The sequence below is a fragment of the Brenneria uluponensis genome, from assembly GCF_032395385.1.
Taxonomy (GTDB): Bacteria; Pseudomonadota; Gammaproteobacteria; order Enterobacterales; family Enterobacteriaceae; genus Prodigiosinella; species Prodigiosinella aquatilis.
Map to the genome: position 1 here is coordinate 1,783,442 of NZ_CP135917.1, position 230,686 is coordinate 2,014,127.

Annotated in this window: 196 protein-coding genes, 3 tRNA genes, 7 pseudogenes and 1 riboswitch (1 of these 207 only partly in view); of the genes and pseudogenes, 113 read left to right on the forward strand and 93 right to left on the reverse strand. The window is 47.9% G+C overall.

Annotation, left to right across the window (positions count from 1 at the left end):
• A protein-coding gene (locus RS889_RS08215) for a TonB-dependent siderophore receptor (RefSeq protein ID WP_315710193.1) crosses the window boundary here: on the reverse strand, positions 1-1,867 show its 5' portion. 350 nt of this gene lie to the left of the window's left edge; the window shows 1,867 of its 2,217 coding nt (coding positions 1-1,867); its start codon is at positions 1,865-1,867; the stop codon falls past the left edge of the window.
• Between the two features lie 315 nt (positions 1,868-2,182).
• On the opposite strand from RS889_RS08215, the gene fes reads away from it, so the two are divergent.
• From fes to RS889_RS08230, 3 genes are read left to right on the forward strand one after another with little or no spacing between them, the layout of a single operon-like run.
• On the forward strand, positions 2,183-3,484 hold the full coding sequence (gene fes, locus RS889_RS08220) for an enterochelin esterase (protein ID WP_315710195.1): 1,302 nt from the start codon (positions 2,183-2,185) through the stop codon (positions 3,482-3,484).
• A 29-nt stretch (positions 3,485-3,513) separates the two neighbouring features.
• Positions 3,514-3,741: an MbtH family protein gene (locus RS889_RS08225; RefSeq protein ID WP_315710196.1), complete on the forward strand. Its 228-nt coding sequence runs from the start codon at positions 3,514-3,516 to the stop codon at positions 3,739-3,741.
• Positions 3,742-3,800: 59 nt separating this feature from the next.
• Positions 3,801-12,374, forward strand: coding sequence for a non-ribosomal peptide synthetase (locus RS889_RS08230; protein WP_315710197.1), 8,574 nt, complete (start codon positions 3,801-3,803; stop codon positions 12,372-12,374).
• 133 nt (positions 12,375-12,507) lie between these two features.
• Here RS889_RS08230 and RS889_RS08235 read toward each other — a convergent pair whose 3' ends face one another.
• From RS889_RS08235 to fepD, 3 genes are read right to left on the reverse strand one after another with little or no spacing between them, the layout of a single operon-like run.
• Positions 12,508-13,320 carry an ABC transporter ATP-binding protein gene (locus RS889_RS08235; protein WP_315710198.1) on the reverse strand — a complete coding sequence of 271 codons (813 nt, stop codon included), beginning with the start codon at positions 13,318-13,320 and terminating at the stop codon, positions 12,508-12,510.
• A gap of 24 nt (positions 13,321-13,344) precedes the next feature.
• Positions 13,345-14,379 carry an iron-enterobactin ABC transporter permease gene (gene fepG / locus RS889_RS08240; RefSeq protein WP_315710199.1) on the reverse strand — a complete coding sequence of 345 codons (1,035 nt, stop codon included), beginning with the start codon at positions 14,377-14,379 and terminating at the stop codon, positions 13,345-13,347.
• Between the two features lie 11 nt (positions 14,380-14,390).
• On the reverse strand, positions 14,391-15,398 hold the full coding sequence (fepD, locus tag RS889_RS08245; RefSeq protein ID WP_315710954.1) for a Fe(3+)-siderophore ABC transporter permease: 1,008 nt from the start codon (positions 15,396-15,398) through the stop codon (positions 14,391-14,393).
• 221 nt (positions 15,399-15,619) lie between these two features.
• Here fepD and entS point away from each other — a divergent pair, with 221 nt between their 5' ends.
• On the forward strand, positions 15,620-16,897 hold the full coding sequence (gene entS / locus RS889_RS08250; protein ID WP_315710200.1) for an enterobactin transporter EntS: 1,278 nt from the start codon (positions 15,620-15,622) through the stop codon (positions 16,895-16,897).
• 83 nt (positions 16,898-16,980) lie between these two features.
• Here the strand turns inward: entS and fepB are convergent, their stop codons facing one another.
• Positions 16,981-18,009: a Fe2+-enterobactin ABC transporter substrate-binding protein gene (gene fepB, locus RS889_RS08255; RefSeq protein ID WP_315710201.1), complete on the reverse strand. Its 1,029-nt coding sequence runs from the start codon at positions 18,007-18,009 to the stop codon at positions 16,981-16,983.
• Between the two features lie 30 nt (positions 18,010-18,039).
• Positions 18,040-19,512: an AMP nucleosidase gene (locus RS889_RS08260; RefSeq protein WP_021016556.1), complete on the reverse strand. Its 1,473-nt coding sequence runs from the start codon at positions 19,510-19,512 to the stop codon at positions 18,040-18,042.
• Between the two features lie 517 nt (positions 19,513-20,029).
• Here RS889_RS08260 and licT point away from each other — a divergent pair.
• The 3 genes from licT to RS889_RS08275 all read left to right on the forward strand — a co-directional run bounded on the left by licT (position 20,030) and on the right by RS889_RS08275 (position 24,548).
• Positions 20,030-20,986 (forward strand): BglG family transcription antiterminator LicT, encoded by a 957-nt coding sequence (licT, locus tag RS889_RS08265; protein ID WP_315710203.1) that lies wholly within the window; start codon positions 20,030-20,032, stop codon positions 20,984-20,986.
• Positions 20,987-21,153: 167 nt separating this feature from the next.
• Positions 21,154-23,049, forward strand: a complete 1,896-nt coding sequence (locus RS889_RS08270; protein ID WP_315710205.1) for a beta-glucoside-specific PTS transporter subunit IIABC — start codon at positions 21,154-21,156, stop codon at positions 23,047-23,049.
• A gap of 26 nt (positions 23,050-23,075) precedes the next feature.
• Positions 23,076-24,548, forward strand: a complete 1,473-nt coding sequence (locus RS889_RS08275; RefSeq protein WP_315710207.1) for a glycoside hydrolase family 1 protein — start codon at positions 23,076-23,078, stop codon at positions 24,546-24,548.
• A 157-nt stretch (positions 24,549-24,705) separates the two neighbouring features.
• Here RS889_RS08275 and RS889_RS08280 read toward each other — a convergent pair whose 3' ends face one another.
• The 4 genes from RS889_RS08280 to RS889_RS08295 form a co-directional block, all read right to left on the reverse strand.
• Complete coding sequence (locus RS889_RS08280) at positions 24,706-25,572, reverse strand: DMT family transporter (RefSeq protein WP_315710208.1); 867 nt, start codon at positions 25,570-25,572, stop codon at positions 24,706-24,708.
• A 38-nt stretch (positions 25,573-25,610) separates the two neighbouring features.
• Positions 25,611-25,838, reverse strand: a complete 228-nt coding sequence (locus RS889_RS08285) for a 2OG-Fe(II) oxygenase family protein (protein WP_315710955.1) — start codon at positions 25,836-25,838, stop codon at positions 25,611-25,613.
• Positions 25,829-26,296 carry a GNAT family N-acetyltransferase gene (locus RS889_RS08290; RefSeq protein WP_315710209.1) on the reverse strand — a complete coding sequence of 156 codons (468 nt, stop codon included), beginning with the start codon at positions 26,294-26,296 and terminating at the stop codon, positions 25,829-25,831. Before RS889_RS08290 ends, RS889_RS08285 begins: the two co-directional genes overlap by 10 nt.
• A 240-nt stretch (positions 26,297-26,536) precedes the next feature.
• On the reverse strand, positions 26,537-27,328 hold the full coding sequence (locus RS889_RS08295) for a sulfite exporter TauE/SafE family protein (protein ID WP_021016550.1): 792 nt from the start codon (positions 27,326-27,328) through the stop codon (positions 26,537-26,539).
• A 129-nt stretch (positions 27,329-27,457) separates the two neighbouring features.
• Here RS889_RS08295 and RS889_RS08300 point away from each other — a divergent pair, with 129 nt between their 5' ends.
• The 4 genes from RS889_RS08300 to ada all read left to right on the forward strand — a co-directional run bounded on the left by RS889_RS08300 (position 27,458) and on the right by ada (position 32,012).
• On the forward strand, positions 27,458-28,483 hold the full coding sequence (locus RS889_RS08300; protein WP_315710871.1) for an IS630 family transposase: 1,026 nt from the start codon (positions 27,458-27,460) through the stop codon (positions 28,481-28,483).
• A 49-nt stretch (positions 28,484-28,532) separates the two neighbouring features.
• Entirely contained in the window at positions 28,533-29,918 is a 1,386-nt protein-coding gene (locus RS889_RS08305; protein WP_021016549.1) for an aminotransferase-like domain-containing protein, read from the forward strand.
• Positions 29,919-30,085: 167 nt separating this feature from the next.
• Positions 30,086-30,697: a DNA-3-methyladenine glycosylase family protein gene (locus RS889_RS08310; RefSeq protein WP_315710212.1), complete on the forward strand. Its 612-nt coding sequence runs from the start codon at positions 30,086-30,088 to the stop codon at positions 30,695-30,697.
• A gap of 223 nt (positions 30,698-30,920) precedes the next feature.
• Entirely contained in the window at positions 30,921-32,012 is a 1,092-nt protein-coding gene (gene ada / locus RS889_RS08315) for a bifunctional DNA-binding transcriptional regulator/O6-methylguanine-DNA methyltransferase Ada (protein ID WP_315710213.1), read from the forward strand.
• 98 nt (positions 32,013-32,110) lie between these two features.
• Here the strand turns inward: ada and RS889_RS08320 are convergent.
• Positions 32,111-32,907 (reverse strand): annotated as a pseudogene (locus tag RS889_RS08320) (IS5 family transposase).
• 130 nt (positions 32,908-33,037) lie between these two features.
• On the opposite strand from RS889_RS08320, the gene RS889_RS08325 reads away from it, so the two are divergent.
• Positions 33,038-33,190, forward strand: coding sequence for a GGDEF domain-containing protein (locus RS889_RS08325; RefSeq protein ID WP_315710214.1), 153 nt, complete (start codon positions 33,038-33,040; stop codon positions 33,188-33,190).
• Positions 33,191-33,426: 236 nt separating this feature from the next.
• Here the strand turns inward: RS889_RS08325 and RS889_RS08330 are convergent, their stop codons facing one another.
• Positions 33,427-34,533, reverse strand: coding sequence for an ABC transporter ATP-binding protein (locus tag RS889_RS08330; protein WP_315710216.1), 1,107 nt, complete (start codon positions 34,531-34,533; stop codon positions 33,427-33,429).
• Positions 34,534-34,889: 356 nt separating this feature from the next.
• Here RS889_RS08330 and RS889_RS08335 point away from each other — a divergent pair, with 356 nt between their 5' ends.
• From RS889_RS08335 to RS889_RS08360, 6 genes are all read left to right on the forward strand, one after another.
• Positions 34,890-36,125: an extracellular solute-binding protein gene (locus RS889_RS08335; RefSeq protein ID WP_315710217.1), complete on the forward strand. Its 1,236-nt coding sequence runs from the start codon at positions 34,890-34,892 to the stop codon at positions 36,123-36,125.
• A 60-nt stretch (positions 36,126-36,185) separates the two neighbouring features.
• Positions 36,186-37,493 carry a carbohydrate ABC transporter permease gene (locus RS889_RS08340; protein ID WP_021016542.1) on the forward strand — a complete coding sequence of 436 codons (1,308 nt, stop codon included), beginning with the start codon at positions 36,186-36,188 and terminating at the stop codon, positions 37,491-37,493.
• A gap of 10 nt (positions 37,494-37,503) precedes the next feature.
• Positions 37,504-38,355, forward strand: a complete 852-nt coding sequence (locus RS889_RS08345; RefSeq protein WP_021016541.1) for a sugar ABC transporter permease — start codon at positions 37,504-37,506, stop codon at positions 38,353-38,355.
• A gap of 4 nt (positions 38,356-38,359) precedes the next feature.
• Positions 38,360-39,562 carry a glycoside hydrolase family 53 protein gene (locus RS889_RS08350; protein WP_315710218.1) on the forward strand — a complete coding sequence of 401 codons (1,203 nt, stop codon included), beginning with the start codon at positions 38,360-38,362 and terminating at the stop codon, positions 39,560-39,562.
• A 144-nt stretch (positions 39,563-39,706) separates the two neighbouring features.
• Positions 39,707-41,767: a beta-galactosidase gene (locus RS889_RS08355; protein WP_315710219.1), complete on the forward strand. Its 2,061-nt coding sequence runs from the start codon at positions 39,707-39,709 to the stop codon at positions 41,765-41,767.
• Between the two features lie 72 nt (positions 41,768-41,839).
• The gene (locus RS889_RS08360; protein WP_315710220.1) at positions 41,840-42,154 is read left to right on the forward strand and encodes a PTS sugar transporter subunit IIB; all 315 of its coding nucleotides are present in this window, start codon (positions 41,840-41,842) and stop codon (positions 42,152-42,154) included.
• A gap of 182 nt (positions 42,155-42,336) precedes the next feature.
• Here the strand turns inward: RS889_RS08360 and RS889_RS08365 are convergent, their stop codons facing one another.
• Positions 42,337-43,587, reverse strand: coding sequence for a maltoporin (locus RS889_RS08365; RefSeq protein ID WP_315710221.1), 1,251 nt, complete (start codon positions 43,585-43,587; stop codon positions 42,337-42,339).
• A gap of 263 nt (positions 43,588-43,850) precedes the next feature.
• Between RS889_RS08365 and RS889_RS08370 the strand changes: the two genes are divergently transcribed.
• Complete coding sequence (locus tag RS889_RS08370) at positions 43,851-44,933, forward strand: LacI family DNA-binding transcriptional regulator (protein WP_315710222.1); 1,083 nt, start codon at positions 43,851-43,853, stop codon at positions 44,931-44,933.
• Between the two features lie 324 nt (positions 44,934-45,257).
• Positions 45,258-53,855 (forward strand): glycoside hydrolase family 94 protein, encoded by an 8,598-nt coding sequence (locus tag RS889_RS08375; protein ID WP_315710223.1) that lies wholly within the window; start codon positions 45,258-45,260, stop codon positions 53,853-53,855.
• Between the two features lie 158 nt (positions 53,856-54,013).
• On the opposite strand, the gene eno is transcribed toward RS889_RS08375, so the two are convergent.
• From eno to RS889_RS08400, 5 genes are all read right to left on the reverse strand, one after another.
• Positions 54,014-55,300: a phosphopyruvate hydratase gene (eno, locus tag RS889_RS08380; protein ID WP_315710224.1), complete on the reverse strand. Its 1,287-nt coding sequence runs from the start codon at positions 55,298-55,300 to the stop codon at positions 54,014-54,016.
• A 12-nt stretch (positions 55,301-55,312) separates the two neighbouring features.
• On the reverse strand, positions 55,313-55,738 hold the full coding sequence (locus tag RS889_RS08385; protein ID WP_315710225.1) for an adenine nucleotide alpha hydrolase family protein: 426 nt from the start codon (positions 55,736-55,738) through the stop codon (positions 55,313-55,315).
• Between the two features lie 286 nt (positions 55,739-56,024).
• Positions 56,025-56,094, reverse strand: a riboswitch (Fluoride riboswitch).
• A gap of 154 nt (positions 56,095-56,248) precedes the next feature.
• Entirely contained in the window at positions 56,249-56,944 is a 696-nt protein-coding gene (locus RS889_RS08390) for a LutC/YkgG family protein (RefSeq protein ID WP_315710226.1), read from the reverse strand.
• On the reverse strand, positions 56,944-58,365 hold the full coding sequence (locus tag RS889_RS08395; RefSeq protein WP_021016530.1) for a LutB/LldF family L-lactate oxidation iron-sulfur protein: 1,422 nt from the start codon (positions 58,363-58,365) through the stop codon (positions 56,944-56,946). Before RS889_RS08395 ends, RS889_RS08390 begins: the two co-directional genes overlap by 1 nt.
• A 9-nt stretch (positions 58,366-58,374) precedes the next feature.
• A complete protein-coding gene (locus RS889_RS08400) occupies positions 58,375-59,094 on the reverse strand; it encodes a (Fe-S)-binding protein (RefSeq protein ID WP_315710228.1) in 720 nt (239 codons plus the stop codon).
• A gap of 410 nt (positions 59,095-59,504) precedes the next feature.
• Here RS889_RS08400 and RS889_RS08405 point away from each other — a divergent pair, with 410 nt between their 5' ends.
• Positions 59,505-60,314: a helix-turn-helix domain-containing protein gene (locus RS889_RS08405; protein WP_315710229.1), complete on the forward strand. Its 810-nt coding sequence runs from the start codon at positions 59,505-59,507 to the stop codon at positions 60,312-60,314.
• Here RS889_RS08405 and RS889_RS23780 read toward each other — a convergent pair.
• The 11 genes from RS889_RS23780 to RS889_RS08455 all read right to left on the reverse strand — a co-directional run bounded on the left by RS889_RS23780 (position 60,265) and on the right by RS889_RS08455 (position 68,181).
• The gene (locus RS889_RS23780; RefSeq protein ID WP_425475120.1) at positions 60,265-60,534 is read right to left on the reverse strand and encodes an ATP-binding protein; all 270 of its coding nucleotides are present in this window, start codon (positions 60,532-60,534) and stop codon (positions 60,265-60,267) included. The two genes, RS889_RS08405 and RS889_RS23780, sit on opposite strands and share 50 nt — an antisense overlap.
• 334 nt (positions 60,535-60,868) lie before the next feature.
• The gene (locus RS889_RS08410; RefSeq protein WP_315710230.1) at positions 60,869-61,573 is read right to left on the reverse strand and encodes a peroxiredoxin; all 705 of its coding nucleotides are present in this window, start codon (positions 61,571-61,573) and stop codon (positions 60,869-60,871) included.
• A 36-nt stretch (positions 61,574-61,609) separates the two neighbouring features.
• A complete protein-coding gene (locus tag RS889_RS08415) occupies positions 61,610-62,089 on the reverse strand; it encodes a Dps family protein (protein WP_290179704.1) in 480 nt (159 codons plus the stop codon).
• 224 nt (positions 62,090-62,313) lie between these two features.
• Positions 62,314-62,544 carry a disulfide bond formation protein B gene (locus tag RS889_RS08420; protein ID WP_315710231.1) on the reverse strand — a complete coding sequence of 77 codons (231 nt, stop codon included), beginning with the start codon at positions 62,542-62,544 and terminating at the stop codon, positions 62,314-62,316.
• Complete coding sequence (locus tag RS889_RS08425) at positions 62,541-63,419, reverse strand: MBL fold metallo-hydrolase (RefSeq protein ID WP_315710232.1); 879 nt, start codon at positions 63,417-63,419, stop codon at positions 62,541-62,543. Before RS889_RS08425 ends, RS889_RS08420 begins: the two co-directional genes overlap by 4 nt.
• On the reverse strand, positions 63,409-63,834 hold the full coding sequence (locus RS889_RS08430) for a PaaI family thioesterase (RefSeq protein ID WP_315710233.1): 426 nt from the start codon (positions 63,832-63,834) through the stop codon (positions 63,409-63,411). The genes RS889_RS08425 and RS889_RS08430 overlap by 11 nt, the downstream gene beginning before the upstream one ends.
• Positions 63,835-63,928: 94 nt before the next feature.
• Positions 63,929-64,270 (reverse strand): carboxymuconolactone decarboxylase family protein, encoded by a 342-nt coding sequence (locus tag RS889_RS08435; protein ID WP_315710234.1) that lies wholly within the window; start codon positions 64,268-64,270, stop codon positions 63,929-63,931.
• Positions 64,271-64,299: 29 nt separating this feature from the next.
• Complete coding sequence (locus RS889_RS08440; RefSeq protein ID WP_315710235.1) at positions 64,300-66,009, reverse strand: FAD-dependent oxidoreductase; 1,710 nt, start codon at positions 66,007-66,009, stop codon at positions 64,300-64,302.
• A gap of 35 nt (positions 66,010-66,044) precedes the next feature.
• Positions 66,045-67,028 (reverse strand): SLAC1 anion channel family protein, encoded by a 984-nt coding sequence (locus tag RS889_RS08445; protein ID WP_315710236.1) that lies wholly within the window; start codon positions 67,026-67,028, stop codon positions 66,045-66,047.
• A gap of 345 nt (positions 67,029-67,373) precedes the next feature.
• Complete coding sequence (locus RS889_RS08450) at positions 67,374-67,886, reverse strand: NifB/NifX family molybdenum-iron cluster-binding protein (RefSeq protein WP_315710238.1); 513 nt, start codon at positions 67,884-67,886, stop codon at positions 67,374-67,376.
• Positions 67,861-68,181, reverse strand: a complete 321-nt coding sequence (locus tag RS889_RS08455) for a DUF134 domain-containing protein (protein WP_315710239.1) — start codon at positions 68,179-68,181, stop codon at positions 67,861-67,863. Before RS889_RS08455 ends, RS889_RS08450 begins: the two co-directional genes overlap by 26 nt.
• A gap of 223 nt (positions 68,182-68,404) precedes the next feature.
• Here RS889_RS08455 and nrdG point away from each other — a divergent pair.
• The 4 genes and pseudogenes from nrdG to RS889_RS08475 all read left to right on the forward strand — a co-directional run bounded on the left by nrdG (position 68,405) and on the right by RS889_RS08475 (position 72,626).
• Positions 68,405-68,889, forward strand: a pseudogene (nrdG, locus tag RS889_RS08460) (anaerobic ribonucleoside-triphosphate reductase-activating protein).
• Between the two features lie 924 nt (positions 68,890-69,813).
• The gene (locus RS889_RS08465) at positions 69,814-70,170 is read left to right on the forward strand and encodes an Aca2/YdiL-like domain-containing protein (RefSeq protein ID WP_021016527.1); all 357 of its coding nucleotides are present in this window, start codon (positions 69,814-69,816) and stop codon (positions 70,168-70,170) included.
• 12 nt (positions 70,171-70,182) lie between these two features.
• Positions 70,183-70,761, forward strand: a complete 579-nt coding sequence (gene aroL, locus RS889_RS08470) for a shikimate kinase AroL (protein WP_037381862.1) — start codon at positions 70,183-70,185, stop codon at positions 70,759-70,761.
• Between the two features lie 653 nt (positions 70,762-71,414).
• Positions 71,415-72,626, forward strand: coding sequence for an MFS transporter (locus RS889_RS08475; RefSeq protein ID WP_315710240.1), 1,212 nt, complete (start codon positions 71,415-71,417; stop codon positions 72,624-72,626).
• A gap of 42 nt (positions 72,627-72,668) precedes the next feature.
• Here RS889_RS08475 and RS889_RS08480 read toward each other — a convergent pair whose 3' ends face one another.
• Positions 72,669-73,565, reverse strand: a complete 897-nt coding sequence (locus RS889_RS08480) for a LysR family transcriptional regulator (protein ID WP_315710241.1) — start codon at positions 73,563-73,565, stop codon at positions 72,669-72,671.
• A 744-nt stretch (positions 73,566-74,309) separates the two neighbouring features.
• Between RS889_RS08480 and RS889_RS08485 the strand changes: the two genes are divergently transcribed.
• From RS889_RS08485 to RS889_RS08505, 5 genes are all read left to right on the forward strand, one after another.
• Entirely contained in the window at positions 74,310-75,578 is a 1,269-nt protein-coding gene (locus tag RS889_RS08485) for an MFS transporter (protein WP_021016523.1), read from the forward strand.
• Between the two features lie 74 nt (positions 75,579-75,652).
• Positions 75,653-76,519 (forward strand): quinate/shikimate dehydrogenase, encoded by an 867-nt coding sequence (ydiB, locus tag RS889_RS08490; RefSeq protein ID WP_021016522.1) that lies wholly within the window; start codon positions 75,653-75,655, stop codon positions 76,517-76,519.
• A 158-nt stretch (positions 76,520-76,677) separates the two neighbouring features.
• On the forward strand, positions 76,678-77,436 hold the full coding sequence (gene aroD / locus RS889_RS08495; protein WP_315710244.1) for a type I 3-dehydroquinate dehydratase: 759 nt from the start codon (positions 76,678-76,680) through the stop codon (positions 77,434-77,436).
• A 386-nt stretch (positions 77,437-77,822) separates the two neighbouring features.
• Positions 77,823-79,418: an acyl CoA:acetate/3-ketoacid CoA transferase gene (locus RS889_RS08500; protein ID WP_021016520.1), complete on the forward strand. Its 1,596-nt coding sequence runs from the start codon at positions 77,823-77,825 to the stop codon at positions 79,416-79,418.
• A gap of 14 nt (positions 79,419-79,432) precedes the next feature.
• Positions 79,433-80,584 carry an acyl-CoA dehydrogenase gene (locus tag RS889_RS08505; protein WP_021016519.1) on the forward strand — a complete coding sequence of 384 codons (1,152 nt, stop codon included), beginning with the start codon at positions 79,433-79,435 and terminating at the stop codon, positions 80,582-80,584.
• A 277-nt stretch (positions 80,585-80,861) separates the two neighbouring features.
• Here RS889_RS08505 and RS889_RS08510 read toward each other — a convergent pair whose 3' ends face one another.
• Entirely contained in the window at positions 80,862-81,773 is a 912-nt protein-coding gene (locus tag RS889_RS08510; protein WP_021016518.1) for an AraC family transcriptional regulator, read from the reverse strand.
• Between the two features lie 900 nt (positions 81,774-82,673).
• Here RS889_RS08510 and RS889_RS08515 point away from each other — a divergent pair.
• The 5 genes from RS889_RS08515 to fadK all read left to right on the forward strand — a co-directional run bounded on the left by RS889_RS08515 (position 82,674) and on the right by fadK (position 88,028).
• Positions 82,674-83,438: an electron transfer flavoprotein gene (locus RS889_RS08515; protein WP_315710246.1), complete on the forward strand. Its 765-nt coding sequence runs from the start codon at positions 82,674-82,676 to the stop codon at positions 83,436-83,438.
• A gap of 22 nt (positions 83,439-83,460) precedes the next feature.
• Positions 83,461-84,414, forward strand: a complete 954-nt coding sequence (locus RS889_RS08520; protein WP_315710247.1) for an electron transfer flavoprotein subunit alpha — start codon at positions 83,461-83,463, stop codon at positions 84,412-84,414.
• 109 nt (positions 84,415-84,523) lie between these two features.
• A complete protein-coding gene (locus tag RS889_RS08525; RefSeq protein ID WP_315710248.1) occupies positions 84,524-85,813 on the forward strand; it encodes an FAD-dependent oxidoreductase in 1,290 nt (429 codons plus the stop codon).
• The gene (locus tag RS889_RS08530; RefSeq protein WP_021016513.1) at positions 85,810-86,103 is read left to right on the forward strand and encodes a ferredoxin family protein; all 294 of its coding nucleotides are present in this window, start codon (positions 85,810-85,812) and stop codon (positions 86,101-86,103) included. Before RS889_RS08525 ends, RS889_RS08530 begins: the two co-directional genes overlap by 4 nt.
• Before the next feature lie 233 nt (positions 86,104-86,336).
• Positions 86,337-88,028 (forward strand): medium-chain fatty-acid--CoA ligase, encoded by a 1,692-nt coding sequence (fadK, locus tag RS889_RS08535; RefSeq protein ID WP_315710249.1) that lies wholly within the window; start codon positions 86,337-86,339, stop codon positions 88,026-88,028.
• Positions 88,029-88,136: 108 nt separating this feature from the next.
• Here fadK and RS889_RS08540 read toward each other — a convergent pair whose 3' ends face one another.
• The 3 genes from RS889_RS08540 to RS889_RS08550 form a co-directional block, all read right to left on the reverse strand.
• Complete coding sequence (locus RS889_RS08540; protein WP_315710250.1) at positions 88,137-89,123, reverse strand: helix-turn-helix domain-containing protein; 987 nt, start codon at positions 89,121-89,123, stop codon at positions 88,137-88,139.
• Positions 89,124-89,270: 147 nt separating this feature from the next.
• Entirely contained in the window at positions 89,271-90,572 is a 1,302-nt protein-coding gene (locus RS889_RS08545; protein ID WP_021016510.1) for an MFS transporter, read from the reverse strand.
• A gap of 85 nt (positions 90,573-90,657) precedes the next feature.
• Complete coding sequence (locus RS889_RS08550) at positions 90,658-91,824, reverse strand: acyl-CoA dehydrogenase family protein (protein WP_021016509.1); 1,167 nt, start codon at positions 91,822-91,824, stop codon at positions 90,658-90,660.
• Positions 91,825-92,422: 598 nt separating this feature from the next.
• Here RS889_RS08550 and RS889_RS08555 point away from each other — a divergent pair.
• The 9 genes from RS889_RS08555 (at position 92,423) to RS889_RS08595 (ending at position 102,192) form a co-directional block, all read left to right on the forward strand.
• Positions 92,423-93,571 (forward strand): acyl-CoA dehydrogenase, encoded by a 1,149-nt coding sequence (locus tag RS889_RS08555; RefSeq protein WP_315710252.1) that lies wholly within the window; start codon positions 92,423-92,425, stop codon positions 93,569-93,571.
• 86 nt (positions 93,572-93,657) lie between these two features.
• Positions 93,658-94,209, forward strand: coding sequence for a desulfoferrodoxin family protein (locus RS889_RS08560; RefSeq protein WP_315710253.1), 552 nt, complete (start codon positions 93,658-93,660; stop codon positions 94,207-94,209).
• A 258-nt stretch (positions 94,210-94,467) separates the two neighbouring features.
• A complete protein-coding gene (locus RS889_RS08565; RefSeq protein WP_021016506.1) occupies positions 94,468-95,334 on the forward strand; it encodes a LysR substrate-binding domain-containing protein in 867 nt (288 codons plus the stop codon).
• Between the two features lie 149 nt (positions 95,335-95,483).
• Complete coding sequence (locus tag RS889_RS08570; protein WP_315710254.1) at positions 95,484-96,368, forward strand: carbohydrate ABC transporter permease; 885 nt, start codon at positions 95,484-95,486, stop codon at positions 96,366-96,368.
• Positions 96,369-96,378: 10 nt separating this feature from the next.
• A complete protein-coding gene (locus RS889_RS08575; protein ID WP_315710255.1) occupies positions 96,379-97,338 on the forward strand; it encodes a carbohydrate ABC transporter permease in 960 nt (319 codons plus the stop codon).
• 48 nt (positions 97,339-97,386) lie between these two features.
• Positions 97,387-98,628, forward strand: a complete 1,242-nt coding sequence (locus RS889_RS08580) for an extracellular solute-binding protein (protein WP_315710256.1) — start codon at positions 97,387-97,389, stop codon at positions 98,626-98,628.
• Between the two features lie 96 nt (positions 98,629-98,724).
• Complete coding sequence (locus tag RS889_RS08585; protein WP_315710258.1) at positions 98,725-100,215, forward strand: CehA/McbA family metallohydrolase; 1,491 nt, start codon at positions 98,725-98,727, stop codon at positions 100,213-100,215.
• Positions 100,205-100,927: an HAD family hydrolase gene (locus tag RS889_RS08590; RefSeq protein WP_315710260.1), complete on the forward strand. Its 723-nt coding sequence runs from the start codon at positions 100,205-100,207 to the stop codon at positions 100,925-100,927. The genes RS889_RS08585 and RS889_RS08590 overlap by 11 nt, the downstream gene beginning before the upstream one ends.
• Positions 100,928-101,058: 131 nt before the next feature.
• Positions 101,059-102,192 carry an ABC transporter ATP-binding protein gene (locus RS889_RS08595; protein WP_315710261.1) on the forward strand — a complete coding sequence of 378 codons (1,134 nt, stop codon included), beginning with the start codon at positions 101,059-101,061 and terminating at the stop codon, positions 102,190-102,192.
• Between the two features lie 302 nt (positions 102,193-102,494).
• Here the strand turns inward: RS889_RS08595 and RS889_RS08600 are convergent, their stop codons facing one another.
• Complete coding sequence (locus RS889_RS08600; RefSeq protein ID WP_315710263.1) at positions 102,495-102,824, reverse strand: hypothetical protein; 330 nt, start codon at positions 102,822-102,824, stop codon at positions 102,495-102,497.
• A gap of 189 nt (positions 102,825-103,013) precedes the next feature.
• Between RS889_RS08600 and eitA the strand changes: the two genes are divergently transcribed.
• The 3 genes from eitA to eitC are packed head-to-tail and all read left to right on the forward strand — an operon-like array spanning position 103,014 to position 105,810.
• Entirely contained in the window at positions 103,014-104,015 is a 1,002-nt protein-coding gene (gene eitA, locus RS889_RS08605; protein ID WP_315710264.1) for a siderophore ABC transporter substrate-binding protein EitA, read from the forward strand.
• A 17-nt stretch (positions 104,016-104,032) separates the two neighbouring features.
• Positions 104,033-105,049, forward strand: a complete 1,017-nt coding sequence (locus RS889_RS08610; protein ID WP_315710265.1) for a FecCD family ABC transporter permease — start codon at positions 104,033-104,035, stop codon at positions 105,047-105,049.
• Complete coding sequence (gene eitC, locus RS889_RS08615; RefSeq protein ID WP_021014704.1) at positions 105,049-105,810, forward strand: siderophore ABC transporter ATP-binding protein EitC; 762 nt, start codon at positions 105,049-105,051, stop codon at positions 105,808-105,810. Before RS889_RS08610 ends, eitC begins: the two co-directional genes overlap by 1 nt.
• A gap of 367 nt (positions 105,811-106,177) precedes the next feature.
• On the opposite strand, the pseudogene RS889_RS08620 reads toward eitC, so the two are convergent.
• Positions 106,178-106,663 (reverse strand): annotated as a pseudogene (locus RS889_RS08620) (transposase); the annotation flags it as partial.
• Between RS889_RS08620 and RS889_RS08625 the strand changes: the two are divergent.
• Genes RS889_RS08625 through tnpC form a run of 6 tightly spaced genes read left to right on the forward strand, consistent with a single transcriptional unit; the run spans position 106,655 to position 110,161 of the window.
• Positions 106,655-106,849, forward strand: coding sequence for a hypothetical protein (locus tag RS889_RS08625; protein ID WP_315710267.1), 195 nt, complete (start codon positions 106,655-106,657; stop codon positions 106,847-106,849). The pseudogene RS889_RS08620 and the gene RS889_RS08625 overlap by 9 nt on opposite strands.
• Positions 106,850-106,902: 53 nt before the next feature.
• Positions 106,903-107,583, forward strand: coding sequence for an HAD-IA family hydrolase (locus RS889_RS08630; protein WP_315710269.1), 681 nt, complete (start codon positions 106,903-106,905; stop codon positions 107,581-107,583).
• Positions 107,580-107,804: a hypothetical protein gene (locus RS889_RS08635; RefSeq protein ID WP_315710270.1), complete on the forward strand. Its 225-nt coding sequence runs from the start codon at positions 107,580-107,582 to the stop codon at positions 107,802-107,804. Before RS889_RS08630 ends, RS889_RS08635 begins: the two co-directional genes overlap by 4 nt.
• Before the next feature lie 48 nt (positions 107,805-107,852).
• A complete protein-coding gene (tnpA, locus tag RS889_RS08640) occupies positions 107,853-108,161 on the forward strand; it encodes an IS66 family insertion sequence element accessory protein TnpA (RefSeq protein ID WP_290180506.1) in 309 nt (102 codons plus the stop codon).
• Complete coding sequence (gene tnpB / locus RS889_RS08645) at positions 108,161-108,529, forward strand: IS66 family insertion sequence element accessory protein TnpB (protein WP_290180505.1); 369 nt, start codon at positions 108,161-108,163, stop codon at positions 108,527-108,529. Before tnpA (RS889_RS08640) ends, tnpB begins: the two co-directional genes overlap by 1 nt.
• A 45-nt stretch (positions 108,530-108,574) precedes the next feature.
• Positions 108,575-110,161 (forward strand): IS66 family transposase, encoded by a 1,587-nt coding sequence (gene tnpC / locus RS889_RS08650; RefSeq protein WP_315710272.1) that lies wholly within the window; start codon positions 108,575-108,577, stop codon positions 110,159-110,161.
• Positions 110,162-110,188: 27 nt separating this feature from the next.
• Here the strand turns inward: tnpC and RS889_RS08655 are convergent.
• The 21 genes and pseudogenes from RS889_RS08655 to RS889_RS08755 all read right to left on the reverse strand — a co-directional run.
• A pseudogene (locus RS889_RS08655) lies at positions 110,189-110,985 on the reverse strand (IS3-like element ISVch4 family transposase); the annotation flags it as partial.
• Positions 110,986-111,027: 42 nt separating this feature from the next.
• Complete coding sequence (locus RS889_RS08660) at positions 111,028-111,462, reverse strand: hypothetical protein (protein WP_315710273.1); 435 nt, start codon at positions 111,460-111,462, stop codon at positions 111,028-111,030.
• A gap of 182 nt (positions 111,463-111,644) precedes the next feature.
• Positions 111,645-112,568: an MFS transporter gene (locus RS889_RS08665; protein WP_315710274.1), complete on the reverse strand. Its 924-nt coding sequence runs from the start codon at positions 112,566-112,568 to the stop codon at positions 111,645-111,647.
• Positions 112,569-112,808: 240 nt separating this feature from the next.
• On the reverse strand, positions 112,809-114,068 hold the full coding sequence (locus RS889_RS08670) for an MFS transporter (RefSeq protein WP_315710275.1): 1,260 nt from the start codon (positions 114,066-114,068) through the stop codon (positions 112,809-112,811).
• A gap of 42 nt (positions 114,069-114,110) precedes the next feature.
• Positions 114,111-115,403: an ATP-grasp domain-containing protein gene (locus RS889_RS08675; protein ID WP_315710276.1), complete on the reverse strand. Its 1,293-nt coding sequence runs from the start codon at positions 115,401-115,403 to the stop codon at positions 114,111-114,113.
• Between the two features lie 30 nt (positions 115,404-115,433).
• Positions 115,434-116,060: a CDP-alcohol phosphatidyltransferase family protein gene (locus RS889_RS08680; protein ID WP_315710277.1), complete on the reverse strand. Its 627-nt coding sequence runs from the start codon at positions 116,058-116,060 to the stop codon at positions 115,434-115,436.
• Complete coding sequence (locus RS889_RS08685; protein WP_315710279.1) at positions 116,060-117,346, reverse strand: pyridoxal phosphate-dependent aminotransferase; 1,287 nt, start codon at positions 117,344-117,346, stop codon at positions 116,060-116,062. The genes RS889_RS08680 and RS889_RS08685 overlap by 1 nt, the downstream gene beginning before the upstream one ends.
• Complete coding sequence (locus RS889_RS08690) at positions 117,343-118,083, reverse strand: phosphocholine cytidylyltransferase family protein (RefSeq protein WP_315710280.1); 741 nt, start codon at positions 118,081-118,083, stop codon at positions 117,343-117,345. The genes RS889_RS08685 and RS889_RS08690 overlap by 4 nt, the downstream gene beginning before the upstream one ends.
• Before the next feature lie 47 nt (positions 118,084-118,130).
• On the reverse strand, positions 118,131-119,471 hold the full coding sequence (locus tag RS889_RS08695) for a hypothetical protein (protein WP_315710282.1): 1,341 nt from the start codon (positions 119,469-119,471) through the stop codon (positions 118,131-118,133).
• Positions 119,464-120,687, reverse strand: a complete 1,224-nt coding sequence (locus tag RS889_RS08700; protein ID WP_315710283.1) for a pyridoxal phosphate-dependent aminotransferase — start codon at positions 120,685-120,687, stop codon at positions 119,464-119,466. The genes RS889_RS08695 and RS889_RS08700 overlap by 8 nt, the downstream gene beginning before the upstream one ends.
• Positions 120,688-120,697: 10 nt before the next feature.
• Positions 120,698-121,618, reverse strand: a complete 921-nt coding sequence (locus RS889_RS08705) for a hypothetical protein (protein ID WP_315710284.1) — start codon at positions 121,616-121,618, stop codon at positions 120,698-120,700.
• A 1-nt stretch (position 121,619) separates the two neighbouring features.
• Complete coding sequence (locus tag RS889_RS08710) at positions 121,620-122,639, reverse strand: GNAT family N-acetyltransferase (RefSeq protein WP_315710285.1); 1,020 nt, start codon at positions 122,637-122,639, stop codon at positions 121,620-121,622.
• On the reverse strand, positions 122,636-123,775 hold the full coding sequence (locus RS889_RS08715; RefSeq protein WP_315710286.1) for a 2-aminoethylphosphonate--pyruvate transaminase: 1,140 nt from the start codon (positions 123,773-123,775) through the stop codon (positions 122,636-122,638). Before RS889_RS08715 ends, RS889_RS08710 begins: the two co-directional genes overlap by 4 nt.
• Before the next feature lie 12 nt (positions 123,776-123,787).
• Complete coding sequence (locus RS889_RS08720; protein ID WP_315710287.1) at positions 123,788-124,624, reverse strand: phytanoyl-CoA dioxygenase family protein; 837 nt, start codon at positions 124,622-124,624, stop codon at positions 123,788-123,790.
• Positions 124,625-124,680: 56 nt separating this feature from the next.
• Entirely contained in the window at positions 124,681-125,904 is a 1,224-nt protein-coding gene (locus RS889_RS08725; RefSeq protein ID WP_315710289.1) for a pyridoxal phosphate-dependent aminotransferase, read from the reverse strand.
• A complete protein-coding gene (aepY, locus tag RS889_RS08730; RefSeq protein WP_315710290.1) occupies positions 125,901-127,100 on the reverse strand; it encodes a phosphonopyruvate decarboxylase in 1,200 nt (399 codons plus the stop codon). Before aepY ends, RS889_RS08725 begins: the two co-directional genes overlap by 4 nt.
• A 47-nt stretch (positions 127,101-127,147) precedes the next feature.
• A complete protein-coding gene (gene aepX, locus RS889_RS08735; RefSeq protein ID WP_315710292.1) occupies positions 127,148-128,017 on the reverse strand; it encodes a phosphoenolpyruvate mutase in 870 nt (289 codons plus the stop codon).
• Between the two features lie 224 nt (positions 128,018-128,241).
• Positions 128,242-129,291 carry an iron-containing redox enzyme family protein gene (locus RS889_RS08740; protein ID WP_315710293.1) on the reverse strand — a complete coding sequence of 350 codons (1,050 nt, stop codon included), beginning with the start codon at positions 129,289-129,291 and terminating at the stop codon, positions 128,242-128,244.
• A 327-nt stretch (positions 129,292-129,618) separates the two neighbouring features.
• Positions 129,619-130,194, reverse strand: coding sequence for a TetR/AcrR family transcriptional regulator (locus RS889_RS08745; protein ID WP_315710295.1), 576 nt, complete (start codon positions 130,192-130,194; stop codon positions 129,619-129,621).
• Between the two features lie 272 nt (positions 130,195-130,466).
• Positions 130,467-132,002 (reverse strand): IS3 family transposase, encoded by a 1,536-nt coding sequence (locus RS889_RS08750; RefSeq protein WP_315710297.1) that lies wholly within the window; start codon positions 132,000-132,002, stop codon positions 130,467-130,469.
• A 40-nt stretch (positions 132,003-132,042) separates the two neighbouring features.
• Positions 132,043-132,287: pseudogene (locus RS889_RS08755) on the reverse strand (IS110 family transposase); the annotation flags it as partial.
• Positions 132,288-132,389: 102 nt separating this feature from the next.
• Here RS889_RS08755 and istA (RS889_RS08760) point away from each other — a divergent pair.
• Entirely contained in the window at positions 132,390-133,562 is a 1,173-nt protein-coding gene (istA, locus tag RS889_RS08760; protein WP_315707433.1) for an IS21 family transposase, read from the forward strand.
• Entirely contained in the window at positions 133,562-134,359 is a 798-nt protein-coding gene (gene istB / locus RS889_RS08765) for an IS21-like element helper ATPase IstB (protein ID WP_315707434.1), read from the forward strand. Before istA (RS889_RS08760) ends, istB (RS889_RS08765) begins: the two co-directional genes overlap by 1 nt.
• A 305-nt stretch (positions 134,360-134,664) precedes the next feature.
• Here istB (RS889_RS08765) and RS889_RS08770 read toward each other — a convergent pair whose 3' ends face one another.
• The 3 genes from RS889_RS08770 to mtfA form a co-directional block, all read right to left on the reverse strand.
• On the reverse strand, positions 134,665-135,933 hold the full coding sequence (locus RS889_RS08770) for a tyrosine-type recombinase/integrase (RefSeq protein ID WP_315710299.1): 1,269 nt from the start codon (positions 135,931-135,933) through the stop codon (positions 134,665-134,667).
• 161 nt (positions 135,934-136,094) lie between these two features.
• Positions 136,095-136,170, reverse strand: a tRNA-Asn gene (locus RS889_RS08775).
• Between the two features lie 148 nt (positions 136,171-136,318).
• The gene (mtfA, locus tag RS889_RS08780; RefSeq protein ID WP_021016499.1) at positions 136,319-137,077 is read right to left on the reverse strand and encodes a DgsA anti-repressor MtfA; all 759 of its coding nucleotides are present in this window, start codon (positions 137,075-137,077) and stop codon (positions 136,319-136,321) included.
• A gap of 93 nt (positions 137,078-137,170) precedes the next feature.
• Here mtfA and RS889_RS08785 point away from each other — a divergent pair.
• Positions 137,171-137,260: transfer RNA gene (locus RS889_RS08785), tRNA-Ser, on the forward strand.
• 917 nt (positions 137,261-138,177) lie between these two features.
• Here RS889_RS08785 and RS889_RS08790 read toward each other — a convergent pair.
• From RS889_RS08790 to moeA, 6 genes are all read right to left on the reverse strand, one after another.
• Positions 138,178-139,653, reverse strand: coding sequence for a sensor domain-containing diguanylate cyclase (locus RS889_RS08790; protein WP_315710301.1), 1,476 nt, complete (start codon positions 139,651-139,653; stop codon positions 138,178-138,180).
• A gap of 349 nt (positions 139,654-140,002) precedes the next feature.
• On the reverse strand, positions 140,003-140,557 hold the full coding sequence (locus RS889_RS08795; RefSeq protein WP_315710302.1) for a flavodoxin family protein: 555 nt from the start codon (positions 140,555-140,557) through the stop codon (positions 140,003-140,005).
• Positions 140,558-140,788: 231 nt separating this feature from the next.
• Positions 140,789-141,388, reverse strand: a complete 600-nt coding sequence (locus RS889_RS08800) for a nitroreductase family protein (protein WP_021016496.1) — start codon at positions 141,386-141,388, stop codon at positions 140,789-140,791.
• A 175-nt stretch (positions 141,389-141,563) separates the two neighbouring features.
• Positions 141,564-141,959 carry an acyl-CoA thioesterase gene (locus RS889_RS08805; protein WP_021016495.1) on the reverse strand — a complete coding sequence of 132 codons (396 nt, stop codon included), beginning with the start codon at positions 141,957-141,959 and terminating at the stop codon, positions 141,564-141,566.
• 95 nt (positions 141,960-142,054) lie between these two features.
• Entirely contained in the window at positions 142,055-142,807 is a 753-nt protein-coding gene (moeB, locus tag RS889_RS08810) for a molybdopterin-synthase adenylyltransferase MoeB (RefSeq protein ID WP_315710305.1), read from the reverse strand.
• The gene (gene moeA / locus RS889_RS08815; RefSeq protein WP_315710307.1) at positions 142,807-144,042 is read right to left on the reverse strand and encodes a molybdopterin molybdotransferase MoeA; all 1,236 of its coding nucleotides are present in this window, start codon (positions 144,040-144,042) and stop codon (positions 142,807-142,809) included. Before moeA ends, moeB begins: the two co-directional genes overlap by 1 nt.
• 137 nt (positions 144,043-144,179) lie before the next feature.
• On the opposite strand from moeA, the pseudogene RS889_RS08820 reads away from it, so the two are divergent.
• Positions 144,180-144,474: pseudogene (locus RS889_RS08820) on the forward strand (glutathione ABC transporter permease GsiD); the annotation flags it as partial.
• A gap of 47 nt (positions 144,475-144,521) precedes the next feature.
• Here the strand turns inward: RS889_RS08820 and RS889_RS08825 are convergent.
• The 6 genes from RS889_RS08825 to bioA form a co-directional block, all read right to left on the reverse strand.
• Entirely contained in the window at positions 144,522-146,219 is a 1,698-nt protein-coding gene (locus RS889_RS08825) for an NAD-dependent malic enzyme (protein WP_021016491.1), read from the reverse strand.
• Positions 146,220-146,389: 170 nt separating this feature from the next.
• Positions 146,390-147,277 (reverse strand): cytidine deaminase, encoded by an 888-nt coding sequence (gene cdd / locus RS889_RS08830; RefSeq protein ID WP_021016490.1) that lies wholly within the window; start codon positions 147,275-147,277, stop codon positions 146,390-146,392.
• Between the two features lie 195 nt (positions 147,278-147,472).
• Complete coding sequence (locus RS889_RS08835) at positions 147,473-148,168, reverse strand: CidB/LrgB family autolysis modulator (protein WP_021016489.1); 696 nt, start codon at positions 148,166-148,168, stop codon at positions 147,473-147,475.
• Positions 148,168-148,563 carry a CidA/LrgA family protein gene (locus RS889_RS08840; RefSeq protein WP_021016488.1) on the reverse strand — a complete coding sequence of 132 codons (396 nt, stop codon included), beginning with the start codon at positions 148,561-148,563 and terminating at the stop codon, positions 148,168-148,170. Before RS889_RS08840 ends, RS889_RS08835 begins: the two co-directional genes overlap by 1 nt.
• A 173-nt stretch (positions 148,564-148,736) precedes the next feature.
• Positions 148,737-150,716 carry a glycoside hydrolase family 3 protein gene (locus RS889_RS08845; RefSeq protein ID WP_315710309.1) on the reverse strand — a complete coding sequence of 660 codons (1,980 nt, stop codon included), beginning with the start codon at positions 150,714-150,716 and terminating at the stop codon, positions 148,737-148,739.
• 611 nt (positions 150,717-151,327) lie between these two features.
• Complete coding sequence (gene bioA, locus RS889_RS08850; RefSeq protein ID WP_315710956.1) at positions 151,328-152,626, reverse strand: adenosylmethionine--8-amino-7-oxononanoate transaminase; 1,299 nt, start codon at positions 152,624-152,626, stop codon at positions 151,328-151,330.
• Between the two features lie 91 nt (positions 152,627-152,717).
• Between bioA and bioB the strand changes: the two genes are divergently transcribed.
• Genes bioB through bioD form a run of 4 tightly spaced genes read left to right on the forward strand, consistent with a single transcriptional unit; the run spans position 152,718 to position 156,334 of the window.
• Positions 152,718-153,755: a biotin synthase BioB gene (bioB, locus tag RS889_RS08855; RefSeq protein ID WP_315710957.1), complete on the forward strand. Its 1,038-nt coding sequence runs from the start codon at positions 152,718-152,720 to the stop codon at positions 153,753-153,755.
• Entirely contained in the window at positions 153,756-154,904 is a 1,149-nt protein-coding gene (bioF, locus tag RS889_RS08860) for an 8-amino-7-oxononanoate synthase (RefSeq protein WP_021016484.1), read from the forward strand.
• On the forward strand, positions 154,891-155,661 hold the full coding sequence (bioC, locus tag RS889_RS08865; RefSeq protein ID WP_021016483.1) for a malonyl-ACP O-methyltransferase BioC: 771 nt from the start codon (positions 154,891-154,893) through the stop codon (positions 155,659-155,661). The genes bioF and bioC overlap by 14 nt, the downstream gene beginning before the upstream one ends.
• Complete coding sequence (bioD, locus tag RS889_RS08870; RefSeq protein ID WP_315710311.1) at positions 155,654-156,334, forward strand: dethiobiotin synthase; 681 nt, start codon at positions 155,654-155,656, stop codon at positions 156,332-156,334. Before bioC ends, bioD begins: the two co-directional genes overlap by 8 nt.
• Positions 156,335-157,495: 1,161 nt before the next feature.
• Here bioD and RS889_RS08875 read toward each other — a convergent pair.
• Entirely contained in the window at positions 157,496-157,864 is a 369-nt protein-coding gene (locus tag RS889_RS08875) for a cytochrome b562 (RefSeq protein WP_021016469.1), read from the reverse strand.
• Positions 157,865-158,434: 570 nt separating this feature from the next.
• Entirely contained in the window at positions 158,435-159,865 is a 1,431-nt protein-coding gene (locus RS889_RS08880; RefSeq protein ID WP_315710314.1) for an EmmdR/YeeO family multidrug/toxin efflux MATE transporter, read from the reverse strand.
• Positions 159,866-160,397: 532 nt separating this feature from the next.
• Between RS889_RS08880 and dsrB the strand changes: the two genes are divergently transcribed.
• Positions 160,398-160,604: a protein DsrB gene (dsrB, locus tag RS889_RS08885; RefSeq protein WP_315710315.1), complete on the forward strand. Its 207-nt coding sequence runs from the start codon at positions 160,398-160,400 to the stop codon at positions 160,602-160,604.
• A gap of 53 nt (positions 160,605-160,657) precedes the next feature.
• Here the strand turns inward: dsrB and RS889_RS08890 are convergent, their stop codons facing one another.
• Positions 160,658-162,385, reverse strand: a complete 1,728-nt coding sequence (locus tag RS889_RS08890) for a methyl-accepting chemotaxis protein (protein ID WP_315710316.1) — start codon at positions 162,383-162,385, stop codon at positions 160,658-160,660.
• A 1,328-nt stretch (positions 162,386-163,713) separates the two neighbouring features.
• Between RS889_RS08890 and flhD the strand changes: the two genes are divergently transcribed.
• The 14 genes from flhD to RS889_RS08960 all read left to right on the forward strand — a co-directional run bounded on the left by flhD (position 163,714) and on the right by RS889_RS08960 (position 178,555).
• Positions 163,714-164,064: a flagellar transcriptional regulator FlhD gene (gene flhD, locus RS889_RS08895; RefSeq protein WP_021016465.1), complete on the forward strand. Its 351-nt coding sequence runs from the start codon at positions 163,714-163,716 to the stop codon at positions 164,062-164,064.
• 5 nt (positions 164,065-164,069) lie between these two features.
• Positions 164,070-164,648 (forward strand): flagellar transcriptional regulator FlhC, encoded by a 579-nt coding sequence (flhC, locus tag RS889_RS08900; protein ID WP_315710319.1) that lies wholly within the window; start codon positions 164,070-164,072, stop codon positions 164,646-164,648.
• A 127-nt stretch (positions 164,649-164,775) separates the two neighbouring features.
• Positions 164,776-165,663 (forward strand): flagellar motor stator protein MotA, encoded by an 888-nt coding sequence (gene motA / locus RS889_RS08905; RefSeq protein ID WP_315710321.1) that lies wholly within the window; start codon positions 164,776-164,778, stop codon positions 165,661-165,663.
• Entirely contained in the window at positions 165,660-166,760 is a 1,101-nt protein-coding gene (motB, locus tag RS889_RS08910; RefSeq protein ID WP_021016462.1) for a flagellar motor protein MotB, read from the forward strand. The genes motA and motB overlap by 4 nt, the downstream gene beginning before the upstream one ends.
• A gap of 11 nt (positions 166,761-166,771) precedes the next feature.
• Positions 166,772-168,805 carry a chemotaxis protein CheA gene (gene cheA / locus RS889_RS08915; protein ID WP_315710958.1) on the forward strand — a complete coding sequence of 678 codons (2,034 nt, stop codon included), beginning with the start codon at positions 166,772-166,774 and terminating at the stop codon, positions 168,803-168,805.
• A gap of 36 nt (positions 168,806-168,841) precedes the next feature.
• The gene (cheW, locus tag RS889_RS08920; protein WP_021016460.1) at positions 168,842-169,339 is read left to right on the forward strand and encodes a chemotaxis protein CheW; all 498 of its coding nucleotides are present in this window, start codon (positions 168,842-168,844) and stop codon (positions 169,337-169,339) included.
• A 137-nt stretch (positions 169,340-169,476) separates the two neighbouring features.
• Entirely contained in the window at positions 169,477-171,165 is a 1,689-nt protein-coding gene (locus tag RS889_RS08925; protein WP_315710323.1) for a methyl-accepting chemotaxis protein, read from the forward strand.
• 521 nt (positions 171,166-171,686) lie between these two features.
• Entirely contained in the window at positions 171,687-172,559 is an 873-nt protein-coding gene (cheR, locus tag RS889_RS08930) for a protein-glutamate O-methyltransferase CheR (protein ID WP_315710325.1), read from the forward strand.
• A complete protein-coding gene (locus tag RS889_RS08935) occupies positions 172,559-173,611 on the forward strand; it encodes a protein-glutamate methylesterase/protein-glutamine glutaminase (RefSeq protein WP_021016457.1) in 1,053 nt (350 codons plus the stop codon). The genes cheR and RS889_RS08935 overlap by 1 nt, the downstream gene beginning before the upstream one ends.
• 34 nt (positions 173,612-173,645) lie before the next feature.
• Positions 173,646-174,035 (forward strand): chemotaxis response regulator CheY, encoded by a 390-nt coding sequence (cheY, locus tag RS889_RS08940; RefSeq protein WP_021016456.1) that lies wholly within the window; start codon positions 173,646-173,648, stop codon positions 174,033-174,035.
• Between the two features lie 9 nt (positions 174,036-174,044).
• Positions 174,045-174,689 (forward strand): protein phosphatase CheZ, encoded by a 645-nt coding sequence (gene cheZ / locus RS889_RS08945; protein ID WP_315710326.1) that lies wholly within the window; start codon positions 174,045-174,047, stop codon positions 174,687-174,689.
• A 227-nt stretch (positions 174,690-174,916) separates the two neighbouring features.
• A complete protein-coding gene (gene flhB / locus RS889_RS08950; RefSeq protein WP_315710328.1) occupies positions 174,917-176,068 on the forward strand; it encodes a flagellar biosynthesis protein FlhB in 1,152 nt (383 codons plus the stop codon).
• The gene (gene flhA / locus RS889_RS08955; protein WP_315710329.1) at positions 176,061-178,151 is read left to right on the forward strand and encodes a flagellar biosynthesis protein FlhA; all 2,091 of its coding nucleotides are present in this window, start codon (positions 176,061-176,063) and stop codon (positions 178,149-178,151) included. Before flhB ends, flhA begins: the two co-directional genes overlap by 8 nt.
• Before the next feature lie 89 nt (positions 178,152-178,240).
• Complete coding sequence (locus tag RS889_RS08960) at positions 178,241-178,555, forward strand: flagellar protein FlhE (RefSeq protein ID WP_315710331.1); 315 nt, start codon at positions 178,241-178,243, stop codon at positions 178,553-178,555.
• 24 nt (positions 178,556-178,579) lie between these two features.
• On the opposite strand, the gene RS889_RS08965 is transcribed toward RS889_RS08960, so the two are convergent.
• From RS889_RS08965 to flgA, 3 genes are all read right to left on the reverse strand, one after another.
• Complete coding sequence (locus tag RS889_RS08965) at positions 178,580-179,026, reverse strand: flagella synthesis protein FlgN (protein WP_315710333.1); 447 nt, start codon at positions 179,024-179,026, stop codon at positions 178,580-178,582.
• Between the two features lie 19 nt (positions 179,027-179,045).
• Positions 179,046-179,339 (reverse strand): flagellar biosynthesis anti-sigma factor FlgM, encoded by a 294-nt coding sequence (gene flgM, locus RS889_RS08970; RefSeq protein WP_315710335.1) that lies wholly within the window; start codon positions 179,337-179,339, stop codon positions 179,046-179,048.
• Positions 179,340-179,421: 82 nt separating this feature from the next.
• Complete coding sequence (flgA, locus tag RS889_RS08975) at positions 179,422-180,087, reverse strand: flagellar basal body P-ring formation chaperone FlgA (RefSeq protein WP_315710336.1); 666 nt, start codon at positions 180,085-180,087, stop codon at positions 179,422-179,424.
• 222 nt (positions 180,088-180,309) lie between these two features.
• Between flgA and flgB the strand changes: the two genes are divergently transcribed.
• The 14 genes from flgB (at position 180,310) to fliT (ending at position 193,046) form a co-directional block, all read left to right on the forward strand.
• Complete coding sequence (gene flgB / locus RS889_RS08980; protein ID WP_315710338.1) at positions 180,310-180,723, forward strand: flagellar basal body rod protein FlgB; 414 nt, start codon at positions 180,310-180,312, stop codon at positions 180,721-180,723.
• Positions 180,724-180,728: 5 nt separating this feature from the next.
• Positions 180,729-181,133, forward strand: coding sequence for a flagellar basal body rod protein FlgC (gene flgC / locus RS889_RS08985; protein ID WP_315710339.1), 405 nt, complete (start codon positions 180,729-180,731; stop codon positions 181,131-181,133).
• A gap of 18 nt (positions 181,134-181,151) precedes the next feature.
• The gene (gene flgD / locus RS889_RS08990) at positions 181,152-181,820 is read left to right on the forward strand and encodes a flagellar hook assembly protein FlgD (RefSeq protein WP_315710340.1); all 669 of its coding nucleotides are present in this window, start codon (positions 181,152-181,154) and stop codon (positions 181,818-181,820) included.
• Positions 181,821-181,899: 79 nt separating this feature from the next.
• Entirely contained in the window at positions 181,900-183,102 is a 1,203-nt protein-coding gene (gene flgE, locus RS889_RS08995; RefSeq protein WP_315710341.1) for a flagellar hook protein FlgE, read from the forward strand.
• Between the two features lie 21 nt (positions 183,103-183,123).
• Entirely contained in the window at positions 183,124-183,879 is a 756-nt protein-coding gene (locus RS889_RS09000; protein ID WP_315710343.1) for a flagellar basal body rod protein FlgF, read from the forward strand.
• A 23-nt stretch (positions 183,880-183,902) separates the two neighbouring features.
• Complete coding sequence (gene flgG / locus RS889_RS09005; protein ID WP_315710344.1) at positions 183,903-184,685, forward strand: flagellar basal-body rod protein FlgG; 783 nt, start codon at positions 183,903-183,905, stop codon at positions 184,683-184,685.
• Positions 184,686-184,786: 101 nt separating this feature from the next.
• Positions 184,787-185,458 carry a flagellar basal body L-ring protein FlgH gene (locus RS889_RS09010; RefSeq protein ID WP_315710959.1) on the forward strand — a complete coding sequence of 224 codons (672 nt, stop codon included), beginning with the start codon at positions 184,787-184,789 and terminating at the stop codon, positions 185,456-185,458.
• Between the two features lie 10 nt (positions 185,459-185,468).
• A complete protein-coding gene (locus RS889_RS09015; RefSeq protein ID WP_315710345.1) occupies positions 185,469-186,578 on the forward strand; it encodes a flagellar basal body P-ring protein FlgI in 1,110 nt (369 codons plus the stop codon).
• A 2-nt stretch (positions 186,579-186,580) separates the two neighbouring features.
• Positions 186,581-187,543: a flagellar assembly peptidoglycan hydrolase FlgJ gene (flgJ, locus tag RS889_RS09020; RefSeq protein ID WP_315710347.1), complete on the forward strand. Its 963-nt coding sequence runs from the start codon at positions 186,581-186,583 to the stop codon at positions 187,541-187,543.
• A gap of 96 nt (positions 187,544-187,639) precedes the next feature.
• Positions 187,640-189,295, forward strand: a complete 1,656-nt coding sequence (gene flgK, locus RS889_RS09025; RefSeq protein ID WP_315710349.1) for a flagellar hook-associated protein FlgK — start codon at positions 187,640-187,642, stop codon at positions 189,293-189,295.
• A 64-nt stretch (positions 189,296-189,359) separates the two neighbouring features.
• A complete protein-coding gene (gene flgL / locus RS889_RS09030) occupies positions 189,360-190,331 on the forward strand; it encodes a flagellar hook-associated protein FlgL (RefSeq protein WP_315710351.1) in 972 nt (323 codons plus the stop codon).
• A 312-nt stretch (positions 190,332-190,643) separates the two neighbouring features.
• Positions 190,644-192,116, forward strand: coding sequence for a flagellar filament capping protein FliD (gene fliD, locus RS889_RS09035; protein ID WP_315710353.1), 1,473 nt, complete (start codon positions 190,644-190,646; stop codon positions 192,114-192,116).
• Positions 192,117-192,126: 10 nt separating this feature from the next.
• Positions 192,127-192,537: a flagellar export chaperone FliS gene (gene fliS, locus RS889_RS09040; protein WP_425475121.1), complete on the forward strand. Its 411-nt coding sequence runs from the start codon at positions 192,127-192,129 to the stop codon at positions 192,535-192,537.
• 128 nt (positions 192,538-192,665) lie between these two features.
• Positions 192,666-193,046, forward strand: a complete 381-nt coding sequence (gene fliT / locus RS889_RS09045; protein WP_315710354.1) for a flagellar protein FliT — start codon at positions 192,666-192,668, stop codon at positions 193,044-193,046.
• A 346-nt stretch (positions 193,047-193,392) separates the two neighbouring features.
• Here fliT and fliE read toward each other — a convergent pair whose 3' ends face one another.
• Positions 193,393-193,707, reverse strand: coding sequence for a flagellar hook-basal body complex protein FliE (gene fliE / locus RS889_RS09050; protein ID WP_315710355.1), 315 nt, complete (start codon positions 193,705-193,707; stop codon positions 193,393-193,395).
• Positions 193,708-193,950: 243 nt separating this feature from the next.
• Here fliE and fliF point away from each other — a divergent pair, with 243 nt between their 5' ends.
• From fliF to RS889_RS09130, 16 genes are all read left to right on the forward strand, one after another.
• Entirely contained in the window at positions 193,951-195,666 is a 1,716-nt protein-coding gene (gene fliF / locus RS889_RS09055; protein ID WP_315710357.1) for a flagellar basal-body MS-ring/collar protein FliF, read from the forward strand.
• A complete protein-coding gene (gene fliG, locus RS889_RS09060; protein WP_315710359.1) occupies positions 195,663-196,655 on the forward strand; it encodes a flagellar motor switch protein FliG in 993 nt (330 codons plus the stop codon). Before fliF ends, fliG begins: the two co-directional genes overlap by 4 nt.
• Complete coding sequence (gene fliH / locus RS889_RS09065; RefSeq protein ID WP_315710361.1) at positions 196,648-197,346, forward strand: flagellar assembly protein FliH; 699 nt, start codon at positions 196,648-196,650, stop codon at positions 197,344-197,346. Before fliG ends, fliH begins: the two co-directional genes overlap by 8 nt.
• Positions 197,346-198,710: a flagellar protein export ATPase FliI gene (gene fliI, locus RS889_RS09070; protein ID WP_315710363.1), complete on the forward strand. Its 1,365-nt coding sequence runs from the start codon at positions 197,346-197,348 to the stop codon at positions 198,708-198,710. Before fliH ends, fliI begins: the two co-directional genes overlap by 1 nt.
• A 166-nt stretch (positions 198,711-198,876) precedes the next feature.
• Entirely contained in the window at positions 198,877-199,323 is a 447-nt protein-coding gene (gene fliJ / locus RS889_RS09075) for a flagellar export protein FliJ (protein ID WP_315710365.1), read from the forward strand.
• Entirely contained in the window at positions 199,320-200,828 is a 1,509-nt protein-coding gene (locus RS889_RS09080) for a flagellar hook-length control protein FliK (protein WP_315710366.1), read from the forward strand. The genes fliJ and RS889_RS09080 overlap by 4 nt, the downstream gene beginning before the upstream one ends.
• 137 nt (positions 200,829-200,965) lie before the next feature.
• Positions 200,966-201,445 (forward strand): flagellar basal body-associated protein FliL, encoded by a 480-nt coding sequence (gene fliL, locus RS889_RS09085; RefSeq protein WP_315710368.1) that lies wholly within the window; start codon positions 200,966-200,968, stop codon positions 201,443-201,445.
• A 5-nt stretch (positions 201,446-201,450) separates the two neighbouring features.
• Positions 201,451-202,464, forward strand: a complete 1,014-nt coding sequence (gene fliM / locus RS889_RS09090; RefSeq protein ID WP_315710369.1) for a flagellar motor switch protein FliM — start codon at positions 201,451-201,453, stop codon at positions 202,462-202,464.
• Complete coding sequence (fliN, locus tag RS889_RS09095; RefSeq protein ID WP_315710371.1) at positions 202,457-202,864, forward strand: flagellar motor switch protein FliN; 408 nt, start codon at positions 202,457-202,459, stop codon at positions 202,862-202,864. Before fliM ends, fliN begins: the two co-directional genes overlap by 8 nt.
• A gap of 3 nt (positions 202,865-202,867) precedes the next feature.
• Positions 202,868-203,290, forward strand: a complete 423-nt coding sequence (gene fliO / locus RS889_RS09100) for a flagellar biosynthetic protein FliO (protein WP_425475145.1) — start codon at positions 202,868-202,870, stop codon at positions 203,288-203,290.
• Positions 203,291-203,313: 23 nt separating this feature from the next.
• Positions 203,314-204,051, forward strand: coding sequence for a flagellar type III secretion system pore protein FliP (gene fliP / locus RS889_RS09105; protein WP_315710961.1), 738 nt, complete (start codon positions 203,314-203,316; stop codon positions 204,049-204,051).
• Positions 204,052-204,080: 29 nt separating this feature from the next.
• Positions 204,081-204,350 (forward strand): flagellar biosynthesis protein FliQ, encoded by a 270-nt coding sequence (fliQ, locus tag RS889_RS09110; protein WP_315710374.1) that lies wholly within the window; start codon positions 204,081-204,083, stop codon positions 204,348-204,350.
• Position 204,351: 1 nt separating this feature from the next.
• Positions 204,352-205,134, forward strand: coding sequence for a flagellar biosynthetic protein FliR (gene fliR, locus RS889_RS09115; RefSeq protein ID WP_315710375.1), 783 nt, complete (start codon positions 204,352-204,354; stop codon positions 205,132-205,134).
• Positions 205,135-205,578: 444 nt separating this feature from the next.
• Positions 205,579-206,691 carry a FliC/FljB family flagellin gene (locus tag RS889_RS09120; RefSeq protein WP_315710376.1) on the forward strand — a complete coding sequence of 371 codons (1,113 nt, stop codon included), beginning with the start codon at positions 205,579-205,581 and terminating at the stop codon, positions 206,689-206,691.
• Between the two features lie 188 nt (positions 206,692-206,879).
• Entirely contained in the window at positions 206,880-207,338 is a 459-nt protein-coding gene (gene tnpA, locus RS889_RS09125) for an IS200/IS605 family transposase (protein ID WP_021017615.1), read from the forward strand.
• A gap of 312 nt (positions 207,339-207,650) precedes the next feature.
• Positions 207,651-211,199 carry a glycosyltransferase gene (locus tag RS889_RS09130; protein ID WP_315710377.1) on the forward strand — a complete coding sequence of 1,183 codons (3,549 nt, stop codon included), beginning with the start codon at positions 207,651-207,653 and terminating at the stop codon, positions 211,197-211,199.
• Between the two features lie 107 nt (positions 211,200-211,306).
• Here RS889_RS09130 and RS889_RS09135 read toward each other — a convergent pair whose 3' ends face one another.
• From RS889_RS09135 to RS889_RS09165, 7 genes are all read right to left on the reverse strand, one after another.
• Complete coding sequence (locus RS889_RS09135; RefSeq protein ID WP_315710378.1) at positions 211,307-212,089, reverse strand: cephalosporin hydroxylase family protein; 783 nt, start codon at positions 212,087-212,089, stop codon at positions 211,307-211,309.
• A 181-nt stretch (positions 212,090-212,270) separates the two neighbouring features.
• Complete coding sequence (locus tag RS889_RS09140) at positions 212,271-213,095, reverse strand: NAD-dependent epimerase/dehydratase family protein (protein WP_315710380.1); 825 nt, start codon at positions 213,093-213,095, stop codon at positions 212,271-212,273.
• Between the two features lie 58 nt (positions 213,096-213,153).
• The gene (gene rfbC / locus RS889_RS09145; protein WP_315710382.1) at positions 213,154-213,699 is read right to left on the reverse strand and encodes a dTDP-4-dehydrorhamnose 3,5-epimerase; all 546 of its coding nucleotides are present in this window, start codon (positions 213,697-213,699) and stop codon (positions 213,154-213,156) included.
• Positions 213,696-214,931: a methyltransferase domain-containing protein gene (locus RS889_RS09150; protein ID WP_315710383.1), complete on the reverse strand. Its 1,236-nt coding sequence runs from the start codon at positions 214,929-214,931 to the stop codon at positions 213,696-213,698. The genes rfbC and RS889_RS09150 overlap by 4 nt, the downstream gene beginning before the upstream one ends.
• Positions 214,921-215,988 (reverse strand): CDP-glucose 4,6-dehydratase, encoded by a 1,068-nt coding sequence (gene rfbG, locus RS889_RS09155; protein WP_315710962.1) that lies wholly within the window; start codon positions 215,986-215,988, stop codon positions 214,921-214,923. The genes RS889_RS09150 and rfbG overlap by 11 nt, the downstream gene beginning before the upstream one ends.
• Positions 215,979-216,752 (reverse strand): glucose-1-phosphate cytidylyltransferase, encoded by a 774-nt coding sequence (rfbF, locus tag RS889_RS09160; RefSeq protein WP_315710384.1) that lies wholly within the window; start codon positions 216,750-216,752, stop codon positions 215,979-215,981. The genes rfbG and rfbF overlap by 10 nt, the downstream gene beginning before the upstream one ends.
• An 80-nt stretch (positions 216,753-216,832) precedes the next feature.
• On the reverse strand, positions 216,833-217,639 hold the full coding sequence (locus RS889_RS09165) for a hypothetical protein (protein WP_315710385.1): 807 nt from the start codon (positions 217,637-217,639) through the stop codon (positions 216,833-216,835).
• Positions 217,640-218,455: 816 nt separating this feature from the next.
• Here RS889_RS09165 and RS889_RS09170 point away from each other — a divergent pair.
• The 4 genes from RS889_RS09170 (at position 218,456) to RS889_RS09185 (ending at position 221,410) form a co-directional block, all read left to right on the forward strand.
• Positions 218,456-219,178, forward strand: coding sequence for an RNA polymerase sigma factor FliA (locus RS889_RS09170; RefSeq protein WP_315710386.1), 723 nt, complete (start codon positions 218,456-218,458; stop codon positions 219,176-219,178).
• Positions 219,179-219,229: 51 nt separating this feature from the next.
• Positions 219,230-219,742 carry a flagella biosynthesis regulatory protein FliZ gene (gene fliZ / locus RS889_RS09175; protein ID WP_021016410.1) on the forward strand — a complete coding sequence of 171 codons (513 nt, stop codon included), beginning with the start codon at positions 219,230-219,232 and terminating at the stop codon, positions 219,740-219,742.
• Between the two features lie 525 nt (positions 219,743-220,267).
• Complete coding sequence (phoH, locus tag RS889_RS09180; protein WP_021016408.1) at positions 220,268-221,056, forward strand: phosphate starvation-inducible protein PhoH; 789 nt, start codon at positions 220,268-220,270, stop codon at positions 221,054-221,056.
• Positions 221,057-221,317: 261 nt separating this feature from the next.
• A complete protein-coding gene (locus RS889_RS09185) occupies positions 221,318-221,410 on the forward strand; it encodes a VOC family protein (protein ID WP_315710388.1) in 93 nt (30 codons plus the stop codon).
• Between the two features lie 120 nt (positions 221,411-221,530).
• Here the strand turns inward: RS889_RS09185 and istB (RS889_RS09190) are convergent, their stop codons facing one another.
• The 3 genes from istB (RS889_RS09190) to RS889_RS09200 all read right to left on the reverse strand — a co-directional run bounded on the left by istB (RS889_RS09190) (position 221,531) and on the right by RS889_RS09200 (position 224,213).
• Positions 221,531-222,328, reverse strand: a complete 798-nt coding sequence (istB, locus tag RS889_RS09190) for an IS21-like element helper ATPase IstB (RefSeq protein WP_315707434.1) — start codon at positions 222,326-222,328, stop codon at positions 221,531-221,533.
• Positions 222,328-223,500, reverse strand: a complete 1,173-nt coding sequence (gene istA, locus RS889_RS09195) for an IS21 family transposase (RefSeq protein WP_315707433.1) — start codon at positions 223,498-223,500, stop codon at positions 222,328-222,330. Before istA (RS889_RS09195) ends, istB (RS889_RS09190) begins: the two co-directional genes overlap by 1 nt.
• A gap of 104 nt (positions 223,501-223,604) precedes the next feature.
• A complete protein-coding gene (locus RS889_RS09200) occupies positions 223,605-224,213 on the reverse strand; it encodes a TetR/AcrR family transcriptional regulator (protein WP_315710389.1) in 609 nt (202 codons plus the stop codon).
• 105 nt (positions 224,214-224,318) lie between these two features.
• Between RS889_RS09200 and RS889_RS09205 the strand changes: the two genes are divergently transcribed.
• Both RS889_RS09205 and RS889_RS09210 read left to right on the forward strand, forming a co-directional pair.
• Positions 224,319-225,284 (forward strand): alpha/beta hydrolase, encoded by a 966-nt coding sequence (locus tag RS889_RS09205; protein WP_315710391.1) that lies wholly within the window; start codon positions 224,319-224,321, stop codon positions 225,282-225,284.
• Between the two features lie 36 nt (positions 225,285-225,320).
• Entirely contained in the window at positions 225,321-226,082 is a 762-nt protein-coding gene (locus RS889_RS09210) for an SDR family oxidoreductase (protein ID WP_315710392.1), read from the forward strand.
• A gap of 436 nt (positions 226,083-226,518) precedes the next feature.
• Here the strand turns inward: RS889_RS09210 and RS889_RS09215 are convergent.
• Positions 226,519-226,608 (reverse strand) — tRNA-Ser (locus tag RS889_RS09215).
• Between the two features lie 186 nt (positions 226,609-226,794).
• A complete protein-coding gene (locus RS889_RS09220) occupies positions 226,795-227,433 on the reverse strand; it encodes an RpiB/LacA/LacB family sugar-phosphate isomerase (RefSeq protein WP_290179359.1) in 639 nt (212 codons plus the stop codon).
• Positions 227,434-227,700: 267 nt separating this feature from the next.
• On the opposite strand from RS889_RS09220, the gene RS889_RS09225 reads away from it, so the two are divergent.
• On the forward strand, positions 227,701-227,829 hold the full coding sequence (locus RS889_RS09225; protein WP_315710395.1) for a hypothetical protein: 129 nt from the start codon (positions 227,701-227,703) through the stop codon (positions 227,827-227,829).
• 317 nt (positions 227,830-228,146) lie between these two features.
• Here the strand turns inward: RS889_RS09225 and fabA are convergent, their stop codons facing one another.
• On the reverse strand, positions 228,147-228,665 hold the full coding sequence (gene fabA / locus RS889_RS09230) for a bifunctional 3-hydroxydecanoyl-ACP dehydratase/trans-2-decenoyl-ACP isomerase (RefSeq protein WP_021016402.1): 519 nt from the start codon (positions 228,663-228,665) through the stop codon (positions 228,147-228,149).
• A 67-nt stretch (positions 228,666-228,732) separates the two neighbouring features.
• Positions 228,733-230,485: pseudogene (locus RS889_RS09235) on the reverse strand (AAA family ATPase).
• Between the last annotated feature and the right edge of the window lie 201 nt (positions 230,486-230,686).

Below are 230,686 nucleotides of genomic sequence, written 5' to 3' on the forward strand. Positions count from 1 at the left end.
GGTTGGCGGTGTTGCTCTCCTTGGTGACCGCATCAGTATAGGTATATGCCGCCATCAGGCTGATTTCCGGCGTCAGTTGCGCATGTACCTCGGTTTCCACCCCTTTGGATTTTACTTTGCCGATTTGTTCGTTATAACCAAGCACGCTGTTGTAAGAGGTAATGTTTTTCTGGGTGATATCAAACAGTGATACGGTCAGTAGTGTGTTACTGCCTTTGGGCTGGAATTTCACTCCGACCTCTTTTTGTTCGCCGGTCGTGGGCTTGAATGGATCGGAGCCAGGGGCGCCATTATCCAGGTTGGGCTCAAACGAAGTGCTGTAACTGATATAAGGAGAAATGCCGTTGTCAAAGGCATACAGCAGGCCGGTACGACCGGTAAACTTATGGTCATTCTGCTGGGTTGTGCTGTCAGTTGTGCGATCCAGTGTGCGGACTTCACTCCAGTCATGACGACCAGACAGCAGCAGATTCCAGCGGTTCCATTCCAACTGATCTTGCAGGTAGACCCCGACTTGAGTCAGTTTTTTCTTGGTGCTGGTCATGAGGTTCAATGCACTGTCATCCACAATGGCAGACCCGCCATAAACAGGATTAGCCCAGTCAAAATCATACTGACTGCCCCCCAATCGCCAGTACTTATAGTCACGATTTTGCCATTTATAGTCGAGACCACCAACAGCGGTATGTTTGACTTCACCGGTATCAAACTTTGCTTTTAGCTGGTTATCCGCGCCGAATTCATCGACCTCAGTCTCTTCCCGTTGCTGACGTCGGGATAGTATCGTGCTGGTTTCTGAACCCCCGGTGGTGTAAACGAGATACTTATATTTTTCATTCAACTGGCTGTATCTGACGTTTTGTTGGAAGGAGAATACGTCATTAAAGGAGTGATCGAAGATATACCCTATTGAGGTTTGTTCCCGCTTTGACTGGTTATAGTTCGGATCACTGACATTCAGATCATAAGGTACCGTGCCGGTACTGTTTCCCAAGACTGTGCCGTAGGCTGGCAGAAAGTTACGGAATCCAGCCTTCGGGTCATCCTGGTAGCTGGTCAGCAGTGTAAAACTGGTATCGGCGTTTGGTAGCCAGGTAATCGCTGGCGCAATCGCTACCCGTTGTTGTTTGGAGTCCTTGACGAATTCATGCTTGGTGCTGGCGATACCGTTCAAACGGTAAAGCAGCGTTTTATCGTCATTTAACGCGCCGCCAAAATCAAACGCCGCCTCGCCCAGATGCTGGTTCCCTGTGCTGAACTGTATTTTGTGGATCTCTTCAGCCGTCGGGCGTTTGCTGGTCATGTTGATCATCCCACCGGGATTTACCTGTCCGTAAAGGACTGACGCCGGACCATGCACTAACTCGACACGTTCCAGCAACCAGGGATCAATTTTACCCAGTGCGGCGCCCTGGCCGCTCAGACCATAACTCAGGCCATCAAGAAATTTGGCGGTATAGCGGAAGCCACGGGAGATAACTTCATCATTGCGGTTGGAAGAACCCCGATAGTTGGTGACGACACCGCTGGAGTAGTTAAAGGCGTCTGCTACCGAGGAAACCGCCTGTGCGTCCATCTGGTCACGGGTTACCACGCTGATGGCCTGTGGTGTTTTCACCAGTGGGGTATTGGTCTTGGTGCCTGAGGCGCTCTCTTTGGCCACGATCCCTTGCAGTGGTGCGGTAACACTTTCTGTAGTGTCAGCGCTGACAACAATGGTGTCGCTGGTGTTTGCTGTATTAGCTGCTACCGCAGCATGCGCCAGCGGCGTCATGAGCAGAGCAGACGCCAAAACAAGCGGCATGCTGCGATTATCGGTGTGCAAAAACATCATATTTTCTAATGGTTTTTTTGTCGTTTTAAACATGTAGTGATCCCTTCAGAAGACGGCATTGTTTTAAATACATCAGCTGTTTTGAACCATGTCGGTTATGGCATGTGCCGAAAATCCACGTTAATCACCTCACGCGATTAGCGTGTGGTATGAATTTTCAGATTGGTAGCCCGTAAACCACGTTGGTTTCTCACTCTCATGAAAAGAGAGGTCGTCATCTTATTGCAAATGTAAATAATTCTCAATATTATTTGTTTTTGTGTGTCTGACTATGTGTTTTTATATAAATCATTAGTTTTGTTAACTAAGTGTAAGCAAATTGAAGAGGCCATAACCTGGGAGGTTTACATGTCAGAAACGCAGTCGTCGGGTTGCGCAGCAGAACTCATTTCATCGCCGACGGCGGGGGTGGAAAACTGGTGGCGTGGTATCGCCAGTATGGGTACGCCGTTAGTGGAATCATTGGATGGGAAACGAGTGCGAGTGACGTTCTTTTGGCGCGATCCTGCCGGAGATGAACGGCAGTCCGCCATTCAGCAGGTTTACATTGATGTCAACGGTGTTACTGACCACCACAGTTTTCAGCCGCAAAGTTTGCAGCGTCTGGCCGGAACGGATGTCTGGTATTGGTCACTGGATATTGAAAATGATTGGCGCGGAAGTTACAGCTTGATTCCGATTACCGGGAAGCAATTGCCGCCGGCGTTTAGCGGTGATCATCAACAACGTTGCCAGCAACAACGCGAGTGGTGGTGCTCATTGTTTCCGCATGCCATTGCCGATCCGCTTAATCCACTACAACCACATCTCACCCATTGGGGCGAGTCTCTTTCTGCGGCTCATATGCCGTATGCCCCGCCTCAACAGGCATGGCTGGCATTGGATCAGGGGCAAGCAACCGCGCCGGACCGTCGGCGGTTGCAGATTTTTCAATGGGAAAGCCTACAACTGCGTAATCAGCGACGTATCTGGCTGTATAGCACGGGTGATACTGAACTACTGGCGCAGCGCCCACTGGTTATTGTGTTGGATGGACAGAACTGGGCCGAGGAAATACCACTGTACTCCGCACTGGAGGTAGAAACGGCCAATGGCCAGTTACCGCCAGCAGTTTGGTTATTCATTGATGTGATTGACATGGATTGTCGTGAGCGGGAGCTGACGTGCAACGCAAATTTCTGGCAGGCCGTTCAGACCGAGCTGCTGCCGTTAGCGGCACAGCACACCTCTTTTAGCGATGATCCGCAGCGAACCGTGGTAGCCGGCCAAAGTTATGGTGGCCTGGCGGCGCTGTATGCCGGTTTGCACTGGCCACACCGATTTGGTCGGGTGCTGACCCAATCCGGTTCGTTCTGGTGGCCGAATCTGAAGTTCATCACCCAGTTTAACGCGTGCGACAGTCATGAACCCGGTTGGCTGGTGGAACAGGTACGACAAGGTGTCGGCGCGCAAACGCCACTGACCATCTTTCAGGAAGCGGGTGATCGTGAACAAGATATTGATTTTGTCAATCAGCAGATGAACCAGGCTCTGGTCGCCGCCGGACATCGGGTGAATTACCGCGTCTACGCCGGTGGTCATGATGCGCTCTGCTGGCGCGGTGGCCTGATTGATGGCACTCGCTGGTTGCTGGCTGATGTGGCCGGATAGGAATGAAACCAACAGATGAGGTGATATGAATGCATCAGGAACAGCAAAACCCGTTTGATGATGAAAGCTTGGTCTTTTCAGTGCTGATGAATGAACGTCGGCAATACAGCCTGTGGCCGGTATTCGCGGCATTACCCACGGGGTGGGAAAGGATATTCGGACCACAATCGCGAGCGTCTTGTATTGAGTACATCGAAAATCACTGGCTCGACATGCGACCGGCTGACCTGAAAACCATATCGGTGACTGAACGCTGAAAGCGTGAATCATCAGCCGGTATTGCGATATTTCCCCGTTGCGAAGTAAGGAAAACAACGTGTCTGAAACAATGTTAACGCCTGATGTTCAGGCGGAATATCTGGAACTGCCCCTGATTGCCGCCCAGCCTGGCATCTGGATTGCTGATCAAATCGCTAGCCAACGTAATACGTTTACTGTGGCGCATGCTGTTGAATTGTGCGGGAGTCTGGATCGTCGCTGTCTTGATGCCGCCATTCGTCAGGGATTGGCGGAGGCGGATACGGTTCATGCCTGTTTTTATCTGGACGATGAGGGTACGCCGTTACAGCGCATTCCCCGACGATGGACGCCGCAGCAGGTTATCGCCCCGGAATGGCTGGACGTGAGTCAAGAGGCGGAAGGCGAGGCTACCGCACGTGCGCTGATGGCTGACGACCTCGCCGCTGAACTGTCGGCTGATGGGCAGCGTCCGTTATATCGTCAGGTCGTGATACGCGTTTCAGACTATCCCGAACGCTGGTTTTGGTATCAGCGCTTCCATCATCTGCAATTGGATGGTTTCGCTTTTGATGCGCTGACCCGACGTATTGTGGATATCTATAATGCGCTGTGTCGCGGACGACAACCCGCCGACACGCCATTTGTCCCATTCGTGCGGGTGGTAGAGGAATATCAGCACTGGCAGAACACACCGGCTTATCAATGCGCCGCTGCATTCTGGCAGCAACATGCCAGTGACTTACCCACGCCAGTCTCGCTGGCGACAGAAGTATGCGATCCGGTACCTGAAGGAACCCGCACGCTACATCAACATTTATCAGTCGATGCGTCACTGTTTGATGCACTGAAATGCGATACGCGGTTACAGCAGGTACAGCCGGCAGAGATCGTGATGGCGGCGTTATATGTCTACCTCTACCGAATGAGCGGGGAATCACGTTTGTCGGTGGGTTTCCCATTTATGCGGCGTATGGGTTCGGAGGCGTTATGCGCCACGGGCCCAGTGGTTAACGTATTGCCGCTGCAACTGACTCTGCAACCGGATATGACGCTGATCGACGTTACACTGGCATTGGTGCGTGAGATCAAGACGGTACGTCTCCATCAACGTTATGAGGCGGAACAACTGCGGCGTGACCTTGGCCTGGTGGGCAGCAGCCAAGAATTGTATGGCCCGGTTATCAATTTCAAGATCTATAACACTGAACTGCGGCTGAATGGGGTACCTGCCGTCACTCATACATTAGCGATGGGGCCGATCGACGATCTGGAATTTGAGCTCGGTTTCCATGACGGCACACTTCATCTGGAGCTGGTGGCCAATCCGACACGTTATGATCGGCAGACGCTGCAATGGCATGCCGAGCGTATCGATTACCTGCTGCATCAATTGGTGCAGCAACCACAACAGGCGATTGGTCTACTGCCATTGATCAACGACGCTGAGCGACAGCGTGTTGCTGGTTGGGGCAGCGGTCCACTCCTGAGTATGCCTTCCGGCGTGGAATCCGTACTGGATATGTTTTTACAGCAGGTAGTAAAACAGCCGGATGCGGTAGCGTTGATCTGTGGCGATGAGCGGCTCAGCTACCAGGAGTTGTCGGCCAGAGTGATGCGGCTGGCGAGGGTATTGATAGATCAGGGCGTGGGATCTGAAGATGTGGTGGCGATCGGTATTCCTCGCTCGGTGGATTCTCTGGTGGCTATTTTCGGTGTACTGGCCAGCGGTGCCGCCTATATGCCGTTGGATCTGGATTATCCACGAGAACGTCTGATGCTGATGTGCGAGGATGCCAGACCGGTGCTGCTGCTGACGTATCGAGCGGTTGCGCCGCAACTGCCGGAACTGTCGCAGAGGTTATATCTGGATGATGCTGTGGTACGGGCTGCATGTGATGCCATGTCGCCGTTACCGGTGAGCAATGCCGAACGTCGTGAAACTCTGCGCAGCGAACATCTGGCCTACATGATCTATACCTCTGGTTCAACCGGACGGCCGAAAGGGGTGATGAGCACTCACGGTGGGTTGCTAAATCTGCTGCTTTCCCATGCCACCTTGCTGTTTGGTCCGGCGATTGAAAAATTTTCTCGGCAACACGGTCGTCGTATGCGCGCCGGTCATAGCGCGTCATTCTCGTTTGACTCGTCATGGGAACCGCTGTTTTGCCTGATGCTGGGCAGTGAACTGTGTATTTTCGATGAAGAGTTACGTCGTGATGCCTGGGCGCTGGTGCAGCACATGAAGCAGATGCCCATCGATTTACTGGATATCACACCCTCATTCTTATCACAGTTGATCGACAGCGGTTTGCTGGAACCTGACAATCACCAACCGGCCTTCATCATGATTGGCGGCGAAGCGGCCACACCACGGCTGTGGCAACTTATGCAGCAGCATCCGGAGATCGATATTCACAACTACTACGGGCCGTCGGAATATACCATCGACACATTGGGGGCCAGCATTCGGGTGGCGGATCAACCGGTAATCGGTCGACCGGTCGCCAATACTGAGGTCTGGTTGCTGGATCATCGTTTACAGCCGGTACCACCGGGTGTGGCGGGAGAGCTATACATCGCCGGCGCGGGGATCGCGCGGGGTTATCTGCGTCGTCCGGATCTGACGGCAGCTCGCTTTGTGGCCAATCCGTTCCGCTGCGGCGAGGTAATGTACCGTACCGGTGATCTGATGCGCTGGCGTAGCGATGGTCAGTTGGCATTTATCGGGCGGGTGGATCACCAGATTAAAGTTCGTGGTTTCCGGGTTGAGCTGGGCGAAGTGGAAAATGCGCTGGTTGCGCTACCGCAGGTCAGTACCGCGGTAGTTATTGCGGAATCGATAGGCGTCACACATCGATTGATTGGTTATTGCTCGGTGCCGGATGATGCTTTGCGCGCAACGGCGGATATTTCCGGCGGTCTGCTGGCGCAACTGGCGACGCAATTACCCGAGTATATGCTGCCGTCCGTACTGGTGGTGATGGAGACGTTACCGCTGACCGTCAACGGGAAAATCGACCGTCAGGCGTTGCCTCGGCCACAGCCGGTTGCTCTGACGCAGGGGCGTGAGGCGAAAAATGAGCAGGAAGCCCTGCTTTGCCAGTCGATTGCCGCGTTGCTGGGGCTGGAACGTATGGGAGCCGATGATGATTTCTTCGCCTTGGGCGGCGACAGTATTTCCGCTATGGGGTTGGGAACGTTATTGCGTCGGGCCGGCTGGCAGTTACGTCCACGGGAAATCTTTGCTCAACGAACTCCGGCACGGATGGTATTGGCGATGCAGCCGGTTGATGCGGGGAATACCCTGCCGTCGGTGCTGCAACAGGGCGCCATTGACGGACTGCCGATTTTGCACTGGTTTGCGCAACAACAGGGAGTCGATTGTTGTTTCGCACACGGTGTATTTTTACAGGTGCCGGCCGGGTTACAGCTAACGCATGTCGAGCAGGCGCTGGCCGCACTGACTACAGCGCATCCGGCATTAGCGGCGTTTACTCGCGACAATCGGCTGATTGTTGGTGAAACACCCCCGATTGAGGTCACGGCACGTGGTTGTGTATGGACAGTAACCGATGATCTGGCCTCCAGCGCGGAACTGGCGTTTGAAGCAGTCATCGAACAACTGGATTCTGCCGCCGGTCGGATGGTTCAGGCGGCGCTGCTGCAAGACGAACACCAGTCTTGCGGGTTGGTGCTGGTGATCCATCATCTGGTGGTGGATGGCGTGTCGTGGCGGGTACTGTTGCCCGAATTACAACAGGCATCAAATGCCGCAATGGCCGGGCAGGCTATCACGCTGGCGGCGGAAGAGTACTCCCTGCATGATTGGTCAGCCTATCTACAGGCGGATATGCCACGGCGGCGAGCTGAACTGCCATTCTGGCAGTCGATGCTGCAAGACGCGGTGCCGAGGCTGGGACACCGGGAGCTGGATCGTGAATACGATTGTCAGCACACACAGTGTGAAAAACGTCTTTTGCTGGGAACGGCGCAAACTGCGGCGTTGCTGGGGGTGCTGCCTCGCTACTATCGGGCCAGTGTCGAAGAAGTGCTGCTGTGTACATTGAGCATGGCATGCGCTCGGCGATATACAGTTTCCCAACTGCGTTTCACGCTGGAATCTCATGGGCGTATCGACGCCGGGCATGGTGTGGATCTGGCGCGTACGGTCGGCTGGCTGACGGCAGAATATCCGGTGCAGATTGGCTGGTCCACCGTGGGTGATGATCTGCCCTGGCAGGCTATCCGGGCGGTAAAGCGTGTTCTGCGGGCGGTGCCGGATCGCGGTATTGGCTACGGCGTGCTGCGTTATCTGGATACCGACAACGAAAATGTGCTGGCTACACTGGAGCGACAGTATGCGCCGGAAATCCTCTTCAACTACCTGGGGCGCTTTGCTGCCGGGGAGGGCGAATGGACGCCCCAGCGCACGCCACACCATTTCCGTGATGCGTTCGCGGTGGCGCAAGACCGTCAGATGCGTCTGGGCCATGCGCTGGAAGTGAATATTTTTGTTGATGAGCACCCGGAAGATTCCCGTCTGGCGATTAACTGGGGGTGGGCCGAGAGCATATTTACCGAACACGATATTGATGAACTGCATCGGGAAATGGCTCAGGCGGTGAATACGCTGCTGGCGTTCGCTCAACAGGATCCCCTGCGGGCGGCTGACACACTGGTTGCTGCGGACGTTGCTCTGCCGAGAGTAACGGACGACGATCTAGCCCAATTGACACGAACGTATGGACCATTGGCTGATGTGTTGCCAGTTCTGCCGCTACAACTCGGATTACTGTTTCATGCCCAGGTGTCTGAAACGGCGGGGAGTTATAATTCGCTAACCCGTCTGTCATTAAGCGGCTCGCTTCCGGCGGCGCATCTCAGTCGTGCGCTGGAAGCGGTGGTGCGCCATCACCCTCAGTTGGCGGCCCGTTTCGATACTGAACAGACGTTGACACCGTTACAGTTATTACCGTTACTGCGTGATGACACGGCTTACTGGTCGTTAGATGTGCAGTCGTTGCCGGCACTGGACACACAGAACGAGGCGGCAGCGTTGCTGGCGCTGGAAAAAGCGGAGCTGGCACGGGATCTGTTTCATCAACCGGGCGCCATGCTTCATGCACTGCTGGTTCAGCATGCCGATGAACCACGTTATACGCTGTTTCTTACCGCCCACCATCTGGTGGTGGATGGATGGTCGACACCGGTATTGTTGCGCGATCTGTTCACCGTATTACACCATGGCGAAGCCGCGCTGGATGCGCATTGTGTCAGCTATTCTGACGTTATTCGTCGACTGGTGGCACGAGATCGCGCCATTTCCCGTCAGCACTGGCAGAGCGTTTTGCAAGGTGTCCGTCCGACCCTGCTGTTTGGCGAGTCGGCGCCTACCAGTGAGGTCAGTGAACTGGAACTGTTGCTGGAACCCGCGCTCGAACAGGGGTTGGTAAGTTGTTGCCGGCAGCATGGGCTAACGCTCAATACCTTGATGCAGGGTATCTGGGGTGTGTTATTGAGTGCCTACAGCGGATTTGATGATGTCATTTTCGGCTCTCCGGTGTCGGGGCGCTTCGGTCAGATCGACGGTCTGGAGCAGCATGTCGGGTTATTCAGTAATACGCTGCCGGTACGAGTGCGACTGGATGTGCAACAATCGCTATTAAGCCAGCTATCCGGTTTGCAGGCTCAGCAAATTCAACTGATTGAGCATGATGATCTGGGTCTGGGAGAGATTCAGCAATTGGCTGGCAGCGGTACACTTTTTGATACCCTGTTGGTGGTGGAAAACTACCCTGATCATGGTGTACCCGGTGAAGGCGCGATGGGGGTACGTTGTGACGGTATCCACAACCGTGGTTACACCCATTATCCGTTGACTCTGCTGGTATTACCCGGCGAACGTTTGCGTCTGCTAATGGAGTATCGGGCGAACGTACCGCAGCCCCATCGTTTGGCGCAGCGCTTGTTGATGTTGCTGGAGCAACTGATTAGACGACCAGAAGTGCCGCTTAACGAATGGGCGCTACAGACTTCGGACGAGCAAGCGCTGCTGGCTACCATCAATCAGACCGATCATTCCGTTCCCGCAGGAACCCTGCATCAGGCTGTGGCCGCACAGGCGTACCGCACACCGGAACGTGTGGCGTTGGTAGACGGAGAACATCAACTGACTTACCGTCAGATGCGGATACAAACCCGTTTGCTGTCGGAACGATTGATGAGCGCCGGGGTGCGGCCGGGAGACATCGTGGCGGTGGCGTTGCCGCGTTCAGTACGGCTCAGTTTGGCGCTGATGGCGATTCTGGAAGCGGGTGCCGCCTGGTTGCCGCTGGATACGGGCTACCCTGATGATCGCCTGTCGTTAATGGTGAATGACGCTCAACCCCGGCTGATTATTACCGAAAGTCACTTACAGTCGCGTTTTGCGCCACTCGTCATGACACTGCTGTTGGATCAGCTGGCGGCGGAGGTGGATCCGCAGCCGGTATCATCAGTGGTGGCGGTGGACCCGCGACAGGCCGCTTATGTGATTTATACCTCCGGTTCAACCGGGCGTCCCAAAGGTGTGGTGGTTAGCCATCAGGCGATCGTTAATCGTTTGTGGTGGATGCAGGATTGTTACGCGCTCACTGACGATGATGTGGTATTGCAGAAAACGCCATGCAGCTTTGACGTATCGGTGTGGGAATTCTTCTGGCCGTTGATGACCGGCGCACGTCTGGTCATGGCGCCGCCGGAAGCGCATCGCGATCCGGATGCGCTGCTGCAACTGATTGCCGATTATGCCGTCACTACCCTGCATTTTGTGCCGTCAATGCTGGCCGCCTGGGTCGGCGCGCTGGAAATGCGCCAGCGTCGGGACGTTGGATGCGATAGCTTGAGGCGCGTATTTTGTAGCGGTGAAGCGCTGTCGCGAGATCTGGCAGAAAGTTATCAAGCGCTGGTTGCCGCGCCGTTGCATAACCTGTATGGCCCGACGGAAGCAGCCGTAGACGTTACATATCAGCCTGCGTCGGGTGACGCGCTGGCACGGTGTTATGCGCCAGGCGTTCCGATCGGGAAACCAGTATGGAATACCCGGTTATATATACTGGATCGCTATCTGCGCCCGGTTCCTGTTGGTGTCGCGGGTGATCTCTATCTGTGTGGTGTGCAACTGGCGGAAGGCTATTGGCGACGTCCAGATCTGACGGCGAGCCGTTTTATCGCCGATCCTTTTGCGTCAGGCGAACGGATGTATCGCACGGGTGATATCGCCCGCTGGCTGGATGACGGCGCGGTGGAATATCTTGGTCGTAGTGACGATCAGCTAAAAATCCGTGGACAACGCATCGAGCTGGGTGAAATCGAGCAGCAACTGCTGGCACAGTCCGGTATCGCACAGGTGGTGGTGTGCGCCCGGGAACTGGGGGAACACGGAAATCGCTTGCGTGGCGCGGATGCCCGCCAACTGATGGCATGGGTGATCCCGCAGGAAGGAATATCTCTGGATACTGATGCATTACATCAGGCGCTGGCGCGGCAATTACCTGCCCACATGCTGCCGGTCAGCTATGTGCAAATGGACAATTTCCCACTCAGCGCCAATGGCAAGCTGGATCGCAACGCGTTGCCAGCACCAGCCGCGCCACAGAATAGCGGACGTTTACCCAAATCGGACGGCGAACGTTTACTGGCGACGCTATTTGCCGATGTACTGGAACGCGAAACGGTCTTTGCTGATGACGATTTCTTCGCTTTGGGCGGTCATTCATTGTTGGCGATGCGTCTGGCGGCGGACATCCGTCGTCGTCTGAACCGGTCGTTATCCGTCGGGCAGATCATGGTGGCACGTAGCGTTGAAAATATCGCTGCACTGTTGGACGGCACGACGGATGCCGATTCAGCGGAAAACCGGGGGATGGGTGACATTCTGCCATTGCGCGCCGGTCGGGGACCGACACTATTCTGTCTGCATCCGGCATCGGGCTTTGCCTGGCAATATACGGGACTGCTGCGTTATCTGAGCGGACGTTATCCGCTGGTCGGCTTACAGTCGCCACGACCACAGGGTGGGATTGCCGATTGTGATTCGCTGGAGGAGATGTGCGAACGCTATCTGGCCACCATTCGTCACATTCAGCCACAGGGGCCGTATTTCCTGTTGGGGTATTCGCTGGGCGGTACGCTCGCTCACGGCATCGCCGCACGTTTAACGCAGGTTGGTGAACGGGTGGCTTTTCTGGGATTGCTGGATACCTATCCGGTGGAAGGGCAGGACTGGAGCGGGCCGAGTGAAGAGGAAGCGCGTCACGAAGTGGCGCGTGAACAGACAGCGTTTATGGCGGCGGCGGAAGAGGAAACCGATCCACAACTGCGCGCTGAAAAGGCTGCCATGTTCAACAGCATCGTGGCGAATTATAAGGATGCAGTGCGTCTGCTTTCGCAGGCCGCCACTCCGGATTATCACGGTGAAGCGACCCTGTTTGTGGCGACGCACACGCTACCTGCGGGAATGGATATTCAGTCAACCTGGGCACCGTATGTGAGCTCTCTGGCACTATATCCGCAGCCTTGTGAGCATGCTGATATCCTCTCCCCGGCATCGCTGGAGCGTCTGGGGCCGTTGCTGAATCGGTTGTTGGCGGAATATTCGGAACTGGCATAGTGGTGCTGACAATGGCCGGGTCGCGGGGGAACTCGTTTCCCGGCCATGTTTATAGCCAGCGTTAAACCGCTTTCTCGGGCCGTGGTGAGCGTTGTTCCGTGGTAACCCTCCAGCAAGAAAAACGGGAAGGTTTTCAGTCTGGCTGACTGCCGGGCGCGAAGTGATAGCGCCCGCATGGAACGATAAGCGGTGTGTGAGATACCGGGTCGTCAATGATGATACAGGACATGCCAAACACCTCCTTGACCAACTCCGCGTTAATGATATCGGTCGGTTTACCTTGGGCGATTACGCGTCCGGCATGCATTACGATCAGATGATCGGCATAACGACAGGCCTGATTTAGATCATGCAGTACGGCGATCAGTGTGCGGCCATGCTGTTGATTCAGCTCGCGGAACAAGTCCAACAAGTCAATCTGGTGTGTGATATCCAGCCAGGTCGTTGGTTCATCCAGCAGTAACAGCGGTGTCTGCTGCGCCAGTACCATGGCGACCCACACCCGCTGGCGTTGCCCACCGGATAATTCATCCACGTTGCGCTCGGCCAGCGCACTCACATTTGTCGCTATCATCGCTTGTTCGACCGCTTCCCTATCGGCTTGACTCCATTGACGAAGCAGACTCTGATGCGGATACCGACCACGAGCGACCAGATCAGTCACGGTAATGTTGTCTGGAACGATAGTGTGTTGCGGTAATAAACCAAGCTGACGTGCCAGAGCTTTGGTGGGGATCTGATGAATATTTTTCCCATCCAGCAACACTTCCCCCGCCTGTGGTTTTAGCAGTCGGCACAGTGCACGCAGCAGGGTCGATTTACCGCAAGCGTTGGGACCGATGATGACGCTGAACAGATTTTGTGGAATGGTCACGCTCAGGTCATTCGCAATGATTTTATTGTCATACCCAAGTGTCAGGTTTGAAGCGTGCAAGAGAGGTGGCATTGATGTTCTACTCTTCAGTGACGGTTAATGGCGTGATTCACGAATCAGCAGCCAGATCAGATAAATACCACCGATGCTGACGGTGACAGCCCCAACGGGTAGCTGCATATGGGTAAAAGTATGCTGGGCCACAATATCCGCGCTCAGTAGCAAAATGGCGCCAATCATAGCCGCCGAGGATAGGGGGATCGAACTGGCGCAGGTCAAGCGGCGTGCAATCTGTGGTGAGGCAAGTGCAATAAACGAAATGGGCCCGGCGGTGGCGGTCACTACGGCAGTCAGAATAATGCCAGACAACATCAGGCACAGGCGACTGGCTTCGGCATTGACACCCAGCGCACGTGCGCTGTCATCACCCATTTCCAGTAGTTGAAGGCGTTTAGCCATCAGCAATGCCGCGATGGTTGCCAGCGGTACCAACAGTAGTGCGGGCTGGCTTTTAGTCCAGGTGACGCCATTCAGTGTCCCTGCGCCCCATAGTGCGGCGGTCATTGCATGTTCCAACGAGCTGGTAATGATCAGCCAGGTGTTGAACGCGGTCAGAATGGCACCGATGGCAATGCCGACAATAATGAGTCGAAAACCGACGATGCCATCGCGCCAGGCCAGCAAATAAACCAGTACCGCCGTAATCATGCCGCCCAGTACCGCGCCGCCAGCGATTTGATAGTAGCTGCCATTGAGCAGGATAATGGTCGTCAGTGCGCCGGTATAGGCACCGGTGCTAAAGCCGACCACATCAGGACTTCCCAGCGGGTTACGAATGATCGACTGAAAAATGCCGCCACTGATGCCCAACCCTGCGCCTAACAGCAGCGCTATCACGGCGCGCGGTGCCCGCCACTGAGTAATCACGGTGATGATTCCAGGCTCACCCTGACCGGCGAAGGCTTGCCAGACCTGTAGAGGCGACAGTTGCAACGTGCCGTAGCTGATAGCCACTGTCAGCAGCAGCAGGCTTAACAGAATCAGCAGGCTGTTAATTAATAAAACACGTTTGGATAGGCGTCCGCAGATTATGTCCCGGGGCGTGCTGAAATACAGCGCTTTAGCAATCATGTCGTGTCTCCTCAGGCTTTACGCCGCCGTACCAGCCAGATCAGCACGGGAGCACCAATAAAGGCAGTAATGATTGAAACCCGCAGCTCCCCCGGCACCAACAGACGACCAACAATATCGGCGCTCAGCAGCAGGATAGGGGCGAACAGGAATGAGTAGAGCAGGATCCAGCGCTGATCCGGCCCAGCCCACCAGCGTGCGATATGGGGAATCATCAGCCCGACAAATCCGATAGGGCCGACCAACGCAGTGGCTGAACCACACAACAACATGATGGCGATGATGGAAACCAGCCGCACCAGAATCACCTGGATGCCTAATGCGGCGGCGAGATCTTCACCCATGCCGAGGGTGTTTAGTGACCGGGCCGCTATCAGTGCCAGTATGCTGCCGAGCAAAATGGCGGGAGTGACCAGCGCGATGTTGTGCATGGAGCGGATATCCAGCGTGCCAGCCTCCCATAAGCGGAGTTGATCAAACGCCTCGGGATTGAGCAGAGAAATAGATGATGTAATGCCCATCAATACGGCACTTAGCGCCACGCCGGCCAGTGTCAAACGTACCGGGTTGACACGACCTCCACTCAGCGTCCCGATAACCCACACCACCAGACTGGTGACAAACACGCCAGCCCAGGCAAAACCCAGCCATGACCCCATGCTGTTAATGCCAAACACGGTAATACCGATCACAATGGCAAAACTGGCCCCGGCATTCACACCGAGAATACCGGGATCGGCCAGCGGGTTGCGGGTCAGCGCCTGAATCACGGCGCCAGCGCCACCCAGCGCTATCCCGACGATAATACCGGCAAGAGTGCGAGGTAGCCGAGCAGCAAGAATAATCGTGCTGTCTGCGTTGGTTATCTGACCCGTCAGACTTGACCAGACCACATCCAGTGGAATGGATTTGGCACCCAGTATCAGGCTGGCGGCCACCACAACGACAATAATCAGTAAACACATCCCCACGCCATACTGGCGTCGCGTATGAACACGACAATATGAACGGGGGGGCATCGCGACAGCGTCATGATGAATCTGATGAAGTGGTATTCCCAATGACATTCTCTCTTCTATATAAATCTATATGATTATTATTATCATTAATGTTATTGATAAGCTATGGTAGCATGAGTTCTTCATCAAATACATTGACATAAACCTTGTATTGAGCTGCCTGTCCGTCTCTGACAGAGGGTATGGTCAATGAATAACCTTCAACCTTCGTTTAGGTAATCATGGCTAAATCGTCCATTCTGCTTGATTTCAGCTTGCTGAAAAACAATGCGCCATTTCGCGCGATCTTTGTCGCCCGTATGTTGTCAGTATTTGCACTGGGTATGCTGGCAGTCGGCGTACCGGTACAAATTCAGTCCATGACCGGGTCAACGCTACAGGTTGGTATGGCGGTGGCGCTGGATGGCGTGGGTATGTTTATCGGTCTGATGCTGGGTGGCGTGCTGGCCGATCGTTTTGATCGCCGCAAGCTGATTCTGTTTGCGCGTGGTACTTGTGGGCTGGGGTTTGTGGCTCTGAGCATGAATGCTTTTTCTGATTCACCGTCATTGTTGGCGCTCTATGTGCTGGCCGCCTGGGATGGTTTCTTTGGTGCGTTGGGTATGACGGCGCTAATGGCGGTTATTCCGCTGCTGGTCGGTCGTGAAAACCTCGCTGCCGCAGGGGCGCTGAGTATGCTGACGGTGCGTCTTGGCGCCATTCTCTCCCCGGCGCTGGGCGGAGTGATTATCGTTGCAGGTGGCGTGGGCTGGAATTTCGCCATTGCCGCAATAGGAACGTTGGCCACATTGATTCCGTTGGTGCGTTTACCGCCCTTGCAACCGGGAGCACGTGAGCCGGAGCATCCGCTACGGGCGCTGGTCAGTGGCGTGCAGTTTGTCTGTACTAATAAAGTGGTCGGTTGTGTGGTGCTAATTGGCATGCTGGTGAGCATTGTGGGCGCCATGCGTATCCTTTTCCCGGTACTGGCCAATGACGTTTACCACGCCGGCCCTTCTGCGGTTGGCCTGATGTATTCCGCTGTCCCGCTGGGGGCGATGCTGGGAGCCTTTACCAGCGGTTGGGTATCGCATGTGACGCGGCCGGGCTGGATACTACTGGGTAGTGCTACAGGCGCTTTTTTGGCGGTGACGTCGCTGGGGCTGGTTGGGCATATCCTTCCCGCATTAATGGCACTGGTCTGCTATGGCTATCTGAATGCCATCGCTTCTCTGCTGCAATTTACGCTGATACAGAGCCACACGCCGGATCACTTGCTGGGGCGGGTGAACAGTCTGGGTACCGCGCAGGATGTAAGCGGGGATTCTCTGGGAGCATTGGGACTGGGGATGATGGGACGGTTACTCACTCCGGCACTGAGTATCTTGTCATTTGGTGCCGCCGCTGCTCTGATCGGGGGATTGCTGGCCATCTGCGTACGTCCGTTACGTCACTGTACCTTCAGTAGTGCACAAGAGAATGAACCAGAGGAACAAGCCGGTGAGGTACCAGCCCGTTAATCCTGGAGTGGCAAAAAGAGCAATAAACACAGGTTCTATCTGATGCCTGCCGTGAGTCGACCGGCATCACTCGCTGCGTGCGGTTATGGTTTTTTGAAATGCTGTTCAATGTGATTGAGCATATCGCTGGCACTATAGTAATCCAGGCGGAACGTATCCAGCCCCATTGCCCATACCCGATGCTGCGCTACTGACTCCAGATGGTTGAGAAATGGGTTGGCATTTAGCTTGCTGACCGTGCTGTCATCGGCGGCAAAAAGCAGCAGACTTTTGCCGTTCAGACTGTCGGCCGTGTTTTCACCGGATATTTGCACGATATCCTGGCGTTTCCCCTGTTTGGTTTCGGTTTTTATGCCAGCGGGCAGAGTACTCAGCGTGAAGCCCAGTTCTGTCAGTAACTGGCCTTGTGCGGAAGCCGCCGTCCAGAGGTTTATACCGCGGCCATCCTCATAATACACCAGTGCGGAAACTGGCTGTGGTGGCAGGGTAATCATCCTTTTTACCGTCTGAACCCGTTGTTCAAACCGGGTAATAATACGCAGGGCATCGGCATCATGGCCGGTGGCCTCACCCAATTGTTGCGCCAGTTGCTGCCAGCTTTTATTGCCATAATCAATGACTAATGTCGGGGCAATCGCCGACAGTTGTTTATACAGTTTTAACGCGGAATCACCGCCGGTGGCTGCAATCACAATCAGATCTGGCGCAGCCGCGGCAATGGCTTCTGCGTTCGGCTCGGTAATGTAAAGCGGTTTCACGCCACGGGCAGTGGCTTCCTTGCTCCATTGAGTAAAGAATCCCTGGCTGTCGGAAACGGCGGTATTGGGACTGGTTGCGCCGGAAGCGATCAGCGGCGCGTTAATCGCCAGCAGCGTACCGCTGATCGTCACACTGGTTGATACGATGCGCTGTGGCGGATGCTGTAATGTCAACGGCCCTTTAAGGGTTTCAATAGTCCGGGGCCAACCGACCTGATGCATTTGCGCTGTTGCATGAGGTGGAGGAGGGGGCAATGCCTCTTTATCGTCGCAGCCACTCAACAGGACGCTTGCCAGAATACTGACAATAATTGCCTGTATCCAGTGTATCGTCGTCGGTACTTTGCGTTGCATGTCGTTTTTATTCCCTTTTAAATCAATTTATTAACGAAATGGCGGCTCATTGAAGGTACGCAGTTTGCGTGAATGCAGGCGATCACCTTCTGCCCGAAGCAGTTCAATGGCGCAGATGCCAATCTGTAGATGTTCTGAAATCGCGCCTTCATAGAAACGGTTGGCCTGGCCAGGCAGTTTGATTTCACCATGCAGTGGTTTGTCGGAAACGCACAGTAGTGTGCCATACGGTACCCGGAAACGATAACCTTGGGCGGCAATTGTGGCACTTTCCATATCGACGGCGACAGCGCGGCTTAGGTTGAAACGCAGGGCAGAGGCTGAATATCGCAGTTCCCAGTTGCGATCATCGGTGGTGACAACCGTACCGGTGCGCAGCCGTTGCTTCACTTCTTCACCGGGCATACCGCTGACGGTTTTGGTGGCGTCATACAGTGCGCGCTGTACTTCGGCAATGCTCGGAATCGGAATATCCGGCGGCAGTACTGAATCCAGTACATGGTCGTCACGCAGATAGGCGTGGGCCAGAACGTAGTCGCCGATGGTCTGGCTTTCGCGCAGGCCGCCACAATGGCCGATCATCAGCCAGGCATGTGGACGCAGTACCGCGAGGTGATCGCAGATGGTCTTGGCGTTGGATGGGCCGACGCCAATATTGATCAGTGTGATTCCCCTGCCTCCGGGTGCGATCAGGTGGTAGCCCGGCATTTGATGATTTTTCCAGGTGAGGTCGGAAACGACCTGTTCCGGGTGGGTGACGTCAGGGGTGATATATGACCCGCCAGCACAGGAAAGCGCTTCATATGGGCTGTTCGGATCGGCAATTTGCTCACAACTCCAACGAACAAACTCATCGACATAGCGGGTGTAATTGGTAAAAAGGACGAAGGGCTGGAAATGTTCCGCCGGAGTTCCGGTGTAATGCCGTAGCCGGGCCAGCGAGAAATCGGCTCGTAGCGCGTCGAAGTGCGATAGTGGAAAGCGCGTGATGGTCTGCGTGGTGGTTTGAAATATTCCGTCGGCGGTTTCATCGCCGATTTGCGCCAGCTCGGTGGTTGGAAAATGCTGCGCAATTCCGGCACTCATCGACCGGTTAAGGACCAGATTCGAGCCGTCAATCACATAAGGGAAGGGGATTTCCTGTTGTGACGGACCGACATCAATAATGGCCGAATACTCTCCTGCCAGTATGGTGAGCTGGTCTGCCAGATAACGGCGGAACAACGCGGGTCGGGTGATGGTAGTAGTGTAGTGACCGGGATGAGTAAAACGACCATAGGCCCGGGTTTTGGAGTGGTTGGTGGAAGTGCCGTCCCAACTGATACGTAGCTCAGGATAAACGAATAACCCGTTGGCGCGCGCCTTCACGTCAGGCAATGTATTATCCTTGATGAAATCGCTGATGGCGTCGCGCAAGGCGCAAACCGCGCTGTTGTACAACGCTTCCAGTTTATCAAGCGCCTGTTCGACGGTGAGGGTTGTGCCGGATTCGTTGCTATGCATGCTTATTCCTTTCTGCTCCCGATTTTTCACCGGATAGTAACACTACTGCGGTTAATTTAGCGTTTTGTCAGAGGTGAGATCAATTTATCTTTTTGATTTTATTTGGATAAATAAAATTAATCGATAGGGATAGTATAAGCCAAATAACCGTTCTGGGTCACAGCCGATGTCGTTTGTGTTTTGCTGGTATTTGTATGTGTGGAAATAGCGCTATATGGGTTGATTAAACTGAATATTTGAATTTGCATGGCGTATTTGGATTTGCATGATAGTTCCCTGCTAATGTCTTGATACTGGTCTGCTTAAGGCACTATCTACCAATATGAACATCCTACCAATACGAACATCCTATCAATACGAACATCTTGAGTTATTTCATGGTAATTATTAGTATAAATCACCAATAAGCATCATCTAAATCCGAGGGCCAACTCGAAAAAATCTTATTATTAAACCAATTTACAAAACCACCGGCAGTTTGAGACTCGTATCACAATAATAGTGTGAATATATATAAATGTGCTTGACCATTGCTCAGATTAAATATATAACTTGCATCAAGAAATGGATTGTTACTGTTACAAAACAGGCAAAACCTAAAAGAAGACTCTTTCTTTTAAGTTTTGCCTTTTTTTTGGGCCAAATTATGAAAATCAATAAAGTGCTAAACAACAACGTAGTGATCTCATTTGATGATAATGGCAAAGAGTGCATTGTTACTGGGAAAGGCGTTGGTTTTCATAAAAAACCTGAAGATATCATTGATGCTAATTGTATCAAAAAAATATTTCGCCTTGATGATGAACAAGATATAACGTTGAATGATGGATACTTTAACGGTGTATCTGATGAATTATTTAATATAGTTATTGATATAGTTAAACAAGCGAATAATCGGTTAGATAGGAAGCTGCATAAAAGTGTTTATGCAGCTTTAATTGACCACCTTAATTTTGCATTAGAAAGAGCCAAACAGGGCATATTTGTTAAAAGCATGCTCCTTTGGGATATCAAACATTTATATAAAGACGAATTCAACATAGGGTTGGCAGCAGTTCAAAATATTAAAAACAACATGGCAATTGAATTACCAGAGGACGAAGCTGCATTCATTGCACTGCATTTATTGGGGGCGCAAAAAAATGGCGAAGTTCCAGATATTAAAAACATAGCAAAAATAATTCAAGATATTTTAAATATTGTTAAATATCATTTTAAAATTGAATATGATGAAGAGTCTATAAATTTTCAAAGATTTGTTACACATCTGAAGTATTTCGCACATCGATTAATTAATGGTTCTTATGTTGCAGGTGAAAATGGCTCATTGTACGATGTGGTAATAACAGAATATAACCTGGCATATGAATGTGCAAAAAAAATTAATAAATGCATCACATACGAATATAACCGTTCTTTAACTGATGATGAAATGATGTTTCTCACAATACATATAGAACGAGTGAGAAACTAGTTGTATAGGTTTGTGACTGGCTAATGATTAACAATTTTTATTGTAACATCGTTTAATGTTTTAAAAATACGCGAAAAAAATCACACCCCATAAGTGTATGTGTACATATGTATACGACTATTTTATGGATATATTAATGTTAGAGTAAAACTAAATTGGGCATATTTATGAGTGACTTTAACGTGCTCTCAAAGAAAATTGTTGAGCTTGTTGGTGGAAAAAATAACGTATTATCGTTAACCCATTGTATTACCCGCTTAAGATTTTCACTAAAGGACGCTAAAAAGTTCAACAAGAAGGCGTTGGATAATTTAGATGGTGTTATTCTGGCTATTGAAAGTAATGGTCAATACCAAGTGGTAATTGGTGATCATGTTAGCTCTGTATATAAAATTATTACTACTGATTTAGGCGTTCATGGTAACGCACCGATATCTGAAGAAGATGCGAGTTCAGCTACTGAAGCAAAAGGTCATTTTCTGGCACGCCTGTTTAACACAATGTCATCAATTTTTGTTCCTGTCGTTCCAGCATTGACTGGCGCAGGCATGTTAAAAGCGTTGTTAGTTATTCTTACTACTTATCACTTCCTGGCAATTGATAGTAGTTCATATAAAATACTCGCAGCTGCAAGTAATAGCGTATTTTATTTCTTGCCAATAATGCTGGCTTTTTCAAGTGCTAAAACATTTAATGCACATCCATTTGTTGCCGCAGGCATTGTTGGAGCACTACTTGAACCAAATTTTACCAAATTGTTAGTAAATCAAGGAGATGTTACTTATTTCTTGGGAATTCCGGTTGTCTTGATGAAATATATGTCTACCGTAATTCCTGCCATTTTGTCTATTTGGGTCTATTCACATCTGGAACGATTGATGAAACGGTTTGTACACCACAGTATTGAGATGGTTATAATTCCAATGTTTGGTTTACTGATCATGGTTCCGCTTATTGCTATTGCGATTGGGCCTCTCGGTGTATTTTTGGGCAATGGTATTGCTAACTCAATTGCTTTTCTGACAGCTCGTAGTGGTTTGTTGACCGGTGCTATTATTGGTGGCGGTTGGACATTATTGGTCATGTTTGGTCTGCACTGGGGGATCGTCCCTGCCATGCTGAATAACATCGCCTTACATGGTTTTGACACCATCAAACCTGCTACGGCGACCGCTACATTCTCACAAGCTGGTGCTGCGTTTGGTGTTTTTCTGAAAAGTAAGAACAAAAAAACCAAAACATTTGCACTATCTACAATGGTGCCAGCTTTGCTTGCTGGGGTTACTGAGCCAATCGTATACGGTATTTCAGTTAAATATAAACGTCCAATGATTGCAGCCCTTATTTCAGCAACAGTCGCTGGGGCATTTGTCGGTGCAATGCATACAACAGTAATGGCATATGTGTTCCCATCATTGCTGACACTCCCTGCCTTTATGACATCAACATTTTTGTTCTACACGATTGGTATTTTCAGTGCGTTCATTATGAGTGCTGGGCTGACTTATCTCCTCGGATTTGAAGAACACATTGAAGATGATGGATTTGAGGAAAAAGCTGATGAAGACATGCTGGTTACCTCTCCAAACGGTCAATCTTTACCAGCGACATTGCTAGCTGCTCCACTGAAAGGTGACATCATCGCTTTAACTGATGTGAAAGACCCTGTGTTTGCCAGTGAATCGATTGGTAAAGGTACCGCTATCGTACCGACAGAGGGGAAAGTTTACGCCCCGCTAAACGGTGTTGTGACCAAATTATTTCAAACTAAACATGCGATAGGTATTACATCTGACAACGGCATTGAAGTACTGATCCATGTTGGTATCAACACAGTCAAATTGAACGGTGAACTTTTTGAAGCCCATATTAAGCAGGGCGACCGGATTAACACGGGGGATCTACTAATTACTTTTGACCTCGGTGAACTGAAGGCACGTGGTTTCGACGTAACAACATCAGTAATTATTGCTAATACAGAAGAGTGCGACCAGATCATGGCCACTAACCGTCAGCATGTAGATCAAACTAGTACATTGATGACCGTATCCTTGAGCGTATAGAAATAGTTTTTTAGGGGGTAACTAAGATGTTTGAGAAAAAAATTGAAGGGTATCCAGACGGTTTTCTGTGGGGGGGCGCTGTAGCAGCGAATCAAGTCGAAGGTGCCTGGAATGTCGGTGGTAAAGGATTATCAACAGCTGATATGACCATCAACAAAAAGAATTTAAAACCTGAAGAGTATGAAAAGCACTATACAATCACTGAAGAGCAGATCAGTGAAGCAATGGCTGCTACTGATGCAACCAACTATCCAAAACGTCGTGGCATAGACTTCTATCATCATTATAAAGAAGACATCGCACTATTTGCTGAAATGAATTTTAAAGTATTGCGTGTATCTATCGCATGGACGCGTATTTTCCCTAAAGGCGATGAAGATACGCCAAACGAGGAAGGTTTGAAGTTCTACGATGATCTGTTTGATGAGTTGGTTAAAAATGGCATAGAACCGTTGGTGACATTATCTCATTACGAAATGCCAATGCATCTGGTAAATAACTACGCTGGTTGGAAAGATCGAAAGACCGTAGGCTTCTTTGTGAAATTTGCGGTCACCGTCTTTGAGCGCTATCAGCGTAAAGTAAGATATTGGCTAACGTTTAATGAAATTGATAGCATTATCCGCCATCCTTTTACAACCAGCGGTATTGTTCCTTGCCGTTATTCTGCTGATGAAATTGAGCATGTAATTTACCAATCCCTTCACCATCAATTTGTTGCCAGTGCTTTAGCTGTTAAACATTGTCATCAAATCCGCCCTGATGCAAAAATTGGTTGCATGTTGACTCGTCTATTAACATATCCAGAAAGTTGCGCACCAGAAGATGTATTACTGGCCCAACAAGAAAACCAATTAAACTATTTCTTCACTGATGTACAGATCCGAGGCCATTATCCTAAGTTCATGCAACGTCGTTTTGAAAAAAAAGGTATCAAGATTGATATGCAGCAGGGTGATGAAGAAATATTGCAGCAACACACTGTGGATTTTTTATCATTCAGTTATTACATGTCCCTCGTAACCAGTATCAATGCAGATAAAATGGATAAGGTGGGTGGAAATATTGCAGGTGGCGTTAAGAATCCTTATCTGCAAACCACAGAATGGGATTGGCAGATCGATCCGATTGGCTTACGAATTGCGATGAATGACATGTATGATCGTTATCAAATCCCATTATTTGTAGTCGAAAATGGTATGGGGGCTGTGGATAAAATTGATGAAAATAATCAGATTAACGATGATTATCGTATCGAATTCTTTAAATCTCATTTAACACAGATGAAGGAAGCGATTAAAGATGGTGTTGAGGTGATGGGATATACTTCCTGGGGTCCTATTGATTTAATTAGTGCATCAACATCAGAAATGGCAAAACGCTACGGTTTCATCTATGTTGATCAAGACAATGACGGTAACGGTACACTGGCGCGTTATCGCAAGAAAAGCTTCTACTGGTATCAACATGTGATTGAAACTAACGGTTCTGAACTTTAAACGAATAGTTACGATTAGACGCAGATCTGAACGTAACCGATCGGTTATCTTTCTCTTGCTTGGCTAAAGAAAATCCATCGCTGAGTTCGAATTCATGAAAGACGGCGATGGATGAACGATAATCAAATGAATTAAAAAAACCACAAGACGAAATTTTTCATCTTGCTTCTCTCAGTTTCATTATGAAGGGTTTTAAAAAATTAACTAAGACTGCACTTGTTAAAATTAAAATGAAGCCTACAATTTGTCGGATTGATGGTATCTCATTTAAAAATGATGAGGCTATTATTACCGTAATTACAGGGGACAACAAAGTAGCATAGCTTGCATACTCAGCACTTTCATTTTGAATGAGATAAAACCATATGTAATAAGCTACAGCATTACCCACAATACCTAAATAAAGCACCGACATTAAACAACGAGGGTCAACAAATGCTTTTGATATTGGTTGCAGTAACTCACCGCTCTGAAAAAAAGGATATGTTGCACATACCAATATAGTCGACATCAGCATCTGCCAGAACAGCCTGGCTTTAAATGGGATAGCCGAGACTATCTTTTGCGATATGACTGCCCCAACCGCCCAGAAAATTGCACTACATAATATTACCGCTTCACCCAACCCAAACTTCACTTCCTTCAAAATGAACATTATTCCCGACAGGCATAAAACAAGAGAGAAAAGAGATATGATGTTTACCTTACCAGATATCGCCATAAGAATAAGTGAAGTAAAGCAGGGCATTGTATAAACAAGGATGGTTGCATTAGTCACTGATATATAGTGTAAAGCGATACTATTTAAGGTTGGGACAAGAAAGACATTTGGAACAGCAATTATGAATATTCTTATAAATGCTGACCTATCGATCATTTTAAAACTTGAAATAATGGTTTTATTAAAAAAAATGAAAATAACCAAACATGACATAAGTGAACCTGCAACCCTAAATGCATAAGGTCCTATTATATCAATGGCGATTTTAGAAACGGGAAAAGACGTTCCCCAGATCAAAGCCATAAAAAATGTTAACCACAAGCTCCTTATAGCCATCTAATCTATGCCTTTCCGTATCTTGCTATCACAGACATTCTTTTGTTTTTCTGGTTGACATTAATCATCGACACTAAATGAGGAATCTGAGTCTGAGATGTATCAAACAAAAAAAGTTCACCAAATGTTGGAGTAAGCATATCTATAACTTTCTTTCTGTTGTGATCGAGGATGTGAGTAAGGCCACCATAATTATGATCCCAATCTTCAGTTATATTAAGAGCTATGCCAATACATCGATTTTAAGTTGATACATAATAAAATCGCTGCCCGAGCCTGTATATTTATCGTAGAAACTCCTACCGCGATAATTATAGTTTTGTGTCAACCATCTAAGTACCGGCCAATTGCGCTCCTCAGAGATTTCTTTTAGTTTCTCAAAAATTTTATCCGCTATTCCCAAACCTCTAAATTTCGGGTTAATAAAAAGATCATCTAAAAATCCGATGTCTTTACCTGAAAGACTGCGAGGGCAAGCTCTAAAATGTGCCAATCCAACATGGCAACCCTCTGAGGTTACTGCTAATAACCCCTCTAATGGATGTGAAGGATCTAATAACCATTGCCATACGGTTTCCTTAATCTCCGAGGACACTGATACTTTGTAAAAATCAGCATATCCTTGGAACAGCTCAAACCAAGCCTTCTTATCACTAGAATCAAGACCTCTTACCGTTATTCCGGAATCCATTTATAAACCTCACTTAGATTTTCATGTTGGGACTATGCATCATAGGGAAATACACCTTATAGTATAGGATAGATTTGTATCTAAATACATATACATTAATACTAATGTGTGAACTGGATTTGTCGTGAACAAGAAAAAGTGGCCACAGTTTTAGTATCATTCTTTCCATTGGTTTTTCCAAACCCTGATGAAGTTCCTGTATCTAATGCAACTTTCCGAGTATTCATGACTTCACCTCACTTAATATAAATACTTAACGCATAAACTTATAAACAGACAAAGTATGGAGAAAATCAATACAGACTTAACTAAATTGCCCCCCTTTTTTACGGCCATATTGCTGCCAACATGATTGCCAAATACGTTACTAATAACAAGTGGCAGCGCCAGTGTGTAAATAATTTTCCCGGCAATAACAAATGCAACTAAAGCACCCGCATTCGAGGCCAGATTAAATATTTTAGTATTGGCTGATGCCTGAATAAGATTTAACTTTAACAGGTAATGAAAGGCGATGATGAACATGCTGCCGGCGCCAGGGCCAAAGAAACCATCATAAAACCCAACAACAAAACAGGTGATTGATGTTTTAATATAGAATTGTACATTTTGTTCTACCTTTTTATCACCGATAATGTTTTTGTCTTTTGGTATAAGGAATAATATAATTCCTGCGGGAATCAGTAGTAAAAGCAGTTTAGCTACCCACTTTGGGTCTATCAGCAATATGCTATGAGCTCCAGCGTATGCACCAATAAGTGAAAATGGAATACCAATGCCAATGACACCCCAAACCATTTTATGGTCTTTTAAAAAGTTTCTAATTGCAGCTAATGTTCCAAAAGTGCTGACTATTTTTTCTTGCCCAAGAGCCACTTGAGGTGGCATGCCCACAAGTAGAAAACCAGGCACAAGAAATAAACCACCACCGCCGGCAATGCTGTCTACAAACCCGGCGCAGAATGCAATAAGGCATAGTAGTAGTAATGCAAAATACCCGTATTCTTGCCAAAATAGGCCTAATAATTCCATTATATTTTCCCCACTCAAGTCGTGGGACTCAATTTAATTGTTCCTGTATGATGTTTGTATACACAGTTCTATACCCCTGATCATTGAAGATGCTTGATTTTCAGGCAACAGAAGATCATGCTGTTCACCATGAAAATATTCATCACTGACCAACAAAAAGCTGAACTTGAGCGCCTTCACGATTCCAGTCGTGATAAACGTGTTTGCGATCGTATTAAAGCCATTCTTCTGGCTTCCGAAGGCTGGAGTTCGGCCATGATCGCTCAGGCTTTGCGGCTGCATCAGACAACCGTTGACCATCATATCAGCGAGTTTCTGAATAAAGGGAAACTGAAACCCGAGAATGGCGGTTCAGACAGTAAACTCAGTGCTGAAAAAACAGCCTCTTTAATCAGCCAGTTATCTGATAACGTATTTCATCAGACCCGTGATATTGTCGCGTTTGTCGCCCGGACATGGAACATCGTTTTCAGCGTTCCGGGAATGAATAAGTGGCTGCACCGTAACGGCTTTACCTACAAAAAACCGTCAGGTGTTCCCCATAAATTTAGTGAAGAGAAACAAAAACAATTCATTGAATATTATGAGGAACTGAAAGCAACTGCGGGTGATGAACCGGTTCTTTTTATTGATGCTGTCCATCCTACTCAGGCCACTAAAATCAGTTATGGCTGGATACGCAAAGGCCAGAGAAAAGCGGTAAAAACAACGGGAAGTCGTACACGGCTGAACATCATGGGGGCGCTGAATCTGAAGGCCCCGGAACACCCGCTAATCTGCGAATATAAAACGATTAATGAATACAATGTATCTCGTTTTTTCAATGAGATACGTAAGGTTTATCCTGATTATGGCCAGAAAGTTCATGTTATTCTGGATGGTGCAGGTTATCACCGTTCACAGTTAGTGAAAGAGTGGGCGGAGGTGGTAAATATAAAACTTCATTATCTCCCGCCGTACAGTCCGAACCTGAATCCGATAGAACGAATGTGGAAATTAATGAACGAACATGCCCGGAATAATCGCTACTTCAGCAGTAGCAGGGAGTTCAGGGATGCAATATCTGAATTTTTCAGCGATACGCTACCGGACATGGCGGGTTCTCTGACGTCCCGAATTAATGACCGTTTTCAGGTACTGAAATCTGCATCTTGAGGTTTATTGGGTATATAGAACATTTTCTATAACAGTTCATCGAGCTAACATGAAAGAACTACCCCAGTATGTAAAAATAGCGCAGTTTTTATGTACACCCATTGATAGTGGAACCTTAAAACCGGGAGATAAGCTCCCGTCAATAAGACAAATAGCGCGAGAGCATAAAGTAAGTACGATGACTGCATTACAGGCGATCCGCTTACTTGAAACGAAAGGAAAAATTACTGCTTACCCTCGATCAGGCTATTTTGTCGCAGAAATATTACTTACTGAAAATAAAGAAAAAATTGATTTTTTACCCCTAACGACAGACGAAGATCTCCATCTGTCATTAGTGGGAACCCCTTGTCGGATCAGGTTGGATCTCGCCAATGCCTCAACTGAGCTATATCCGACGGATAAACTAAGCATCATCATGCGGCAGTTGATCTATAAAACACCTGCGTTGCTCGGTGCGCCAGTAAATGGAATGGGATATGAACCCCTCAGGCACCAGATAGCACGCAAAGCATTAGATTATGGTTGTGCTCTTGATATCGATGAAATCATTGTAACCAATGGTTGTATTGAAGCGCTTTCACTGGCGATCAGGGCGACAACTAAACCAGGCGATACCGTTGTCGTCGAGTCACCAACCTATTTCGTTATACTGCAAATGCTACAGAAACTCGGGCGGACTGTTATAGAAATACCAACGACAGAAAGTGGTTTAGATCTAGAACAGTTAGAGAAAGCTATCAATATGCTCAATATTAGAGCAATTATTACCATCCCAAATGCAAATAACCCGATGGGAAGTACGCCGGATGAGCATGCTAAAAAACGCTTGGTTACTCTGGCTGAAAATAATGACATCATCATTATTGAAGACGATATATACGGTGATCTTTGCTACGCTAATAATCGTCCCAAGCCTCTACGTGCTATAAGTAGCAATGTGATCTTGTGTAGTGGGTTTTCCAAAACATTGTCACCAGGCTTTAGGATTGGTTGGGTTGCGGCAGGAAGACATACATCAACATTGTCAGCCATAAAATATACCACAACCATGGGGACAGCCATCTATCCTCAAGCCACCATTGCTGAGTTTCTAAGGTCGGGTAGTTACGATATTCATATAAAAAAATTACGAAAAGCGTTGTCTGTTCAAATAAAACATATACGAGATACTATCACTCAGTATTTCCCTCCAGGTACCACAGTCACTGATCCCAAAGGGGGATTTGTACTATGGGTCACGCTTCCTGAACATACAATAAACACCCGTGAATTATTGAAAAGGGCACGGTTAGAAGGTATCGGAATAGCGCCCGGGGCCATTTTTGCATCGGATAATCGTTTCGATCATGCATTTAGATTGAATGCGGGTTTTGGCTGGAATACGGAAGTGAAAAACGCAATTATCACGTTAGCCGAACTGGTTTGTAATTAAATAGCTTCTGTCGATAGCGGCAGAAGCTATATTGCCGAATAAATTACTCATTGTATCTGGCGAGTATTACTTATAACGAATAGATGATATAAATAAAAATTTTTAATGAGACAATTGACGATGTAGCCGGTATGTATATTCACTGGGTATAGACATCAGGAGTGTTCATGACTTTTTTTATTTATGGTGATACCGAAACTGACTGGTTAAGCAAGCGTGATAAACGAATGGCGGAGGCTATCGCGCGGTTCGGTGTTATTCGCCGTCCGTCCATGCCGGATTTATTCAGCGCACTGGTGACCTATATTGTTGAACAACAGATATCAGTTGCGGCTGCCAGAACGGTGAATCAGCGATTATTAACATTGTGCGATGGCGCATTAACCCCTGAAAGCGTGTACAACCTCAGCCCGGAGGATATTCAGGCATGTGGTATGACCATGAAAAAAGCCCATTACATTCTGGGGGTAGCGCAATCTGCTGTCAGCGGGGCAGTGGATCTGTCGGCGGTTCAGCATATGGATGATCAGGCGGTGATAAAAACCCTGACCACGCTGAACGGTGTCGGAGTCTGGACTGTCGAAATGCTATTGATTTTTTCGCTGCGCCGGCCTGATGTGTTGAGCTGGGGGGATCTGGCCATTCAGCGAGGCATGATGCGACTTTATCATCATAAAAAACTGTCCCGGGAGCAATTTGAGCGTTATCGGCGTCGCTACTCCCCCTACGGAACCACTGCGTCGCTCTATCTGTGGGAAATGGCGAAAGAGATACCATAAGAAAACATGGCGGCACGGTAAAACGTTTTCAATAATAAGTGTCGGAATGACGCGCCATCATTCGGCGTTATCGTGGGTAAAATTAAAAAGCAAATAACGGAGTTTATTGTCGTTAGGTGACGGGCATAATCGTCACTATGCGGCCTGATCCGGTTCGTCATTGGCTGGCGATTATGACGATGGCTCCGGTAAATCGGGTATTGATTGTGCACAGGAGAATAGAATGATGAGTGATAACGCATCGTCGCCCGAACTTTGGGAAACGGATGACGCCCGTTGGCAGGCGGTGGTTGAGCGAAACAGTGCGGCCGACGGCAGTTTCGTGTTCGGTGTCACGACGACCGGCGTATATTGTTCGCCATCCGGTGCGGCCCGACTGCCAAAACGCGAAAACGTGGTGTTTTTTGATTCAGATGCCGCGGCAGAAAAGGCTGGTTTTCGCCCTAGCCGACGGTATAAGAGGGGGCAGCCGCCGCTAGATGCCGTTCATGCCGCTAAAATAACCCAGGCGTGTCGCTATATAGCGCAGACCGACGGTGCGGTAAAACTGGCCGACATAGCGACGCATGTCGGTATGAGTGCGTTTCATTTTCATCGATTATTCAAAGCGGTCACCGGTTTGACGCCCAGGGCTTTCGCCAGTGCGCATCGAGGCCAGCGTTTGCGTGAAGCATTGGGTAAAACCGGCCGTGTGACGGACGCGATTTTTGATGCGGGGTTTAACACCACTAGTCGATGCTATGAGCAATCCGACGCCATACTGGGCATGTCGCCCAAAACCTGGCAGTCAGGCGGCAAAGGGATGCGTATCTGGTTTGCGGTCGGCGTCTGTTCATTGGGAGATATACTAGTCGCGCAGAGCGAAAAGGGGATTTGCGCCATTCTGTTGGGTGACGAGGCCGAAACGCTGGTTTGTGACTTGCAAGATCAGTTTCCACAGGCCGAATTGATCGGTGGCGATGATGATTTCGAGCAGGTTATCGCCCAGGTGGTGGGGTTTATTGAAGCGCCGGGACGTAATCTGGCTTTGCCGCTGGATATTCGTGGTACCGCTTTTCAATTACGAGTCTGGCAGGCGCTGAAGGATATTCCGCCGGGGACCACCGTGAGTTATAGCGACATCGCCCAGCGCATTGGTTCACCTAAAGCCGTGCGGGCTGTCGCCAGCGCCTGTGCCAACAACCGACTGGCGGTGGCGATCCCATGTCATCGCGTGGTAAGGCGTGATGGTGCTCTGGCGGGATATCGCTGGGGGGTGGAGCGCAAACGCGCGCTGTTGGATAAAGAAGCCCGCGAATTTGTATTATTGCGCTGATGGCCCTGTTTCAGTGCTGTTTGTTCGGCTGGAAGAGGCCTGAATTGAGCTGTTGATTTGCGGCATCAAATTCAAGGTTATTCGCTAGGGCGTGTCCTTTAACTTAACAACCACTTCAAAAATAACCTGATCGCCCTCAGTTTTAGCATACTCAGGTAGTTTCTGGCTGTTTTTTCCGAGCGGGTGGCAATACGACGATTTTCTTTGAGTATCGCAAAGCAACGCTCCACGACATTGCGTTTTTTGTACAGGCGCGTGTCGAGGGGCCGACGTCCGTCCTGACTGGCCTTCTCGTTCGATTTAAACGGAACAACCGCTTTTATTCCTTTTATTTTCAAATAAATGCGAAGATTATTGCCTGAATAGCCCTTATCCGCCAGTACCGCTTTCGGGCGCGATTTCAGGTGCCCGCGTTTTCGGATAATCCCGACTCGGTTAAGCAACGTTTCCGCATACCGGCTTTCGTGGGCTTGTCCGCCGCTCAGGCAAAAACTCAGCGGTAATCCTGTGCCATCTGTCGCCAGATGGATTTTGGTGCCAAAGCCGCCGCGAGAGCGACCCAGCCCATGGTCCTCAAGTTCATCGGGATGTTTTTTTTCGCACCAGCGGCCGCTTTCAGGGCGCGAACGTTACTGCCATCCAGCGCGATAACATCCCAGTCAATCAGCGCTTTCTCATCCAGAATTTGGAGTGATTTATTGAAAATGCTGTTAATTATTCCGGCTTTAGACCACCGGTTGAAGCGGTTGTAGATGGTTTTCCATTGACCATAACGCTCAGGTAAATCTCGCCAGGGCGCGCCAGAGCAAAGAACCCAAAATATGCCATTCATGACATGTCTGTGCGCAAAGTAAGGGCGTCCGCCTCTGGAAGAGCCTCATTCAGGTGGCAGCATGAGAGAAATCAGCGCCTATGCTTCATCGGGAAAATCGTAACGCGCCAAATTAAAGAACTTTTTGTGGTGAAATCATGTCCCTGATTGTACAAAAAATAGTTACGGGACACAGCCTGGCAAGGCACACTCGGTGCTGAAGGTTATTCATGATTTGAACATTCCACACGTGTCATCCGATGTCAGTGATCGGGTATCAGTAAGTATCGGTGTCGCCAGTATTATCCCTTCCGCCACGAATAGCGGCGAAATGCTTATCCAGCAGGCTGATGCCGCACTGTACTAGTCCAAGCAGAATGGTCGTGCAAGAGTAACGGTATTTACAGAGATACATTCAGCATAGTCTGATTAACGTCGGCAACCGGTACGTTGCACCGGTAACCGTGCGGATAAAATGCGTGCAACGGCCTGGAGTAGAGCCCTCATTCTTGAATGGCGCACTCTATGCCAGTTCACCGTGTTAGCGAGCCGGGCTGAGTGAAGCACTGACGTCAGGCATTGGCTAAGTGGTAGTCCGGATTTTTATTGTTGGTTAACCTGAATATCGGCGCTGATTCGCTCGCCTAACGCATCAAATACCAGGCACTGCCTGGAATCGAAACCCAACTGCAATTTTTGATAGGGCGTAAATTGGGCATCCCCTGGCAGCAGTATTTTGAAGCCATCATGACCGTGACACTGACCGAACAGATAGGTGTTGTTGCCCAGTCGTTCCACCACCTCACAGTGAAACTCCAGTTGTAACGGTATTGTGCCTGCTGTGGACAGGTGCTCCGGACGGATACCGAGCGTCACGTTCATGTTGGGCTCTACCTGTTGAGTCCGTATCGCGAGGGTGAGGGTTTTACCGTATTCAATGGCCACGGTGAGCTTCTCGGGTTTCCAGTTCACCACCGTTGCCGGTAGAAAATTCATTTTTGGTGAACCGATAAACCCGGCGACAAATCGATTGTCAGGGTTGTAATACAGGTCCATCGGTGACCCCATTTGTATTACCCGCCCATCGTTCATCACCACAATTTTATCCGCCAGCGTCATCGCTTCAATTTGATCGTGGGTAACATATACCATGGTGGTTTTCAGTTCCTGGTGCAGTTTGGCGATATGCAGACGCATATCAACCCGCAGCTCGGCATCCAGATTGGAGAGTGGTTCATCAAACATGAACACGTTGGGATTACGTACGATGGCGCGACCAATCGCGGTGCGCTGTCGCTGGCCGCCAGAGAGTTGTTTGGGCTTTCTGTCCAGCAAATGGGAGAGTTGCAGTGTCTTGGCAACCATCTCTACCTGATGGCGGATCTCTGCCTTTGGTGTACCGTTGACTTTCAGACCGTATCCCATGTTTTCGGCGACCGTCATATGCGGATACAACGCATAGGACTGAAACACCATTGCCACGCCACGGTGAGCAGGGGCGACATCGTTAACGCATTCATCGCCAATCAGTACCTCTCCTTCGCTAATCTCCTCCAGACCGGCAATCATGCGCAGTAACGTGGATTTGCCGCAGCCCGAAGGACCAACAAATACCGCAAATTCCCCTCCTTTAATATCAAGATTGATATTGTGCAGCGTCACCGTTTTGCCAAAACGTTTGGTGACATTTCTCAGTCTTATGCTGGACATCGGTTGATCCTCGGAACGTTATCAATAAATGAGTCGTGTTAGAGAATGAATTACTCTCTTTATGTGATACGTATAACAAAGTTTAATTAATAACTATAACGGCTAAAAAGTCTTTAAAAGACTATAACTTGGCTAGATTTTAAGCCATATCATCGCGTTTCATTTATGCAATCATGATCACACATTGATGATAATTATATAGATTTAACAGTGATCTAAGCATAGCGTATAACCACTGAGGGAACGAGTGAGCTCTGTTTAGTCATGTTGTGGGATAGATCATTCATGTATCGATTGAATATCAAAATATGAACATGAATTAAAAAAATGTAATACCTTCACAAAAGAGGTGAGTGATGAAAATCAAAAAAATAACCGCTCTGCTCCTGACCGCACTGGTGGCGGGCCAATATTCCACTTTCGCCGCTGCCGCGGCAAGCCGGCAACTGACGGTGTGGGAGGACATAAAGAAATCTGTTGGCATAAAACAGGCCGTTAGTGATTTCGAAAAACAGTACAACGTGAAAGTCAATGTGCAGGAAATACCTTATGCACAACAGATTGAGAAGCTGCGTCTGGATGGCCCGGCAGGCATTGGTCCTGATGTGCTGGTGATCCCTAACGATCAGCTCGGTTCTGCGGTCGTGCAAGGATTGCTCTCGCCACTGACGGTCGACAACGCGGAAGTCGCCGCTTTCACGCCGTCGTCCATTCATGCCTTCACCATGAACAACCGGCTGTACGGTATTCCCAAGGCAGTAGAGACATTGGTGCTGATCTACAACAAGGATCTGTTGCCCAAGCCGTTGGCTACGCTGGATGACTATTACCGCTTCTCCAAAAAACAGCGGGCGGAAAATCGATACGGTTTGCTGGCGAAATTCGATCAGCTTTATTACAGCTGGGGAGTCATGGCGTCGATGGGCGGCTACATCTTTGGCAAAGACAGCAAAGGTGGATTGAATACTCTAGATATCGGTCTCAACACCCCTGGCAGCGTGGCGGCGGTCAACAGCCTGAAAAAATTCTACACCGACGGGCTATTCCCCAGAGGGATCATTGGTGACAGTGGTCTTAATGCCATTGATTCCCTGTTTACCGAGAAAAAGGTGGCGGCGGTGATCAATGGGCCATGGGCCTTTCAGCCTTACGCTGACGCCGGTATCAATTATGGTGTTGCGCCGCTACCGAAACTGGCCAATGGCCAGTCGATGAACTCTTTTCTGGGGGTGAAAGGTTACGTGGTGTCCACCTGGAGCAAGGATAAGGTGCTGGCACAGCAATTTATTACGTTTATCAATCAGCCTGAGTATGTGAAAACCCGTTATCAACTGACCAAAGAGATCCCACCACTGGTCGCAATGATTAATGACCCGTTGATTAAAAATGATCAGCGAGCCAGCGCCGTCGCTATTCAGGCCAGTTTGGCGACTGCCATGCCCAGCGTGCCCGAAATGCAGGAAGTCTGGGGCCCGGCTAACGCTGCGCTGCAATTGAGCATGACCGGCAAACAGGCACCTCAGGCCGCGCTGGACGATGCGGTGAAGCAAATCAAGATGCAAATTGAGGCGATGAAAGCCAGCAATCAGTAACTCCGGCCTCCGCTTATCCTGAACGGGAGGACGGCTCCCGTCATAAAGAAGGAACAGTTTGTGATTATCACTCCCAGTGAAAAGTTAACCGTTGTTAAGGGGCGGTGTCGCCATGCGGCGGTCGCATTGCTGTTTGCCCTAGTCCCCGGTTTTGGCCAGTTCTATCACCGGCAGTGGGCGAAAGGGCTCATTTTCCTGGTTCTGCTTAGCAGCTTTATCGGTGTGTTTCATGACTTTCTCATGGAAGGTGTGTGGGGTCTGTATACGCTTGGCGAGCAAGTACCACGTGATAACTCCATTTTTCTGTTGGCGAAGGGCATTATCAGCCTGTTGATCATCGCGTTCGGGTTGGCAGTTTACGCCCTGTCACTACGTGATGCCTGGGTCAATGGGCAGAAACGGGATGAGGGGTTGGCGCTTAATAGTGTGCGGCAGCAATATCAGATATTGCTGAGTGAAGGTTTCCCGTACCTGATGATCACGCCGGGGTTTATTCTGCTGGTTTTTGTGGTGATCTTTCCCATTCTGTTTGGTTTTTCAATTGCCTTTACCAATTACAATCTGTATCACACCCCGCCAGCAAAGCTGGTGGATTGGGTCGGTCTCAGGAACTTCGTCAACATTTTTACCTTGTCTATCTGGCGGTCCACCTTTCTGGATGTGTTGCAGTGGACAGTGGTCTGGACGCTGCTGGCTACCACGCTACAGTGCAGTGTGGGTGTGTTGCTGGCCATTTTGGTCAATCAAAAGGATTTGCGATTTAAGCCCTTGATCCGCACCATTTTTATCCTGCCGTGGGCGGTGCCGGGTTTCGTCACTATTCTGGTATTTGCCGGCATGTTCAATGACTCTTTCGGTGTCATCAATAATGCCATTCTGGCGTTTTTCGGTATTGCCCCCAAAGCCTGGCTGACCGATCCGTTCTGGACTAAAACCGCACTGATCATGATGCAAACCTGGCTTGGTTTCCCGTTTGTGTTCGCCATGACCACCGGCGTGTTACAGGCCATTCCAGAAGATTTGTATGAAGCGGCGACTATGGATGGCGCGAGTGTCTGGACCAAATTAAAAACCATTACACTGCCGTTGGTACTCTACTCCATTGCACCGATCATCATTACGCAATACACCTTCAACTTTAACAATTTCAACATCATCTACCTGTTTAACAATGGCGGCCCGGCGGTAGTCGGTTCCAACGCCGGAGGCACGGATATCCTGGTCTCCTGGATCTACAAACTGACCATGTCCTCTTCGCAGTATGCCATTGCCGCCACTATCACCATTCTGCTGTCCATTTTTGTGGTCGGTTTGGCGTTGTGGCAATTCCGTGCCACCCGTTCATTCAAAAATGATGATATGGCCTAAGGGGATAACCATGGCAACGTCGAAGAGCATAAAAAAAGAGAAGTGGGTGCGGCTGTCCCTGTCCTGGCTGCTGATTCTGCTGGTGTCGGTGATTATCATCTACCCGCTGGTGTGGACCATCGGGGCATCATTGAATGCTGGCAACAGCCTGCTGAGCAGTTCTATCATCCCGGAAAATCTCTCGTTTCAGCACTATGCCGACCTGTTCAACGGCCAGGTTAGTTACCTGACATGGTATTGGAACTCGATGGAGATCAGCGTGCTGACCATGATATTGACGCTGATCAGTGTCAGCTTTACCGCCTACGCGTTTTCCCGTTTTCGCTTCAAGGGCCGGCAAAACGGCCTGATGCTGTTTTTGTTGTTGCAAATGATTCCACAGTTTTCCGCGTTGATTGCCATTTTTGTCCTGTCACAGTTACTGGGGTTGATCAACAGCCACCTGGCATTGGTGCTGATTTATGTGGCCGGCATGATCCCGATGAACACCTATTTGATGAAAGGCTATCTGGATGCTATCCCGAGGGATCTGGATGAGTCGGCGCGCATGGACGGTGCCGGTAATTTCCGTATTTTTGTGGAGATCATCATGCCACTTTCCAAACCGATTATCGCCGTAGTGGCGCTGTTTTCCTTCACCGGTCCGTTAGGAGACTTCATTCTTTCCAGCACCATCTTGCGGACACCGGATCAATATACCTTGCCGATCGGTCTGTACAACCTGGTGTCCGAGAAGATGGGGGCCAGTTACACCACCTATGCGGCGGGCGCGGTACTGATCGCCGTACCGGTCGCTATTTTATACCTGGCCTTGCAAAAATATTTTGTATCCGGCCTGACCTCTGGCAGTACCAAAGGATAATGTCATGAATACAAGCACGTTGGCGTTTTTAGGGTTTTGTCTCGCTTTAGCCCCCGCGGCCCCGGTAGTGGCGGCTGATCCGATAGTGATCACCCCGCTGCGCCATGAGCCCACCGGGTTTATTAAAGGCGTGGATATTTCCACATTGGCTGATGTCGAGCAGCATGGCGGCAAGTTCTATGATGAGCATCACGTCCGGCAGGACCCACTGGTCATTCTCCGACACAACGGCGTGAATTACGTCCGTCTGCGCCTGTGGGTCGATCCGAAGGACAGCGCTGGTAACCCGTATGGCGGGGGTAACAATGATCTCGCCACCACACTGGCGCTGGCAAAGCGCGCCAAGGCGCAGGGGATGAAGTTGTTACTGGATTTTCATTACAGCGATTTCTGGACCGATCCCGGTAAACAGTACAAGCCCAAGGCCTGGCAGGGGATGGGATATGAACAATTGAAAACGGCGATTCATGACTATACCCGCGACACCATTGCCACGTTCAAACAGCAGGGAGTGCTGCCGGATATGGTGCAAATCGGCAATGAGATTAACGGCGGCATATTGTGGCCGGAAGGCAAAAGCTGGGGACAGGGTGGTGGTGAATTTGATCGTTTGGCTGGACTGTTGAACGCCGCGATAAGTGGTCTGCGGGAAAATCTGACCTCGCCATCACAGGTGAAAATCATGCTGCATCTGGCAGAGGGAACCAAGAATGACACCTTCCGCTGGTGGTTCGATGAAATCACCCGACGTAATGTACCGTTCGATGTCATCGGCCTGTCAATGTACACCTACTGGAATGGTCCGATCAGTGCGCTGAAAGCCAATATGGATGATATCAGCAAGCGCTACGGTAAGGACGTGATTGTGGTGGAAGCCGCTTATGGTTACACCCTGGCAAATTGCGATGATGCCGAAAACAGTTTTACCGCCAAAGAGGCAAAGGCCGGTGGCTATCCGGCAACGGTTCAAGGGCAGAGCGATTTCATTCACGATTTAATGCAAAGTATCATTGATGTGCCCGATGGTCGCGGTAAAGGGATGTTTTATTGGGAACCCACCTGGATTGCGGTGCCGGGTGCCGGGTGGGCAACGCCAGCGGGCATGAAATATATCCATGATAAATGGAAAGAGGGAAATGCCAGGGAGAATCAAGCCTTGTTTGATTGCCAGGGAAACGTCCTGCCTTCCGTCAAGGTATTTAATTGATTTTTCACAACATCGTTATACCCGTCATTTTTCACGTTACAGGTGTGGTGTCGACCTTGGAAATTCCTGCGGTCGGCACCTTTCTGCAACTCGAAACCTATTGGTAAATACAGAAATTCAGTGGTCAATATTCAAGAGGTTGTAATGAATAAATTTCCTCCTTTAAGCGCAAAGGTTGCTGGCTTATTGCACGGAGCAGACTATAACCCGGAGCAATGGATTAATTATCCGGGGGTAATTGAACAAGATATTCAAATGATGAAGCAGGCGAATTGTAATGTCATGTCGGTGGGTATTTTCAGTTGGTCAATGCTGGAACCGGAAGAGGGAAAATATCAATTCGACTGGCTGGATGATGTGCTGGATAAATTGAATGCCGCCGGTATTCGGGTCTTTTTGGCCACGCCCAGTGGCGCCAGACCGGCGTGGATGTCTCAGAAATATCCTGAAGTGCTGCGCGTGGGGCGTGACCGGGTACAGGCATTGCATGGTGGTCGGCATAATCATTGCCCATCGTCACCGATTTATCGCCGCAAGGTCAATGCTATCAACCACCAGCTGGCACATCGCTATGCGTACCATCCAGCGGTGATTGGCTGGCATATTTCCAATGAATATAGTGGCGAATGCCATTGCAGCCGTTGTCAGGATAATTTTCGTCGCTGGTTACAGCTGCGATATCAGACGCTGAACAAGTTGAACGAAGCCTGGTGGAGCACGTTCTGGAGTCATACTTATAGCGACTGGTCACAGATTGAATCACCGGCACCACAGGGTGAGGTGTCCATCCACGGTTTAAATCTGGACTGGCGGCGTTTTTGTAGTACGCAGGCTACCGATTTCTGTGCACAGGAAATCGTCCCGCTGAAAGCGGTGAACCCGAATCTGCCCGCCACCACTAATTTTATGGAGTATTTCTACGATTACGATTACTGGCAGTTGGCACAGGTGATTGATTTTATCTCCTGGGACAGCTACCCGCAGTGGCATAGCCAGCCGGATGAAACGGAACTGGCTTGCTACACGGCCATGTACCACGATCTGATGCGTACGCTGAAGCAGGGAAAACCGTTTGTGCTGATGGAATCGAGTCCGAGCGTCACCAACTGGCAACCGACCAGCAAGCTGAAGAGACCCGGTATGCATATTCTTTCTTCATTGCAGGCGGTGGCGCACGGTGCGGATTCTATCCAGTACTTCCAGTGGCGGAAAAGTCGTGGTTCGGTGGAAAAATTTCACGGTGCGGTGATTGATCATTCTGGTCGCCTTGATACCCGGGTCGGACAGGAAGTCAGTGAGCTGGGTCGCCTGTTGGGTGTCATGGCTCCGGTGGCGGGTAGCCGGATTGACGCACGGGTGGCTATCATCTTTGACTGGGAAAGCCGTTGGGCAATGAATGATGCACAAGGGCCGCGCAACCATGGACTGTATTATGAGAAGACTGTGGCGGAGCATTATCGCCCCTTCTGGGAACAGGGCATCTCCGTGGATATCATTAACGCCGATTGTGATCTTAGTGGTTACCAACTGGTGATTGCCCCCATGCTGTACATGGTACGTGACGGGTTCGCCAAAAACGCCGAAGACTTTGTCAGGCAGGGAGGGCAGTTTGTTACTACTTACTGGAGTGGGATCGTCAATGAGACCGACCTGTGTCATCTTGGCGGTTTCCCCGGTCCTTTGCGTCCGCTGTTGGGTATCTGGGCAGAGGAGATCGATTGTCTGAAAGAGGGTGAAACCAATAGCGTTAATAGCACACCTGGCAATACGTTAGGGCTGGAAGGGGCCTGGTCGGCGCGCCACCTGTGTGAATTGCTTCATCTTGAGGGGGCGACGGCGCTGGCGACTTACGGCAGTGATTTTTATGCCGGGCGTCCCGCTGTGACGGTCAACCGGTTCGGCGCGGGGGAGGCCTGGTATGTGGCCTCACGCAATGATGCGGCATTCCAGCGCGATTTCTTTGGCGCACTGGCTACAAAGCTCAATCTGCCTCGTGCACTGGAAACCGTGCTACCTTATAGTGTTACGGCACAGCGACGAACTGATGGCGAGTGTGAGTTCGTTATTGTGCAGAATTTCAGTGATGAGATGAAAACGTTATCCTTGCCGGCGGGTTATGTAGATATGGCAAATGGAAAGGCGTTGTCGGGCATGATCACTTTACTGCCATGGGGTTACCGTATTTTATCCCGTTATCTGGCATAGGTTGATCTTTATGGATTGCGCCCGTTCTATTGATCGGGCGTTTTTGTTTTTGCATGATATGAGGAAATAAGAATGGTAAATTTGAAATCTTTTATCAACTATTTTTCCCACCCTAAAAAAATGGTGGAAAATAGTGATATTGACAACCAGTATCTGGAAAAGTTAATACAAAACTTCGGTGGAAGAGAGAACATAAAATATGTAGATGCCTGTATTACGCGGCTGCGTGTTACCGTTAATGACCTGTCTATGGTGGATTCTAGCGGGTTGCAGAAATCAGGGGCATTAGGCGTGATTATTATTGGTCAGGAGGTTCATGCCGTATTTGGTACGCAATCGGATAATCTACGTCAATTACTTGAAACGCGTTTTTCTATTAATGATTAAGAATAAAAAATATTGATAACCACTTGAAGTGGTTATCAATAAATGAATCTAGGCTCGTTATCCTGAAGTCTATTTTTTATAGATAAAACACATTGCCAGCAATAGCAAAACTCAATTGCTGAGGGAAGTAATGTACAATTAATTTCAGTATGGAACGTTGCGGTTTATTCTATTTTTTTTTATTACCACCATGCTTCCACCTGTACACCAAAATTCCAGGTGTTGCTGGCCGTGCCATCCTGAAATGATTTCCCCTGCTCAGAATCATTCAGGTACGAGGCATAGATGCGTAATTCCGGACGTGACATGAACGCCGGTCCATCCGCTAACCCCAGTGCAATGGTGTATTTCTCGCCACCCTGTTTGTACTGACTGCCATCTTTGTGGTCATCTTTCTGGTAGAAGACGCCGACTTCGCCAATAGCGCGGACATAATCGGTGAATTGATACTGTGCACGGCCAACCAGCGAGATCAACCGGCTTTTATCGATTTGGGCGCTGATATTGTTTGCCGAGCCATAGGTCAATACGTGGTTGAGCGAAAATTTATCGGTAATCGGGATCAGACCGGTATTGATCACCCGGTAGCCCGTGGCATCATCAGTATTGTTCCAAACGTCATACCAGCCGCCGCCCTGAGACACCATATTCTGCGCCAGACCTTTGGTGGCATACTGCAACACGATCTTGTCATAGCCACCCAGCATGTCCTGACTGATTTCACTGGTGAGCATCACGCCATTCTTGGCGTCGTACAGGCCACCATACTCTTTCTGTTTTTTGGTTGGATTAGGCATGGCGTAATCAATACCAAATTCTGTCCAGGCGCCAGACCAGGGTTTCCAACCGGCATAGCGCAGGTCGAGATAGTTGATGTTGAGGTCGTTATCGTTATTTACCCGGTAGTCCACATCATTGCCATCACCCCGGATCCAGGCCACTGAAACCGCGCCAGGACCAAAGGACAAATTTTCCACGCCCGCGCCCGCGCCTGAGATATTCCAGTATTTAGTATCAATGATGTGCAGATCGTGGCGTTGGTAATAGCGTTTGCCGCCCCAGATCACTGCATTTGGATCGCCAGGGATCAGACCTTTGATCTGTAAATTAAGCTGGCGGAGCCCGAACTGAGCGTTATCGCCAATAGTGGTTTCATTGTCAGTGGCACCGTTAGACACCATGCTGACCATACTGTCCACATAGAAACTGACATCATTTTTTTTGTAAACCTCACTGCCCAGCTCAACTTCGCCATAAGTGTCGGATTCATTTCCCAGACGACCTACCTTGTTTTTTTGCCACTCCTCCAGGCTGCCATTACGCGAGACACCCACACCCGATCGCAAATAGCCGTGAAAATCAATGGCAAACAGAGAAGGGGAAGTGAGTGTCACTGCAATAGCGACGGATAGGGTACGAAACGTCGTATTCATGTATGCCTCTTTTATTTGTAATACGTTCACATATGAGAGGCTATGAAAGGACTAATTTATATAACAAGCAATTCTCTTATCAATTTATTGTGATTTAATGCAAATAAAACAGCGTTATTTGTAATAGGAAGTGAACTTGATCACTTGTTCTAATATGTGAACGAATAACTTTTATGGTGACTTTTTGACGTATTATAACGATAACTATGTTGGTGACGGAGTGCCTGTTACAATTAAGACATCACTATTGCAGGGAGCGAACCATGAAGTCGAAAAGTAGTACGTTAGAGGATGTCGCTCGTCATGCCGGCGTATCTTATCAGACGGTTTCCCGGGTACTGAACAAGTCTGCCAATGTGTCAGAATCAACGCGCCGCAAGGTTGAACAGTCTATTGAGCTATTAAGGTATGTGCCGAATCGTCTGGCACAACAACTGGTAGGCAAACGCAGCCGGACGTTGGGGCTGGTGACGATTTCACTGGCATTACATGCGCCTTCCCAGGTGGCGGCAGCGGTAAAACGTTACGCGAATACCGAAGGATACCTGGTATTGATTTCAATGATTGATGAGAACGTCAATCATGCTATCCAGGACTCCATCAACGAGCTTAAGTCCCAACTGGTGGATAAAGTTATTATCAACGTCCCACTGGAAACGGCGGCGGCGGAGAAAATCGCTGCGGACAATGACGATATCATCTGTCTGTTTCTGGATGTTGACCCGTATAGCTCGGTGTTCAACGTCTCCTTCAATCCAGCAGATGGCACCCGCGCCAGCGTGAAGTATCTCTATGAGTTGGGGCACCGTGATATCGCGCTGTTGGCTGGTCCCCAGCACTCTATTTCAGCCAATCTGCGGCTGAAAAACTGGCAGGAGGCGCTGCATGATTACGGACTGAATCCCGTTACGGTGTTGCATGGTAACTGGGATGCGCAAAGTGGTTATGCGGGGGCGCTACAAATGATGCGGGAAACACCGCACTTCTCGGCGGTGCTGGTAGGTAATGATCAGATGTCACTTGGTGTATTGAGTGCTTTCCACCAAAATCAATTGTCCATTCCCGGAGAGAAATCAGTAATTGGTTATGATAATACCTATGAAAGCGCGTTCTTTTATCCGGCATTAACCACCGTATCGCTGGATCTGGACTTGCAAGGCAAAGAAGCGGTGAGACGAGTGCTTGGGGTCAATGAGGATGACGCACAGCGTTCGTCGTCGATCCTGCCGGCAAAACTGGTGATACGTAATTCGACCGGGCCGCAGGTTCATGATGACAATAACTTGCAGCAGATTGCAGATGAATTGCGAACGCTCGCTCAGAAGATAAGCCAGATGGGTGTTTGAGTGCCGGACGATGATACCTGCCAAAATCATGCCTGGAAGGGATTCCAGGTTGAGTCAGATAGCGCCCTGCGTTGATAGCGATGGCGTTTTGTAACCTACCTGCTCCGACAGAATATTCAATGGTCGGACATTTTATCTACTATACTTAAATTCGCTTTACTTTTAGTCACCTCCGCTCATGACGTGAGCGAATTCGAGCGGATGTTCGCACTCACATAACTTTATTAAAACACTGATACTCCTGTACCCATAAGGGTTGTCAGCTTTTTGACGTTACTTTCAATACCGCCTGTGTGGATTTTGCACTCAGGTTAAAAGGCGATTATGAAAATATTCTCTCGATCACGGTTTAATTCGTGTGAATCCTCGTCGCCCTGGAATGATACTCTACCGGTAAGAGGCGAGTTATTTGGCCCGGAACGTTTGGAACAAAAAGGGCGCACATTGGCTACCGTTCAGACGGTGACGTGTTCACCGCCTTTTGTTCCGCCGTTACGCCATCGACTGAATGATAATGCTAAAGTGCTCTTGGCCGCCTATCGCGCCAATGCCGCCGAACTGGAAAAAGGCCGACGTGTGGTGCCGGCAGCCGAGTGGTTATTGGATAACTATCATCTGGTCGCTGAGCAGATTCGTGAAGTCCGCGAAGATCTTCCCCCACATTATTACCGACAACTGCCTAAGTTATCTCAGGGGCCGTTTGTCGGTTATCCCCGGGTACTCGGTCTGGTGTGGGCCTTCGTCGCTCACACGGATAGTTATATTGATCCAGAAGCATTACGCCGTTTCATCATGGCATATCAAGAAGTGCAGCCCTTGACGATCGGGGAACTGTGGGCTGTTGCCATTACCCTGCGTATTGTGTTGATAGAAAATCTACGCCGCCTGGCTGACCAAATGACCGCAGGGCGTCTGGCTCGAGCCGAAGCGGAATCCGTCGCGAATAATCTTTTGCGTGCCGGGGATGGGCAAGCTGCATTGGCTAATGAAATTGCCCGTTACAACAAGGCACCTTTGTCTGATACGTTTGCGGCTCAGTTGGTGAAACGCTTACGCGATCTGGATCCCCGAACTACACCGGCACTGGGATGGCTGGAATACCGACTGAGCCAGCAGGGAAGTTCGATGGATGAAGTCGTGCAATCCACCCAGCAACGCCTTGGCGCATCCAACGTCACTGTGCGTAATATTATCACCAGCATGCGGCTGATTTCCGACATGGATTGGGCGACATTTTTTGAAAGTGTCAGTCTGGTTGATGTGTGTCTACGGGAAGATAGTGCATTCGATGAGATGGATTTTACCACCCGCAATCTATACCGCAGTGCAATTGAGCATCTTGGGCGTCGGGCACCGTGCACGGAATTGGATATTGCGAAAGAAGCCTTACTGATGGCGCAAGGTGACCCTGATTTATCGCCTTACGATGATCTCAGTGCCCGAAAACGTGATCCAGGTTATTACCTGATTGCAGAAGGGCGACCACAACTGGAAGCGGCTATCGGTTTTCGGCCTGGAACAGCACTGTGTTTTAATCGGTTTACCCGGCGTATTGGTATGACCGGCTATCTGGGATCAATCGGATTTTTTACTGCACTGTTATTCGCGGGGCTAGGGGCCATATTGTCATCCCCCGAGGTTTCAGCCGTCTGGCTGATATTGATCGGCCTCATCTGCCTGATTCCATTTTCTGAAGTTGCAATAGCCTGGGTTAACCGCCTGATTACCGCGTTATGCGGTGCCTCGCCATTGGCTGGGTTGGAGCTATTGTATGGTGTGCCAACGCGTTACCGGACCATGATAGTGATACCGACGTTGTTGTCCAATGAACAGGATATCCTGCAACAGATAGCGCAACTCGAAGTTCATTATCTGTCCAGTGGACAGGGCGATATGACGTTTGCCTTGCTGACGGATGGTATTGATGCCGATACGGAAATCATCGAAAGAGATCACGCGCTGTTAAGCCTGGCATCACGTACCATCCAGCAGCTTAATGATCGCTATGAACCGGGGCCTGCCGGCAGGCGTTTTTTATTGCTGCATCGTAAAAGACTGTTCAACGCCAGTGAAAATGTGTGGATGGGCTGGGAGCGTAAGCGGGGGAAATTGCACGAACTTAACCGTTTATTGCGTGGTGCTACGGATACCACTTTTATACCGGTTGAGCAACAACCTGTCTGGGTCCCGCCGGATGTCCGCTATGTGATTACGCTGGATGCGGATACGCTTTTACCCCGAGATACGGCATTAAAACTGATTGGCAAAATGGCGCACCCGCTTAACCAGCCATGCTGGGATGCCAGCGGTCAGCATATTGTCGCCGGTTATGCCATTTTGCAACCCCGTATTACGCCATCGCTGCCCGCAGGACATGAGGGGTCACGGTATCAGCGTATTTTCACCGCGCCGGGTGGCATTAATCCTTATGAAGCCGCAGTATCTGATGTCTATCAGGATTTATTCGGTAATGGTTCCTATACCGGAAAGGGAATCTATGACGTGGATGCTTTTGAACGGGCATTAGAGGGACGCATTCCTGAAAACACGTTATTGAGCCATGATCTGTTTGAGGGCAGTTATGCCCGTTCGGGACTGGCATCGGATGTTGAACTGATCGAAACTTTTCCCTCCCGCTATGACGTTGTTGTCGAGCGGCAACACCGCTGGACGCGTGGTGACTGGCAACTCTTACCGTGGATCCTGGGGCTGGCGCATACCGCTACAGGCAAGACGGCGTCGTTATCCGCAGTAGGACGCTGGAAGATGGTTGATAACCTACGGCGTTCGCTTTTAGCCCCCAGTTTGTTATTGATGATGTTTCTTTTTAATGTCTTGCCGTTGGCGCTGGCGTGGAAAGGTTTCCTCGTGGTGCTGTTGGTACTGGCATTCTCGGCTTATCTGCCGATTTTCTGGGATATTATTTCCCGCTTCTGGTGGGGACTGACACGCCAGAAGTCATTGCAGCAGAGTCATCCCCTCGAACATCTGTTGAGTGACCTCAAACTGGCATTCATGCAGGTCTTCCTTTTGCTGGCGTTTCTTCTCGATAATAGCTGGCGAGTGCTTGATGCTCTCTCTCGTACCCTGGTGCGTTTGACTATCACCCGCAAGCATTTGCTGGAGTGGACGACCGCGGCAGAATCCGGACGGCGTCCTCGTCTGACGCTGGTGGGTTTTTATGTTTACATGGCTGGCGGTTTGTTGCTTGGCGTGATTGTGGTGGGTGGCGCGCTGGTGATGTCACCCTGGAACTGGCCACTTTGGCTTCCGCTGGTATTGCTATGGTTAGCTGCACCCATGTTGGCATTATGGGCCAGCGAAGAGCGTGCTATCACACGGGAGGAAAACATTAGCGAGGCGGATAAACAGGCGTTGAGATTGATCGCCCGGCGTACCTGGCGTTTTTTCGAAACCTTTGTCACTGAGCATGAACATGACCTGCCACCGGATAATTTTCAGGAGCGTCCAAAACCGGTTATTGCTCACCGTACCTCGCCCACCAATATTGGTCTGTATTTACTCTCCACGGTGTCAGCGCGAGATTTTGGCTGGATTGGCATAGAGAATGTGCTTGATCGTCTGGAAGCGACGTTCACCACTCTGGATCAGTTACAGCGTTTTAATGGCCATTTTCTTAACTGGTATGACACGCAGACGCTCCAGACATTATTACCGGCTTATGTCTCTTCGGTGGATAGTGGCAATCTGGCTGGTGATCTGATCGCATTGGCGAATGCCTGTGAGTTATGGCAGGAAGCGAGCTGGGAACAGGATGTTCGTGAGCCATTAGCCGACCATCTCCAACTGATTCGTGATGCGCTGTCTCGGCATCAGGAGACTCAGAATGAGCCTTTGCTACTCCAGTCGTTAGACAACATTGAGAATTTACTGAACAGTGATCTTGCCCCTGAACGTCTGTTATCGGCATCTCTTCGGCAGTTGGAACCGTTGTTGCAGCGCACTTATGCGTTGTTACCGCGAACTGATGATGGTGTTATCGTCGACCCCATTTTCTGGATGAATGCCGCGCGATCGATGTTAGTTGAGCAGGAGAGGGAACGGGCCTGCTCTGGTGCTCTGCGCGAGATGCTGGTTGAGCGGTTGCAGAACCTGGCTTCCCGGGCACGGACGATGGCGATGGAAATGGACTTTAAGTTTCTTGTTGACCCGGAGCGTAAGCTGCTGTCGATTGGCTATTTAATGTCGGAAAATCGCCTTGATGTCAGTTGCTATGATCTACTGGCTTCCGAGGCGCGATTAGCCAGTCTGTTTGCTATCGCCAAAGGCGATGTCGGCACTCGACACTGGTTTCGTCTGGGACGGGGCGCCACGCGTATCGGCCGTAGCTCGGCACTGATGTCATGGTCGGGTTCGATGTTCGAGTACCTGATGCCATCGTTGTTGATGCGTGCGCCATTCGGGAGTTTGCTGGAACAGACGACCCGTCTGATTGTGGCGCAGCAGCAAACTTATGGCCGAAGCCTATCACTTCCCTGGGGCATTTCTGAATCGGCCTATAATGCGCGTGATATCGATTTCATCTATCAATACACTAATTTCGGTGTTCCTGGCCTGGGGTTGAAACGGGGACTGGCGGATAATCTGGTGGTGGCGCCGTATGCGACCGGGTTGGCAACCATGATCGATCCGCTTGCCGCCTGCCGAAACTATGAGCGCTTGGCGGCGTTGGGGGCTTCTGGCCGCTATGGATTTTATGAGGCAATGGATTTTACACCTTCGCGCTTGCCAGATAATGAAAAGGTGGCCATTGTTTACAGCTTCATGGCACACCATCAGGGGATGACACTGGTGGCGATCGCCAACACGTTGCATGATGGCAATATGCGCTGCCGTTTTCATCGTGAACCGATGATTCAGTCCTGTAACCTGCTGTTACAGGAAAGCCGGCCAGTGCACGTCGCTATTGCTGAGCCGCTGCCAGACGATGTGAAAGACAGCCGGAGTGAAAGCACTAATGAAGCGGCCATATTGCGGCGTTTTTCCGCTATACCCGCAGGGGCGCCTGTAACACATTTACTTTCCAATGGCCGCTATTCCGTGATGCTCACCACAACCGGATCCGGTTATAGTCACTGTCGTGGGTTAGCGGTTACACGCTGGCGGGAAGATCCGACCCGGGATAACTGGGGGAGTTTTATTCTGTTACGTGATATGCGCAGTGGAAGAATCTGGACTGCGGCTGACGAACATCCGTTAATGGAACCGACGGGAAATCTGCCACCCCCTTCTAACATCATCAATAGTGCAATTGGCGAACCCCCCCATCGTCACGATGTTATTTTCGGGGAAGATCATGCCTCCTTTATCCGTTATGAACGCACATTGACCACTACGATGGATATATTGGTTTCGTGTGAAAGCGATGGTGAAGTACGCCGTATTACCCTGACGAACAGTGGCCGGCGGCAGCGTGACATTGAACTGACGTCCTATGCGGAAATCGTGCTGGCTCCGTCCAGCGCCGATAATGCCCATACAGCCTTTTCCCGTTTATTTATACAAACAGAGTATCTGGATGAATTTTCTGCATTAATTGCTACCCGTCGGCCAAGAAGCCAGGATGAGCATCCGGTCTGGGCTGCACATTTTATGGTGCTGGAAGGGACGGGTGGCAGCGAAATACAGTATGAATCCGACCGTGCGCGGTTTATCGGCCGGGGGAAATCAGTCATGACCGCCGATGCTATTTCAGGCCATAAGGCGTTGTCGAATACCACAGGCACGGTACTTGATCCCATATTTTCACTGCGTCAGCAGGTGACGGTTCCCGCCGGTAAAACGGTTCGTCTGGCGTTCTGGACCGTTATCGCTACCTCGCGTGAAGAACTGATTGATGTGATCGATAAGCATCATGATCGTAGTGCGTTTGAACGTGATAAAACCTTTGCCTGGACACAGGCTCAGGTGCAATTGCGTCATCTTGGTGTGAAGGCGGAAGAAGCGGCGGATTTTCAACGTTTGGCGGCCCCGGTACTTTATGCCGATCCGCGTTTTCGGGCCCCGGTTGAATCGATAGTCCGTGGTGCGGGAGCACAATCGGGTCTTTGGCCGATGTCGATTTCGGGTGATTTGCCCATTGTGCTGCTACGTATTGATGATATTGATGATATCGCCCAGGTTCATCAACTGCTGAGGGCGCATGAATATTGGCGTATGAAGTTGCTGAATGTGGATCTGGTCATCGTTAATGAGCGCGCATCGTCTTATATACAGGATCTACAGATGGCTATCGAAACAGCGATTCACAGTAGCCAGTCCAGACCGCGTTTGGGCGGGGCACAGACCCGGGGATCCGTATTTGCCCTGCGTGCGGACTTAATGTCGCAAGAGTCGAGGGCCTTGCTGTTATCGGTAGCGAGAATATCGTTGGTTGCCCGTCGAGGGGCAATTTCCCATCAACTTGACTTAATCCCGTATGCACCCCCCCGGCGTCGTCTGCCACGCATGTTAAAGCTGAGTGTGCCAGACAAGATGCCGCTGACGGAGGAACTCGAGTTTTTTAACGGTATTGGCGGGTTTGCCCGACAGGGGCGTGAATATGTCACGGTTCTTGAGGCTGAGCTGACAACCCCTGCGCCGTGGGTGAATATTATTGCCAACCCAACGTTTGGTTTTCAGGTGTCGGAAGTGGGTAGTGGTTACACCTGGGCGGAAAACAGCCGTGAAAATCAGCTGACGCCCTGGGGTAATGATGCGGTGTCTGATCCCGGTGGAGAAGTGCTGTACGTACATGATGATGTCAGCGGTGTACTATGGACGCCAACAGCATGGCCGATTAATGATGGTGGGTGCTACGTCGCCCGGCACGGGCTGGGTTATAGCAAGTTTGCTCATAATGCCAATGGCATTGAGCTGGAATTATTACAGTATGTCCCACTGGTTGATCCGATAAAAATATCTCGTCTGAAAGTACATAACACCTCAACGCAAGTGCGCTATCTGACTATTACTGCCTATGCCGAATGGGTGTTGGGTGGTTTACGTAGCGCCAGTGCGCCTTATCTACTCAGTCATGTAGATACACAGACGGGCGCGATGCTGGTGAGTAATCTCTGGTCCGGCAGTTTTCCAGGACGCATCGGTTTTGCTGATTTAGCGGGTCAGCAGTCATCATTGACCGCCGACAGAACCGAATTTATCGGTCGTAATGGACAAATGAGGTTGCCAGCGGCACTGATGGAAAACCGTCAGTTATCAGGGAATGTAGCGGCCGGAGTTGACCCCTGTAGTGTGTTGCAGACACAGATCCATCTGGCTCCTGGAGAGCAGACCGAGATAGTCTGGTGTATCGGTCAAGGGACCTCAGTTGAACAGGCCAGAGACCTGATTGAGAAATATCGGAAAATCGATCTGGATCAGGTGCTGAATGAGGTTGAAGCGCATTGGGAGGCAATAACTGGTGCGATACAGGTTAAAACACCAGACAGAGCAATGGACATTATGCTCAATGGCTGGTTGCTCTATCAGACGTTGTCATGTCGTATTCAGGCCCGTTGCGGGTTTTATCAGGCCAGTGGCGCATATGGTTTCCGCGACCAGTTACAGGATGGCATGGCATTGACCTTCTCCTACCATCAGGAGACGCGGCAACACCTGTTGCGGGCGGCTGGACGACAGTTTGTCGAAGGTGATTTTCAGCATTGGTGGCTGCCACATAGCGGTGCCGGGGTAAGAACCCATATTTCTGATGATCGTGTCTGGCTGGCTTTTGCCACCGCAACGTATGTGCAGGTCAGTCAGGATTACAGTGTTCTGGCCGAGTCCATCTGCTTTCTGGATGGGCCGCCGGTTGCCCCGGATGAGCATGATATCTTCTTCCAACCCATGCCGTGCGCTGAGTCAGCGTCTCTGTTTGAGCACTGTGCTCGAGGGTTGGATCAGTGCCTGTCGTTAACCGGAAATCATGGTTTACCGCTGATGGGGAGCGGGGATTGGAACGATGGCATGAATCGTGTCGGGGAAGGCGGGAAAGGCGAAAGTGTCTGGCTGGGATGGCTGCTCATCCGCACAATAGAAATCTTTGCCCCACTGGCCGATGCTTCGGAAGCAGAGCGCGTCTCACGCTGGCGTGAGCATGCCGAGTCGGTGCGGCAGGCTATTGAGCGTACAGCATGGGACGGCGCCTGGTATCGCCGGGCAACGTTTGATGATGGCACCTGGCTTGGCAGTCATAGCAATGATGAGTGTGTCATTGATTCGATAGTGCAGTCATGGGCGGTACTTTCCGGTGCCGCCATCCCTGAGCGCGCGGCGTTGGCCATGGCCTCAATGGAGGACTACCTGATTCGGCGAAAAGAGGGACTGGCTTTGCTGTTCACGCCACCGTTTGATCACACTATGCATGATCCTGGTTACATCAAAGGCTACCCACCCGGTCTTCGCGAAAATGGCGGGCAATACACCCATGCCGCGCTGTGGGCGGTGCTGGCTTTTGCCCAGATGGGGGAAGGTGATAAAGCCGCAGAACTGTTTGCATTGCTTAACCCAATCAACCACGCTTCAACGCCGGAACAGGTTTCCCGATACCGGGTTGAACCTTATGTCATCGCTGCTGATGTTTATTCCGTTGCCCCCCATACCGGGCGTGGTGGCTGGACCTGGTACACCGGCTCGGCAGGGTGGATGTACCGGGCGGGTATCGAGGGCATTCTTGGCATTCATCGTGAAGGTGATCGGTTGATTCTTTGCCCTTGTATTCCATCACACTGGCCAGGTTTTGAGGCAACCGTCACGCTGGGGGATGCTCACTATACTATTCGTGTTGTGAATGATTCGCACCGGTGCCGAGGGATTGCACAGGCAACACTGGATGATGTGGCTATCCCAGTTGAGGCAGAGGAAGGATCAGTACAGGTAACTGTGGTGTCAGGGGAGCATCAGATACTACTCACGCTGTGAGCGGGATCGGGATTTGAACAGCAGGAAAGTGGTTTAAACGGTTTATCCATTATCGGCAGAAGGTTGGCGAGTAATTAAGCGTCCATATAACATGTCCATAGCGGACGATGTTCAGTGGCGGCTACTATTGTTTGCGCCTTCTGCCGATAAACAGTGGGTTAGTACGTCACGAAGGCTGATTTACCTGCATAGACTGCCGCACTGCCAAGTTCATCTTCAATTCGCATTAACTGATTGTATTTTTCTATACGTTCACCACGACATGGTGCCCCGGTTTTAAGATGGCCAGCCATCAAACCGACCGTCATATCAGCAATAAAGGAATCCACGGTTTCGCCACTACGGTGCGATATAAATGTCCCCCAACCATGTTGATGGCACAGGTGAACCGCATCGATGGTTTCACTCAATGAGCCAATCTGGTTCAGTTTTATCAACGCTGCATTGGCTAACTGTTCATCTATCCCACGCTGTATGTATTTTACGTTGGTAACAAACAGGTCATCGCCGACCAATTCCACCTGGTGTCCAATCGTGTCATTAAGGTATTTCCACCCGTCCCAATCATCTTCTGCAAGGCCATCTTCAAGCAGAATGATGGGGAAGTTTTTAATCAGCCCCTGATAATAATCTGTCATTTCCTGGGATGTTAAGGCGACATTTTCGGTGCGGAGATGATATTTACCCTCTTTACAGAATTCGCTTGATGCCGGGTCCATACATATTCCGATATCATCCCCAGGACGATATCCGGCTTGCTCGATTGCCTGGACAATCAGTTCCAGCGGCTGTCGATTGGATGAAACGATAGGCGCAAATCCGCCTTCATCGCCAACACCGGCACTCAACCCCTTACTGATGAGAATTTGTCTTAAGGTTTGATAAACTTCGCTACCCCAGCGCATGGCTTCACGGAAAGTAGGCGCGCCTACTGGCGCAATCATATACTCCTGGAAATCTGCGCCCTGACCCCGGGCGTGAACGCCGCCATTGATAATATTCATACAGGGTACAGGTAATAAATTGGCGCTCATTCCCCCGATATAACGGTAAAGTGGCATGTTATAGACTGACGCCGTTAAACGAGCCACGGCCAGCGAAACACCCAGAATGGCATTGGCACCCAGTTTGCTTTTATTTTCTGTGCCATCAAGCGCAATCATTTTATTATCAATTGCTTTTTGATCCCGTATGTCCTGGCCAATAAGCATGTCGCTTATTTCATGGGTGATGCTGTTTACCGCATTCTTGACGCCTTTCCCGCCAAACCGGTTTTTGTCTCCATCGCGTCTCTCTATGGCTTCTCTCTCGCCAGTGCTCGCGCCTGATGGTACGGATGCTCTGGCAAAAGCGCCACAGGGAGTATATATCTCTACTTCAACGGTCGGGTTGCCTCGGGAATCCAGAATCTCTCTGGCCAGGATTTTTTCAATTTTGAAGCTCATAATGACTCCTAATTAAGTATTAATATGTTTTATAAGCACATCAACATCAAGGTGATTGATAAATTCAAGGGAACGGGAACTGATAATTCCCAAAAATCGATTAGTATGACCCGCGATGACAAGATCTATATTTTTTTCATGGATAAGTTTTTCAACATCATCGAATCTGCGTAATGTGACGAGTACGACCGTATCGACATTTTCAGGAACAGCCGTAACGACTTTACTAAACATTGACTTGGCTTCTATTACTTCTCTTGATTGCACACCCTCCGTACGAGAGTCAGAAATATAATTCATGGCAAGGTAATTGAAACTAATATGTCCAAGTGTGATTTTCATATTGCCATTATCTGAAATCTTTGCCGCGTGCCTTAATAAAATGGCGCCGTCTATCTCATCATGGATTAAAACCAATGCGTGTTTATAGATGTTCATGGCAGTCTCTCTTGTTGCTGACGTTATTGAGTGAATCCCGGAAGACGGTTTTTTCCCGGCTCATTGACGCTGACAGACAGGTAGTATCGGGACCAATAAGTTTTACCTCCATGAGCGGAGGAATATGAAATGTCACAGGCTCTTGGCCAGGCGCAGCCAATTATGTCGGTATCAGAATTTTTATAATCAGTCATGTAACACATAATCTCCCCTGAAATAGTGCAGAAGAGAAACAGATGTCGAGGAAAACAGCCTGACATACGATACTCCTCCTTGATTAAGGAAACGTAAGCCAGGCGTCATCAGCTATATTCTATAGCGGTTGGGGAAGGTAGTACGCCATTACCTTGTATAGATATGAATATAGACCACACATTATATCTTCACAACCGACAGACTGTATGGAAGTGTTACGTATTGACTCAGGGTGATCACTGTTTTGGCGATCACCCGAAGTCACTGGCCACACGAGCAAAGCGCCTTCATTTGCGCGGTGTGCCGTCGCCCGTATCAGCAATCTTCTATGATCAAATAAGCGGCATTGACCGGACCATGCACCCCGACCACTTTGATCAGCTCAATATCTGCCGTGGAGCTGGGCCCACTGATGAGATTGATGCAAGAAGGCATACGCTCACCTTGCTGCGCCATCTGATGCAGGCGCTGTGCCAATTGGGCGACGCGTGGCAGGATAGTGCTCTTGCGCAGCACAAAGATCGAGGACTCGGGTAGTAAACTGATCGCACAGCCTTGCTCCGCTGTCGAGAACAGTACTACACCACCCGACTCAGTCAGGCCGTACTCGGCGTAGACCACACCAATTTTGGCTTGTTCGGCCTGGCGGATAGGCGCATTACTGTCGATTGATGACCAGACTGCCGCCTGACATTCACGCTGTAGCCATGGGGTAATGCCCAGAGCGACCAGCCGGGAATCACCACTTACGATCACCGGAGCATGTCCATATCGGTCACACAGTTGTAATGCCGCCTGCGCTGCATCCGCTTCAGACGTCAGTTCACAGTGCGTCAGCATGACATTGGAGGCAATGTCGATAAACGCCTCATATCGCTGTTGGATGCTCAGTTCCGTTAGCCGTGTGCGGGCATAATTGTTCATCAGCGTTGGGAGCGGTTCTGGTGTATGACGAACGTCGCGCCCAAGTTGTTGAGCGATCCCGGCCAGAAATGCATCACGGTTTTCCATTATTTATTCCCCTGCGCCTGATGTTTTTTGAACCAGCTGCGAAAGCTTTCACCGTCGGCTTCCGGTAGATCCCGTGCTTCGGTCCACTCTCCGATGGCACCGATGTCGATCGGCGCTTTACCGCCTTTAATGAACCAGCTTGCCGCACGTGCGCCAGCAACCATACCGACTTTCCACAGCGCTGGATGACTATTGACGTAAGTGAACATTTTGGTCGCTCTCTGCTCGGCCCTGGATGTCATGCCACTTTCCGCCATGATGCGCCGGTGTTTGAGGATCAGTTTTGAGAGCGGAATCCGCACCGGACATACCGAGTCGCAGGCGGTACACAATGAGCAGGCGTAAGGCAGATCTTTGAAATCCTGATAGCCACCTAACAGTGGAGAAAGCACAGCGCCAATTGGTCCGGGATAGATCGATCCGTAACCATGACCGCCGATATGGCGGTAGGCCGGACAAGTATTCATACAGGCCCCGCAGCGAATACAGCGCAAAATATCGCGAAACGATGAACCGAGTACCTGTGAGCGACCGTTGTCGACAATCACCAAGTGAAACGCTTCCGGACCATCAACATGGTTCGCCTGGCGTGGACCGGTCAGCCAGGTGTTATAGCCGGTTAAACGCGCCCCTACCGCGCTGCGTGCCAGCAAAGTGATCAGTACGTCCACTTCTTCAAACGTTGGTGCGATACGCTCCATGCCCATCACCGCGATATGGGTTTTGGGCAAGGTGGTGCACAATCTGGCGTTACCCTCATTGCTGACCAGGCAAACCGAGCCGGTTTCCGCCACGGCAAAGTTACAACCGGTGATACCAACCTCGGCGCTGAGAAAATCCTGGCGAATTTTCTGGCGGATAAACAGGGTCATTGCCTCTGGCGTTTCCGGGCCGTCATAGCCGAGTTTTTCATGCAACACCTGGCGAATCTGATAACGATCCTTATGGATGGCGGGCACTACCACATGTGAAGGCGGATCCTGGTCCAACTGTAAAATATACTCGCCAAGGTCGGTTTCAATGACGTTGATGCCGGCTTCCTGCAATACGTGGTTGATACCGATCTCTTCGGTAACCATTGATTTGGATTTCACCACCTTGCTGGCATTTTTAGATTGAACAACCTGTAGGATGTACTGGGTGGCCTCTTCTTTGGTTTTTGCGAAGCAGACATGGCCCCCGTTGGCGATGACCTGTTCCGATAATTGGTAGAGATAGGCATCCAGATTACTGAGCACATGGTCGCGGATTTGCCCGGCATAGTCACGCCACGCTTCCCAATGACCCAATTCATCCACCATTTTCTGTCGATTGGTGCCGATACGCTCCTGCGCGTTGGCGACGGCCTTGCGCATGATAGGGTCTTCAATCTGGATACGGATGCGATCCTTGAATTTTACGTCGCTGGTTTTCAGATACATATCAATTCCTTATCGACTCATCAGTGCTTCGGAGATGTGCATCACTTTGACGGGATGACCTTCGCGCTGTATGCGCCCACCAATGTTGATCAGGCAACTCACGTCGGCGCTAATCAGATAATCCGGTTGAACGGCCATCATATGGCTGACCTTCTCTTTGACCATTTCGCCGGAGATCTCCGCCATTTTGACCGAAAAAGTGCCACCGAATCCGCAACAGGTTTCCTGGCCTTGAAACGGTAACAGTTCCAGGCCTCTGATATGGCTAAGCAGTGTGAGCGGCTCTTCGCGAACGCCCATTTTACGGAACAGGCTACAGGAGGGGTGATAGACCGCTTTGCCGGGTAACCGGGCGCCCACATCGGTTACCCCCAGATGATTGACAATAAATGACGTGAGATCGTGCATACGGTTGGCGACAGCTTCGGCGCGGCGCATCCACTCGGGTTCCGCCGTCAGATAGGTAGAATAGCTCTTGATGGCGTAGGTACAGGAACCCGCTGGCGAAATAATCGGATCGTTGTTTTCTTCCAGCGCGGCAATGAGATTTTTCATCCCGGGAATAGAATCCTGGATGTAGCCGCTGTTGATGGAGGGTTGTCCGCAGCATCCCTGTTTTTCCGGAAAGTTGACTGTACAGCCAAGCTGTTCCAGCAGTAGCACGGAATCGCGTGCCATACGTGATTTGAGCGCATCACCGATGCAGGTGACGAAAAAATTAATGTTCACGACAATTCTCCTGTTGCACTAGCGGATTAAAATACCTGGCTGGAATTGACGTTTGTCCAGGTTGTCTATTGCCATCCGGATTCTGTTTTTAACGCTTTGCGGCATTGTTATCGGTATTGCTATTTTGCATGCATAGACGCTTCATCTGTTTCTGCCATCATAAAGTCAGCGATGACATAGAAACGTCTGATCTCCCCAGATGTAATTAATGGGTTGGTAAATTGGGATCGGATAGTTCAAAAAAACGATGCCATCCCAATAACCATTATTAAAAACACTATGTGAATTTAAGGGCAGATATCCCGTTTACTCATTGCGACAAGATGCTGAACTCAGCATGATTATCACTCAAAATATGATGTCTTATGTTATTATATAACGCCGTTATCTATCGATTAGAGGACAACTTTATGCCGTATCATTACACCGGGCTGGCAAAGAAGCCATATGAGCTGTATTTACCGGTTTCTGTCCCTGAAGAAGTGAGTGACTTGCCGCGTCCGGTCTATTTTCGAACCTACCCGCTGAAAAAAAAGATATATATCGTGCGACATCAACATGCGTTTATTGAGTTTCTCTATGCGCGTGAAGGCAGTATGCGGGTGGAGATTGATGGCAAAACGCTTATTGTGCCGGTATTCCATGGCATATGGATTCCCGCCAATACGCCGCACCGTATATGGGCTATGAGTGATGTGCTACTCGAGTGTTTATATCTTGAACCTGATTTCATCAATATTAACAACAGTTACTGTAACGTAGTGATAATCAGTCATTTTGTTAGGGAATTCATTCATTACGCCACGGAAAACACTCCCGTTCTTTATGATGAAGATCAGCACGATGGCATGCTGGTAACGGTATTGGTTAATCTTCTTTTACAACTGCCGGATGCCGGGTTTTCGTTATCCTGGCCACGTTCCCCTACATTTATGCATGTCTGTAGAGAGATACAGGCAAATCCGGGTATGGCTCATAGCATTGAAGAGTGGGCAGAGAAAACCAGTATGTCGATACGCACTTTTTCGCGTCGTTTTAAAAAAGAAACGGGTATTTCATTCAGCGAGTGGAAAAAGAAAATGAGGTTATTGGAATCCGTCATCATACTGAAAAATAATCGCAGTGTTACCCAGGTGGCCCTGGATCTTGGTTACTCCGGCATTGCGTCTTTTACCTTCGCTTTTCGCCAGATGTTTGGCGTTCCTCCGACACGTTACTAACATTTGCAATCCAATACTCATATCGGCGGAAGGGGATCTCCTCAAGGTAAGCGCCTCCTTGGCGTAATCGAGCCGCTTGTAGTAATCGGTCAATCCACCTTGTATCACGTGAGCTGATTTCTACATCCAGCAACAGTCCTAAACGCTCCTCGAACATCAACTGACTCATTTGTGGTTGTTCTAGCTGCAATGCCAAGGCTCTTGCCATGCCATTCAGCATGTGGCAGCTCTCCTGTTGACTTATAGTATTTGTCAATACTGATCGAATTGCGACCCACCATGCCAAAGTAATCCATCCTGCCAAGGTGAGGAGTGGTTGTTAATTAAAGATAGGTTCCCAAAATTCAACCCGAGTAATGCCGTCATTTTTGAATACGGACAATGGCTTCGAACTCAATTATAAGTACTCGAACAACATGCTTGCCAGCCAACTGATTATTTATTGATAACTTGCTATCTCGCTTCCTACTGGTTACAGAGCCACTATCTATAGATGGTGGCTCAGCAATATTGAACTCAAAGTAAAAGCTGGAGTTTTATTTTAACATCAATAATCAACTCAGTATCTCTTCGATAGTGATGTAATCACCTACTCGGCCTGTCATTTGCTCGGCATCAGTATTTACCGGCAGAGTCTTTTTCCCTGGCCGCCAACCAGCAGGGCAAACTTCCCCTGTCTTGGTTGCATATTGCCAAGCCTCAACCTGTCGTAAAAATTCATTCACATTTCGACCGACTGAATCTGCTTGTACTTCTTGTGCCACACAGATGCCATCCGGATTAAACAGGAATCGACCTCGTAGAGCTACTCCTTCTTCCTCCACTAAGACACCGAACATTTCGCTCACCGCCTTGGTGGTATCGGCGCCAATGGTTAATTGCAATCCAGCCAGCAGGGGTTCTGTTTCGACAAATCGTTTATGCGAAAACTTCGAGTCGACAGAGATTGCCAAAATCTCAACTCCGAGCTTTTGAAATTCATCGTATTTAGCATTCATAGCCGCAATTTCTGTCGGACAAACAAACGTAAAATCTGCCGGATAAAAACAGATCACCGCCCATTTGCCTTTATAGGCATCGCTTGATACTGAAATAAAATGCCCTGATTTTGCATCATATGCCTCCAGGGTAAATGAAGGCATTTCTTGTCGAACCATGCTTGAACTCATAGGCTTCTTCTCCGATTGTTCATATTGATGAGAAATAGTTAATTCTTTCTTTAAGGGTTTTCTGGCTTTTATTCCGGTATCACAGCTCATTCTGCTTTCCTCGTAAATGTGAACACCAGTGAACAATCACTCAAGCAAGCTACGTAGCATCCAGGCCGTTTTCTCGTGTAATTGGATCCGCTGTGTCAACAAATCAGCAGTCGCCTCATCATTGGCGGCATCGACTATAGGAAATAAGGAACGAGCTGTTTTAACAACAGCTTCCTGGCCCATGACAAGATTTGCAATCATGACCGTGGCCGCAGGAACATCATGATCTTCCGGCATCACCGTCAAGCGTGAAAATTCATGGTATGTCCCTGGAGCAAAACAACCCAATGAACGAATTCGTTCCGCGATTTGATCTACCGCCAGAGCTAATTCGTTGTATTGATTTTCAAACATTAAGTGCAAGCTATTAAACATTGGCCCGGTAACATTCCAATGGTAGTAGTGCGTTTTAATATACAAGGTATAACTGTCTGCCAAGAGCCGAGACAATCCTTCGGCAATATCCAACCGGGCTGACTCAGAAATACCAATATCAATTACTTGTTTACTCATCATTGCTCTCCATACATTAGTGATTGCGAATTTACAATATAGCGTATGCTACATTGCATAAACATACAACAGGTAAACAGGATCGCGCCCAGATCAATAGTTATATTGTATCTAATTGATAATTAAGTATTTTAATTCATGCTGATTCGTGAGTTCACGCGGCGCGGCCGACAGGATTCATTAATTTGCACGACCCAACACGATGGCTTCCGCAGCAGCAAGAGAGCCTAGGTCGATAACCTGTTAGTAGCCGTTTTGCAGCAGCGCCTGACGCGCGGCCTCAGCCCGACGGCTATCAGTCCCATGGTGGTAATTCGCTCATAAATGCACATCACACAAGGTGATAATCCCAGCCCATGTTGAAACACCATGGCGCTTAGTTCTAGAAATAGAGCGGAGACCAGCAACAACTTCCAGGATGAACGCTGCTGGGAGATCCCTTGCAGATAGGCAATCATAATGACAACGCCTCTTGGGTCGTGACTGGCAGAACCTTAATATTGTAACGGGCGCCAACATGGAGCAATTTCACATCCACATCGGGTAATTGCCGTTGCAGGCGCTCGATCACGGCATCGCCGGTACAGTGTCCCGGCCGCAGGAAATCGAGCTGGCATCGCCGCAAAAAATCCAGGGTATGTGCCAAACGCGGCTCATCGGCATGCAACAGATGCAAGCCACCAACGACCCCAGCCACTTTGTTAACTCCGGTCTGTCGACGGATATGGGCGATGGTATTGATGAGCCCTGAGTGGCAACATCCCAACACGATGACCAAACCGCGCGGCGTATTTAGCCACAAAGCCAGATCATCCTCGATATTATCTAGTGCGAATCCCTCGGCATCAAGAAAGAAGGGCCCACCGACATCCTCAAAGGTATCCTGGCGCGGGATCTCACCACTGGTGCCCCAATAGGGCGTCAGCATTTGCGCGGTGAGACACCAAAGGCGCATCTGGGGTGGAAGATCCCATAACTGAGTCACAACCGGGGTCGGCATACCAATACTGCGCACCGGCTTGTGGGAATGACGACTATAGCGCGGCAAAATGACACTTGGGTGGGCCAACACCGGACATTGAACACCCAACCGCCAGAGTGCGCTTAAGCCACCGGAATGATCATAGTGTCCATGACTGAGCACCACCCATTGGCAATCATTTAATCGGATATCAAGCTTATCGGCGTTGTGGATCAGTGTTTCACCCGAACCGGTATCAAACAGCAAGTCCAGCTCGGCCGAATGCATCCAAACTGCAAAGCCATGTTCGGTCTGCAACTCATTTTGAGCATGATTATCGCAAAGCACAGTGATCTGGACTTCAGTAGCCATGAGCCATACTCCCTGCGGTTGGCGCGATAAACTTGGCAGAAGCGCGTGCTAGGCGTTGATCTGTGGCAATGTTCTGTCCGGCAATATGCGGTCCAGACACTAGCCAAGCTTCGAGCTGATAGATGCCTCGGCGCTGGCCGAGTAGCCTAGCGCAGACTGTGAGGGCCTGACTCACACGGATTGGTGCCATGAATCGAACCGTCAACTCGGCCGTCAGCGCCGTTATTCCCTGCATGAATAAGCAGTGGGTCATGGCCGCATCGAGTAAGGTGCTGGTCATGCCGCCATGCAAAAGTCCCGTATAGCCTTGATGTTGTGAACTCACCATAAAGGGCGCACTGACGGATCCATCCAGATGTTGCGAGAAAACGAGCTCTAACGAATCAGGATTGTTTTCACGCGAGCCACAAACCATGCAGTGGGCATGACTCTGTCTAACCTCATGGTAACTATTCATTGATCCCTACTTAGCGGCAGGTGGAAAATTACCTGCCGCATCGGGTCATCGATTAACTGGCCAGCTCTTCTACTGCTGCCAGCGCCTGAGTGCCATAAATCACCGCAGGACCTCCACCCATCAGGATGGCAACATCGATGGTCTCAACCAGTTCCTGCTTGCTCGCTCCCGCCTTAAGCGCCGCTGCCACATGGGCCGCGATGCACCCATCACAACGGACAGCAACCGCAATTGCCGTTGCCATCAGCTCCTTTTGTTTAATGCTGAGTTCACCCTCGTACATTGCCGCCTTATGCAAAGCTAGAAATGCATTCATGGTATTTGGACTGGCCTTGTGGTAAGCCGATCCGAATTGATGTTGTTCCTGATTAATCTCTGTGTAGTTCTTAGCCATAAAATACCTCGACTAGTTGTTGGTGCTTATCAAAATGTATCGGTAACCATCTGGTAAGTCTTATAACCCCCGGTCAGATTGCGAGCCTGAAAACCATTTTGTACCAACATGCGATAAGCAACATGTCCGCGCAAACCGACTTGGCAAGCCACCAAAATTTCTTTATCGACGGGTAGCGTATATAAGCGATCCCGCAACTCATCGAGTGGAATGTTCAACGCATTAGGAAAGGAGCCTGACGCTTCCAGCTCTGGCGGATTGCGAACATCCAGCACAACGTGATCAGCAGTTCCCAGCAATAGTTCTTCTGTGTGACAAATAGCCTCATCACCATTCATCACATTACTGGCGACCATGCCCGCCTGATTCACCACATCTCGCGCCGAGCCAAAAGGTGGCGCATACGTCAGTTCCAGATCGGCCAACTGCTGAACGGTCATCCGAGCGCGTTGCGCAACAGCTAAAACATCAATTCGTTTGTCGATACCATCCAAACCAGCTGCCTGTGCACCCAGGATCTGACCATCCATTGGATCAAACAGTAATTTCAAGGTTACCGGGTGAGCTCCGGGGTAGTAACTGGCATGGCTAGCGGTATGTACATAAATCTTTTCATAGGCCATATTCAGTCGCTTGAGTGTTTTTTCATTCAAGCCTGTACTGCCAATTGCCATGTCAAACACTTTGCAGATCGCGGTGCCTTGTGTCCGGTGATAATGCGCGTGACGACCGAGCATATTATCGGCCGCAATACGTCCTTGCCGATTGGCAGGACCAGCCAACGGCACCAGCGCCGCGTCGCCGGTAACGAAGTTCTCCGTTTCCACAACATCGCCAACCGCATAAATATCTGGTTCAGACGTTTGCATAGCGCTGTTAACCTTGATGCCGCCCAGAACACCTAATTCCAAGCCAGCTTGAGCAGCCAACGTTGTTTCCGGTTTTACCCCAATGGCCAAGATCACCATTCCGGTCTGCAACATATCGCCGGAACTCAGAATCAGATCCAGGTTATGGCTATGTGTGACGGTTTTGTCATACACTGCGGTCGCTTCAGGCTCGGCCGGATAAAAATCAGCAGTAGAAATGGCGGACAAACCCGTCTTAAGGCGCAAATCGATGCCTTTTTCACATATATGGCGGTGTAACATATTGGCCATTTCACGATCAACAGGAGCCATTACCTGATCAGAGAGCTCCAATAAGGTTACTTTGATCCCTCGATGGTGCAGTGCTTCAACCATCTCCAACCCAATAAAACCACCCCCGACAACAGTGGCATGTTTAGGTTTTTCTGCGGCTAGTGCGACAAGGATTTTATCCATATCCGGTATATTGCGCAGACTGTATATATGATGACTATTAATGCCAGGTATTGGCGGTTTGATAGGTGATGCGCCAGGGCTTAATAACAACTTATCATAAGATTCCTGATAGGTTTCCCCCGTCAACATATGCCGAGCGGTTATCGTTTTATTTTGGGCATCAATGTTTATAACTTCATTAAACACACGGACATCGACATTGAATCTGTTTTTGAAACTATCAGGCGTTTGCAGTAACAAGGCATCCCGCGACACTATTTCACCACTGATATGGTATGGCAAACCACAGTTGGCAAAGGATACAAATTCCCCACGCTCAAGAACTATGATTTCCGCATCTTCCGCAACTCGTCGCGCCCGTGCAGCGGCTGAAGCTCCACCGGCGACCCCACCGACAATTACAATCTTCGTCATATGTAATTCCTTACTGTATTTCAATTAACGAGCTCTTATTCCGGTTGGCACAATTCAGCAGCAAACACCGCTTTTACTGTTCGAACCACCAACCAAGTCAATAAAATAGTCAACAGACATAACAGCACGGCCGATATGGCTTGAAAAAACAGATGTGATGTCAGATGAGCCATCCTCATGGAGGCAATAGTTAATGCTGCTAGCGGAAAAGAATATGCCCATGAAGAGATAAAAAAAGGCACTTTAATGAATCTGGATATGTTCATCGCCAGTAATAGGCCAAGGAAAAGTGCAATGTAATAAATAACCCGTGCAAAAACATCGAGCTCACCAACTAGACTTATATAGGAGATAAATCCGACTGATGGTGGTGCCAATAGAATAAATAACATAGGCGTCATTCGAGCGGGCAATGGCTCATGAAAGAACAGTCGATACATGATGATCGTCAATAATACGATCCAAAAAATGATCCCGATGCTAAAGCAAAACCAGCTCAACTCGGTATAGCCCAGCTGACTACCGGTAATAGGAATAATAATGTTGCCCACCACAGGGATAAACCAGCTTGGATTCGCATGTGATAGTGTGTAGTGAGTGTGGTGGATCCAACTGCTCATCACATACAAGGTGAGAGCGATTTGCAAGGCAACCCCCATCATCCACAAATAGGTTGCAACTATGGTTTCCTGTTGCCAAACGACCGAAAGCAACAACAGGCTAATAGAAAATGCAGGGAAAAAATTTATGCGAACCGGGTGGCGAATTTCCTCAAGAACAGCCTCCGGATAATGCCATGCCTTAATAGTATAAATGATAGATATTACCACCATGCCAACGGATGTGACATAAGCCAAAATAAGCCATATTACAGAATTATGGAAAAATAAGCTGTCCGCGCCTTTCCATGCCAATGTGAAACCAGATAATCCCATAATCACAGAAAAAAACGATATTGGGAAAAAGGTAATTCTGGACACATCCGAACCTGACTCGGTTAATGTTTCGTTTGGATTCATTTTTTAGTCACCACTATTAGGTAGGTGATTTAAAACCACTGCATTAGTCATCGCTACTGCAATTGGTTTATCACCAAAAAAATTCGCCATCACGCCCATGCAAATACACTGAAGCATATGGATGCTCAGGAATTACATATAAAACATTCATCCCAGAAACAGCAGGGGAATCATGGAAAAAGCTAATATTAAGAGCCGAACCATTATCCACGTTATAAAAACCTGACTGTATATCTACTCAATATACAGTCAAATACACTTGTTTGTTGCCAACACATCGGTGAGACAATACAGCCAATACTCGTGTTTTAATGTGGTTCGTTACTCGGGTTCAGCGGTATTAGCTCAGGAATGACAGCAGCGTCCATGACCTCGGCCTTGATTCTGCCCCTGACGGCAGTGTGATTTTGCCTGGTGATGTTGCTCATTCGACTGGCAACAATGTCCCGCAGGCTCACTTCCTTCATGATTGCAGCCGCAACCGCCTGACTTCTTCTTTGTCTCGTGATTCAAGGATTGGCGTCCTTGGCTCGCTTGATTGAGTTGTATTAGGCCACTGGTGACCGGATCACCCAGCTCACTAGCCAAACGACGCCCACAATTGGTCTGGTAAACCGCAAACTGCCGGGCTAACAACTTACCCAACATCTGTTCGCCAATATTGCGAACGACGACTTGGTTAACCCGTTGTTCCGCCAACAGGTCGACCATTTTCTGTTTTCCTGCACAATTGGCGGCCAGTGCAGGGTTATCAACGCGATTTATTTCAACTCCTCGCTCATCCAGAAACACCAGGCAATTAGCTTTGGTGAAATGGCTTGCGACCCGATCATCATTCATTGGAATTGCAGTGATCATTTTTTGTATCTCCTTCGTCCTCAAGGTGCATCATGAGCGCCTTGCCCTGGGTCAAACAGTCTACAACCTTGAAACGAGCTGCTTTCAGGACATTGGCGAGTGTCTGCCGGGAAACCCCCATTTCTACCGCCGCTTCCTGCTGCTGCATGCCGAGTAAATCGACCAAACGCAATGCTTCAAACTCATCATCTTTCAAGCGCACCTGCTCCAGTTGGCTCATGGGCCGAGCATTAGGCTTGAAGCAACTATCCGATGGGCGGCCACAGATGTTGCGTGGGATCTTGGGTCTAGCCATGGGGGCTCCTTGTTAGCATATGCTATATATACACTTTGAATATGGCATATGCAATATTTGATTGCGATAATGATGAAATCTGCCTAACCTGTTACAGACACAGTTGCATCAACTAGTGAGAAAAAATAACTATATTTTTCATGTGGTTGTAAATTCATAGCAGAAGGTCGTTCATGATCCGACGATAAACTCAGGGCTATCATAATGAAATTTGAGGAAATATATGCACTACCACCAATACTATCCCATCGACGTGGTCAATGGACTTGGAACGCGTTGCTCATCGTTTGTTTCGGGCTGCGAACATCAGTGTAAAGGTTGTTACAACCAATCAACATGGTGGTTGGACTCGGGGCATCTTTTTACCCAGGAAATGAGCGATCGAATCATTTCTGATCTCAACGATACCAATGTGCGAAGAAGAAGGCTTAACCTCTCAGGTGGAGACCTGCTTCACCCGGCTAATATTGCCGAGATACTTACGCTGGTGACCCGAGTAAGAAATGAATGTCTCGGAAAAGATATCTGGTGTTGGACCGGCCACAGCCTGGGTGAATTGACAGTGAATCAACTTGCCGTAGTTGATGTCTTGATTGATGGAAAATTCGTTGCCGAAATTGGGACCCTAGTTTGGTCTGGCGAGGAAGTAGCAACCAAGTAATTCATGAATTTGATCGCTCGGGCGCATGGTGGCAACAAGGCTCCTGACCCCTTTCGATCCTCGTCAGTCCAAAAGAGCTACGAAAGGCTAAAAGAATAAAACGCGCACAATACCAAGATTGGGTGAGATAAGAGGAATGTAGAAAAAATCGTTCTTGAGATCGCTTCAGGCGCTGGACAACCTGCTTGCGTGTTTACTGCGTAGTTGCGTTATGGGCGTACCCAGCCCTATAACCTTATGCACATAACCTCAATCAGCATTTACTCGCTACGAGTAATCCCACTACTCCGACTCAGTTTCGAATCCATGCCACTGCCGATAAATCTCATCTTGGGGGTTCTCAGCACACCGCCAACAGCAAAAGATCCAGTGGTACTTAACACACTGGTTAGGTTAATGCGATTGAGTGGTCAAATAAGAGCGATTACCCACAAATGCCGTTCCGTTTTAAACGGATGGCCAGATGGGCATCGATTGTAGTGTCGAAAGGGGGGAGATTCCCTGACTTCCTCTGCATAAAAATCTCTCTTGGCTAAACAGATATTTTAGCCGTATACGTTAATAAGTATGGAGGGCGGTGGCGCAAAAGCATCGGACTGGACATTGTGATTGTTTCCGAGGCGTTTCTGCTACAACATCATTCTCTTCAATATTAACACTTTTATTCTGTCTGTCTCCTCAGTATAAATTAATGTGCCTTACCAATTAGGGCGTAAAATGCCTAATCAAATAACAAATGCACTCGATTTCTACTACTAATTTTATATGATTATCGGCTTGTAACTTTGAAATAATATAAAACAAACATAATGACTACATTTATAAAGCCGGAAGATATTTATTTTTCAGTGAAGATATTTTGTCTGTTCTTTTTTTTATTCAATAAAAATGTGATATTGATCATACTCCATGGCTGTGTGAAAGTGATATTTAATTACAGATCAATCCTGAAAATTTAGGAGTAATACACTATGAATCATCTGGAGCTACAGGCAATGCGCCAGCTTTTTCTGTTGAGTGTAGAGGAAGCTGCGCTCCATATTGCTGGAGATGGGAACACCGAGCAATGGTTAATGTGGGAAAGAGGGGAAAAGGAAATTCCTCCCTCGGTTATTGAAAAACTATCTCACCTTAATAAGGAAAGAAAAGAGAGGATTAACGCTATCATTAAAAAAATAAACAATCGAATTGGTAATAACACCATGCGATCCTTTATCGATTTTGATGCGTTTCTTTCGGTTTATACGGATGGTGACTTTTTAGAATGGAAGGTGTATCAATCCGTCGCCAATGAGCTTTATTCCCGCGATCTGGAACGATTGTGTTGAAGGGATAGATAAATGATAAATACGATCATACTTGTGGGACCCCGCGCGTCAGGAAAAACGACAGTAGGAAAGATGCTTGCAAGATGTTTGAAGCTTAGCTTTGTTGACACGGATGAAATGGTACAGAGAAAAACCCATAAAACGATTGCACAGATTGTCGATGAACAGGGCTGGGATGCCTTCCGTATGATCGAAAGCCAAATATTAAAGGAAGTTGCCATTTCCGGTTATATCGTCGCTACTGGTGGGGGAATGGTGATTTCAGAGATGAACCGTAATTATATAAAAAATAAAGGTATTGTGTTTTACCTTTCAACATCGGTCGAGATGGTGATCAGGCGTCTCGAATCCAATCCGGCGGTAAACCAGCGTCCTTCGCTGACGGGGCTATCCATTACCGATGAGATTTCCGATGTGATCAGAATACGTGATCCGCTTTATCATGATGCGGCCCATTATGTGATTAATGCCAACGAAGAAAAAGAACAGGTTGTCGAGGCGATTAAGTCTATATACCGTGCATTGCTGAATGACGCTGCCAACGATGTCTCTCGTCTTTTTCCCATTGAGAGGGCTACTCATTCAGAATAACATCTATAGCGTTCTCATTGACTCATAATATTCGACAAGGGAAAACAGGACGTTGGGTAAATTCTGTTTCTGGTAATGTACACTCTATTTTTAGGGTATTTCAAAAATAGAGTATACATGTTGCATTTATGTCCTGATTTATGTGAATGAAAATGGTTTTTTTATTTTATTTATGTCACTTGGCTCACAATATTATGTATCATCGGTTTCTCTATAGAAATAATCTATGGGTTTTTAATAAAAATTAATTATTTATTGTGCTAAATAGTTGGTAATGTAAAAGGTATCGAAATATTTTATTCTGGAGTCTACTTGTGGCCATTTAAAACCCTGTTTTTTGTCTTCACTCTGTCAGATATTTTACCGTGAGGTGCGGGGAAGATGAATAGTCACACCTGTTTTTTACCGCTTACTTTATTCGTTGGAATAACACTAAAAAATCGTATTGTCATACTTTCGATAAGCAGGATTTTGGGCTGTAAGGTTTTTTGAAAGACGGGAATCATTTATAAATTTTCAGGCTCTGCACTGAGAACCCAGGAGAGAAACAAGATTATCGCTCATTCAATGGACTACGCATTTTTAGCATCCGGGCAGGGAAGATAATACCGGTCATTGCATCAAAAACATCCTTTTCTGAACCAAAGGCCTGTATGAAAAATCGCTATATACCGACTGCGTTCGGGTTATATCTTAACTACCTGGTGCATGGGATGGGTGTCATATTGATGAGCCTGAATATGCAGCACCTGGAGCAACAGTGGCAAACTGATGCAGCTGGCGTGTCGATCGTCATTTCGTCATTAGGGATAGGTCGGCTAAGTTTGCTGTTGTTCGCCGGTTCGCTTTCAGACCGATTCGGTCGTAAGCCTTTTGTCTACCTGGGAATCATTTTCTATCTGGTGTTCTTTCTGGGTATCCTTGGTACGAAGAGTATCGCCGTCGCATACTGCTTTGGCCTTATGGCAGGCATGGCAAACAGTTTTCTTGATTCCGGCACCTATCCGACATTGATGGAAGCGTTTCCCAACAGTCCTGGCACAGCTAATATCCTCATCAAAGCATTCGTTTCCTGCGGACAATTTCTGTTACCGATGGTGATTAGCGTATTGGTTTGGGCTAATCTCTGGTTCGGCTGGTCGTTCCTGACTGCTGCTGGCATCATGTTGCTAAACGCGGTATGTCTGTTCCGGCACCCTTTTCCCCCTTTTCGGCCTACACCTAAAGTAGATAAAAAACCGAACACGTCAGCGCAAAAGCGCACTAACGGTTGCACCTGTTCTAAACTGGATCTCGTTAGTTTCATTGTTTATGGATACATTTCCATGGCCACCTTCTATCTGGTCAGCCAGTGGTTGGCACAGTATGGACAGTTTGTGGCGGGTATGCCCTATGAGATGTCGATCAAATTGCTGAGTCTTTATACCGTAGGTTCCCTGTCGGGTGTTTTTATTACCGCTAGTCTGGCGAAGAAAGTCACCAATTCCAGTATGGTGTTGATGCTCTGTACGTTTGTCTCATTCATCACACTGTTGTTTGTGTGTCTACACCCGACCGTTGCGACAGTGTTCGTGTTTGCCTTTGTGATTGGTTTTTCTGCTGCGGGAGGCGTCTTGCAATTGGGGTTAACGATCATGGCGCTCCGTTTTCCCCATGCAAAAGGGAAGGCTACTGCTATTTATTACAGTGCGGGCAGCTTGGCTACTTTCACTGTCCCCTTGATTACCGCCTGGCTGTCGCAAATCAGTATCGCCAGTATCATGTGGTTCGATGTCGGCCTCGCCGCTGTTGGTTTCCTGACAGCACTGTTTATTGGTTATCGTGACATGGAAGCGCGCATCAACATGAATCAGATAGAGATTTAACGCCTGGCTGACAGGGAACAACACAGCGGGATATTTGCATTCCTACTGTATCGACTGACAGGAACTTAATATGAACTGCTTAAAGGATTCCGCCGCCGGCGATAGTATTCTGTCCTTGTGCGTCGCCAGATAGACATAACGGGTCTGTCCAGGATCCCGAATGCGCATAACATGCACATTGGAGTGAGCCAGTGTGCTGATGCGCGGCATGATGGCGATACCATAATTAATGCCAACCAAGCCCACCATTGCCATGTCCTCTTCTACATAGCAGGCAATTTCAGGGATCAGTTTTTTCTGCATGAATATTTTATCGATGAATTGGCGCAAGCCGCTTTTCTGCGAAAAGAAAATAAACGGATAGGAGATAGCTTCCTCCAGCTCGATTTCGCTGTCATGGCGCTGTGCCAGCGGGTGATCGCGGGCGGTAACCAACACCAGTTCCTGGCTGATTAACGGAGTAAATTCCACATCCGTTTCATCCTCAATATGGGAACAAAGCGCCATATCGAATTTGTCTTCCTTGAGTTCCTTTACAATAGACAGGGTTGTTCCTTGAAAAAAGGAAAAACGCTTATTTTTATTATCTGGAATGTGAATAAAACGATCTATTAGCTGTGGCACCACTGTTTCGCCCATAGTGTAAATAAAGGCCAGATTGATGACGCCATCGTTGGCGCCACACATTTTCTGCAATGCAATGCGGCCTTTTTCCAGTTCAAGAAGCGCATTGTCTACATAGGGCAGAAAGGTTTTCCCGCATTGTGTTATACGAACATTTCGGCCGCATTTTTCAAACAGAGTTACACCCAGCTCTTTTTCCAGCTCGGAAATAGCGTGGCTCAATGAAGGTTGTGTAATATACAGACTTGATGCCGCTTCCGTATAATGTTGTCTTTCCGCCAGTCTTTTGAAATAGTGCAATTGTTTTAAATTCATTCTACATCTCATGAAGTTAGTGAAGCGTGTATTTTTGTGGCCTGACAATATCAACATACTGCAAGCGAGAGGAAGATGTCGCTGATTAAATCACATTATGTCGTGTGGGCCTACTTACATGGAGTCAATGAGTATCGCAGTAAAAACCGTACTATCTTGTCTCGGTGTGCAAAATTATTATGGTGTGATGCAATATAACATGTCCTCTTGTCACTTTATGCCGGGAGAAAACGTAGCTAAGTTGTTAATTGATAATTGTCATAAACATGAAAAAGACAAATATCGTCTACTATCGGGTATCACGGTTAGTTAAAAGATATCGTCTGATGCTTATTCATTCACATTAAAAATGTTATTTTTTTTCCTGATTAGCCTCTTTTACAAAAAAACTTATGTTATTTACTCGGGAACAAAAAATAATTTTGATCCATCTCTCAGTATTTATTTATTATGTTGGTGTATCTCGTGATGGTATTTTATCTGCATAATGTGCTTTTTTTGTAAAATAACAAACAAATCCTCAACAAAGATCGACACTCCCTTCCTTGATTGCGTGCAATAAAGTTGACAACAAAAACCTTATATTACGTATTAATTGTTTCCTTTATTTTATACATTAACTATGAATATTAATTTGGTAAAATTTTATAAAATATATGAAGCCAGGGTAAATAAAGAACAAAAATGTGAAGTAAGACATCAGGAAATGAGTAATAAAAACATTAACTATAAACGGAGAAAAGAATGAGCCAGAATAAGGCCTTCAATGCGCCATTTTTATTAGCTGTCATAGGTATATATCTGAGCTATTTTCTTCATGGCGTCAGTGTCATTACCTTGGCACAGAATATGACCCCTTTGGCCACAAAGTTTGGCACCGATAATGCCGGTATTGCCTACCTGATTTCAGGTATAGGATTGGGTCGACTGATCAGTATCCTATTCTTCGGCGTAATATCTGACAAGTTTGGTAGACGTTTCGTGATCCTGCTGGGTGTCATCTTATATATCGTGTTCTTCTTCGGTATTCCCGCCAGCCCTAACTTGATCGTTGCATTTATTCTGGCCGTCTGTGTCGGTGTAGCGAATGCGGCATTGGATACCGGTGCATACCCGGCATTAATGGAATGTTACCCCAAAACATCCGGTTCTGCGGTCATTCTGATCAAAGCTATGGTCTCTTTCGGTCAGATGTTCTATCCGTTATTAGTCGGTTATTTACTGGTGAATCATATTTGGTATGGCTACGGTATCATCATCCCAGGTATTCTATTTATCTTTGTCACGTTACTACTGCTTAAGAGTAAGTTCCCCAGCCAGCTGGTTGACGCCAATATTACCAAAGACTTGCCACAGATGAACCAAAAGCCGCTGGCATGGCTTGAAGGGGTCGCCTCAATTGTGTTTGGTGTCGCCATATTCTCAACGTTTTATGTGATTGTTGTCTGGATGCCCAAATATGCAATGGCCTATGCGGGTATGGCAGAAGCTGACGCATTGAAAACAATCTCTTACTACAGTATAGGCTCGTTAGTGTGCGTGTTCGTTTTTGCCTTGCTGTTAAAAAGAATGGTCCGTCCCGTTTGGGCTAATGTGTTCAATTCTGGATTAGCCGTAGCGGCCGGTATCGTGATCTATCTGTATCCATCATCGCTCGTCTGTAATGTTGGTTCCTTCATCATTGGTTTCTCCGCCGCCGGTGGATTGCTGCAACTCGGCGTTTCCGTCATGTCCGAATTCTTCCCGAAAAGTAAGGCCAGGGTGACTAGCCTCTATATGTTGATGGGCGGGTTGTCAAACTTCCTTATTCCACTGATTACCGGATATTTATCAGAAATCGGATTGAATTACATTATATTACTGGATGTCGCATTCGCTATATTAGCCTTTATCACCGCGATAATTGTTTTTGTTCGTTACTATAAAATATTCAATATACCAGCTAATGATGTGCGGTTGGGAGAGCGCTTTTTTATAATAAGAAAAGAAGACGGAAAACCACTGCATTTATAAATAACGCATTGTATGAGAAATACGTTTTTAATGAACTTTGCGTTAAATTGAGAGAATAAATTAAGGAGTTTCTAATGGATGTAACTGCAAAATATGAACTGATTGGATTAATGGCTTACCCCATCAGACACAGTTTATCACCTGAAATGCAGAATAAAGCACTGGAAAAGGTTGGCTTACCTTATACCTATATGGCTTTCGAAGTTGACAATACGTGTTTTGGTAAAGCAATCGAAGGGCTGAAGGCGTTAAAAATGCGTGGTACCGGTGTTTCCATGCCGAATAAGCAACTGGCTTGTGAGTATGTGAATGAGTTAACCCCAGCCGCCAAACTGGTGGGCGCCATCAATACCATTGTGAACGATGATGGTTATCTTACCGGCTATAACACCGACGGTACCGGGCATATCCGGGCTATCAAAGAAAGCGGCTTTGATATTAAAGGTAAGAAAATGGTGTTGGTCGGCGCTGGCGGCGCATCTACGGCTATCGGCGCCCAGGCCGCAATCGAAGGAATTAAGGAAATCATGTTGTTTAACCGCAAGGATGAGTTCTATGAAAAAGCGGTTGCCTTTGCAAAACGGGTGAATGACAACACTGATTGTACTATTACGGTTCATGATCTGGCTGACCAGAAAGCGTTTGCCGATGCCATTGCCAGCGCGGATATTTTGACCAATGGTACGAAATTGGGTATGAAACCGCTGGAAAATGAATGTATCGTCAGTGACAAATCGATGTTGCGTCCAGACTTGCTGGTTTCCGAGTGCGTTTACAACCCGCATATCACCAAGCTATTGCAAATGGCAATGGATGCTGGCTGTAAAACGGTCGATGGCTATGGAATGTTATTATGGCAAGGCGCAGAACAGTTTAAACTTTGGACGGGGAAAGATTTTCCGTTGGAATATATTAAAAAGGCCATGGGGTTTAACGCATAGTAATCCGGTTTGGATTATTTTATGTTGCCAGTCGCTACAGTATGGCACCTGAACGGAACGGATCACTACTCGTCCAGGTTGCCAGCAACATTATCTGGGCGTTGTTCGTGTTCACACTGGCTGATGTCCACCATAACGCATTAATGTAAGGGAAAAGAATGAAAACCGTAACCGTGAAAAATCTGGTAATAGGTGAAGGTGCGCCGAAAATCATTGTGTCATTAATGGGAAAAAATGTGCCACTGGTTGAGTCGGAAGCGCAATATTACAAAGATTTTGGCTTTGATATCCTGGAATGGCGTATCGATCATTTTGATGATGTGAAACATATCGATAGCGTTATCGATGCCGCCCGTAAACTCCGGAGTATTATTCACGACAAACCGATCCTCTTTACCTTCCGTACCGCAAAAGAAGGGGGTGAAAAAAGCATCGCGCCCGATGAATACATTTCCCTGAATAAAGCGGTTATTGATAGCGGGCTGGTGGATATGATTGACCTGGAGCTGTTTACCGGCGATCAACTGGTGAGTGCCACAATAGAACATGCTCACGCCAAAGGGGTGAAAGTCATTATGTCCAACCATGACTTTCATAAAACGCCGCCTAAAGACGAAATTATCAAGCGTTTGTGCAAAATGCAGACGTTGGGAGCGGACATTCCCAAAATCGCCCTGATGCCACAGAACAAGACCGATGTGGTGACGTTGCTGTCAGCCACACTGGAAATGAGTGAAAAATATGCGGATCGCCCCATTATTACGATGTCTATGTCGCAATCCGGTATCATTTCTCGCCTATCGGGTGAAGTATTTGGGTCAGCAGCAACATTCGGAGCATTGAAAAAAGCATCTGCTCCTGGGCAGATAGCAATTAAAGAATTAAGAACGGTTTTAAATATATTACATCAGTCATAAAACAATCTGTGGTTGACTATTTATTCAAGAACCTTCGTGGTTCTTGGATAGATATATATTGGCACTCAGTCTGTAGGTGTATTAATGTCCTGCAATAGATGGTTTATTGGGCGTATAAAATAATCATTTAAGTAAGTGATAGGCACTTTTATGGCATTTTTCGTGGCTATATATACCCAAAATAATTCGAGTTGCAGGAAGGCGGCAAGAGAGTGAATCCCGATGAGCTTATTCAGATAAGTGATTCGGGTGAACGAGCGCAGCCAACACACCAGCAACTTGAAGTATGACGGGTATAGATTATCTCGGTTATTTAAGCTGTAGTGAAGTGTCTTATATTTTTAGGTGATTGAGAAAAATAAACTCGATCATGATTAGGAGTACCTATGAAACTGGAAAAACCGAAAAGAATTAATGGTAGAGTCCCGGTGTTGTCTGCGGAAGACGCTGTGAAATATATTCCGGATGAAGCCACACTTTGTGTCTTGGGGGCTGGTGGCGGCATTCTTGAAGCCACAACATTAATTACGGCTTTATCTGAACGTTATAAAAATACACAATCGCCTCGAAATCTTTCTTTAATCAGTCCAACGGGTTTGGGTGACCGGGCAGAAAAAGGAATTAGCCCACTGGCCCAGGAAGGTTTGGTGAGATGGGCGCTTTGCGGCCATTGGGGGCAATCGCCACGTATTTCCGAGTTGGCCGAACAAAACAAGATTATCGCCTATAACTACCCGCAAGGTGTTTTGACGCAGACTATCCGGGCTTCAGCCGCCCATCAACCCGGTGTTTTGAGCGATATCGGTATCGGTACGTTTGTTGACCCACGACAGCAAGGTGGGAAGCTCAATGAAGTGACCAAAGAAGATTTGATCAAACTGATTGAAATCGACAATCAGGAGTATCTCTTCTATAAGGCCATCGCACCTAATGTTGCCTTTATCCGCGCCACGACATGTGATAGCGAAGGTTATGCCTCATTTGAAGATGAAGTGATGTATCTGGACGCGTTAGTGATCGCGCAAGCCGTGCATAACAATGGCGGTATTGTGATGATGCAAGTGCAGAAGATGGTCAAGAAAGCGACGCTTCATCCCAAATCAGTCAGGATCCCTGGCTACCTTGTCGATATCGTGGTTGTCGATTCGGCTCAGACGCAGCTTTATGGCGGTGCGCCCGTTAATCGGTTTATTTCTGGTGATTTTGTGCTTGACGACAGTACCAGAATGGATATTCCACTGAATCAGCGCAAACTGGTTGCACGGCGTGCGTTGTTTGAAATGCGCAAAGGGGCCGTGGGAAACGTAGGCGTTGGTATTGCTGACGGCATTGGTCTGGTTGCTAGAGAGGAGGGCTGTGCTGATGACTTCGTATTGACGGTAGAAACCGGCCCTATTGGCGGCATTACCACTCAGGGGGTCGCTTTCGGCGCTAATGTTAATACCCGCGCTATTCTGGATATGACCTCCCAGTTTGACTTCTATCATGGTGGTGGACTGGATGTTTGTTATTTAAGTTTTGCTGAAATAGACCAGCACGGTAATGTCGGTGTTCATAAATTTAATGGGAAAATTATGGGCACGGGCGGGTTTATTGATATCAGTGCGACGTCGAAGAAAATTATATTCTGCGGAACATTGACGGCGGGTAGCTTAAAAACAGAAGTTAGTGAAGGAAAACTAAAAATTGTTCAGGAAGGGAAAGTCAAAAAATTTATAAAAGAGATACCGGAAATAACATTCAGTGGAAAAATAGCACTGGAACGTGGGCTGGATGTTCGCTATATCACTGAACGCGCGGTATTTACGTTAAAAGAAGATGGATTACATTTGATTGAAATTGCGCCCGGTGTTGATCTGGAAAAAGATATTCTATCTCAAATGGACTTCAAGCCAATCATATCCAGTGACTTGAAACTGATGGATGAAAGAATGTTTTATGACAAAGTCATGGGATTTGTTTTACCTGAAGTAGATAAATAATAGGAGTACAGAATATGGACTTTGGTTTAACCGAAGAGCAAGAGTTGCTGTTGGCAAGTATTCGGGAACTTATTACCAATAATTTCCCTGAAGAATATTTCAGAACATGCGACCAAACGGGAACTTATCCCAAAGAATTCATGAAGGCGTTATCTGACAATGGTATTTCTCTATTAGGTGTGCCAGAGGAATATAATGGTATTCCGGCTGATTATGTGACACAGATGCTTGCGTTGATGGAAGTCTCAAAATGTGGTGCTCCCGCATTTTTGATCACCAACGGGCAATGTATTCACAGTATGAGAAGGTTCGGTTCGCCAGAACAGTTGCGGAAAACGGCGGAAAGCACATTGGCCACCGGCGACCCGGCTTATGCGCTGGCACTCACTGAACCCGGCGCCGGGTCAGACAACAATAGCGCGACAACAGCCTACACTCGCAAGAACGGCAAAGTGTATTTGAATGGTCAGAAGACTTTTATTACCGGGGCCAAAGAATACCCTTACATGTTGGTGCTGGCGCGGGATCCTGAACCAAAAGATCCGAAAAAAGCGTTCACGCTCTGGTGGGTGGAATCGAACAGTCCAGGCATCAAAATCAACCCGTTGCATAAAATTGGCTGGCATATGCTGAGCACCTGTGAAGTCTATCTGGATAATGTCGAGGTTGATGAAAGCGACATGGTCGGTGAAGAGGGCATGGGTTTTCTGAATGTGATGTATAACTTTGAAATGGAACGTCTTATCAATGCTGCTCGCAGTACCGGTTTTGCCGAGTGTGCATTTGAAGATGCGGCCAAATATGCCAACCAGCGCATTCAGTTTGGCAAACCTATCGGCCATAACCAGATGATTCAGGAAAAACTGGCTTTAATGGCGATAAAAATCGAAAACATGCGCAACATGGTATTGAAAGTGGCATGGCAAGCCGATATGCATCAATCATTACGAACCAGTGCCGCACTCTGTAAATTGTATTGTGCGCGTACCGCGCTTGAAGTGATTGATGACGCAATTCAGATCATGGGTGGATTGGGTTATACGGATGATGCCCGCGTTTCCCGCTTCTGGCGCGATGTTCGTTGTGAACGAATTGGCGGTGGGACTGATGAAATCATGATCTATATTGCCGGGCGCCAGATTCTGAAAGATTATCAGAATAAGTAGTCGTATTTGGCCATCCCCGTTCATCCCCGATGGGGTGAACGGGTTCAACTTACTGAGAAATTCAGGCGTTTTACTATTAATAGCTTCCCCAGTTTCCCTTTCGCAGAGAAAGGTCGGGGGTGATATTAGCACTAGAATATCTATCACTATACCCGTCATACTTCAAGTTGCAGGTGTATTGGCTGCGTTCGTTCACCCGAATCACTTACCTGAGTAAGCTCCTCGGGATTCACTCTCTTTCCGCCTTCCTGCAACTCGAATTATGTGGGGTATAAACTTAAATTAACACTTCTGGGCGTTCGCCAAACTCTGTTATATATTCCAGCCCATTGAGATCGTTTTTGAACTGTTTTCTGTATTCAGAAGGAGAACAACCCACATGCCGAATAAATAATTTTGTGAAGTGATCGACATTCTCATATCCGACCCTGAAAGAAATTTCATTCAGGCATAACTCTGTGTTAGTTAACGAAAACTTTGCTTCCGTGATTCGGCGTTTAATAACATAGTTTATTGGTGATATATGGTACTCTTTGGTGAATTCATGGCAGATATAGCTGACGCTGGCACGGAATTTTTTTGCGAGTTGATCTAAGGTGATTTTTTCTCTGTAATTGTTGTTTAAATAAACCAGGATATCTTTTACCAATACATCTTTTATTATATGTCCTGAGTCAGTTCGATACGCACTCTTGAAGTTCTCATAAAACATGACGGTGAGAACATAACCAAATGCATCATAGACGGGTGATGAGAGACCATTCATTTGCTGAGGTAATAACATACTGATTTCATGGAAAATATTTTTTATAACATTTTTATTTTTTGCTATTGAAACAATAGGACATGAGTTTGGCTGCATTATCCTATTTTCCTCAAGACCAGTAATCTTGAAATCATAAACTGCACAGGTATAGGTCGTTGCGGGTAATGTGGCATCAGAAGCCACGGAGTGCAAACAACCGCGTTCGATGACAATAATGTCGCCCTCCTGAGCAACATAATTCGATGAATCAATCGTCAGGTTGACAAGCCCTTTTTTTACATAGATCAGTTCGGTTTCCACTTCATGCACATGATGACCGGATTCCCAGTTGGGATCGTCGCTAATAACATATCGAGAGAGTTTAGGTGTCAGTCCATTTTCGAATATGGCATTCGTTTTATTGTCAAACCAGCGTTGATACATGACTACCTCCACATTGAACCGTAAGGTCTAAGACAACCATTGAGTGGCACGACATACCCCATGCTTCACGTCGCAGAAGCGTTGGCTGCCCAGTCGCTTACTTACTATGCTATCGCTTGAGGATTGGCCCGGCTGTTGTCTTTCTGTAACTCGAATTATTTAGGATATATATAGTAAGCGAAGATAGTTATAACATGAACCTGGCGCACGAAAACAAGATTGTTTGTATGTCATGCAAGATAGTACGCCGGTCCAGACGTACTATAAAACATGCCACTGTTACAGAAATTAATCAATTTACTGGTTCTGACCTACACATTGAGCTAATCAATAATATACATGTTTGCCACATTGAATTTACAATATGAACGTAATTTCATTTTTAACTGAATTTAATAATGTTTTTTTTAAAAGAAATAATCATATTTATGATGTGCGTCACATCTTGTTTTTTCATCTCTTTTTGCGCATTAGTCTCATGTTTAATATCTGCCTTATTTTATACACCAATTCATTACGTGGGATAAAAACAAATAGCTACCGGGTTGAGTTAGATAACACTTTTTTTGCAAGATAGTTGGTAACTAAAACATATTATCATGTCGTTTTTTCTTCGGAGCAGTATCAATATATCACCATGAATTTTGTCTACTTCCTTGAGATAAATGATTTTTATCTAATAAACGGTCATTAGGGAAGTAAAGAAACTTACTTCATATATTAAGTGGATATATATTTTTAACCGGAGAAAAATATGAATCAACAAAAAGTATCTCCTTTTCCTTTATTGCCAGCGATTGGCATCTCTCTGAATTGTTGTATTAGCCTGTTGCGTCATCATTCAGGTATGCAAACCTTCACCATTAATTCAAATATCTGTTATTGCCGATAGGAGATACCATGAAAATTATAACCTGCTTCAAGCTGGTACCCGAAGAGCAAGACATTGTGGTTACCGCAGAGCGGACGCTCAATTTTGATCGCGCTGATGCCAAAATCAGTCAGTTTGACCTGAATGCCATCGAAGCGGCCACCCAACTGGCTGGCACTGATGGTCAGGTAATGGCGCTCAGTGTGGGCGGCAAGTTTCTGGAAAATACCAAGGTGCGTAAAGACGTATTGTCACGCGGTCCACATGCGCTTTACCTGGTTCAGGATGCATATCTGGAGCACTCGCTCCCTAAAGATACCGCCGCGGCGTTGGCTGCCGCCGCCAGTAAAATCGACTTCGATCTCATACTGTTTGGCGAAGGTTCAGGCGATCTATATGCCCAACAGGTCGGCTTGCTCGTCGGTGAAATGTTGCAACTTCCCACTGTTAATGCCGTCAGCAATATTCAGGTGGTTGATAACCATATTCTGGTTGAACGTACCCTGGAAGATGAAGTGGAAATTCTGGAACTACCGCTTCCGGCGGTGCTCTGTGTTACTTCAGATATTAATGTTCCCAAAATCCCGTCGATGAAAGCTATCCTCGGCGCCGGGAAAAAACCGGTAACGCAGTGGAAGGCCGCCGATATTGGCTGGACGCCAACGCCGCCTTTTACCGAACTGACTCATATCCATGTGCCACCGCAGGCAGAGCGTAAACACATCATCATTGAAAGTGATGCGCCAGAAGCGATTAGCGAATTGGCGGAACATCTGAAAAAAGTGCTGAACTAACCCGGGATGGAGAAAAATCATCATGAGTAAATTAACCAATGTATGGGTGTTCAGCGACAATATCGATCGCTACGCCGAATTGTTGGCTGGCGCACGCCAGTGGGGTGAGCATGTCAACGTACTGGTACAGGATGCTGATACTGTGCCTGGCATTAAGTCGCTGGGTGCGGATATGCTTTATGTGCTGGGGGAAAAGTCCGCTCAGCAGCGTATAGAAAACTATGCTGAAACCGTGGCTTCTATTGTGGAGAAACCAGCCGCTCAGTCTCGTCCCGTTACACTGATTCTGCTATCCGCGACGAAACGTGGTAAAGCGTTGGCCGCCAGATTGAGTATCTTGCTTGATGCGGCAGTGGTTAACGACGTTACGTCATTAACGGTCAGCGATGAAGGCACCTGTGTCGAACACCGTATGTACGGGGGGCTGGCATTCGGTAGCGAAAAAATCAACACACCGATCGCCATTATCACTCTGGCGCCCGGTGTAATGGAACCTATCACGGCTAATCCTTCCCATGACTGTCCCGTCTATCAGGCCGCTTATGTCACGCCACGTCAGGAAATCTTGTGTAAAGAGCGTCGTGCCAAATCTTTGAGCAGTGTCGACTTGAGTAAAGCCAAACGTGTCGTTGGTGTGGGCCGTGGCCTGGTCTCTCAGGATGACCTGCGCATGGTACAGGAACTGGCGACGGCGATCGGGGCGGAAGTCGGTTGTTCCCGTCCGATCGCGGAAGGTGAACACTGGATGGAACGTGAACGTTACATCGGCGTGTCCGGGGTGCTGCTGAAGTCCGATCTCTATCTGATGCTGGGTATTTCCGGCCAGATTCAGCATATGGTTGGGGGCAACGGCGCTAAAACCATCGTCGCCATCAATAAAGACAAGAACGCGCCTATTTTCAAATATGCCGACTATGGCCTGGTTGGGGACATCTATAAAGTGGTTCCCGCCCTTATTGAGCACTTGACCCGTTAATGACACAAATCCCGCCACGTTATATCGAATTGATTACGGATTGCAGGAAGTGAAGACGTCTGCAACGTAGAAGATGACGGATATCGCGGCGGGATAGGGAGCCGAAATAATGTCGGAAGAAAAATTTGATGCCATCGTGGTCGGCGCTGGCGTAGCCGGTTGTGTGGCGGGTTATGTCATGGCGAAAGCCGGGCTGGATGTTTTGGTCATTGAGCGTGGCAACACCGCGGGTAGTAAAAATATGACCGGCGGGCGTCTGTATGCACACAGTCTGGAAAAAATCATGCCGGGCTTTGCGCAAGAAGCGCCTGTCGAGCGCAAAGTCACCAAAGAGAAGATCTCGTTTCTCACCGATGAAAGCGCCGTCACATTGGATTTCCATAGCGAGCAACCGGATATACCACCGAAAGCCTCTTACACCGTACTGCGTAACCTGTTCGACCCCTGGCTGATGGAAAAAGCGGAAGAGGCCGGTGTGCAGTTCATCCCTGGTGTCCGGGTCGATTCGCTGCTCAGGGACGGTAATCGGGTGATCGGTGTACAGGCCGGTGAGGAGTCGCTGGAATCCAACATCGTTATTCTGGCCGACGGCGTTAACTCGCTTCTTGGCCGATCGATTGGAATGGTGCCGGCATCAGCGCCTCATCACTATGCCGTCGGCGTTAAAGAACTGATATCCCTGTCGCCATCCCTGATAGAAGACCGTTTTAACCTTCCTGCTGGCGAGGGGGCTGCCTGGCTATTCGCTGGTTCGCCGTCTAACGGTCTGATGGGCGGCGGATTCCTTTATACCAATCGGGATTCTGTCTCGCTGGGACTGGTCTGCGGGTTGGGCGACATGGCGCATGCTACCAAAAGCGTACCGCAGATGCTGGAGGATTTTAAACAGCATCCCGCTATTCGTCCGCTTATTCAGGGCGGAACCATGCTGGAATATTCTGCGCACATGGTGCCGGAAGGTGGTCTGGAGATGGTGCCGCAGCTGGTAGATGACGGCGTCATGATTGTCGGGGATGCCGCGGGACTCTGCCTGAATCTGGGTTACACCGTGCGGGGTATGGATTTGGCTATCGCTTCAGCGGAAGCCGCTGCCCTGACCGCTATCGACGCGAAACACCATCAGGACTTTTCCGCCAACCAATTGATGAGTTACCGGAAAACACTGGAGCAAAGTTTTGTGCTACAGGATATGCACCGCTATCGCAAGGTGCCGGCGATGATGGAAAATCCGCGCATGTTTACTCAATATCCGCGGATGATCGCCGACATCATGACCGATATGTTCATTATTGATGGCAGCCCCAGCCAACCCGTGCGATCGAAAATATTGCGCCGGGCCAAGCAGGTCGGGCTGATGAATCTGCTGAAGGATGGCATCAAGGGGGCGAGTGCACTATGAGCAGTGAAAATACGGTAAATGTGGACGTGAAACTGGGGGTCAACAAGTTCCGGGTGGACGAAAGCAACCCGCATATTGTCCTGGTCGATGATCCGGATAGGGAGCAATTCCGCAAGTTGCTTAATGCTTGCCCGGCAGGTCTCTACAAGCAGGACAGCGAAGGCAATATTCACTTTGACTATGCGGGATGTCTGGAATGCGGCACTTGTCGAGTGCTGTGCGGCGATACGATCCTCAAGAAATGGGAATATCCGCAGGGCACCTTTGGCATTGAGTTCCGTTTCGGCTAATTCTCTCCGCCGGAAAGCGGGCGTCCCTCGATAAAGAGGATAGGTATTGTCCGCCGTATCGTCGATTGTCGATATGGCGCAGTGCCACGTTGTGCCTTCACGTAAATGCGGGATACAGAGTGAAATCCAGGCGTGAGACATTTTCTGGGAACCGCCGGTATTTCTCTCCCGATCATTGGGGTGAGCGCATGGCATTACGCGGTGGAAGGACTGTTTATAACTGAGTAAAATCAATGACTGTCACAATAAAATTCAACGCTGCACGCAGGGAATTATATCGACAACAAGGTTACTGGGGAGACGCCTCACTCGCCGACTACTGGCATCAGGCGGTGAAAGCGGCTCCCGAAAAAAACGCCGTTATTGATAATCAGGGAGCCTCATATACTTATGCCGAACTGGATCGCGCGGCAGGATGTCTGGCTACTTATCTGCTGGCCTGCGGCATTCAGCCAGGAGACCGGGTTGCCTTTCAACTCCCCGGCTGGTGTGAATTCACGCTGATTTACCTGGCCTGTCTGAAAACCGGTGCTGTTTCGGTTCCCCTGTTGCCTGCTTACCGTGAGACGGAACTCATCTGGACGCTCAATAAGAGCCAGGCCCGCGTATTGTTCGTACCGACGAAATTCAAGAATACCTGTCCGATGGAGATGATTACGCCTCTTCGTCGCCAACTCCCGTATCTAGAACAGGTGGTGGTGGTTGATAAACTTGCTCCCGCTCTCTCGGCTACGTCGCTCAGTCAGGTGTTGCAAGACTATCCACCGCTGGAATATCCGATCAAGGTGCATGGCGATCAGCTGGCCGCGGTGTTGTTTACTTCCGGTACGGAAGGGGTTCCCAAGGGCGTTATGCTTACTCATAACAATATCCTGGCCAGCGAACGCGCCTATTGCGCAACATTGAATCTGAGTTGGCTGGATACGATATTGATGCCCGCGCCGCTGGCCCATGCCACCGGCTTTTTGCACGGCGTTACCGCGCCGTTTCTCATCGGCGCCCGCAGTGTGCTGCTGGATATTTTTAACCCGGTGCATTGCCTCACTTTACTGGTACAGGAAAAATGTACTTGCGTCATGGGAGCAACCCCGTTTGTCTATGACTTGTTGTGCACAGTACAACAACAGCATTGTGACCTGTCTTCACTGCGTTTCTTTCTGTGCGGCGGTACCACTATCCCGAAAAAAATCACCCGCGATTGTCTACAGGTTGGCATCAAATTGCTGAGCGTCTACGGCGCGACGGAAAGCTCGCCCCATGCTGTCGTTAAGCTCGACGATCCGCTGTCCCGCGTGATCAATACTGATGGTATCGCCGCTCCCGGTGTCGAAATCAAAGTCGTCAGTAAAGATCGCTCGCTGGTTCCTCGTGGTGAAGAAGGTGAGGAAGCCTCCCGCGGCCCCAATGTCTTCATGGGATATCTGGATGAACCCGAACTGACTGCTCGAGCGCTGGATGATGACGGTTGGTACTACAGCGGTGACCTCTGTCGAATGGATGAGGAGGGGTACATCAAAATCACTGGCCGGAAGAAAGATATCATTGTCCGTGGTGGTGAGAATATCAGCAGCCGTGAAGTGGAGGAGATTCTGCTGGAACATCCATACGTGCGCGAGGCGGGCATCGTCGCGATGCCGGACGAACGTTTGGGCGAGCGTTCTTGTGCGTATGTGGTGTTGAAAGAACCTTCCCACAAGTTAACGTTGGAGGACGTCATCGCCTTCTTCGGCCGTAAGCGCGTCGCCAAGTATAAATATCCTGAATATCTGGTCGTGGTGGATAATCTTCCCCGCACTGCATCAGGGAAAATCAAGAAATATTTGCTGCGACAAGATATTATCCAGCGCCTCGGGTTGACGCCTGCAACATCTGGCGAGCCAGCGACGGCAAGTTCGATGACGCCGGGTTCCTTGCTGTCCCTATGAAATGGGTTGATGGGTAGCTGTTCGATATGGTCTGACGTCATTTATCTCCGACGCCGATATACTGGCGCCGGAGAATATTCTGCGAAAACTGGCGTACTGACTTCCTCATTACACAAGCGCTATCGGTTGTGATCCTTCTACGTCAGCAAAGCCGCTTTTAAGACCATCGGTGGCCGAGACATCGGAGATGGTCTCTGATAAAACAATCTGCCGCACGGCCAACTCACGAAATTGTGTGGGACTGACACCTACATGTTTGTGAAAGAAACGTGTGAAATAGGCTTCATCATTGAACCCCAGAGCCGCTGCCAGTTGCTTGATGGTTTTGGCGGTATAGACCAGTTCACGCTGGGCTTCCTGAATCACGCGCATGTTAATCACATCCAGACTCGACATACCGAGCGTCACACGACACAAACGTGAAAGGTGACCCGGCGACATGCTCATCTTGCAAGCGTAGTCATTGACCGATAGCCGTTGACGAAACTGATGATCGACCAACTGCAAAAACTTGTTAATCTGCGTCGTTTTGCGCGAGCAAACTTCATACTCCTGTGGTTCGACAACCTGCCCGCTAATCCGGGCCAGATGCAGAAACAACGACGTCAACAACGACACCCCCATGGCGATCTGATTGATGTTCGGAATACGCAGTTCGCGCAGCATGGCCTGGTAATAATCCTCTACAACATCACGGTTATCCTGTGCCTGCGCCAGTGAAATGATGCACGGAGTCGCAATCAGTTTCATGACATTGGGCGCCAGCAGGCTTACCACCGATTCCAGCGGTTTTTGGGATGCCGTAATCGTCAACCCCTCGGAATCCGGGGTATATTCAAGGCCGTGGATGGTCTGTGCCGGCACCAGAATGAGGCACGGCGCATGAGCGTTGAAACGGGTATAATTCAACAGGACGTCAACGTCCCCTTGCTGGATAAGTAGCAATTGCAGTAAGGATTCGTGTACGTGGGGAGACACTTTCCAATCCAATGTTCTGGAACGGAAAGACAGACGTTCCACATTGAAGAAATTCTCCCAGCTCAATTCAAATTGTTCGCCATAAAGCGCATAAGCAGGAATGGTGGTAGTCATCATGATTCCCTTTTTGTTCCGGCTTTAAAACGGATACCCGGTTATATATTGACAGCTAGCCGATTGGCCTGTTGGGCTCGTCCGCTGTGAAGCCTTTCTCGCGAGCGAAGACATTATTGATAAGTATGGCCTTATTTAGACGAAAACCATCTAACCTGCCTGATGCAATGAGTGTGTATGTCTGCTCTTGCCGGTAATAGGCTGAATGCGCGCCATCCACATGAACAGTGCGCCGACAATGGCGATGGTAGCGCCGAGATAGAGGGCATATTCATATTGTCCGGTCAGGTCGATGATCAGACCGGAAAACACCGGGGCGAGAATGCCGGCGGTGGTGCCGAACACACCGTTAAGCCCTACCAGCATTCCTGTGTTCTTCTGGGAAAAAACCATCGGTATTGAGAAGTGTGCCCCCATGGTAAAGCACAGGAAAAAGTTGGATGCCGAGATTAGCGCCGCCGCATTCCACAGACTGTTGGCGCGGGTACCGAGGATCAGAAACATCCCGGCCAGTAGCAGCCCGGCGATGGGGGTCAGCTTCCTGCCGGCATTCTGTCCCAGTCGCCGGACGGCGCCGTCTGTCACAATCCCGCCCAGCGGATAGGCGATAATGGCCACCAGATACGGCAGCATTGACAAGATGGCGCTCTGTTTCAGGTTGATGCCGCGGCCCATGGCGAAGTAGGTAGGCAGCCAGGTCATGAACAGAAAAAACAGGTAGTTGGTACAGAAATAGCCCAGCGAGCAACACCAGACCGAGGGGGTGGAGAAGATGTCCCGTTTGGTCAGCGGTATTTCCGTATTCCCTGATGCATTGGCGTCAGGTTTCTGCCCCGCTACGATATAGGCCAGTTCAGCCGGACTGACACGAGGATCTTCCTGAGGACGGTTTTTCCCTAGTCGCTGCCATAATAGACACCAGACAACACCCGGTACGGCTAACAGATAGAACACGTGTTGCCACCCCCAGGTCTGGATAATCCAGGCAGCGATAATCATCGCCGCCGCAATGCCGGCAGGGCAGCCAACCTGCAATAAGCCGGTGCCTTTGCCGGATTCGCTTTTTGGCACCCAGTTCGACAAAAGTGAAAAGTTGGCCGGCACCAGTACGCCTTGCCCGATGCCCACCAGAATGCGTAATGCCATCATGGAACCGAGCGTGGTGCCCAACGGCGTCAGAAAAGTGAATACCGCCCACCACAGCGTACCGATCATCAACACAATGCCACCGCCGAGACGATCGGACAACATGCCCGATGGTAGCATGGTAATGGCATAACCGATAAAGAAGGCGGTGGAAACCCAGCCAAATTCGGTGGCGCTCCAACCGAACTGTTGCATCAGAATCGGGCCGCACATGGACATGCTGCTTCTGGCCACAAACATGACGAAATAATCGATAATCAGCAAAGTGACAATGCACCAGCGTCGAGACCCTATTGATGTGCTCATGATGACTCCCACATGGATCAAAAATGGCCGCCCGTCGTTTGTTACGGTGCGGCCATGAGGTTTTTCGTTATCGTTCACGGACGCATCATTTGATCACGCCGCGGCTCTCAATCAGTGGGCGGGCGATGGTCAGCCGCTGTACAGTACGCGGGCCCTCTTCGAACCACAGCGCACGGGCATCCCGATACATTCTTTCTACCGGCCCGTAGGGGTTGTCTTCGAAATAACCGATACCACCAAAGATTTCCAGACAGCTATCGGAGACGGTACGCACGGTATCGATGCCGTGCAGTTTGCACATGGCGGAGACCATTTCAATGTCTTCGCCGCGATCGAATTTCTGAGCACAGTCACGTAGCATGACGCGCAGTGCATGTACCTGAGTTCCCATATCCGCCAGCGTTTGCTGAATGGCCTGACGGGCAATCAGCGCTTTGCCAAAGGTGACACGGTCTCTGGCGCGGGTGATCGCCAGTTCCAGAAAGCGTTGGGACATACCCAGACAGGTCACGGCGATCATGGCGCGGGAGTGGGCCAGCGCGTTCATGAAGATATCCAGTCCGTCGCCCTCCTTGCCCATGATGTTGTGCGCTGGGACTTCACAGTTTTCAAAGCGCAAATAGGCATGACCGGCACCGCGGCAACCCATCATGTGGGGCATCGGATCGATGTAGTAGCCAGGGGTGCTGGTTTCCACAAAGAAGGCGGTCAGGCCGCCTTTCTTGCGCTTGTTCTCATCAGTGACGGCGATGACATAGGACGCATCGGAGATATCGGTGTGGGAGATCAGGGTTTTGGTTCCGTTAAGAATATATTTGTCGCCTTTACGCACCGCAGTAGTCCGGATATCCGCACCCGATCCGCATCCGGCTTCGGTCAGCGCAAAGTTGATATAGGCGTCTTTATTGGCCAGTTTTGGCAGCCACTTTGCCCGCAGATCCTCGGCGCCATGATCGTAGAGGATGCGCCAGTTTAGCCCGTTGGCATGATGCAGATTCATGCGCATTCCGCCTGGTCCGCGACAAAATTCTTCCATGACAGAAAAAAACTGCTCACAGTTGAGACCCATGCCGCCGTATTCCTCGGGAATGGCTAACCGGAATAAATCGTTTTTCCGACAGATATCATAATAGGCATCGGGAAAAACATTGGTTCTTTCCACTTCCAGTTGCAATTCTTCAAGATCGTTTTCTGTTACTCGCCGAATTCTTTCCTTTAACTCTGCCAGCGTACGTTCTGATAATATTGCCATATGCTTGCCTCTACGCATTATCAATTAATTCTCAACATAAGAACAAATAAGCCAGTGGATCAGGTAAATTATTCATGTTGTATAATGTAAAACGCCACTTCTCCCGGCTTCATTATTTCCTTTCGTTTCATGTTGAGTATAAGCACAGCATATTAACTCAAACCATTGACATTTAGATCATAATATAGGACAAATCGAACATGTGTGATTATATTGTTATATATCAATACATTGATTGGTCATTCTGTTGGTGTGGTTGTTATTTATTCTCTTTATTGAGATTGTGTCGTCGTTTTTACGCTGATAGCGCTGTTACTTAAAATGGCTATTTGTAGTAAATGAAATAAAAATTAAAATCTTTCTTTTTAAATGAGGAAATAAGAAATAATGTTCGTTTTGTCCTGGTGATTATCAAAATTGTCTATCCACTATTATTTCTGGGAGTTTTATTCTGTTGCTGGTCAATAGATTTATTCTTCCTGTTATATTGCCATGAATAATTTCACGCCCGGGACAATAAATAGGGGGTAATAAAAAATGCCTTGCAGAAGGTACTGTCATTGATGGATTTCCGGACCAGACATCAACAGGAGTCATTATGGATTTTGCTCTAACCGAAGAACAGGAATTGCTGCTCACCAGCGTTCGGGAACTTATCAGCCGTGATTTCCCCGAAACGTATTTCAAGGCATGCGATGAGCAGCGTCGATTCCCGCGAGAGTTTTTCACGGCACTGGCGGACAGCGGCATCAGTTTGTTGGGCATTCCTGAAGAATTAGGCGGTGTACCAGCGGATATGCAAACGCAGATGCTGGTGCTGGAAGAAATTGCCCGCATGGGCGCGCCTGCTTACATCATGACGGAAGGGCAATGTATCCACAATATGCGGTGTTTCGGCAACGCCGAACAACTGGCTAAAACGGCACAAGCCGGTTTGACCGGGATTCCAGCCTATTCTCTGGCCTTTACCGAGCCGCAAGCCGGGTCGGACAATAACCGCATTGCCACCCTCTACACCCGTAAAAATGGCAAGGTGTACCTCAATGGGCAAAAGACTTTTATCACTGGCGCTAAAGATCTTCCCTACATGCTGGTGTTGGCGCGCAACCCGGAACCGCAAGACCCTAAACGTTGCTTTACGTTGTGGTGGTTAGATCCGAACTCCCCCGGCGTCAAGCGCAATGACCTGCATAAAGTCGGCTGGCATATGATCAGCAATTGCGAAGTGTTCCTCGATAACGTGGAAGTGTCGGAAGAGGATATGGTCGGCCGTGAGGGTTGGGGGTTTATCCACATGATGGAAAACTTCGAAATCGAACGGTTGGTGATAGCCGCTCATTCGTTAGGGGTGGCGGAATGCGCCTTCGAAGACGCGGCCCGCTATGCCAATCAGCGTGTTCAGTTTGAAAAGACTATCGGCCAGTTCCAGATGATTCAACTCAAACTGACCCAAATGGCCATCAAAATCCAGAATATGAAAAACTTCGTCTACCGCGTGGCCTGGGAGTGTGATAACGGTTTGCCGATGCGTTTGTCGGCGCCGATGTGCAAGGTCTATTGCGCCCAGTCCGCCTGTGAAGTGGTGGATGACGCCATGCAAATCCTGGGCGGTCTCGGCTACACCGATGACAGCCGGATTTCCCGTTTCTGGCGTGATGTCCGGGTTAACCGTATTGGCGGCGGCACTGATGAGATTATGGTTTATATCTCCGCACGCCAGATCCTCAAACAATACGAGGACAAATAACAGGCGGTGCGGCAGACAACCAGGACGCTAATTGATAATGGTCATTATCACCCTGATCCCCATTTTCTGTCTGACAGGAGGTACTAATGATATCGCCTTCCCCGGCATGGAAAACCACGAAGACCGCACAACGCAGTACCCGGATCAGGAATAGCACCAAACCGGGGTTTATCGTACCAGAACCGATCTTCTATCGTTGTGGGCAGTGTCGGCGACTGGTCGTACAGACAACCCTGTCGGAAGCGGTTACGCCAGTCTCCTGTTGTGGTACACCCATGTCGCAGTTGGTGGCGCAGGAGGCGGATTCGTCGTTGGCCGGTATTCACCGTATCACCATGGTTGTATCCGGCGGCTTCGACTCCAACGCCTTGTCTGTCACGGTAGGTGAACCGCCTCACCCGATGGAAACCGGACATTATCTTGAATGGATTTACCTCTATACCTTTCAGGGAGGACAAATCAAATTCATGTTGCCCGGCGATCTGCCGTCAGCACTATTTTCGCTGGCGGAAAAGGATGCCTATGTCTATTGCGACCGCGCTGTCTGTAAGGGCAAGCGCTGCAAGTTCAATTGTAAGCGCGGTTTTTGCGCTTTTTGTTACTGTAGTCAGCATGGATTATGGCGCAGTGCTTTTTAGGCCATGTCCGTTTTAGGCCATGTCCGCATATAGATGAAAGAGGACTACATGCAATACTGATACTGGTTATTCAGTTGTGAAGACTGATATATATGGCTGTGACTGTTCTTTCAGAACCGCGGATACCCAATTTGTCATGAAAGGGTGTTTATATATTTGCCTGGATTTACAGGATATTGTTTTATCCATCTTACTTTCTGCTGGTAATCAGAGTGTCAGTGCGCTGAATTATCCTGCTTTTTTATAAGGGGAAAAAACATGTTACCGTCATTACGCGCGTTGGTGGCTTTTGAGACGGTCGCGAAATTGGGTTCTATTGGCGCGGCGGCCAGAGAGCTGCATGTCACCCAGGCCGCCGTGAGCCAGCAGTTGAAAAGCCTGGAGGATTATCTCGACTGCGCCCTGTTTGAGCGTAGCCAGCGAGGTGTGGTATTGACGGCGGTGGCCCAGCAATACCTGCCGGTGGTGACTGGCTCCTTGCAGCACTTGCGACTACAGACGGAAGTGCTGTTTGGTAAGCAACAACCTGATGTTTTGCGCGTTAAAGCCAATCATTCCATTGGTCATAACTGGCTGATCCCCAACCTTAACGATTTTATTACCAAGTTCCCGTTTATCCGTCTGGATCTCACCCTGGTGGATTGGCCGTCCCGTGAACCTTGTACTGATGCCGACGTGGAAATTACCAACGGTTTTATCGAAACTGAACATACCCGTGCTGAGCGGTTGTTTCAGGAGTCATGGCTGATGGTGTGCTCGCCTTGCTTTAAAGCCCTGCATGCCGAAGCGTTATCAAAAGGCGACTTGTCTTCATTACCGGCCATTCAGGTTAAAGGCTATGAAGAGAGCTGGATGCAATGGTTGGCACATAACAAGATGGTGCCTGTCGCCCCCAATATTCAGTTGGAATTAAGTAACTCTCTGCATGCCCTGGAAGCGGTAAAGCAGGGGATTGGGATACTACTGGTGCGTTCGCTTGTCGCGGCGCGAGATTTGCAGGCCGGGTATGTGGTTGAAGCGTTACCGGGTTCGATGCCTTCAGAGTCCGGTCATTATCTGATCACGGCCAACAAGCGGGATGCCAAAGTGAACTTTTTCTGTGACTGGTTACATCAGCAAAATTAGTCAACTCCCCCTATAGTTTCTGATCCTCACACCATTATCCCCCAATAAAATCTTATGACTGGTATTGGAAAATATAACGTCACGGCAAACAAGTCTGTCATAGAGGCTGCATAGGATATGCCCAACACATAACAACAGCAGCGCGTCCCATGAAGATAAATTTTCAATCATTGACGGTGAAGATCAGGGTGCTGATATTTATCGCGCCTTTGATGGTGCCGCTGCTGACTTTCTGGCTGATTCCTTTTGGCTGGAGTGTCTATATCAGTTTTACCGATTGGGACTATATCTCGCCTCATTATCATTACGTTGGTTTTGATAATTATCAGTACATGCTGGAAGACAGCGGCTTTCATCAGGCGTTGCTTAATACCTTCTGGTTCGCGCTGGGCGTGGTCATTCCAACCGTGGTCCTCGGATTGATGTTTGCCCTGTTGTTGCATAAGAAATTTGCCGGCAGTCAGTTTTACCGGGCCGTCATTTTCTCGCCGTGGATCACGCCAACCGTGGCGGTTTCAATTGTGTGGTCTTGGGTGTTCGAAACCAAGAACGGTCTGGCCAACCTGCTACTCACCAGGATGCACATTACCCCGATTCCCTGGCTGGAAAACGGCAATAGCGCGATGGTGGCGGTTATTATTGTGACCGTTTGGCAGGCCATTGGCTGGACCATGCTGTTTTATATCAGCGCGCTGAACAAGATCCCCGTATCGCTCTATGAAGCCTCATTAATTGATGGTTGCAGCCCGATGACGCGTTTTTTCAAAATCACGCTACCACTGATTTCTCCCACCACTTTTTTTCTGGTGATCGTCAATATGATCACGGCGATACAAGCGTTTGACCAGTTTCAGATCCTGACTCAGGGCGGGCCAAGTGGCACCACCCGAACCTTGCTTTATCTGTTCTATCAGCAGGCATTCGAGCAATACAACATGGGACCAGCTGCGGCAACGTCACTGATTATTCTGCTGATAACGGGTGTGCTCACCCTCCTTAATACCTTGATGGGTAAACGTTGGGTGTACTACTAAAGGCGGCGTTATGACAATGCAATCAATTGATCTTTCAGTTGGAAATAACCAGGGCTCAGCCAGAGTCATGTCAGGGGAAATCAGGGAAATTTCATCCGATACCGCATTCGTTGACCGCGAAAAAATCACGGTGCGTCGCAAGATTTTTCCAACGGCGACCATCGCCAGACATGTTTTCCTGGTTTTTTCCGGCCTGATTATGTTGTTCCCGTTCATCTGGATGTTATCGGGGTCGATGAAGTCCAATAGTGAGATTTTCAGCAATCCGTTGAACATTATTCCCAGGCATTTCCGTTGGGAAAATTTTGTGACAACCTTCCAGTTGGCGCCTTTTGGTCAATACATTTTCAACAGTTTTACTGTGGCATTTTTCACAACGCTGATGGTTATCATTAATTCGTCGATGTTTGCCTACGCCATCACGCAGTTGCGTTTTCGTAGTCGAACGTTGCTTTATTTGGTGGTTATGGGCTGCTACATGCTGCCCGGTGCCGTGACCTATATCCCGTCTTACATCATCCTGGCCAAAATGGGGCTGCTGGACAGTCATACCGGACTGATTTTTTCCAGCGCCGCCAGTGTGTTTGGCGTGTTCTACCTGCGCCAGGTGTTTTTGAAAATCCACCCGTCGCTGGTGGAAGCCGCCCGCATTGATGGCGCCGGTGAGTTGAAAATTCTTTGGGCAATCGTTTTGCCACAGTGCAAGGCCGCCATCGCGACGCTGTCCTTGATCACCTTTATCACGGAATACAATAGCTACATGTGGCCGAGCCTGGTTATCACCACTCAGGGTCGGCATCTAATCGCGGTAGGAATACGTCAGTTCTTTATTGCGCAAGGTAACTATGGCCTTAACTGGTCGCAGATTATGGCGGCCAGCACTATTGCTGTGGTGCCTTTGTTGGTTCTTTTCATGGTATGTCAAAAAACGATTTTATCCGGCATTGCCGATAACGGTGTTAAAGAGTGAATGGATATGAAACTGAAAAAACTCGCAATAATATGTACAAGTTTTGCTATGGGTTCGCTGGTTGTTGCCGGAAATGCGTCCGCTCAAACCGAGGTCGACTTCTGGTACTCAGGTGGCACCAAGCCTCAGCAGATGATGACCAAACTGATTGACGAATTTAACAGTCGTCAGCATGACTATGTCATCAAAGGCGCGTTGCAGGGTAATTACGCCGAGACTTTCCAGAAGTTACAGGCGGGCATGGCGTCTAAAACAGCGCCGGAATTTGCCCTGTTGGCGGCGGATCAAGCTGAATCCATGGCACACCGGGGACTGGTTCGTGATCTTCGCCCGTATATGGATAACGCCTTCCATTTTGATGATTTTATCAGTGCTTTCCGTCAGCAAGTGACCTACCCGGACGGTACTGTCTATGGCTTGCCAGCTTACGGTACCACACAAATTTTCTACTACAACAAGGCGAAGCTGGCTGAGTACGGCTTCACGCCAGCCGATTTGGCAACCTGGCAAGGTGTGGCCAAAGTGGCGGCCAAAGTCACCAAGAAAGACGCCAGCGGCAATACTGTCTATTACGGTTGGGAGCCGATGTGGGGCAAGGACAACATGATCGATGCCGCGCTTTCCAACGGGGGCAAGATCATTAGTGATGACGGCAAAACCGTACTGATCGACTCTCCACAGTGGGTCACGGTGTGGGAGAGCTTCCGCACATGGCTGCATAAAGACAATATCATGCGTATCCACCACGGTGGTCAGGGTTGGGAATACTGGTACAAAACCATTGATGATGTGATGAAAAACCAGGCGCTCGGTTATACGGGTTCTTCTGGCGATCAGGGCGATCTGGATTTCACCAGGCTTGCCGCGACGACTCAGCCTGGCTGGGGCAATCATCCGGCGGCACCTCAGGCGGGAGCATTGGTTTTTGTGATGCCAAAAGGGACTGATGAGAAGGCCGCCAAGGGCGCTTTTGAATTTATGAAATTTTACACCAATGCGGAAAATACCGCGCGCTGGTCGATGTTTACCGGTTATATCCCGGTGCGGAACAGCGCGAAGGACGTAGCGGAGTATCAGGCATATACCAAAAAGAACCCACAGGCGCTGATCCCGTTGAAGCAGGCGACGACAGCCAGCAAAGACTTCCTTGATCCGACAAATGGCCAGATTGGTGATGCGTTAGCGATTGCGGCTGATCAAGTCGAAATCGAAAATATCCCCGCTGAGAAAGCGCTGAAACAAGCTGCTAAACGTGCTCAGCGTGCACTGGATCGCGTTAACCACCCTTAATCTGGGAAATAGCCGGTGGTGATGGCTGGGCTATTACCAACATCACCGCCTGCTATGACCGGTTGTCCGGATTTCCCTACCGAGAAAGAGGTAACTATGTTGACGTTTTCCGGTGAGCTGGCTTTCGGTCATCAGCTTGAAACGTTTGACGTGCCAGCAGGCACAGTGAGTCTGTCCTTGTCAGGAACCACGATCAAACAGGGCTTCCTGTATGCCTATCTCTATGATGCCCGGCTACAACTAAGAGCCAGTATGCTCTGGCAGAAGCTGGAGAAGACCGTGGTGATTGGCTGCGAAAGTGCTTCCCTGGGCGGCATTGCGGGTGAGATCCCGGCCGGCCGGTGGGAACTGCATATCTACAACCTCAAAGGGGAAGAACGTAGGTATAAACCGATGCAATATCGGGTTGACGTGACAACCAGTGAAATAGCCGATGATGAAAATATCGGCATTCATGTGCCGACGGTAACCAGCCTCAACGCGGATAATCATATTGTGTTTGACTACCACGCGATAAAGAACCCGGCATCCGGTTGGTACCGCGGTGATATGCACGCCCACACGGTGCTTTCTGATGGGCATAACCGGCTGGAGGCGGCGGTAGATATTATGGCGCGTCAGCAGTTGGATTTTATCTTCCTGACTGAACACAACATTTGTCATCCAGCGTTACCTGACGGCGGGCGTACGTTGGTGCTGCCAGGGATAGAGATCACTACTGATAAAGGTCATTTCAATGTTCACGGACCGGCAATAGGTCTGGCGATGCGTGATGCTGATTTTTCCAGTGAGGGGTTGATCCGCCAAGGGGTGGCAATCGCTAAGGGCGCGGAGCCGCACGGCAAGCCGACCGGGTGGGGCGGCGGCACTATCAGTATCAACCATCCGATGATGAAACCCTGGCACTGGCATTATGCAGACATGCCGCTGGCGCAAGTCAATACCCTGGAAATCTGCTGTGACCCAACCTGGTCGACATCACCCGCATCCACTGAAGCGGCGCTTGAAGTATTGAGCGCCATATGGAACAGCGGCCAGAAGATCTATGCCGTGGGGGGCAGTGATGCCCATCTTGAGCCCCAAGAGCGTAACCCACAGGCAACTGAGCCATCTATTTACGGAGATCCTTCCACTTTCGTCTTTTCCCAGGGATTAAGCGGTGCGGGGATCCTCACCGGGCTGCGTCAAGGCCATGTCTATGTCGAACGGCGGTGTGGTCTTGGGGTCAGTATTAACCAAGGGCGTGTCCTGCCGGGCCAGGATGTGGGTGATAGTGAGCTGAATTACCATCTGAGCGTTGCTGACCACAGTGCGAGTTATTATGCCGAGTGTGTGGCCGATGGAAAGGTGATTGCGCGGGAGCAGATTACACCCAAAGGCATTGATGTTGATGTTGATATGCAGCATCACCAGTGGGTGAGAATTGATATTCGGCGTGGCAATCTTGCCACCTTGCCAGCGGATGCGCGTGGCGAGTTCGAAGGCGTCGTTAACCCGGTATTTAATGGACAGCATGTACGCTTTGCTCAACCGCAGGTTAACACCTGGGGAGAGTTGATGGAGACAATGGGAAAAAATGGAAATTAAAGGCGTATTGTTCGACAAAGATGGCACGTTACTGGAGTTCCATCAAATGTGGCTCAAGGTTTCGCAGGGTGTAGTCGAGGTGTTGTTAGAACGTTATCCAAATCAGTCTGTGATCAGTACAGAGTGCCTGCTGAGCGCGATTGGTGTATCGGGTGAGCGGGTTGACAATAGTGGTTTGCTGGCCTCAAACCCGGTTGAAGATATCGCCTTGGCCTGGTTTGAGATACTCATACCGGATTGTTCGCCAACACGCTTTATCGATGAAGTTAAAACGTTATTTAATCAACAGGTTGAGAAAAACTCGGCATTAATTCAGGCCTTGCCGGGCATCGAAACTGTGCTTATCGCACTGAAACAAAATGGGTTCAAGCTGGGGATTGCGACGGCTGACACCAAGGCCGCAACACTGTACTCCCTGGAACAGGCTAATTTGCTTGGTCTGTTTGATTTTATTGGTTACTCCGATGGGGACATTGCCCCAAAGCCGGCTCCGGCGTTGATGGAAGCCTTCTGTCGCCAGTGTGGACTGACTGCCGGGCAGGTGGTGATGCTGGGGGACACCGTGTCTGACATGAAATTTGGCCGTAATGCCGGGGCGATAAGTGTTGGTGTGTTAACCGGGACGGCAACAAAAGCTGAGCTGGAGCCACATGCCAGACTGGTACTGGCGTCGGTTGCCGATTTTAATCCCGGTTTACTGGACATGGCATAAGTCAGTGTGTGAAGCCCCTTGGCGAAACATAGCGTGTTCCCAGCATCACCACGCTGAACTTGCCGCTGATGAGCGCATCAGCGGCGTGTAATTAAACCGGCGAATAGCCACCGTCACAATGGGAATGCACCATGGCAGAAGTCGTACTTCGCAATGTAGAGAAAATTTACCCGAACGGATTCAACGCGGTGAAAGGTATCAGTCTGACTATTAACGAGGGCGAATTCATCGTATTCGTCGGCCCTTCAGGCTGTGCAAAATCGACAACATTGCGCATGATTGCCGGTCTGGAAGAGGTAACCAGCGGCGACATTCTGATTGGTGACAAACGGGTCAATGATTTGCCGCCCAAAGATCGTGGTATTGCCATGGTATTCCAGAATTATGCCCTTTACCCGCATATGTCGGCTTATGAAAATATGGCCTTTGGCCTAAAGCAACAGAAGCTGGATCGCAGTGAAATCGACGGTCGAATCAGGGCGGCCGCTGAAACGCTTGAAATTACGCACCTGCTGAATAACAAGCCAGGGGAAATGTCGGGTGGTCAGCGCCAGCGTGTTGCGCTTGGTCGGGCCATGGTGCGCAAGCCCGAGGTATTTTTGTTTGATGAGCCTTTATCAAATCTGGATGCCAAATTACGGGTATCAACCCGCGTCAGTATTGCTCAGTTGCACAACAACCTGAAAGCCGAAGGACAGACTGCCACCATGATCTATGTGACCCACGATCAGGTGGAAGCAATGACGCTTGGCGATCGTATCTGCGTGCTCGATCATGGGCAGATAATCCAGGTCGATACACCCATGAATCTTTACCAGTATCCCGTTAATAAATTTGTGGCGGGTTTTATCGGTTCGCCAGCGATGAACTTGATTAAAGCAACCGTTGAAGTCGAAGGAACGATAACCTACATCGTGCTTGAGAATGGCACCCGATTGTCACTGCCGGCGGATAAAGCAGCAAGAGTGCAGAATAAGGTTGGCCTACCGGTGTGGTGTGGGTTGCGCCCTGAGCATATTACTGTTGCAGATGATATATCTCTTGATCACCAGAGACAGAATATCGACATACAAACCATCAATGTGGTGGAATCAATGGGGAACGAACTCTATCTGTACTTTAACATTGGTAACGACAATCTGGTGGCACGAATTCCATTTGAACCTCAGCGCATGATTATGCGCGGGGAATCAAAACCGCTCTATTTTGATCTATCCCACTGTCATCTGTTTGATATTGATACAGAGCAGTCTTTGCTATGGTAATAACCAGGCCGAAACCGTCAGTGGGCTTAACCATCTTTTCTGATGACCAGGCATCTTTTATTTTGATCTCAGCATGTGGTATATCGGCCCCTCTATTACACTTCTCCGTGGCGGCGTAATATTCGGTAAAATGTCGACTTACTGGCAAGATAAATACCTTTATCCGCCAGATGTGACACGATTTGCGAGGGAGTCAGTCGTTACCGACGGCTTCTCCGTAATAGCCCCGAGTTTTTGCAGCATCGGTATTGCCTCCACCAGTGCTTTTTCTTTACGGTGCAGCTCTTTTCCCTGTTGCTAATTCATTTCTGACGTTGCTTCAAGAGGGCATTATCTTCCGGAGCCGGGACCTGTAAAAAGGCTTGTTTCCACTGCACAATCTGTTCAGGGTAAAGGCCTTTTCCCCGGTATTCAGCGAGTTTCGTCTCACTGAGTGTGGCGGTTTCGACAATGGCGGCGAAGCGAGCCTCCGCCGACCATTGTTCTCTGTTTTTTGTGTTACCCGGCACCGGTTTCCCCTCTGCTTTAACCTGATCACGCCAGATATATAGAGTAGTAGCTTCGGATATTCCTTCTATCTGCGCAATGCGGCGACGGTCACGTTGTAAGGGGCGATAATTTTGCCAGCACATTGGCTTTACACTCTGGGAACATACGTTTTATCTGTCACGCCGTGCCCTCAGCGTTCATTTTCAAAGGGAGTGATAACTATGCTGATACTTAAGGTCGGCTAGACCGTAAATTTTTATCGCATAATAAATAATTTTCATTATCATTACGCTTTCGTATTTAAAATTCATTCTGTTGAAGAGTCGTGTTTAATGAAAAAAGTCATCTGCGTGTTAGGAATGGTGTTCGCCTCGGTCAGTTCTGCTTTGGCCACTACGTATCCTCTGACAATTGAGAATTGTGGATATAAAGAGACGTTTACCAAAGCCCCTGAACGCGTTGTCGCACTGGGACAAAATACCGTCGAAATTCTGCTGCTATTAGGGTTGCAGGATAAGTTGGTCGCCAGCGCGTTTTGGCCGACTAAAGTTCTGCCGCAACTCGCTGAACAGAATAAAAAAATCAAAACGCTGACGGTGGAAATACCGACACTTGAATCTATTCTTGCCCAAAACCCTGATTTTGTTCCCGCACAACTGCCTTTGCTGCTCGGCCCAGAAAGTAAAGTCGCCAAGCGTGAAGATCTCGCCACCGTTGGCGTAAATAGCTACATGTCTCCTGGTATGTGTGCAACCAAAAAAGACATTGGCGATATGTACGGTAGCCGCCAAAAACTGTGGAACATGACATTTCTTTATAAAGAGATTGAAGATTTCGCCAAAATCTTCAATGTAGAAGATCGCGGCCGGGCGTTAATTGCCGATTTTAAAAAACGCGAAGCAAATCTTCGCCAGGAGTTCGGAAAAAACAAAAAAGACCTTTCGTTTGTTTTTTGGTTCTCCAGCGCTTCTCCCTCCTCTGACGCCTATGTTGGCGGCAAGAACAGTGCTTCCGGTTTTATTGCCAATGTGTTAGGCGGCCATAACGCCATCACCTCAGAGACAGAGTGGCCAACCGTCGGTTGGGAGAGCGTCATTGCCGCGAATCCCGACGTGATTGTCGTTTCAAGCCTTGACCGTAATCGCTGGGCACTCGATAACGCGGAAGAAAAAATTAAATTCCTCAAAACCGATCCTGCTGTCAGCCAGCTAGATGCGGTGAAAAAAGGTCACATAGTCGTGATGGACGGTCAGGCGATGAACCCAACTATTCGCACGATCTATGGTGCTGAACAAGTCGGCGAACAGCTCAGAAGTCTGGGACTAAATAAATGACCTCTGTGGCACAGCCGATGAGACAGACGTTCCTGCTAGGCACGTCGAGTGTTCTTTCAGTAGCGCTGTTATTCCTGGTGATCGCGATTGGCGTCAGTGTGGGTGAGTTGTCTATCCCGCTGCGAAGCGTGTTCTACGCCATAAGCAATAAACTCGGACTGACAGAGGTGCCCCTTAGTCGCATTTACGAAAGTGTAATTTGGGACTTTCGCCTGAGCCGTGCTCTTGTTGCGGCCTGCTGCGGTGCCGGGTTGGCGATTTGCGGTGCGGTACTGCAAAGCCTGCTGAAAAATGCACTGGCAGAACCTTATGTGCTCGGTGTTTCTGCCGGCGCTTCAACTGGTGCGGTTTCAGTGGTCGTATTGGGCATCGGAACTGGTGCTGTGTCGCTCTCTGCTGGAGCATTTGCGGGGGCATTTTCTGCCTTTGTATTTGTCGCCTTTTTGACCAATGGCGCGCGCGGCGGTAATGAACGCACCATTCTGGCGGGTGTTGCTGCGTCTCAGCTCTTCAACGCTATTACCGCTTACACCATTAGCACATCCGCTAGCGCGCAGCAGGCGCGTGACGTGATGTTCTGGTTATTGGGCAGTTTCAGCGGCGTGAGATGGCCTGAATTTCAACTTGTTTTGGTCGTCGTGCTGGTAGGGCTTGCAGTGTGTCTTTACTATGCTCGAGCGTTGGATGCTTTTACTTTTGGCGATGATGCGGCCGCCTCTCTGGGTATCTCCGTTCCCTGGGTTCGCCTGATCCTGTTCACCATCACTGCGTTGATCACTGCCACTATCGTCAGCATGGCCGGTTCTATTGGCTTTGTGGGTTTGGTCGTTCCGCATGCCATGCGCTTCTTCTTTGGGCCGTTGCATCGCACGTTGCTTATCGCCAGCGCACTGGCAGGCGCCATCTTGATGGTATTGGCCGATATAGCTTCGCGCTTATTGATCGCCCCGCAAAGTCTCCCGGTCGGCGTGGTCACTGCACTGGTTGGCGTGCCGTTCTTTGCTGTTATTATCTACCGCTCAAGGAATAAGTGATGAGTATCACCGCTGAAAATATTACCTGGACGGTGGGTAAAAAGACGATCGTCAACAATGTCTCGCTGAGCGTTTCGCGTGGAGAAACCGTCGGGCTGATTGGTCCTAACGGCTGTGGTAAGTCATCACTTCTGCGGATCCTCGCTGGATTACGACGCCCCCACTCAGGTACTGTCACGCTGGACGGGCAAAACATCGCTCGGATTGCCAAAAAACAGTTGGCGCGCCGGGTGGCGTTTGTTGAGCAGCACGGCATGACGGAAGCAAATATGCGCGTTGTCGATGTGGTGAAACTGGGGAGAATTCCCCATCATTCCCCATTTTCTAACTGGAGCCCGCAAGATGACGATACTGTCACCGCCGCGCTCCAGCGCGTGGATATGCTTAGCAAAAGCGAACAGGGGTGGCTGAGTTTATCGGGTGGCGAGCGCCAGCGCGTTCACATTGCACGGGCTATTGCACAATCGCCGACGGAAATCCTCCTTGATGAGCCGACCAACCATCTGGATATCCATCATCAGATACAGTTGATGAAACTCGTCAGCGAACTGCCAGTGACCAGCATTGTGGCGATTCATGACCTTAACCATGCCTCCATGTTCTGCGACGCGTTGATTGTGATGCAACAGGGCCAGATTGTCGCTGCGGGTAGCCCGCAGGTGATCCTCACTGAGTCACTGCTTTGGGATGTGTTCGGGGTAGAGACAAAGATCGAAATATCTCCATTCCACGGAAAAAAACATATCTACTACATCGCTTAAGACCACACTAGCATACCGTTTCCCATCCTGCGGTCAGTTATTCAGCCCTGGCCGCTTGTTTTATTGGGTAGCCAATTTTTTAATATTGGTTTTCACGCCGTTGTGCCGGGTATTAAATGTATTTACATTGATATAAGAAGGGGGGAAATCACCATCCATGTACTTCTCTAAACTCGCTCCTTACAACCTTCATGATGTCCAGACTACCCTCGGTAGAAAAACTCTCTGCTGACCAGTGCCGATGACTGATATCATGGCGGCTTGCAGAGGTGAAGAAGATTATATACCACGGTTTATCAGCGAACAGGCCCCAGAATTAAATACAAGTCTCCAGCATATGCGCTGAGGGATCCCCACAAAACCAGCGCTAATAAACCAACACCATACTTCGGTAGGTTTTGGCGAGATGATTAAGAACAGCGTGCAATGTTGTTTGTTTTAATGTCAGCGGAGAGTGTCGCAAGACATTCTCCGCTAATGTCAGGTAAGAGATGACCCGTTGTGATTTTACGCTGTTGGCCTGATATCTCAGATATAACCCTTTATTTTCAGCGTTATAGCCCAACAGCCACAGTACTGCTGTGGCCAGCGTCGTCAGCAGACTCAGGACCAGCAGGCGCCCGGACGTACCACGGTGACAACCACGCAGACCAAAGCCAAAGCGTTCGCTTTTCTCGTCACGAAAGTTCTGCTCAATCTGCATTCTGCGGCTGTAAAGTTTCATCACTTCACGCAGCTTAAATTCGTCTGTGCTGCTGAAAATAAGCCAGGGCTCTTGCTCTTTGGCTGCTGAACGCCCGTCATGTTCCTGAGACTTACGCTCAATACGGCAGCGGGAGCGGCGATGTTTTCTGTGTCAACGCCAAGATTTATAGCCGCTTTGGGGGTGCTGTTGGCCCGACGAGACAACGTGTATCAAGCCGCGAGAGCAGCGAACCCTAAACGTTGGTCACGGCAAACACGAAACTGGCAACGGCAGGATAGTGTCACGCTAAATCCAGAAGGGGACAAACAGGCCGTCTACATTAACCTGGGGTGACAACTTCTTTGACACTTACCGAAACTCTTCACCTATGCATAGGAATCCCTGCAATGACGCCAAACTTACCCACTAACCTACGACCTCACCAACCCGCAGCGCCAGTCGAGCTGGTGCTGTTCGATCTGCTGACCGCTTTGCTTGACTCGTGGACGCTGTGGAATTCAGTAGCTGGTTCCGATCACATGGGGAAAACATGGCGCATGGCGTATCTGAAAGCTACTTATAGCCGCGGCAGTTATCGGCCCTATGAAAAGTTGGTCGAAGCAGCAGCGATTGAAGTCGGGCTTGGTAGCGAGGCGGCAGCAAACCTGGAAGCACGCTGGAGCGAGTTACAGCCATGGGCCGAGGCCAGTATGGTATTGGCGGCACTCAAGCCGCGCTATAAGTTGGGCATCGTGACCAACTGCTCGGAGAGACTGGGCCGTATCGCCGCAGACCTGGTGGGGGTGCCATTTGATGTTGTCATCACATCGGAAAAAGCGGGGTTCTACAAACCGAACCCAGCACCTTATCGCATGGCGCTGGAAATGCTAAGCATCGCACCAGCCAATGCAGTGTTCGTAGCCGGTTCCGCTTATGACCTGTTTGGCACCGCGAAGGTAGGGTTGCCGACTATATGGCACAACCGCATTGGTCTGACGGCACCTGAGGGTGCCCCAGCGCCTCTGATCATAAGACCAACATTAGACCGCTTGGCGGCAGACTTGTCGGATATTTCGGCAGGAACATGAAGGAAGACGCCTGGCGGCTTTCGATGTTGGGAACTGAAGCCTGCATGCACTCACCACTGGATGTGATAGGCGGACGGATTACCGCCACCTATTTCGCGATCGATAACCTCAGTAATCCAGATAACACCCGGCTGAAAGCGGATTCCCGAGCGCAGGCGCTGGCGTATTTCACTAGCCACTACAAAGTAAGCGCCCTTAAATCGGCATCTTTTTTTCAGTGATTAACTGCGCCACACTGCCGCTGTCTACCATAAATGCAGGGCGCAATCATGACATCTCAACAGCGGGCCGACTATTGGCGCGAACAGATCACCACCTGGCAAGCATCCGGTCTTTCTGGCCAGGTTTTCTGCCAGCAACAGCAGCTGACATACCACCAGTTTGTTTACTGGCGGCAAAAATATTGTACCGATAACCCGACTCAAGCGCGGGCCCCAGGGTTTGCCAAAGTCACCGCCGACATCACCCACGTCGACACCCCAACCGAGCTGACACTCTCATTGCCCAATGGCCTGGTGATCACCGGTCTTAATGACCGCAATGTTTCCCTGCTGGGCGCTATTCTCAGGCAACTCTGATGCGTAACCGTGACTTACGCCCGGCGCTGGCGATGCCACAGATTTTTCTTTATCGCGCACCCATCGATTTCCGCAAGCAGGTCAACGGGCTGGCGGCGCTGATAGAACAGGAATTGGGACACGATCCTTTTACCGGGGCGCTGTATGCTTTTACTAACCGCCAGCGCAATAAAATCAAATGTCTGATGTGGGAAGACAATGGTTTTGTCCTTTATTACAAGGCGCTGGCAGAGGAGAAGTTCAAATGGCCCAGTCTGGCCGATGACCTGTTACCCCTGACCGGGGAGCAGATTAACTGGCTGCTTGATGGTTACGATATCAGTCTACTCAATGGGCATAAAAAACTGCATTATGATGGCGTTAATTAGTCGAAACAGGAAGCATCAGGTGGCTGTTTTTGTTATAATTTAACCATGAAAACGCCCACTTTCCCGCCAGCCGAAAACCCAGACAACCGCAGTTTATCTGCGGTTGAATTGCTGGCGCAGGTCGAGAAACTTCAGCAGCAGCTTCAACATCGCGAATGTTATATTTCCCTACTCGAAGAACTGCTCCGCCTCAAAAAAGCCCAACAGTTTGCCGCCAGCAGTGAGCGGCATACTGACCAGATTGCCTTGTTCGATGAAGCCGAACTGGACGTGGCAATGGAGTCCTTGTTGGCTCAACTGCCGGATGACGTATCGCCGCCCCCACCGCCGTCTGGCACCCAAAAACGCCAACGCGGTTTCTCCGCCAACCTGCTGCGTGAACGTGTGGAGTTGTGCCTGTCCGACGAAGAAAAAGCCGGCGCCCGCGCCACCTTCTTCAGCAAGGTTAAAGAAGAGCTGGCGTTTATTCCCGCCCAGTTAAAAGTCATCGAATACTGGCAGGAAAAAGCGGTGTTTGACCGCGATGGCGAGGAGTTTATCGTGGCGGCCCGCCGCCCGGTCCATCCGCTGGGCAAATGTTTTGCTACCACCGCCTTGCTGGCCTATATCATCGTCGCCAAATATGCCGATGGGCTGCCGCTGTACCGTTTGGAAAACATGCTTGCCCGCAGTGGCCACCCGGTAAGCCGCACCAATATGGCCCACTGGATCATCCGGCTGGACAAGGTATTTACCCCGCTGCTGGCCCGGCTGCGTGACGTACAAAACAGCAGCCGTTACCTGCAAATGGATGAAACCCGCATCCAGGTACTGAAAGAAGCAGGCAAAACCGCCCAATCGGACAAATGGATGTGGGTGATACGCGGTGGCCCACCCGATAAACCCTCAGTGCTGTTCGAGTATGACCCGCGCCGCGCGGGTAGTGTTCCCGTGCGCCTGTTGGCAGGATTCACGGGTATTTTGCAAACCGATGGTTATGCCGGTTATGACGCGGTGTGCCGTGAAAACAAGCTTGTGCGTATCGGCTGTTGGGATCATGCCCGGCGCAAATATATTGAAGCGGGCAAAGCGGTTCCCAGGAATGCCAAATCTGCCAAAGGCAAACCCACTAAAGCGGATGTGGCGCTGGGCTACATCGGTAAACTGTATGGCATTGAACGGAGCCTGCAGGGGCGCAGTGAAGCGGACAAATACCTGGCCCGTCAGCAATATAGCCTGCCGTTGCTCAAGGCATTCAAACTATGGCTGGAGCAGAATGTCGGCAAGATAATGAAGGGATCGCTGACCCGTCAGGCCATGGACTACACGCTCAACCACTGGGCAGAATTGATAGGTTATTGCGATCATGGGCAGGTGAACATCAGCAATGCGTTGGCGGAAAATGCCATCCGCCCGTTTGCGGTCGGTCGCAAGGCATGGCTATTTGCCGACAGTTCGCAGGGCGCCAGCGCCAGTGCCGGGTGTTATTCCTTGATCGAAACGGCGAAGGCCAATCAGTTAGAGCCGACGGCGTATATCCAGTATGTGCTGGATCACATCGGCGAGGCGGATACGCAAGAAAAACTCGACGCGTTATTGCCCTGGAATGTGGACCGGGTCCCCTTTTTAAAAAATGTGCCGCAGTATGGATAGGGGGAGTACGTCGATTTAACGGCGCTTACGACTATCAGGCGACAAAGACATTGACCAACCGATCACTTTGCGGGCAAAAAGATCGATAACGACCGCTAAATACATCCACCGATTACCTGTCCAAATATACGTAACATCGCCAGCCCAGACTTCATTTGGAGCCGTAACAGCAAACTGACGACTTAAGTGATTTGGAACGTCAATATGTTCTTGTGAAGCCTTTCTGTAACGATGCTTTGGTTCTTGGCAGCTCACTAAACCAAGAGTTCTCATTAGCTTTGTTGCTCGGTATCGGCTCAGCTTTACACCCTGATTTGTGACTATATCTGCAATGGTTCTCGCTCCCGCAGAGCCATTGCTTGCGGCGTGAGCCTCGCTAATCAAGCTGCGCAGTTTTATTGTTTCCGCATTAATTAACGCTGGGCGTTTAAGCCAATAGTTATAACTACTTCGATGAACATTGAAGACTTCGCATAATATTTTTACGCTGTGGCTCTGCTTGAGTTTCTTGATTATCAAGAATTGTTCAGTGAGTCCGACATCAAGAGAGCCGTGGCTTTTTTTAGTATTTCATTATGCTCTTCAAGGCGAGCAAGCTTCTTTTTCAATTCCCGAATTTCTATTTGCTCAGGGGTCATAGGTGAAGCTTTCGGTGTTTTCCCTTCGCGTTCTTCTCTAAGCTGGCGAACCCATTTATCCATCGTGGACTTGCCCACATTCATGGCTTGGGCTGCTTCAGTCACTGAGTAATTTTGGTCTAAGACTAGCTGCGCTGCTTCTAACTTAAATTCTGCGCTAAATAGTCGTCTTGTACGTTTTGTCATAGTGTCACCTGTTAACTTATGAGGTGATGATATCACCTCTAACTAAGTGACCAAATTCACTATGCCACTACACTTTAATGAATGTGCAAGTAAATGCTGTATAAGGACATATTCATAGCCGAGCAATGTTGTATCAATGACTCTTTGTACAGGAAAAATATATCCTCCTTCAGTACTGAAAGTCAGATTATTTTCGCTGAAGAAAGAACTTTCGGCAAGCATGCAAAATCTCGTTGCTAACGAATTTTTTATTGGTGTTATCTTTAACTTATGATTTTGTAATTTAATCTTCCTCAATATTACTGGGGATTGAAAATATATTGAAAGACGAATATTTCCTTGCAGAGCAAACCGATAAAAATCACTTTTTTTTATTTTACACCCACTCAATCCCTTGAGAGATCTAACCGCCTCTCTGATAGTTATCCAATCGTATTTTAGATTATTGATGTTTAAAGTAGTGGAGCTACCTGACATATTACATTTCCTTTTTCACAGTGATGATGCTGATGAAATTCGCTGTGTTTTAGAAAGATGTTTGAAAATTTTAGCGATATAAAGTATGGCTGTATAATGGCATCAGGATTGAGATAATAAAGAGATGTATAATTATAAGATTGGTCAAGGATACACAATATACTGGCCTAGTAACTTAATGTTCACTGAGCTATTTTAAATATAATATTAGTTATGAGGAATAATCGGATGTAACGCGTCTTTTCTTGGTATTTATCTGTAGCAACATCCACAAAATACCAACAACTACAATCTCCCCCTCCTACCCATATGGGACTTGTCAGTCCTGCAAAATCGAGTGCTACACCCCCCAACAGCGACCCTAATGTAATACCTCCGTTAAAACCGGCAATATTCAGTCCTGCTGCCACTGCTGGAGCTTCAGGTGCATGTATGTGAGATAGTCCGATCACTCTTGCTTGCATTGAGGGGACCGCTGCGTATGTCAATGCTCCAAGCAAGCCAATAAACAGTGCCATTAACATTAAGGATGAGACAGAGAACCAGATAGCAAAGAGGACGATCGCCAGACCAATAAGAATTGTCATCACGGCGCGGTCTGCACCTTGCTTGTCAGTCAGGCGACCACCCCAGACATTCCCGATAGCGGCCATCACGCCGTAGACCAACATAAGCAAACTACTCGTACGCTCGTCTACATGCGTTACCTGAAGTAGAATCGGGGAAATATACGTATACAGGGCAAAAGATCCTGCATAGGCCAAAACTGTAATTCCTGCTCCCGCAAGCAGTAGTGGGTTGAACATGGCTTTTAAACCGTCCATGGCATTTGCTTGCAAGGAGGGATCATTTTGATCCGTGGGCATCAGCATTGCCAATCCAATGAAACCGATCGCTCCACTTGCCGTTACTGCCATGAATATAGACTGCCAACTCAACAGACTACCGATGTAGGTACCAAGTGGTACGCCTAATGCCAACGCAATTGTAAGACCGCCAAAAACGACCGAAACAGCGGCGCCAGCACGATGTCGCCCAGCCAGTTGGGTTGCCACACTTGAAGCAACAGCAAGAAAGGTTCGGTGCCCCAGACCGGAAAAAATCATGCAATCAGCATCAGCGTTAGGAATTCAGATATACCGACGATATCATTGCCCACTGTAAACAGTCCCATAGCAATAAGTAATAACTTTTTACGAGGCCATCATATCGCCAATGCTGTCAATTCAAGAGCACCAATACCTTCACCTAATGCATAGGATGTAACAGCTGGCCCAAGTGACTGATATTGACGTTGAGATCTGCCGATATCATGGAGACTAATCCGCTTGTTTAATATTGTAAGCTCAGCTGTTTCCACTAAAGTGCTCTGGTGGTGTCTCAATGCCGAGTATGGCAGTACTTTTACGGTATGAGCACAAGATAAAGGCCAACCCGAGCAGACAAGCGGAAATAATGACAAACCGGCTGTTGATCAACTGCGAAAGTGCGCCCCCCAACAGGGCTGCCGGCGGCATGATCCCCCAGGTGATGAAGCGAAAGCTGGCGTTGATCCGACCAAGAAGGTATTCGGGGCTAACCAACTGCCGGAGGCTGATAATATTGACCACTCCAATTGACGAGCCCCAACCTGCGCAAAACAAGAAGACGCCGAGTAACAGCTGATCCTGCGGTGCCGCATGCGTCACGGTACAAATAGCCAAAGTGAAAAGGCTGTAGATCACCCCGCCCACCATGATGCTGCGCCCGTGTCCCAACCGTTCGCTGGCCTTGCCAGCACACAGCGCACCGATCAAACCGCCCAGGCCCTGCAGCCCCAGAATCAAGCCGACTTGCGTGGTGGCAAGGCCCAGCGTTCGGGTGAGGTAAACCATGATTTGCGGGGTCGCCGCGCAGGCGAAAATGTTCCACACCGCGCCGATAATCACCAGGCGGCGTAACGGCGGTGAATGGAAAAGGGTGTGAATACCTAGCTTGATTTGGCTGAGACTTGACGGACGGGCCCTCTCGGGAGGCGCCGGTTTATTCTTGGGTACGGTCAGGATCATGCCACTGCCCACCAGAAACAGCAGGCTGTTCAATAACAAGGCCCCAGGAATGCCGGCAATTTTTAACAGCATGCCGCCTACTGCAGGCCCGACCAACTCTGCAGCACCGGCAATGGCCGCCAGAGCGCCGTTACCTTTGGCAATCAGCCGCCCGGGAACCAGTGCAGGGATATAAGTCCAGTAAGCCACTTCAAAATAGACATTGGCAGCACCGACGATAAAGACCATCGCCGCCAGCGTCATCACTGACAATGCGCCGGACCAAACGATAAACATGATGATCAGCAGCAAAATGACACGCAGAAAATTAGCGCAAAACAGAATCGACCGGCGCTCCCATTTATCTGCGGAAACGCCAGCGATCAGGCTGAAGATGATAAAGGGTAAACGTTCGCTGGCGGCGAGCAGACCTACCTCAAACGGTGTCGCGTCAAGAAAGGTGATGGCGATGAGCGGGATAACGATAATCACTATCGCCGTGCCGAGCTGAGTGGCAATATCTCCCATACAGAATCGTACGAATGCCGGATAATGAAAAATCGAATCCCGTGTCGTCATTTGAACTGCTTCCTTAACTCGCCAGTGTGCATACAGTCAGCTTTACTCGAAGTATTTTGCCGTTTCCAATCCAATCAGCGCATCTATTTCACTCAGGAAGCGATGCCCTTTCTCAGCCACTTCCTGCGGGGTTTCGGCCAGAATGATGACATGCCCCATAATGCTGAAATTGCCCTCGTAACGCCCAATCTCCCTGCCGGCATAGATATTCAGCGTATTGTGCGGGATCTCGTAGCGAGCCAGCAGCTCATCAAGCTGTTCCGGGCGGAAGGATGAGGAGATGGTACCCCCATGCCTGGCCGCCACGGCAAGAGTGATCCCCGCATTGGTAAACTCATCGTCGTCGACATTCACCGGTTCCCCCAGATGCAGGCGGATCAAATACTCGAAAGGATCGTGGCCTGTCTGAATCTGATACATGATCGGCGACACGCTGCCCATCATTCGGGCATTGATTTCCACCAGCACCGGGCCGTTGTCGGTTAACAGCAACTCTACGTGATACAGGCCAATCTGAATATTCAGGGCGGAAAACACCGCCTGCAGATAGGTTTTCATCTCCGCACGCGTTTGTTTCGGCAAGCCGGAGGGCATGACCGCCGCCAGTTCCAGCAGGTCGTAATAATGCGCACGGTAGCGGGTGGTGGTGGCGTAAAACATGACTTTGCCTTCACGCACTATCACCTCAGCGGAGTGCAGGGTGCCGGTAACGTATTCTTCGATGATATATTCATGCGACACAACGCTGTCAATCAGGGCGCTGTTGGCCCGATCGATCTTCAGGTTATCGACATAATTGTCGAAATCGCTCTGCGTGCGGCAAATAGCGGAAAATTGTTTGGCAAAGCCGCGAATGGGTTTTACCACAAACGGCAGCTTGATTTTTTTTGGCCCCTGTAACAGCTCCTCTTCATTTAACACCTCAAAATCCGGTGAGCGGATACCGTTGTTCTTCAGCGTGGTACGCAAGCGATTCTTAAATATTGCGTTGCCCAGATCGTGCGGGCTGGGATAACGCGTTCCCCATTTTTCAGCCGCACAGGCGGCCGCCATGATGCCGGTCTCCGCCGAACTGATTACCGTGTCGAACGGATTCTCTTTCACCAGGGTTTCGAGCACGGGGAAAAGATGCTCGTTTTCCAATGTATCCACCTCGATATAACGATCGACATGCCCCAACTGGCTAGCCAGTTTCGCCGGGTCTTTCGACATGATGCTGACGAAGCTGGAAGACTTGGTCGGATGAATAAAGGTGACCTGATGGCCGAGCCGCTGAGCGCTGCGAAAGGCGTTCAGGCCGGTCGGGGTGCTGTCGATAAAGATAACGTGAGCCATAAGCATTTCTCCTTGGAATAAAAATAGTGGCTAATTGGGGAAACCGCAGATCAACAGAGTGATAAAGAACAGCACGCTCAGAGCCGTGACGCAGAAAGTGGCGTTGGGCATACGAAGGGGAATGCAGGTTATTTGCAAAATGGACATGATCGCCGCAATGAACAGCACCAGACCGCCGGGCAAATAACCGGCCGTGTTCAGCAACAGCATATTGATAATCACAAAAGCGGCGTAGGGGGTTTGCAGGCCATAAGCGCTCTCATCCCCCGATCCTGTCTGCAGAGTAAAGTGCGACAGGCGTACGCAGCCAAACAGGACGATGGAGGCCGAAATGACACCGGCCAGCACGGGGGTATAGGCAAACTGCTGGAACAACACTATGGCGGTAACCACATTGAAATTCAGCATATCGGCCAACGTATCGAACTGCTTGCCAAATGCCCGTTTCTCCTGCTGATGGGCGTAAAAACGCCGGGCCAGATATCCATCAAGATGATCGAGCAAAATAGCGATGAACACCAATAGGATAGCCCACTCAGGACGGTGAACCAAAACCAGCATCAGCGATACGATCCCCGCCAGAACATTGATAGCGGTTACCAGATTTGCGCCATCTATATATTTACCGGGCATCAGCCAGTGGCGTTGTTTTGACATTATGGCAGTTCCAGTTTTTGAGTGAGTGTGGCGTGCTGGCAATTGGCCAATCGCTCAAGCGCGGTCTGGAACGTCGGCTCATCACAACACAGGACGATCCTGATATGGTCGGCGCAGCTTTGCCCGTAAATAATGCCGGGCACCGTGGCGACGCGCGCAACCTGCAATAAGTAATCTGCGACGCTCTCGCCCACGGTGGCAAAGCGTTGCCGTTGCGCCAGCGGCAAACGTTCATATAGCCCTCGAACGCAGGGAAATAAAAACATCCCCCCCATCGGTGAACGTGGCCAACTGAACCCCAACGTAGGCGTTAACTGTTGTTTTGTCAGGCGTATACGCGCGTGAAGCATTTTTTGCTTGTCCGCCAGCCAATCGTCGGTCTGGGCATCCTGGAGTATGCGCAAGGCAATCTGTTCATATTGGCGGTTAACGCCAAGCACCAGATAGTCGTGGGTTTTGCTGGCGGTGGCGATGAATTCGGCGCTTCCAACCAACCAGCCGATACGCAGGCCGGGAATACCGAACTTTTTGGAAAAACTGTTGGCCAGCACCGTCCTGCTCGCCTGGGGATCAAAGCTGCGTGCAGGGTAATGCGGGCGGTTAAATGCCATGCTGTCATAGACTTCATCGTGAATAACCCAGGCGCCGCTGCGTTCTGCACAGCGCATTAGCTGTTGCCATTCATCGGCCGACAGCACATACCCCGATGGATTTTCCGGTGAGTTGACAATCACCGCTTTTGCCCCGCCGAGCTGGCGTCGGAATGACGGGTCGCTGTCGATCAGGTCGGTGAATTCGGCATCGCCGACCGGGCGCGAAAAGCGCCGAGGCTGGCGGCCGAGCGCCAGCAGGGCGCGTTCATACAACATATAGGAAGGATCGGTGATCGCCAGCGTATCCCCAGGATTCGAGCAGCACAGAATCGCCAGTGCGACGGCCTCAACGCCACCGTGGGTGATTAATACCTCGGTTTCAGGATTAATCTTGAGGTTATAACGGCGCAGATACCAGTCCGCGATCGCCTGACGCAGCGCCAGGGAGCCCAACGAGTGCCCATAACGTTTCGCCGAGGAAAGAAACGCCTCCTGAGTCAGATCGGTCTGGGCAATCTCTGCCAGCAAATGCGCCGGTGGGCCAAATGCCGGTTCGCCGATGCTCATGTTCATGATGTCCGGATTGTCACGCGCGGCCTGCGAGATGGTTTTTGACACGTAAACGCCGATGTCGGACAACGTGCTGTTCAGCCGCGCCGGTTTCACCTGTTCCAATGCGTTAGGGTCTCTCATGAGGTTAAGATCTCCTCGGCCAGATGGGTCGCTCGTTGCAGGTCGCCGGGATTGTCCACTTCAATCCAGGGGCGGCCGCCAGCGTCGACGTAGGCTGTCGGAAAACGGGAGAATGCCTGTTCAAAAATTTTGTAAAGCTGCATTTCCCCCTCGAACGGCAGGGTACTCAGTGCATCGACGATAAACTGCCGCGCCGCTTCGCCCAATTTGACGAAGCAGATAAATTCGCCGATGGCACCATCACCCGGTTGGCTTTTCGCCGTCCCGTGCTCGATAAACAACAGATGTTCAACCTTGCCATTGGGCGCGATAACCAGCGTATCGATGCTGGGGTTTTTGCTGTCGGAGTCCACCGCAATGCAAATCTCGGCCGGGTTGTCTTTTACCTGTCTGAGCAACGACGGCGGGATAAGCAGATCGCCTTCATAGTAAATCACCGGCCCAGGGTGTTGACTGAGGGCCAGCCAGGCGCTCCAGTCCAGATTCCGGGATTTGAACTGTGGATTGTGCGAGACAATAAAATGGCTGCCACCCAATGATTCAAACAGAATCTGCGCGACTTCCGCGGCACCGTGCCCCAGAACAAACGTTTTATGCCCGATGCCGGCGCGGTCAAAGGATTCAAGTTGGTAATCCACCATTCGCCGTTTTCCAAGCATCAGACAGGCTTTATGTCGGGATGTGGTCAGTGGCAGTAACCTGCTGCTTGAACCTGCCATTAAACATGCAAGACGCATTTTTCAATCTCCTTGTGTAAAACAGCCGCCGGGTGGCAGGCCGGGTGTTACTCAGCGCGTTCCAGACCGGTTGACCAGCTTGCGCCTTGCGCATGGTTAACGACGACCGCTTCGCCGCGATAAGCCTCATCACGCGAGAAGGTACCGATGTAACGACCATCGATGATGATCGGGCCAATGCATACCATTCTTGGATTGTCCTGTTGATGCGGCAGGGTGTAAGTCCATATGTCCTCAACCATGTCCTGCAGAACAAAAGAACCGCCTTCCGTTAGCTGCCGTTCCAGCTGTGCACGCCATTGCAGAGCCGACATCTGTCTGCCGAACATCACCTGATAACCGCACAGGCCCAATCCCGGTTTTAAAACCAGATTGCTCTGTTCGCGTATCGCTCTGGCCACATTGGCCGGCGTTAAAATAAAGGTGGGGGGAATGTGGACATCGATCAGTGCGCGTTCCTGCTCAGTGAACAGGTGGGCGTAATCGGGATCGGTGAGAAAGGCCAGGTTTGCTTTGTTGTCGTAAACCGCACAGCCGGCCGGCACGCTGAACAGGTCGATCTGACCCTGATTTTCCGCCGCGACCAGTGCCGCAATGAACGCGTTGTCGATGTTGTATTGCAGCTGTTCCGCGTACACCAAATCGGTGAAAACGATGTCGATTTTTACGCCGAAAGCATAGACGCCGGTTGGGGTGAAATGGACGTCCGCCGGTTTGCCGGTCAAGAGTCGAAAACCGCCCTGTCGGGCGATATGGCCGAAGTCAGGCCAGCCAAAATTGTCCTCCGGGATCTCGTCCGGATCGTCCAGCAACTCCAACATTACCGGAGTGCGGTCGTCCGCCGGCTGCGTGCGGTGGCGGTGCAGCGTTTCGGCCCAGAGGCGGCCCATGTCCGGCGCATGGAGCTTAATCCCCGCTTGCTGCAGCCGATGGCTGAGCGAATGTTCCTGCAAGGTAGTGACGTAACGATCGCAGATGCCCAGTCCGCCGAGTGAAGGCGTCACGTTCATTTCAACCAGTTTGAAGCCTTCATGGGTCAGCAATGCGTCCGGCCTGGCAAACAGCCGGGCACGTTCTAATACCCGCGGCGTGCAGAAGGCCAGAATGTCGTCACGTTGCCGCTGCGTTAGGCATTGCGCGGCCAGAAAGCGCGAATAATCCCCGCCGAACAGCCGTTCCGGCAGGCTGAAAACGATGGCCAGCAGCCGCGCGGCGTCGGTGCCGATGCTTGTCAGATGGCCGGGCGGGAACACCGCCGGCGGGAAGGTGGCGCGCCAGTCGCCGGGGTGTACCTTGAGCAAGGCCTGGGAGAATGCGTCAGCGGACTCAGCGCCGCCCTGCGTGGAGTAAAAATTCATAACCTGCCGATCAAGAATATTTTTAAGCACGTTTTCCTCCCAGATCCAATGATGAAAGACGAGCGATGGCCTGATGGAAAACCTGCTCGCTGGCACAGTTGGTTAATCGTAAGTGTTGTCGACTTTCAGCGCCGTAAACGATCCCCGGCACCGTGGCGATTTGCCGTTCCTCCAGAAGGTATTCCGCGACTGCGCTGCCGGCATCAGGCGAGAAATCGCGCCAGCGGGCGGGCAAGGCCGGATAGAGTTCGGAAACGTCAGGGAACAGGAACATGCCCCCCATGGGCCGGCGGGGCCAACGGAAGCCCTGCGTCTCGTCCAATGCGCAAAGCGCGTGCCGGTTGCGGGCGGCCAGAATGTCCTGCTGCCGTTGCATCCAGTCGTCTACCTCGGGGGTGCTCAGCAGCCGTTCGGCGATAGGTTCGGCAAGAATGCTCACCCCCAGGCACAGGCTTTCGTGGACCTTGCCGGCGGCTTCAATCACCTTGGCCGGCCCAATCAGCCAGCCTGTGCGCAAGCCGGGAATGCCGAATTTTTTGGAGCAACTGTTAATCAGCACGCTGCGTTCGCGAAGGGCCGGAATGCACCAGGCGTTAAGGTGACGGCGGGTGAATGCCAGGGTGTCGTAGACTTCATCATGGATGACCCAGCGGTCACCCTGGTGACAGTGATCGGCGAGCGCTTGCCAGTCCGCCTCACTCATGACGTAGCCGGTGGGGTTCTCCGGGGAGTTGATCAGCACCGCGCGCGTCGAGGCGTAGGGATTTGCCGCCAGCGCCGTCGCATATTCGTTTTCGCCTTCAGGGCGGGGCAGCGGATGGCTTTGACGGTTCAACAAGTGAATGGCACGTTGATACAGGGTGTAGGCCGGTGCCGCCAGCAGGACGCCGTCGCCAGGATTGGTCACCGCTTGCAACGCCAGATTGAGTGCTTCAATCCCCCCATGAGTCACTATTATTTCGCTTTCCGGATCGATATCGATAGCGTAACGGCGCCGATACCACGCCGCTATTGCTCTGCGCAGCAACAGCGAGCCGCGTGAGTGTTCATAACGCTTGACCGCATCCAGAAACCGCTCTTTGTTAAGATCCTCTCGACAGATCACGTCAACCAACGCGGCGGGCGGACCAAAATCGGGTTCTCCCATGCTGAGGTTCAGGATCGCAGGGTTCGCTTTCGCTCGCTGAGAGACCGTCTTTGATGAGAGCGGGTTCAGGTGTTCCAAATACGCATTGATGGCTGGCATGGTATTCCTCTTATTCCTGATCCATTGACTGAGGGTTTACGGCGATAAGGTTGCGCGCCAGCAGAATCAAACGATCGTAATTCAGCATCAGCGTAGTAAGGGTTACGGCGATCAACATACCGGTTTGCCATTGGCCGCTGACCAGCGACTGCATCACGAAAGCCAACACCGGTATCAACGAATTCATAAAGGTAAACAGAGTGACGCCGACCCACTGCAGGCAGGTTTGCGATAAAAAAGACGGTAAAACCATATTGGCGACGATCAGGATCAACAGGTTACGTAGGGTGTCCGGGGTTACCCACAACGAGCCGAACTCGTGATGCGCGAACAGGTAAGCGGCACTGCAGACCAGCAGCATATAGCAGCGCAACGATACGACCGAGACCGGGCCAAGCCCGCTCTGCCGGCTGAAACGCAACGAGCTGACGTAATAAAGATACATCATGGCCCCCGCTGACATTGAGGTGTAAAGCACCTGTAACGGGAAGGCTGAGAGCGCATGAATACACAGGATCGCCATCAGGATGAACAGCGACTTCAGCCAGCGTTTTTCTCGCAGGCAACTGCACAGTGCCGAAGAAAGGAAAAATATGCCGATGAAAAAATCGGCTGAGGCGTGCGTCACGCTGTAATAAGAAAATATCCAGTTCAGCACAAAGGCGACGGAAAGCGTGAGCCACATGCGCCAATGGCGGCGCAGCGCGCTGTGATTGCGCCGCAGGCGTCGGAACTCCCACAGGTTAAACACCACGCAGGCCGCCAGAGCCATATAAAACAGGCTGATTTCGATCGCTATACCGCCGCCGACATGACTTAAAAATACCTGTGAGGCGGAGGTGAGGGCGATATACAGCAAGGTCAGCAATTGCCCGCGCGCCAACTGTGCCGGGGGTTTCTCATGGGGCGGGGTGGCAGAAGTCACCGGCATGTCAGGCCACCTCCAGGGGGTATAGGGCTGAATACAGCGGCTGAGATTGGCAACCTAAACGCGCCTTAATCCGGGCATTGGTCCTGCCCGCTTCAATCCGGCGGATATCTTGCGCGAACGCATACTGCACGCTGGCCGCGATCATGATGGTGTAAGGGCTGAAGCTCGAAAGCCGGTAGTCGACGCCGCCGGCCCAAAGGTGCAGGCACTGCGGGTCGTTCAGGCAGATGACGGCCGCCACCAACTGGCCTTCATGCTCAACCTGGACCACGGTAATCAGTTCACCGCAAGTTTCCAGGAAATGGAGAAACGTCGGTATCGGATAATAGTGCGGCGTGCCGTTTCGGGAACTGGTGGCGTGGCAAAGCTTGACCGCAGCGGCAAGATTGGCGTCCCGGCCTAAAAGCACGCGGTAGCTGCCGCGATCGTTGTCAAATTTACGCAACTGGCGCTTCATTTCCTGTCGACCATCGCGCGGGAGGGCGGCCAGATAATCATCGAACCGGTCAAACGGCATGAGGTCGATAAAGAAACGGTCATGCATGAAATTGCAACGGTAACCCGCCAGTTCGGCGGCTCTCAATGAAGACCCGGCACTGAGATTGAGCAGGCCGCAGCCCGGAATGCCCTGCCGGTCGGCGAGCGCAATGAGTTCGGTCATCAGGCGCTGCGCGGCGTCTTCTGAACCCGGCCGATGCAGGATTTGCGTGTCGTAGCAATGGGCTATGTGCCCCAATAGCCCACCGATGGGGGCGGCAAAATGAAAGCCGGTACTTTTCGCCAGCGTACCAAAGGGATCGGGTTGCGATTGCTGGTAGACCACTAACAACGCGTCAAGCCGGTCTCCTTGCCATGCCGCCAGATAATGAGTGGCTAAAATCGGCAGCATGGGGTGACGTTCGGCCGCGCTCAGCAGGTCAGGGTGATAAAAGGCCGGTTGCCTGCACTCCACCCACAAGTCGGCATAGGCTTGGGGGTTAATTTCCGCGAATTGCTGATGGCAAGACAGATGATGACTCATAGCGCAGACCTTAGCGAAAGGGTATTCGGCTGCGGGGTTCCGGTGGCGGCCTGTGCGGTAAATTCAGCGAACGCCGCCAGCAAATCATCGATATCCTGGATACCGAGCTCCCCCATAACTCCGATACGAAATGAATTGACCGCCCAGTGTTTGGTGGGATAAATCACCAATCCGCGCTGGAATAAAAAGTCGTTCAGCTTGTCAATTTCGCACGGCATTCCCGGATTCGGCGCCAGCGTGACAATTAAAGGCGCACAGAACTGCGGCTGAATTATCGGACTGAAACCCAAACGCGCCATACCGCTGAGCAGGTGCGCCATACGTTGAGAATACGAACGGTGACGCGCGCGCCTGCCGCCCTGTTGGCGGTACTCGTCAATAGCTTGTTTCAGTGCCAGCATGATTTGCAGCGGTGGCGTGAAACGCCATTGCCCATCGCCATCCAGCGCTTTGGCCTGCGCCTTGATATCCAGGCTGAGCGTGCGTGGGGTGACGTGGGTTGCCAGCACGGCCTTTCGCGCCAAAACGAAGGCGAGGCCAGGCAGCCCATGCAGGCACTTATTGGCCGAAAGCGCGACAGCGGAAAGCAAGGGGGCGCTGTAGTCCAGCGGCAGTACGCCAAAGGTACTGATGGCGTCAATCAGCAACTGGCAGCCGTACCTATTGGCCAGCTGCGTCAGGCCATCAATATCATTGATCACGCCTAACGCCGTTTCGAAATGAACGGCTGCGATGTGGGTAACCCTAGGCGTTTGCTTCAGAGCCTGTTCAACCTGCGCCAGGTCAAAACCCTGATGTGGCGGCAAGGTCAGTACCGAATGCGCAATAGCGTGGATGCGGCAAATGTCCACCATACGGGCGCTGTACACGCCATTTTCGATAATCAGCAGGTGGTCATCTGCCGCCGGCAGAGAACAAAGCATCGCTTCGACGGCAAACGTCCCGCTGCCTGATAACGGCACTGCGCTCCAGCTCGCGTCGCATCCCGCGATCTCCAATATGTCCTCACGCAACTGGGCGCTCAAGTGGATGGCTACCGGGCTGCGCGCCCCTAAATCTCTGCCGGCGGCCTGGCGCACCGGCGCCGAGGTATTCAGCGGGCCGGGAGTGAATAAACGAAAGTCCTGTGATTGCATCGTCGTCACCGTTCAACGGGATTGAGGCACTGTGCCGGCGCTGGTTTGCCGGGCGCTATGCAAAGTCGGGGTGGAAACGTGAAAGATGGGATTGTCCGGCGTGGCCCATTTACTGCGGTAGTAGTGGTGATAAAAATCGCCCTCGCTTGCCAGATTGAACGTAAAGAACAGGATGCGTCGGGTCGAGGACGAGCGGTTTTCGCTCGAGCGATGGGGAATATAGGAGTCGAATAAGATCACGTCGCCGGGGGCGGCATCGATCCTTTGCCAGCGCATGCTTGCGCAGAGACTATCGTCGATATCCCCGTTGCGCGGCCCCCCCTGATAGCTGGGTAACTGGGGCAGGATCCCCCGGGGAGTATCCACCAACTTCGCGCCTTTTGGCGTCAGATCCCAGTGGGTGGCGATTTCCAGCGCCCCGTTTTCTTCCACGGCGGCATCGAGCAGCACGGCCGCGGTTACCTGGTAATTTGAGGCGAAATGACGATAGGCCGTAATATCCTGATGGGGCGTGAACGCGCCACCGCCAGGATGTTTAAAGTTGCATTTGTCTTTGAACAGGTTGACGGGGTGGCCGAGGTGCTGCTCTATCAATTGCGCCAGACAGGGCACCAGCTCTTGCGCGTAATAAGGCGAACTGCCGGCAAGGTACTCAATACGGCACAGCTGTTCGGCATTGCCGGCTTCGGTGACTACCACCAGGCCGGGCGCGTTGTCGGTTTGGCCCGAGAGCGCGCGTTGGCTGATTTCGGCCAGTGCGGATTCAATGCGGCTGAGATTGAGGTTGGCCCGCGATTTTTCCAGATGGACAAAGCCTTGCTGTTGAAACCGGTTACGTGAGGCGTTCATCACTGTCTCCTTCTCCGTTTGGCGGCCACTCGGCGGTGGCCGCCGTGTGTCCAGGGTTACACCATGCGTTTCATTGCAAGGTTAAAAACGTCGTCCGGCATGCAGAGCACCAGCCGGATATGGTTATTGCCCTGCGGGCCATAAACCGAGCCGGGGACAACGGCAACGCCGCGTTCTTCCAGAAGGTAATTCGCCACGGCGTCGCCGATATGCTGGCCCGGTTGTCGGTATTTTTCAGGCATCCGTTGGTAGACGCCGCTCACTTCCGGGAACAGGAACATGGCACCGAGCGGTTTACGGGGCCAGCGGTATCCACGTTCTTCCGTCAGGGTGTTCAGCGCGGTGTGACAGCGTTGAGCGATGTTGGAGGACATTTCCTCCAGCCAGGCAAATTTGCCGTCATCGCTCAGCAAACGGTGTGCGATGCGTTCGTATTGGATATTGACGCCCAGATAGAGGTAATCATGCGCTTTGGCCGCCTGTTCGATAACCTGCGGCGGGGCTATCATCCAGCCGATGCGCAGGCCGGGCAGGCCGAATTTTTTTGAAAAACTGTTGATGATAATGGAATTGTTGGCCAAGGAGGCGATGGCGCGCGCCGGTTGGTGCGGGCGTTCAAAGTGCATGGCATCGTACACTTCGTCGTGAATGATCCAGCAACCGCTGCGCGTGGCGCGTTCTCCAATCACCGCCCAATCCTGCGGGCTGGCGACATAGCCGGTCGGGTTTTCCGGGGAGTTGACAATCATCGCCTTCACCCCTTCCAGCGCGCCGTCCTGCGCCAGCATTTCCGCATATTCATGGTTGCCGGCAGGGCGCGCTATCCGCAGCGGAGTGCGTTCCAGCGTCTTCAGCGTGCGGGCATAGAGCATATAGGAGGGATCGCTGATGGCGACTTTATCCTGTGCCGACGTTGTGACAAGCAGAGCCAGCGTGATGGCTTCCACGCCACCGTGCGTCACCATGATTTCACGCTCGGGATCGAAATGCAGGCCGTAGCGATCGCGATACCAGGCGGCAATCGCCTGACGCAGCGCTAGGCTCCCTCGGGGATCCTCGTAGCGTTTTGAGGCGTCCATAAACGCCGATAATGACAAATCCTCCTGTTCTATCGCCTTCAGCAGGTGTTCCGGCGGGCCGAAAACCGGCTCGCCAAAACTCAGGTTTGCAATGGAGGGATCGGCCTTCGCTTTCAGCGAAATGGCTTTTGAGGCATAAATATCCATGCCCGTCAGAACAGCATTGAGGGCGTTCGGTTGGGTAGTATCATGAATGTTCATGAGTCCGTTCTCGGTTGTAGGGATTGAGTGAGAAATGTGCCCCCCACGGGAGGCTGCACGGTGTTTGCCATGGGTTTATTGAACGGTGGTGCAGGGGCCAGGGTTTTCAGATGGGATTGCAGGCGGCGCGCGACGTCGTAAGGCGACAGTGTCGGGCGGCCCAACTGCGCCATCGAACCGATGCCGATCGGAACATGCAACAGCCGGGGGCCGGAAATACCCGTTTGGCGCAGGGCTTGGGCGAAGCTGTCCGCATCGTTGCACTGTTGGGCGTGGGCATAGCCGGCCGCATAGGCCATGGCGACAAAATCCACGCCGGGGGATGCGGTGGGTTGGGCTCCCGTTGAGTCATAGCTGCCGTTATCCAAAATAATATGTATCAGGTTGTCGGGCTTGCTGGCCCCAATACCGGCAAAATTTCCCAGATGCATCAGCGCAGCGCCATCCCCGTCGATCACGTAGACCGGCAGGCCGGTGCAGCCCAAGGCGATGCCGTGAGCGATTGCGCTGGCGTAGCCCATGGACCCGACGCAATAAAAATGTTCAGGGCGGTCAGATAACGTAAACAGTTCGCGGCCGGTTTTACCGGTCGTTGCGATGATCACTCCCTCGGGATTAGCGTGGGCCAGCAGCGTCGCCAGCGCGTCTTCACGACGCGGATACGCCGTTTGCGGCTCCGGCATCTGAGATTGCGCGGCGCAAAATTGATTGCCGGTCAGAACCAAGGCATAAGGGCGCTGTTCCGACTGAATGTAACTGCAGGCGTGCTGCAGGCTGGCTAACGCTCCGGTTTCATCGTCGGGCAGCACCGCCCACTCGACCCCCGCCAGGCTCAGCAAATCAGGCGTGATCTCGCCCATCAACCGGTGCTGTGGTTCATCTTTGGTGCCGGGCTGACCGCGCCAGGTCACCAACAGCAAGACCGGAATCGAGAAAGGCTCGTTAAGCGATGTCAGTGGGTTGATCAGATTACCCAACCCGGAGTTCTGACACAGGACAACGGCCGTTTTATTGGCGAGCCAAAGCCCGGAGGCCAGAGACAGCGCCTCACCCTCGTTTGAGGCCAGTACGTAGTGGGTTTCATCGCGAGCAATAACTTCATTGATCAGCGGGGTTAAATAAGAGCAGGGGACACCGGTAAAATAGTGTGTACCTTGCTCAATCAATGCATTAACAAAATCGCGGACGTTAATCATCTAACCATTTCCTCACGGATGAATAGAAAAACCGGCTGACTGTCGCGTTAAAGGGTTAAGTATTTTTGTTCGGCCAGTTGTACTTCATATTCGTTGGTGAGTTTGAAAACATCGTCTAAAGAAGCAATTTCGCGTTCAATCTGCGCAACGCTATTATGTTGGCGAATATTTCGGGTAATAGCGCGCATCGCGGCGATTGAAGCACGCAGGCTATGATTAGCCCAGATAACCGTGGACACACCGACTTCACGGAACGCATCGGTAGCAGTGTTATAGTATTTAGTCGGTACGATAACGATCGGGCAATCATTTTGCCATTGACGGCAAAAGTCCATGATCTCCGCACCGTCAGATTGTTTGGAGTGAATTAATACCGCATCGGCCCCCGCACTGGCGTAAGCGTCGGCGCGTTTCAACGCCTCTTCCATAGGGCAGCCGCTGATAAGCGCTTCCACACGGGCAATCACGCAAAAGTCACTGTCCAACTGGCTGTCTTTCGCCGCTTTTATTTTGCCGCAAAATTCACTGATTGAAGCCAGATCCTGCCCTGCGCCAATAAAAGAGTTTATTTTTGGGAATAACTTGTCTTCCAGACATACCCCGGCGACGCCCCGCTGAGACAGCTTTTTAACCAAACGGCGGACATTATTAAAATTGCCAAAGCCAGTGTCCCCATCCAATAAAATAGGGATGGCGGTGTTATCCACCATAAAATCAACTACGTCCATAACCTGAGTCCAGGAGGCTTCATTTCTGTCGCTGAGCCCCATAGAGGCGGAAATAGACAGCCCGGAAGCCCATAATGCCTCAAAGCCGCTTTCTTCGGCTATTTTAGCGCTCATGGCATTATGGGCTTCCATCAGGAAAGAAAGTTCTTTCTTTTGCAGTATATTCTTTAAAGCCGATGTTTTTCTCATGGCGTTACCTCAATTAACATTGATATACAGTGATGGTTCAATGGCTCATCATAGTGGATGTGTCAGGTACTAATCAGAATAATCAAAGCAAGCATAAGACCCAATGATTACGCCTGTCATAATCAAGAATGACAAGAATAATCAAAGGCACCTGCAATCGCTGAGTAATCATTTTTGCCTTCGTGCTGAAGAAGGCGTGTCCGTTTTATTGTTTTTCTAATTACTTACTTTAAATTAATCAGGCTGTTTAACAGGTGATTATAATAACTGTCCACCGTGTTAAGACGCATATTCGCGCCAATCCATATTTCTGCCATTGCCGCCGGCGATTTTTCCACAATGGGCGTGATCACCTGCTGCAACCAGCCTTCTGCATGGACCACATCAATCCCGATATGCTCGGTGTAGTAGCGCAGATCTCGGTCGGTAAAACCAAGCCGTTTGCTGCCCAGGACCAGCTTTTCGTATTGGCTGGGATCCAGCAATTCCGTAATGGCCAGGGCACCGATCAGCTTGAAATAATGTTCGCGGTTGGTACCCCCCAACATAAACAGGTTGTAACCGCTCAATCCTTGCCAGGCCAGAGTGTCGGCAAAATTGTCTTCCGGCAACTCGATGTGATTGCGCATCAGCAAATCTTTATACAAATTGACATGGGTATGGCGGTCGCTGCCTTCGCCGCACTCATCCCACATATTGCGGCTAAGCTCACCCCGCACCTCGATACGGGCACCCACCATCGCCATGGCGATTAAATCAAAAAACAGCAAATTCAATGCGCTGTCGCTTTTGAAGAAGGCGTTCATTTGCGTTTTGGACGCGTCATGCTGCAAAAACACGTAGAGCGGATGCGTGGCAGCCCGGTGGTGCGACCAGAGTTCCCGCAGGCTTTCTGTAAACAGTTTCGGGCCCGTCGCGATAGGCAACGCGACAAAATGCTCGGTCTCATGCGCCAACCATTTCTTTTCTATCATTCGTTTGATAGTGACCATCACAGGATGGTGCTGGTTTTTGCTTTCTGCGGTTAATGGGTCGGCTAAGCATGTCTGGTACAGCCAAAATAAGGTTTTTTGCACGGCTTTGCGGCTGTGCTCAATGTCCGTACTGTGATAGGCCGAGATCAGTTCCGCCTCTGTCGCGGCATGCAGCATTGCCGGCAATGCCGGATGGTGGCTAAAAAATCCGTCCAAGTCTTCTAGTCGCAACAGACCTGCCACGTACTCATCAAGGCTGATGGATAGCAGTTGGCTTTGCGTAAGTTTAGTATTTATCAAATCTAAACTATCCATCATTTACCTACAAAATTTGTGTTAATACAAAGCTAATACAAAACAGATCGTTTTTTCAATTTAATTATTACAAGAATGTTTCATTTTATTATAACTAATTGATTATATTTATATTATAATTTATTGCTATAAATATATAAATGTGATTTAAGTCTCACTCTTTTTGTTGTAAACAGATCGGTATACATTAATTATTGTTCATTTATAATGTGCCAGCTGGGATAGGGGTAGAGATGGGGCGCCTAGCGACAACGCCGAATTACTGTGACATGAGTTCGATATAGGGTGAACGAGAGTGAGAGTGAGAGTGAGCTATAGTACGATGTTTTCGGCATCGAGGATGGTTTTGGCAGTTGCCCAAGCGAGTAAGGCCGGTGAGTATTCACTGTGGTCCGCATATGTCAATTCAGAGATTATTGCGCCGTCCAACAGGATGACAAAGGTGAAGGCGATACGTTGCGCTTGTTCTTTTTTTACCTGCGAAAAGAGAATTTCGGCGATTAATGCCACCAAAGCTTGTTTCATTTCCTTATTTATATTGCAAATTTCTTTGGATTTATAACCAAACTCAAGCAATGAATTTGTAAACATGCATCCGCGAAATTTTTCATCTTTAAACCAAGTATGATAATAATTGAATATGGAAAATATTTTATCTTTAGGAGTGTGGTTATTTTCAATTGCCTCAGTGATATTTTTAATGAAATCGTTTTTACGCTGGGTTAATACCTCAATGATTAACTGATCTTTTGAGACAAAGTTACGGTATAGTGTAAGTTTGGAAATGCCCGCTTCAGTAATAATCTTATCTATGCCAACCGCTTGATAACCCTCTTTGTTAAATAACTCTGTCGCAATATCAATTATTGTTTGTTTTTTAGTTGTCATAATATCCCCTAGAAGCTTAGCAATCATTTGTGATAATATAATATTATTATAAATAAAAGTATCTACGTGCGCGTACTTTCCTAAATAGCTTATATGGACACCTCCCCGATGCAAGCACGGGAAGATCTTTTTCTGACAAAGTAGCCACACACATATATCCGGCTTCGTGAGCCCTGATGAACATCCGTACTCTCTGACCTCATTAGCGCCATGGCTTGTTACAGCCCAGCTATTTGTCAGGTTCGGGGGTGCGGATGTTTTCTTGGACGGTTTTATTGCGCGATGCCGAGTTGTCGACGGTACATTTCCGGGCTGAGTGCTCCCAGCGACAACTTGATGCGATGTTCGTTATACCATCGTATATAGGCATCAACATGCTGCATAAAGTGCTCAGGTGTCACGCCTGACCACTCATGACCATAGTACATTTCCGTTTTCAGGCGACCAAAGAACCCTTCACAGGCCGCATTATCCGGTGAACAGCCTTTACGGGACATCGAACGGATAAGACTGGCAGCATTCACACGCTTAAGCCAGCCTGGCCAGCGGTAATGCCCGCCTCGATCGCTATGGATTATTGGTCGTTCGCCTGCGGTTAATGTGCTGATTGCACCATCCAGCATGGTATTCGCCAGTTCTGCATCCGGGCGTGTACCCAACGACCAGCTCACAACTTTACCATCGAAGCAGTCGATTACAGGTGACAACCATACTTTGCCTGACGGCAGCTGGAACTCCGTGATATCTGTCAGCCATTTTTGATTAGGCTGTTCCGCGTTAAAGTCTCTGGCGAGTAGATTGTCAGGTGCCGGGCCGATTTCTCCGCAGTATGAGCTGTAGCGGTGCCGACGGTTTCGACTGACCACAAGCTGTTCTTCCACCATAAGTCTGCGTACAACCTTCTCAGAGAGTCGCTGGCCTTTGTGCCGTAGCATAGCGTGCAGACGGCGATAGCCATAACAACGATAGTTACCGTTGAAGATCTCTGTTATTGCGATACGTACGGTCGCGTATTTATCTCCCGAGCGCAGAGCTGTCCGGTGGTAAAAAAAACTGCTCCGTGCAAGTTCAAGGACTCGCAGCAGCTCTGTCAACGGGTACGAGCCTCTCAGGACATCAGCGATCTGCGTCTTTTCCCTGTTTGTCAGAGTGCTGACGCTGATGCCCGGGTCTTTTTTTATGATTTCCTCCGCTTTTTTCAGGATATCGAGCTCCATCTGCTGTCGACGTATCTCCTGATTAAGTCGGTTAACTTCTTCGCGCAGAGTGTCGCGCTCTTCCGTAAGAGACGGCTTTTCATGTTTGCGCATGGACTGGTAAGCCTCATCGCCGATGATTTCATTTTTCCATTTGTACAATACCGTGCGACTGATGCCAACGTTCATGGCGATTTCTCTGGCAGGTACATGCCGTGTACAAAGCGCCATGACAGCCTGACGTTTCACCTCAGGTTCAAAAGGTGCATTTTGATTGATCGTACTGGTGAAAATAAGCCGTCTGTCGGGATGACGTTCATTAACCCAGCGAGCCAATACATCACAGCAGGGATAACCAAGAGTCCTGCTGGTAAACGCCAGGCTGCAGCCATGGTTAAGATAATGTTCAACAGCAGCCTGCTTTTGCACATCAGAGTAACGAGGCTTACGGAGTATGGATTTTGTAGCACCATCACTCGCTTCCCATAAACGGATCCAGCGTCGTAGATTTCTTTTAGAGGGGTAACCCAGTTCACGAACTACAGGAGCCAGTTTTCTGCCGTATTTAAAGTAAAGTTCAATTGCGCGGAGCCGTTCTGCTTCGGTAAACATTATTTATCTCCTGAGAGTCCAGGAAATCGTCCGCACCCCCTTGTTCCTGATAATACAGTCTGGCCGGTATGACGAGTTAACCGTCTTCGCAGCCCACTCTACGAACGTCTGGCGGACAAACTTCGTATATTACCAGCGCCAGTGTACCCAGCATTTCTGGCCACTACGCTCGGTTACTGACGCAAGGCCAGGGTAGCTTTGAATTTCTTCTGCACTATTAAAGCGGTTGCGGTTATCACCCAATGCTGCAAGCATCCGCAGGCCCATACACGTTCCCATGCCCGGCTGTTAGCGCCAGTGATATAAGACGGTAATTCACCATTAGTATTGTCCGCTCCACCCTACATGTTGTTTCCTTTAGGTTCTCACACCAGAAAGGACATCAACATGCTGAGCAGAGAGGACTTTTACATGATAAAGCAAATGCGCCAGCAGGGTGCGTACATTGTCGATATTGCGACTCAGGTGGGTTGCTCTGAACGAACTGTCAGACGCTACCTCAAATACCCTGAACCGCCAGCCAGAAAGACTCGCCACAAAATGGTTAAGCTGAAACCGTTTATGGACTACATTGACATGCGCCTGGCCGAGAATGTCTGGAATAGCGAGGTCATCCTCGCGGAAATTAAGGCAATGGGCTATACCGGCGGGCGTTCCATGCTGCGTTACTACATCCAGCCCAAACGTAAAATGCGCCCATCAAAAAGAACGGTTCGCTTCGAAACCCAGCCGGGATATCAGCTCCAGCACGACTGGGGCGAAGTCGAGCTGGAGGTTGCCGGGCTACGGTGTAAAGTTAACTTCGCGGTTAATACGCTGGGGTTCTCCCGACGCTTCCATGTCTTCGCCGCGCCAAAGCAGGATGCTGAACACACCTATGAGTCGCTGGTTCGCGCCTTCCGCTACTTCGATGGCAGTGTGAAAACTGTGCTGGTTGATAACCAGAAGGCAGCGGTGCTGAAAAATAACAACGGAAAAGTGGTGTTCAACTCCGGGTTCCTCTTGCTGGCCGATCACTATGACTTCCTGCCACGGGCCTGCCGCCCACGCAGGGCCAGAACCAAAGGAAAAGTAGAGCGGATGGTGAAGTATCTCAAGGAGAACTTCTTCGTCCGGTACCGCACGTTCGACAGCTTCGCTCATGTTAACCAGCAACTGGAGCAGTGGATGGCGGATGTTGCTGATAAACGGGAGCTTCGCCAGTTCAAAGAAACACCGGAACAGCGCTTCGCGCTGGAACAGGAGCATCTGCAGCCGTTGCCGGATACAGACTTCGATACCAGCTACTTCGACATCCGCCATGTGTCCTGGGACAGTTATATCGAGGTTGGCGGCAATCGTTACAGTGTTCCTGAAACCTTGTGTGGACAGCCGGTCTCAATACGGATCTCACTGGATGATGAGTTGCGGATCTACAGCAATGAGCAACAGGTGGCGTCACACCGACTCTGTTCAGCATCGTCTGGCTGGCAGACTGTGCCGGAACACCACGCCCCGCTCTGGCAGCAGGTCAGCATGGTAGAACATCGCCCACTGAGTGCTTATGAGGAGTTGCTGTGATGCATGAACTTGAAGCGCTGCTGAGTCGCCTGAAAATGGAGCACCTGAGCTATCACGTTGAAAGCCTGCTGGAGCAGGCGGCTAAAAAAGAGCTGAACTACCGGGAGTTCCTGTGCATGGCGCTGCAGCAGGAGTGGAACGGCAGACATCAGCGCGGCATGGAGTCCCGACTGAAGCAGGCGCGTCTGCCATGGGTCAAAACGCTGGAGCAGTTCGACTTCACCTTCCAGCCGGGCATCGATCGTAAGGTTGTCCGGGAGCTGGCCGGTCTGGCGTTCGTGGAGCGCTGCGAGAATGTAATCCTGCTGGGTCCTCCAGGTGTCGGGAAAACCCATCTGGCCGTTGCTCTCGGCGTGAAAGCGGCGGATGCAGGGCATCGGGTACTGTTCATGCCACTGGACAGACTGATCGCGACGCTGATGAAAGCGAAACTGGAAAACCGGCTGGAGCGCCAGTTACAGCAACTGAGTTATGTCCGGGTGCTGATCCTGGATGAAATAGGCTATCTGCCAATGACCAGAGAGGAAGCCGGCCTGTTCTTCCGGCTACTGAACCGTCGATATGAAAAAGCGAGCATCATCCTGACGTCAAATAAAGGCTTCGCAGACTGGGGAGAGATGTTTGGAGATAACGTGCTGGCTACGGCGATCCTGGATCGGCTGCTGCATCACTCAACCACGCTGAATATCAAAGGAGAAAGCTATAGGTTGAAGGAAAAACGTAAAGCTGGAGTGCTGACCAAAAACGCCACGCCAATCAGTGACGATGAAATGGCGGAAAGCGGACAGCATCAGTAAAGAAAGCATCTAGCGGGCATGAAAATGGCAAATAACGGTCAAAGATCGTGGCGTTGACACCGGCTGTGATTTGAACAGTTCAGCATCCCGAAGATTATCGAATAACGGTTCGCTCATAACAGACCTAAGCCGTTTCCGTGGATAGTTTTGTATAAGAAGGGGACCTCACACTTTCGATTCACGCAGGTTAATTCGATTGAAGATGCTCATAAACGGCTTAACAATTTCTCCGAATTGAAGCCAGAAAAATGCCGTACCAGTACAGACTGATACGGCTATTTTTCTGGCTTATTTTGTCAGAGGGATTATCCCATTGCGCAGTTGCTTTCCTTCCCACAAATATAGGGTGGCACATACGCTTTCCGGCACATATCCAGATAATCCGACCACCACTGCATCATCGCTTTACGGGCATCGAGATATTCTGCTTTATGGATGTAAGCCGCTCGAACGCTATTGCGTTCCTGGTGGCTCATCTGACGCTCAACCGCATCCTGTGCCCATAGGCCAGACTCCATCAGGGCACTACAGGCCATTGCCCGGAATCCGTGGCCGCAGATATCATTTTTGGTGTCATAACCCATCAGGCGCAACGCCTTATTGACCGTGTTTTCGCACATCGGTTTATACGGATTATGATCGCCGGGAAATACCAGTATCTGATGACCGGCTATCTCCCGTATCTGTTTCAAAATAGCGATGGCCTGCCGGGAGAGGGGAACGATATGCGGGGTGCGCATTTTTGCACCGCGCCCAGAGTAGCGGACACCAGGGATGGCTTCGCGGGTGGCGGGAATCGTCCAGATGTGGTTTCTGAAATCAATTTCCGACCATCGAGCGAAGCGCAATTCGCTGGAGCGGATAAACAGATGCAGAGTGAGTGATACGGCCAGCCGGGTTAATTCCCGTCCTTGCTGGTAGTCCTCAATGCACGTCAACAGTTCCGGGAGTCGCTCCAGTGGCAGGGCAGGGTAGTGGCGTTTAACCGGAGGGGCGATGATACCGTCCAGATTGGCCGCCGGATTGTTTTCAATCAGCTCCTGATGCACGGCATGGCACATGATGTTGCACAGGTGCTGTCGGGTACGGGACGCCACTTCCAGCAGGCCTTTTTTCTCGATGCCTTTCAGCAGGTCGATGAAATGACGGGGTTTCAGTTCTGTGATCGGCAAGTGCCCGATAACCGGAAAGATATGATTGTTCATGCTGGCAAGCAGGCGAGTGGCGTGGTTTTCTGACCATGTTCGGTTGCTTTGATGCCAGTCCAACGCCACATCCCTGAAGGTTTTTTCTGGTGAACAGGGCGCTTTTTCAGCCGCCCGCTGGTGTGCGGGGTTAATATTCTGCGCCAGCAGTTTACGGATGCCATCACGCTGTTGACGCGCATTAGCGAGAGAGACAACAGGATAGGCACCTAAAGCAAGACGAGATTCTTTTCCGTTGATGCGATATTTGAGATACCAGAGACGCGAACCGCCGGGATTAACCAACAGGTACAGACCGTGAGAGTCGGAGACTTTGAAGGGTTTTGCGGAAACTTTTAAGTTGCGGATTTTTGAATCATTAAGAGACATGTGGGGGTCACTCCGTCATCGAACTAACCTGACCCCAAATCTGACCACCAAATTCTCCCGGTGCGGAGGGAAAACTAAACATGCACCGAGAAGACTTTTCACGCTAACTTATTGAATCTGAATCACATAGGGATTCGCAGAGTGGCATGAAATCAAGAATTTGGCTCCTCTGACTGGACTCGAACCAGTGACATACGGATTAACAGTCCGCCGTTCTACCAACTGAACTACAGAGGAATTGTGTGAACGGGGCGCATCTTATCTGTCCATCCCTAATGCTGTCAACGCTAAAATCACGATTGCTGGCTGACTGCTTAGCCTCTGTACAATTCGGTAGGGGAGTGGACACCGATAAAAGCCAGGAAGGCGTAGTGGGGGAACGCAGTTAGCGTTGCAGACGGGCCAATGGTGTCTGGCGGTAGAAGGCACAGAAATCCTGATATACATCAGGGAAACGCTCATACAATAGCTCAGGAGCGCTGAAAAAATACTCTGATAATACAGCGAAACACTCCGCCGGGTTGGTCGCCGCATAAGGATCCATACTGGCCGCGTCTTCCCCCACCAGTTCTATCTCTTCTTCCAGGGCTGTCATCACAGCATGAATATGGTGTTCCCAGGGAGCGACGTCGCGCAATGGTATAGCGGGAACCCCATTGCTCATTCCACCGTTACGGATGTCCAGTTTGTGGGCCACTTCGTGGATGATCAGGTTAAAACCTGACAAATCAAAAGAGTCCTGCACCTCCAGCCAGTTTAATACAATCGGACCTTGTTCCCAGCTTTGTCCTGACTGTACTAACGGGCCTGCGTGTATCAATCCAATATCATCCTGCCATTCATCCTGCACAACAAAAGGGGCGGGGTGGATTAACACTTCATGAAAACCATCCAACCAGTCAATCCCCAATTCCATGATCGGTAGCACGAAAAGCAGGGCAATCCGTTGTTCTATCAGTTCTGTAAGCGTCAGCCCTTGTAATGGCACCAGCCGTTTTTGCCGCAAAAACTGTCTGGCGAGCGTCACCAGCTTCTGTTGTTCCGTATCATTTAACGGTGTCAGCAGAGGAATAGAGAGTGCCGGTTGCCACTGCTGGAGTGTTTCCGGATCGGGTTGATGTGTTTTCCATTGCCACTTAATCATGGTATTGCTCGTTAACTCATCACTTGAATTTAAAGGCGCGGGGTAGGTCTGTTAAAATGCCACAAAAACGTGCATGATAAGCACCACTTACACGGAGAGGTGCCGGAGCGGCTGAACGGGACGGTCTCGAAAACCGTTGAGGGAGTAATCCCTCCGAGGGTTCAAATCCCTCCCTCTCCGCCAGTATTCAATCAGTTACCCCAATCTTTTTCAGTGACCAAAATCCCGTTGAGAAAATCTGCTGAGAGTATATTGCCTTGGATCAAGCTCCGACGCTATGGTTTGATATTGCATTTTTCTATTTAGTGTTGGGCTTATTCTGGCTTTGCGGCCATAAACAAGAACCTGTGAGCCGGTTTTATGTCCACTGATCTGTACCAGTGGCAGGCGCTCAGGTTCGTTGCATACTATGGCTATCTGATGCTTTTCGATAGTCAGTTTATTTGTCGGCGCTGGACGTACTGCTGTGGGCTGACGGTTTTCAGACTGCCTTAGATATTGTGCTGAAAAGCTTTATTGAAACACTTAATTTTCACCATGTTAATTCGTAAATCATGAAAAATTAATTCCTTCTAAATGCTGTAAAATTGGCTCTCTTGTCGACTGTTTTGGCATAATTACTCATGAATAGCATTATGCTCCTCACGTGGTTTTTTGTTGCGAATGTCAAAAATTATGTTAATAAAGTCATCTCGTGCTAAATAATTAATATTGTTGTGCAAAACTAAATCAATATCCCAGCTAGTGTGTTTGCTGGTTAATTTTCACAAATAATTTTTAATTATTCAAAGAGATGCTATTTAAAAAATGAGCGTCTCATTGTGCCGATTAATTTCATCTCTGGTTAAAAAGTCTTTTCAATAATGAAAGTATTCGCCTTCGAGTTGGATTAATTTTATATTTTAATTCATTTTTTATTTGTGCCGCTTGATTGAATGCATTTCTTGCGTGTTCAACATCACGGGTGAAACGTTTAATTAACTCATCTCTTTGATTATTCGATGATATAGCATCAGACCTTGTTGAGGAAGACATATGAAATCAAGCTCTACAATCGCACCATGCTCATAATCTGCATGCGTCTTTCTTGGTAGATGAGACTACTCTTCTGCCATCACCACTTTATTCCGGCCCTGATCTTTTGCCTGATAGAGTGCGATGTCTGCACGGTTAAGCAGCATATCCAGATTTTCTCCCGTTTGGAGCTCGGCTACACCACAGCTGACGGTGAAGTGTAATGCGTGTTTTTTGACTAAAACTGTCGAGATATCAACTGCACGGCGTAGTGTCTCCGCTCGTTGCAGTGCATTTTCCTTACTACAACCATCAAGCAGAATAACGAACTCTTCTCCTCCCCAGCGGCAGGCTTTATCGGTACTTCGTATGGTTCTTTGAATCAGTCTGGTGAGGTTTTGCAATGCCCGATCACCAATACCGTGCCCATAGCGATCATTTATCTGTTTGAAGTAATCGATGTCGATAAGAATAATCGATATCGACTTACGGTGTGTGAAGCGTAGTGCCCGCAATCGTCTGAAGAACTCTTCGAATGCCTGTCGGTTCATCAGCCCTGTCAGTTTGTCTGTTGTCGCCATTGTCTCTAGACGACGCTGATAATTACCGATGGTTAGCCACATCAGTAGCAAGAACAGTACACTGACGAAAATACTGATAAACAAGTTTTTGAGCAGCATGATCCATAGCTGATGTTCATGGTGATAACTACTTTGTTCTATCATCAACCGCCAGCCGAATTCAGGGATGAATCGGGTATTGAGAAAGATATTTTCATTATCACGGCGATATTGATAGCTGCCGCCTGGCATAGTCAGTATCGCGGTTGCAATCCGTTTAATGCCAGGTTGTTGATGGATATTAGCTGCTCGATGGTAATTTCCGCCATGTAGCATGACTTCACCATCATCATTAATAAAATAGATAGTCCGGTTATAACGTTGCTCATATTTTTCAACCAGTATCTTCAGGCTTGCTACAGACAAACCGATACCGACCACACCAATGAAATTCCCCTGATAGTCCAACACTTTATGATTAATAAAAATATCCAGATGGTCACGGACTTCCGGGTCATGCCCAATATTTATACTGTAAGGTATGTTATCGGGGAGCTGTTTGGTGTCAAAGAACCATTGGTTTTCTTCATCCGGTTTAGAGGCCATTTTGAATACTTGGTGGGGATCATAATAAAGTTTGGTTTTGTCAGAAGCGAAAAAAGAGAGAAAGGTAGAAAAACGACGATCAATTTCCTTGAGATAGCGAATCATCGCCTGCGAGTCGGATTCATTATTAAGTGCCCAGTCTTTGAGAAAAGTATCATGGGCCATTAACGAGGAAATGAAAATTGGTCGTAACAAGTCCCGTTGAATTTCAGAGTAAACATTGTCACTGGTTAAAGGTAGCGAATTTTCTTCTATTTCTTCAAATACGGAATGGCTGGCAACTTCGTAGCTGCTCCAGCTGATAATTAAAAAGGCGATTAATAGCATGATGGCGAACGAGGCAATTGCTCGTTTTTTATTCAACCAATTAAGGTCGGAAATTACATCATGCTGCAAAATAACATCCCCTATACGCTACCTACGACAAAAAAATGACGAATATAAAACCATTATAAATATCTGCCTTACTGCAGTTAAGCAATAGAATCACAAAATATCAATACTGAACGCGATACTTGTGGCATATACAAGGTGTCAGTATGGTGGTTCACTGCGATCCATATTGAAAATTCAATGTTACCGAACGGGTCTTCAGATAATGATGCATTATGCTGTGACTGATAAAAGTGTTAAATACGGTGAGATTAGAGACAGATGGATTAACTGTATCGAATAAAAATGCCTGGTAAATAGCCCAGGCATAGGGAAATGAGCGATATTCTGACAGACAAAACAGAGCTGGATATCAACTATTCAGGCGTTGAGCAATTTCAGCAACCCGTGCACCGTATAATTTTGCCGTATCCAGATCGCCAGCCGGAATAGCATCAGCACCCGCATCGGAAGGTGACTGGATCAGCGCGCCGACTGACCCGCCCAGGTTATTGATATCATTACGAGTAGCGGCCTGCGTATTGGCCGGTAGTAACCCTAAGCTGACCCAAATTCCGCCGTGCTGGGATGCCAGCGTCTGGAGATAAATCATGCAGACTTGTTTATCGCCATTCAGACTGGCGCTATTAACAAACCCGCCAAATACTTTGTCTTTCCAGCCACTTTGAGACCAGACTTTAGAAGAGGCATCGGCGAACTTTTTGAACTGCCAGGGCACAGAACCCATATAGGCTGGCGAACCGAAAATAATACCATCCGCATTGTTCAGCGTTTGCCAGTCATCTTCAGTAATATCACCATTGTTATCAATGGCGATCAGTGTCGCTTCAGCGCTTTCTGCCACTATTTCTGCAATAAGCTTAGTGTGGCCATAACCAGAAAAATAAATTACTGCGATTTTACTCATATAGATTTCCTTATTTTTCATCAGAGTAAATCAGATGCTTCAGTCTTGATAGGCAAGTACAGAGAAGCTCTGATGAGGATATTGGAATAGTATCTTTTAATTATTGGATAAACAATAAGTTACCTCTCAGTTCGCAGGTTACCCAACGGTAACCTGTTACAGAACAACCTGAATGACAGACAAGATAACTATTGGTAACACCGTTGGCTTACCCAGCCTGCGAAAACGTTATTATTTAAACACGCGAAAGCGTTGTTCATCCGGCATAAAGGTTTTTTCACCAGCAGGTTGTACGATAGAACCGAACGGCATTTGCGAGCGAAGTTTCCAGCTGTCTGGCAGGCCCCACTCATTTTTTACATCGTCATCAATGAGCGGATTGTAATGTTGCAGTGATGCGCCAATGTTTGCCTGTGCCAGTGCACTCCAGACGGAGAACTGAGCGATACCCGTCGAATGCTCAGACCATACTGGAAAATTATCAGCATAAAGTGCGAACTTTTCCTGCAAGTCTTTCACCACCTGGCAATCTTCATAAAAAAGTATCGTACCTGCTCCGGCGGCAAAAGAAGCCAGTTTTTGCTTTGTTGCGTCAAAAGCATCGGCTGGAACGATCTTTTTCAACTGCTGCCCGGTGATGTCCCACAGTTTTTTGTGTTGTTCCCCGAGCAGAATGACGACACGGGAACTTTGAGAGTTGAAGGCAGAAGGACTGAGCTTTACTGCCTCGGTAATAATATGAGTAACCTGATCTTCCGATATTGGTAGCACACTGTTTATGGCATAGATGGAGCGCCGTGCCTTGATCGTTTCTAAAAATGCATTATTCATTATTAACTCCTCTTTTACAGGGTTACTGATGCGCCAGCACTTCTGCACCGATAGTAACCAAATTCAATGAGCCGGTATTGGGTTTCCCTATGGAAAGGCATAACGCCAGTGGAACCGAATATACTCTGCCTGTACTTGCCGTTTCCTGAAATGCTCCAGAAAATGGGATAAATAATCAGAATAATGGTACTGGACGGCCATCATCATTGACGGCAACAAAATTGAACTGTCCGGATATAACCTTAGTCCGTTCTTCGGTATACATCTGTTCAAGAAATACGGCAACGTCTACCGTCAGGCTGGTTCTGCCCACCCGGCTGACCTGACCGATAAGCTCAATGATAGTGCCTGACGGGATCGGCGTATTGAAATTAATCTTCTCCGTCGATACGGTCACCAGTGGTTTATGGCAAAATCGCGTGGCGGTGATAAACGAGATTTCGTCCATCCATGATAACGCCGTGCCGCCAAACAGCGTGGAATGATGGTTAATATTGGTGGGGAAAACGACCTTTGCCACACGAGTAATCGCGTTCTGAATTCTTTCGTCAATGGTTAGTGTTGGGTTCATGGTACTGACAACCTGATAGACCGATAGGCTATTATCTTACACCAATAGTTCCCGGTGTGGCGGCTCAGCTATATTATGCTGAGCCGCCGTCGGTATCAGGAATGACAAACGTCGCAATCAGGGTTTTTCGGCAGTTTCATTTCACGGAATTGCAGGGTCATGGCATCGAAAATCAGTAGTCGCCCAGACAATACCTGTCCATAGTGGGTTAGTAGTTTGATGGTCTCCAGGGCCTGCAGGGAACCTATCGTGCCAACCAGCGGTGCCATCACTCCGGCTTCCACGCACGTTAACGCTTGTTCACCAAATAATCGGCTCAGACAGTGGTAGCAGGGTTCGTCCGGCTGATAGGTAAATACGCTGACTTGACCCTCCATACGAATGGCCGCGCCGGAAACCAGCGGCTTTTTTAACAAGAAACCGATGCGGTTCAGGCGATCACGAATCGATACGTTATCAGTGCAATCCAGCACGACATCGTGTCGCCCGGCCAGTGCCTGCAATGGCTCATCGTCAAGATTGTCGTTCACCGCGTCTACTGTCAGATGGGGATTTATGTCCATCAATGCGATACGGGCAGATTCCACTTTCGGCATGCCAATCCGCTCGTCACGATGCAATATCTGACGCTGTAAATTAGAGAGTGATACGGTATCGAAATCTAACAGCGTCAAGTGGCCCACACCTGCAGACGCCAGATATTGCGCGGCGCTACAACCCAGACCGCCAAGGCCGACAATCAGTACGCGTGAGGCTTTCAGCTTTTCTTGTGCGTCGAAATCGAACCCACGCAAGACTATCTGACGGTTATAGCGCAGTGTTTCGGCATCAGTAAGTTCCGGTAGCATTATGCTTTTCCCAGTAGCGCGTTAAAGGGTTCAATATCCACCCATTCTCCGGCCGCAATATTACTGCGTTCGGCTTCCAGCACGATAAAACAATTACCGAGGCTGAAAGAGCTGAATACGTGCGAGCCTTGATGTCCGGTGCTGCGTACCTCTAGTTCGCCCTGTGCATTGCGGCTGAAAATGCCACGTTGAAAATCGAGGCGCCCTGGAGATTTTTTCAACGCGCTAACCGTTTTGACTCGAATCCGTGGCGGCAACTGCCAGTGTGTATGGCCGGAAAGCCGTGCCAGCAGCGGTTGAACCAGTTGATAAAACGTGACCACCGCCGACACCGGATTTCCCGGTAGGCCACAAAACCAGGCCTGTGACAGTTTACCGAAAGCGAATGGTTTGCCGGGTTTGATTGCCAGTTTCCAGAAGTGAATATTACCCAGCTCATCCAGGATCTGTTTGGTGTAATCCGCTTCGCCCACGGACACCCCACCGCTGCTGATAACCAGATCAGCCGCATGATCCGCTTCTTGAAACGCCTGGCTCAGTGCGCGGGGATCATCGCGGATGATGCCCAGATCAATGATGTCATAACCTAGTTGCTCCAGCATCAGGCGCACGGCAAAGCGGTTAGTGTCGTAAATCTGCCCATCCTGTAATGGCTGACCAACTGGCTGTAACTCATCTCCGGTTGAAAACACCGCCACTCGAAAACGACGATAAACATTGACCTGTGCAATACCTAATGAGGCCAGTAGTGGTAGCTCAGCTGTGCCGAGCCGGATACCGGCAGGTAACACCTGGGCATTTTTATGAATATCTTCACCGGGCAGTCGAATATTCTGCCCACGTTTGATCTCCCGGGTAATACGCACACCCGCATCATCGCTTTCGGTATGTTCCTGCATCACTACGGCTTCGGTGCCATCAGGTAACGGGGCGCCGGTCATGATGCGGATACAGGTCCCTGTTGGCCATTCACCCTGAAATGGTGCGCCAGCGAAAGCTTTGCCAGCGACCGGCAAAGGTTGATGGGACAGATCGCTGCACCTTATGGCATAACCATCCATCGCTGAATTGGCGAATGACGGAACGTCAAACGGCGAGGTAACAGGATGGGATGTTATTCTGCCTGATGCCGTGTGGAGTGAAACGGTTTCGGTACCCGTGATCGGATCAACCTGTGCCAGCATTTTTTCCAATGCCTGTTGCAAAGAGAGTAAACCGGGTTTTGATGTGTTCATGGGGGCTCCGTGATCAAGTGTGTCTCGCCGGGATGAACGGGCGAAAACAAATTGCATATGCAACCATTATGTCAGAGATCGATGATAGGGAGAACGCTGCTCATTCATGGAATCAAGGTGTAGTGATTATTGTATAGCGTCATATTTTACCCGATACGACATCGGCCATTATGGTCTGTTTTTTCAATGTGCATAGGGATGCCGATCAGTCCGTCATTTATTGGTCTGAGCGCACTAGTTGTGACGCCGGAATGGGGAGCGATGCTAAATAAAGCCCGAGCCGACATGGTTATTGCCCCTCATATGGCGGTTTTCCCCAGTCTGGCGTTATACCTCGCAGTATCGGCGTTTAATCTGCCGGGTGAGGGTTTGCATGATGCACGAGATTCGGAATTGAAGAATTCGCGTGTATTTCATGTTGATGAAAGTTGATGAAAGAGCGGGCGCAGCCAGATGCTGCGCCCGTATATCAGGGACAATCAGAAAGAGGTCCGCTTGTAAGTGCGGTACTGAGGTCGCCAGAAGTTGTGGGTAATCGCTTTTATCAGGGCATCTTCAGAGGTTAGCACAGCAACCCCTTGCTGCTGAGCGGCTTTACCTACTTCCTGCGCAATGTATTTTGATACGTCCTGAATATTGGCAAGATCCGGCAATAACGAGCCTTCGCCGTGGTTGGCCAGCGGTGAGCAGTCAGCCAGTGCCCGGCTGGCGGCCATCAGCATTCCATCGGTGATGCGGGTAGCGCCGGAAGCCAGTACGCCAAGACCAATGCCTGGGAAGATATAAGAGTTGTTGCACTGATCTATCTGATACACCTTGTCTTTATAGGTTACCGGTGTAAACGGGCTACCGGTTGCGACCAACGCGGCACCATCAGTCCAGTTAATAATGTCTTCCGGACGGGCTTCCACGCGGGACGTCGGGTTGGACAACGGCATCACGATGGGGCGCGGGCAGTGGCGATGCATTTCACGGATGATCTCTTCCGAAAACAACCCAGGCTGACCGGATACGCCAATCATGATGCTGGGTTTGGCATTACGTACCACTTCCAGCAACGAGATAGCGTCGCTGCTGACATCCCAATGAGCCAGGGCACTGCTTTTTTGTACCAGCTTGCTCTGGAAATCGAGCAGATTAGGTAGCTTATCTGTCAGCAGGCCGAAGCGGTCAACCATGAAGACTCGACTGCGTGCTTCTTCGTCGCTTAGCCCTTCAGCTTTCATCTGGGCAATAATCTGTTCGGCAATACCACAACCGGCGGAGCCGGCACCGAGGAAGGTCACCGTCTGATCACGCAACTGGCTGCCTGCGGCACGACTGGCGGCAATCAGGCTTCCCAGCGTAACGGCTGCTGTACCCTGAATGTCATCGTTGAAGCTACAGATCTCGTCACGATAACGGTTCAGCAGTGGTGTGGCGTTGTTTTGGGCGAAATCTTCAAACTGCAACAGAACGTCCGGCCAGCGATTTTTTACTGCCTGAATGAAATCATCCACGAACGCATAGTATTCATCACCGGTAATCCGTGGGTGACGCCATCCCATATAAAGCGGATCGTTCAGACGCTGTGGGTTATTGGTGCCAGCATCCAGTACCACTGGCAGCGTGTAGGCTGGGCTAATGCCACCACAGGCGGTGTACAGTGACAATTTTCCGATGGGAATACCCATGCCGCCGATACCCTGATCACCCAGACCGAGAATGCGTTCACCGTCGGTCACGACAATGACTTTGACATTCTGTTTGGTGGCATTTTGCAGCATATCGTTGATATGTGCGCGATTGGGATAGGAGATAAATAATCCGCGGGCCCGGCGATAGATATCGGAGAAGTGCTCACAGGCTTCGCCTACTGTCGGGGTGTAGATGATGGGCATCATCTCGCTTAGGTGATTTTCCAACAGACGATAGAACAGCGTTTCGTTTGTATCCTGAATATTGCGCAGATAAACGTGTTTCTCAATATCATTGGTAAATTCCTGATATTGACGCCAGGCACGTTCTGCCTGTTCTTCTATGGTTTCAACTGCTTCGGGCAACAGACCATTCAGGTTGAACTGAGCGCGTTCTTCTTCGGTAAAGGCACTGCCTTTGTTCAGCAGCGGGAATTCAAGCAGAATGGGACCAGCATAAGGGATGTAGAGGGAGCGTTTACTTTCGTGTTCTAATTCCATGACTTTTAACTCTTTGAGTAACAGAAATGTATACGGTGGCAAGATGTTAGCGGGGATCTTAAGGTACCCGGAGAATATGTACAGAAAATGTTAATTAAAATAATTACAGATAGGTTGCATCCAGCAGCAAAGCGAAGGGGGTTACAATTCGCGCCTCTACTAATGAGATATCAATTAATTAGCTGTTGTCGTATATCAGAACAACCCAGCGTGGAGAGTATGGAATGGGTTATTGACCATTGGCTCAGTAACGAATTTTTACGTTCTACCAGTACAGCATGTTTGATGTCGGTAAGTGCTTCACCCGATAGGTTCATCATATTCAGTGCAGTTTGTAATGGCGACAGACTAGGGTTAAACGCCGCGTTTTCTGCATAACTTCCGGCATAAACCGCACCGGTTATACTCTCCAGCGCCACACCGCTGAATGCCTGACTGTAAGGGGCATGGCTACGATTGGCCGCTGCTAGCGCCGCCACTGTCAGCGGATCGGTTTCGGCCAACGTCAGTCCGTGATCTACCGTATCCATCAACAGTGTGCTAATGGAGAGATCCTGTGGACCAAAAGCGTCCGGCAGATAATGGCTCAAGGGCGCTGGCTGTCGGTTGGGTAAACAGATTTTCAGCGCTGGCGCACTATTCAACTCGGCCATAAACTGCCGGCAGTGACCACAAGGCGTGTAGTTGACCATGAGTGCACGTAACTTTCTTTCGTTACGCATCCAGGCATGTGTAACGGCGCTTTGTTCCGCGTGCATGGTTTGCTGTAGAGGCATGGTGGCCAGCTCGATGTTGGCGCCGAAATACAAGTTACCGCTGTTACCCTGTGCAATCGCTCCAACATGAAAAGCGGAAATCGGCGTCAGGGCACAGGCAGCGGCCAGGGGAAGCAATGATAAAGTCAGTGTCTCTGCATCCATCCCGCAATCCGCGCAGATGCGGCTTACTTCTTTGGCGCTCAAACAAGCGGCGAAATGATCGTTGTCCAGAACAGGTTTAAGCGCGGATTGAAGAGACAAGGGCAATTGCGCAAAAGCGGAATGAAAACGAGGTTGCATTATTATTCACCTTATCTAGTGATCCCATGACGACGTGGTAGGCAGGATGCGATTATTATCACTTTAATAATGATATCAGCGAAAAATTATTAACGAATAGAGTATGGATATCAACTTACTGATAGGCAAGGATGCAAAGATAATTGCCCTCTCACAATCTTAATGACCGTGAGAGGCAGATTCAAGGATGAACACTTAACTGAACAGGTGCAATAACACAGGAAACAGGAAAGGTGCGATCAGCGAAGTAATAATGCCGCAAATGACCAGCGCCAATGAGCTGAAAGCCCCTTCCTGGAAATCAACTTCCGCACAACGAGCAGTGCCCAGCGCATGGGAAGCCGTCCCCATTGCCAGACCGCGTGAAGCTTTGGTGGTGATTTTCAGGCGGTTAAACAAACTGTGGCCTAACACGGCGCCAAGAATACCAACAAAGATAACGCATACCGCGCTGATGGCGGGAATACCGCCGATCGCGCTGGAAACCGCCATGGCGATCGGCGTAGTGACCGATTTTGGCATGACCGACGCGGCGATTTCTGGCGAAGCGCCCATCCACAGTGCGACTACTGTGCCAGAAACCATAGCCGTTACGCTGCCGATGAAACACACGCTGATGATGGATTTCCAACGGGCGCGAATCTGGTGCAACTGTTCATATAAAGGAAACGCCAGTGCGACTACGGCGGGTTGCAGTAGACTGTTGAGTATTTGACTGCCCTTGAAATAGTGCTCATAAGGGATTTTTAATACCAGCAGGATAGGGATAATCACTGCCATTGCGACCAGCAAAGGGTTGAGCAATGGCATTTTGACTACGGTTGCCAGCTTGCGGGCCGCAAAAAAAACCAGCAGGGTTAACGGGAGTGACCACCATAAATACGCCAACATTACTTTTTTCCCTTATCGGTGCTGGTGATGCGCTCGCGTTGCATGATCTGTGTGCTGTAACCCACCACGACCATGATAATTAGAGTGCTCACCAGGCAGGAAACAATGATCGGGCCGAACTGGCTGACCAGCAGCGAATAATAATTCATGACGCCTACGCCGATAGGAACAAACAGTAGCGCCATATAACGGATAAAGAGGTGACAACCGGGTTTGACCCAGTTGGCGGGTAAAATTTGCGAAGCCAGCAAGGCGAAGAGGATGAGCATACCGATAATACTGCCGGGGATGGTAAGCGGAAGTAACGCTGATATCGCATTGCCTGCCAATAAACACAGGTAAATCAGTGCGAAAGCGCGTAAATACTGCCAGCACACGTTGAACGTATTACGCATGAGAAATTCCTGATGAACTGAAGGTGTAATGATAACGCTAAAGTTATTAGCGTGCTACAGTTCACAAATTTAGAATTTAAAGAAAATGCCAATCAGTGAAGGCTGACTGGCATAGATAGTAGATGTTTTCTTGTCAAACGGGGAAAGGGCAGTTGGGTGTCGGTTTCCAGTTTTTAATGTTCCAGACCAAACCCGAATGGAAACAAGGCATTTTTACTGTCGTAGGGCAGATCAGCATGTTGTTTACGTACTGCGCTCATGGACGAGGGTAGCTCGAAAGGCAGTTTTCCGGTAAAGGCATTAGTGGAGGTGAGCTTGCTGAGCAGTACATCGTCACTGACACCGAAGTTGGCGATAATCGCCTGGGTTTTATTCACTATATTGCTGAGAATCGCCGGGCGATCCAGGTACACCGTCACGACTGTCGGTACTTTGGCGCTGACGCTGGCAATGACTCGATAATCCGGATTATCAGCGTTGAATGCCAGAGAACCTTCGTGATGTTTGGCACCAAAGTAGTAATTTTTGTGTGGTTGCTCGTAGGGTGCCTGAGTACGGATCAGCGCGATTTCAGCGTTCTCCGGTTCGGTCACCACAATGAACCCGGCTTTCTGTGCGGCCTGTTTTTCTACGCCATAAAGCCATATTTTCTGTCCTTTATGCAATGGCAGCAGATGGTGGTTCTGCAATAACACCAACGAACGAGCTTGAGCGTTATCAGCTTGCTGTTGCCATTCGGGGTTTCCAACAATCTGATTTGCCTGTTGCGCATTGACGTAAGGCCGTTCGAACAAGCCGGTCTGGAATTTCTGTTTCAGTATTCGGACTACTGACTCATCCAGACGGGATGCTGTCAGTTTTCCGTCCTGAACGGCTCGAATCAATACAGTGGAGTCGGTTACGCCGCCAAACTGATCAATACCCGCCTTGACTGCCTGAATAAATCGTTGATCGACCGTCATATGCTCAACACCCCAGGGCATGCCGCGGGGTACTGGTTTTTCACCGGGTTTGAAACCGTTGATGCAGTCAGTTTTGCAATCTTGGGTAATCAGCCAGTCGCTGAGGATGACGCCGTTGAAGCCATATTGGCCGCGAAGCAGATCAGTCAGCAGGAATCGATTGAAGCCCGCGCCCAACGGTGCAATTGTTTTTCCTCGCCAAGTGGCGTGTTTAAGAATCGAATAGGTGGGCATGACACCGGCGACATGCGCCTCGAATGCGCCGGTAAAGGGTTCGATATGCTGTTGCAGATTATTCTTGCTGAAGACGGCATATTTACCATAAGCATTGTGACTGTCCCAGCCGTCTTGTGCCGCGCCATAACCGACCCAATGTTTGACAATAGAGATAACACTCTGATCATTTAGTCCATTTTCGCCGTTTTGCATACCGGTGATATAGCCACGTACCATCTTTTTGGTTAGCGCGGGATCTTCACCAAACGTGCCATTGATTCGTGGCCAGCGTGGCTCCGTCGCTAAATCTGCCTGTGGTGACAAGGCCTCGGTGATTCCTACGGCGCGATATTCCTGACGAATAATATCGGCATAGTGGCGGGCCAGTGTTTCATCACTAATGGCGGCAATGCCCAATGTTTCTGGCCATTTGCTGAATTTTCCGGAAGCGACGGTCGCGCCGACCAGATACTGAAATGAATTCCGGGGGTCGGTACTGATGGTGACCGGTATTCCCAGCCGGGTATTTTCGGCAATTTGTTGCAGCTGGTTGTTCTCTTCCGCCATCTGTGCCGGGTTTTCACCGGACAGTCTGGTGATAAAACTATTGACGTGTTTTCCTACGATCATCTCTTTTGCCGCAACAAAATCGTAAGTGGTTCCCGCGCCGGTCACGCTACCTGCGGTAGGCGCAGAACCATGCATCATCACCCCGGCTTTTTCTGCCAATGTCATACGTGACACCAGATCGGCGGTACGCTGTGCCGCGGAGAGTCGCCAGTCTTCATAGGGGTTAAGCTTGCCATCACGGTTGAGATCTTTAAATTGTAAGCCATCGACAGTGATGAGCTTTATTTCCCGGTATTCCAGCGTGGTTTGTTGTCCGGCCAGTACCAATGGAGAGAAGAGTAAAGGGAAAATGGTAATGAATGGGAACGATAATGGGATAGCACACCGAATATGATAATTATTCATAACATCCTTACCTGGAATTGAAGTATTTCTGACACTTTATGAGCAAAAAACACCTTGTCATTATCTGGGATAAATTTGCGTGTTATCGAAACAGCCTTTTACGCCATTGGCGTCATTACGTTGGGTGTTGTTTTGTTAAAAAAGCCTAGTTCACTCCTTATGTGGAGTACAACCTCAGGCCTGGAAATTTAGAACCTGATCAAAATAATTATTCTCAGGCAGATTTTTAGACTATTAAATCAATTAATTATGTTCGCTCAGTGGGAGGCATTTCTGCTTTTTATATTTATTGAGCGTATATACCCGTCATACTTCAAGTTGCAGGTGTGTTGGCTGCGTTCGTTCACCCGAATCACTTATCTGAGTAAGCTCATCGGGATTCACTCTCTTGCCGCCTTCCTGCAACTCGAATTATTTTGGGTATAGAATTTATAAAAAGGATAATGACCAGGATAAGGTTTTACTCTCTGAAAACGTCAGTACTTATCACTATTGCAACGTTAATTGTGTTATTTCTGCACTAATCGGGATGAAGACTAAACTGTTTTTTTAACCATCAATAACGATATTGAGTCCCGTTATTGATGGCCTGTCGTCGCGGAAGTAACGCGCTATTGATGTGTCTGCGGGAATAACGTCGTATCGTATACTGCTTCCTGGATGGCGTCGGTCAGTTGTTGCAACTGTGCTGGCTGGATAATAAACGGCGGCATCAGATAGATGAGTTTGCCAAATGGTCGAATCCAGACACCTTTTTCCACAAAAAAACGCTGTAACCGCGCCATATCGACCGGATGTCGGGTTTCTACTACGCCAATCGCCCCCAGTACCCGGATATCCGCTACCGGCGGAGCTTCAGCCAATGGCAATAAAGCCTGACGCAATTGTTGTTCGATAGTCTTGACCTGCGCCGACCACTGTCCTGATGCCAGTAGCGTCAGGCTGGCATTGGCCGCAGCACAGGCCAGTGGATTGGCCATGAACGTCGGGCCATGCATGAAGCAATCGGCTTCGCCGTTGCTGATAGTTTCCGCAATGTGACGAGTAGTCAGCGTGGCCGACAGTGTCATGTAGCCACCGGTCAGCGCTTTGCCCAGACACAGGATATCCGGTGTAATGCCCGCATGTTCACAGGCGAATAACTTACCGGTACGGCCAAAACCGGTGGCAATTTCGTCGGCGATCAGTGGAATGGCATAGTGATCGCATAGCTCACGTACCCGTTGCAGATAGGTCGGATGGTAGAATCGCATCCCGCCTGCGCCTTGCACGATGGGTTCGAGGATCACGGCCGCCATCTCATCGGCATGCTGCTCTAACAGCGTCTGGAACGGCTGGATGTCCGCTTCTTGCCATGTGTCGTCAAAGCGGCATTGGGGGGCGCTGGCAAACAGATGTTGTGGCAGATAGCCCTGATACAGGCTGTGCATGGAGTTGTCTGGATCGCATACTGACATGGCGCCAAAAGTATCGCCGTGATAGCCGTGGCGTAAGGTCAGAAAACGCTGTCGTGACTGTCCCTGGGCCTGCCAGTATTGCAGCGCCATTTTCATTGCCACTTCCACTGCGACTGAACCGGAATCTGCCAGAAAAACACACTCCAGCGTAGCCGGGGTCATCGCCACCAGTTTGCGACATAACGTAATGGCGGGCGCATGGGTGATACCACCGAACATGACATGTGACATCTGTGCCAGTTGTTGTTGCAGCGCCAGATTGATGTGCGGATGGTTGTAACCATGAATGGCGGCCCACCAGGATGACATGCCATCGACCAGGCGTTCCCCATTTTCCAACTGTATTTCAACCCCATGAGCCGAGGTGATCGGATAACAAGGGAGCGGGTGGGTCATTGACGTATAAGGGTGCCAGATATGGCGTTGGTCGAAGTTGAGATCGTCGGGTGTTATCATTAGCGTAAACCAAATCATGATCAATTTGGTTGACAGTATAACCCCATTAATTACACTGACTACACCTTTTTCACCCGGAGTAGTCATGATGACGAAAAGCATTCTCTGGACACTGAAGCAAGCGCAAGCGCTGTTTAATAAGCCTTTTTTGGAATTAATGTTCGAAGCACAACAGATACATCGTCAACACTTTGATCCCCGACAGGTGCAGGTCAGTACACTGCTTTCCATCAAGACTGGTGCCTGTCCGGAGGATTGTAAATACTGTCCGCAGAGTTCCCGCTACCATACCGGTATCGAAACGGAACGCCTGATGCAGGTAGAGCAGGTGATGGAATCCGCCCGGCAGGCGAAAGCAACGGGTTCAACCCGTTTTTGCATGGGGGCTGCCTGGAAGAATCCACATGAACGCGACATGCCTTATCTGGAGGAGATGGTGAGAGGCGTAAAAGACCTGGGCATGGAAACCTGCATGACGCTGGGAACGCTGAGTGCTGATCAGGCGCTGCGTCTGGCTTCGGCTGGACTTGACTTTTACAACCACAATCTGGATACCTCGCCGGAATTCTACAGCAATATCATTACCACGCGGACGTATCAGGAACGGTTGGATACGTTGGAGAAAGTCCGGGATGCCGGCATCAAAGTCTGTTCCGGTGGTATCGTCGGGCTGGGAGAGACGGTGCGTGATCGCGCCGGACTGCTGGTACAGCTGGCAAATCTGCCGACACCACCGGAAAGTGTGCCGATCAACATGCTGGTGAAAGTAAAAGGCACACCGTTGGCGGAAAACGACGACGTTGAACCGTTTGATTTCATCCGCACCATTGCCGTGGCCCGTATCATGATGCCGACATCTTATGTGCGCTTATCCGCTGGCCGTGAGCAGATGAATGAACAAACCCAGGCCATGTGTTTTATGGCGGGCGCCAACTCCATTTTCTATGGGTGTAAATTGCTGACCACGCCGAATCCGAAGGAAGACAAGGATCTGGCCCTGTTTCGTAAGCTTGGGCTTAACCCGCAACAGACCAGTACCGATTACGGTGATAATCAGCAGCAACAGCGCCTGACGGAACAGCTGCTGCATGCAGACAGTGATCAGTACTATAACGCGGCGGTGTAAATGAGCTGGCAACAACGTATCGAAGGCGGGCTGGCGCAACGGCGACAGCAAGAGGCTTATCGGGTTCGGCTGGCGAATGATGGCGGTGGTGGCCGTTGGCTGGAGTACGACGCGAGACGCTATCTTAACTATTCCAGCAATGATTACCTGGGGCTGGGCGCACATCCGGCTATTGTGCGGGCGTGGCAACAAGGCGCTGAACGCTATGGCGTGGGTAGCGGCGGCTCTGGTCATGTAACGGGATATACCCACGCACATGCGATACTGGAGCAACAACTGGCCGACTGGCTCGGCTATCCACGGGCGTTACTGTTTATTTCTGGTTATGCCGCCAATCAGGCGGTGGTCGCCGCGTTGGCGGAGCCGGGCGATCGTATTCTGGCTGACAAGCTCAGCCATGCTTCACTGCTGGAAGCCGCCGCTCACTCTCCGGCGACGCTGCGCCGTTTTCATCACAATCAGGCTGACTCGTTACAATCATTACTGAGCAAACCTGCCGGTGGGCAGACGCTGGCGGTGACGGAAGGTGTGTTCAGTATGGATGGCGATTCCGCCCCGTTGGCTGCATTACATCAGCATTGTCGTGAACATGCGGCCTTGCTGATGGTGGATGATGCCCACGGTATTGGCGTGATGGGCGAACAAGGTCGCGGAAGTTGCTGGCAGCAGGGTGTTAAACCGGAATTATTGGTGGTTACGTTTGGCAAGGCGGTAGGTGTCAGCGGTGCGGCGGTATTGTGCAGTGAACCGTTGGCCGAGTATTTCCTGCAATTTGCTCGCCATCTGATTTACAGCACATCTATGCCGCCTGCGCAGGCTTGTGCGCTGAGCGCGGCTCTGCACGTAGTACAGGAAAGCGATGATCGGCGTGCCAGGTTGCACGCCAATATCCGATGTTTTCGTGAAGGTGCGCGGTCATTGTCATTTCGTATGCTGGATTCTTCCAGCGCCATCCAGCCACTGATTATCGGTGATAACGGCCGGACACTGGCGGTGTCCCAACGGTTACGAGCGCAGGGTCTGTGGGTCAGCGCGATGCGGCCGCCCACCGTGCCGCCAGGCTCGGCTCGCCTGCGCATTACCCTTACCGCGACACATCAACCAGACGACATCGACCAACTGCTGGAGGCGTTACATGAGGCTGGCTGAACCCCATGATAAACAGGCGATCGCCCGGGCATTCGGTCGGGCAGCCGGTCGTTATGACCGTTTCTCTACCTTACAGCGCGAGAGTGGCGAAAAACTGATGGCGTTAATTGCCGATCATCCCGGTATTGATGTACTGGATGCCGGCTGTGGTACTGGTTATTTCAGCGCACGCTGGCAGCAGCGGGGAAAAGCGGTCACGGCACTTGATTTATCTGAAGAAATGCTGAAGTACGCACAGCAGCAGCAGGTAGCGACGCATTATCTGTCAGGAGACATTGAGTGTTTGCCCTTATCGGATGCGAGTGTGGATATCTGTTTCAGTAATCTGGCAGTGCAGTGGTGTGATGATCTATCCCAGGCGCTGGCAGAACTGTACCGGGTGACTCGTCCTGGTGGCGTGATTGCCTTCTCCACTCTGACCACTGGGACACTGGCAGAGCTGGATTCAGCCTGGCAACAGTTGGATGGTTCCGGTTCCCGGCATATCAACCGCTTTTTGGCTCATGAGACTGTTGTGGCTGCCTGTCAGCGCTACCGTCATCAGGTCTTTTCCGACCCGGCTATTTGCTATTTCCCGGACGTGATCAGTGTGATGAAGTCGCTGAAAGGTGTAGGTGCGACCTGGCTTCATCAGGGCAGGAATGCCGGATTACTGGGGCGTTCACGATTCAATGCGCTGGCTGCGATTTATCCGCGTCAGGATGAGGGCTATCCCCTCACGTATCAACGATTGTTTGGAGTGATTTATCGTGATTAAACGCTGGTTTGTTACTGGAACGGATACAGACGTCGGTAAGACCATCGCCAGTAGCGCACTGTTACAGGCGGCCAATCGGGCCGGATATCGTACTGCGGGCTATAAGCCTGTGGCTTCGGGCTGTGATATAACACCGCAAGGACGGCGGAACAGTGACGCATTATTGTTGCAGGCAAACAGCAGCGTGGAACTGAGCTATGAGGCGGTCAATCCGCTGGCGTTTATCGAGCCAACGTCACCGCATATTGTCAGTGTCATGGAGCAGCGGCCGATTGCGTTTGATAGTTTAAGCCACGGGCTGCAAAGGTTATCCACACAGGCGGACTGGATAGTCGTTGAAGGGGCTGGTGGCTGGTTTACACCGTTATCCGAGCAACAGACTTTTGCTGATTGGGTGCATCAGGAACAACTGCCGGTGATTCTGGTTGTGGGGGTCAAACTGGGTTGTATCAACCATGCCATGCTGACGGCCCGTGCCATCCAACAGGCCGGACTCACGTTCAGCGGTTGGATTGCCAATGTGGTAATCCCACCGGGGCGGTATCACACCGAGTATCTGACAACACTACAACACTGTTTATCTGCACCGATGTTGGGGGAGATACCGCATTTGCCGTATCCCTCACAGCAGGAGCTCGGCCATTACTTAAATATAGCTTTACTGTCTGTCTGATAATGCGTTTCCCTAAGTGACTGCTTTTGCTTCTGACTGACAATATTGATAGACAGAATCATCTTGAAAATGTGGTCTTATCCATTTGAAGCAGCAAAATGGCTTCTTTTTTGTCAGAGGTGATTATCACTTTTGCATATAATAGGTAACAGTTGCGTAACCAGAATTTTATTCAAAAAATCCATATTGTCGGACCAGTCAAAAGTACCTGTTATGGCGCTAGTGTAGGAAGGATGCGCACTTGTGGGAGTTATCCACTATTTCTGTGGATAACTGTGTGTATTAGGATTAGAAAAGCCATGCCAACCAAGAGCTGGCGCGGCTCTTGCTCCGGTTGTCGTTATTCTCTTCTTTTTTATAAAAACATTAAAAATCAATTAATTATCTAAAATCAAGCATCTTGTTCAAGGTTGACAACCGGTTGCATAAATTAGTAGCACTGGTAATAACAGTTAAGTTGAGAAAAATGATTTCTGGGGATAAATGCTCTATTTTTTTCTGGATACCAACCTCACTCTGTGCTAGCGATGTTAAGGGATAGATTACCCTAAAGTTCTGGTTATCAGAGATCAGATAGTTGGTTGATGAAAGGCTGTATTGTGGAATAACCGTGCGTGCCCACAGCATTATTCACAGAGGGTACCACAGGTTGAAAGTGGTGATCAGACATCGACAGAGGAGGCCATGCTGATGACGTTGGACAGTTGTATCGATACCTGGGATTAAAATTACCGGCGAATCAGCAAAGGCCGGTCTATTCACGGGGCAAATTTCATGCCTTCTTGACTATCAAGACGTATAAAATATTTCCGATGGACTATTTAGTGCGTAACGTTATTTATCTGGTGATTCAGTCAACATTAAAAAATGAAGCATGCCGATCCAGAATTGGCGGCGGAAAATGACCCTTTCTACTATTGAATTCGGTGACCGCTCTTAGCGATCTGAGCGATCACCTTTAATTCTGTGACAGTTATACCCGTCATCTTTCAAACTGCAGGTGTGTGTGTCCCCCTTTACCCTAGCCACTTATTGACGTATGCCCCTGGGTATTCACTCAGTTGCCGTTTTCCTACAATTTGAAATCTATTGGATATATAAGTAATTATTTACAAGGTCCATGTTTTTAAATAATCACAACCTTGATAATTTAGTTTTTACTCAGACACCGAGCTTTCTATGATATTCATCTCGGATTTTTCTGATATTTGCAGTGGCAACCTTGGCTTCCTTTAATTTCCCTGCATCAACTAATGCAATAGCATCGTCAATTTGTTTAATAAGCTTGGTCAATCCTTCATTGAAGACTTTATCTTTCGTAAATCCAGGATCTGCTTTCGCTTTGTTGGCATGTTCTTTAAGCTTCAATAAATCAGCTTTGAGCGTAGCCGCATCTGTAGCAGTAGAAGCGGCACTGTAATTTTTCTGCATAGAATGCATTTCACTGTTCACTCCCGCAATGCTGGTGTAAGGCAGCATTGTGGCTGAAACAGATAACGCTAAACAGATTGTCATCATCGTTTTTTTCATTGCTCACTCCTGTTAATTAAGTCAATAGCATGGCTGGCAGGTAATTCTTGCCGTAGCAGTATTAATAACAATTGAGTGTCGGTCAAATAAAAAATATCTTATGGAAATAAGAATCATTCAAATTAATAAGTAGGGGATTACCATGTTGTAGAGCATTGTGAACTGAATTAATTAACTAATGTAATGGGTTAAAAAATATGTCAATACATGTCGTCTTTCAGATCGCAGATGCGTTGGCGGCGCTTAATTACTCGGCCCATCTTCCGGACCTCGCCTTTTTGGGGCCGCTGCAAACAGTGCCCAAATCTGCGCCTTGCAGAAATTTGTTACCTGAATGACTTATCAGCGTAATTTCATCGGAATTCCTTTACTGGCCGCCTTTCTGCAATTCGAAATATATTGGGTGTAATGTTTTAAATCTAAAAAATAGTGCATTATTTTTATTCTATCTTCTGTTCTTAACCTGTTTTAAATTTCACCAACAGAGAATCCAGTTGTGAACAATCACTATTTAATATTAATGGTCGCTGTCGACGTGAGGTCTGATCATCAAATAGCAAGTCGCGTTTGTTATTGCCCTAATGGACGTTGATAGCGCCATAACCATTTGCCACTGATCATGCGGTGATAGAATAGTATGCCGCGTACTATCCAATCAAAAAACATTCCCATCCATATGCCGACAACACCGAAACCTAATATAACGCCCAGAATATATCCGGCAATTACCCGACATCCCCACATGCCCGCTAAAGCGACCCACATTGTATAGCGGGCGTCTTTTGCTCCTTTAAGTCCGGCAGGCAGGACCCATGAGGCGGCCCAGATTGGCATAAACAGCGCGTTTAGCCAGATCAGTTGCTGAACGACGCTGATCACTTCAGGTTCGTTAGTGTAAAATGACGCCAGCAGTCTGGCGCTGGGTACTGACAGTAGGGCTAGGGTACATAGACCAATATTGGATAACCAAAATATATATTTAAGCTGCCGGATGGGTTGCATAATCTGTCCTTTCCCTAATCGAGTGCCAACAATAATCGTAGAGGTAGAACCCAGAGCATTCCCCGGTAGATTAATTAATGACACGATAGAAAAGGCAATAAAATTCCCGGCAATCACCTCTGTGCCCATTCCGGCTACAAACCGTTGGGTGATCAATTTTCCTACATTAAACATCACAGACTCAACACTGGCAGGAACTCCAATACTAAGTACTTCGTATAATATGGCCGGAGTAAAGGGGGTAAAATACCCTTTAAAAGGAATACGCAAAGCACCATTGAAACCTTTCATTAATGTCAGAATGACGAATAGGGCACCGATATAGCGAGAAATGGTAATCCCTATGCCCGCACCGATAAATCCCATGCCCTTCCAGGATAAAATACCGTAAATCAAGACACTGCTAAGTAGAATATTCAGTATATTCATGCCGATATTAATGAACATCGGTAGTTTGGTATTACCCGCTCCGCGTAGCGCACCACAACCAACTAGTGTGATGGCCACCGCGGGATAACCCCACACGGTAAGCCTCAAGAAAGTCAGTGCCAGGCCTTTGACCGCCACATCCGCATTATGTGCAATGAGGTTGATGATGGTATCGCCAGCGAACTCCACAAAACCAACCAGCAGAAATGAAATGAGTACTAGCAGGGAAATTGATTGTCGAGCAGCAAGCCTTGCTTGTTTGCGATTACGTTTCCCCAAACTGAACGAGACGACAACGGCGGTTCCTAGTGCTACGGCAGTAAAAAATGCGATGATCAACATGTTGAAGCTATCGGCTAACCCAACAGCAGCCATGGATTCTTTACCCAGCCAGCTAACCAGGAAGGTGCTGAATATGCCCATCAATATGACACACAGCCCTTCAATGAATATCGGTACGGCGAGAGGCACTATTTCTCGGTAAAACAAGACATGGTTGGAGTGACGCTCTTTGTACCAGGTTGTTTTCTGCAATATTGCTATGAAGTGCTTTACTGTACTCAAATTCATGCCTACCTATGTTCATGGACGCAGGGTGTCGCATAACTCGCTGTTCAGCATTTTTCATCGAAGAAAGATGGCGGCAGAAAAGGCGCTGTCAGTGCTGATTTCAAGTCAGGATGTAGAACGGTGTGTAATAGGTTGAACATGTAAACCATGAGCGGATTAGGCTTCTTTATCTGCCTTTACCAGGGAGTAAAAATGAACCTTCAGAGTAGTGAGTACTCATCTGTATCGTATTGATACCGCTGAATGAGACTGGCGCAGATCATAGCCAGCGGGGCTATACCAAGAGTTTACTACGGTTGACAAACTATTCACATTGGCGATTATAACCGGTACATGTGGGGCTCGCGATTACCAGAGAGTATAAAACGTCAATTCGGATGAAACGCTATTTCAAAATTGTATATGCGAAATTTATCTCTATCTGGATGAGCTATTGTGTGAATAAATTCTGTCGTGATTCCTTTTATTCACCGACTTAAAAAACTGAAAATTAGTTCATCGTTAAAACCGGAAGAAGAAAAAGAGATTCACTATGAAAATAAATGATTTAGTCACGGTCAAAACAGATGGAGAGGCTCGCCGAGAGGGCGTTATTCTGGCAGTGGAGGTGTTTCAGGAAGGAACGATGTATTTGGTTTCTCTTAAGGACTATCCTGCCGGTATCTGGTTTTTTAATGAAATTAACAGTAATACCCCTGATAGTGTTTTTGTCGAACCAAGGATATTGACTAAAAAATAACACCGGTACTCGCCTTATCGGGCAATCGTAGGCTAATACCGGTATCGTGGCTGTTAGAACGTTTCCCAGTTGTCACTACCCGGTTTGGTGGATGGTCTGGTTAGTGCTAAGGCTGACGCGGACTGTGCTGCCAGTATTGGCTGAACTGTTGGGGTCGCAGCATAATCCTGAGAATGCCGTGAAGATAATTTGAATGCGGCTACAGCTCGTGTTAATACGGCAGCCTGCTCTTCCAGAGACGCTGCGGCAGCCGATGCTTCTTGAACTAAGGCGGCGTTTTGTTGTGTCACACTATCCATTTCAGAGATAGCCTGCCCGACTTGTGTAATGCCGCGACTCTGTTCATCAGAGGCTGAAGCAATCTCATTCATGATATCGGTTACGTTGGTCACGGCATGGACAATCTCTTGCATGGTTTGTCCGGCTTTATCGACGAGAGTTGAACCGCTGTTCACTAATGACACCGATTCCGAAATCAACCCTTCAATTTCTTTTGCAGCCTGTGCACTACGCTGAGCCAGATTGCGCACTTCTCCGGCCACGACAGCAAATCCACGCCCTTGTTCTCCGGCTCTGGCTGCTTCCACTGCGGCATTGAGGGCCAGAATATTTGTCTGAAAAGCGATACTGTTAATCACATTAGTGATTTCGGATATTTTTTTGGAGCTACCGGTAATATTATTCATGGTACTGACAACACCGGCAACAATTTCGCCGCCTTGTCTGGCCTTACCTGAGGCATTTGATGCTAGTTGGCTGGCATTATGTGCGTTGTCAGAGTTCTGTTTTACCGTGGCCGTTAATTGTTCCATGCTTGCTGCCGTTTGCTCGATAGCCGCTGCCTGCTGTTCCGTGCGGGAGGATAAGTCAGTGTTCCCAGCGGTAATTTCTATTGAACCCTGATAAATGGAATCAGCGCTTTCCCGGACGGTAGATACAGTGTGAACTAACGCTGCCTGCATTTGCTGGACATTTGAGCCGAGTATCCCAATTTCGTTATGACCATAGTTTTCATCTGGCTGGGTGAGATCGCCTTGAGCAATACGCTGGATGCGACTCACCAGTTGATTCATCGGTTTAATCAGCACGCTTTTCAGTAACAAGAACGTGATAGTTGTCATGATTGCTGCAATGATAAAACTGACACCCATCAAGCTATATCCCAAGAGCGCGTCTTTTTGTGCTTTTGCATTCAGCGCCTTGGCTCGTTCGGTTCGATAGGCAACAGCTTGCAACAGTGGTTTATTGTATGCGGCATCTAGAACACGATTCTCTTCTGATTCATGTGAAAGGACTTCTTCAAAGTAGCCATCTTTGGCAGCTTGTAACGTTGGCATGATGCCTTGTTCAATATAAGCGTTGTAAGCTTTTTTTAGTGCTGGATCGAAAGCGATATCCGTTGCGGTTTTAATTCTACGGTTCTCATAAACCTGATAAGCACGTTTGGATTGCGCAATGCGGCTTTCGGCCTGCTGCAAATTATCATTATAAACTTTAGTGTCACCAACACGGACTGCCGCGGCAGCCTGAATAAGTAATAAGCGGGCGGTGCGCAGGTTATTAGAACTGTTAGAGATGCCTAAGCGAACATCAATTTCTTGTGTTACGTAATCCAGAGTTTGGTTGCTGCGTACCAGAAAATAACTGGATACCCCGATAGACAATGCAAACAGTAGCATGATGCCGCCCAGAATAATGACGAATAAAGGCACTAAACGGAGGTTATTCATCGTTCCAATTTTACCCTGTTGTTCTGATTTTGATATCATTTTCATATCCATTTGCTCATTTTCAAAGGGAAGTAATGGTGACTCACCTTACTACTCACTGGTAGTGTGGGCGTTTTTGCTAAAAAATCGGTTGTGTTAACGGCTCGACTTTTCTAGAACCAATATAAAAGATAATGAGTATCTAGTGGGAAACATTAATGTACATCAATGCGACGCTGATCACGATTTTGCCGTCTGAAAAGAGGGATGGGAAAGATGGCGATTAATTATTCATCATATTAATCATTTGATTATATGAATAAAATGATATTTATACCTGCTAGTACATCATTATTTAATGACTAACATTTTAAGTTATGGCCGTTTACATAACCAGAAGTCTATAAAATACAGATGAAGGTACTTGTAGAAATAAAATGTGGACATGAGCATAACTGTGGACAAAATGGCCGTGAGACGAGTATAGACTTTAGGAAACTGTCAGGGAGGAACATGCTGCTAATAGATAATTAATATTATTATCTCAAATTACCTTTGCAGTAGGCATCAGAATAAAAACGTTAAAGTCAAGTTAAATATTTTCGAGGTTAATGTGGGTTCGTTTTTTTATATTTTACATATGGTCAATGTTTTGTGTCCTTGTTTCCTATTTATCCTATTTTTAACAAAAATTCTGGAGTTTTAAATGAAATATTCTCTTATTCTGCTGATTTTATTCTATCCTATCCACAAAATAACCCGGTTTGGGGTAAAATACTAGAATCAGACATGTCAGGGACATTGGGTCAGTGTTTTTAAAAGATGATGTAATAGTAACTGAAGTGATGATCTGAATTATTATGGATGAAAAACCCCGTGATCTTATATTTAATCTTCGTAATTGATAAGTGGTTTGTTTTTTTTATTTTATAAATCAATCCGTTAAATTTAATTGATCAATAATAGAGTCTGTTTTGATGAGGCCGTGTGTAATTGTGGTTATTTCGTATGCAAGAAAATAGGTATTAATTATAAAAAAGGAAATAATTAGGACTAACCCCTTAATTTTTGTGATCTAGATCACGTTTTTGTCAAATTTCATGTACTATCGCGTTGTATGTGCTACGGCTTAGGCGGTAGAGTAAACAGGAATTAAGATTATTCTTATGCTCCATGTGTCAGGATGATTGTCAGCAAAGGATGGGTTGGTGTTATGGGCAAAGGGAATCTGATGTGCTTTAAGGACAGTGCTGCTGTCTTTGTCATAATAAAATATTTTAAAATTATAAATTTCATTTGGCACCGATAGTTTTCATGCCACCTATGGAGAGTATTTATTGAACTGGATGATATACACATCATCTAATTTATGTTTAAACATAGCTTGCCGGGATGAGATTATGGGTACTTCTGAGTTACTTAAGCATATTTATGACATAAATTTGTCTTATTTGTTACTTGCGCAACGTTTAATTAACGATGAAAAGGCATCGGCCATGTTTCGCCTTGGTATTAATGAAGAAATGGCTAATGCGTTGATGCAACTTACCTTGCCACAGATGGTGAAATTAGCTGAAACTAATCAGTTGATATGCCATTTCCGCTTTGATGATCACAATACTATTAAACTATTGACACAAGAATCCCGTGTAGATGATTTACAGCAGATACATACAGGTATTCTATTGTCGAGTCAGTTGTTACAACAATTTTCTTCAAAAGAAGAAAATTTGCCTAAAAAAAGGGCGTAATAATAATGGTGGAAAAAAGTATTGTTCAAGAAGCTAAGGACATCCAACTGGCGATGGAGCTCATTTCTCTTGGTGCTCGCCTGCAGATGCTCGAAAGTGAAACGCAGTTAAGCCGTGGGCGCTTGATCAAGTTATATAAGGAGCTAAAAGGAAATCCTCCCCCTAAAGGGATGTTGCCTTTTTCAACCGATTGGTTTATGACATGGGAGCAAAATATTCATTCCTCCATGTTTTATAATGCCTATATTTTCTTACTGAAAAATGGAAGGTGTAGCGGTGTTGAAGCGGTAATTAAGGCTTATCGTCTTTATCTTGAACAATGTTCACCCCAAAGCGAAGCTCCTTTGTTAGCATTGACCCGAGCATGGACGTTAGTTCGTTTTGTTGACAGCGGAATGCTTCAATTATCTTCCTGTAATTGTTGTAGCGGTCTGTTTATTACCCACGCCCATCAGCCCAAAAATGGATTTGTCTGCAGTTTGTGTCAACCCCCATCCCGAGCGGTAAAAAGACGTAAACTTTCGCTGAATGTTGCCGATATCATACCTCAACTGCTGGATGAACAAGTAAAACACGCAGTCTGAGCCTGGTTGCGATTTGTAAACCTGTCATTTTCCTGGGTAAGGAGTGACAGGTCTATCCTCAAGTAAGTTCCTGGCAAAAATTGCGTTATAACTCATCCATACGACCTCTTGATTATAAGGAATTCTTGTGCTGGTTATATTGGGTTATATTGTCATCATAGGCTCCATATTGGGTGGTTATCTGATCGTTGGTGGGGAATTAGGTGCACTTTATCAGCCATCTGAGTTGTTGATTATTGCTGGTTCGGCTATAGGTGCATTCATTGTTGGCAATAACGGTAAAGCAATTAAAGCAACTGGTCGCTGTTTACCGTTGTTGTTTCTTGGTACTAAATATACCAAGTCGATATACATGGATCTCATGGCCGTGCTCTTTCGCCTAATGGCAAAATCCCGTCAGCAGGGCATGCTTTCTTTAGAGTTTGATATTGATAATCCGCAAGATAGTGAGATTTTTTCTAGTTATCCCCGTATTCTGGCAGACGCTTATATTGTTGAATTTGTTACTGATTATCTACGATTGATGGTTAGTGGCAATATGAATGCGTTTGAAATTGAAACATTGATGGATGAAGAGATAGAAACGGTCGAGCACGAAATCGAGGTCCCTGCCAACAGCTTGAATTTAATAGGTGATGCTTTGCCGGCATTTGGTATTGTTGCCGCAGTTATGGGGGTTGTACATTCTCTTGCTTATGTAGACCGTCCAGCCGCGGAATTAGGCATGATGATCGCACATGCCATGGTCGGGACCTTTTTAGGGATTTTGCTGGCATATGGTTTTGTATCCCCGTTGGCCTCTTTACTGCGCCAGAAGAATGCCGAAAAGATAAAAGTATTGCAGTGTATCAAAGTGACCCTGCTATCGAATCTTAATGGTTATGCACCACAGATAGCCGTTGAATTTGGACGTAAAACATTGTATTCCACCGTTCGGCCTTCTTTCAGCGAAATGGAAGAGCATATTCGTAGCGTGAAAGCTCCGGCTCAGCAGGCAGCGGAAAATGACGCATGAAACATCAGCATCCCATTATTCGCAAAAAGCGTAAATCTGGACATGCAGTTCATCACGGAGGTTCATGGAAGATTGCCTATGCTGACTTCATGACGGCCATGATGGCACTATTTTTAGTCATGTGGCTCATCTCCATCTCTTCTCCATCTCAATTGGCTCAAATCGCAGAATATTTTCGTACCCCTTTAAAAGTGGCTATCACCAGCGGTCCTAAAATGAGCGACTCGACGAGTCCTATTCCTGGTGGTGGTGACGATCCGACTCAGCAAGAAGGGGAAATGAGAAAGCAGATAGATACTATGGATGGGAAGCTAGAGGAGATAAGGCTGAATAAGCTGCGTGAGCGTCTGGATCAATTGATTGATACTGATCCGCGACTGAAAGCATTACGTCCACATTTGCTGATCGAAATGGTTGATCAGGGATTGCGTATTCAGATTATTGATAGTCAAAATCGCCCTATGTTTAAAACAGGCAGTGCTCAAGTAGAGCCTTACATGAGTGATATTTTGCGGGCCATAGCGCCAATTCTGAATGATATTCCTAATAAAATCAGTCTCTCTGGACATACTGATGATACGCAATATGTAACGGGTGAGCGCGGTTATAGCAACTGGGAATTATCAGCCGATCGTGCAAATGCATCTCGTCGAGAGTTGATAGCAGGTGGGCTTTCTGAAGGGAAAGTTTTGCGCGTTGTCGGCATGGCGGCCACGATGAATTTGAAGCAAGCGCAGAATGGCAATGATGCTATTAATCGTCGCATTAGTTTATTAGTGCTGAACAAGCAGGCTCAGGAAAAGATTGAGCATGAAAATTCCGAAGACAACGCAGTCAGCATAGATAAAATAGAAAATTTACAAAGTATGGGGTTGGATAATGCTAAACCTGTGACCCAACCTGCCGAGAATAGTAATAGTGGTGCAGTTTTGCCTAGGCCCATAGCCAATGATATGCCTGCATCTGGTACGACTGAAGTATCTGGGAAAAATAAAGCACCGGCAACGGGCCGTCAGCAGCCGACTACAAAACTACCTGCTGCACCCGATAGCCAGGCGACACCTTCATCAATAGGCCGCGATTCACAGCAGAGGTGACCCACGTGAGCATGGATATGAGCGCTTTTTATCAAACATTTTTTGATGAAGCAGACGAATTGTTGGCGGACATGGAACAACATTTATTGTTGATTGATCCGTTAGCACCTGATACCGAGCAGATGAACGCAATATTCCGTGCTGCTCACTCAATCAAAGGTGGCGCAGGAACTTTTGGTTTTACGGCATTACAGGAAACCACTCATCTGTTGGAAAACCTGTTGGATGGTGCCAGACGCGGTGAAATGCAATTGAGCACCGATATCATCAACCTGTTTTTGGAAACCAAAGATATTATGCAGGATCAGTTGGATGCTTATAAAACTGCGCAGGAACCCAATGTTGAAAGCTTGGAATACATTTGTCAGGCCCTGCGTCAACTCGCTCTGGAATCTAAAGAGCAAAGTGAATCTGTTTCTGCTACTTCACCTGAAACAGGTTCAGTAGTTTCTACTGCTTCAGCGTCGGCCTCTGATGGCGGACAAAATGAATTACATATTGTACTGACCGATCTTAAAGAGCAGGAAATTCCCCAACTGCTTGAAGAATTGAGTAATCTTGGCACCGTAAAAGATTCTCACCAAACAGATAGCAGTATTGAAGTTACATTATCCACATCCACTGATAAAGATGACATTAGCGCAGTGCTTTGTTTTGTTCTTGAACCAGAGCAAATCAACTTTAAACCCGTGGACGAGGCTGCGGCGGCGGCACCTGTAGTTCAGTCGCAGGTTGATAATCCAACGGTACCAGCAGAGAGCGCCCCGATAACACCAAGTAAACCCGCTACTGCAGTACCTGCAACTGCAACAGTTGCGGCAAAAGTTAATGAAGCAGCCAAGGGCCGGATGAAAGCGGGTGACACCAGTATTCGTGTCGCTGTCGAAAAAGTTGATCAACTGATTAACCTGGTTGGTGAACTGGTGATTACACAATCAATGTTGGCTCAACGTTCAACAGAACTGGATCCTGTTGCTCATGGTGATTTGCTTAACAGCATGGGACAGTTGGAAAGGAATGCACGTGATTTGCAAGAGTCAGTGATGTCCATCCGGATGATGCCGATGGAATATGTGTTTAGCCGATTCCCTCGTCTGGTTCGTGATTTGGCTGCGAAGTTGGGGAAAGAAGTGGAATTGACGCTGTCCGGGAGTTCAACTGAGCTCGATAAAAGCTTGATTGAACGCATTATTGATCCGTTGACGCATCTTGTTCGTAATAGCTTGGACCATGGCATTGAATCACCAGAAAGCCGTATTGCTGCGGGTAAACCGGCTGTAGGGAACCTAACGCTGTCTGCGGAGCATCAGGGCGGAAGCATCTGTATTGAGGTTGTTGACGATGGTGCCGGGTTAAACCGAGAGAAAATATTGGCTAAGGCGCTTTCTCAGAAAATGGCGGTTAGCGAAAGCATGACTGATGAGGAAGTCGGTATGCTGATCTTCGCACCTGGGTTTTCAACAGCAGAAAAGGTTACGGATGTTTCTGGCCGTGGTGTCGGGATGGATGTTGTGAAACGTAACATCCAGGAAATGGGGGGACATGTTGAAATCCATTTTCAGAAAGGAAAGGGTACTACGATACGTATCTTGCTACCACTTACATTGGCCATTTTGGATGGTATGTCGGTTAAGGTTAGCGGTGAGGTTTTCATTCTGCCACTCAATGCAGTAATGGAATCTCTACAACCCCAGTCTGAAGATTTATATCCTTTGGCGGGGGGAGAAAGAGTGCTGCAGGTTCGTGGTGAATACCTGCCATTAATTGAGCTTTACCAAGTCTTTGATGTTGCCGAGGCTAAAACGGATGCAACACAAGGGATCGTTGTAATCCTGCAAAGTGCTGGCCGTCGTTATGCTTTGTTGGTCGACCAATTAATCGGACAGCATCAAGTTGTCGTGAAAAACCTGGAAAGTAATTATCGCAAGGTGCCAGGAGTTTCAGCCGCTACTATTTTAGGTGATGGTAGTGTCGCGCTAATTGTTGATGTTTCAGCGTTACAGGCGCTTTATCGGGAAAAGCGTGTGGTTGAAACCGCTGCTTAACAACAAAATAACGGTTATTGATTAAAGGTGATAAACATGACTGGACTTGCAAACGTCACAAAACTAACGGGTGAAACGGTGGGACAGGAGTTCTTGATCTTTACGCTTGGTGACGAAGAGTACGGCGTTGATATTTTAAAAGTGCAGGAAATTCGTGGTTATGACCAAGTAACCCGTATTGCCAACACACCGGCCTTTATTAAAGGTGTAACGAATCTCCGTGGTGTTATTGTCCCAATTGTTGACTTACGTATTAAATTTGCGCAACAAGAAGTGGATTATGACGATAACACCGTTGTTATTGTCCTGAATTTGGGTCAGCGTGTTGTAGGGATTGTTGTTGATGGTGTTTCTGACGTGTTGTCATTAACAGCTGATCAGATTCGTCCTGCACCGGAGTTTGCAGTAACCCTGTCGACTGAATATTTGACCGGATTGGGATCTCTGGGCGAAAGGATGCTGATACTGGTTGATATTGAAAAACTGCTTAGCAGTGAAGAAATGGCGTTGGTAGATAGTGTTATGAAAGTTTGATTAACCACTATTGATTTGGACCACCTATTGCGTGGTCCAAACTATTCTTACTACACTTTCCCATAAATTGGAAGTCAATAAATATATCTTAATGAATGCCGTTAATATCGGTAATAGGTGTATAGAAAAGGCTCAATATGTTTACTCGTATAAAAGTAGTTACTAGTCTTATTATTGTACTAGGGTTATTTTGTATATTACAGATTATATCAGGTAGTTTATTTTTTAATTCATTAAAAGCAGATCGGGAAATATTTAGTAGCACGCGAATTATTAATCAGCAAAAATCAGAACTAGATGCAACATGGTCTTATTTGTTACAAACTCGTAATACGCTGAATCGCGCAGGTACCCGATTTGCAATGGAGTCATCCGGTAACGTTACTGGCGGCGCGACTACCAAAGATTTGATTGAACTGGCAAAAAAACAATTAATGACAGCTAATGCTCATTATGCTAACTATGAAAATATTCCTTATTTAGACAAAGAAGACAGCCAGGTTGCCAAATCTATCAAGAGTAATTACGATGAATTAAATGCTGCTTTAACAGAGTTAATCCAGTTTATTTCCACTGCTCAATTAAAAGAGTTTTTTGAACAGCCAACACAAGGCTATCAAGACCGTTTTGAAAAAGCTTATTATTCGTATAAAGAGTCCTACGATAAAATCAACAGTATTGCCATAGCAGAAAATAATGCAGCTTATTCTTCTGCACTTTGGATTCTGGGAACGATTATTACTATTGTGATTATTGCTGTAGTCGTTGTCTGGTTGGGTATCAATAGAACCTTGATCCGTCCATTATATAACCTCGTTGAACATATTCGTCACATGGCCAAAGGTGATCTAACTCAGCGGATTGATTTTAACGGCACTAATGAAATGGGTATGCTGGCAGATAGCTTGCGGCATATGCAAAATGAATTTATCACGACAGTAAGCGCTGTCCGCCAAGGGAGTGAAGCAATTTATACTGGCGCCACCGAAATCAGTGCCGGTAATAATGATTTGTCTTCCCGGACAGAGCAGCAGGCAGCCTCGCTTGAGGAAACTGCGGCCAGTATGGAACAGTTGACTGCGACAGTTAAACAGAATGCTGAAAATGCACGCCAGGCTAGTCAGCTTGCTTTAAGTGCATCGGAAACTGCACAGAAAGGCGGTAAGGTTGTCGATAATGTTGTGACGACAATGCATAACATTGCTGGAAGTTCCCAAAAGATTGCCGATATAACGAGTGTAATTGATGGCATCGCTTTCCAGACAAATATTCTGGCCCTCAATGCGGCAGTAGAAGCAGCCCGAGCTGGCGAGCAAGGACGCGGATTTGCTGTCGTGGCCGGAGAAGTGCGTAATTTGGCGCAACGTAGTGCTCAGGCAGCAAAAGAGATTAAGACTTTGATTGACGACTCAGTTAATCGGGTTGATGAAGGATCTGTTCTGGTGGAAAGTGCCGGTGAAACAATGGCCGAGATTGTGGGCGCGGTGACTCGGGTAACTGACATCATGGGAGAAATTGCTTCCGCATCTGATGAGCAAAGCAAAGGTATTGAACAGGTGGGTCAGGCAGTAACGGAAATGGATCAGGTAACTCAGCAAAACTCAGCGTTGGTTGAGGAGTCTGCGTCGGCTGCCGTTGCTCTAGAAGAGCAGGTTCGTGCCTTGAATCAGGCTGTGGCAGTTTTTCAGTTACCTAGAGAAAATGACAATTTTCGATCAACAGGCCAAGCAACTGTACCAGAAACGGCCACACTGCTGACGGCATCCGTAGAAACCGGTAAAAAAGCCAAAGCAAGCCAGACGACTGATAACTGGGAAACATTCTAAAATAATTGATAGACATAAGCTGGTGTAAAGCTGGCTTATGTCTGATGTGAAGTGGCTATGTGTTTAGCTGATTATTTATTCCAACAAGCCATTTTTGTTGTGAGTAATCCTGGAGACTTGGCTATTGCGATCATCGTTATATTTTATCTTTTTACCACAATAATTACTCCAATTTAGCTAAAGAAAGCGTTATTACAGCCGATGGAGATAGTACGTGGATATTTTAACCTGATTGTGGTGGTCGTTTATCTGGGTAGATTGCGGCTTTTCCCACAATAAAATTCGTATGAGGTTTGATGTAGATTGAGTCGAGACGACCGGCAGTATAGTGAATGGCGTTAGAGAGATCTCATTAATGGATTACTTCGTTTTTTCGATGTACAGCGTCGGTATTGAGTGGGTAATAGGTGCTCCCGAAAGGATGGATGTCTGACAAATGAAAGTACAAACCTGCAGTTGATGTGAGGAACGTCCTGATTGGACAACAATAAAATAACCTATCCATTTTCGGGCGGTTAGATATGAAAAATATACCATCGCCAAATCGTACTGGTTCTGCGTCCATTTTGACGCAGATGGTTGAACGGTTACCTCTGTCTGATGCGCATTTTCGGCGTATCAGTCAGCTTATTTATCAGCGAGCTGGTATTGTGCTGGCCGATCACAAACGGGAAATGGTTTATAACCGTCTCGTTCGTCGCTTGCGACTGTTAGGAATAACTGATTTTGGTCAGTATCTGGCGTTATTAGAGTCAGATCTCAACAGTGCGGAATGGCAGGCATTTATCAACGCATTGACGACTAATCTGACGGCTTTTTTCCGTGAAGCACATCATTTCCCTATTCTGGCAGAACACGCTCGAAAACGACCTAATGGATATACTGTCTGGAGTACGGCAGCATCGACAGGGGAGGAACCCTATTCATTGGCCATGACATTATCTGAAGTGTTAGGCGATCGAGTTAGTGGTTGCCCGGTCTGCGCCAGCGATATAGACACCCAGGTCCTGGAAAAGGCCGCCGCTGGCATATATAGGCAGGAAGAGTTGCGTTCGCTTTCTCCTCAGCAGTTACAACGTTTTTTTTTACGAGGTACCGGTCCGCATAGTGGGCTAGTGCGCGTCCGTCCGGAATTAGCTTCCATGGTGCATTTTCAACAACTTAACTTGTTGGCACCAGATTGGCCTGTCCCTGCACCATTTGATGCCATATTTTGCCGCAATATTATGATTTACTTTGATAAAGAGACGCAGGAACGCATCTTGCGTCGTTTTGTTCCGCTGCTTAAACCGGGCGGGCTGTTATTTGCCGGACATTCAGAAAATTTCAGTCAAATCAGCCGAGAATTCTACCTGCGTGGGCAGACTGTCTATGGGCTGGCTAAGGAAAGATAATGAACAAAATAAAAGTATTATGTGTTGATGATTCTGCACTGATGCGTCAAATCATGACTGAAATTATTAATAGCCATCCTGATATGGAAGTCGTTGCTACCGCGCCAGACCCATTGGTTGCACGTGATTTGATTAAAAAATTCAATCCCCAAGTATTAACGCTTGATGTTGAAATGCCGCGTATGGATGGTTTGGATTTTCTGGAAAAACTGATGCGTCTTCGTCCAATGCCCGTAGTCATGGTGTCGTCATTGACGGGGAAAGGTTCTGAAATTACGTTACGTGCATTGGAACTAGGGGCAATAGATTTTGTTACTAAACCGCAGTTGGGTATTCGTGAAGGTATGCTGGCTTATAGCGAGCTGATTGCGGAAAAAATTCGCATGGCAGCCAAAGCCAGGTTACCTCAGCGTAATGCTAATAATATACCAACAGTAATGATCCCCAGCATGCCATTGCTCAGTAGTGAAAAATTGATCGCAATCGGGGCTTCTACAGGAGGAACAGAAGCAATTCGTCATGTATTGCAGCCGTTACCTCCAACTAGCCCAGCTTTGTTGATCACGCAGCATATGCCACCGGGGTTCACTAAGTCTTTCGCCGAACGTCTGAATAAATTGTGCCAGATAACGGTTAAGGAAGCTGAAGATGGTGAACGTGTTCTGCCTGGTCATGCCTATATTGCACCAGGTGCCAGACATCTTGAGTTAGCGCGAAGTGGCGCGAATTATCAGGTGAAATTGCATGATGGCCCACCAGTCAATCGGCATCGCCCATCAGTTGATGTATTATTTCGTTCTGTAGCACAGTATGCAGGAAGAAACGCAGTGGGCGTTATCCTGACTGGCATGGGAAATGATGGTGCGGCTGGTTTACTAGAGCTTCACCAGGCAGGAGCCTATACCTTGGCTCAAAATGAGGCAAGTTGTGTTGTGTTTGGTATGCCTCGCGAGGCTATTGCTCTCGGTGGTGTTGATGAAGTGGTGGATTTGCACCAGGTGAGCCAGCGAATGCTGGCACAAATTTCCGCCGGACAGGCGTTACGTATATAGCAGCTCCGGGTGAGCAATAAAATTAGGAGTAGGTATGGCTGATAAAGAACTCAGATTTTTAGTAGTCGATGATTTTTCAACAATGCGGCGTATTGTTCGAAATCTACTAAAAGAGCTGGGCTTCAATAATGTGGAAGAAGCAGAAGACGGCTCTGACGCACTTAATAAGTTGCGTTCTGGTGGTTTTGACTTTGTCATTTCTGACTGGAATATGCCCAACATCGATGGGTTAGAACTGCTAAAAACCATTCGTGCTGATGCTGCCCTTTCCAAACTACCAGTATTGATGGTAACCGCTGAGGCCAAGAAAGAAAATATCATTGCTGCGGCACAGGCCGGTGCTAGCGGTTATGTAGTTAAACCATTTACTGCTGCTACGTTGGAAGAAAAGCTGAGTAAAATTTTCGAAAAACTGGGTATGTAAGGAGATGCTATGAAGTCACATCCGATGCCCATTAACGATAATGCATCAGCCACAGAGATCATTTCTCGTATTGGGCAGTTAACGCGTATGTTACGCGATAGCCTGAAAGAACTCGGGCTGGATCACGCAATTGCGGAAGCCGCGGAAGCTATTCCCGATGCTCGAGATCGTCTTGATTACGTTGTGCAAATGACGGCACAGGCGGCTGAACGTGCTTTAAACTGTGTTGATGCAGCACAACCACATCAGAATCAGTTGGAAACTGATGCCAAATCTTTGAAAGTTCGTTGGGATCAATGGTTTGAAAACCCGATAGAGCTGGCAGATGCACGTGAATTGGTTACTGATACGCGTAATTATCTGCAGGATGTACCAGAGCATACGTCGTTTACTAATGCGCAATTGTTGGAAATCATGATGGCTCAGGATTTCCAGGATCTGACGGGGCAGGTTATCAAGCGTATGATGGACGTTGTTCAGGAGATTGAAAAACAGTTATTGATGGTATTACTGGAAAATATCCCGGAAAAACAGAGTCCAGCCAGACGTGAGAGTGACGGTTTGCTTAATGGACCTCAAGTCGATAAGAGTGCTGCAGGAATCGTATCGAATCAAGACCAGGTTGATGATCTGTTAGATAGCTTGGGATTCTGATTAACGTTCTCGAACCCTATTGCACTTTGCTTATGTGTATGGCGGTTTATTTGTACCTGTGTAGTTTTTTACGATCGGGCTTTTCCCGGTCGTAAATTTCTATGCTCCTTTTCTTATGCTTTAAATAGCCATGTCTTTTCTACCTTTTTCCACCCATAAAGTTTAAACATATTTGTCATGCTAAGCAGTAGATATTCATGATTGCCAAATGATGTAGGTAAGTTGTAGTGGCTGATGATAGTGATTTAGAAAAAACAGAAGCTCCTACCCCCCACCGAGAAGAAAAAGCTCGAGAGGAAGGCCAGGTACCTCGCTCCCGAGAGTTGACGTCTGTATTAATGCTCGTCACTGGATTAGTTACTTTATGGCTGTCAGGCGGAGTCCTTAGTCATAAATTGGCAGCGATAGTGACTCAGGGGCTGTTTTTTGATCATGGCATTGTTAGTGACGAGAAACAGATGTTCCGTCATATCATATTATTGGTGAAGTTGGCCGGGGCAGCGTTACTTCCCATAATGATTGGAACGGTAGTGGTTGCGTTAGTTGCTCCAATGTTATTGGGCGGGATTCTGTTTAGCGCCAGTGCACTTCAGTTCAAGCTGGATAAATTAAATCCCCTCGCTGGCTTAAAACGGTTGTTTTCTTCTCAGACGCTGGCCGAGTTATTCAAAGCTGTGCTGAAAGCACTCGTGGTTGGAAGTATCGCGAGCTGGTTTCTGTGGACCCACTGGTCAAAAATGCTGCATTTGATATCTGAACCGCCGGTTAGTGCGTTGGGTGACGCTTTGAGCATTATCGTAACCTGTGGTTTTTTTATTATTATGGGGTTAATCCCCATGGTGGCATTTGACGTATTTTGGCAAGTGTGGAGTCACATCAAAAAACTTCGTATGAGCAAACAAGATATCCGTGATGAATATAAGCAAAATGAAGGTGATCCACATATCAAGGGGCGTATTCGGCAGATGCAGCGAGCAATGGCCCAGAGACGCATGATGTCTGATGTTCCTAATGCTGATGTCATTGTTACCAATCCAACACACTATTCAGTGGCGTTGCAATATGATGAAAAAAAGATGAGTGCTCCGAAGGTACTTGCCAAAGGGGCCGGAGATATTGCTTTGAAGATTAGGGAAGTGGCATCAGAGCATAGAATCCCTGTACTGGAGGCTCCCCCGCTCGCACGTGCACTGTATAGACACTCTGAAATAGGACAACATATACCTGCGACCTTGTATTCGGCAGTCGCTGAAGTTTTAGTCTGGGTTTATAAAATTAAGCGTTGGAAACGCGAAGGCGGATTAGTTCCACTTAAGCCGACTCATTTACCAGTGCCAGACGCGCTGGATTTTGCTAAAGAGAACATTACTGATGGCTAACCTGGTTGCGTTGCTCCGTCTACCGAGCAATTTTAAAGACACACAATGGCAGATATTAGCTGGACCTATATTAATCCTGATGATTCTGTCCATGATGGTACTACCACTACCACCTTTTGTGCTGGATCTTTTATTTACTTTCAATATTACTCTCTCAGTAATGGTGTTACTGGTCGCAATGTTTACCCAGCGAACTCTTGATTTCGCTGCATTTCCTACCATTTTGCTGTTTTCCACTTTATTGCGATTATCTTTGAACGTTGCCTCGACACGTATAATTCTGATGGATGGGCATACGGGGGCAGCTGCGGCGGGTAAGGTGGTTGAGGCTTTTGGTCATTTCCTTGTTGGCGGCAATTTCGCCATAGGGATCGTCGTATTCATTATTCTGGTGTTAATCAACTTTATGGTTATCACTAAAGGCGCAGGTCGCATCGCAGAGGTCGGTGCTCGCTTCGTTTTGGATGGTATGCCTGGTAAGCAGATGGCAATAGACGCAGATCTTAACGCTGGATTAATTGGAGAAGAAGACGCTAAAAGGCGTCGTCAGGAGGTCACTCAAGAAGCCGATTTCTATGGCTCTATGGATGGTGCCAGTAAATTTGTGCGCGGAGACGCGATTGCCGGCCTGATGATTATGGTCATCAATGTTATCGGTGGGCTTTTGGTCGGGTCAATTCAACATGGAATGTCATTAGGACAAGCCGCAGAAAGTTATACGCTTTTGACCATCGGTGATGGGCTGGTTGCACAAATCCCTGCCCTTGTTATTTCTACAGCCGCTGGTGTGATAGTGACTCGGGTTAGTACCGATCAGGATGTCGGTCAGCAGATGGTCACCCAATTATTTAATAACCCGCGTGTCATGATATTGAGCGCAGGGGTTCTTGGATTAATTGGCCTGGTCCCAGGGATGCCTAATTTTGTATTTTTGCTTTTTACCGCAATATTGCTGGGGCTTGCCTGGTGGATGCGTGGCAGTGTGGAAAGAAAAAAAGCAATCGATGTAACGCCTGTAAAATCGGAAAGCCAGCAGCAGCAAATTGTGGAAGCCAGTTGGTCTGATGTTCAGCTTGAAGACCTTTTGGGTTTAGAAGTGGGTTACAGACTAATTCCTATGGTCGATTTCCAGCAAAATGGCGAATTACTTGGACGCATTCGTAGTATTCGTAAGAAATTTGCTCAGGAAATTGGTTTTCTGCCTCCTGTTGTACACATCCGGGATAATCTGGAGTTACAACCCGCCAGCTATCGTATTTTGATGAAAGGAGTGGAGGTCGGTAGTGGTGAGGCTCATCCTGGGCGCTGGATGGCAATTAATCCAGGTAGTGCAATCGGCAAGTTAACCGGTGATGTAACAAAAGACCCTGCCTTTGGCTTACCTGCTATCTGGATTGATAGTGCAATAAAAGATCAGGCCCAGGCTCAGGGGTATACGGTAGTTGAAGCAAGTACTGTGGTAGCAACACACTTAAATCACTTGCTCAATTTATATTCTAGTGAGTTGTTGGGAAGACAGGAAACACAGCAGCTTATGGACCGTGTTTCGAAAGAGATGCCCAAGCTGGCCGAAGATTTTATCCCTGGCGTCGTTACTTTAACGGTGTTGCATAAGGTACTACAGAATCTGTTGGCGGAGAGAGTCTCTATCCGTGATATGTGCACTATTTTAGAAGTGTTATCTGAGCATGCGCCGGTGCAAAAAGATCCTAATGAATTGACGGTAGTAGTCAGAGTGGCATTAGGTCGGTCTATTACTCAGCAATGGTTCCCTGGCAAGGATGAGATACAGGTTATTGGCTTGGATTCATCTTTAGAGCGAGTATTGCAGCAGGCTTTACAAAATGGTGGTGGTTTGGAGCCTGGCATGGCTGATCGTCTACTAGAACAGGCACAAGATGCTGTTCAGAACCAAGAAGCAATAGGGGCTCCGCTGGTTCTTCTTGTTACTCATGCTCTGAGACCGTTACTTGCTCGTTTTTTACGCCGTAGTCTACCGCAATTGGTTGTGCTTTCTAACCAGGAAATTAGTGATAACCGTCAAATCAGGATGACATCAGTCATTGGCGGACTCAATAAGTGAGGTATGTTTTTCTAGCGTTGGCATTATTGTTGTTGATGCAAAGAGCGGCTAACTCCGCTGATGGGAGCTTATCGCAGGAAGGAACAAACTTGTTGATAAGACAAAAAGGAATTTATGCGCGTTCAGTAATGACAGTGAATGATTCAATCCCCAAAGGGGCAACGATTACTTCTGTTAATTGGCGCTACGAGCTCTCTGCTTCTCCTCCTTCTGGTTTTAAATCAGCATTATGTACACAGAGCGCGTGTATTCATTTGGATGGGGGAAGTGGACGTAGTCAAGGGTTGAAAGGAAAAGCAGTGGTGAGCCCTTTCTATCTTCAGTTTTATGTTCCAGGGAAAGGGGCGCTTCGTCCACCCATTAATGTGCTTCACTATCAGATAATCATCAACTATCAGCGGTAGGGGCGTATCAGCGGCTGATTAATCCTAAACACCAAACTTCCGGCCTAACTTGCTGCCTTTAGTTTGTGAATGACCATCTGGGCCATAAATATCCTGACGTTTTTTCTGCTCAAAAAAGTTTAACGCTTCTTGCGTGTTTTTAAGATGAATATCCAGTAATAATCCATTTCTGTAATTATTCTCACTTAATGTGCGAGTTAAATCATGGATTTTCAGCCAAGCTGAGTTGAATTCAGGAATATTGTGATAAGGGGCTGAAACATTGAGCACTTTATCCATTTCCAGCCTTTTGTTATCAAAATGCTTAAGAATAGACAACTGTTCGTTTTTATTCTCTGTCAGACGATGCAAAAAAGGGGCATTAACCCGAACAGCGCTTAACTCTTCCTGCTCGTGCTCCAAGATACTCTGCAGGGTTATTAATGTGTCCAGCATACGTTCAAGTATGTCATTCATTTGCATTTTGCCCATCAAGCCTTCGTTGTAGTTATTAGATATCTGATTGTGCTTCGTTAATTAATGCGTCAGCGATTTTACCTACATTGACTTCAAGCTTGCCATCTTTTATAGCCTGCTTGAGGTTCTCAACCTTTTCCATATCAATGTCTTGACTACTCGGTTGCATAAGACGAGATTGGGCCTCACTAAGGCTGACCTGTGTTTGCGAGCTTTCAACAGAAGTACTAGTCGTAGACGATTTGCTTTTGGATGTTTGAAGATGATCTGTTTCTTTGCTCTGTATCGAGTTAACCCCTGATACCGGGCGAGTGCTATCTATGCTCATGATGTCCTCTCTGCATGACTGATGTCTGGTTAGAATAGTGGCTACAGTAACTATCGGTAAGTTTAACCGAATCTTTAACCTTTCATTGTGCGATCTCTACCAAACCTTTATCCCTGACTATTCCACTGACTATTTGTCCGGAATCCATGCGTATTCGGACATTATCATTTATGGCAGCATTATCCATGACTTTGCCTATACTGGTAATGCTAAAACCGGATCCTAGGGCAATCACCTTTACAATTTCCCCCATTTTGACGGACCAGACTTTTCTCAGCATTCTTGATGAAATAGGCTGCCCTGCACCAATCATACGTATACTAATCGAACCAATAGCGAGAGAAGGATCGCTGAGTGGCATTCCGAGCAAGGAATCCAGCCTGCCTCTTTGTAACGTGACATCTCCTGCTTTAATTTCATGTCGTGGCACTATAGGTTTGGCAGCGATGACATAAGGCGCTGTTACCTGAACATATACTTGTATAAAGTGTTTTTGTGTACCACAAGTCATCTTGATACTGATGTTGCCCCAAACTTTCCTTCTTGATGGCAGAGAAAATTGTGGTTTTTCACATAATGGGATACTTTCCAGCGGCGTTTTGACATTTACCTTTACCTCAGCAGCAGGGAAATTTACTTGGCTTTTCATGAAAGAGGTTATTTCTGAAGGGAGATCTGCGGCATGTGTCGCGGTACTCAACACAAAAAAAAGAGTCGAGATCAGCGTCAGTCTACAGTTAAACTTCATTATTCCTCCATGAACGCGAGGTATGATATAGCCTTTCAGACGCCTTCCCCTTTGTAAACGACATAACCCATGCAAGATAGGTCGATCAGTCTACATCTATGTCTTCTTGGTCAAAGGAGAAAATAGCCACTCATTTCACGCTTATTCCAGCGATAAAGTTGCCGCCCGCAGTTTATGCTGTTTACCATCACTATCCCTTCACCTTTTTTTTAAGGGAAAAGTATGCTTGATAAATTAGATGCAGCATTTCGTTTCCAGCAAGAGGCGTTAAATTTGCGGGCACAGCGTCAGGAAATCCTCGCTGGCAATATTGCTAATGCCGACACCCCGGGTTATCAAGCTCGTGACATTGATTTTGCCAACGAATTGACAAAAGCGATGAAGCAGGGGCGTACATCTGAAACAACGATTGGATTAACAGTTACCTCTTCACGCCATATATCGGCCAGTAGTGCGACATTTTCCGATATGGATTTGTTGTATCGGGTTCCAGACCAACCTGCAATGGATGGCAACACTGTCGATATGGACAGAGAGCGAACAAATTTTGCGGATAACAGCCTACGTTATCAAAGTGAGCTCACCGTATTAAATGGGCAAATAAAAAGCATGACGGCAGTGTTACAGGAAAAATAATTCATATGTCATTGATCAATATTTTTGAGATATCAGGTTCTGCATTAACTGCACAATCACAACGTATGAACGTTAGTGCCAGTAACTTAGCGAATGCTGACAGTGTGACTGGTCCGGATGGTCAACCTTATCGTGCCAAACAGGTAGTGTTTAAAGTCGCGGCACAGGATGGAGAGGCTATTGGCGGAGTACGGGTGGATAGCGTTGTCGAAGATACCTCGCCAGATAAATTAGTGTATCAACCTGGCAATCCTCTGGCTGACGAACGTGGTTATGTGCGTATGCCTAACGTAGATGTAACGGCTGAAATGGTTAACTCGATATCTGCGTCGCGTAGCTATCAGGCGAATGTGGAAGTACTTAATACGGCAAAATCGCTGATGCAGAAAACACTGACATTAGGTCAATAATGGGGCGGGAGAGAGATCATGAGCGTTGCAGTTTCACTTACTGAATCAACAGGTACCAGCGCTGTCAGTAGTACTTCAAGTACGAATAGCAGTGAGGATCTACAGGATGAGTTCTTAACATTGTTGGTGGCGCAACTGCAAAATCAGGATCCCACCGATCCAATGGATAATAGCCAGTTAACAACACAGTTGGCCCAGATTAGCACGTTGAACGGGATTGAAAATCTTAATACTACGCTGGGTTCCATATCGACTCAGTTAGATACCAGTACAACCTTGCAGGCATCAACATTGATAGGCCATGGTGTACTTATCGAAGGTAATAGCATTGTTGTTGGGGAAGACAGCTCTACTACACCTTTCGGCATTGAACTGGATAATGCCGCAACCGATGTCACCGTGACCATAAAAGATTCTAGCGGGAACACGGTTAGAACCGTGGATCTTGGCTCTCAGAGTGCTGGTGTTCAAACTTACAGCTGGGACGGTACTGACGACTCCGGGACAGCGGTAAGTGAAGGAACTTACACTTATTCGGTTAATGCGGCTTCATCCGGATCAAGTGTTGTTGCAACACCGCTGCAATATGCACTTGTCTATGGTGTGAATACTGACTCCGATGATTCGGTGCTCAATTTGGGCTTGGCTGGAACAGCATCACTGAGTGATGTGAAGCAGATTATTTGACTGAGATAGATGGAAAAAGCGGATATGTATCGCTTTTTGTACTCACATTATTTTATTAACTTTTCAGGAGAGCCTTCAGATGGGTTTTTCACAAGCAATAAGTGGACTCAACGCTGCTTCCAGCAATTTGGATGTCATAGGTAACAACATTGCCAACTCAGAAACCACAGGGTTTAAATCAGCATCCGTATCTTTTGCTGATATTTATGCTGCTTCGGATGTTGGGTTAGGGGTTAAAGTTGCGTCTGTTTCGCAAGATTTTTCAGATGGTACGGTGGAAAGTACGGATGTTGGTACGGATGTGGCTATCTCCGGCACCGGTTTTTTCCGTGTGGTTGATGATAGTGGTTCAATATATTATTCCAGAAACGGCGAATTATCGTTAGATGCAGACCGTAATTTGGTTAACAGTACGGGTTATTACATTACCGGTTATGCGGCAACTGGAACACCGCCGACAGTCAATACTGGCGCACAACCGACTATCTTATCTATTCCATCAAGTTCAATTCCGGCACAAGAGACAACAACATCATCGATGGTGGTTAACCTGAATTCCAGTGATGATGCAATCACTTCAACCTTTGATGCGACAGATTCCAGTACCTATAACTATACCCAAACACTGACGACGTATGACAGCTTGGGTAATACTCATAATATCAATATGTATTTTGTTAAAACTGCAGATAACTCCTGGACCGTTTATGGTGTAGATAGCAGTGACTCAACAGCAACGACTCAAACATTAGGTACGCTCTCTTTCAATACCAGTGGACAGATCACTGGCACCACCGATCTAACGGTGTCCACTAATGCTCTTAACGGTTCTGCTGCGAACTCCTTTACTTTATCTTTTGCCGGCTCAACGCAACAAAGTTCAACATCCAGTAGTACCAGTAGTAAAAGCCAGGATGGTTATACGGCGGGTGACCTGAGCTCATACACCATTAATGATGATGGTACTATCACCGGCACCTATTCTAATGGACAAAGTCAACTTCTTGGGCAGATTGTTCTCGCCAGTTTTGCTAATCCTCAGGGATTGTCATCGGAAGGTGATAACGTTTGGTCGGAAACATCATCTTCTGGGGCTGCACTTGTCGGGACTGCCGGTTCAGGTATTTTTGGCGATTTAACCAGTGGGGCATTGGAGTCTTCCAACGTAGACTTGGGTACTGAACTGGTAAATATGATCGTAGCACAGCGTAACTATCAATCTAATGCACAGACGATAAAAACCCAGGATTCAATCCTGAATACGCTTGTAAACCTGCGTTAATAATAGAAACAGGGCAACGATATGGATCATGCCATCTACACCGCGATGGGCGCGGCAAGTCAAACGTTGGATCAGCAAGCGGTAATAGCCAACAATCTGGCAAATTCATCTACTCCTGGTTTTCGTGCGCAACTGAATGCGATGCGAGCCGTACCGATTGATGGACCTTCAATGCCAACTCGTACCCTTGTTGTCGCATCAACACCAGGTGCTGATATGACGCAAGGTCCATTGAATTACACCTCCCGTCCTTTGGATGTCGCTGTCCAAGAGCAAGGATGGTTGACTGTACAGTTACCAAACGGCGAAGAGGCCTATACACGAAATGGTTCCATTCAAGTCGATGCGACGGGGCAGCTAACCATTGAGGGATACCCGGTGGTTGGTAATGGTGGACCTCTTACCGTACCGGTTCAGGCCAGTATAACGATTGCTGCGGATGGAACCGTCTCTTCTCTGGGTGATGGCGATGCACCTAACACGGTGGGGCCGGTTGGACGATTGAAATTGGTCAAAGATGCAACCAATCAGTTGGTTCGTGGTGATGATGGTTTGTTCCATGTGAGTCCTCAGGTTGCCCAGCAGACTGGTAATGCGTTACCCGCCGATGAAACGGTACAAGTCATGCCTGGGGTTCTTGAAGGCAGTAATGTGAACACGGTGGAAACTTTGGTGGATATGATTGGTAGCGCACGTCGGTTTGAAATGCAGATGAAAGTTATCACGAATATTGACCAAAACGCTGAAAGTGCCAACAAGCTGTTGTCTGTCAGTTAATTTACTTTTTTAGGAGTGAATATATGATTCGTTCACTTTGGATTGCAAAAACCGGGCTTGATGCCCAGCAAACCAATATGGATGTAATATCCAACAATCTGGCAAACGTCAGCACTAATGGTTTTAAACGTCAGCGAGCTGTGTTTGAGGATCTATTGTATCAAACGGTGCGTCAGCCGGGGGCTCAGTCCTCTGAACAAACTACACTGCCTTCCGGATTACAGCTAGGTACCGGGGTTCGTCCGGTATCTACTGAGCGATTACATAGTCAAGGTAATCTGGAACAGACGGAAAATACCAAGGATATTGCTATTAATGGTCAGGGTTTTTTCCAGGTTCAGCTTCCTGATGGCACTACTGCTTATACCCGCGATGGCTCATTCCAGCTTGATGCTAATGGGCAGTTGGTAACCTCCAGTGGCTATCCTGTGCAGCCAGCTATAACTATTCCCAGCACTGCATTGACGATAACCGTTGCCCGTGATGGTGTGGTGAGCGCCACGTTACAGGGGCAGACAGCGGCAAGTCAGGTAGGACAGCTCACTTTAAGTACCTTTATCAATCCAGCCGGTTTGCAAAGTATGGGTGAAAACCTGTATCAGGAAACAGAAAGCTCCGGTTCTCCAACAGAATCTACTCCTGGTCAGAATGGCGCTGGGGTTCTTTATCAAGGTTATGTTGAAACGTCTAACGTTAATGTTGCGGAAGAATTGGTAAGTATGATCCAGGTACAGCGAGCATATGAAATAAATAGCAAGGCCGTATCGACATCTGATGCCATGTTGCAGCGTCTTACACAAATTTAAGAACGCATAAGATTGTGTTAACTAAAAAAGAAAAAACAGTGAGTGATATGTATCGTGATGACGGGAAAAAACGCTTTTTATGGAATCATCGTATCTACAAGATGCTGTTGCTTTCTATAGCGGTTTCGTTATCTGGATGTGCATATATACCGCATAAATCGCTGGTAGAGGGGGGGACTAGTGCTGAGCCTGCACCAGCGACGTCATATATAGCAAATGGGGCTATTTTTCAGGCAGTACAGCCGATGAACTATGGTTATCAGCCATTGTTTGAAGATCGGCGTCCCAGAAATGTGGGTGATATATTAACCATTACACTTCAGGAAAACGTCAGCGCAAGCAAAAGCTCAACGGCTAATGCTTCTCGAGATGGTTCAGCAACCGCGACGATGACGACTGCACCACGTATGCTTCAAGGGTTGTTTGGAAATGCGAGGGCCGATCTTGATGCTTCTGGTGCCAATGATTTTAAAGGCTCTGGCGGTGCAACTGCTACCAATACTTTTACCGGGACAATTACCGTCACAGTAAAAGATGTACTAAGCAATGGTAACTTGAAAGTTATTGGTGAAAAGCAGATTGCTATCAATCAAGGGACTGAATATATACGTTTTTCCGGTGTTGTAAATCCACGAACAATTACGGGGACCAACTCCGTGGTATCGACACAGGTTGCTGATGCCAGGATTGAATATGTAGGTAAGGGTTATATTAATGAAGCACAGGAAATGGGGTGGTTACAACGCTTTTTCCTGAATGTGGCGCCATTTTAAGAGGTTTATCATGCAGGTCCGTAGCCTTGTTTTTTTATTTATCACGCTATTGTTGACGTTGGTTTCATCAGCGTCAGCTGTACGGTTACGCGACCTGGTCGACATTCAGGGGGTGCGTGATAACCCGCTTATTGGATATGGTCTGGTGGTCGGACTTGATGGTACAGGCGATCAAACCACACAAACACCATTCACAACCCAGAGTTTGACTAACATGCTTTCGCAATTGGGGATTACTGTGCCCAGCGGAACGAATATGCAGTTGAAAAATGTGGCTGCTGTAATGGTTACAGCGAATTATCCTGCCTTTGCTCGTGCAGGCCAAAAAATAGATGTGGTGGTTTCTTCCCTCGGTTCTGCCAAAAGTCTGAGGGGCGGTACATTACTGATGACTCCATTAAAAGGCGTGGATAATCAGGTTTATGCGCTTGCTCAGGGGAATTTACTGGTTGGTGGGGCTGGTGCTTCGTCAGGGGGAAGCCAGGTTCAGGTAAACCAGTTATCGGGTGGGCGAATTAATGGTGGGGCATTCATTGAGCGTGAGCTTCCCAATACGTTCGGAAGCAGTAATCACATTATACTGCAATTGAAGCAGGAAAATTTTAGTCTCGCACAACGAATCAGTGACGCTGTCAATCAAAGAAACAGTATAGGAACTGCCAGAGCGCTTGACGCTCGTACTGTACAAATCACACTTCCGCCAAATAATACTCAGCAGGTTCGTTTCCTGGCCCAGATTGAAGATATTAATATTGATGCTGGTGAGATGGATGCCAAGATTATTATTAATTCACGCACGGGGTCTGTTGTTATGAATCGTAACGTTATTCTGGATTCATGCGCTGTAGCCCAAGGCAATCTGTCAGTGGTGGTGAACAATCAGCAAAACGTCAGTCAACCTAACACGCCTTTAGCGGGCGGTCAGACGACGGTGACACAACAAACACAGATTGATGTGAGGCAGGAAGGTGGTTCGCTTCAACGGGTAAATGCCGGGACTAATCTGAATAGTGTTATACGTGCACTGAATTCACTTGGTGCGAAACCCATGGATCTAATGTCCATTATTCAAGCTATGCACAGTGCAGGATGTATAAAGGCTGACGTGGAGATAATCTGATAATGCGGCTTGATAATTCATCTGAGCAAGCGTCAGCAGCATATGACGTACAATCTTTAAACAAACTTCGTAACGAAGTGGCCAAGAGTAATGATCCTGAAGGGTTGAAGAAAGTCGCGCATCAGGTGGAGAGTTTGTTTGTTAATATGATGTTGAAAAGTATGCGTTCTGCGTTGCCCCAGGATGGATTATTTAATAGCGATCAGACACGTCTATATACAAGCATGTATGACCAACAGATAGCTCAGGATATATCTGCCAAGGGATTGGGGCTGGCAGATATGATGGTCAAACAGCTTGGCAAGAATTATAAAGAACAGCCTGATAGTAATGCCGGAAATACGCCAATGCCTTTGAAACGCGATGACTTTATATCATCAGCTCTTTCTCCCGCACTTGTGGGTGAATTCTTACGTCGATCCAATCCGGATTCGCAGGAACGCGAATTACCTCAGTTGCCTCCGACATCGGAAAGCTTCACTGATCGGCTGTCTGTCCCATCAATGATTGCCAGTTTAAAAACGGGTATTCCCCATCATCTCATCATGGCCCAGGCGGCGCTGGAGTCTGGTTGGGGACGACGAGAGATAATGACGAACGACGGTAAGCCTAGCCATAACTTGTTTGGTGTAAAAGCCGGTAATAACTGGGATGGGAAGGTTGCAGATGTGCTGACCACAGAGTTTGAAAACGGCAAAGCCTATAAGGTAAAAGAAAAATTCCGTGTATATGATTCTTATCTTGAGTCAATTAGTGACTACATTTCACTTTTGACTAATAACTCTCGATACAAAGAAGTCGTTAACGCCAATACTGCAGAAGATGCTGCATATGCACTACAGCGGGCTGGGTATGCAACCGATCCCCGGTATGGAGACAAACTTGTTCAGATTATCGGTCAAATAAAAAACACTACACAAAAAGCAGCTAAAGCCTACACCCATGATATAAGTGGTTTATTTTAAGGAATTATAAATTTCCATTGAGATGGCTCTAAAGTTTGATCTGACACCGCCGATATAAAGGTAGATGCCATTGCTGGGTAATAAAAAGGAAACTTCATGTCCAGTTCTTTGATTAACATAGCGTCTTCCGGGCTTAAAGCTGCGCAAGTGGCGCTCAGTACGACGTCAAATAATATCAGTAACGTTTACACCGATGGTTACAACAAGCAAAGTGTTTCTTTGTCTCAAAGTAGTGGTGTAACTACAAGTTACGGAACTGTTGGCAATGGTGTGACTTTAGTTTCCATTGATCGCGCTTATGACTCATTAGTCACAAGTCAGCTTCGTTCAGCGTCTAGTAGCTATGCGGCAACTGATTCTTACTATAATCAAATTTCTCAGGTCGATGAATTATTGTCGGACAGTGATAATAGTCTCTCAACATTAATGTCATCTTTTTTTGATTCATTGGAAGCATTGAGCGAAAACGCAAGTGATACTGCTGCGCGTCAGACTGTAATAAGTAGCGCCCAAAGTATGGTGAATCAGTTTTCTAGTGCAGATCAGTATTTGCGGGATATGGATAGCTCAATTAATCAGGAACTGACAACCAGCGTATCTGAAATTAATGACTACACCCAGCAGATTGCTAATTTAAACGAGAAAATTGCCCAGTTAGGTAGTGCTTCCAGTTCGGCGAACTCATTGCTGGATCAGCGGGATCAGTTGATCAGTGAATTAAACAATATTGTTGGTGTTACAGTAACAACGCAAGACAGCATGGTTAGTGTCAGCTTATCTAATGGGCTGACACTCGTTCAGGGTAATACGTCCTACGAGTTGGCTGCTGTTGCTTCAGATGACGATCCGACAAGAGTAACGATTGCATATGATAATGGTATTGGTGACCCAATCCAGTTGGACGAAGATACATTGACTGGTGGCAGTGTAGGTGGTCTTCTATCGTTTCGCTCTGATACGTTAGACAGCGCTCGTAGTCAATTAGGGGTTATTGCTCTATCTCTTGCTGACAGTTTTAATACGCAGCATAAACAAGGTGTTGATTTGAATGGTGATGCAGGGACTGACTTTTTTAGCGTTGCTTCGCCAGATATTGTGAGCAACAGTAAGAATTCGGGAACGGCCGTTCTATCTGCCAGTTATACTGATACTTCTGCAGTTCAGGCCAGTGATTATACGCTGACATACGCTAGTGGCGCGTGGGCTGTAACCAAGGTTTCTGATGGTTCAAGTATCAGCTATACCTCAGGTACAGACGGAAGTGGTAATACAACGCTGAGCTTTGACGGTGTAGAAATCACAGTATCAGGTAGTGCTAGTGAAGGTGATAAGTTTACGTTAAATACTGTGAGCAACGCTATTGCTGGTTTATCGGTGGAAATTACTGATCCAGGGTTAATTGCTGCAGGTATGAATGATACAGATACTGGTGAAAGTGATAACCGGAATGCATCAGCTTTATTAGCACTTCAGGATGGTAATTTAATTAATGGCACCTCAACATTTAATGATGCCTATGCTGCTCTCGTCAGCGATATTGGTGTTAAAACCAGTGGTGCTGAAACTAATAATACAACGCAGGAAAGTATAGTTACACAGTTAACAGAAAAGCAGCAATCGATTTCAGGTGTGAATCTTGAGGAAGAGTATGTCGACCTTCAACGGTATCAGCAATACTATACGGCAAATGCCAAAATACTAAGTACTGCTAATACTATTTTTGATTCACTTTTATCGGCTGTTGGTAGCTAATGATATTCTATCAGTTAAGATCAGTCATTAAGTTACTATATGAATTGAATTAAGGGCGGTGGCTATGCGTCTCAGTACAACAACAATATATCAACAGAATCTGTCGAGTATAACTAACGCTTATTCTAAATATCAGGAATCAGCGCTTCAGTTGTCATCTGGTAAACGAGTTAATACGCCGTCTGATGATCCTATTGCAGCTTCACAAGCGGTGATATTGTCACAAACACAAGCTTCCAGTAGTCAATATGCAACTTCTCGAGATAGTGCAACGAATAATTTGTCACTGGAAACTACCGTATTAGATCAGGTCACTGATGTCATACAAAATGTTCAAACGCTGGTCATAAAAGCAGGTAATACAACATATAGCGATGCTGATCGTCAGTCGCTTGCGACAGAATTACAAGGTTATAAAGACCAATTATTGTCATTAGCTAATACTACGGACAGTAATGGTAATTATATATTTGCAGGATATCAGACTGAGACCGAACCTTTTGTAATGGATAGTAGTGGTAACGTGACTTACGCAGGTGGCAGCGTTGCAATTAGCCAGAAAGTAGACTCCAGCCGAACAATGACTACTGGTGATACAGGTAGTGATGTATTTATGAGCTTAGCCGCAGGTTATAAAACAGAGCCTGATGGTTCTACCAGTGAGAGTAATGTATTTAACACGATTGATACTGCATTAGAAGCTTTGGATATATCCCTGGACAATGCAGGTAGTGATACAACAATTACTGATAATTATACAGCGTTACTAGACAAAGCCAACCGTGGTATGAGCAACTCATTAGATAATGTGCTTACAGTCCAAGCTTCAGTGGGTAGTAAACTAAATGAGTTGAATACGCTGGATAGTATTGGTGATAGCAAGGATATTCTTATGAGTGATAGAATGAGTGATCTTGTTGATGCTGATATATATGAAACATATTCTGAATATAGTCTGCGGCAAGTGGCACTACAAGCTGCATATGGTGCCTTTTCTTCACTGAAAGATTTATCCCTTTTTACTATGAATGGTTAACTATCTGACTTTTATTATAAGAGTTTTTAAATACGCTTAAACCGGGCGTATTTTTTAGGCGTTATCACTTGTTTTTAATGGCAAGTGATACGCCAATTTTTTATTTTAGGATACTCTCTATCTCTTGATAATTTTACGCTATTATAATGCTAAGTGCGCTTGTGCCAGGCTCTTCAGGGAAAGGATGAACGCAATATTTTGACTGTATCGTCATTAGTGTCTCTGGTTTTTTTGTTAGGCAGTGTAAACTTTTAAATAGCGCGGTCGATAATACCAGTGACGGATGATCAATCTCAACATGGGGCAAAATAGATGACAACAACAACTGCGAGTAGCACCTCTACTTCGGGATTAATATCTTCACTTGGTGTGGGATCTGGTTTGGATCTAAGTTCTCTTCTTGATTCTCTGCAAGAAGTAGAAGATCAAAAGCTTACAGCGATAACAACTAAACAAACAAGCTATGAGGCTAAAATAACGGCATATGGTACGTTGCAAAGTGCCTTGGAAACGTATGCGACGGCCACTGAAGCGTTAACTGACAGTTCCTTATACACCGTAAGGAAGACTTCTACCAATACCGCGTTTACTAGCACTGCCACATCCAGTGCAGCAACGGGTAGTTATAGTATAGATGTGACGCAGCTGGCAAAGGCTCAAACTCTTGCAAGCGGCACGCAGAGTAGTAAAACGACAGAGCTTGGTACCACTGGCTTAAGCGACAGAACATTAACAATACAGGTTGGGAGTGGTACTGCTGTTGATATCAGCTTGACGGATGATCAGACCACGCTTGCCGGTATCGCGAGTGCAATCAATTCTGCTGGCGCAGGCGTTACTGCCAGTATTGTCCAGTCTGGTGATAGTAGTTACCAGTTAACAATAACTTCTGATACTACCGGTTCTTCATCGACCATGACTATCAGTAGTAATGATAGTGCATTGAATGACATTTTGGGTTACGACAGCAGTACAAGTACTGGAGCGATGACAGAAACTGTTACCGCACAGAATGCGAAGTTGACTGCTAATGGTATTTCAATTGAACGTAGTAGTAACACGATTACTGATGTGCCTGCTGAGGGGATAACCTTAACCTTAAGTGCCGTATCAACATCCTCAGAAAACCTGGTGGTCAGCAAGAGCATCACAGATACGGTAAGCGCAATCAGTGATTGGGTTGATGCTTACAACACGCTCCTTACATCTTTTTCTACATTAAGTGCTTATACTTCGGTTAGTGCGGGGGAAAGCCAATCCGATGATAATGGTGCGCTTGTCGGTGATTCAGTTCTGCGCTCAGTCAAGACTCAACTCAAATCTTTGTTAAGTCATGCTCAAAGCAGCGATACTTATAAAGTCATTTCCGAGCTTGGTATTTCTCTTGGCGCTAGTAGTACTGATAGTACAACCGGTCAGACTATTACTGGTAAATTGACGCTTGACGATGAAACATTGATCAATGCGTTGACGGAAAACAGTTCAGCTGTCAGTGATTTTTTTGTCGGTGATGGTAAAAGCACTGGGTTAGCGACGGAGATGCTTTCAACTGTCAACAGTTTCACCGAAGACGATGGAATAATCTCTAGTGCTGAAGACAGCGTTCAGACTCTAGTTGATAAGCTATCTAAGCAATATACAAGCGTGCAAAGTAGCATTGACTCGACAATGGCTCGTTATAAAGCGCAATTTGTTCAGTTAGACGTATTGGTATCAGAGCTTAACTCTACAAGTGATTATTTAACGTCAGCGTTCGATCAATTGTCTAGTTCAAGCAGCAGTTGAGGAAATAGTAATGGCCATAATGTATGGTTCTCAGGCTTATGCACAAGTAGGGTTGGAAAGCGGAGTTATGAGTGCTAGTCCTCATAAACTGATCACCATGTTGTTTGATGGCGCACTTAGTGCTCTTGTCCGTGCGGATATCTACATGGAACAAAGGGATACTGTTGGTAAAGGTAATGCGATTACCAAAGCAGTCCGGATTATAGATAGTGGTCTTTTAGCATCATTGGATATGGAGAAGGGAGGCGAAATCAGCGCTAATCTTGCCCAACTTTATGATTATATGATCAGGCAACTTTTACATGCTAATCTGCATAATGATCGCCATGTTCTACAGAATATCACTGAATTATTGCGCGGAATTGCTGATTCTTGGAAACAGATAGATCAGGAAAACATCAGCGCTGTTGGAAAAGTGTAGTTTTTATTATTAAAGTTAATTTGTGTATGCTGTGTGGGTATCAGATCGGTTTTTTCATAAGGCATAGCATTCACCTTTAAAAATTATAAAAATTTGAATACAATCGATGTTATGTAATTCAGGAAACTATGATGGACGTCAGCAAATCAATTTTAACTTGCTATCAACAAATTCTTACGCTTAGTAATCGTATGCTGGCGCTTGCAGAACAGGCTGATTGGGTAAGGCTTATTGAGCTTGAGCAGGAATATGTGAGTACTGTTAGTAAACTACCTGTGGTGACTGAAAAATCACCGATCAATATTACTGCATTTGAGCAACAACAGGTAAAAGATTGTTTACAAAAGATATTGGACAATGAAAGTACGATAAGCCAATTACTGCAAGTAAGAATGAATGAATTGAAAGGGTTGATTAGTCAATCTACGCGGCAAAAGTCAGTTAATGCAGAGTATCATAAATTTGCTGATAATAAATCTATGTTACCTGGTGGTGGAAGCAGTAAATGATATTGTTGTTATCCATTTGTTTGTAAGGTGTCATCTGTTTCTTATGATTTTACTTATATTTTATTTTGACATTCATAACATTATTAAAAATAATTTACTTATCGTGTAATATTAGTGCAATGCGGCGTTTTTATTTATGGCAATAAGACAAGACTAATAGTCTAATTAATTTTTTTGATTCACAAATGATTTTGGTGACGATAATAGGGCTCTCCAAGGAACCCAAAAAAACACATAGGACACCGAAAGATTCTTTAAGTGTTAATCTCTGTAAGAGCACACAAACACATCGAATACTGATTATTTTCTTATTGATTGATTTCCGTCCTTCTTTCGTCCTTCTCCATTATACTGTCATATTCATAATTTCCTGGTAAGCTGAAACAAGTTTATTTCTGACCTGGATACCCATCTGCAGCGAGAGTGATGCTTTTTGAAGATCAATCATGACATCATTCAAGGCAACACCACTTTCGCCAAGATCAAATTTCTGTGCCTGCGTTTTGGATGATTGTTGCTTCTCACTAATCGTGTTAAGTGCTGATTTCATTTCTTCGGCAAATCCGCCGGTTTTGACTGAAGCGTCGGCTTTACTGCCTGTAGCCTGTAGTGCTGTAGCTTGCAGTTGCTGTAATACTGATTCGATACCCTGAATAGCCATAATACATTTTTCCAGAAGGTGAACTATAAACGAAGAGCAACTTTACCAGAAGAATAACAACCCTAAGCCGCTAAATAGCTATAAAAAACCTAGCTAATTCAGCCATAGAATTAGTCCAAGGAAGGAAATAATGTATAGCCCTCATTTAAAGGCGGTGTTTACGTGCAGACGGCCAGTGCTTATCAGGGAGTATATTTTGTCGTTATCAAAAATTATCAAGATGTTAATCAGCAGGAATAATGCATGAGCTCCGTGAAAAGCAGTTCGCCCGCAATGAATATTAGTGGATTCACTGCTGTGCTTAATCGGCTGCGCGCTAATCCGAAAGTCTCCCTATTGGTCGCCGCTGCATTTGCGATCGCTGTCGTGACCGTATTGGCACTCTGGGCTAAAAGTCCTGATTTTAAAGTTCTTTATAGTAATCTGAACGATCGTGATGGTGGTGAAATTGTTAGCCAACTAACGCAGATGAACATCCCCTATCATTTTTCTGACAATGGTGGAGCTTTACTTGTCCCTGCGGATAAAGTTTATGAGACTCGTTTGCGGTTGGCTCAGTTAGGGTTGCCTAAAGGTGGTGCTGTTGGTTTTGAATTACTTGACCAGGAAAAATTTGGTATCAGTCAATTTAGCGAACAGATTAACTACCAGAGAGCACTGGAAGGAGAATTATCGCGAACTATTGAGACGCTTGGCCCAGTTCAGGGCGCACGCGTTCATTTAGCGATGCCTAAGCCGTCACTGTTTGTCCGCGAACAAAAATCACCTTCTGCATCAGTGACGTTAAACCTCCAACCTGGTAGAGCCCTTGATGCAGGGCAGATTAACGCCATCGTCTATATGGTTTCCAGTAGTGTCGCTGGCCTGCCACCTGACAAAGTCACTGTGGTTGATCAAAATGGACACTTGTTAACCCAGCCTGATAGTACCGGTCAAGATCTGAACACGGCGCAACTTAAATATGCCAACGAGGTGGAGGGTCGTTACCAGCGCCGAATCGAAGCAATATTATATCCCATTGTTGGAATGGGTAATGTTCACGCTCAAGTAACGGCACAGATTGATTTTTCTCATCGTGAACAAACCGATGAACAGTATCAACCTAATCAGAAGCCTAATCAGGCTGCTGTTCGATCACAACAGACAAGCCAGAGTGAACAGCTCGGTGGCCGTAATATTGGTGGTGTGCCTGGCGCGTTGTCTAATCAGCCCTCTGCTACGCCTACCGCACCGATAACTACTCAGAACAATACCAATAAACCGGCAACTGGTAATAATGGGCAAACGAATAGCACAAGTGCAAACAATAGTGCGCAGACAGGTACTGGATCTTCGGGGATACAGTCATCGAATAGCCGTAAAGATGAGACGATTAACTATGAAGTCGATCGTACAATCCGGCACACGAAACAGAGTGCCGGTTCAGTGCAGCGTTTGTCAGTGGCTGTTGTAGTTAATAATACCTTAAATGCAGAAGGAAAAAGTGTTGCTTTAAGCGAAGCTCAGATTAAACAGATTGAATCATTGACTCGTGAAGCTATGGGGTATTCTAGTGAACGAGGTGACACGCTGAATGTCGTTAATGCACCCTTTACTGAAACGTCAGAAGGCGGTGGTGAATTACCTTTCTGGCAGAAACAGACATTCTTTGATTTGTTGCTTAACGCGGGCAAATGGCTGCTGGTGCTCATTGTTGCCTGGATACTATGGCGTAAGATAGTACGTCCGCAATTGCAGAAAAAGGTGCAGCAGGAAGCTTTGGTTGCCAGCCTGAGTGGGCAGCAACCTAGCGATATAGATGTTGTTGTTAAGCTTAATAAAGAAGAGCAGGAACAACAGAGAAAATCGCAGCAACGAGTGAGTGCGGAACTGCAAAGTCAGCGTATTAAAGACTTGGCAGAAAATGACCCGCGTGTCGTTGCTCTGGTCATTCGCCAATGGATGAGTAGTGAACTATGAGTCTAACCGGAACTGAAAAAAGCGCCATTTTGTTGATGACTATTGGTGAAGATCGCGCTGCAGAAGTATTTACACATCTTTCTGCACGTGAGGTGCAGCATTTGAGCTCTTCTATGGCAAGTATGAAGCAGGTCTCTAATCAGCAGTTGACTGAGGTTTTAAAGGAGTTTGAAACCGAAGCAGAGCAATATGCAGCATTGAGTGTTAACGCTGGTGATTATTTGCGTTCTGTATTGGTTAAGGCCCTCGGTGAAGAACGTGCATCCAGTTTGCTGGAAGATATTCTTGAAAGCAGAGAAACCACTTCTGGCATGGAAACGCTTAACTTTATGGAGCCACAGCTTGCAGCCGATTTGATTCGAGACGAGCACCCACAGATTATCGCAACCATACTTATCCATTTAAAACGTGCCCAGGCCGCTGATATTCTGGCATTGTTTGATGAACGTTTACGTAATGACATTATGCTGCGTATTGCGACCTTTGGTGGTGTTCAGCCTGCGGCACTGGCTGAGTTGACTGAGGTGTTGAATGGATTGCTTGATGGTCAAAACCTGAAGCGCAGCAAAATGGGTGGTATCCGTACTGCAGCTGAAATTATCAACTTAATGAAAACACAGCAGGAAGAATCGGTTATTGACGCGGTCCGTGAGTTTGATGGTGAGCTGGCACAGAAAATTATTGATGAAATGTTTTTGTTCGAAAACCTTGTGGAGGTCGACGATCGCAGTATCCAGCGTCTGTTGCAAGAAGTGGAATCCGAATCCCTGCTTGTTGCATTGAAAGGTGCTGATGAGGCATTGCGTGATAAGTTCCTGCGGAACATGTCTCAGCGGGCAGCAGAAATCCTGCGTGATGATTTGGCAACACGTGGTCCAGTACGTATGTCTCAGGTGGAAAACGAACAGAAAGCCATCCTGCTTATTGTTCGCCGTCTGGCCGACAGTGGTGAAATGATTATTGGTGGTGGTGAGGATGCGTATGTCTGATCCTGATACCCTGCCATGGCGCCCCTGGAAGCTTAATGATTTGGCCGCTCCGGTGACCGAAGTCTCGGTCGAACCCAGTGCTGAGCTTCCGATTCAGGAGGATGTTACCGGCTCTACAGAATCGGATAACAGTCTGGAGCTATTACGTGAACAAGTACAGCTTCGTGCTCAAGAGATAGGGTTTAAAGAGGGTCAGCAAAAAGGCTACGAGGAAGGCTATAAATCAGGCCTGGAGGCAGGGTCACGACAAGGAGTAGAGGACGTCCAAAAGCAGCAAGAACCCATGATTGCTCAAATGCAGAACATGGTCACCGAGTTTCAGCAGACCCTGGATGCACTTGACAGTGTCATCGCCTCACGGCTCATGCAGTTGGCCCTCACCGCGGCTAAGCAAGTCTTGGGGCAGTCTCCCGTATGTGATGGTACGGCGTTGTTGAACCAGATTCAGCAGTTGATTCAACAAGAGCCGATGTTTAGCGGAAAACCACAATTACGGGTACATCCGTCTGATCTAGAGCGTATTGAGCAACATCTTGGCCCAACATTGGATCTTCATGGTTGGCGTTTATTGGCTGATAACCAATTACATCCTGGCGGTTGCAAGATAAGCGCAGAAGACGGTGATTTGGATGCGAGCATCGCCACGCGCTGGCATGAGCTTTGTCGCTTGGCTGCGCCAGGAGAATTATAGTGACACTTCGACTTTCTCGCTGGCTCTCTTCTCTAGATTCGCTTGAAAAGCGGATTAGTTGTACGCCATCAATTCGTCGATACGGCAGACTTACCCGGGCAACCGGATTAGTGCTGGAAGCGACAGGATTACATTTGCCTCTGGGAGCAACATGCTTCATTGAGCGCCAGAGTGGTCCCGAGGTAGATGAAGTTGAAAGTGAAGTTGTCGGATTTAATGGGCAGAAGCTATTTTTGATGCCACTAGAAGAAGTAGAGGGAATAATACCAGGTGCGCGGGTCTATGCCCGGGCTGGTGTAGAAGGAAACGGACAAGGTAAACAACTTCTTCTTGGCCCGGAATTATTGGGGCGCATTTTGGATGGTGCGGGAAAACCACTCGATGGTTTTCCTTCTCCAGATACTGGGTATAGTGCTCCTTTAAGCTCATCGCCTTTTAACCCGTTACAACGTACATCTATTGATCATGTGCTTGATGTTGGCGTTAGAGCGATAAATTCCTTACTCACTGTAGGTCGCGGGCAACGCATGGGATTGTTCGCCGGCTCTGGTGTGGGTAAGAGTGTATTGTTAGGCATGATGGCCCGTTATACTCAGGCTGATGTGATCGTCGTAGGGTTGATTGGTGAGCGTGGTAGAGAAGTTAAAGACTTTATTGAGAATATTCTCGGGCCTGAAGGTCTTGCTCGCTCTGTGGTCGTCGCCGCACCTGCTGATGTATCCCCCCTGCTTCGTATGCAGGGAGCCGCTTATGCGACACGTATTGCTGAAGATTTTCGTGACAGAGGCCACCATGTTTTGCTGATCATGGATTCACTAACACGTTATGCGATGGCTCAGCGTGAGATTGCGCTAGCGATTGGGGAACCTCCAGCCACAAAAGGTTACCCGCCTTCTGTCTTCGCAAAACTTCCGGCATTAGTCGAGCGGGCAGGAAATGGTATCCATGGTGGCGGTTCAATTACTGCATTTTATACGGTATTAACTGAAGGTGATGATCCGCAGGACCCTATTGCCGATTCAGCACGTGCTATTTTGGATGGACATATTGTATTGTCGCGGCAGCTTGCTGAAGCAGGTCATTATCCGGCGATTGATATAGAAGCATCGATCAGTCGTGTAATGACAGATCTCATTGACGAACGGCATTACGCAAAAGTAAGGCAATTTAAGCAGTTATTTTCATCTTATCAACGAAATAAAGATTTGATAAACGTAGGTGCCTATGCAGCCGGCAGTGATCCCCAACTGGATCGTGCAATAAAGTTCTACCCACATCTCGAGACATTTTTACAACAAGGTATGTTTGAGCGTTGTAATTACGATAATGCGCTTCAGCAACTTAGTGAACTTTTCCCAGATTAGTCAGTATGAGAGATAGACATGGCATATATACCCAATAGATTTCGAGTTATAGAAAAGCGGTAAGGATGGGGATCTCGATGGGCTCACTCAGGTGAGTGGTTCGGGTGACAAATCTGTAAGTTAAAAGATGACGGGTATACTCTGTCATCAGATTAAAAGAGGCATTATGAAAAATGATTCATCATTGAATAAGCTTCGGGAACTAGCTAAACAGGAAGTTGATGATGCCGCCTCTTTACTCGGAAAAGTTCGGCAATCACATACACAGGCGCAACAGCAATTAGATATGTTACTTGACTATGAAAATGACTATCGTATGCAGCTACAGCAAAGTATGGGAAGCGGTATTGATTCAGCTAACTGGCACAACTACCAACAATTCATAAAAACATTAGAGTTGGCAATAGAACAGCATCACAAGCAGTTGACCATATGGAATCAACGTCTTGAGCAGGCAGTGATAACATGGCAACTAAAGCAGCAGCGGTTGAATGCATTTGAAACATTAAAAGAACGTGCAGCACAAGAATCACTACTTCGGGAAAATCGTCAGGATCAAAAACTGATGGATGAGTTAGCACAACGCGCATCATTGAGGAAATCAAATCCATGAATTTATCTACCGTTACTGCCATTACATCGACTGATAATGTTCGCGTTGACTCAAATATATCTAATAGTAGCAGTCAGTCCGACGATATTTCTCAGAGTGGAAGCTTTGACCAGTTATTATCTTCTCATCTCAGCGATGAGAAAAGCAGCACTAGCCAGAGTAAAGTCTCCGATCAGCAGGCTAGCGCTCCCGCTACTCAGGAGCAGTCGCAGCCTGCAAAGCAGACTGTCGGAGAAAAAACGGTTTCATCGACAGAGAAAAATGTTAAACAGTCAGCTGCACAGACGGGAGATACTTCTGCGGATACAGTATCAGAGAGTACCGCGAATACTGCTTCGCAATTATCGTTGAACGCGCTCTTGCTGCAATCTCATGCGTCACATAGCAAATCAGCGACGGGAAAAGGTGCAGCATCAGCAGAAAAAACCGATAAGGATTCAGCTAATAGTGATATCAGTGCGTTGTCTACAACCAAGGCAGATATGACGATGACTGATGATGCCAGTACCGTCAGTAGTGATCCAAATGCAGTAAATAATGCAACATTAGCTATCATGGCAATGCTCAGAGAGGATATTCCTCAGCAAATACAGGATGTTTCGGTACAGACTACAACAGCCTCAGCTTCAGATACCGCGAGTAATGTTTCGACGTCTCTGCTAACTGTTGTTCAGTTGAATAGCAAAGCAGCAAAAGCAACCCTTGATTCGCTTAAAGAACAGGAAGGCAAACTCTCGGACGGAAGTAGCACATCACTCAAAACTGATACGGTTAGTGATGTTTCTGAAACGGCTTTTCCCAAGATAAATACGAAAGGCAGTGCTACCGTGTTAAAACATGACGCCATAGAGAAAACGACGGTGTCAAAGGATATTCAAGGTCGCGTCCAGCAAGGTAGTGATGGTGCGATTCTTTCCTCTTCCCTTAATACTGTAAAAGAGACGAGTACTACCACCAGTTCTACTGGTAACTCAACGGCAACAAATACGCTCATTTCAAATATACAGCAGGCGACGAATGGTGGTTCGACTACAGCCACTGCTGCATCGACATCCGCCGTATTAAATGCACAGGTTGGTACAGATGCGTGGCAGCAGGCACTCAGCCAGCAGATTGTAATGTTTGCTCGTAATAATCAACAAAGTGTTGAGCTACGTTTGCATCCACAAGAGTTGGGGACAATTCAGGTAAGTATGACTCTGGATGATAACCAGGCGCAGATTCACCTGGCATCTGCACACGGGCAAGTCCGAGCGGCGCTGGAGGCGGCATTGCCGCATTTGAAAACAGCGCTATCAGATAGTGGCATTACATTAAATCAAAGTAGCATCGGAAGTGAGGCGTATACCGGGTCGGGCTGGCAGCAAAATGGCCAAAGTAGTGGGGAATCCTCATCTACGCAGCGATATGCAAGCTCTGCCGAATCTACTCGCGAAGTTCTGGATGTGCCGCCTGTTCTGCAGCGCATGGCATCATCTATAAATGGTGTTGATACTTTTGCATGAAGCAAACCAATAAGCTGGCGTGATTTTCCCCGTCTATTCATCCTATTGATGAAATAAATAGACGGGATAATCACTTTATATGGTGCAGTTGTTCGTGCTGCATTAAACACCAATGTGTAAAGGAATTATTTCAGGTTATGGCTGATAAAAAAAACCAGTCAGGACGTAAACGCTCTGTCTGGCTAGTACTACTGATTGTTATTGCACTTGTCGCAATGGGAGCCGCAGGCGCCGGTTGGTGGTTTTTTCATCAAAGAAACAATACGGTAGAAGTGAAACATGACGTACCGCCGCCAGCCCCTGTATTTATGCCATTGGATACATTTACCGTTAATCTGGTTAATCCGGATAACAACCCTGATCGAGTGCTATATATCGGGTTTACGTTACGTTTACCTGATGAAAAAACGAAGAGTCGATTTACTCAATATCTGCCGGAAGTTCGTAGTCGGTTGTTATTATTGTTATCTCGTCAGGACGCCGTCGCTTTGGCAAATGAACAGGGCAAACAAAAGCTTATAGAAGATATTAAACAAGTGCTAAGCCCACCCTTGGTTCCAGGACAGCCTAACCAAGTGGTTACTGATGTTCTATTCACTGCTTTTATATTGCGATAACCATTATGAGTGACAGTATTCTTTCCCAAGCAGAAATTGACGCATTGTTAAACGGTGATAGCGACGACAGTGAGAGTGAATCCACGTCGGCAGTTAGCACTGACAATGGCATCAGGCCTTATGATCCCAATACGCAGAGGCGTGTGGTTCGTGAGCGTTTGCAGTCATTAGAGATTATTAATGAACGCTTTGCCCGTCAATTCAGGATGGGATTGTTTAACTTGCTCCGTCGCAGTCCCGATATCACCGCTGGGCCATTGAAGATTCAGCCTTACCATGATTTCGCACGTAATCTGCCGGTACCAACCAACCTGAACCTGATACATTTAAAACCGTTGCGTGGTACAGCGTTATTTGTATTTTCTCCAAGCCTGGTTTTCATTGCGGTTGATAATCTTTTCGGTGGTGATGGACGTTTCCCAACAAAAGTAGAAGGTCGAGAGTTTACACATACCGAACAGCGTGTTGTTAAACGTATGTTACGGCTTGCTTTGGATGCTTATGGGGATGCATGGAATGCTATTTACAAACTGGATGTGGAGTATGTCCGCTCTGAGATGCAGGTCAAGTTTACCAATATAACCACTTCTCCTAACGATATTGTGGTGACAACACCGTTTCATGTTGAGATTGGTAATCTGACGGGGGAATTCAATATTTGTATTCCTTTTGCCATGATCGAGCCGCTACGTGAGTTATTGGTTAATCCGCCACTGGAAAATTCACGACAAGAAGATCAGAATTGGCGCGATACCTTGGCTAAGCAGGTCCAGCATTCAGAACTGGAGCTGGTTGCAAATTTTGTTGATATCCCATTGAGATTATCCAAAGTGTTAAAATTGAAGCCCGGCGATGTTTTACCCATAGATAAACCGGAAAGGCTAATTGCGCATGTTGATGGCGTCCCGGTATTGACGGGTCAGTACGGTACGTTCAATGGACAATATGCTCTTCGGGTCGAGCACTTAATTAACCCTATTTTGAATTCTCTGAATAACGAGGAACAGCCCAATGAATGACACCAAGAACCCGTCCGACGATAAAGAATCAGTGGACGATCTGTGGGCTGATGCATTTAACGAGCAACAGACTGCGGAAAAAAGTAGTAGTGAAGGTATATTCAAAACACTTGATGCTGACAACGTTCCAGGCGGCACCCAAGATATCGATCTCATTTTAGATATTCCAGTGAAGCTTACTGTTGAACTCGGGAGGACGAAAATGACAATTAAAGAACTATTACGTCTTTCTCAGGGATCAGTCGTTTCTCTTGATGGATTAGCAGGGGAACCATTGGATATCCTGATTAACGGATACCTTATTGCACAAGGTGAGGTTGTCGTCGTCGCAGATAAATATGGAGTACGAATCACTGATATCATTACTCCATCTGAACGCATGCGTCGCTTGAGTCGTTAATTGATTATGACACAATCTCAGGGGCAGGCAGTTCCAAATGTGACATTTCAGTCTACGGCTGTTTCTGCACCGGTGATTTCTCACAGTAGTGCGTTAACTCAGGTGAGCACAGTACTGGGTGGGATCGTTCTGCTTATCTTGTTGATAGCCTGGTTAGCAAAAAAGTTCGGTTTTGCACCGCAAGGTAAACAAAATCGAATGCTAAAAGTGTTATCAAGTTGCCCGGTTGGGCAACGAGAACGGGTTGTTATTGTTGAGGTAGAAAATACCTGGTTGGTACTGGGCGTGACATCACAGCAAATCACTCACCTGCACACGTTGCCAGCGAACGTTGCCGGTGAAATGCTGGATTCTGATAAATCCGTATCAACAGATTTTCGCCAACTGTTAAATAACATTATAAAACGCCCGGAAAAGTCAGAATGAACAGTGTTTCATCACGAATAGCAATGCCACTGTTGCGTTGTTTATTCATAGGTACCTTTCTTTTATTTACCCCAGATTCGTGGGCCCAGTTACCCGGTATTGTTACTCACCCATTGGCGAATGGTGGTCAGAGCTGGACATTGCCGGTTCAAACGCTGGTGTTTCTTACTTCTTTAACATTTATTCCTGCCGTATTATTAATGATGACGAGCTTTACGCGCATCATCATCGTATTGAGCTTATTGCGAAATGCTTTAGGTACAGCCAGTGCGCCGCCTAACCAGGTTATTGTTGGCCTGAGTCTGTTTCTGACATTTTTTATCATGTCACCAGTGATTACAAAGATATATCAGGATGCCTACTTGCCGTTTAGCCAGGATAAAATCACGATGGAAACGGCAATTGACCGGGGTGCTCAACCCTTACGTCAGTTTATGATGCGTCAGACACGGGAAACCGATTTGGCTTTATTTGCCCGACTTGCTGAAATACCGTCTTTGGAAGGGCCTGAAGCGGTACCAATGAAGATATTAGTTCCTGCATTTGTCACTAGCGAACTGAAGACTGCCTTTCAAATTGGATTTACCATTTTTATTCCTTTTCTGATAATTGATCTTGTTATAGCCAGTGTACTGATGGCGTTGGGTATGATGATGGTCCCGCCAGCTACAGTGTCTTTACCTTTTAAGTTGATGTTATTTGTATTAGTTGATGGATGGCAATTGTTGTTGGGATCGCTTGTCCAAAGCTTTTACAGTTAATTTCTTAATAAAAATCAAGGATAAAGTTCATGACACCTGAGTCAGTTATGGCAATGGGTAGTGAAGCAATGAAGGTGGCCCTTGCATTAGCTGGACCACTACTTTTAGCTGCACTGGTCACCGGCTTGGTTGTCAGCATTTTGCAAGCAGCCACGCAGATTAATGAAATGACACTCTCGTTTATCCCTAAAATTTTGGCTGTGTTTATCACAATTATTGTGGCCGGACCATGGATGCTTAGTATGTTTCTTGACTATATGCGAACGTTATTCAACAGCATACCAACGATGATTGGATAATATGCTAGAATTGACGAGTATCGAATTTAACAATTGGCTGAATCAGTTTTTTTGGCCGTTTGTCCGGATGTTGGCACTTATTTCGACAGCCCCCATTCTTAATGAACGAGAAGTTAATTTACGTGTAAAAATTGGATTGGCGCTTTTAAGTACTTTATTAATCGGACCCTACCTGACAATTACACCGGTGGCTATTTTTTCAGCTACGGGGATGTGGTTGTTAGTTAAGCAAATACTGATAGGTGTCTGTATTGGTTTTACGATGCAATTGGCCTTTGCTACTTTTCGTTTCGCAGGGGAGGTGATCGGCCTTCAAATGGGGTTATCTTTCGCTACTTTTTTTGATCCGTCCGGTGGTCCCAATATGCCAATTCTTGCACGGATTTTAAACCTGCTTGCAATGCTGATTTTTTTGGCGTTTAACGGCCACTTGTGGCTGATCTCCATGTTGTCTGATAGTTTTCATGTTATTCCTATCAATACCGATGCTATAGACACCAATATTTTTTATTCTATAGCCCGTTCAGGTAGTCTTATCTTTCTTAATGGATTAAGCTTGGCCCTCCCGCTTATTACTTTGTTACTTGCCATTAACCTGTCATTAGGTCTTCTGAACAGAATAACGCCTCAACTATCCGTGTTTGTTATCGGTTTTCCCGTCACCTTGACCGTCGGTATATTAACGATTGGCTTGTTAATGCCACTGATTCCGCCTTTTGCTGAACATCTGTTCAGTGAAATGTTTGATCTGATTGCTGCATTGGTCACCAATTTCAATTTGTAATTTACCGTTTTTACTGTGATAACTGATGTCGACTTAATAGATTTTTATTATAAAGATATTCTATTTCTGTCAGCGGTTTCTGATGAGTTAGCCACTGGCCTTGTCCTGGGTTATCTAACATTTTACTTCTGGCTGGACATTTTTATTAGTCTCTAATTAATTGATTTAATTATATTATCATCCACTTCTTGTGTCAGGGACGTTTGAGCGGTATGCGTTCAGTGGATGGTTGCAAGTCAGTTTAATGCCCAATGACACCATCGGTATGAACCTAAAATTCAAATAGTTAGCTGACGATTGACTATTTTTAAATTTTTGAATTAAATCTCTAAAGGTTGGTACAAGTGCGCCGATATCATAGAGGACGGTGGCTGACGCCGTGGGCAACAAAGCCTGAACCCTTACCATTTAAGTCCTGATGGCTGATTTAAAAGGAAATATCTTATGGCACAAGTAATTAATACAAACAGCATTTCGCTGATTGCACAGAACAACTTAAATAAATCTCAGTCTTCATTGAGCACCGCTATTGAGCGTCTGTCTTCCGGCCTGAAAATCAACAGCGCAGCAGATAACGCTGCTGGTCAGGCTGTTGCTAACCGTTTTGGTTCTCAGATCAATGGTCTGACGCAAGCTTCCAGCAACGCCAGCGATGGTATTTCTTTGGCTCAGACCACTGAAGGCGCACTGGACGAAATCAACGATAACTTACAATCTATCCGTACTCTGACCGTACAAGCTCAGAACGGCACCAACTCTTCCAGTGACTTGCAGTCTATCCAGGATGAAATTACTCAGCGTCTGGCTGAGGTTGACCGTATTTCTGCTCAAACGGATTTTAACGGTGTTAAAGTCCTGGACGGTAGTAAAACGTCTGTTTCTATCCAGGTCGGTGCGAATGATGGCCAGACTATCTCTATTGACCTACAGAAAATCAATACTTCTTCACTGGGGCTGACTGGCTTTAATGTTGATGGCCCGGCAACCAGTGCAACCACCGGTGTTGCCAGTGGTTCTACTTACAACAGTATCACGTTGAGTGCCGATGCTTCTGTAACCCTGTCCGGTGCAGCCAGTGGTACGTTGTCAGCTACTGGCTTGGTTGTTGACTCTAATGGTAGTTACTTCATCAGTGGTGCGTTGACAGGTGATGTTGAAGGTGTGGGTGCAAGCGGTGATACTGCTTACTTTAAACTGACTTCTAACGACATCACGATTACTGACGATGGCGCAATGACGGTAACGGTTGATGCAACCGATGAGAACATGACCGGTGTTTCAACAGCTAACTCACTGACTACGCTGGATAAGGCAATTTCCACGGTTGATGGGATGCGAAGTAACCTTGGTGCGATACAAAACAGGTTCGATTCGACGATCAATAACCTGACGAGTACCACCACCAATCTGAGTGAAGCACAGTCTCGTATTCAGGATGCAGACTACGCTACTGAAGTTTCTAACATGAGCAAAGCTCAGATTCTGCAACAGGCGGGTACTTCTGTATTGGCGCAGGCTAACTCTGTACCACAGACAGTTCTGTCTCTGCTGCAATAATATCAATCTGCATTTTCTTTTAAACCCCGCTTTGGCGGGGTTTTTTGTCTATAGAAAACCCCCAGCTAGGCTGGGGGTTCCGTAAAGCTTTCAGCTATAAGTCGGTTATAAAAACCCCTTTCGATTTGTTAAAACACCTTGCGGTCTGGCAACTGCAAAAGTTAAGCAAAAAATTGAAAGGGGGTCCCATGGGGGACGAAAAGAGCTTAGCGCACACCCGATGGAACTGTAAATATCACATCGTTTTTGCGCCGAAGTACCGAAGGCAGGTGTTCTATGGAGAAAAGCGTAGGGCAATTGGCGGCATATTAAGAAAGTTGTGTGAATGGAAAAACGTGAACATCGTGGAGGCAGAATGTTGTGTGGATCACATCCATATGCTTCTGGAGATCCCGCCGAAGATGAGTGTGTCGAGTTTTATGGGATACCTGAAGGGTAAGAGTAGCCTGATGGTTTATGAGCAATTTGGCGATTTGAAGTTTAAATACCGAAATCGAGAATTCTGGTGTCGAGGGTATTATGTAGATACGGTGGGAAAGAATACATCGAAGATACAAGAATACATAAAGCACCAATTGGAGCAAGATAAGTTGGGTGAGCAACTCTCGATCCCATATCCGGGTAGCCCGTTTACGGGCCGTAAGTAATCCATAGATGCAAATGTCAGATCGCGATGCGCCTGTTAGGGCGCGGCTGGTAACAGAGCCTTATAGGCGCATATGAAAAACCTCCGGCTATGCCGGAGGATATTTATTATCGGCAGTAATTATTTACAATAGTAACGTTATTAATCAGTAATGGTCAGAATAGCAGTAGTAAAAGGTATAACCTCCTTTGGTTAATTGGACATTCTGGGGTTTATTATGGTTATAAGCGAGTTTATCGGTAGTCTTGTTGATGTGGTATACCTTGGCAATAGACGATAATTCTGTTTTGTGTGATTATTTAAGGGGATAGTGATGGTTGAATACCCATTAGTCAGTATTGTGATTCCAGCGGAAGACCCTCGCTATTTTGAGCTGGCTTTGTCCAGTGCGATTCAGCAGGATTACGAAAACATTGAAATCATTATTAGTGACAATAGTACAAATAATTTAATCAAGAATATTTTCTATAAGCTGGACAGTATCTCTCGGCATCCCATTAGTTATACCCAGAATGAAACACCATTACCTGCTTACGATAATTTTTATCAGTCCCTGGGACAAGCTCAGGGAAAGTATATTAAGTTTCTTTTCGATCACGATAAGTTACGAGAAGATAATGTCAGGCTGCTGGTCGCAGCAATGGAAGTTGATGATGAAGTTGTATTCGCTTCATCGAAACGGCGTCGCATTGATAACAATGAGCAACTATTGAATGATGTCCTTACAACTTCATATCCATTCCGAGGTGACTGTATTATTCAGGGACATCGGCTGATTAATTTTCTTGTTAATCATTTTACCAATTTTATCGGAGAGCTTAGTTGCATCTTATGTCGCCGAGATATTTTAGATAAACTTGAACCTCGTTTTTTTGAATTAAACAGTAAATTGATGGAGCATACTGCTGAGTTAACGTTGTATGTGAAACTGTTAGAATATGGCAATCTGGCGATGCTTTCTACCCCATTATCTGATATTCGCGTGGATAGCGAGTATGATGATAATGTTATCAGTGGACATGAATTTAGTGAGCGTGATTTTTTTGCTAAAGAGACTAAGCAGCAAAATGCATTGGGATCGGATATAAACAAGAGTCAAATTATTCGAGTCGCAGAATTAGATGAACAACATATCTTTTATGACTACAATGTATGGCTCGCATTAAATCAGACATTCAAAGGGAATAAGAAGGAAGAAACGACTGCCAGCTGGATTGCAAAACGTGAACCGAAACCCAGCGAATCTATTCTTATTAATAATTATCTGGATGAGCATCCTGATGGTCGGAAGTTCGGTATCTTTATTATCCAGTTAAATGAAAATCAGGACCAAGTGCAATCGACACTTGAGAGCCTTACCAGCGCAGTGTCGCATGGTATAAAAGTAAATAAATATATTCTTAGTAGCAGTGAAGATGTATTTAATGAATACCCTGAGTTCACTTATAAAATTGATGGCACTAACTATGTAACTGCATTGAATGACATTATTAAAAATGAGAGTTTTGATTGGTTGATGATTATCCGTGCCGGTGAGTTATTCACTGTTGGCGGGCTATTAATGACAAGTTTGGGATTGGTAACGGCACAGTCATGTGCAGCTGTCTACGGTGATGAGCTTGTAAAAAATGAAGATGGTGAATTGAGTGTAGCATGCCGTCCCGATTTTAATTTGGACTACTTTCTGAGCCTGCCGGCAGTCATGGTGCGTCACTGGCTTTATAAGCGTGAAGTATTTATTGAATTGGGTGGATTTGATAATAATTATGCAGAGAGTATAGAGTTTGAATTTATTGTCCGTTTGATTGAAGAAAAGGGCATGGGGACGATCGGTCACCTGGCTGAGTTTTTGACAGTTTCTGATGCGTTAAATGTCAGAACGGTGTCTGATGAAGTAGAAGTGTTAGAGAGGCATTTAAATCGGCGTGAATATATTAATGGTAAAGTGTTGTCATCTTTACCAGGACACTATCGCTTACATTATGGGCATGAACAGAATCCACTGGTTTCAATCATTATACCGACCAAAGATCAATTATCAGCGTTGGCTGCTTGCATTACCAGTTTGCTGGAAAGAACGCGTTATCGTAATTATGAGATACTAATTGTTGATAATAATAGTGAAATAACCGAAACTCAGAACTGGTTGGCGGGAATCGCAAAAATAGATCCATCTCGAATAAAAGTTCTCAGTTATCCGCATGCATTTAATTATTCAGCTATAAATAACCTGGCTTCCCAGGAAGCCAGAGGAAATTATTTACTATTATTAAATAATGATACTGCTATTATTCAGGAAGATTGGTTGGATAATATGCTTAACCATGCATTACGCCCTGAAGTTGGTATTGTCGGGGCGAAATTACTGTATCCGGACGGCAGAATTCAGAATGCCGGTATGATTTTGGGACTACGCGGCCCGATAGAGTCTCCTTTCAATGGCGAGACTTTAGGTGCGAACGGCTATATGCAGCGTCTGCAGGTAGATCAAAATTACACAGCAGTGACGGGTTCATGTCTGATGATCCGCAAATCTGTTTATGAGCAGGTTGGTGGATTGGATGAGGATGCATTCAAGGTTTTTTATAATGATGCCGACCTGTGCCTTAAAGTGCGTAACGCAGGTTATCTGACCGTCTGGACACCTTATGCGTTACTGATGCATGAAGGGCGGGCTAGTCATCAGCATCATGATTCCACTATGACTGAACATCAGTGGCGAGAGAAGTTTCAGGTGGAGCAGTTCAACCTGTATGAAAAATGGTTGCCCGTCATTTCCCGGGATCCTGCTTACAATATTAATCTTTCACTGAATGGCCGTGGATTTGAAGTAGAACCTGATGCCGGATTGATCTGGCGTCCATTAACCTGGCGCCCATTACCGGTAGTGATGGCACATATGGCAGATCAGACGGGGTGTGGACATTATCGTGTTATTAAGCCATTCAATGCATTAAAAAATGCCAATATGATTGATGGTAAATTATCCAATGTTTATCTTAATATACCCACTATGGCTCGCTATGATCCTGATATTTTGGTGTTGCAGCGTCAGACATCCAGTTATTTTCACGAGTGGGTCCGGCAAGTGAGCAGACTGACAAATACGTTTAAGGTGTATGAGTTGGATGACTATCTGCCAAATGTGCCACTCAAAAGTGTCCATCGGGCGAATATTCCCAAAGATGTAGTGAAATCCATGCGTAAAAGCCTGGGTTTTGTTGATCGATTTGTGGTTTCAACCGCGCCATTGGCAGAAGCGTTTACCGGGCTGCATGCTAATATCCATGTGGTACAAAATAAATTGCCGTTGGAATGGTGGGATAATTTGTCGTCATTACGCGGTCAAGGTAAAAAACCTAGAGTAGGCTGGGGCGGGGGCAGCAGCCATACGGGGGATCTGGAATTAATTGTTGATATAGTCAAGGATTTGGCCAATGAGGTTGAGTGGATATTTTTTGGTATGTGTCCAGAAAAACTCCGCCCCTATATTCATGAATTTCATAAAGGCGTAGACATTGATCATTACCCGGCAAAGTTAGCTTCACTGAATCTGGATCTGGCGCTTGCACCGCTGGAAGATAATTTATTTAATCGATGTAAAAGTAATTTACGGTTGATGGAATATGGTGCGTGTGGTTTCCCCGTCATTTGTAGTGATATCGAATGTTATCATGGTGATCTGCCAGTTACACGGGTACGCAACCGTTACAAAGAATGGATGGATGCTATTCGCATGCATCTGTCCGATATGGATGCTACAGCAAAAGTAGGCGATGAATTGCGCGCGGCAATTTATAAAGACTGGATGCTGGACGGAGATAATCTGGAATTGTGGCGTAAAGCCTGGTTACCGGATTAACCAGTGATAAAAAGCGTAACGAAATGAAAGTCTGAATACCGTTATTGGAAAATACCTTCTAACGGTAATACAGACTTCTTTATTCCAAAACCATAGAGAATGTGATATTAGTTATTACGCTTTTTCAAAAAACCATCAGGTACTTCTGTAATAAGCAATTTATCCGGTATGGTTTTATCGATCTCAAACTCGTTATGTGTTTTGAGGTATTCGTATATTGCTGTTTTCGGATTGTTACCTACAGACCACGGACGGTTAGTATAAAAGTCTGGTGAAACATCCTCTATGATGGTATCAAAAACGACGCAATAACAGCCTGGGGTGACTAATGGAGCATATGCCTCAAGTTCAGCAAGTACATGACTGTGTGTATGCATAGAATCCAGGCAGACCATGACTTTTTGGTATCCGATGCTCAATTCTTTGACCGCATCAATGATTTCATTGGAAATGGATGACCCTTCAAGCATTTGAATTCGGTTAGACAATGGATGGTTCTCTATCGCCTGACGATTATGGGCGCGGATATCAATATCAATCCCAATGACTTTACGCTTTGGCTGACATGGATCGAATGTACTTTTATTTTCAATCGCATCACACATATCGAGCATAGCAAGCTGGGATGCGCTGAGTATCAATGAGCCGCCGTGGGCGATACCGGTTTCAATAATCAGATCTGGACGAGTAGACCAAATGATTTCTTGGATAGCGACAATGTCTTGAGGGTATTGAATGATTGGACGACCAAGCCAGTCAAAATTATAGACATAGCGTTTTCCTAATGACATTTCCGTCCATTCTTGCGAAAGAGATTGCAGCTTTTTATCTTGAGGATAGGTCGAGATAGACGCTATTCGTTCATTTTTAAACTCTTCAATTGGATTCATTTCTAGCCCCATTTTGATTAAACTTTTCGCATCGCAAATGACGGTATCAGATTCTGAACACTTATAGATAAATCACCGAATCGGATTAATGCGTCACTATTGTCATTTTTAATGATGGTTTCTATATACCTGCCATCTCGCATGTTGCAAGTTACAAGTGAGTTGTCTGTTCTCACTTGTTCTATGGTATTCCGACAATACAGGGTGGATCTATCAGGTTATCCGGACGAGCACCGAAATTTAGCAAATCCCTGCGGTTATACTCATCCGCTATGCTTTCAGCAAGCTGCTTAATTGTGACAGGTATGCCGGAGCAGATATTGACAGCGCCAGTTTTCCCCTGCATTGCTGCATCAACAATCATTTGGCCGGCATCGGCAACATTGAGATAATCTCGAATCTGGTTCCCACTACTTAAATCTGCTTTTTCTCCAGCCGCCAATTTTGAATGGAGATAAGGAATAAAACGTCTTTTATCTTCACCGTCTCCAAACAAATAAAATAATCGGCACCAGACAAATTCCACACCTGATTCAGGTAACCAATGTGATAATGTCAAATAGGCTGACGCTTTGGCATCGGTATATATTACGGTTGGTTTTAGCGGTGTATTGACCGAGAGAAAACCGAAGGAGGTATCGTATTCAGCGCAAGAACCGAGGCCTACAAATCGGTTGACGCCAGCAGTAATGCATCCTTTGGCCATCGTGAGTGTACCCGTCAGACAGTTAATATTTTCTACTGAATTGACATATTTTCCAGGTTCCGCATACCATGCGGAATGGATAACAATATCGACATCTTGAGCAGCATCAGCCCACCAGTTTTCGTCTTCGGTAAATAGGTTTTCCGTTTCAACAATTTCATCAATGCAGGGGAAGTCGCTCAGTTTTTCTGCTTTGCCTGTTCTTACGATGGCTCGAACTTTTACCGGGTGCTTTTGCAGTGCACCGATAATATGGCGCCCTACAAATCCGGTTGAACCAGTAACAAGGACACGTTTCATCGTGTTAAAACCACATTGACACAAATAGGGCTATTGGGACGAAAGTGTGGAAGCTGAATTATTCGCATATTTTTCCCTCATCATAGTCAGAATAGTTTGCGTCTCTTTCATTTATTACGAGTGGGTGTAAAGGCCATATAATATTAAATGTCGGATCATTCCAGCGGACACCATAGTCTTTACCTGGAACATAAGATTTCGACATTTGGTAGAATAGCTCACTGTTATCTTCAAGGGTCAAAAATCCGTGAGCACAGCCTTCTGGAATGTAAAAAGCATTATGTCTTTTAGCATCTAGCTCAATGGCTGCCCACTTAAGATAAGTAGGGGAAGATGGCCTTAAATCGATTGCAACATCATAAACACGCCCTTGTGTTGCTCTCACCAACTTTGCCTCTCCGAAAGGATCACGCATGCAATGCATGCCGCGTAATGTTCCTTTTTGGTAATTCAATGAGACATTACACTGTGTGAGGTTATATTCAATACCTTGTTTTTTAAAGAGATCCTGACAGAAGGTACGAGCAAAGAGCCCTCTTTCATCCTGATGAGCATCGATTTCAATCAGCAGCGCGCCTGATATCGCGGTAGGTGAAAATCTCATGCCAGAATTTCCAACGTTGGAATTGCAACAACAAAACGGCCACCCCAGGACTGAATCTTATTGGTCGCAATGACCTCTTCTTTGATATTCCAGGGAAGTATCAGAACGTAGTCAGGTTTTGTTTCTTCTATTTTTTCGGGTGAATAAACTGGTAATTTACTGCCGGGTAGAAAATGATTTTGTTTATGGGGATTACGGTCGACAACGTATTGAATAAGATCAGTTCCAATTTTACAAAAATTGAGCAAGGTATTTCCTTTAGCCGCTGCACCATAGGCCACAATCGTTTTACCGTCCCTCTTTGCCTGGCGCAGGAAATGGAGCAAACCTTCTCTAATCGGCTCGATGCGGTTTTGGAATAGTAAGTAAGTTTCTATATTATCTAAACCATAACTTATCTCATTCTCTCGAATATGGGCGACGCTTTTCTGGGTTAGGTGAGCTTTTGATGAAACATGCGTGGCCATGATCCGCAGGCTGCCACCATGCGTTTTTAATTCTTCAACATCAAATATTCTTAACCCATATTTGGCGAAGACCATTTCTAAGGCGAGTAGTGAAATATAATAGAAATGCTCATGATAAACCGTGTCGAATTGTACATACTGCATTAGTTTCAATAGGTGTGGAAATTCGAGACTAATCACTCCTTCAGGTTTCAGAAGAATAGCCAATCCTTCGACAAAATCATTAATATCAGGTACATGTGCCAATACATTGTTACCAATCAGTAAATCAGCTGATTTCCCTTGTGCTAACAAGTCTTTGGCTGTGGCCGCCCCAAAAAAACGGCATTCTGTATTTACACCAATCGAACGCGCTACTTCAGCAATATTTTCTGCTGGCTCAATGCCTAGAACGGGAATATTAGCTTGTACAAAATGACGCAGAAGATACCCATCGTTACTCGCAACTTCTATAATCTGAGACGATGCGCTTAACCCAAAGCGTTTAATTGCCATGACTGTAAATTGTCGTGCATGTTCAACCCAGCTATCGCTGTAAGATGAAAAATAGGCGTAGTTGCTGAAAATATCACGCGGAGATACAAAGGTATCCGTCTGAACTAATTTGCATTTTGAACAGACCAGAACACGCAACGGGTAAGTCGGTTCCGGCGACAATAATTTTTTCTGAGTGAGGTATGAATTAGCAAGCGGCGTTTCTCCGAGATCGATGAAAGGCTGCTCCAGCGAAGAGTGGCAGAATCGGCATTGTTTTTTAGTTGTCATAAATTTCATTCTCGTAGTCACTAATCTGTTTTAGTGAAAAATCCCGCATATCATGCCCTTGGCGATAAGCGGCGTACCATCTGGTTGTCCAATCGAGTGTCTGCCTGAGATTGAGTCTCGGACACCAACCGATAGTTTTTTGGGCCAGGTCAGAGCGAAGTACCAGGTAACTGGCTTCAGGAGGGTGTTCTCCAGGAGAGTGTTGCCATGCATGTTCTATTTTCTGGCTCATGGCCAGTGCGTCAATCACTTCAGAGACCGTGGCAAAGTTTTCAGGTGTGGGACCAAAATTAAGCGCATCGGGTAATTGACTCTGTGTTTCTATTAAGGCCTGCGCGAACAGTAGATATCCATGTAAAGGTTCTAGAACATGCTGCCATGGTCTGATGGCATTGGGGTATCGGAGCATCACGGCGTGATTTGCTTCAAACGCGCGGATAGCATCTGGAATCAATCGATCTGCCGACCAGTCGCCACCACCAATAACGTTTCCCGCCCTTACTGTCGCTAATTTAATCCTCATTTGGTTGAAAAAACTGTGTCGGTAACTCTGACAGATGAGTTCTGTCGCTGCTTTAGAATTACTATAGGGATCTTCTCCACCTAATGGATCGATCTCAACGAAAGGTATGCCAGCATTGTTATTTGCATAGACTTTATCTGTTGTTACAACAATGACGGTTTTTACGGATTTTGAGATTCTGACTGCCTCAAGTAAATTAACCGTTCCCATAACATTTGTAGAGTAGGTATTGGCTGGGTCGGCATAAGATTGTCGGACCAATGCCTGTGCCGCCATATGGATGACAATTTCAGGTTCCGCTTGTATCAGATAATCTTTGAGTTTTAGTTCGTCACGTATATCAAGGAAATGATGGCCAACGTTTGTTTCAATAGTAAATAGTTTATATAAAGATGGTGAGGTATTGGGTGGTAAGGCCACTGTAAATACCTGTGCACCTAATTTCTCCAGCCATAGACATAACCAAGAGCCTTTAAATCCTGTATGGCCAGTGATAAATACACGACGGCCAGACCAAAAATTTTTTAATCCCATATTTTCCACGGTGCTTTTCCTGAACGCCATAGATCTTCCAAGAGCATGCGCTCACGTAATGTATCCATAGGCTGCCAAAAGCCATCGTGATTGAAGGCTGCGAGCTGTCTGGTTGCTGCTAACGTTTCCAGTGGCTCGTTTTCCCAGGATGTATTTTCGTCTTTAATAAAATCCAGCACTGAAGGGTGGAGTATGAAAAAGCCCCCATTAATCCGTGCCCCCTCATTTTGAGGTTTTTCAAGAAACTCCGTGACATGGTACCCATCAGCACGAATTGCCCCAAACCGTGCGGGAGGCGCGACGGTACACATTGTGGCCTTCAGACCATGCTGACGATGAAATTCAATCTCTGCAGTGACATCTATGTCACCAACACCATCACCGTAGGTCATACAGAATGGTTCATCGGGGTTAAGGTATTGCCGAATGTTTTTCAGACGACCTCCGGTCATGGAGGTCAGACCGGTATCTACGAGTGTTACCCGCCAGTCTGGTGCCGTTTTATTGTGATATTCGATCGAGTTTTTAGACAAATCAACGGTGAAATCATTATGATGTAAAACGATATTAGAAAAATATTCCTTCAGCATATAGCCTTTATAGCCGACACATACAATGAAGTCTTTCAACCCGTGGTGGGCGTAGATATTCATGATGTGCCAAATAATAGGTTTGTCGCCGATATCCACTAACGGTTTAGGTTTTACTATCGTTTCTTCGGCCAGACGCGAGCCCAGACCACCTGCCAATATGACAACTTTCATTAAAAAGTTCCTTCGCTGTGTCGTGACCGATTTTTTCGGATAAACTCTCTATAGAGAATAATAGATACTAAAATTAGGTACTAAGTACCAGGTCTGTATATTCCGTCTGTGGTTACTGAATGCATTGTTCCAAATAATGACGATGGAAGCGCTGTACCATATATTTCGGTAATATGTTTGAGCAGTAAATAGCTTCCCAGCCGCTCTTGACAAAAAGCAATGGCTCGTTTTTGATAAGGGTTATCTTTTTGATATGGCTCAAAATTTTCTACAAAATTTAGAGCAACGGAAGCTACATTTTTAAAATTTTTAACCCACCAGTTAGCAGGATAAGTGCCTAACTCAACACCGCCTGGTACTAAATATTTAGAATTAAAAAAATGGAAACTATCTTGAGATGATAAGACATCAGATTCTACAGCTATCGTAGTGTAGCGGAGTAAATCAATTATATTATGCACGGCTAAATATTGTGCATAAAGGTTATTAATGGTAACTAATTGAGGTAATATAAATTTCTTTGCTGAGCTCAATTCAGTTGTAAATTTTATGTTATTAGCTGCCTTGGCTTGTATCACATACATGCTAGGGTAATTGGGGCTTGATATGCCGTGCTTGGTAAAAATGACAAATTTTCTATATTGCCATATGGTGATCGAATCTGTTTTGATATCACCAGACTCAAGCAGTTTTAAAATTACCATTGAGCCAAATGCGCCGGATAATTTTTCATGAAGCGCTTGGGCATTTTCAAAAAAGTCATACCCATGGATAACGTCAAGTCCTTGAGGATTGGATGGCGACAAAGTGTTCAGCCAGATGATTTTTGAGTCTTTAGGAGGACGATAGTTAGGTAGTTGATCGTGGCATATTATGAAGATGGTCATGGATTATCCCAAAAAGGTAAATGGTACCTTATGTACCGGCAACGAAAACTACCAATCACTATGTAATAATCATTATATCAGTAAGACACTTGTCCACCATGCCACAAAAAAAACCTCTTTTGGGGTGTTATTCTGCCGATTAATGGCACTACAGAAAGTTGGATCGGTGCCGAGAACTACGGTTTACAACTAAAAATCAAGGGCGTTGGTATATTTACACGGGCTATATGAATTTTTTAACTAAGGCAAGAGAAACTTAATTTTTAAAATGCGAATGTCAAAAATGATGAACCAATATTTTATTTCCAATATGTGGAGAACATCACATTAAGCTAATTAATAATTTATTTTTATATAATTGGTTAGTTGAAGCAAAATGGTATTGCATGAAAAATAAAGAACGTGACTGCTCTATTTTTGAAAACTGTCCACAGTATCTCGATTTATCACCCCAGTGATTAAAATCGATAAAAAATATCCATACTATATATATCATTGGTGCTATCTTTGATGTAAACCTGTGTCCTCGGATGTGTGTGAAGATGATTGTAAAGTGAAGTATTCATAGAATATGTACTTAGAGTAGTAAGTTTGATTCATTTTTTAAAAATCAATGTGTTAATGCCATTTTCGCCAGTTAATAGTGGACTTGTTCGAACATGTCATGCTCTTTCTTGGCTATCAAAACAACAAGTTTTTTTATGTTTGATATATGGAGTAAATAGGGACGATTTTTAGCTCTTGTTCAACCGATTGTTAATGCGGCTCGGAAGCATAATAGTATCGATAACATTATCATCGTAGGTATTTGTCACTGTGAGCGATCTGTATACCGCCGAAGGCACAATGGATAAAAATTCTCTCTGGCAGCGCTATATCCCCTTGGTGCGGCACGAGGCTCTGCGATTGCAGGTTCGTCTCCCTGCGAGCGTAGAACTTGACGATCTGTTGCAGGCGGGAGGTATTGGTCTGCTCAACGCGGTGGAGCGTTATGATTCATTGCAAGGCACGGCGTTTACCACTTACGCCGTACAGCGTATTCGTGGTGCAATGCTGGATGAGCTTCGCAGCCGGGACTGGGTACCACGGAGTGTACGACGTAATGCTCGTGAAGTGGCTAATGCTATGCGTCAGGCTGAACAGCTGTTAGGCAGGGCACCCACTGAGCAAGAAGTTGCTCAGGCTTTGGATATCACTCTGCAAGAGTATCGTCAGATCTTGCTGGATACTAACAATAGCCAGCTGTTTTCTTACGATGAATGGCGTGAAGAACATGGTGATAGCGCTGGTGCGTTGTTGGAGGGAAATGAAGAGGCCAATCCGCTGCGTCAGCTCATGGATGTTAGTGTTCGTGAGAGAGTGATGGAGGCGATTGAAAATTTGCCAGAGCGTGAAAAGCTGGTGCTGACTCTTTATTACCAGGAAGAACTGAATTTGAAGGAAATCGGTGCTGTTCTGGATGTTGGGGAGTCACGAGTTAGCCAGTTGCATAGCCAGGCGATAAAGCGTCTGCGTGTAAAATTAATGAACGATGTTTAATTGGAAGCGTAGACATGTAGTTATCTTACTATACTGTTATGGAATGGACTCATGCCGCAATCAACTAGGAAGAAACAACTTCTCAGCCGTTATTTAAAAGACTTCAAACATAGACAAACACATTGTGCCAATTGTGGCAAAGAATTAGATCGTGTTTCGTTAGTATTTCGTAATCAACTTATTAATAAAAAATCAATCGGCGGTATGGATCAGCTAATTGATAACGCTGTCTGGTTATCAGTGCAGGAGGAGTTAATTCCACTATGTCGTTTCTGTAGTGAAGTATACTGCAATACCCATGCTAACTATTTTGATATTAAGGCATTTACACAATATCTGATTGAACAGACGGAAGTTCGGCATAGCACAATGCGTGAATATGTTATTCGATTGAGACGACTGGATGAACTGTTGGTAGCGAAAAATTACCCACAGGAGCGTTTTGTGACCAGCGATAATATTCAGCAGCGAATCTGTGATTATTTACCGGATATTGAGCAAAATACCTACCGCAGCGCTTTGCGAAAATATGATCAATATCTCAGTTGGCAGCGGCATTATTGATTGGATCGTTTTCATCGAGTTGCGAGGGCGATACTTATCGAGTATATGTTTATGTTATGGCAGTGTGAAAGTGCTTGCCAAAGCGGGGTAGATTATTGCACTGTCATAATACTGAAACCGTCTGGCGGTAATTTTGCTTCAGATGGTTATCAGGATCTTTAATGCGGTCAATTATTATTCGTGGGAATAGTGGTTGTCACAGTGAGGAGCTCGAATGGCAGAGTCCTTCTTTGGACGAAATAGTCAACAAATCCAGCATTTCCTTCTACCGACTTATCAATGCGGAGGATTTCCCTCCCACTTCGTTTCTCCACTGTGTTATCGCTTTATCTTTTGTCGATATGACCATCCGCATTTACGCCGAAAGCCGATTGCAACTCAGCGATGCTATTTCGCACGAGGGCTCATCGGCTTTTTTCATTTCATGTTCTTCACCGGCTTAATAAGGAAGCCAAACCTCATTTGTGAGTGAAACGCCGTAGGATTTGAGTCTACGGTAAGTGAAACAAACTGTAAGGTGCCACTATGGGAAGACAAAAAGCAGTGATCAAAGCACGTCGTGAAGCCAAGCGTGTTATCAGACGTGAATCACGTAACCATCGGCAGCGTGAGGAAGAATCGGTCACTTCTCTGGTTCAGATGGGGGGTATTGAGTCTATCGGAATGGCGCGGGAAAGCCGTGACACGTCGATGATAGAAGCCCGTACATCCGCCCAGGAGCATTACTTGTCTGCAATAGAAAATAAACAGTTGGTTTTTGCCACTGGAGAGGCTGGTTGTGGCAAAACGTTTCTCAGTACGGCCAAAGCGGCCGAAGCACTAATTCATAAAGAGGTTGAGCGAATAATCGTGACCCGTCCGGTATTACAGGCCGATGAAGATTTAGGCTTTTTGCCTGGCGATATCAATGAGAAGTTTGCACCTTATTTCCGACCGGTGTACGACGTCTTACAGCGTCGTCTGGGTTCTTCTTTTCTGCAGTACTGTCTGCGGCCTGAAATAGCGAAGGTAGAAATTGCACCTTTTGCTTATATGCGTGGTCGGACATTTGAAAATGCAGTGGTTATTCTGGATGAAGCGCAGAATGTCACTGTGAATCAAATGAAGATGTTTCTAACACGTTTGGGTGAAAATGTAACAGTGATAGTAAACGGTGATATTACGCAATGTGATTTGCCGTCAAGTGTGAAGTCGGGGCTCTGTGATGCTCTGGAGCGGTTTATAGAAGATGAAATGGTGGGTATTGTGACGTTTGATAAGGACGACTGTGTACGTTCTGAATTATGTCAACATGCCTTGGTTGCTTACAGCTAAGTCCAGAGCATCGAGGGCTGTATTGCCGTCTGGTCCTCGGTGTGTTTGTGGCTGAAAAGCGAGTGTTACTGTTGTAGATCCTGAAATTAGTCGTATCGCTTCACTATAGAAAAACCCTCTGCCGCAAGTCAGGGGGTTTTTTTTACGATCATGAGCTACCCGTTGGAAAAACTGACGTCATTATGTTGCTGGATAGAAAAGCAAGCTTGCGTTGTACGAACTACACTATTCGATTGAAACTTGGTCAGAAGAGGAGGGCATATGGTTCGCGTCGTTGGGATAGATCATCTTGCCATTCGTGTCGGCAACCTGAAGGAATCGAAGCATTTTTACGATAGCGTGCTGAACTGTTAGCGCCGCACTCTGTTTGCCGGAGCGCTGGTCACGAGATTTTTGGAAAATCAGCAGTCGTCATTGTCAACGCCACGATCTTTGACCGTTATTTGCCATTTTCATGCCCGCTAGATGCTTTCTTTACTGATGCTGTCCGCTTTCCGCCATTTCATCGTCACTGATTGGCGTGGCGTTTTTGGTCAGCACTCCAGCTTTACGTTTTTCCTTCAACCTATAGCTTTCTCCTTTGATATTCAGCGTGGTTGAGTGATGCAGCAGCCGATCCAGGATCGCCGTAGCCAGCACGTTATCTCCAAACATCTCTCCCCAGTCTGCGAAGCCTTTATTTGACGTCAGGATGATGCTCGCTTTTTCATATCGACGGTTCAGTAGCCGGAAGAACAGGCCGGCTTCCTCTCTGGTCATTGGCAGATAGCCTATTTCATCCAGGATCAGCACCCGGACATAACTCAGTTGCTGTAACTGGCGCTCCAGCCGGTTTTCCAGTTTCGCTTTCATCAGCGTCGCGATCAGTCTGTCCAGTGGCATGAACAGTACCCGATGCCCTGCATCCGCCGCTTTCACGCCGAGAGCAACGGCCAGATGGGTTTTCCCGACACCTGGAGGACCCAGCAGGATTACATTCTCGCAGCGCTCCACGAACGCCAGACCGGCCAGCTCCCGGACAACCTTACGATCGATGCCCGGCTGGAAGGTGAAGTCGAACTGCTCCAGCGTTTTGACCCATGGCAGACGCGCCTGCTTCAGTCGGGACTCCATGCCGCGCTGATGTCTGCCGTTCCACTCCTGCTGCAGCGCCATGCACAGGAACTCCCGGTAGTTCAGCTCTTTTTTAGCCGCCTGCTCCAGCAGGCTTTCAACGTGATAGCTCAGGTGCTCCATTTTCAGGCGACTCAGCAGCGCTTCAAGTTCATGCATCACAGCAACTCCTCATAAGCACTCAGTGGGCGATGTTCTACCATGCTGACCTGCTGCCAGAGCGGGGCGTGGTGTTCCGGCACAGTCTGCCAGCCAGACGATGCTGAACAGAGTCGGTGTGACGCCACCTGTTGCTCATTGCTGTAGATCCGCAACTCATCATCCAGTGAGATCCGTATTGAGACCGGCTGTCCACACAAGGTTTCAGGAACACTGTAACGATTGCCGCCAACCTCGATATAACTGTCCCAGGACACATGGCGGATGTCGAAGTAGCTGGTATCGAAGTCTGTATCCGGCAACGGCTGCAGATGCTCCTGTTCCAGCGCGAAGCGCTGTTCCGGTGTTTCTTTGAACTGGCGAAGCTCCCGTTTATCAGCAACATCCGCCATCCACTGCTCCAGTTGCTGGTTAACATGAGCGAAGCTGTCGAACGTGCGGTACCGGACGAAGAAGTTCTCCTTGAGATACTTCACCATCCGCTCTACTTTTCCTTTGGTTCTGGCCCTGCGTGGGCGGCAGGCCCGTGGCAGGAAGTCATAGTGATCGGCCAGCAAGAGGAACCCGGAGTTGAACACCACTTTTCCGTTGTTATTTTTCAGCACCGCTGCCTTCTGGTTATCAACCAGCACAGTTTTCACACTGCCATCGAAGTAGCGGAAGGCGCGAACCAGCGACTCATAGGTGTGTTCAGCATCCTGCTTTGGCGCGGCGAAGACATGGAAGCGTCGGGAGAACCCCAGCGTATTAACCGCGAAGTTAACTTTACACCGTAGCCCGGCAACCTCCAGCTCGACTTCGCCCCAGTCGTGCTGGAGCTGATATCCCGGCTGGGTTTCGAAGCGAACCGTTCTTTTTGATGGGCGCATTTTACGTTTGGGCTGGATGTAGTAACGCAGCATGGAACGCCCGCCGGTATAGCCCATTGCCTTAATTTCCGCGAGGATGACCTCGCTATTCCAGACATTCTCGGCCAGGCGCATGTCAATGTAGTCCATAAACGGTTTCAGCTTAACCATTTTGTGGCGAGTCTTTCTGGCTGGCGGTTCAGGGTATTTGAGGTAGCGTCTGACAGTTCGTTCAGAGCAACCCACCTGAGTCGCAATATCGACAATGTACGCACCCTGCTGGCGCATTTGCTTTATCATGTAAAAGTCCTCTCTGCTCAGCATGTTGATGTCCTTTCTGGTGTGAGAACCTAAAGGAAACAACATGTAGGGTGGAGCGGACAATACTAATGGTGAATTACCGTCTTATATCACTGGCGCTAACATCATTAAGATGGCGGAGATTGCAATGGTCTGAGGGCATTATCGATCAGGTCTTGTCCGTATTGTTCCGTCAAGGGTGCAAACCGCAGCAGCAATCGATAATAAACAGGGGCAAAAATAGCGTCGACGAGCAATTCCGCGTTTACATGCGCGGGAAATTCTCCGCTTGCTTTGCCTCTTTCGATATCGGCTATTGTGGATGCGCGTCTGACGCTGATGTGACGATTATAGAGTTCGTGCAAAATTGACGGGTCGCTCTGGCCCTCGGCGATTAGGTCCGCCATCACCTTGCCGAACGGCCCGTTAAAGGCGGCGATGAGAAGACGCATCTTGGCGCGGATCACCTCCTCCGATGTCGAGGCATGGGGCACCTCCTGCTTGGCGACGAGCCGTTCGTGAAACATGGCGAAGATGATGGCCGCCTTGGACGGCCACCACTTGTAGAGGGTTGGCTTTCCTACCCCCGCACGCTTGGCGATGGCCTCCATAGTCAGGTCACGCACCGAGCATTCCTGCAACAGTACATAGACCGCATCAATGATCGCGGCATGGGCGTCGGCTGCGTTGCTGCGCGGCCGGCCGGGCCGCTTTTGTGTCGTCGTCGATGTGTTCATGTGATTTATCTTAACGGACCAGAAACTAAATTGACAGTCGTTATAATTTAATATACGTTACGTTCAGTAAATTAAAAATATTTCACGACGACAGGACTGACCGATATGCAATCAGACTTTCAACTATCGGCGCGCAACCTCGCAATTGTTGAGCATCTGCTGACGCCCGAAGACCGAAACGCCATCGCTGCCATGCGCACGATGATTGAACCCAATAAGGGGATGCTTGAAGGTATTTCGGCGCGCGGCCCCTTCGATGCGATCATGGCGCGCGTTGCGCCGGCTGAGGGCGTTTCATACCGCCCCGACGTTATTGGCGGCATATCCGGCTGGTGGTGCCTTCCCACTGATGCGCGACCGCGACAGGCAATTCTCCATCTGCACGGTGGCTGGTTCAACTGGGGTTCGGCGGAAGCGTTCAGACACCTCGTCGGACATATCGCCCGACGAGCAGGCGCCGAGGCTTTCGTGCCGGACTATCGTCTTGCACCCGAGCACCCGTTTCCAGCCGCCATCGACGATGCGCTCGCCTGTTACTATGGGTTGCTTGGGCGGGGGGCGAACAGCATCGCCTTGACCGGAGACTCGGCAGGCGGAAATCTGGCGCTGGCGCTGCTGTCACTCGCCACGGCCCAGGCATCTGCTGATCGTCCCGCTCCAGTTGGAACCGTGGTTCTGTCGCCGGTGACGGATCTGACGCTGGGCGGAAAGAGCTGGGAAACGCGGGCGGCTGCCGACCCATATTTCACCCTGGGACAAGCACGCCAACTCGTCCGCTCCTACATCGGCAGCCGCGATCCGGTCGATCCTTTGATTTCGCCGCTTTACGGCACTCTCTCCGGACTGCCACCGATCCGCGTGCATGCCGGCGATGCCGAGGTGCTGCTGGATGATTCGCTGCGTTACGTCGAGCGTGCCATCGATGCCGGGGTCGATGCCACGGCAGATGTGTGGCGCGGTATGCCGCATGGCTTTCTGGCGGGTGTAGGGCGGTTGACTGCCGCCGATCAGGCGCTAGACGCGATTGGGACCTTCCTCTCGGCGCAGCTGGACGCTGTTGAGGCGAATTGATCAACAAATTAACAATCCGTAAAAGAGGGGAACATCATGCAAATCGTCGGTAATACGATACTTGTTACAGGTGGCAATTCCGGCATCGGCCAGGGGTTGGCCGAGGCCCTTCATCGTCTCGGCAATCAGGTCATCATCGCCGGGCGGCGGCAATCGGCACTGGACAAAGTGACCGCCGCCAATCCTGGGATGCAGTCGACGCTGCTCGACATGGATGATGCCGGCGCATTTCGCGCCTTCGCTACGGACATGGCGGCGCGCTTTCCAACCCTCAATGTACTGGTCAACAATGCTGGCATCCAACGGCCGGAAAATGTGTTGAATCCATTGGAAGATTGGTCTGCTATGGAAGCGATGGTCACGATCAATCTGCTCGGTCCCATGCGTCTAACGAGCGCAATGCTGCCGCTTCTCCTGCGCCAAAAGCGATCGACGGTGATCAATGTGACCTCCGCAATGGCCTTTGTTCCCGGCGTGGGCGTCCCGACCTACTGCGCGACGAAGGCGGCGATGCATTCCTACACCCAGTCCCTGCGACGGCAGCTCAGGGAAACCAGCGTCAACGTCATCGAGATCATCCCGCCTTATGTTCAAACCAATCTGGGACCGGGTCACGGGACGGACCCCCGCGCCATGCCGCTTGCCGATTTCATCACGGAGACGATGGCCATCATGCGTGACAATCCCGAGGCGATAGAGGTCGTCGTCGAGCGAAGCAAGCAGCTTCGATTCGCCGCCGAACAGGGCCGGTATGACGCTACGTTCAAGGGGCTGAACGAGGCTATGTGGTCAGCGTGAAAACATCCTGAAGGTTCAAGCTTGTTGCATGTTCCACGATTCACAGCGCTGTCATCGTCGAATCACGAAGAGGTTCTGACAACGGACGATCCGCGCCATCGGTGGGTTTCCGGCAGGTGCATGCCGGGGAGAGTGATATAGTGGGCCGACATTACGCCACTATAAAATTGATCGATAATCGATGGAGCGAGCGAGCCGCTTCCTGGCGTGCTGGCGGAATATGTGACGCTTCATGAGAATATCGCGGCCAAGGCACCCGTATGATGAGGAAGCGTCCACCTTGCCGGTCGCAGCACTGACGACAGGGTTTGCTCTCATTGAGATGTTACAAAGTACCAAGTGTAGGGTCGAAGCGTAGAATCGGCGATCGCTACTCCGCTTGGTGCCATGAGGTGATCGGCGGGAATATCGTGCCGCAGGGGGCAATCAGCGGGGCTGGCGGTGAGGGAGGGATTCGAACCCTCGATACGTTTACACGTATACACACTTTCCAGGCGTGCTCCTTCAGCCACTCGGACACCTCACCGGATTTGCTGCCACCTAGGCAACGGGGCGCTACTATATGAAGTCGCCTTCATTCGGTCAAGTAGTATTTAGTGGTTTTGAAACATCTGGTTAAGCATTGAACGTGGCATGAAAAACAAGGGTAAACCTGAAACAGGAAAGAGATAAAAGCCACCGGCAATGCGGTGGCTGGATGTTACATTTTCAATTAGGCTAGCAGTGATTTGATATAGCTGGTGAGTACTTCATCTTTGCTGTTGGCGAAGAAATATTCCTTGAATTTAGGACCAGCAATAGCGCCTTTCAGCAGATCTTGATCAATACCTTTTAGGATGCTGATCAGATCGTTATAAGCAACTGCTTTGACGGCATCCAAAATCTTCTTGTTACGCTGTTCTGGAATCACGCGATCACGTGGATAACCTTGGCCACCTTCGCATTCAAATAATTTTTCAAAGATATATTGCAGGTTCAGTTCAGCGCCCCAACCAAAACCTTTGGCGAACGGTAGCGCGATAGCGTTACCATCGTTGATCTGGGCAAACATGTACGCATCAGAGGGATCGATCACCAGACCGCAAATGACCCCTGGAAAAGTGTTACATGCCAGCATGGCACCGGAACCAGTGCCACACCCGGTTACCACATAATCAGCCGCGCCTGAATTAAGCAGGATGGCTGCTAGAATACCGTTTTGAACATATGTCAGCGCAGCGGTATCTTCAGCAGAATATTGACCGTAATTGAAAACAGTATGGCCCATGGGTTCAACCACTTTAGTCAAGGTCGCGGCAATAAGTTCGTTTTTGGCAGCCTGGCTGTTTTCGTTAATTAGAGCAATTTTCATGTTTGTTCCTTTTTTGTGACGGACAACTACATTTTTTAAAACACTATTTCAATTAACTGCTGGCAGTATACCGTGAGAAAAAGAAAGCGCAAACCATCCGCTTCAAGATCACACGACTCTATGATCACTATCGCAATTCGTTGGATCGTTTAACCCGAGGGAAGCAACTATGCGTCATTTGATCCGTCAACTGGCGTAAGCCATTAAGTCCCGTCCCGATCACAATAAGTGGCGTTGCAAACACCACGGCAGCGGTTATAGGCTATTGTGGCGAAACGCAAATCAACAGTCGCTGACGCTATTCCCACTTGTGTATTGCGTTCCGACGGGGGATTATCCCGCAAACGTCCCCGGGTGGCAGCGAAAGGATTGGCGGGTTTGATTGATGGTTTATGATTGCGTAGTGTATTGACTGGCGATGAGCTTAACCATGAAGAGGTATTCTCATTACCGATGATTATATTGACCAGCAGTTGGCTGGAAGCTGAATAGGTGTGTGGATCAAATCTGCTTTTCAAGCATGACGTTATCTGGAGAGACAGGTAATCTATGCTGATTTCATATCGATAACAACATGTGGTGGGGGGATTGATATCCCTGACGACGTATTATTTTCGAGCTCTATTCTCCGTGATATACCGATACTGTGCTCCAGCTTTGTTATTGTGGCGATTGATCCCGGGCGAAAGCGATATGCTTGCCCGAGAATTCGCTTAGAAGTTGCTGGTGTCTTTAAACAGACCAACTTTCAGATCGCTGGCGGTATAGATGACACGGCCATCTACCAGCACTTCGCCGTCAGCAATCCCCATGATTAGTTTACGATTGATAACGCGTTTGAAATGTATACCGTAAGTCACTTTTTTGGCGCTTGGCAGTATCTGGCCGGCGAATTTTACTTCACCTACGCCTAGTGCCCGACCTTTGCCTTCACCGCCTAGCCAGCCGAGGTAGAATCCGACCAACTGCCACATGGCATCTAGACCGAGACAGCCTGGCATGACGGGGTCACCAATAAAATGGCAGCCGAAAAACCACAAATCCGGTTTGATATCCAGCTCTGCTTCTACATAGCCTTTTCCATGTCGACCGCCATCTTCAGTCATTGTAATGACACGATCCATCATGAGCATATTACCGGCAGGCAGCTGAGGTCCCTGTGGACCGAACAATTCACCGAGACCACTGAGAATGAGATCTTCGTTTGAATAGGATGCGCGTTTATCTACCATGTTTCTTTAAGCCCTGTTTTTGTGAAGCACGCAGGTTAGCGTACAGATGTACGCTGAGCAAGTATTGTTAGTGCTGGTTAAACCAGTTATTTGGCAAAAAACCAGGGGAACCTCCGTCGTTCCTGTGGTTGTACCAGAGCAATGCGCTCACGGATAATAGAAAGCAAGTTAGGTTGCTGCTCATCATCATAGGCAACATTAGTCAACAACGGTAGAGCCTCTGCGACGGTTTCAACCGGGTAGAGATGGAATTGTCCTGTCCGTACCGCTTCAACAACGTCAGGGTGCAAGCAGAGATGACGCTGATTGGCCGCTGGCAGAATTACGCCTTGATGACCCGTCAGGCCACGCCGCTGACACACTTCAAAAAAACCTTCGATCTTTTCGTTCACACCACCAATAGGCTGAACGTGACCAAATTGATCAACTGATCCTGTGGCGGCAAGCTGTTGATTGATAGGTTGTAAAGCCAGTGCACTGATTAATGTGCTGAACTCCGCTAGGGACGCACTGTCACCGTCAACCTCACCATAAGATTGTTCAAACACAATTGATGCGGAGAAAGGTAACTGTTGTTCCAGCTCCAGTTCTGAAATTAAGAAAGCTTGCATAATCATCATACCTTTGGCATGAAGATTTCCACCAAGTTCTGCTTTACGTTCAACATCGGTAAATTCACCGTCACCGGGATGTACCACACAACTGATACGTGTCGGTTCTCCAAACATTATCGGATAACCGGGGTATTCCAGCACCGATAGACCATTAATCTGACCTATCACATATCCTTCGGTTTCAATCAGAATTTGACCAAGCTCGATCTCATCTTGCATGCGTTCACATAGGTAACCTTCACGCCAGCGCCGTGCCGTTACTGCATCAATAATAGCTTGTGCGGTAATTTCTTTCTGTTGCTGCGCATACAGCGCTGAATACTGTAGCTGATGTGTCAACCATTGCGGACAAAGCGGTAGGCAGCCTTGATCGCCACTATAACGTACCGCCAGCGTAAACAGTTCATTCCAGGCATCGGCAGCCAGCAGCGGTAGCTGATTTTCCCGGCACAATGCATTGATATAGGAACACCAGTGCACCATATCTTCGGGTTCAATTAACTGCAATTGTGATTCGAATTCACCGTAGATGGCCAGTTCGCCCAGCTCGGGTTCCATCTCATGAATATCACCCAGACTTTCTCGATCACCCAGGATAATGACTCTTATATTGATGGGCATCGGAGGAATGTTTACCGGCAAAGGTCGGCGTTCATCAGGAGAAAGCCAGTAATATTGACCGTCAAGGACGATCTGCTTTAATCGAAGCCACATCAGTGGTTGTGCTAGTAACGTCCTGGCAGAAAGAATCAGCGTTCCGCCATTAACCTGATGAATCAGTCCCGGCTGGAGTGAGATCTCATCCTGGAAACAGCGGACGCAGCCGAATAACTGCTCTGGTTCAATCCATTCCCGATACCCACAATGAATGGTGGCCGCAAAGTTGTCATCTTGACGTTGTGCTGGCTGGACGCTGATCTGATGTTTCTCTATCTGATACACGCTACCATATAATTCATCACTGGACGGGACCAGTGTGTTAACCGCATTGGCAATCAGCGCCAGATAGGCGTTGTTCTCCTGTGCCTTCAGCAGCATAAAGTGAGAAGGTGAGCGCGGATGACAAAAAATATTCAACGCATCAGCCAGACGAGCCTGAATCGCTGAAAATTCAGCGGGGGCGAGCTGTGCAGCCTGGGAAAATAACGTCTGATATGGCGTATAGTCGGGCAGTAGGTGCTGCCATTCGAGTTGATTGCTGGTCAAAGTGTCTAATATAACCGTCTGAAGGAAAACCGCAATTATACAAGAATAATGTCGGCTGCACATGAGCAGAGTCGAACGATTCACCAGTTGATTCACGTTATGATGATATCGTGTGAAAAATAATCAGCAAAAAGTTGCTTGAAAAGGAAACTCAGGCAACAATGAAAAGACAATGGGATACGTTACACGGTCACTGAAGAA

Bases quoted from the DNA above. Each gene is read 5' to 3' on its own strand.
- RS889_RS08585 (WP_315710258.1), top strand. From the start codon at position 98,725: ATGTTGACGTTTTCCGGTGAGCTGGCTTTCGGTCATCAGCTTGAAACG.
- RS889_RS08510 (WP_021016518.1), bottom strand. From the start codon at position 81,773: ATGTATCAACGCTGGTTTGACAATAAAACGAATGCCATATTCGAAAAT.
- RS889_RS08410 (WP_315710230.1), bottom strand. From the start codon at position 61,573: ATGAGCTGTGATACCGGAATAAAAGCCAGAAAACCCTTAAAGAAAGAA.
- RS889_RS08965 (WP_315710333.1), bottom strand. From the start codon at position 179,026: ATGGGCAAAATGCAAATGAATGACATACTTGAACGTATGCTGGACACA.
- tnpC (WP_315710272.1), top strand. From the start codon at position 108,575: ATGAAAACGCCCACTTTCCCGCCAGCCGAAAACCCAGACAACCGCAGT.
- fabA (WP_021016402.1), bottom strand. From the start codon at position 228,665: ATGGTAGATAAACGCGCATCCTATTCAAACGAAGATCTCATTCTCAGT.
- RS889_RS08715 (WP_315710286.1), bottom strand. From the start codon at position 123,775: ATGCAATCACAGGACTTTCGTTTATTCACTCCCGGCCCGCTGAATACC.
- fliF (WP_315710357.1), top strand. From the start codon at position 193,951: ATGAGCTCCGTGAAAAGCAGTTCGCCCGCAATGAATATTAGTGGATTC.
- istA (WP_315707433.1), bottom strand. From the start codon at position 223,500: ATGCTGAGCAGAGAGGACTTTTACATGATAAAGCAAATGCGCCAGCAG.
- RS889_RS08385 (WP_315710225.1), bottom strand. From the start codon at position 55,738: ATGAACATCTATAAACACGCATTGGTTTTAATCCATGATGAGATAGAC.
- fepB (WP_315710201.1), bottom strand. From the start codon at position 18,009: ATGCAACGCAAAGTACCGACGACGATACACTGGATACAGGCAATTATT.
- RS889_RS08685 (WP_315710279.1), bottom strand. From the start codon at position 117,346: ATGAGAGACCCTAACGCATTGGAACAGGTGAAACCGGCGCGGCTGAAC.
- RS889_RS08805 (WP_021016495.1), bottom strand. From the start codon at position 141,959: ATGAACCCAACACTAACCATTGACGAAAGAATTCAGAACGCGATTACT.
- cdd (WP_021016490.1), bottom strand. From the start codon at position 147,277: ATGCAACCTCGTTTTCATTCCGCTTTTGCGCAATTGCCCTTGTCTCTT.
- flgJ (WP_315710347.1), top strand. From the start codon at position 186,581: ATGCGGCTTGATAATTCATCTGAGCAAGCGTCAGCAGCATATGACGTA.
- cheA (WP_315710958.1), top strand. From the start codon at position 166,772: ATGGATATGAGCGCTTTTTATCAAACATTTTTTGATGAAGCAGACGAA.
- fadK (WP_315710249.1), top strand. From the start codon at position 86,337: ATGACTGTCACAATAAAATTCAACGCTGCACGCAGGGAATTATATCGA.
- RS889_RS09000 (WP_315710343.1), top strand. From the start codon at position 183,124: ATGGATCATGCCATCTACACCGCGATGGGCGCGGCAAGTCAAACGTTG.
- RS889_RS08520 (WP_315710247.1), top strand. From the start codon at position 83,461: ATGAGTAAATTAACCAATGTATGGGTGTTCAGCGACAATATCGATCGC.
- RS889_RS08690 (WP_315710280.1), bottom strand. From the start codon at position 118,083: ATGCGTCTTGCATGTTTAATGGCAGGTTCAAGCAGCAGGTTACTGCCA.
- RS889_RS08485 (WP_021016523.1), top strand. From the start codon at position 74,310: ATGAGCCAGAATAAGGCCTTCAATGCGCCATTTTTATTAGCTGTCATA.
- RS889_RS08770 (WP_315710299.1), bottom strand. From the start codon at position 135,933: ATGTCTCTTAATGATTCAAAAATCCGCAACTTAAAAGTTTCCGCAAAA.
- tnpB (WP_290180505.1), top strand. From the start codon at position 108,161: ATGCGTAACCGTGACTTACGCCCGGCGCTGGCGATGCCACAGATTTTT.
- RS889_RS08625 (WP_315710267.1), top strand. From the start codon at position 106,655: ATGTTTTCTGTGTCAACGCCAAGATTTATAGCCGCTTTGGGGGTGCTG.
- RS889_RS09220 (WP_290179359.1), bottom strand. From the start codon at position 227,433: ATGAAAATTGCTCTAATTAACGAAAACAGCCAGGCTGCCAAAAACGAA.
- RS889_RS08270 (WP_315710205.1), top strand. From the start codon at position 21,154: ATGAGTGACTTTAACGTGCTCTCAAAGAAAATTGTTGAGCTTGTTGGT.
- ada (WP_315710213.1), top strand. From the start codon at position 30,921: ATGATGAGTGATAACGCATCGTCGCCCGAACTTTGGGAAACGGATGAC.
- RS889_RS08455 (WP_315710239.1), bottom strand. From the start codon at position 68,181: ATGGCTAGACCCAAGATCCCACGCAACATCTGTGGCCGCCCATCGGAT.
- RS889_RS08300 (WP_315710871.1), top strand. From the start codon at position 27,458: ATGAAAATATTCATCACTGACCAACAAAAAGCTGAACTTGAGCGCCTT.
- RS889_RS08515 (WP_315710246.1), top strand. From the start codon at position 82,674: ATGAAAATTATAACCTGCTTCAAGCTGGTACCCGAAGAGCAAGACATT.
- RS889_RS08345 (WP_021016541.1), top strand. From the start codon at position 37,504: ATGGCAACGTCGAAGAGCATAAAAAAAGAGAAGTGGGTGCGGCTGTCC.
- RS889_RS08795 (WP_315710302.1), bottom strand. From the start codon at position 140,557: ATGAGTAAAATCGCAGTAATTTATTTTTCTGGTTATGGCCACACTAAG.
- RS889_RS08595 (WP_315710261.1), top strand. From the start codon at position 101,059: ATGGCAGAAGTCGTACTTCGCAATGTAGAGAAAATTTACCCGAACGGA.
- fliS (WP_425475121.1), top strand. From the start codon at position 192,127: ATGGCCATAATGTATGGTTCTCAGGCTTATGCACAAGTAGGGTTGGAA.
- RS889_RS08575 (WP_315710255.1), top strand. From the start codon at position 96,379: ATGACAATGCAATCAATTGATCTTTCAGTTGGAAATAACCAGGGCTCA.
- RS889_RS08465 (WP_021016527.1), top strand. From the start codon at position 69,814: ATGAATCATCTGGAGCTACAGGCAATGCGCCAGCTTTTTCTGTTGAGT.
- RS889_RS08700 (WP_315710283.1), bottom strand. From the start codon at position 120,687: ATGCCAGCCATCAATGCGTATTTGGAACACCTGAACCCGCTCTCATCA.
- RS889_RS09185 (WP_315710388.1), top strand. From the start codon at position 221,318: ATGGTTCGCGTCGTTGGGATAGATCATCTTGCCATTCGTGTCGGCAAC.
- RS889_RS08580 (WP_315710256.1), top strand. From the start codon at position 97,387: ATGGGTTCGCTGGTTGTTGCCGGAAATGCGTCCGCTCAAACCGAGGTC.
- cheR (WP_315710325.1), top strand. From the start codon at position 171,687: ATGAAAAATATACCATCGCCAAATCGTACTGGTTCTGCGTCCATTTTG.
- flgL (WP_315710351.1), top strand. From the start codon at position 189,360: ATGCGTCTCAGTACAACAACAATATATCAACAGAATCTGTCGAGTATA.
- RS889_RS08635 (WP_315710270.1), top strand. From the start codon at position 107,580: ATGAAGGAAGACGCCTGGCGGCTTTCGATGTTGGGAACTGAAGCCTGC.
- aroL (WP_037381862.1), top strand. From the start codon at position 70,183: ATGATAAATACGATCATACTTGTGGGACCCCGCGCGTCAGGAAAAACG.
- RS889_RS08450 (WP_315710238.1), bottom strand. From the start codon at position 67,886: ATGATCACTGCAATTCCAATGAATGATGATCGGGTCGCAAGCCATTTC.
- RS889_RS08530 (WP_021016513.1), top strand. From the start codon at position 85,810: ATGAGCAGTGAAAATACGGTAAATGTGGACGTGAAACTGGGGGTCAAC.
- bioC (WP_021016483.1), top strand. From the start codon at position 154,891: ATGAGGCTGGCTGAACCCCATGATAAACAGGCGATCGCCCGGGCATTC.
- RS889_RS09165 (WP_315710385.1), bottom strand. From the start codon at position 217,639: ATGACCATCTTCATAATATGCCACGATCAACTACCTAACTATCGTCCT.
- istB (WP_315707434.1), top strand. From the start codon at position 133,562: ATGCATGAACTTGAAGCGCTGCTGAGTCGCCTGAAAATGGAGCACCTG.
- flhA (WP_315710329.1), top strand. From the start codon at position 176,061: ATGGCTAACCTGGTTGCGTTGCTCCGTCTACCGAGCAATTTTAAAGAC.
- RS889_RS09135 (WP_315710378.1), bottom strand. From the start codon at position 212,089: ATGAATCCAATTGAAGAGTTTAAAAATGAACGAATAGCGTCTATCTCG.
- flgK (WP_315710349.1), top strand. From the start codon at position 187,640: ATGTCCAGTTCTTTGATTAACATAGCGTCTTCCGGGCTTAAAGCTGCG.
- fliJ (WP_315710365.1), top strand. From the start codon at position 198,877: ATGAAAAATGATTCATCATTGAATAAGCTTCGGGAACTAGCTAAACAG.
- rfbF (WP_315710384.1), bottom strand. From the start codon at position 216,752: ATGAAAGTTGTCATATTGGCAGGTGGTCTGGGCTCGCGTCTGGCCGAA.
- licT (WP_315710203.1), top strand. From the start codon at position 20,030: ATGTGCTTGACCATTGCTCAGATTAAATATATAACTTGCATCAAGAAA.
- RS889_RS08280 (WP_315710208.1), bottom strand. From the start codon at position 25,572: ATGGCTTTGATCTGGGGAACGTCTTTTCCCGTTTCTAAAATCGCCATT.
- tnpA (WP_021017615.1), top strand. From the start codon at position 206,880: ATGGGGGACGAAAAGAGCTTAGCGCACACCCGATGGAACTGTAAATAT.
- bioB (WP_315710957.1), top strand. From the start codon at position 152,718: ATGACGAAAAGCATTCTCTGGACACTGAAGCAAGCGCAAGCGCTGTTT.
- RS889_RS08880 (WP_315710314.1), bottom strand. From the start codon at position 159,865: ATGAATTTGAGTACAGTAAAGCACTTCATAGCAATATTGCAGAAAACA.
- rfbG (WP_315710962.1), bottom strand. From the start codon at position 215,988: ATGGGATTAAAAAATTTTTGGTCTGGCCGTCGTGTATTTATCACTGGC.
- flgE (WP_315710341.1), top strand. From the start codon at position 181,900: ATGGGTTTTTCACAAGCAATAAGTGGACTCAACGCTGCTTCCAGCAAT.
- RS889_RS08505 (WP_021016519.1), top strand. From the start codon at position 79,433: ATGGACTTTGGTTTAACCGAAGAGCAAGAGTTGCTGTTGGCAAGTATT.
- RS889_RS08590 (WP_315710260.1), top strand. From the start codon at position 100,205: ATGGAAATTAAAGGCGTATTGTTCGACAAAGATGGCACGTTACTGGAG.
- RS889_RS08405 (WP_315710229.1), top strand. From the start codon at position 59,505: ATGCCGTATCATTACACCGGGCTGGCAAAGAAGCCATATGAGCTGTAT.
- tnpA (WP_290180506.1), top strand. From the start codon at position 107,853: ATGACATCTCAACAGCGGGCCGACTATTGGCGCGAACAGATCACCACC.
- RS889_RS08365 (WP_315710221.1), bottom strand. From the start codon at position 43,587: ATGAATACGACGTTTCGTACCCTATCCGTCGCTATTGCAGTGACACTC.
- bioF (WP_021016484.1), top strand. From the start codon at position 153,756: ATGAGCTGGCAACAACGTATCGAAGGCGGGCTGGCGCAACGGCGACAG.
- istA (WP_315707433.1), top strand. From the start codon at position 132,390: ATGCTGAGCAGAGAGGACTTTTACATGATAAAGCAAATGCGCCAGCAG.
- aepX (WP_315710292.1), bottom strand. From the start codon at position 128,017: ATGAGAAAAACATCGGCTTTAAAGAATATACTGCAAAAGAAAGAACTT.
- RS889_RS08550 (WP_021016509.1), bottom strand. From the start codon at position 91,824: ATGGCAATATTATCAGAACGTACGCTGGCAGAGTTAAAGGAAAGAATT.
- RS889_RS08330 (WP_315710216.1), bottom strand. From the start codon at position 34,533: ATGTCCAGCATAAGACTGAGAAATGTCACCAAACGTTTTGGCAAAACG.
- fliN (WP_315710371.1), top strand. From the start codon at position 202,457: ATGAATGACACCAAGAACCCGTCCGACGATAAAGAATCAGTGGACGAT.
- RS889_RS08500 (WP_021016520.1), top strand. From the start codon at position 77,823: ATGAAACTGGAAAAACCGAAAAGAATTAATGGTAGAGTCCCGGTGTTG.
- RS889_RS08565 (WP_021016506.1), top strand. From the start codon at position 94,468: ATGTTACCGTCATTACGCGCGTTGGTGGCTTTTGAGACGGTCGCGAAA.
- flgM (WP_315710335.1), bottom strand. From the start codon at position 179,339: ATGAGCATAGATAGCACTCGCCCGGTATCAGGGGTTAACTCGATACAG.
- RS889_RS08845 (WP_315710309.1), bottom strand. From the start codon at position 150,716: ATGAATAATTATCATATTCGGTGTGCTATCCCATTATCGTTCCCATTC.
- RS889_RS08420 (WP_315710231.1), bottom strand. From the start codon at position 62,544: ATGATTGCCTATCTGCAAGGGATCTCCCAGCAGCGTTCATCCTGGAAG.
- RS889_RS08370 (WP_315710222.1), top strand. From the start codon at position 43,851: ATGAAGTCGAAAAGTAGTACGTTAGAGGATGTCGCTCGTCATGCCGGC.
- RS889_RS08335 (WP_315710217.1), top strand. From the start codon at position 34,890: ATGAAAATCAAAAAAATAACCGCTCTGCTCCTGACCGCACTGGTGGCG.
- fliE (WP_315710355.1), bottom strand. From the start codon at position 193,707: ATGGCTATTCAGGGTATCGAATCAGTATTACAGCAACTGCAAGCTACA.
- RS889_RS08660 (WP_315710273.1), bottom strand. From the start codon at position 111,462: ATGTCAGGTAGCTCCACTACTTTAAACATCAATAATCTAAAATACGAT.
- RS889_RS09080 (WP_315710366.1), top strand. From the start codon at position 199,320: ATGAATTTATCTACCGTTACTGCCATTACATCGACTGATAATGTTCGC.
- fliQ (WP_315710374.1), top strand. From the start codon at position 204,081: ATGACACCTGAGTCAGTTATGGCAATGGGTAGTGAAGCAATGAAGGTG.
- flgG (WP_315710344.1), top strand. From the start codon at position 183,903: ATGATTCGTTCACTTTGGATTGCAAAAACCGGGCTTGATGCCCAGCAA.
- flgB (WP_315710338.1), top strand. From the start codon at position 180,310: ATGCTTGATAAATTAGATGCAGCATTTCGTTTCCAGCAAGAGGCGTTA.
- RS889_RS23780 (WP_425475120.1), bottom strand. From the start codon at position 60,534: ATGCTGAATGGCATGGCAAGAGCCTTGGCATTGCAGCTAGAACAACCA.
- rfbC (WP_315710382.1), bottom strand. From the start codon at position 213,699: ATGAGATTTTCACCTACCGCGATATCAGGCGCGCTGCTGATTGAAATC.
- moeB (WP_315710305.1), bottom strand. From the start codon at position 142,807: ATGCTACCGGAACTTACTGATGCCGAAACACTGCGCTATAACCGTCAG.
- fliZ (WP_021016410.1), top strand. From the start codon at position 219,230: ATGCCGCAATCAACTAGGAAGAAACAACTTCTCAGCCGTTATTTAAAA.
- ydiB (WP_021016522.1), top strand. From the start codon at position 75,653: ATGGATGTAACTGCAAAATATGAACTGATTGGATTAATGGCTTACCCC.
- istB (WP_315707434.1), bottom strand. From the start codon at position 222,328: ATGCATGAACTTGAAGCGCTGCTGAGTCGCCTGAAAATGGAGCACCTG.
- RS889_RS08720 (WP_315710287.1), bottom strand. From the start codon at position 124,624: ATGAACGCCTCACGTAACCGGTTTCAACAGCAAGGCTTTGTCCATCTG.
- RS889_RS08560 (WP_315710253.1), top strand. From the start codon at position 93,658: ATGATATCGCCTTCCCCGGCATGGAAAACCACGAAGACCGCACAACGC.
- RS889_RS08935 (WP_021016457.1), top strand. From the start codon at position 172,559: ATGAACAAAATAAAAGTATTATGTGTTGATGATTCTGCACTGATGCGT.
- fliD (WP_315710353.1), top strand. From the start codon at position 190,644: ATGACAACAACAACTGCGAGTAGCACCTCTACTTCGGGATTAATATCT.
- phoH (WP_021016408.1), top strand. From the start codon at position 220,268: ATGGGAAGACAAAAAGCAGTGATCAAAGCACGTCGTGAAGCCAAGCGT.
- RS889_RS08665 (WP_315710274.1), bottom strand. From the start codon at position 112,568: ATGATTTTTTCCGGTCTGGGGCACCGAACCTTTCTTGCTGTTGCTTCA.
- RS889_RS08435 (WP_315710234.1), bottom strand. From the start codon at position 64,270: ATGGCTAAGAACTACACAGAGATTAATCAGGAACAACATCAATTCGGA.
- RS889_RS08360 (WP_315710220.1), top strand. From the start codon at position 41,840: ATGGTAAATTTGAAATCTTTTATCAACTATTTTTCCCACCCTAAAAAA.
- eitC (WP_021014704.1), top strand. From the start codon at position 105,049: ATGAGTATCACCGCTGAAAATATTACCTGGACGGTGGGTAAAAAGACG.
- RS889_RS09010 (WP_315710959.1), top strand. From the start codon at position 184,787: ATGCTGTTGCTTTCTATAGCGGTTTCGTTATCTGGATGTGCATATATA.
- RS889_RS08675 (WP_315710276.1), bottom strand. From the start codon at position 115,403: ATGGCTCACGTTATCTTTATCGACAGCACCCCGACCGGCCTGAACGCC.
- aepY (WP_315710290.1), bottom strand. From the start codon at position 127,100: ATGATTAACGTCCGCGATTTTGTTAATGCATTGATTGAGCAAGGTACA.
- cheY (WP_021016456.1), top strand. From the start codon at position 173,646: ATGGCTGATAAAGAACTCAGATTTTTAGTAGTCGATGATTTTTCAACA.
- cheW (WP_021016460.1), top strand. From the start codon at position 168,842: ATGACTGGACTTGCAAACGTCACAAAACTAACGGGTGAAACGGTGGGA.
- flgA (WP_315710336.1), bottom strand. From the start codon at position 180,087: ATGAAGTTTAACTGTAGACTGACGCTGATCTCGACTCTTTTTTTTGTG.
- RS889_RS08480 (WP_315710241.1), bottom strand. From the start codon at position 73,565: ATGAATTTAAAACAATTGCACTATTTCAAAAGACTGGCGGAAAGACAA.
- RS889_RS08430 (WP_315710233.1), bottom strand. From the start codon at position 63,834: ATGGTTTGTGGCTCGCGTGAAAACAATCCTGATTCGTTAGAGCTCGTT.
- fliT (WP_315710354.1), top strand. From the start codon at position 192,666: ATGATGGACGTCAGCAAATCAATTTTAACTTGCTATCAACAAATTCTT.
- fliH (WP_315710361.1), top strand. From the start codon at position 196,648: ATGTCTGATCCTGATACCCTGCCATGGCGCCCCTGGAAGCTTAATGAT.
- RS889_RS08610 (WP_315710265.1), top strand. From the start codon at position 104,033: ATGAGACAGACGTTCCTGCTAGGCACGTCGAGTGTTCTTTCAGTAGCG.
- RS889_RS09150 (WP_315710383.1), bottom strand. From the start codon at position 214,931: ATGACAACTAAAAAACAATGCCGATTCTGCCACTCTTCGCTGGAGCAG.
- RS889_RS08710 (WP_315710285.1), bottom strand. From the start codon at position 122,639: ATGAGTCATCATCTGTCTTGCCATCAGCAATTCGCGGAAATTAACCCC.
- RS889_RS08445 (WP_315710236.1), bottom strand. From the start codon at position 67,028: ATGAATCCAAACGAAACATTAACCGAGTCAGGTTCGGATGTGTCCAGA.
- RS889_RS08540 (WP_315710250.1), bottom strand. From the start codon at position 89,123: ATGATGACTACCACCATTCCTGCTTATGCGCTTTATGGCGAACAATTT.
- RS889_RS08440 (WP_315710235.1), bottom strand. From the start codon at position 66,009: ATGACGAAGATTGTAATTGTCGGTGGGGTCGCCGGTGGAGCTTCAGCC.
- RS889_RS09015 (WP_315710345.1), top strand. From the start codon at position 185,469: ATGCAGGTCCGTAGCCTTGTTTTTTTATTTATCACGCTATTGTTGACG.
- RS889_RS08375 (WP_315710223.1), top strand. From the start codon at position 45,258: ATGAAAATATTCTCTCGATCACGGTTTAATTCGTGTGAATCCTCGTCG.
- RS889_RS08545 (WP_021016510.1), bottom strand. From the start codon at position 90,572: ATGAGCACATCAATAGGGTCTCGACGCTGGTGCATTGTCACTTTGCTG.
- flgC (WP_315710339.1), top strand. From the start codon at position 180,729: ATGTCATTGATCAATATTTTTGAGATATCAGGTTCTGCATTAACTGCA.
- RS889_RS08350 (WP_315710218.1), top strand. From the start codon at position 38,360: ATGAATACAAGCACGTTGGCGTTTTTAGGGTTTTGTCTCGCTTTAGCC.
- RS889_RS09200 (WP_315710389.1), bottom strand. From the start codon at position 224,213: ATGAACACATCGACGACGACACAAAAGCGGCCCGGCCGGCCGCGCAGC.
- mtfA (WP_021016499.1), bottom strand. From the start codon at position 137,077: ATGATTAAGTGGCAATGGAAAACACATCAACCCGATCCGGAAACACTC.
- RS889_RS08415 (WP_290179704.1), bottom strand. From the start codon at position 62,089: ATGATGAGTAAACAAGTAATTGATATTGGTATTTCTGAGTCAGCCCGG.
- RS889_RS08680 (WP_315710277.1), bottom strand. From the start codon at position 116,060: ATGTCAAAACAACGCCACTGGCTGATGCCCGGTAAATATATAGATGGC.
- flhC (WP_315710319.1), top strand. From the start codon at position 164,070: ATGGTGGAAAAAAGTATTGTTCAAGAAGCTAAGGACATCCAACTGGCG.
- RS889_RS08630 (WP_315710269.1), top strand. From the start codon at position 106,903: ATGACGCCAAACTTACCCACTAACCTACGACCTCACCAACCCGCAGCG.
- RS889_RS09140 (WP_315710380.1), bottom strand. From the start codon at position 213,095: ATGAAACGTGTCCTTGTTACTGGTTCAACCGGATTTGTAGGGCGCCAT.
- RS889_RS09130 (WP_315710377.1), top strand. From the start codon at position 207,651: ATGGTTGAATACCCATTAGTCAGTATTGTGATTCCAGCGGAAGACCCT.
- RS889_RS08290 (WP_315710209.1), bottom strand. From the start codon at position 26,296: ATGGATTCCGGAATAACGGTAAGAGGTCTTGATTCTAGTGATAAGAAG.
- RS889_RS08725 (WP_315710289.1), bottom strand. From the start codon at position 125,904: ATGAACATTCATGATACTACCCAACCGAACGCCCTCAATGCTGTTCTG.
- RS889_RS08425 (WP_315710232.1), bottom strand. From the start codon at position 63,419: ATGGCTACTGAAGTCCAGATCACTGTGCTTTGCGATAATCATGCTCAA.
- dsrB (WP_315710315.1), top strand. From the start codon at position 160,398: ATGAAAATAAATGATTTAGTCACGGTCAAAACAGATGGAGAGGCTCGC.
- fepG (WP_315710199.1), bottom strand. From the start codon at position 14,379: ATGATTGCTAAAGCGCTGTATTTCAGCACGCCCCGGGACATAATCTGC.
- flhD (WP_021016465.1), top strand. From the start codon at position 163,714: ATGGGTACTTCTGAGTTACTTAAGCATATTTATGACATAAATTTGTCT.
- eitA (WP_315710264.1), top strand. From the start codon at position 103,014: ATGAAAAAAGTCATCTGCGTGTTAGGAATGGTGTTCGCCTCGGTCAGT.
- RS889_RS08670 (WP_315710275.1), bottom strand. From the start codon at position 114,068: ATGACGACACGGGATTCGATTTTTCATTATCCGGCATTCGTACGATTC.
- fliL (WP_315710368.1), top strand. From the start codon at position 200,966: ATGGCTGATAAAAAAAACCAGTCAGGACGTAAACGCTCTGTCTGGCTA.
- motB (WP_021016462.1), top strand. From the start codon at position 165,660: ATGAAACATCAGCATCCCATTATTCGCAAAAAGCGTAAATCTGGACAT.
- RS889_RS08890 (WP_315710316.1), bottom strand. From the start codon at position 162,385: ATGGATATGAAAATGATATCAAAATCAGAACAACAGGGTAAAATTGGA.
- RS889_RS08305 (WP_021016549.1), top strand. From the start codon at position 28,533: ATGAAAGAACTACCCCAGTATGTAAAAATAGCGCAGTTTTTATGTACA.
- RS889_RS09205 (WP_315710391.1), top strand. From the start codon at position 224,319: ATGCAATCAGACTTTCAACTATCGGCGCGCAACCTCGCAATTGTTGAG.
- RS889_RS08225 (WP_315710196.1), top strand. From the start codon at position 3,514: ATGCATCAGGAACAGCAAAACCCGTTTGATGATGAAAGCTTGGTCTTT.
- RS889_RS08825 (WP_021016491.1), bottom strand. From the start codon at position 146,219: ATGGAATTAGAACACGAAAGTAAACGCTCCCTCTACATCCCTTATGCT.
- aroD (WP_315710244.1), top strand. From the start codon at position 76,678: ATGAAAACCGTAACCGTGAAAAATCTGGTAATAGGTGAAGGTGCGCCG.
- RS889_RS08800 (WP_021016496.1), bottom strand. From the start codon at position 141,388: ATGAATAATGCATTTTTAGAAACGATCAAGGCACGGCGCTCCATCTAT.
- RS889_RS08705 (WP_315710284.1), bottom strand. From the start codon at position 121,618: ATGCCGGTGACTTCTGCCACCCCGCCCCATGAGAAACCCCCGGCACAG.
- entS (WP_315710200.1), top strand. From the start codon at position 15,620: ATGGCTAAATCGTCCATTCTGCTTGATTTCAGCTTGCTGAAAAACAAT.
- fliM (WP_315710369.1), top strand. From the start codon at position 201,451: ATGAGTGACAGTATTCTTTCCCAAGCAGAAATTGACGCATTGTTAAAC.
- RS889_RS09120 (WP_315710376.1), top strand. From the start codon at position 205,579: ATGGCACAAGTAATTAATACAAACAGCATTTCGCTGATTGCACAGAAC.
- fliR (WP_315710375.1), top strand. From the start codon at position 204,352: ATGCTAGAATTGACGAGTATCGAATTTAACAATTGGCTGAATCAGTTT.
- RS889_RS08310 (WP_315710212.1), top strand. From the start codon at position 30,086: ATGACTTTTTTTATTTATGGTGATACCGAAACTGACTGGTTAAGCAAG.
- moeA (WP_315710307.1), bottom strand. From the start codon at position 144,042: ATGAACACATCAAAACCCGGTTTACTCTCTTTGCAACAGGCATTGGAA.
- RS889_RS08840 (WP_021016488.1), bottom strand. From the start codon at position 148,563: ATGCGTAATACGTTCAACGTGTGCTGGCAGTATTTACGCGCTTTCGCA.
- RS889_RS08295 (WP_021016550.1), bottom strand. From the start codon at position 27,328: ATGGAATTATTAGGCCTATTTTGGCAAGAATACGGGTATTTTGCATTA.
- RS889_RS09210 (WP_315710392.1), top strand. From the start codon at position 225,321: ATGCAAATCGTCGGTAATACGATACTTGTTACAGGTGGCAATTCCGGC.
- fliP (WP_315710961.1), top strand. From the start codon at position 203,314: ATGCCACTGTTGCGTTGTTTATTCATAGGTACCTTTCTTTTATTTACC.
- fepD (WP_315710954.1), bottom strand. From the start codon at position 15,398: ATGCCCCCCCGTTCATATTGTCGTGTTCATACGCGACGCCAGTATGGC.
- RS889_RS08875 (WP_021016469.1), bottom strand. From the start codon at position 157,864: ATGAAAAAAACGATGATGACAATCTGTTTAGCGTTATCTGTTTCAGCC.
- fes (WP_315710195.1), top strand. From the start codon at position 2,183: ATGTCAGAAACGCAGTCGTCGGGTTGCGCAGCAGAACTCATTTCATCG.
- RS889_RS08570 (WP_315710254.1), top strand. From the start codon at position 95,484: ATGAAGATAAATTTTCAATCATTGACGGTGAAGATCAGGGTGCTGATA.
- RS889_RS08275 (WP_315710207.1), top strand. From the start codon at position 23,076: ATGTTTGAGAAAAAAATTGAAGGGTATCCAGACGGTTTTCTGTGGGGG.
- RS889_RS08525 (WP_315710248.1), top strand. From the start codon at position 84,524: ATGTCGGAAGAAAAATTTGATGCCATCGTGGTCGGCGCTGGCGTAGCC.
- RS889_RS08600 (WP_315710263.1), bottom strand. From the start codon at position 102,824: ATGTGCTGGCAAAATTATCGCCCCTTACAACGTGACCGTCGCCGCATT.
- RS889_RS08355 (WP_315710219.1), top strand. From the start codon at position 39,707: ATGAATAAATTTCCTCCTTTAAGCGCAAAGGTTGCTGGCTTATTGCAC.
- RS889_RS08745 (WP_315710295.1), bottom strand. From the start codon at position 130,194: ATGACAACTAAAAAACAAACAATAATTGATATTGCGACAGAGTTATTT.
- RS889_RS08235 (WP_315710198.1), bottom strand. From the start codon at position 13,320: ATGCCACCTCTCTTGCACGCTTCAAACCTGACACTTGGGTATGACAAT.
- RS889_RS08475 (WP_315710240.1), top strand. From the start codon at position 71,415: ATGAAAAATCGCTATATACCGACTGCGTTCGGGTTATATCTTAACTAC.
- RS889_RS08390 (WP_315710226.1), bottom strand. From the start codon at position 56,944: ATGGAAAACCGTGATGCATTTCTGGCCGGGATCGCTCAACAACTTGGG.
- flgD (WP_315710340.1), top strand. From the start codon at position 181,152: ATGAGCGTTGCAGTTTCACTTACTGAATCAACAGGTACCAGCGCTGTC.
- RS889_RS08260 (WP_021016556.1), bottom strand. From the start codon at position 19,512: ATGCATAGCAACGAATCCGGCACAACCCTCACCGTCGAACAGGCGCTT.
- RS889_RS08835 (WP_021016489.1), bottom strand. From the start codon at position 148,168: ATGTTGGCGTATTTATGGTGGTCACTCCCGTTAACCCTGCTGGTTTTT.
- RS889_RS08925 (WP_315710323.1), top strand. From the start codon at position 169,477: ATGTTTACTCGTATAAAAGTAGTTACTAGTCTTATTATTGTACTAGGG.
- eno (WP_315710224.1), bottom strand. From the start codon at position 55,300: ATGAGCTTCAAAATTGAAAAAATCCTGGCCAGAGAGATTCTGGATTCC.
- RS889_RS08395 (WP_021016530.1), bottom strand. From the start codon at position 58,365: ATGTATCTGAAAACCAGCGACGTAAAATTCAAGGATCGCATCCGTATC.
- fliG (WP_315710359.1), top strand. From the start codon at position 195,663: ATGAGTCTAACCGGAACTGAAAAAAGCGCCATTTTGTTGATGACTATT.
- cheZ (WP_315710326.1), top strand. From the start codon at position 174,045: ATGAAGTCACATCCGATGCCCATTAACGATAATGCATCAGCCACAGAG.
- RS889_RS08750 (WP_315710297.1), bottom strand. From the start codon at position 132,002: ATGTTTACCGAAGCAGAACGGCTCCGCGCAATTGAACTTTACTTTAAA.
- RS889_RS08555 (WP_315710252.1), top strand. From the start codon at position 92,423: ATGGATTTTGCTCTAACCGAAGAACAGGAATTGCTGCTCACCAGCGTT.